Source organism: Halomonas alkaliantarctica (assembly GCF_029854215.1).
In the GTDB taxonomy this organism is placed as follows: domain Bacteria; phylum Pseudomonadota; class Gammaproteobacteria; order Pseudomonadales; family Halomonadaceae; genus Vreelandella; species Vreelandella alkaliantarctica_A.
This window is the reverse complement of record NZ_CP122961.1, coordinates 2642098-2872783: the sequence shown is the minus strand read 5'-3', so window position 1 is coordinate 2872783 and position 230686 is coordinate 2642098. Positions and strand designations below refer to the sequence as shown.

The 230686-nt window shown below is 54.7% G+C and carries 194 protein-coding genes and 7 tRNA genes (2 of these 201 running past the window's edge); 118 read left to right on the top strand and 83 right to left on the bottom strand.

What is annotated here, in order from left to right; genetic code table 11:
- Positions 1 to 402, top strand: partial view of a hypothetical protein gene (locus QEN58_RS13095; protein WP_280104077.1) — the 3' portion only. Its footprint begins 75 nt before the window's first position; 402 of the gene's 477 nt are visible here — the last part of the coding sequence; its start codon lies off the left edge, out of view; it ends in the stop codon at positions 400 to 402.
- Between the two features lie 21 nt (positions 403 to 423).
- Here the strand turns inward: QEN58_RS13095 and QEN58_RS13090 are convergent, their stop codons facing one another.
- On the bottom strand, positions 424 to 1677 hold the full coding sequence (locus QEN58_RS13090) for a 3-phosphoshikimate 1-carboxyvinyltransferase (protein ID WP_280104076.1): 1254 nt from the start codon (positions 1675 to 1677) through the stop codon (positions 424 to 426).
- 140 nt (positions 1678 to 1817) lie between these two features.
- Here QEN58_RS13090 and QEN58_RS13085 point away from each other — a divergent pair, with 140 nt between their 5' ends.
- From QEN58_RS13085 to QEN58_RS13055, 7 genes are all read left to right on the top strand, one after another.
- Entirely contained in the window at positions 1818 to 2768 is a 951-nt protein-coding gene (locus QEN58_RS13085) for a LysR substrate-binding domain-containing protein (protein ID WP_280104075.1), read from the top strand.
- 274 nt (positions 2769 to 3042) lie between these two features.
- Positions 3043 to 4122, top strand: coding sequence for an ABC transporter ATP-binding protein (locus tag QEN58_RS13080; RefSeq protein ID WP_280104074.1), 1080 nt, complete (start codon positions 3043 to 3045; stop codon positions 4120 to 4122).
- Positions 4119 to 5756, top strand: coding sequence for an ABC transporter permease (locus tag QEN58_RS13075; RefSeq protein WP_280104073.1), 1638 nt, complete (start codon positions 4119 to 4121; stop codon positions 5754 to 5756). The genes QEN58_RS13080 and QEN58_RS13075 overlap by 4 nt, the downstream gene beginning before the upstream one ends.
- A gap of 17 nt (positions 5757 to 5773) precedes the next feature.
- Entirely contained in the window at positions 5774 to 6757 is a 984-nt protein-coding gene (locus tag QEN58_RS13070) for an extracellular solute-binding protein (protein ID WP_280104072.1), read from the top strand.
- Between the two features lie 64 nt (positions 6758 to 6821).
- The gene (locus tag QEN58_RS13065; protein WP_280104071.1) at positions 6822 to 8051 is read left to right on the top strand and encodes a pyridoxal phosphate-dependent aminotransferase; all 1230 of its coding nucleotides are present in this window, start codon (positions 6822 to 6824) and stop codon (positions 8049 to 8051) included.
- A 3-nt stretch (positions 8052 to 8054) separates the two neighbouring features.
- Entirely contained in the window at positions 8055 to 8930 is an 876-nt protein-coding gene (locus QEN58_RS13060; protein ID WP_280104070.1) for a phosphonopyruvate hydrolase, read from the top strand.
- Positions 8931 to 9288: 358 nt separating this feature from the next.
- Positions 9289 to 10965 carry a methyl-accepting chemotaxis protein gene (locus QEN58_RS13055; RefSeq protein WP_280104069.1) on the top strand — a complete coding sequence of 559 codons (1677 nt, stop codon included), beginning with the start codon at positions 9289 to 9291 and terminating at the stop codon, positions 10963 to 10965.
- A gap of 69 nt (positions 10966 to 11034) precedes the next feature.
- On the opposite strand, the gene QEN58_RS13050 is transcribed toward QEN58_RS13055, so the two are convergent.
- Together QEN58_RS13050 and QEN58_RS13045 are read right to left on the bottom strand one after the other, a co-directional pair.
- Positions 11035 to 11574 (bottom strand): SDR family oxidoreductase, encoded by a 540-nt coding sequence (locus QEN58_RS13050; RefSeq protein ID WP_280104068.1) that lies wholly within the window; start codon positions 11572 to 11574, stop codon positions 11035 to 11037.
- Complete coding sequence (locus tag QEN58_RS13045; RefSeq protein WP_280104067.1) at positions 11574 to 11900, bottom strand: nuclear transport factor 2 family protein; 327 nt, start codon at positions 11898 to 11900, stop codon at positions 11574 to 11576. Before QEN58_RS13045 ends, QEN58_RS13050 begins: the two co-directional genes overlap by 1 nt.
- A gap of 92 nt (positions 11901 to 11992) precedes the next feature.
- Here QEN58_RS13045 and QEN58_RS13040 point away from each other — a divergent pair, with 92 nt between their 5' ends.
- The 4 genes from QEN58_RS13040 to QEN58_RS13025 all read left to right on the top strand — a co-directional run bounded on the left by QEN58_RS13040 (position 11993) and on the right by QEN58_RS13025 (position 15044).
- Positions 11993 to 12367, top strand: a complete 375-nt coding sequence (locus QEN58_RS13040; RefSeq protein WP_280104066.1) for a winged helix-turn-helix transcriptional regulator — start codon at positions 11993 to 11995, stop codon at positions 12365 to 12367.
- Complete coding sequence (locus QEN58_RS13035) at positions 12351 to 12827, top strand: GNAT family N-acetyltransferase (protein WP_280104065.1); 477 nt, start codon at positions 12351 to 12353, stop codon at positions 12825 to 12827. The genes QEN58_RS13040 and QEN58_RS13035 overlap by 17 nt, the downstream gene beginning before the upstream one ends.
- Positions 12828 to 13132: 305 nt before the next feature.
- Positions 13133 to 14368, top strand: coding sequence for an MFS transporter (locus QEN58_RS13030; RefSeq protein WP_280104064.1), 1236 nt, complete (start codon positions 13133 to 13135; stop codon positions 14366 to 14368).
- Entirely contained in the window at positions 14349 to 15044 is a 696-nt protein-coding gene (locus QEN58_RS13025; RefSeq protein ID WP_280104063.1) for a haloacid dehalogenase type II, read from the top strand. The genes QEN58_RS13030 and QEN58_RS13025 overlap by 20 nt, the downstream gene beginning before the upstream one ends.
- 72 nt (positions 15045 to 15116) lie before the next feature.
- Here the strand turns inward: QEN58_RS13025 and QEN58_RS13020 are convergent, their stop codons facing one another.
- On the bottom strand, positions 15117 to 18152 hold the full coding sequence (locus QEN58_RS13020; protein ID WP_280104062.1) for a sensor domain-containing protein: 3036 nt from the start codon (positions 18150 to 18152) through the stop codon (positions 15117 to 15119).
- Positions 18153 to 18661: 509 nt separating this feature from the next.
- Here QEN58_RS13020 and QEN58_RS13015 point away from each other — a divergent pair.
- The 7 genes from QEN58_RS13015 to QEN58_RS12985 all read left to right on the top strand — a co-directional run bounded on the left by QEN58_RS13015 (position 18662) and on the right by QEN58_RS12985 (position 25201).
- Positions 18662 to 20029: a carboxylesterase family protein gene (locus tag QEN58_RS13015; protein ID WP_280104061.1), complete on the top strand. Its 1368-nt coding sequence runs from the start codon at positions 18662 to 18664 to the stop codon at positions 20027 to 20029.
- A gap of 111 nt (positions 20030 to 20140) precedes the next feature.
- On the top strand, positions 20141 to 20353 hold the full coding sequence (locus tag QEN58_RS13010) for a hypothetical protein (protein ID WP_280104060.1): 213 nt from the start codon (positions 20141 to 20143) through the stop codon (positions 20351 to 20353).
- Positions 20340 to 20549: a glutathione S-transferase C-terminal domain-containing protein gene (locus QEN58_RS13005; RefSeq protein WP_280104059.1), complete on the top strand. Its 210-nt coding sequence runs from the start codon at positions 20340 to 20342 to the stop codon at positions 20547 to 20549. The genes QEN58_RS13010 and QEN58_RS13005 overlap by 14 nt, the downstream gene beginning before the upstream one ends.
- A gap of 584 nt (positions 20550 to 21133) precedes the next feature.
- Positions 21134 to 22312: a reverse transcriptase family protein gene (locus QEN58_RS13000; RefSeq protein ID WP_280104058.1), complete on the top strand. Its 1179-nt coding sequence runs from the start codon at positions 21134 to 21136 to the stop codon at positions 22310 to 22312.
- A gap of 3 nt (positions 22313 to 22315) precedes the next feature.
- Positions 22316 to 23062 carry a retron Ec48 family effector membrane protein gene (locus QEN58_RS12995; protein WP_280104057.1) on the top strand — a complete coding sequence of 249 codons (747 nt, stop codon included), beginning with the start codon at positions 22316 to 22318 and terminating at the stop codon, positions 23060 to 23062.
- Between the two features lie 374 nt (positions 23063 to 23436).
- Complete coding sequence (locus tag QEN58_RS12990; RefSeq protein ID WP_280104056.1) at positions 23437 to 24483, top strand: DUF4917 family protein; 1047 nt, start codon at positions 23437 to 23439, stop codon at positions 24481 to 24483.
- Positions 24484 to 24835: 352 nt separating this feature from the next.
- Positions 24836 to 25201, top strand: coding sequence for a hypothetical protein (locus QEN58_RS12985; RefSeq protein ID WP_280104055.1), 366 nt, complete (start codon positions 24836 to 24838; stop codon positions 25199 to 25201).
- A 19-nt stretch (positions 25202 to 25220) separates the two neighbouring features.
- On the opposite strand, the gene recD is transcribed toward QEN58_RS12985, so the two are convergent.
- The 3 genes from recD to QEN58_RS12970 are packed head-to-tail and all read right to left on the bottom strand — an operon-like array spanning position 25221 to position 31671.
- The gene (recD, locus tag QEN58_RS12980; protein WP_425270331.1) at positions 25221 to 27458 is read right to left on the bottom strand and encodes an exodeoxyribonuclease V subunit alpha; all 2238 of its coding nucleotides are present in this window, start codon (positions 27456 to 27458) and stop codon (positions 25221 to 25223) included.
- Between the two features lie 20 nt (positions 27459 to 27478).
- Positions 27479 to 31366 (bottom strand): exodeoxyribonuclease V subunit beta, encoded by a 3888-nt coding sequence (recB, locus tag QEN58_RS12975; RefSeq protein ID WP_280104053.1) that lies wholly within the window; start codon positions 31364 to 31366, stop codon positions 27479 to 27481.
- Positions 31367 to 31377: 11 nt separating this feature from the next.
- Positions 31378 to 31671: a nucleotidyltransferase domain-containing protein gene (locus tag QEN58_RS12970; protein WP_280104052.1), complete on the bottom strand. Its 294-nt coding sequence runs from the start codon at positions 31669 to 31671 to the stop codon at positions 31378 to 31380.
- Positions 31672 to 31791: 120 nt separating this feature from the next.
- Between QEN58_RS12970 and pncB the strand changes: the two genes are divergently transcribed.
- Positions 31792 to 32973, top strand: coding sequence for a nicotinate phosphoribosyltransferase (gene pncB / locus QEN58_RS12965; RefSeq protein ID WP_280104051.1), 1182 nt, complete (start codon positions 31792 to 31794; stop codon positions 32971 to 32973).
- 38 nt (positions 32974 to 33011) lie between these two features.
- Here pncB and recC read toward each other — a convergent pair whose 3' ends face one another.
- Positions 33012 to 36650, bottom strand: coding sequence for an exodeoxyribonuclease V subunit gamma (gene recC, locus QEN58_RS12960; RefSeq protein ID WP_280104050.1), 3639 nt, complete (start codon positions 36648 to 36650; stop codon positions 33012 to 33014).
- Positions 36651 to 36825: 175 nt separating this feature from the next.
- Between recC and QEN58_RS12955 the strand changes: the two genes are divergently transcribed.
- The 4 genes from QEN58_RS12955 to chrA all read left to right on the top strand — a co-directional run bounded on the left by QEN58_RS12955 (position 36826) and on the right by chrA (position 40863).
- Positions 36826 to 37257, top strand: a complete 432-nt coding sequence (locus QEN58_RS12955) for a DUF2384 domain-containing protein (protein WP_280104049.1) — start codon at positions 36826 to 36828, stop codon at positions 37255 to 37257.
- Positions 37254 to 37772, top strand: coding sequence for an RES family NAD+ phosphorylase (locus QEN58_RS12950; protein WP_280104048.1), 519 nt, complete (start codon positions 37254 to 37256; stop codon positions 37770 to 37772). The genes QEN58_RS12955 and QEN58_RS12950 overlap by 4 nt, the downstream gene beginning before the upstream one ends.
- Positions 37773 to 37874: 102 nt before the next feature.
- A complete protein-coding gene (gene ilvD, locus QEN58_RS12945; protein ID WP_280104047.1) occupies positions 37875 to 39557 on the top strand; it encodes a dihydroxy-acid dehydratase in 1683 nt (560 codons plus the stop codon).
- 112 nt (positions 39558 to 39669) lie between these two features.
- A complete protein-coding gene (chrA, locus tag QEN58_RS12940) occupies positions 39670 to 40863 on the top strand; it encodes a chromate efflux transporter (protein WP_280104046.1) in 1194 nt (397 codons plus the stop codon).
- Positions 40864 to 41151: 288 nt separating this feature from the next.
- On the opposite strand, the gene QEN58_RS12935 is transcribed toward chrA, so the two are convergent.
- Positions 41152 to 41424, bottom strand: coding sequence for an XRE family transcriptional regulator (locus QEN58_RS12935; RefSeq protein ID WP_280104045.1), 273 nt, complete (start codon positions 41422 to 41424; stop codon positions 41152 to 41154).
- A 220-nt stretch (positions 41425 to 41644) separates the two neighbouring features.
- Here QEN58_RS12935 and purE point away from each other — a divergent pair, with 220 nt between their 5' ends.
- The 3 genes from purE to QEN58_RS12920 all read left to right on the top strand — a co-directional run bounded on the left by purE (position 41645) and on the right by QEN58_RS12920 (position 45062).
- Positions 41645 to 42160: a 5-(carboxyamino)imidazole ribonucleotide mutase gene (purE, locus tag QEN58_RS12930; RefSeq protein ID WP_280104044.1), complete on the top strand. Its 516-nt coding sequence runs from the start codon at positions 41645 to 41647 to the stop codon at positions 42158 to 42160.
- A gap of 11 nt (positions 42161 to 42171) precedes the next feature.
- Positions 42172 to 43326 (top strand): 5-(carboxyamino)imidazole ribonucleotide synthase, encoded by a 1155-nt coding sequence (locus tag QEN58_RS12925; RefSeq protein ID WP_280104043.1) that lies wholly within the window; start codon positions 42172 to 42174, stop codon positions 43324 to 43326.
- A 161-nt stretch (positions 43327 to 43487) separates the two neighbouring features.
- On the top strand, positions 43488 to 45062 hold the full coding sequence (locus QEN58_RS12920; protein ID WP_280104042.1) for a diguanylate cyclase domain-containing protein: 1575 nt from the start codon (positions 43488 to 43490) through the stop codon (positions 45060 to 45062).
- A 9-nt stretch (positions 45063 to 45071) separates the two neighbouring features.
- Here QEN58_RS12920 and QEN58_RS12915 read toward each other — a convergent pair whose 3' ends face one another.
- The 7 genes from QEN58_RS12915 to QEN58_RS12885 form a co-directional block, all read right to left on the bottom strand.
- The gene (locus tag QEN58_RS12915; RefSeq protein WP_280104041.1) at positions 45072 to 45875 is read right to left on the bottom strand and encodes a TraX family protein; all 804 of its coding nucleotides are present in this window, start codon (positions 45873 to 45875) and stop codon (positions 45072 to 45074) included.
- A 138-nt stretch (positions 45876 to 46013) separates the two neighbouring features.
- Positions 46014 to 46781, bottom strand: a complete 768-nt coding sequence (locus QEN58_RS12910) for a transporter substrate-binding domain-containing protein (RefSeq protein ID WP_280104040.1) — start codon at positions 46779 to 46781, stop codon at positions 46014 to 46016.
- 162 nt (positions 46782 to 46943) lie between these two features.
- The gene (locus tag QEN58_RS12905; protein ID WP_280104039.1) at positions 46944 to 47675 is read right to left on the bottom strand and encodes an ABC transporter permease; all 732 of its coding nucleotides are present in this window, start codon (positions 47673 to 47675) and stop codon (positions 46944 to 46946) included.
- Entirely contained in the window at positions 47675 to 48379 is a 705-nt protein-coding gene (locus QEN58_RS12900) for an ABC transporter permease (protein ID WP_280104038.1), read from the bottom strand. Before QEN58_RS12900 ends, QEN58_RS12905 begins: the two co-directional genes overlap by 1 nt.
- A 15-nt stretch (positions 48380 to 48394) precedes the next feature.
- A complete protein-coding gene (locus QEN58_RS12895) occupies positions 48395 to 49165 on the bottom strand; it encodes an ABC transporter ATP-binding protein (protein ID WP_280104037.1) in 771 nt (256 codons plus the stop codon).
- Positions 49166 to 49373: 208 nt separating this feature from the next.
- Positions 49374 to 50351 carry a succinylglutamate desuccinylase gene (locus tag QEN58_RS12890; RefSeq protein ID WP_280104036.1) on the bottom strand — a complete coding sequence of 326 codons (978 nt, stop codon included), beginning with the start codon at positions 50349 to 50351 and terminating at the stop codon, positions 49374 to 49376.
- 233 nt (positions 50352 to 50584) lie between these two features.
- Positions 50585 to 51025, bottom strand: coding sequence for a hemerythrin domain-containing protein (locus QEN58_RS12885; RefSeq protein ID WP_280104035.1), 441 nt, complete (start codon positions 51023 to 51025; stop codon positions 50585 to 50587).
- Positions 51026 to 51240: 215 nt separating this feature from the next.
- On the opposite strand from QEN58_RS12885, the gene wrbA reads away from it, so the two are divergent.
- Positions 51241 to 51840, top strand: a complete 600-nt coding sequence (gene wrbA, locus QEN58_RS12880) for an NAD(P)H:quinone oxidoreductase (protein WP_280104034.1) — start codon at positions 51241 to 51243, stop codon at positions 51838 to 51840.
- A 108-nt stretch (positions 51841 to 51948) separates the two neighbouring features.
- Here wrbA and QEN58_RS12875 read toward each other — a convergent pair whose 3' ends face one another.
- Positions 51949 to 52977 carry an SMP-30/gluconolactonase/LRE family protein gene (locus QEN58_RS12875; RefSeq protein ID WP_280104033.1) on the bottom strand — a complete coding sequence of 343 codons (1029 nt, stop codon included), beginning with the start codon at positions 52975 to 52977 and terminating at the stop codon, positions 51949 to 51951.
- Positions 52978 to 53179: 202 nt separating this feature from the next.
- Positions 53180 to 54253 carry a tartrate dehydrogenase gene (locus QEN58_RS12870; RefSeq protein WP_280104032.1) on the bottom strand — a complete coding sequence of 358 codons (1074 nt, stop codon included), beginning with the start codon at positions 54251 to 54253 and terminating at the stop codon, positions 53180 to 53182.
- Positions 54254 to 54388: 135 nt separating this feature from the next.
- Here QEN58_RS12870 and QEN58_RS12865 point away from each other — a divergent pair, with 135 nt between their 5' ends.
- Positions 54389 to 55330, top strand: a complete 942-nt coding sequence (locus QEN58_RS12865) for a LysR family transcriptional regulator (RefSeq protein ID WP_280104031.1) — start codon at positions 54389 to 54391, stop codon at positions 55328 to 55330.
- Between the two features lie 11 nt (positions 55331 to 55341).
- Here QEN58_RS12865 and QEN58_RS12860 read toward each other — a convergent pair whose 3' ends face one another.
- Positions 55342 to 55878 (bottom strand): lipocalin family protein, encoded by a 537-nt coding sequence (locus tag QEN58_RS12860; RefSeq protein WP_280104030.1) that lies wholly within the window; start codon positions 55876 to 55878, stop codon positions 55342 to 55344.
- A 162-nt stretch (positions 55879 to 56040) separates the two neighbouring features.
- On the opposite strand from QEN58_RS12860, the gene QEN58_RS12855 reads away from it, so the two are divergent.
- Together QEN58_RS12855 and QEN58_RS12850 are read left to right on the top strand one after the other, a co-directional pair.
- Positions 56041 to 56469: a secondary thiamine-phosphate synthase enzyme YjbQ gene (locus QEN58_RS12855; protein ID WP_280104029.1), complete on the top strand. Its 429-nt coding sequence runs from the start codon at positions 56041 to 56043 to the stop codon at positions 56467 to 56469.
- 75 nt (positions 56470 to 56544) lie between these two features.
- Positions 56545 to 58791 carry a glycosyltransferase gene (locus QEN58_RS12850; protein WP_280104028.1) on the top strand — a complete coding sequence of 749 codons (2247 nt, stop codon included), beginning with the start codon at positions 56545 to 56547 and terminating at the stop codon, positions 58789 to 58791.
- Here QEN58_RS12850 and QEN58_RS12845 read toward each other — a convergent pair.
- From QEN58_RS12845 to QEN58_RS12835, 3 genes are all read right to left on the bottom strand, one after another.
- Positions 58773 to 59477, bottom strand: coding sequence for a TVP38/TMEM64 family protein (locus tag QEN58_RS12845; protein ID WP_280104027.1), 705 nt, complete (start codon positions 59475 to 59477; stop codon positions 58773 to 58775). The genes QEN58_RS12850 and QEN58_RS12845 overlap by 19 nt on opposite strands.
- Before the next feature lie 98 nt (positions 59478 to 59575).
- A complete protein-coding gene (locus tag QEN58_RS12840; RefSeq protein ID WP_280104026.1) occupies positions 59576 to 60514 on the bottom strand; it encodes an ABC transporter substrate-binding protein in 939 nt (312 codons plus the stop codon).
- A 61-nt stretch (positions 60515 to 60575) separates the two neighbouring features.
- Positions 60576 to 61757: a TauD/TfdA family dioxygenase gene (locus tag QEN58_RS12835; protein ID WP_280104025.1), complete on the bottom strand. Its 1182-nt coding sequence runs from the start codon at positions 61755 to 61757 to the stop codon at positions 60576 to 60578.
- Between the two features lie 138 nt (positions 61758 to 61895).
- On the opposite strand from QEN58_RS12835, the gene QEN58_RS12830 reads away from it, so the two are divergent.
- The 3 genes from QEN58_RS12830 to QEN58_RS12820 all read left to right on the top strand — a co-directional run bounded on the left by QEN58_RS12830 (position 61896) and on the right by QEN58_RS12820 (position 63893).
- Positions 61896 to 62762 carry a LysR substrate-binding domain-containing protein gene (locus tag QEN58_RS12830; protein ID WP_280104024.1) on the top strand — a complete coding sequence of 289 codons (867 nt, stop codon included), beginning with the start codon at positions 61896 to 61898 and terminating at the stop codon, positions 62760 to 62762.
- A 181-nt stretch (positions 62763 to 62943) separates the two neighbouring features.
- On the top strand, positions 62944 to 63552 hold the full coding sequence (locus tag QEN58_RS12825; RefSeq protein ID WP_280104023.1) for an FMN-dependent NADH-azoreductase: 609 nt from the start codon (positions 62944 to 62946) through the stop codon (positions 63550 to 63552).
- 41 nt (positions 63553 to 63593) lie between these two features.
- Complete coding sequence (locus QEN58_RS12820) at positions 63594 to 63893, top strand: MGMT family protein (RefSeq protein ID WP_280104022.1); 300 nt, start codon at positions 63594 to 63596, stop codon at positions 63891 to 63893.
- 76 nt (positions 63894 to 63969) lie between these two features.
- Here the strand turns inward: QEN58_RS12820 and QEN58_RS12815 are convergent, their stop codons facing one another.
- Both QEN58_RS12815 and QEN58_RS12810 read right to left on the bottom strand, forming a co-directional pair.
- Positions 63970 to 65538 (bottom strand): bifunctional GNAT family N-acetyltransferase/carbon-nitrogen hydrolase family protein, encoded by a 1569-nt coding sequence (locus QEN58_RS12815; RefSeq protein WP_027960135.1) that lies wholly within the window; start codon positions 65536 to 65538, stop codon positions 63970 to 63972.
- A 42-nt stretch (positions 65539 to 65580) separates the two neighbouring features.
- Positions 65581 to 66495, bottom strand: coding sequence for a DMT family transporter (locus QEN58_RS12810; protein ID WP_280104021.1), 915 nt, complete (start codon positions 66493 to 66495; stop codon positions 65581 to 65583).
- Between the two features lie 181 nt (positions 66496 to 66676).
- On the opposite strand from QEN58_RS12810, the gene QEN58_RS12805 reads away from it, so the two are divergent.
- The 5 genes from QEN58_RS12805 to QEN58_RS12785 all read left to right on the top strand — a co-directional run bounded on the left by QEN58_RS12805 (position 66677) and on the right by QEN58_RS12785 (position 75075).
- A complete protein-coding gene (locus QEN58_RS12805; protein WP_280104020.1) occupies positions 66677 to 68698 on the top strand; it encodes an NADPH-dependent 2,4-dienoyl-CoA reductase in 2022 nt (673 codons plus the stop codon).
- Positions 68699 to 68870: 172 nt separating this feature from the next.
- Positions 68871 to 69917, top strand: a complete 1047-nt coding sequence (locus tag QEN58_RS12800) for a threonine aldolase family protein (RefSeq protein ID WP_280104019.1) — start codon at positions 68871 to 68873, stop codon at positions 69915 to 69917.
- A 297-nt stretch (positions 69918 to 70214) separates the two neighbouring features.
- A complete protein-coding gene (locus tag QEN58_RS12795; RefSeq protein WP_280104018.1) occupies positions 70215 to 72137 on the top strand; it encodes a PrkA family serine protein kinase in 1923 nt (640 codons plus the stop codon).
- Positions 72138 to 72175: 38 nt separating this feature from the next.
- The gene (locus QEN58_RS12790; RefSeq protein ID WP_280104017.1) at positions 72176 to 73462 is read left to right on the top strand and encodes a YeaH/YhbH family protein; all 1287 of its coding nucleotides are present in this window, start codon (positions 72176 to 72178) and stop codon (positions 73460 to 73462) included.
- Positions 73463 to 73506: 44 nt separating this feature from the next.
- Complete coding sequence (locus tag QEN58_RS12785) at positions 73507 to 75075, top strand: SpoVR family protein (protein ID WP_280104016.1); 1569 nt, start codon at positions 73507 to 73509, stop codon at positions 75073 to 75075.
- 100 nt (positions 75076 to 75175) lie between these two features.
- Here the strand turns inward: QEN58_RS12785 and QEN58_RS12780 are convergent, their stop codons facing one another.
- Positions 75176 to 75490, bottom strand: coding sequence for a high-potential iron-sulfur protein (locus tag QEN58_RS12780; RefSeq protein ID WP_280104015.1), 315 nt, complete (start codon positions 75488 to 75490; stop codon positions 75176 to 75178).
- Between the two features lie 286 nt (positions 75491 to 75776).
- On the opposite strand from QEN58_RS12780, the gene QEN58_RS12775 reads away from it, so the two are divergent.
- Together QEN58_RS12775 and QEN58_RS12770 are read left to right on the top strand one after the other, a co-directional pair.
- Entirely contained in the window at positions 75777 to 76052 is a 276-nt protein-coding gene (locus tag QEN58_RS12775) for an Lrp/AsnC family transcriptional regulator (protein ID WP_280104014.1), read from the top strand.
- Positions 76053 to 76149: 97 nt separating this feature from the next.
- Positions 76150 to 77010: a DNA/RNA non-specific endonuclease gene (locus tag QEN58_RS12770; protein WP_280106938.1), complete on the top strand. Its 861-nt coding sequence runs from the start codon at positions 76150 to 76152 to the stop codon at positions 77008 to 77010.
- 34 nt (positions 77011 to 77044) lie between these two features.
- Here the strand turns inward: QEN58_RS12770 and QEN58_RS12765 are convergent, their stop codons facing one another.
- The 6 genes from QEN58_RS12765 to QEN58_RS12740 form a co-directional block, all read right to left on the bottom strand.
- On the bottom strand, positions 77045 to 77950 hold the full coding sequence (locus QEN58_RS12765; RefSeq protein WP_280104013.1) for a LysR substrate-binding domain-containing protein: 906 nt from the start codon (positions 77948 to 77950) through the stop codon (positions 77045 to 77047).
- Between the two features lie 83 nt (positions 77951 to 78033).
- Entirely contained in the window at positions 78034 to 80058 is a 2025-nt protein-coding gene (locus tag QEN58_RS12760) for a CocE/NonD family hydrolase (protein WP_280104012.1), read from the bottom strand.
- Positions 80055 to 81605, bottom strand: a complete 1551-nt coding sequence (locus tag QEN58_RS12755; protein WP_280104011.1) for a BCCT family transporter — start codon at positions 81603 to 81605, stop codon at positions 80055 to 80057. Before QEN58_RS12755 ends, QEN58_RS12760 begins: the two co-directional genes overlap by 4 nt.
- Before the next feature lie 333 nt (positions 81606 to 81938).
- Positions 81939 to 82025: transfer RNA gene (locus QEN58_RS12750), tRNA-Leu, on the bottom strand.
- A gap of 60 nt (positions 82026 to 82085) precedes the next feature.
- Positions 82086 to 82172 (bottom strand) — tRNA-Leu (locus QEN58_RS12745).
- Between the two features lie 62 nt (positions 82173 to 82234).
- Positions 82235 to 82321 (bottom strand) — tRNA-Leu (locus tag QEN58_RS12740).
- A 249-nt stretch (positions 82322 to 82570) separates the two neighbouring features.
- On the opposite strand from QEN58_RS12740, the gene rnr reads away from it, so the two are divergent.
- The 9 genes from rnr (at position 82571) to QEN58_RS12695 (ending at position 90540) form a co-directional block, all read left to right on the top strand.
- Positions 82571 to 84997 (top strand): ribonuclease R, encoded by a 2427-nt coding sequence (gene rnr / locus QEN58_RS12735; protein ID WP_280104010.1) that lies wholly within the window; start codon positions 82571 to 82573, stop codon positions 84995 to 84997.
- Positions 84998 to 84999: 2 nt separating this feature from the next.
- Positions 85000 to 85785: a 23S rRNA (guanosine(2251)-2'-O)-methyltransferase RlmB gene (rlmB, locus tag QEN58_RS12730; RefSeq protein ID WP_280104009.1), complete on the top strand. Its 786-nt coding sequence runs from the start codon at positions 85000 to 85002 to the stop codon at positions 85783 to 85785.
- Positions 85786 to 86032: 247 nt separating this feature from the next.
- Positions 86033 to 86410 (top strand): 30S ribosomal protein S6, encoded by a 378-nt coding sequence (gene rpsF / locus QEN58_RS12725; protein WP_007113338.1) that lies wholly within the window; start codon positions 86033 to 86035, stop codon positions 86408 to 86410.
- 33 nt (positions 86411 to 86443) lie between these two features.
- Entirely contained in the window at positions 86444 to 86671 is a 228-nt protein-coding gene (gene rpsR / locus QEN58_RS12720) for a 30S ribosomal protein S18 (RefSeq protein ID WP_007113337.1), read from the top strand.
- Between the two features lie 12 nt (positions 86672 to 86683).
- Positions 86684 to 87535 carry a hypothetical protein gene (locus tag QEN58_RS12715; RefSeq protein ID WP_280104008.1) on the top strand — a complete coding sequence of 284 codons (852 nt, stop codon included), beginning with the start codon at positions 86684 to 86686 and terminating at the stop codon, positions 87533 to 87535.
- Positions 87536 to 87550: 15 nt separating this feature from the next.
- The gene (gene rplI / locus QEN58_RS12710; RefSeq protein WP_071693785.1) at positions 87551 to 87997 is read left to right on the top strand and encodes a 50S ribosomal protein L9; all 447 of its coding nucleotides are present in this window, start codon (positions 87551 to 87553) and stop codon (positions 87995 to 87997) included.
- A gap of 260 nt (positions 87998 to 88257) precedes the next feature.
- A complete protein-coding gene (dnaB, locus tag QEN58_RS12705; protein ID WP_280104007.1) occupies positions 88258 to 89646 on the top strand; it encodes a replicative DNA helicase in 1389 nt (462 codons plus the stop codon).
- 94 nt (positions 89647 to 89740) lie between these two features.
- The gene (locus QEN58_RS12700; protein WP_022522725.1) at positions 89741 to 90034 is read left to right on the top strand and encodes a hypothetical protein; all 294 of its coding nucleotides are present in this window, start codon (positions 89741 to 89743) and stop codon (positions 90032 to 90034) included.
- A 203-nt stretch (positions 90035 to 90237) separates the two neighbouring features.
- Positions 90238 to 90540, top strand: coding sequence for a DUF6482 family protein (locus tag QEN58_RS12695; protein ID WP_280104006.1), 303 nt, complete (start codon positions 90238 to 90240; stop codon positions 90538 to 90540).
- 15 nt (positions 90541 to 90555) lie between these two features.
- Here QEN58_RS12695 and QEN58_RS12690 read toward each other — a convergent pair whose 3' ends face one another.
- Together QEN58_RS12690 and QEN58_RS12685 are read right to left on the bottom strand one after the other, a co-directional pair.
- On the bottom strand, positions 90556 to 90954 hold the full coding sequence (locus tag QEN58_RS12690) for a thiol-disulfide oxidoreductase DCC family protein (RefSeq protein WP_280104005.1): 399 nt from the start codon (positions 90952 to 90954) through the stop codon (positions 90556 to 90558).
- A gap of 9 nt (positions 90955 to 90963) precedes the next feature.
- Positions 90964 to 92550: a cryptochrome/photolyase family protein gene (locus tag QEN58_RS12685; RefSeq protein ID WP_280104004.1), complete on the bottom strand. Its 1587-nt coding sequence runs from the start codon at positions 92548 to 92550 to the stop codon at positions 90964 to 90966.
- A gap of 129 nt (positions 92551 to 92679) precedes the next feature.
- On the opposite strand from QEN58_RS12685, the gene hemH reads away from it, so the two are divergent.
- The 12 genes from hemH to rloA3 all read left to right on the top strand — a co-directional run bounded on the left by hemH (position 92680) and on the right by rloA3 (position 103723).
- Entirely contained in the window at positions 92680 to 93771 is a 1092-nt protein-coding gene (hemH, locus tag QEN58_RS12680; protein WP_280104003.1) for a ferrochelatase, read from the top strand.
- Between the two features lie 230 nt (positions 93772 to 94001).
- The gene (locus QEN58_RS12675) at positions 94002 to 96383 is read left to right on the top strand and encodes a putative monovalent cation/H+ antiporter subunit A (protein ID WP_280106937.1); all 2382 of its coding nucleotides are present in this window, start codon (positions 94002 to 94004) and stop codon (positions 96381 to 96383) included.
- Positions 96376 to 96807, top strand: a complete 432-nt coding sequence (locus QEN58_RS12670) for a Na+/H+ antiporter subunit B (protein WP_071693780.1) — start codon at positions 96376 to 96378, stop codon at positions 96805 to 96807. The genes QEN58_RS12675 and QEN58_RS12670 overlap by 8 nt, the downstream gene beginning before the upstream one ends.
- Positions 96808 to 96825: 18 nt before the next feature.
- Positions 96826 to 97173 (top strand): Na+/H+ antiporter subunit C, encoded by a 348-nt coding sequence (locus QEN58_RS12665; protein ID WP_280104002.1) that lies wholly within the window; start codon positions 96826 to 96828, stop codon positions 97171 to 97173.
- Positions 97170 to 98774, top strand: a complete 1605-nt coding sequence (locus QEN58_RS12660; RefSeq protein WP_280104001.1) for a Na+/H+ antiporter subunit D — start codon at positions 97170 to 97172, stop codon at positions 98772 to 98774. The genes QEN58_RS12665 and QEN58_RS12660 overlap by 4 nt, the downstream gene beginning before the upstream one ends.
- Positions 98771 to 99244 carry a Na+/H+ antiporter subunit E gene (locus QEN58_RS12655; RefSeq protein ID WP_280104000.1) on the top strand — a complete coding sequence of 158 codons (474 nt, stop codon included), beginning with the start codon at positions 98771 to 98773 and terminating at the stop codon, positions 99242 to 99244. Before QEN58_RS12660 ends, QEN58_RS12655 begins: the two co-directional genes overlap by 4 nt.
- Complete coding sequence (locus QEN58_RS12650) at positions 99244 to 99513, top strand: MrpF/PhaF family protein (protein ID WP_280103999.1); 270 nt, start codon at positions 99244 to 99246, stop codon at positions 99511 to 99513. Before QEN58_RS12655 ends, QEN58_RS12650 begins: the two co-directional genes overlap by 1 nt.
- Complete coding sequence (gene mnhG, locus QEN58_RS12645; RefSeq protein WP_280103998.1) at positions 99506 to 99910, top strand: monovalent cation/H(+) antiporter subunit G; 405 nt, start codon at positions 99506 to 99508, stop codon at positions 99908 to 99910. Before QEN58_RS12650 ends, mnhG begins: the two co-directional genes overlap by 8 nt.
- A 185-nt stretch (positions 99911 to 100095) precedes the next feature.
- Positions 100096 to 100329 (top strand): DUF2256 domain-containing protein, encoded by a 234-nt coding sequence (locus QEN58_RS19515; RefSeq protein WP_425270285.1) that lies wholly within the window; start codon positions 100096 to 100098, stop codon positions 100327 to 100329.
- The gene (locus QEN58_RS12640; protein WP_280103997.1) at positions 100313 to 101758 is read left to right on the top strand and encodes a DASH family cryptochrome; all 1446 of its coding nucleotides are present in this window, start codon (positions 100313 to 100315) and stop codon (positions 101756 to 101758) included. Before QEN58_RS19515 ends, QEN58_RS12640 begins: the two co-directional genes overlap by 17 nt.
- Before the next feature lie 86 nt (positions 101759 to 101844).
- A complete protein-coding gene (locus tag QEN58_RS12635; RefSeq protein ID WP_280103996.1) occupies positions 101845 to 103113 on the top strand; it encodes a lytic murein transglycosylase in 1269 nt (422 codons plus the stop codon).
- Between the two features lie 40 nt (positions 103114 to 103153).
- A complete protein-coding gene (gene rloA3 / locus QEN58_RS12630) occupies positions 103154 to 103723 on the top strand; it encodes a retropepsin-like aspartic peptidase RloA3 (RefSeq protein WP_280103995.1) in 570 nt (189 codons plus the stop codon).
- Positions 103724 to 103752: 29 nt separating this feature from the next.
- On the opposite strand, the gene QEN58_RS12625 is transcribed toward rloA3, so the two are convergent.
- A complete protein-coding gene (locus tag QEN58_RS12625) occupies positions 103753 to 104466 on the bottom strand; it encodes a 16S rRNA (uracil(1498)-N(3))-methyltransferase (protein ID WP_280103994.1) in 714 nt (237 codons plus the stop codon).
- Between the two features lie 136 nt (positions 104467 to 104602).
- Between QEN58_RS12625 and phaR the strand changes: the two genes are divergently transcribed.
- The 6 genes from phaR (at position 104603) to coq7 (ending at position 108889) form a co-directional block, all read left to right on the top strand.
- Positions 104603 to 105115, top strand: a complete 513-nt coding sequence (gene phaR, locus QEN58_RS12620) for a polyhydroxyalkanoate synthesis repressor PhaR (protein WP_280103993.1) — start codon at positions 104603 to 104605, stop codon at positions 105113 to 105115.
- Positions 105116 to 105182: 67 nt separating this feature from the next.
- A complete protein-coding gene (purD, locus tag QEN58_RS12615; RefSeq protein WP_280103992.1) occupies positions 105183 to 106469 on the top strand; it encodes a phosphoribosylamine--glycine ligase in 1287 nt (428 codons plus the stop codon).
- Between the two features lie 40 nt (positions 106470 to 106509).
- Complete coding sequence (locus QEN58_RS12610; protein WP_280103991.1) at positions 106510 to 106950, top strand: acyl-CoA thioesterase; 441 nt, start codon at positions 106510 to 106512, stop codon at positions 106948 to 106950.
- Positions 106950 to 107822, top strand: a complete 873-nt coding sequence (locus QEN58_RS12605) for a phosphoribulokinase (protein ID WP_040480705.1) — start codon at positions 106950 to 106952, stop codon at positions 107820 to 107822. Before QEN58_RS12610 ends, QEN58_RS12605 begins: the two co-directional genes overlap by 1 nt.
- A 44-nt stretch (positions 107823 to 107866) precedes the next feature.
- On the top strand, positions 107867 to 108208 hold the full coding sequence (locus QEN58_RS12600) for a histidine triad nucleotide-binding protein (protein WP_280103990.1): 342 nt from the start codon (positions 107867 to 107869) through the stop codon (positions 108206 to 108208).
- A 39-nt stretch (positions 108209 to 108247) separates the two neighbouring features.
- Positions 108248 to 108889, top strand: a complete 642-nt coding sequence (gene coq7 / locus QEN58_RS12595; RefSeq protein ID WP_280103989.1) for a 2-polyprenyl-3-methyl-6-methoxy-1,4-benzoquinone monooxygenase — start codon at positions 108248 to 108250, stop codon at positions 108887 to 108889.
- Positions 108890 to 109101: 212 nt separating this feature from the next.
- On the opposite strand, the gene ettA is transcribed toward coq7, so the two are convergent.
- The 4 genes from ettA to QEN58_RS12575 form a co-directional block, all read right to left on the bottom strand.
- Positions 109102 to 110763, bottom strand: a complete 1662-nt coding sequence (gene ettA, locus QEN58_RS12590) for an energy-dependent translational throttle protein EttA (protein ID WP_280103988.1) — start codon at positions 110761 to 110763, stop codon at positions 109102 to 109104.
- 169 nt (positions 110764 to 110932) lie between these two features.
- Positions 110933 to 111160 carry a PA3496 family putative envelope integrity protein gene (locus tag QEN58_RS12585; RefSeq protein ID WP_280103987.1) on the bottom strand — a complete coding sequence of 76 codons (228 nt, stop codon included), beginning with the start codon at positions 111158 to 111160 and terminating at the stop codon, positions 110933 to 110935.
- A gap of 188 nt (positions 111161 to 111348) precedes the next feature.
- Positions 111349 to 111783: a PAS domain S-box protein gene (locus QEN58_RS12580; RefSeq protein ID WP_280103986.1), complete on the bottom strand. Its 435-nt coding sequence runs from the start codon at positions 111781 to 111783 to the stop codon at positions 111349 to 111351.
- 239 nt (positions 111784 to 112022) lie between these two features.
- The gene (locus tag QEN58_RS12575; RefSeq protein WP_280103985.1) at positions 112023 to 113336 is read right to left on the bottom strand and encodes an MFS transporter; all 1314 of its coding nucleotides are present in this window, start codon (positions 113334 to 113336) and stop codon (positions 112023 to 112025) included.
- A gap of 107 nt (positions 113337 to 113443) precedes the next feature.
- On the opposite strand from QEN58_RS12575, the gene QEN58_RS12570 reads away from it, so the two are divergent.
- The 8 genes from QEN58_RS12570 (at position 113444) to QEN58_RS12535 (ending at position 135062) form a co-directional block, all read left to right on the top strand.
- Positions 113444 to 113713, top strand: coding sequence for an Rdx family protein (locus QEN58_RS12570; RefSeq protein WP_280103984.1), 270 nt, complete (start codon positions 113444 to 113446; stop codon positions 113711 to 113713).
- Positions 113710 to 114585, top strand: coding sequence for a DMT family transporter (locus tag QEN58_RS12565; protein ID WP_280103983.1), 876 nt, complete (start codon positions 113710 to 113712; stop codon positions 114583 to 114585). The genes QEN58_RS12570 and QEN58_RS12565 overlap by 4 nt, the downstream gene beginning before the upstream one ends.
- A gap of 243 nt (positions 114586 to 114828) precedes the next feature.
- Positions 114829 to 116685 (top strand): TolC family outer membrane protein, encoded by a 1857-nt coding sequence (locus tag QEN58_RS12560; RefSeq protein WP_280103982.1) that lies wholly within the window; start codon positions 114829 to 114831, stop codon positions 116683 to 116685.
- A 114-nt stretch (positions 116686 to 116799) separates the two neighbouring features.
- Complete coding sequence (locus QEN58_RS12555; RefSeq protein WP_280103981.1) at positions 116800 to 118971, top strand: type I secretion system permease/ATPase; 2172 nt, start codon at positions 116800 to 116802, stop codon at positions 118969 to 118971.
- Positions 118971 to 120401: an HlyD family type I secretion periplasmic adaptor subunit gene (locus tag QEN58_RS12550; protein WP_280103980.1), complete on the top strand. Its 1431-nt coding sequence runs from the start codon at positions 118971 to 118973 to the stop codon at positions 120399 to 120401. The genes QEN58_RS12555 and QEN58_RS12550 overlap by 1 nt, the downstream gene beginning before the upstream one ends.
- Positions 120401 to 121027, top strand: a complete 627-nt coding sequence (locus tag QEN58_RS12545) for a LuxR C-terminal-related transcriptional regulator (RefSeq protein WP_280103979.1) — start codon at positions 120401 to 120403, stop codon at positions 121025 to 121027. The genes QEN58_RS12550 and QEN58_RS12545 overlap by 1 nt, the downstream gene beginning before the upstream one ends.
- A gap of 206 nt (positions 121028 to 121233) precedes the next feature.
- Positions 121234 to 134637, top strand: a complete 13404-nt coding sequence (locus QEN58_RS12540; RefSeq protein WP_280103978.1) for an immunoglobulin-like domain-containing protein — start codon at positions 121234 to 121236, stop codon at positions 134635 to 134637.
- Between the two features lie 101 nt (positions 134638 to 134738).
- Positions 134739 to 135062 (top strand): tryptophan synthase subunit beta like protein, encoded by a 324-nt coding sequence (locus tag QEN58_RS12535; protein ID WP_280103977.1) that lies wholly within the window; start codon positions 134739 to 134741, stop codon positions 135060 to 135062.
- A 67-nt stretch (positions 135063 to 135129) separates the two neighbouring features.
- Here the strand turns inward: QEN58_RS12535 and QEN58_RS12530 are convergent, their stop codons facing one another.
- From QEN58_RS12530 to QEN58_RS12520, 3 genes are all read right to left on the bottom strand, one after another.
- Positions 135130 to 137034 (bottom strand): EAL domain-containing protein, encoded by a 1905-nt coding sequence (locus tag QEN58_RS12530; protein ID WP_280103976.1) that lies wholly within the window; start codon positions 137032 to 137034, stop codon positions 135130 to 135132.
- A 14-nt stretch (positions 137035 to 137048) separates the two neighbouring features.
- Positions 137049 to 137753 carry a transglutaminase-like cysteine peptidase gene (locus QEN58_RS12525; RefSeq protein WP_280103975.1) on the bottom strand — a complete coding sequence of 235 codons (705 nt, stop codon included), beginning with the start codon at positions 137751 to 137753 and terminating at the stop codon, positions 137049 to 137051.
- A gap of 94 nt (positions 137754 to 137847) precedes the next feature.
- Positions 137848 to 138525, bottom strand: a complete 678-nt coding sequence (locus QEN58_RS12520) for an arylesterase (protein ID WP_280103974.1) — start codon at positions 138523 to 138525, stop codon at positions 137848 to 137850.
- A gap of 61 nt (positions 138526 to 138586) precedes the next feature.
- Between QEN58_RS12520 and QEN58_RS12515 the strand changes: the two genes are divergently transcribed.
- The 4 genes from QEN58_RS12515 to QEN58_RS12500 all read left to right on the top strand — a co-directional run bounded on the left by QEN58_RS12515 (position 138587) and on the right by QEN58_RS12500 (position 144182).
- Entirely contained in the window at positions 138587 to 139387 is an 801-nt protein-coding gene (locus QEN58_RS12515) for an ABC transporter ATP-binding protein (RefSeq protein ID WP_425270330.1), read from the top strand.
- The gene (locus QEN58_RS12510; RefSeq protein ID WP_280103972.1) at positions 139384 to 141975 is read left to right on the top strand and encodes an ABC transporter permease; all 2592 of its coding nucleotides are present in this window, start codon (positions 139384 to 139386) and stop codon (positions 141973 to 141975) included. The genes QEN58_RS12515 and QEN58_RS12510 overlap by 4 nt, the downstream gene beginning before the upstream one ends.
- 261 nt (positions 141976 to 142236) lie before the next feature.
- Positions 142237 to 143142, top strand: coding sequence for an alpha/beta fold hydrolase (locus tag QEN58_RS12505; RefSeq protein WP_280103971.1), 906 nt, complete (start codon positions 142237 to 142239; stop codon positions 143140 to 143142).
- 14 nt (positions 143143 to 143156) lie between these two features.
- On the top strand, positions 143157 to 144182 hold the full coding sequence (locus QEN58_RS12500; protein WP_280103970.1) for a patatin-like phospholipase family protein: 1026 nt from the start codon (positions 143157 to 143159) through the stop codon (positions 144180 to 144182).
- Positions 144183 to 144185: 3 nt separating this feature from the next.
- Here QEN58_RS12500 and QEN58_RS12495 read toward each other — a convergent pair whose 3' ends face one another.
- Complete coding sequence (locus QEN58_RS12495; protein WP_280103969.1) at positions 144186 to 144755, bottom strand: Smr/MutS family protein; 570 nt, start codon at positions 144753 to 144755, stop codon at positions 144186 to 144188.
- Positions 144756 to 144929: 174 nt separating this feature from the next.
- Between QEN58_RS12495 and prmB the strand changes: the two genes are divergently transcribed.
- The 5 genes from prmB to phaC all read left to right on the top strand — a co-directional run bounded on the left by prmB (position 144930) and on the right by phaC (position 150265).
- Positions 144930 to 145889, top strand: a complete 960-nt coding sequence (prmB, locus tag QEN58_RS12490; protein ID WP_280103968.1) for a 50S ribosomal protein L3 N(5)-glutamine methyltransferase — start codon at positions 144930 to 144932, stop codon at positions 145887 to 145889.
- Positions 145890 to 145902: 13 nt separating this feature from the next.
- Complete coding sequence (gene aroC, locus QEN58_RS12485; protein ID WP_280103967.1) at positions 145903 to 146994, top strand: chorismate synthase; 1092 nt, start codon at positions 145903 to 145905, stop codon at positions 146992 to 146994.
- A gap of 80 nt (positions 146995 to 147074) precedes the next feature.
- The gene (locus QEN58_RS12480) at positions 147075 to 147587 is read left to right on the top strand and encodes a hypothetical protein (protein WP_280103966.1); all 513 of its coding nucleotides are present in this window, start codon (positions 147075 to 147077) and stop codon (positions 147585 to 147587) included.
- A gap of 207 nt (positions 147588 to 147794) precedes the next feature.
- Positions 147795 to 148208: a phasin family protein gene (locus QEN58_RS12475; protein WP_280103965.1), complete on the top strand. Its 414-nt coding sequence runs from the start codon at positions 147795 to 147797 to the stop codon at positions 148206 to 148208.
- Between the two features lie 125 nt (positions 148209 to 148333).
- Entirely contained in the window at positions 148334 to 150265 is a 1932-nt protein-coding gene (phaC, locus tag QEN58_RS12470) for a class I poly(R)-hydroxyalkanoic acid synthase (protein WP_280103964.1), read from the top strand.
- 118 nt (positions 150266 to 150383) lie between these two features.
- Here the strand turns inward: phaC and ahpF are convergent, their stop codons facing one another.
- Positions 150384 to 151940, bottom strand: a complete 1557-nt coding sequence (gene ahpF, locus QEN58_RS12465; protein WP_280103963.1) for an alkyl hydroperoxide reductase subunit F — start codon at positions 151938 to 151940, stop codon at positions 150384 to 150386.
- Between the two features lie 174 nt (positions 151941 to 152114).
- A complete protein-coding gene (gene ahpC, locus QEN58_RS12460; protein ID WP_425270329.1) occupies positions 152115 to 152672 on the bottom strand; it encodes an alkyl hydroperoxide reductase subunit C in 558 nt (185 codons plus the stop codon).
- A 393-nt stretch (positions 152673 to 153065) separates the two neighbouring features.
- Between ahpC and QEN58_RS12455 the strand changes: the two genes are divergently transcribed.
- The 4 genes from QEN58_RS12455 to QEN58_RS12440 all read left to right on the top strand — a co-directional run bounded on the left by QEN58_RS12455 (position 153066) and on the right by QEN58_RS12440 (position 157273).
- Positions 153066 to 154169, top strand: coding sequence for a polyamine ABC transporter substrate-binding protein (locus QEN58_RS12455; RefSeq protein ID WP_280103962.1), 1104 nt, complete (start codon positions 153066 to 153068; stop codon positions 154167 to 154169).
- A gap of 101 nt (positions 154170 to 154270) precedes the next feature.
- Positions 154271 to 155452: a polyamine ABC transporter ATP-binding protein gene (gene potA, locus QEN58_RS12450; protein WP_280103961.1), complete on the top strand. Its 1182-nt coding sequence runs from the start codon at positions 154271 to 154273 to the stop codon at positions 155450 to 155452.
- A gap of 68 nt (positions 155453 to 155520) precedes the next feature.
- Positions 155521 to 156432: an ABC transporter permease subunit gene (locus QEN58_RS12445; RefSeq protein ID WP_280103960.1), complete on the top strand. Its 912-nt coding sequence runs from the start codon at positions 155521 to 155523 to the stop codon at positions 156430 to 156432.
- Between the two features lie 10 nt (positions 156433 to 156442).
- The gene (locus tag QEN58_RS12440; RefSeq protein ID WP_280103959.1) at positions 156443 to 157273 is read left to right on the top strand and encodes an ABC transporter permease subunit; all 831 of its coding nucleotides are present in this window, start codon (positions 156443 to 156445) and stop codon (positions 157271 to 157273) included.
- Positions 157274 to 157279: 6 nt separating this feature from the next.
- Here the strand turns inward: QEN58_RS12440 and QEN58_RS12435 are convergent, their stop codons facing one another.
- Positions 157280 to 157489 (bottom strand): zinc ribbon domain-containing protein, encoded by a 210-nt coding sequence (locus QEN58_RS12435; RefSeq protein ID WP_039860079.1) that lies wholly within the window; start codon positions 157487 to 157489, stop codon positions 157280 to 157282.
- Positions 157490 to 157636: 147 nt separating this feature from the next.
- Between QEN58_RS12435 and QEN58_RS12430 the strand changes: the two genes are divergently transcribed.
- Complete coding sequence (locus QEN58_RS12430; RefSeq protein ID WP_280103958.1) at positions 157637 to 158065, top strand: DUF3617 domain-containing protein; 429 nt, start codon at positions 157637 to 157639, stop codon at positions 158063 to 158065.
- A gap of 94 nt (positions 158066 to 158159) precedes the next feature.
- Here QEN58_RS12430 and QEN58_RS12425 read toward each other — a convergent pair whose 3' ends face one another.
- Both QEN58_RS12425 and QEN58_RS12420 read right to left on the bottom strand, forming a co-directional pair.
- On the bottom strand, positions 158160 to 161294 hold the full coding sequence (locus tag QEN58_RS12425) for an efflux RND transporter permease subunit (RefSeq protein ID WP_280103957.1): 3135 nt from the start codon (positions 161292 to 161294) through the stop codon (positions 158160 to 158162).
- On the bottom strand, positions 161294 to 162376 hold the full coding sequence (locus QEN58_RS12420) for an efflux RND transporter periplasmic adaptor subunit (RefSeq protein ID WP_280103956.1): 1083 nt from the start codon (positions 162374 to 162376) through the stop codon (positions 161294 to 161296). Before QEN58_RS12420 ends, QEN58_RS12425 begins: the two co-directional genes overlap by 1 nt.
- Positions 162377 to 162511: 135 nt before the next feature.
- Between QEN58_RS12420 and QEN58_RS12415 the strand changes: the two genes are divergently transcribed.
- Complete coding sequence (locus QEN58_RS12415) at positions 162512 to 163696, top strand: BaiN/RdsA family NAD(P)/FAD-dependent oxidoreductase (RefSeq protein ID WP_280103955.1); 1185 nt, start codon at positions 162512 to 162514, stop codon at positions 163694 to 163696.
- A 34-nt stretch (positions 163697 to 163730) separates the two neighbouring features.
- Here QEN58_RS12415 and QEN58_RS12410 read toward each other — a convergent pair whose 3' ends face one another.
- The 4 genes from QEN58_RS12410 to QEN58_RS12395 all read right to left on the bottom strand — a co-directional run bounded on the left by QEN58_RS12410 (position 163731) and on the right by QEN58_RS12395 (position 165862).
- Complete coding sequence (locus QEN58_RS12410) at positions 163731 to 164042, bottom strand: YqjK family protein (protein ID WP_280103954.1); 312 nt, start codon at positions 164040 to 164042, stop codon at positions 163731 to 163733.
- A complete protein-coding gene (locus QEN58_RS12405; RefSeq protein WP_071693730.1) occupies positions 164017 to 164421 on the bottom strand; it encodes a phage holin family protein in 405 nt (134 codons plus the stop codon). The genes QEN58_RS12410 and QEN58_RS12405 overlap by 26 nt, the downstream gene beginning before the upstream one ends.
- A complete protein-coding gene (locus QEN58_RS12400; RefSeq protein WP_280103953.1) occupies positions 164421 to 164753 on the bottom strand; it encodes an ElaB/YgaM/YqjD family protein in 333 nt (110 codons plus the stop codon). Before QEN58_RS12400 ends, QEN58_RS12405 begins: the two co-directional genes overlap by 1 nt.
- A 77-nt stretch (positions 164754 to 164830) precedes the next feature.
- Positions 164831 to 165862: a phospholipase A gene (locus tag QEN58_RS12395; protein ID WP_280103952.1), complete on the bottom strand. Its 1032-nt coding sequence runs from the start codon at positions 165860 to 165862 to the stop codon at positions 164831 to 164833.
- A 215-nt stretch (positions 165863 to 166077) separates the two neighbouring features.
- Between QEN58_RS12395 and mscK the strand changes: the two genes are divergently transcribed.
- Entirely contained in the window at positions 166078 to 169392 is a 3315-nt protein-coding gene (gene mscK / locus QEN58_RS12390; protein ID WP_280106936.1) for a mechanosensitive channel MscK, read from the top strand.
- 19 nt (positions 169393 to 169411) lie between these two features.
- Here mscK and QEN58_RS12385 read toward each other — a convergent pair whose 3' ends face one another.
- From QEN58_RS12385 to QEN58_RS12375, 3 genes are read right to left on the bottom strand one after another with little or no spacing between them, the layout of a single operon-like run.
- Complete coding sequence (locus QEN58_RS12385) at positions 169412 to 170170, bottom strand: TlyA family RNA methyltransferase (protein WP_280103951.1); 759 nt, start codon at positions 170168 to 170170, stop codon at positions 169412 to 169414.
- A gap of 30 nt (positions 170171 to 170200) precedes the next feature.
- Entirely contained in the window at positions 170201 to 172273 is a 2073-nt protein-coding gene (locus QEN58_RS12380) for a hypothetical protein (RefSeq protein WP_280103950.1), read from the bottom strand.
- A gap of 30 nt (positions 172274 to 172303) precedes the next feature.
- Positions 172304 to 173527, bottom strand: coding sequence for an ATP-grasp domain-containing protein (locus QEN58_RS12375; protein ID WP_280103949.1), 1224 nt, complete (start codon positions 173525 to 173527; stop codon positions 172304 to 172306).
- A gap of 206 nt (positions 173528 to 173733) precedes the next feature.
- Between QEN58_RS12375 and QEN58_RS12370 the strand changes: the two genes are divergently transcribed.
- From QEN58_RS12370 to QEN58_RS12360, 3 genes are all read left to right on the top strand, one after another.
- The gene (locus tag QEN58_RS12370; protein WP_280103948.1) at positions 173734 to 174063 is read left to right on the top strand and encodes a DUF1820 family protein; all 330 of its coding nucleotides are present in this window, start codon (positions 173734 to 173736) and stop codon (positions 174061 to 174063) included.
- An 88-nt stretch (positions 174064 to 174151) separates the two neighbouring features.
- Complete coding sequence (locus QEN58_RS12365; RefSeq protein ID WP_280103947.1) at positions 174152 to 174787, top strand: TIGR04211 family SH3 domain-containing protein; 636 nt, start codon at positions 174152 to 174154, stop codon at positions 174785 to 174787.
- A gap of 55 nt (positions 174788 to 174842) precedes the next feature.
- Positions 174843 to 175475 (top strand): class I SAM-dependent methyltransferase, encoded by a 633-nt coding sequence (locus tag QEN58_RS12360; RefSeq protein WP_280103946.1) that lies wholly within the window; start codon positions 174843 to 174845, stop codon positions 175473 to 175475.
- Between the two features lie 51 nt (positions 175476 to 175526).
- Here QEN58_RS12360 and QEN58_RS12355 read toward each other — a convergent pair whose 3' ends face one another.
- Both QEN58_RS12355 and QEN58_RS12350 read right to left on the bottom strand, forming a co-directional pair.
- Positions 175527 to 176120, bottom strand: a complete 594-nt coding sequence (locus QEN58_RS12355; protein ID WP_280103945.1) for a YajG family lipoprotein — start codon at positions 176118 to 176120, stop codon at positions 175527 to 175529.
- Positions 176121 to 176279: 159 nt separating this feature from the next.
- Positions 176280 to 177200 carry a DMT family transporter gene (locus QEN58_RS12350; RefSeq protein ID WP_280103944.1) on the bottom strand — a complete coding sequence of 307 codons (921 nt, stop codon included), beginning with the start codon at positions 177198 to 177200 and terminating at the stop codon, positions 176280 to 176282.
- Between the two features lie 122 nt (positions 177201 to 177322).
- Here QEN58_RS12350 and QEN58_RS12345 point away from each other — a divergent pair, with 122 nt between their 5' ends.
- Positions 177323 to 177937 carry an alpha-ketoglutarate-dependent dioxygenase AlkB family protein gene (locus QEN58_RS12345; protein WP_280103943.1) on the top strand — a complete coding sequence of 205 codons (615 nt, stop codon included), beginning with the start codon at positions 177323 to 177325 and terminating at the stop codon, positions 177935 to 177937.
- Between the two features lie 203 nt (positions 177938 to 178140).
- Here the strand turns inward: QEN58_RS12345 and QEN58_RS12340 are convergent, their stop codons facing one another.
- The 4 genes from QEN58_RS12340 to cysP are packed head-to-tail and all read right to left on the bottom strand — an operon-like array spanning position 178141 to position 181950.
- A complete protein-coding gene (locus QEN58_RS12340) occupies positions 178141 to 179235 on the bottom strand; it encodes a sulfate/molybdate ABC transporter ATP-binding protein (protein ID WP_280103942.1) in 1095 nt (364 codons plus the stop codon).
- Positions 179232 to 180059 (bottom strand): sulfate ABC transporter permease subunit CysW, encoded by an 828-nt coding sequence (gene cysW, locus QEN58_RS12335; RefSeq protein ID WP_280103941.1) that lies wholly within the window; start codon positions 180057 to 180059, stop codon positions 179232 to 179234. Before cysW ends, QEN58_RS12340 begins: the two co-directional genes overlap by 4 nt.
- Positions 180059 to 180913 (bottom strand): sulfate ABC transporter permease subunit CysT, encoded by an 855-nt coding sequence (gene cysT / locus QEN58_RS12330; RefSeq protein WP_280103940.1) that lies wholly within the window; start codon positions 180911 to 180913, stop codon positions 180059 to 180061. The genes cysW and cysT overlap by 1 nt, the downstream gene beginning before the upstream one ends.
- Positions 180914 to 180939: 26 nt before the next feature.
- Complete coding sequence (gene cysP / locus QEN58_RS12325; RefSeq protein ID WP_280103939.1) at positions 180940 to 181950, bottom strand: thiosulfate ABC transporter substrate-binding protein CysP; 1011 nt, start codon at positions 181948 to 181950, stop codon at positions 180940 to 180942.
- Between the two features lie 223 nt (positions 181951 to 182173).
- Between cysP and rpe the strand changes: the two genes are divergently transcribed.
- On the top strand, positions 182174 to 182866 hold the full coding sequence (rpe, locus tag QEN58_RS12320; protein ID WP_280103938.1) for a ribulose-phosphate 3-epimerase: 693 nt from the start codon (positions 182174 to 182176) through the stop codon (positions 182864 to 182866).
- A 14-nt stretch (positions 182867 to 182880) separates the two neighbouring features.
- Here the strand turns inward: rpe and QEN58_RS12315 are convergent, their stop codons facing one another.
- Positions 182881 to 184179 (bottom strand): NAD(P)/FAD-dependent oxidoreductase, encoded by a 1299-nt coding sequence (locus tag QEN58_RS12315; RefSeq protein WP_280103937.1) that lies wholly within the window; start codon positions 184177 to 184179, stop codon positions 182881 to 182883.
- Between the two features lie 103 nt (positions 184180 to 184282).
- On the opposite strand from QEN58_RS12315, the gene QEN58_RS12310 reads away from it, so the two are divergent.
- The gene (locus QEN58_RS12310; protein ID WP_280106935.1) at positions 184283 to 185026 is read left to right on the top strand and encodes a phosphoglycolate phosphatase; all 744 of its coding nucleotides are present in this window, start codon (positions 184283 to 184285) and stop codon (positions 185024 to 185026) included.
- 25 nt (positions 185027 to 185051) lie between these two features.
- Here QEN58_RS12310 and QEN58_RS12305 read toward each other — a convergent pair whose 3' ends face one another.
- Entirely contained in the window at positions 185052 to 185972 is a 921-nt protein-coding gene (locus QEN58_RS12305) for a metal ABC transporter substrate-binding protein (protein WP_280103936.1), read from the bottom strand.
- A gap of 387 nt (positions 185973 to 186359) precedes the next feature.
- Between QEN58_RS12305 and QEN58_RS12300 the strand changes: the two genes are divergently transcribed.
- The 3 genes from QEN58_RS12300 to trpC are packed head-to-tail and all read left to right on the top strand — an operon-like array spanning position 186360 to position 188894.
- Positions 186360 to 186995 carry an anthranilate synthase component II gene (locus tag QEN58_RS12300; RefSeq protein WP_280103935.1) on the top strand — a complete coding sequence of 212 codons (636 nt, stop codon included), beginning with the start codon at positions 186360 to 186362 and terminating at the stop codon, positions 186993 to 186995.
- A gap of 37 nt (positions 186996 to 187032) precedes the next feature.
- Positions 187033 to 188052 (top strand): anthranilate phosphoribosyltransferase, encoded by a 1020-nt coding sequence (gene trpD / locus QEN58_RS12295; RefSeq protein WP_280103934.1) that lies wholly within the window; start codon positions 187033 to 187035, stop codon positions 188050 to 188052.
- A 38-nt stretch (positions 188053 to 188090) separates the two neighbouring features.
- Positions 188091 to 188894, top strand: coding sequence for an indole-3-glycerol phosphate synthase TrpC (trpC, locus tag QEN58_RS12290; protein WP_280103933.1), 804 nt, complete (start codon positions 188091 to 188093; stop codon positions 188892 to 188894).
- Positions 188895 to 188906: 12 nt separating this feature from the next.
- Here trpC and QEN58_RS12285 read toward each other — a convergent pair whose 3' ends face one another.
- The 5 genes from QEN58_RS12285 to QEN58_RS12265 all read right to left on the bottom strand — a co-directional run bounded on the left by QEN58_RS12285 (position 188907) and on the right by QEN58_RS12265 (position 198462).
- Complete coding sequence (locus QEN58_RS12285) at positions 188907 to 192050, bottom strand: efflux RND transporter permease subunit (protein ID WP_280103932.1); 3144 nt, start codon at positions 192048 to 192050, stop codon at positions 188907 to 188909.
- Between the two features lie 17 nt (positions 192051 to 192067).
- Positions 192068 to 193129: an efflux RND transporter periplasmic adaptor subunit gene (locus QEN58_RS12280; RefSeq protein WP_280103931.1), complete on the bottom strand. Its 1062-nt coding sequence runs from the start codon at positions 193127 to 193129 to the stop codon at positions 192068 to 192070.
- A 104-nt stretch (positions 193130 to 193233) separates the two neighbouring features.
- Complete coding sequence (gene ydiJ, locus QEN58_RS12275; RefSeq protein ID WP_280103930.1) at positions 193234 to 196335, bottom strand: D-2-hydroxyglutarate dehydrogenase YdiJ; 3102 nt, start codon at positions 196333 to 196335, stop codon at positions 193234 to 193236.
- A 126-nt stretch (positions 196336 to 196461) separates the two neighbouring features.
- Positions 196462 to 197052: a DUF4202 domain-containing protein gene (locus QEN58_RS12270; RefSeq protein ID WP_280103929.1), complete on the bottom strand. Its 591-nt coding sequence runs from the start codon at positions 197050 to 197052 to the stop codon at positions 196462 to 196464.
- A 162-nt stretch (positions 197053 to 197214) separates the two neighbouring features.
- Positions 197215 to 198462 carry a dicarboxylate/amino acid:cation symporter gene (locus QEN58_RS12265; RefSeq protein ID WP_280103928.1) on the bottom strand — a complete coding sequence of 416 codons (1248 nt, stop codon included), beginning with the start codon at positions 198460 to 198462 and terminating at the stop codon, positions 197215 to 197217.
- Between the two features lie 342 nt (positions 198463 to 198804).
- Between QEN58_RS12265 and serS the strand changes: the two genes are divergently transcribed.
- Positions 198805 to 200082 carry a serine--tRNA ligase gene (serS, locus tag QEN58_RS12260; RefSeq protein WP_280103927.1) on the top strand — a complete coding sequence of 426 codons (1278 nt, stop codon included), beginning with the start codon at positions 198805 to 198807 and terminating at the stop codon, positions 200080 to 200082.
- Here the strand turns inward: serS and QEN58_RS12255 are convergent.
- Positions 200024 to 200884, bottom strand: coding sequence for an SIMPL domain-containing protein (locus QEN58_RS12255; RefSeq protein WP_280103926.1), 861 nt, complete (start codon positions 200882 to 200884; stop codon positions 200024 to 200026). The genes serS and QEN58_RS12255 overlap by 59 nt on opposite strands.
- A 217-nt stretch (positions 200885 to 201101) precedes the next feature.
- On the opposite strand from QEN58_RS12255, the gene QEN58_RS12250 reads away from it, so the two are divergent.
- Positions 201102 to 202205, top strand: a complete 1104-nt coding sequence (locus QEN58_RS12250; protein WP_280103925.1) for an AI-2E family transporter — start codon at positions 201102 to 201104, stop codon at positions 202203 to 202205.
- 48 nt (positions 202206 to 202253) lie between these two features.
- Here the strand turns inward: QEN58_RS12250 and trxA are convergent, their stop codons facing one another.
- Positions 202254 to 202577: a thioredoxin gene (gene trxA / locus QEN58_RS12245; RefSeq protein WP_007113240.1), complete on the bottom strand. Its 324-nt coding sequence runs from the start codon at positions 202575 to 202577 to the stop codon at positions 202254 to 202256.
- 392 nt (positions 202578 to 202969) lie between these two features.
- Between trxA and cysB the strand changes: the two genes are divergently transcribed.
- Positions 202970 to 203944, top strand: a complete 975-nt coding sequence (gene cysB, locus QEN58_RS12240; RefSeq protein ID WP_280103924.1) for an HTH-type transcriptional regulator CysB — start codon at positions 202970 to 202972, stop codon at positions 203942 to 203944.
- Positions 203945 to 203957: 13 nt separating this feature from the next.
- On the opposite strand, the gene QEN58_RS12235 is transcribed toward cysB, so the two are convergent.
- Both QEN58_RS12235 and pabB read right to left on the bottom strand, forming a co-directional pair.
- Positions 203958 to 204578, bottom strand: a complete 621-nt coding sequence (locus QEN58_RS12235) for a phosphoadenosine phosphosulfate reductase domain-containing protein (RefSeq protein WP_280103923.1) — start codon at positions 204576 to 204578, stop codon at positions 203958 to 203960.
- 118 nt (positions 204579 to 204696) lie between these two features.
- The gene (gene pabB / locus QEN58_RS12230) at positions 204697 to 206052 is read right to left on the bottom strand and encodes an aminodeoxychorismate synthase component I (protein WP_280103922.1); all 1356 of its coding nucleotides are present in this window, start codon (positions 206050 to 206052) and stop codon (positions 204697 to 204699) included.
- 233 nt (positions 206053 to 206285) lie between these two features.
- On the opposite strand from pabB, the gene QEN58_RS12225 reads away from it, so the two are divergent.
- The 6 genes from QEN58_RS12225 (at position 206286) to prpD (ending at position 214813) form a co-directional block, all read left to right on the top strand.
- Positions 206286 to 207026: a GntR family transcriptional regulator gene (locus tag QEN58_RS12225; RefSeq protein ID WP_280103921.1), complete on the top strand. Its 741-nt coding sequence runs from the start codon at positions 206286 to 206288 to the stop codon at positions 207024 to 207026.
- 41 nt (positions 207027 to 207067) lie between these two features.
- Positions 207068 to 207958 (top strand): methylisocitrate lyase, encoded by an 891-nt coding sequence (prpB, locus tag QEN58_RS12220; RefSeq protein WP_280103920.1) that lies wholly within the window; start codon positions 207068 to 207070, stop codon positions 207956 to 207958.
- 226 nt (positions 207959 to 208184) lie between these two features.
- Entirely contained in the window at positions 208185 to 209312 is a 1128-nt protein-coding gene (gene prpC / locus QEN58_RS12215; protein WP_280103919.1) for a bifunctional 2-methylcitrate synthase/citrate synthase, read from the top strand.
- A 67-nt stretch (positions 209313 to 209379) separates the two neighbouring features.
- Positions 209380 to 211989, top strand: a complete 2610-nt coding sequence (acnD, locus tag QEN58_RS12210) for a Fe/S-dependent 2-methylisocitrate dehydratase AcnD (RefSeq protein WP_280103918.1) — start codon at positions 209380 to 209382, stop codon at positions 211987 to 211989.
- Positions 211990 to 212093: 104 nt separating this feature from the next.
- Entirely contained in the window at positions 212094 to 213290 is a 1197-nt protein-coding gene (prpF, locus tag QEN58_RS12205; RefSeq protein WP_280103917.1) for a 2-methylaconitate cis-trans isomerase PrpF, read from the top strand.
- Positions 213291 to 213328: 38 nt separating this feature from the next.
- The gene (prpD, locus tag QEN58_RS12200) at positions 213329 to 214813 is read left to right on the top strand and encodes a 2-methylcitrate dehydratase (RefSeq protein ID WP_280103916.1); all 1485 of its coding nucleotides are present in this window, start codon (positions 213329 to 213331) and stop codon (positions 214811 to 214813) included.
- A gap of 79 nt (positions 214814 to 214892) precedes the next feature.
- On the opposite strand, the gene QEN58_RS12195 is transcribed toward prpD, so the two are convergent.
- Positions 214893 to 215174 carry a ComEA family DNA-binding protein gene (locus tag QEN58_RS12195; protein WP_280103915.1) on the bottom strand — a complete coding sequence of 94 codons (282 nt, stop codon included), beginning with the start codon at positions 215172 to 215174 and terminating at the stop codon, positions 214893 to 214895.
- 279 nt (positions 215175 to 215453) lie between these two features.
- Here QEN58_RS12195 and pyrF point away from each other — a divergent pair, with 279 nt between their 5' ends.
- Entirely contained in the window at positions 215454 to 216155 is a 702-nt protein-coding gene (pyrF, locus tag QEN58_RS12190) for an orotidine-5'-phosphate decarboxylase (protein ID WP_280103914.1), read from the top strand.
- A 19-nt stretch (positions 216156 to 216174) separates the two neighbouring features.
- Here the strand turns inward: pyrF and lapB are convergent, their stop codons facing one another.
- From lapB to QEN58_RS12175, 3 genes are all read right to left on the bottom strand, one after another.
- A complete protein-coding gene (lapB, locus tag QEN58_RS12185; RefSeq protein WP_280103913.1) occupies positions 216175 to 217380 on the bottom strand; it encodes a lipopolysaccharide assembly protein LapB in 1206 nt (401 codons plus the stop codon).
- Positions 217381 to 217686, bottom strand: a complete 306-nt coding sequence (locus QEN58_RS12180) for a LapA family protein (RefSeq protein WP_280103912.1) — start codon at positions 217684 to 217686, stop codon at positions 217381 to 217383.
- An 89-nt stretch (positions 217687 to 217775) separates the two neighbouring features.
- A complete protein-coding gene (locus tag QEN58_RS12175) occupies positions 217776 to 218072 on the bottom strand; it encodes an integration host factor subunit beta (protein ID WP_007113226.1) in 297 nt (98 codons plus the stop codon).
- Positions 218073 to 218278: 206 nt separating this feature from the next.
- On the opposite strand from QEN58_RS12175, the gene QEN58_RS12170 reads away from it, so the two are divergent.
- Positions 218279 to 218572 carry an FAD assembly factor SdhE gene (locus QEN58_RS12170; protein WP_280103911.1) on the top strand — a complete coding sequence of 98 codons (294 nt, stop codon included), beginning with the start codon at positions 218279 to 218281 and terminating at the stop codon, positions 218570 to 218572.
- Between the two features lie 280 nt (positions 218573 to 218852).
- Here QEN58_RS12170 and nadB read toward each other — a convergent pair whose 3' ends face one another.
- The 7 genes from nadB to uvrY all read right to left on the bottom strand — a co-directional run bounded on the left by nadB (position 218853) and on the right by uvrY (position 224459).
- A complete protein-coding gene (nadB, locus tag QEN58_RS12165; RefSeq protein ID WP_280103910.1) occupies positions 218853 to 220574 on the bottom strand; it encodes an L-aspartate oxidase in 1722 nt (573 codons plus the stop codon).
- 259 nt (positions 220575 to 220833) lie between these two features.
- Positions 220834 to 220920: transfer RNA gene (locus QEN58_RS12160), tRNA-Leu, on the bottom strand.
- Between the two features lie 69 nt (positions 220921 to 220989).
- Positions 220990 to 221063, bottom strand: a tRNA-Cys gene (locus QEN58_RS12155).
- Positions 221064 to 221149: 86 nt separating this feature from the next.
- Positions 221150 to 221224, bottom strand: a tRNA-Gly gene (locus tag QEN58_RS12150).
- An 84-nt stretch (positions 221225 to 221308) separates the two neighbouring features.
- Entirely contained in the window at positions 221309 to 221857 is a 549-nt protein-coding gene (pgsA, locus tag QEN58_RS12145; protein WP_280103909.1) for a CDP-diacylglycerol--glycerol-3-phosphate 3-phosphatidyltransferase, read from the bottom strand.
- 96 nt (positions 221858 to 221953) lie between these two features.
- Positions 221954 to 223768, bottom strand: coding sequence for an excinuclease ABC subunit UvrC (uvrC, locus tag QEN58_RS12140; protein WP_280103908.1), 1815 nt, complete (start codon positions 223766 to 223768; stop codon positions 221954 to 221956).
- A 40-nt stretch (positions 223769 to 223808) separates the two neighbouring features.
- Positions 223809 to 224459, bottom strand: coding sequence for a UvrY/SirA/GacA family response regulator transcription factor (gene uvrY, locus QEN58_RS12135; protein ID WP_280103907.1), 651 nt, complete (start codon positions 224457 to 224459; stop codon positions 223809 to 223811).
- 204 nt (positions 224460 to 224663) lie between these two features.
- Between uvrY and QEN58_RS12130 the strand changes: the two genes are divergently transcribed.
- Positions 224664 to 224739: transfer RNA gene (locus tag QEN58_RS12130), tRNA-Ala, on the top strand.
- A gap of 75 nt (positions 224740 to 224814) precedes the next feature.
- On the opposite strand, the gene argF is transcribed toward QEN58_RS12130, so the two are convergent.
- Positions 224815 to 225750, bottom strand: a complete 936-nt coding sequence (gene argF, locus QEN58_RS12125) for an ornithine carbamoyltransferase (RefSeq protein WP_280103906.1) — start codon at positions 225748 to 225750, stop codon at positions 224815 to 224817.
- A 247-nt stretch (positions 225751 to 225997) separates the two neighbouring features.
- Here argF and grxD point away from each other — a divergent pair, with 247 nt between their 5' ends.
- From grxD to rnd, 5 genes are all read left to right on the top strand, one after another.
- Complete coding sequence (gene grxD, locus QEN58_RS12120; protein WP_071693666.1) at positions 225998 to 226348, top strand: Grx4 family monothiol glutaredoxin; 351 nt, start codon at positions 225998 to 226000, stop codon at positions 226346 to 226348.
- A gap of 160 nt (positions 226349 to 226508) precedes the next feature.
- Complete coding sequence (gene dnaX / locus QEN58_RS12115; RefSeq protein ID WP_280103905.1) at positions 226509 to 228500, top strand: DNA polymerase III subunit gamma/tau; 1992 nt, start codon at positions 226509 to 226511, stop codon at positions 228498 to 228500.
- A gap of 74 nt (positions 228501 to 228574) precedes the next feature.
- The gene (locus QEN58_RS12110) at positions 228575 to 228901 is read left to right on the top strand and encodes a YbaB/EbfC family nucleoid-associated protein (protein ID WP_071693664.1); all 327 of its coding nucleotides are present in this window, start codon (positions 228575 to 228577) and stop codon (positions 228899 to 228901) included.
- Positions 228902 to 228904: 3 nt separating this feature from the next.
- Positions 228905 to 229510, top strand: a complete 606-nt coding sequence (recR, locus tag QEN58_RS12105) for a recombination mediator RecR (RefSeq protein WP_280103904.1) — start codon at positions 228905 to 228907, stop codon at positions 229508 to 229510.
- 47 nt (positions 229511 to 229557) lie between these two features.
- Positions 229558 to 230686 carry the 5' portion of a ribonuclease D gene (rnd, locus tag QEN58_RS12100; protein WP_280106934.1) on the top strand. Its footprint extends 8 nt past the window's final position, so only the first 1129 of its 1137 coding nucleotides appear in the window; the start codon lies at positions 229558 to 229560; its stop codon lies off the right edge, out of view.

The following is a 230686-nucleotide window of genomic DNA, read 5'->3' as shown; positions in this document are numbered from 1 at the left end:
CTCGCCGCAAAGGGGTATGGTGCTGAGCGAGCGCTGAATGATATTGATCTGTTTGTCCCCGATGTAGACTTTTCGACGGTGGTGCAGGCGGGGCAGGCGTATATATCCAAGCCCGCTGCGCACCGCTGCGAAGAAGGCTGGGATTTAACCTACGTCCAGTTCAAGTATGCAGGCATTAAGGTGGAAGTTGGCAATGCTAGCGGCGCGCATATTTTTGATGCCGCCAGCCAAGCCTGGGTGCCGTTAAATATAGAGTTTGACCGCTATGAAACAGCCAGCTTACTGGACCTGGAGCTTCCCTTAATGTTGAAGGAAGACTTGATCCGTTATAAGGCCGTGCTCTCGAGACCAGTTGATATCGACGATATTCGCGCTATTCGGAAGCATGTAAGGATAGTTTAGAAATATTGCGATAGTTGACGCTTAAGCATAGCTGAATGAAACACCCAGTTTTGAAAGCTCAGACCAATAATTGGGAAAAGTCTTATCCACACACTTGGGATCCAATATCTTGATCCCGCGGCACTTCAGCCCGGCGAGTGCAAAACTCATGGCGATACGATGGTCGGACATAGTGTCTATCGTGCATGGTCGAGCCTGAGTGGGCAGTTCTGGATCACCAATGACTATCAGGTCGTCACCTTCAATAGTCGCAAGCCCAGGTTTTATGCAATTGAGCCCTTTATGTACAGCCGCGATACGGTCGCACTCCTTGACGCGAAGGTTCGCGATGCCGGTAAAGCGCACTTTTGAATAGCCAAAAGCGGCCAACACCGCCAGCGTGGGGATCGCATCTTGCAATTGTGCGCCATCAATACAGCTAGGCAAAGAAGGGAATGACTGCATTAACGTGTGCGCTGCTACATCGGGTTGGGAAAAATCGCTAGGCGAATACCCTAGGTCAATCATGCCTCCTGTTAATGTCTCGGCAGCCCAGAAGTAAGTAGCGGCTGATGCATCTGGCTCTACTTTGAAATCGCAGGTGTTATACCCAGTGTTTGCGATGTGGAAGCGCTTCTCATCATCCTGATAAACATGGGCACCAAAAGCGTTCATAACAGAGCGTGTAATCTCTATGTAACCTAAAGCGCCGATAGTGTCTTCGGCGAGTTTGATTGTCGTAGATTGTTTGGCCAGTGGGGCTACTAGCATAAGGGATGAAAGGAACTGGCTGGAAAGATTGCCGCTGACGCTTATGGTGCCTCCCAGTATGGAGCCTTGACCATGCACCTGGCACGGTGGGCATCCCGAAGAGGGGACTGTCGCATGAATGCCTGCCGCATTTAAGGCATCAATCAAAGGGTGAATCGGCCTTTTCTGCATGTGCTCATCACCATTGAGCACGACAGTACCCTTAACCAGGGCGCAGGCTGCTGTCAGAAAGCGTATCGCTGTTCCTGCATTGCCAAGATACAACGAGTCGCAAGGTTGCTTAAGTGTCCCCGTGCCCTCAATGTCGATACATGTGTCGCTGGAGAATCTGATGCAGACGCCGAGTTCCGTGAGTGCCTTAACCATATAACGTGTGTCATCGCTTACCAGCACGCCGGAGAGTGAGCTTTTACCGGTTGCCAGGGCGGCTACCAGCAGTGCTCTATTGGTAATCGACTTTGATCCCGGCACCCCCACCTTGCCATGGAGCTTTAACGGAGAGCGCAAGATTTCGATGGTAGGCAAGGACGTCGTCATGGGAAGGGACACCGGAGTTTATTGAAAGCCAAAGAGAGGTAACGTCATGCTGAGCCTGACGTTGCGAAGGGGGAAAAGTCATGATAGACGAGTAAAACAGCCTGCAATAGAATAATGTAAAGACTCTATTGTTAGAAAAAGAGACGAAAGCTATGCGGCGCTTGCCCCCTTTGAAAGCCATTGCAGCCTTTGAGGCCGCTGCACGTCATGAGAGTGTGACCAAGGCCGCCATCGAACTGAACGTTAGTCATAGCGCGATAAGTCAACAGATAAAAATATTAGAGCACCACTTCAATCAGAAGCTTTTCCAGAAGAAAGGCAACGGTATTGAGTTAACGCCGAAGGCGAGGAATTTTCTTAAAGATGTAACGGAGAGCCTGGATATTATCGCGGTGGCGTCGCAAAACCTAACGAGCTCTAACGTTCTCAACCGCATCAGTGTGAATTCAACCCCCACCTTTTCAGTGCAGTGGCTAGTGCCGCGTATCGCAGACTTTCAACGAGCCTTTCCAAACGTTGAGGTAAAAACCGAAGTATCCACTACCGATGTGTTGAGTAAAGCCTACGAGCAGAGTGACCTGATCATAAGACGTTACCCGATGAAGAAGTCTGGAATGGAGTGTGTTCGTATACTTGATGATGTTTCTGTCGCGGTAGCAGCCCCTAGACTGTTTGAAGGTGAACGTCTTGAGTCACCATCCGATTTGCTGCGCTTTAAACTGCTTCATACCAAAAGCCGGATATCAGCATGGCCTAACTGGTTTCGCAAAGCGGGTATTGTTACTAACCAGACATTAGCAGGGCAGGTGTTCGACCATATCTTTCTTGGCTTGGCATCAGCCAGGAGTGGGGCAGGTATCTGTCTTTGCCCACGCGTATTTGTAGAAGATGAGATCAGCGATGGACGGCTGATAAACGTTTTTGCTGAAAACGTTATCATCGGTTCAGGTTTCTATGCCCTTTACGATAAAAAGAGCCGAGGCGTTAATAATATAGAGCGCCTAATCCGGTGGCTAATGGGTGAGAATATTGCCGATGTTCCTATCTCCCAAGATATCGAATGGGAGCTTTATTCCTAAAGCTTTCAACCATCACTTATTGTTTTGCCTGCTGGTCTGCTGCGATCTATGTGTTTTAGACCGTTGCTACTATTTTCCTGCCTAGCACTGTCATCAACCCAAAAACGAGGCCTGCTAATGTGGGTCTTTGTCTATTGGAATGGTCCTTTATGTAAGAAATTCTTACTAATAGGGTAGGAGTTCTCGCTGGTGTAACACTACGTCTCCAGCATAGGGTTCTGGGTATACGGGGAGCAGATAGCTCGTATCAAAAGAACACTATCGGGAGATATGTATGGCTGAACTTATATTGCAGGATATCCGCAAGTCCTACGGTAATGCCGAAGTACTCAAGGGTATTAGCCGCCGTATTGCTGACGGCACCTTCTTTACTTTGCTCGGCCCGAGCGGTTGTGGAAAAACCACGCTACTCAGAATTATTGCGGGATTCGTATCGCCTACCCAGGGGGCCGTCCATTTTAATAAGGAGGACATAACCCGCGTTTCACCGCACCACCGGGGCGTTGGGATGGTGTTTCAAGACTATGCCCTCTTTCCGGATAAAAACGTATTCGACAACGTTGCCTACGGTCTTCGTGCGCGTAAATTATCAAGCAAGGAGGTCCAGCGCAAAGTCCCGGAGTATCTAGAAAAAGTGGGGCTTAGCGGTCTCGGCTCACGATTGCCAGCAGAAATGAGCGGCGGTCAAAGGCAACGGGTTGCGCTCGCGCGTGCGCTTGTCATTGAGCCACGTGTACTACTGATGGATGAACCGCTCTCCAATCTAGATGCCTCACTTCGCGTCCAGATGCGAGACGTCATTCGTTCCCTTCAGCTTGAAACCCGCACAACAACAATTTTCGTGACCCATGATCAAGAAGAAGCGCTCGCCATGTCAGACGAGATCGCGGTCATGAAAAATGGCCGCATTGACCAGTGTGGCGCACCTACTGATGTTTATCGCAACCCCCAAACGGCCTATGTGTCACGTTTTGTCGGTTCGGCAAACCTATTGCCGGCCGAATTCTTGGCGCATGGGGAAGGTGGCATGGACCGCTACCGTGTTCAAGGAACCCTTGTAGCAGGACGTACCATGGACGTAGCCAAGAATGGCCGCTACATGATGGTTGCCCGCCCTGAAAATATCACTATTCGAATGAAAAATAGTGAACCAGTTGATGGAGAGTTGGAAGGGCGCATCGCTTCTCTGCAATTCCAAGGGTATCGAACCAGCTTTCATGTCGTCTTGAAAAGTGGTGAGGATTTGCATGTCGAAACAGTCGGTGAAGCTGAAACCAGTGCATTGGGGCGCGGCGACAACGTTATTGTTTCTATCGGTGAGAAATGCCTTTTTGTTCCGGAGGCTTCGGCATGAATCGTTTCTTTCCATGGGGATTTTTGAGCGTACTAGCGCTGATATTTCTCGCCATTTTCGTAGCCTATCCCATTCTGGGAGTGCTCTTTCGAAGCTTTATAGGCGATAACGGTACGTTTTCACTTGATGGCTTCGAAACCTTTCTGACTCGCGGAAAGTATCTCGAAGCGCTCATGAACACGGTCATCCTTGGCTTGGTGGTAACACTTAGTTGTTCGATTCTGGGCGTATTTCTCGCGTTTGTCGTGGCACGCTACGACATCCCATTCGGTAATATCGTGCTGCTATTGCCACTGTCCGTCCTGATTATTCCTGAGCTGATCTCCGCCCAATCCTGGGTGATGGTATTCGGTAACAATGGGTTGGTAACCAACCTGCTTAAAGCGCTTGGGTTACCCTTTCCTCGCTTTTACGGGTGGTTTGGGCTCATCTATGTGATGACGCTAACGTACTACGTTCACGTCTTCCTTGCGGCGCTAGCCGCCTTACGTGGGTTCGACCATAGTCTTGAAGAAGCAGGGCAGAGCCTGGGAACGGCACCTCTCACAACTTATATACGCGTTGTTTTTCCTACAATCCTTCCGGCAGTTCTCGCCTCTGGTCTGATCGTTTTCACCCTCGTCATTGGCAATTTTGCAATTTCCATTGCCTTGGCACAGCGCGTCCCGCTGCTATCGGTTATGACGTATCGCAGCTTTATCAGTGAACTGGGTGGTAACCCAACCATGCAATCGACGCTAGCCACCGTATCGATCCTGCTGGTCTCCTGTGTTTTGTTTCTACAGAAACGCTATCTCTCCAAGCGGAACTACCAAATGGTGGCGGGACGCACTACGCCACGCATTAAGTTACGGGGTTGGAAAGCCATACTGATTTCGAGTGGGGCTGGGCTGATTATCGTGTTGTCGCTAATGCCTGCCCTGGTAGTTCTAATAGGTTCCTTTACCGTGTCACGCGGCCCGGTTATGTACTGGGGACAATTCACACTTGATCACTATATCCGGATTTGGGATTTCAACTTAGCGGTTATCGGTAATTCCCTTACGTTTGCCTCTATGGCGACAGCTCTTGGTGTGTGCTTCGCAACGCTAGTCTCTTATCTTCTTGTCAAGAAACGCAGTGTATTCAGCCCAATGCTGGATTACCTGCTGCTGCTGCCGCTGACCATTTCTGGCACGGTGCTGGGGATCGCGCTGGCACAGGGGTTCAACTCAGGGCCCATCGTGCTGACGGGCGGCCTGCTGATGGTCATTGCGATGACGGTAAGGCGCTTGCCCTTTGGCGTGCGCAATGCTTCCTCAAACCTGCATAACATCTCGAATTCTATTGAAGAGGCGTCAGTTAGCCTTGGAGTGCCGCCCGTGCGCACTTTTTTCAATGTCGTTTTGCCACTGATGGCACCCGGTATCGCTGCAGCAGCCATTCTTACCTGGGTCACTACCGTTGCCGAGCTAAGCGCAAGCGTCGTGATCTATCAAGCGGGCCAGGAAACCCTACCCATCCAGATATTTCGTCTCATTAGCTCAGATTTGATGGCCCGGGCATCTGCCTTTGGGGTTATCAACATGATCATTATCCTCGTTCCCGTCTTCTTTGGGATCAAGGTGATGAAAGTCAGGCTCTTTTCATCTTAATCGAAGGGGAAAAACGCATGAAATACTCAGGCTACGCTGCTACTTATACTCTCTTGACCATGGTCTTAGCGGGAGCAGCAACTAATGCCGCTGCTGGAGAGGTCAACCTCTATACCTCTAATAGCGAAGATGCGGTTGCACTCGTGCTTGATGCCGTTGCTGAGCAGGCACCAGACATCAAGATTAACGTCATCGGCGGAGGATCTGGCTCGTTATTGCGCCGTATTGAGGCAGAACAATCCGCCCCGGCGGCAGATCTGTTCTGGAGTAGCGGCTTCTCGACGTTGGCAGGTTTTTCCCACCTGTTCACGGCCTATCATTCTTCCGAGGTTGATGCTCTTCTTCCGGCGCTGCAAGCAGACAACGCCCCCTGGACGGGAACGAATACCCACGTAACCGTCATCATGGTCAATTCTGATGTGCTTGATGGCGATCCACCGCAAACATGGGAAGCGCTGATGGATGAGCGTTGGGCGGGACAGGTAACCATGGCGGACCCGGCCAATTCCAGCTCCTCCTATGCGCAGCTTTATGGCATCTACCAGCTTTATGGCGAAGAAGGGGTTAGGAACCTGGCTGACATTGTCGAGTTACAAGGGAGTACTAGCGGTGTCTACAAGGCAGTAGCACAGGGCGAATATCCGCTTGGTATGACAATGGAGTACGCCGCACAACGCTATATACACGGCGGGCAAAGTGACATCTCAAAGATTTATCCCGCCGACGGTACCTTCCTTTCGCCCGAGGGCATGGCGTTCATCCAAAATGGCCCCAATCCGGAAGAGGCAAAACAGGTTTACGACCTGTTGCTATCACACGACGTACAGGAACAGCTCTTCGATCTGACCTTTCGGCGGCCTTCCCGAGCGGATCTTGACGATGCCATTGCTAACAGTGGCCTACCGCTGATGAAGGACCTCAACATCATTGAGGTCGATGAGGCCGAGGCGGGAGAACAGCGTGACTACCTACTAGAGCTTTGGGCTGACGCACGAGGCTGAACGGTAGGGTGCGGATTGTAGATAGGAATACGCCTAGCTCACACCTAATAAACAAGGAAACAGAATGGGAATCCTCTCATCAAAATTGGCAGCTGTTAAACCCTCTCAAACGAAGGCAATGACTGCACTGGCCGCAAACCTTAGAGCTCAGGGTAGAAACATCATTACGCTGAGCCAGGGCGAGCCTGATTTCGATACGCCCGCCAATATTAAACAAGCCGCCATCGCAGCCATTGAGGCGGGTCATACAAAATACACAGCCGTGGCCGGTATCGAGGCGCTTCGAGAAGCCATTGTGACCAAGTTTCAGCGTGAGAATGGGCTTAACTTCACGGCAGATCAAATTACGGTAGGGTGCGGTGCCAAGCAGCTTCTTTTCAATGCCCTTATGGCAAGTTTGGATAAGGGCGACGAGGTGGCCTTCGCGACGCCATGCTGGGTGTCTTACCCTGAAATGATCAAGCTAGCCGGTGGTACTCCCGTCGGGTTAGCGACCCACATCGATGACAGTTTCATTCTGCAACCCGATGTTCTTCGCAAGGCGCTGACGCCGCGTACCAAGTGGTTGATGCTCAACTCTCCTTCGAACCCGACAGGGGCTGTATACACGCGTAAAGACTTGGAGGCGCTAGCTGAGGTACTGCGGGATTATCCTGATGTATGGATATTGTCTGATGATATCTATGAACATCTGGTTTATGGCGATGCTGAATTTGCCACCCTGGCCGCAGTAGCCCCGGATCTGGCGCCGCGTACTCTGACGGTAAATGGGGTATCCAAAGCTTACGCCATGACGGGCTGGCGGGTCGGTTATGCGGCGGGCCCTCTCGAACTGATCAAAGCAATGAACACTGTTCAGGGCCAGTCCACCTCGCATACAAGCGCCATCTCTCAGTACGCTGCTGTCGAAGCGTTATTAGGGGATCAGAGCTTTTTAACCAATTTCCGGAATGCATTCGAAGCACGAAGGGATCTGGTGGTCGGGCTGTTGAATGATATTCCTGGCTTTGAGTGCCGCCTACCCGATGGTGCGTTCTATGTTTTCGTGGCCTGCCAAAAATTATTAGGAAGCAACACGCCGAATGGCCAGCGCCTTGAAACTGACATGGATTTTGCAATGTATCTGCTGGAGGAAGCTGGTGTCGCGGTCGTGCCGGGCTCGGGGTTCTTAGCGGATGGTTTTATCCGTATTTCCTATGCCGCTTCAGAAGACGAGTTAACAACCGCTTGTGACGCGATTAGCGAGGCAGTGCATAAGCTTTCTTATGAAAAAACAGGTGTTAAAGGGGAGTAAACCATGCGATATACAAGCAAAAGCCTCCGTGACATCATCTCCAGTGGTGGCATGGCGAGAGTAATGGCCGCGCATGATCCTCTGTCTGCCATGCTGGTAGAGGAAGCCGGTTTTGATGGTATCTGGGCAAGTGGCTTTGAGCTCTCTGCCGCGATGGGGTTGGCAGATGTTTCACTCGTCTCGATGACGGAACACCTCGACAACATGCGTAGAATGGCGGCACGTACCCACTTGCCTATTGTGGCAGACATTGACACTGGTTACGGCAACGCCATCAATGTTCTATACACCGTCGAGCAGTTCGAAGCGGCGGGTGCGGCGGCGGTGGTGATCGAGGACAAGATGTTCCCGAAAGTGACCTCGCTTATAGCGGACGGCCGTCAGGATCTAGTGTCCATTGCCGAGCACCAAGGTAAGATTGAAGCGGCGGTGAGTGCGCGCAAAGACCCTGACTTTATGATAATTGCGCGTGTTGAAGCGTTGATTGCCGGGCGTGGAGAAGATGAGGCGTTAGCGCGTGCCTATGCCTATGAGGAAGCTGGCGCAGACATGATCCTGATCCACTCCAAGCAAAAAACGCCTGATGAGATTGAACACTTCATCAACGCATGGACGGGGCACGCCCCTCTTGTGATCGTACCCACGGCGTATCCGCAGATGACCGAGACGCGTGCGAAAGCTCTGGGAAAAATCGGCCTTCTTATCTATGGCAATCATGCCATCCGTGCTGCCGTTACCGGGATGCAAAAGGTCTTTGCGCAGATTATCGAGGACGGTGGCATCGAGAGGGTTAATGACACGATCGTTCCTGTTTCAGAAATCTTCAGACTGCAACGCATGGACGAAGTAAAAGAAAACGAAAACCGTTATTTACGCTGACAGTCACGCTCGCCAATATCTCACCGTACTAATTTTTCTGCCCCGCATCGTGCCTACTTATCTGCTCTTGGATAAGCAGGCACGCCTAAGACGACAAGCTTGTTGTTGTATAAGAAGCTGCTCCTAAAATGTAAGACATTCGCTATCGTCCTTGTAAGACATTCGCTATCGTCCTTGTAAGAAATTGGCTATTTTTCGAATAAAAATTTATTTTATCGCTAGGTTTGCCGATATCTAACACTGTTGACAACCACAATTGCTGATAGCTATACGTGCTCCTACCAGAGTGCTAGCGGTGACGCGATTGCTCCCAACTACCCAAGGCAGCGCGCTAAGGGTTTTATGAGATCCCTACTCCATGCTATTTCTTAATCGAAGCGTCAAACTGCGCCTTGCCGTGAGTTTAGGCGCCTGCATCCTGATGTTAATCGTTGTCGGTATTATCGGTCTCTACAGTCTCAGTAAAACCAACGATGCCCTCAATCGAACCTATGAGGGAAACGTAATTACATTGGGTAATCTCACCCAGATCAACCAGGCACTCCTCGGCAACCGAGTGAAAATAACGGCCGAACAGCGTGATCGGAACCCTGCATCAGCCATAACGACGAAGCAAGAGATCGCTGAGAACGATGCCATTATCGACGCTGCCTGGAATGATTATTATCCGGAGCGGGTGTCCGATGACAGGGAGCGCGAAATAGCCGGCGAATTCATTGCATCGTTGGCCAGCCTGCGTGCTGGCATTGACGAGATTAATGCGGTAATGATTGATAATGATTTTGAGGCCGCAAGGGTGATTGCCACCACCACGCTACGTGCTGAATACCCTAAAGTGCTCACGGCGATTCAAAACCTCATCGAACGTAATAGCACCCAAGCCGCCGTCAATAATCAACAGTCCTTAAGTGACTATGCTTGGACGCGCAATTTCATTGTGGGTGTTATGGCAGCAGCGGTCATCTTCGGTATCCTGCTCGCGATATGGTTGATTCGTGGCATCATGACCCCGCTGGGCAAGGCGCAAGAACTTGCCAACGCCATGGCGGAAGGCAGGTTGGATAACGAGATCAATATCACCTGCAAGGATGAATTTGGTGTGATGCTCAGGGCGTTAAAGAGCATGGAGACCAAGTTCTCGCAGGTGGTCATGTCCGTTCGCAATAACGCCGAGTCCGTGAATGTTGCCGCTGACGAAATCGTATTAGGAACCGACGATCTGAGTCGCCGTACTCAGGAGCAGGCCTCAAATATCGAAGAGACAGCGGCGTCAATGGACGAAATCACCTCGACCGTGCGTCAGAATGCAGACAACGCTGCCGAAGCAGACAAACTCGTGTACGAGGTCAGCAAGCAAGCCAACGCAGGCGGTGAGATCGCCGCTCAAGCCGTCACAGCGATGGAGGGAATCAATGCCTCTAGCCGCAAGATTGCCGGTATCGTGGGCTTGATCGATGAAATCGCCTTCCAGACCAATTTGCTGGCGCTAAATGCGTCGGTGGAAGCCGCTCGTGCGGGCGAGCAGGGCCGTGGCTTTGCGGTCGTAGCTAACGAAGTCCGCAACCTGGCAGGGCGCAGTGCCGATGCCGCCAAGGACATCAAAAAGCTCGTCGAGGAGAGTATCGGCCAAGTTGATAACGGCTCAAGTCTGGTTAACCGTGCGGGCAAGTCGCTCGAAGATATCGTTCATGGCGTTCAGCGTGTCACGGTGTTGATGGGTGAGATTGCCACCGCCAGCCGAGAGCAGTCCCAAGGTATTGAACAAGTCAACACGGCCGTCTCGCAAATGGACAGTGTCACCCAGCAGAATGCCAGCCTGGTTGAAGAGTCCAGTGCGGCAGGGCGTTCACTGCAAAGCCAAGCGGAGGCATTGTTAACGGAAGTCTCGTTCTTTAGAGGAGCGACCACTGGCCAAAACCAGCGCGCACTACCCGCTACGCCAAAACCGCGTGGCAGCCAGCCTAGGGCTAGCAAAAGCACGTCGACCCACGTGATTGGTGGCAAACAAGACACCGAGAAATGGACATCCTTCTAACCGCCTGAAGTAACGAAAAGCGCCCCGGCTGGGGCGCTTCTGCTATTTGATCGCCAACTATATCTCCTCTCATACAACCGGCACGGTTCCACCATCAATCACATACTCCGTTCCCGTGATAGTAGCTGCCAGCGGTGATGCTAGAAACCCAATCAGGTTGGCCACTTCAGCAGGCTTCGACGGGCGGCCAATCGGGATACCCCCCAGCGCATCCATGATGAGTTGCTTGCCGCCTGCGTAATCGGTGCCTGCCTCATGGGCGCGATCCAGCCGCACGGCGGGAAACAGGTTGATGTCGAGCTCGCGCTGCCACTCTTCCTCCCCAAGAGCCGCGAAGCCGCCGCCGGGCGCGGATGAGCCACCCAGTACATGAACGATGATATCCACGCCGCCCAAACGTTCGTTGACAGTATCGGCCACCGTGGTACAACCTTCGACCGTCGTCAGGTCTGCGGCGACAAACAGCACATCAGGCAGGTCGGCGGGGCGAGTACGGGCGGTGGTCAGCACCTGCGCGCCTTCCTCGCGAAAGAGTGACACCACGGCCGCGCCAACCCCTTTGCTGCCACCGGTGATCAATACACGTCGTCCGCTCAAGTTCAGGTTCATTAGTGGATCTTCAATGACTGGATTTGCGATTCGGCAAGCTTGAAAGTGTGATCGAGTTGCACCGGGCTGCCGGGGAAGTTGCCAGTCACGGTGGCAGTCACCACCAGGGTGTTGTCTTGTTGAGAAACGCTGGCCGGCTCGACGCGGTACTCAATCTTGGCACGGGTAGCGCGCAGCCAGGCTTGAATAGCGGTTCGCCCGCGGTGCGTCTCCCCCTCATCAAACACGCAGGCATCGTGGGTAAAGCAGTCGCCAAGGTGGCTATCATCTGCCCCGTTGCTAATGCTGAAGTAAGTGGTGATAGCGTCTGGTAGTGACAAACTCATGATGGTCATCTCTCGCAGGGGTTAATATGCGAGAATCTTCTGCCTAGACTGACGCGTTAACAAGAACGCACAAAAAGGTAAGTGGCTTACCCATGAGAAAGATTTATACGCCCGCTACCGCCGCAAGCGATGTGGAAAATGTATTAAAAATGCTGGAAGGGCGCTGGAAGCTCATCATTCTCTTTCATCTCTTCGATGGAAAAGTGCAGCGCTACTCCGATTTTGAAAAACTCATTCCTGACATCTCCCAGAAAATGCTGGCCCAACAGCTGCGCCAGTTGGAAGCGGATGGCATCGTGGCCCGCAAAGTCTATCCCCAGGTGCCGCCGAAAGTGGAGTACCGCCTGACCGACTGGGGGCAAACGCTCTGCCCGGCATTGGATGGTTTGCTGAAATGGGCCGAGCAAAAGGATCACTTCAACCACTCTGAAGAGCAGAACGAACAAGACGATGCCGCTACCCAATGAGAGCCTCCTGATGCACTACCGCACCATGACCATCAACGACTACGAAGCTGCCATTGACCTGTGGAGCGAAAGCGAAGGCGTGCGCCTGCGCGATACCGATTCACGGGAAGGCATCGAGAAGTACCTGCTGCGCAACCCCGGCCTGAGCTTTGTGGCAGAAGTAGAAGGCGAAGGAGATAGAGAAGAAGAGCTGGTGGGAACGATCATGGCGGGCCACGATGGCAAGCGCGGCTATGTTCAGCACTTGTCGGTGGCGGATTCTCATCGCCGGTTAGGCATCGCCACGCGGTTGGTAGACCTCTGCCTGGAAGCGCTGAAGAGCGAAGGCATCCAAAAATCCCACCTGATGATTCTTCCCGATAACGAAGCCGCTCAGACCTTCTGGGCCAACCAGGGGTGGGCCTATCGATCCGATATTCTGCTCTATTCGTTTGTGAATGGAGATAATCACAACGTTTAGCCAGGCAGACTAAGCACTATATAATGGCGCTTCAATCAAATTTGCTCATCCTGGCGCTTCCTTTACTGGGCTGGCGTGAGGCATTCGCCAAGGATACTAAGGCTCAGTATCATAAGCAGCCTAAACCAAGCCACAGAAGTCATCATTCATGTCGTACCCACCTTTTTCGTTTCTTTTATCCGGTAGCCACTAGCCAAAAAAGTCGCGGTGCTTGCTGATTTGGCAACAGGCGTTGCGATATCGTCATGGTTTAGCGCTAAGAAATGGGTAATGCTAAGGAAAGGCTCAATGTTCTGAGAACCGCTATGACGAAGCTGCTGCCGATGACGTCTGCTCAAAACTACCGCTGGGTCATTCTACTCATAGCCACCCTGGCTCAAGCTGCAGCCTGCTTTTTCGTGCAAGGCATCGGCGCCATCAGCGTTTATATACAGGCAGATATGGCGCTCTCTGCCTTTCAGATTGGGACGCTGGTCTCTGCTGCTCAACTGGTGCCTTTAATCGGCCTGTTAGTTGCCGGCGAGTTGCTGGACAGGTTCAGTGAGCGTTTGGTGGTGGGAGTGGGAACCCTCATTGTGGGCAGTGCACTTAGCGCTGCCGTGCTGGCTGAGAGTTACTGGGCCATGCTGCTTTTCTTGGTCATCGTAGGGGCCGGCTACAGTACTGCCCAGCCTGGCGGTAGCAAGTCAGTAGCCGCTTGGTTTGACAAATCCCAGCGCGGCTTTGCCATGGGAATTCGTCAGGCAGGCTTGCCGCTGGGCGGGGCGCTGGCCGCGATCATACTGCCAACTGTCGCTATCACCTGGGGGTGGCGCGCTTCTTTTCTGGTGGGTGGACTGATTGCGATCTTTGGGGCGTTGGTCTTTATGCTTTTTTACCGTGCCCCTGGTGGCGTGGTGCCGGTTACAAGGGCTTCTGAAGATAGCGTAAAAAAAGTCGTTTTATCGCGGTTGGCGATGATTCGTGAACCGGCCATGAAACAGATCATGGCGTCTGGGATTAGTTTGATCTCGGTTCAGTACGGCATTTTGATTTTTACCGTGCTCTATCTGCATAGCCGTTTGCAGATGGAGGTACTGCAAGCGGCGACGTTGCTATTCGTAGTCCAGGGGGCCGGTGTTGCCGGGCGTGTTTTGTTGGCTGCCTGGAGTGATCGCTGTCGCTCGCGCTATTTTCCGGTCATGGTGTGCATGGTGGCGGTGATAGTAGGGCTGCTGGTATTGGTTTGGCTGCCGCTACACTCAACCCTCATGCTGGGCGGTTTGATGGCCTGGCTGGGCTTTTTTGGTTTTGGCTGGTACGGCCCTTGGGTGGCGTATGTGGCTGAGTCTGCACCTGCTGATAAAACCGGCTTTGTGCTCGGGCTGGCTATGGCGATTAACCAACTGGCGATTGTATCGATACCCCCACTCCTTGGGTGGCTGTTAGATATCAGTGGCAGCTTTATGCTCGGTTGGAGTTTGCTGATCGCCATGACGTTATTGGGGCTATTAATGACCATCCAGCGGCAAGGAGAAAGTAATGAAAGCGATCGTGTTTGACGTATTTGGCACTATTGTTGATTGGCGATCCAGTTTGATTCATCAGTTCAATGAGCTAGAGAAAGAGCTGGGGATTGAACTGCCCAGTGACGTATTGACTGATCAATGGCGCCATCAGTATGCCCCTTCCATGAATAGGGTACGCCAAGGCGACATTCCCTGGATGGGGTTGGATGATCTACACCGAGAAAGCCTCGTCAAACTACTCAATCAACATGGGATAGCGCTGGGCGAGGCGACCATTGATCGCATCAATCACTTTTGGCACCAATTAGAGCCCTGGCCGGATGTTCAGAACGGCCTGCAGCGCTTAAAAGAGCACTATATTATCGGCACGCTGACCAACGGCAATTTATCGCTAATGGTGGACGTGGCCCGTCACGCCAAACTGCCCTGGGATATGGTGTTTTGTGCCGAGCTGTTCCAGCACTATAAGCCGGACGCTGAGGTCTATTTAGGGGCTTGCCACCTGCTGCGCCTGCCGCCAGAAGAAGTGATGCTATGCGCGGCGCATAATTATGACCTGGGTGCTGCCCGTGCATTGGGAATGAAAACGGCGTTTATACCCCGGCGCACAGAGTATGGCCCCCAGCAGAGCAAAGATTTAGAAGCAGAAGAAGCATGGGACTTTGTGGCTGCAGACCTCGCAGCGTTGAGCGAGCAGCTCATAGACTGAGCCAACAACAGGCTCGCCTACGTGATCAGTAACGGTGGGTACCGCGGCTGCTATGAATAGCGATTCATACGATCAACGCCGTACTGCATTGATGGCCTCTTGATAGGGTAGTGGACGAGAAAACAGATACCCCTGAGCTTGGTCACAACCGCGCTCATGGAGCATTGCCAATTGCTCCTCCGTTTCTACACCTTCAGCAATCACCTTTAATTTTAATCTGTGAGCCATCGCAATGATCGTATTGACGATGATCTCACTGCCTGGGTTCGTGGCCACTTCGGAAATGAAAGACTTGTCGATTTTGAGAGTATCGATAGGAAAGCGTTTCAAGTAGCTCAAACTGGAATAGCCGGTACCAAAATCGTCTAGAGAAATACTAACGCCCAAGCCTATCAGTTCTTCCATCGTGGTAATGGCCGACTCGACATTGTAGATCAGCGCGCTTTCGGTGATTTCTAGTTCCAAGTCGGCCGGTGACATACCGGTTTCTATCAATATCTGTTGTATGACAGCGACAAGATTATCCTGGTGGAACTGTCGTGCAGACAGGTTCACCGCCATTTTCAGACCCGGGGTAGCGACTGCTTGGCGGCATGCCTCGCGCAGCACCCATTCCCCGATGGGTATGATCAGCCCTGTCTTCTCCGCCAACGGGATAAAGCTATCAGGTGCGATCATGCCTTGTGTGGGATGCTTCCAGCGTATCAGGGCCTCCAGCCCGATTACCTTTCTGGAAGTGATGTCGATCTGAGGCTGATAGAACAATTGGAACTGATCTTGTGCCAGCGCATGTCGCAATGAGGTTTCCAACGCTAGACCATCACGGTGAGCGTCCTTGCTGCCAGGCACGAAGTGCTGATAGTTGTTACCGCCATGCGCTTTAATAGCGGCCATTGCGCTCCTGGCGCCGTTGATCAGCACGTCCATATCCCTACCACTATGTGGATATTCTGCAATCCCCATGCTGCAGGAGATAAACAACTCCTGACCATTGTCCAGGGTGATTACCGACTGCAATTCGTCAGTAATACAGTTAGCAATGGCCGTCACTTCTGCAGCACTTTGACCCGGCAGCAAGACAATAAATTCATCGCCACCCCAGCGGGATATCGTATCGGCCTTGCTAATACACGCCCGTATACGGTGCGCTACCTGACGAAGCACTTCGTCACCACCCGAAAGTCCAAGGCTCTCGTTAACCTGCTTAAAGCGGTCGATGTCCACATACAAAATACTCAGAACATCCTGGAGTTTATCGACCTGGTGCATTGCTTGAAGCAGCCGGTCGGTGAGAAGCAAGCGGTTCGGCAAATCGGTAACATTGTCGAAATGCGTTAAGTACTCAAGCCGCTGGCTCTTTTCCAGAGTAGTCATCGCGAACGATATATCGCCTGCCACCTCTTGCAAAAGCGTCATTTCAGTTTGATCAAAGGCAAACGGCTCGTGCCGGAAAAGCACGAATGCCGATTTCTTCGATTCCTGCGGAAGCGTCAGTGGTAATGCCGCCATGGCCTGTATGTCGAGCTCTATTAAATCCGTTAACTGAGCGTCGTGAGGTTGCGCTCTCAGGTCGTTGTGCACCACGGCGCAATGCTTCTTCAGGCATTCGCGAATCGTGTCTGTTTCAAATTCGGAAAACTGTCGAGTTTCTATCGCTTTGTGGGCAGCGTGTACATGCAAAACTTTGCAGCGTCCTGCTTCATGATCGTATTCCACGACCATGGCGGCAAAAAGCTCGCCTTCTTTCACCGTAATGCGCGTGGCTTCCTCGCATAGAACGTCACGACTCTGGGCTCTTACAATTAGGGTATTGATGCCGCTTAATACTTTGTGTGTACGATTCAGGCGCAGAATTTTCTGCTCAGCCTGGATACGTTCGGTAATGTCGACAACCGCCGCCATCAAAAAGCGTGCTTCCGCCGTTTTGACTGGATTGAGCGAGATTTCAGCAGGAAACTCGGTTCCATCCTGACGCAAGGCAAACAGATCGCTACCTGCCACCTTCATTCGCTGTTTAGGGTCATTGATGTACTGTCGGCGAAACCCAGAATAGTTCTGATGCAACCGCTTTGGTATCAACGTTTCTATTGGCTGCCCCACTAGCTGGTGGGCCTGATAGCGAAAAAGCGATCGTGCCAACTGATTCGCCATTTGGATGATGCCATTCTCGTCGACCATGAGGGTCGCAACAGGGGCGCTGTCGAGCGTCGAGCGAAAGCGTTCCTCCTCGTAGTTGAGCGCAGCCGCCCCAAGCCAACCAACAAGAACAAGCACCATAATGCTGGACATGCTGCTCAGCGCGAAACCAAACGCATCGGTATAGTAGCCAGCGGCGACACCCTGCATACTCAGCCAAGAGGTCAGTAGCGGCGTTAACACGATATAGGGCAGCAAGCGGCGTAAAGAGCGACCGCCGATATAGGCACTGGCCGCAGAACTCATCAGGCCTTTGCCAGGGCGGGCTAGAAGCATGCCGACACTACAAAGCGCGAATAGAATTGACGTGTGAAGGGCCATCGTCGAAAAAACAGACAACCGAAACTTTTGAACGCCAAATAAATAGCCGACTAACGCCGAACCACTGATGGCGATGGTTATCAGTGCAACGATCTGCAGCATTAGGGAGGAGTAGCGTACGGGGACTATCGTGGTTAGCCACCCAATACCTATCAAGCAGAAGCAAATGGCCGTACCAACCGACATCCGACCCGGCCAGTTCTCAGCTGGCGTGGCCTTATCCATGATAAAAACGTTGTCGATACCTATCGCCCAGTTCAACGCATATTCTAAAAGCGTAAGCCCTGAAACCATTAATATAAAAGCAGCGAGCAGAGCGACCACTGAATGTTTAGCGCGGGTGATAACGGGCTGAGAGGCAAGCCGTAAAATGATGCCGCTGGCGAGAAAGCACAGTGCCGTATTGACTTTCATTGAATCGAAGTGAGGCAGTATGTGTTTGCCAGCCTCTATATCAAAGGCCCATGACAACAACACTAGCGTGCTGATAGCGATGACTGTCCAGCCAATATAGCCAGTGGTCGTTCTGTAAATTTGGTGGTAAAGCTCCTTGGCATCTATATTCGATGTGCTTCCCTCTTGGCTAGGCATTATTACTAACTCCCCATTATTTTTGTGACGCTACCCAGCAAGCGACATCGCAACCTAATGTCGGTGTATCTACGTCAACACATAAACCACCAAGCTAGCTACCAGCCTTTATCTCCATAACGTACGCCTGATGACGCACATATTAAAGGTGGGTATTTATTCAACTACAAACTGACAGAGCGAAAATAGAGCGAAACCAGCAGTATCTTAGTGTAAGCCTTCCTTCCTAATACGAATTAACCATAGACCTAAATGGGCAGAGTATCTAATGCCACAATATACGAACAATCAATGGTCTAATCCCTCATAGTGGATCGTTCGAGTGTCGTGTTCTATAGGCGTTCTGCTGGGACTTTCCCTGCCGGATAACGATGCGTTTAATGCCCTGGCTCTGCGACATCATTGATACCCGGTGGCCTGAGCTTATGGCTGGCCGATGGTGTATCAGGCATTGTTGGCACGTAGCAGCGTTGCTGCACTTATTTCATGCTAGGAACCCAAGGAGCGGTATGCGCTACGTTGATTTAAATGACCGTGATGAGCTAAACGACCACGATGCTCCGCGCTTTACCACCCCCGCCGGAGAGATCATCGGCTGGCGGGATCGAGGCGTTATCCGCGCCACGGGCATTCGCTATGCCCGCACCCAGCGCTTTTGCGCCCCAAAAGATGAGTTGCCCTCAACCGCGCCTATCCAGGCCACCGCGTGGTCGCCTTGCGCGCCGCAAAACCTCATTCCCGAGCTAAACGCTGTGCTGGGGATTAGCGCCCAAGCGTTCTCCCCCTGCGAGGGCGCGTTACATTTATCGGTCACCCTGCCGGAAAATCCCTCGCCAACGCCTCGGCCCGTTATGGTCTGGATACACGGTGGTTCTTACGTGTTTGGTGCTGGGGATCTCCCGGTGTTCGACGTACGCCCGCTGGCGCTTGAGCAAGACGTGATCGTAGTGGCGGTGACGTACCGGCTTGGCCTGTTAGGCTTTCTGGGCGGCTACGCCAATCGGCCTGCCAATTTAGGCCTGCTCGACATGATCTCGGCGCTGCGCTGGGTGAACACCAATATCGCGGCCATGGGCGGTGACCCCACCAATGTCACCCTGTTTGGCCAGTCCGCAGGGGGCGACGCGGCAGCGCATCTGATGATTGCCGAAGGCACCGAGGGGCTGTTCCAGCGCGCCATTATTCAGAGCGCGCCGTTGGGCATTAGCCGAGGCCGGGCGAACATGTACGCCAAGATGAGCCAACAGGCTGCCACGCTAAACGACGATGCACCGCTTGATGAGGTTTTGCGCCGACAGACCCAAGTGGCGGAAGCCGCCCGTGGCTTTGGTCTAAAAGCGGCCATGCCGTTTGGCACCCAGTACGGCCATTACCCGCTGCCCACTGAGGCCGAGGCCGATGCGGCCTGGCGCCGCGCCGCCGCAAAAATTGACCTGTTTATGGGCTATACCGCAGAAGAGAACACGCTGTTTGTTGTGATATCCCCGAGCCTGATGCGGCTGCGTAACACACCCTTGGTAGGGGAGGCGCTCAGTAAAGCGATGGTGGCCGTCACCACACGCAAGGTCTACATACGCGATGCGCATAAGTTTGCCCGCCGCCATGCGCAGGCGGGTGGGCCCGCTTACCTGTATCGGCTGGACTGGTGCAAAGGCCGCTACCCGTTTGGCGCCGCCCACACGATCGACCTGCCGCTGCTACTGGGCGAGCCATCCGGCTGGCAACATGCCGATTTGGTAAAAGGTGTGGACGAAGCCACGCTGCTTGAACACGGCAAATCTATGCGCGCCCTATGGGCCGACTTCGCGCGTACCGGCCAGCTTCCGGCCACCGGCCACATCGAGCCGCAGGTGCTTGAGTGGTGGGAGGTGAGTTAGTCCTTTAAGTGGCACGACCTCTGGGCAGACGATGCCGATCTATTAAAAGCCAACCCCGACGGGCGTATTCCTGCGCTGGTAACAGAGGAGGGCACTACGCTTAGCTAATCAATGCTGATTGCTGTTTCCCTGGATAGCGTAAGCCCCAACCCGCCAATGCTGCCAGCAGCCAATCTGGCGGAAGTGCTGCACCTGGCGGGGCTGGGCCAAAACCTGATGGATGCCGCGTTCACGACCGTGATCGCTAGAAAACATTATGGCAACGAGATTGACGAGAGCGAGCTGGGGCAGCGGCGTTCGCGAGCCATTCATGGGGTTGTTTAATCAGTTGAACAGTGAGCTTGCTGAAAAACAGCAGGCTTCATCCATCAACCTGGGCGAAATTGCCATTGCGGTAGCGCTGGATTATCTAGCGTTCAGCCTGCCTGAGCTGAACTGGAAAGAAGAGTATCCGCCGATTCAGGCTTGGCATGCTGGTGTGACTGCAAGAGAGAGCTTTCAACAGACCGCATTTGTTTAGCAGAAGCGACACCAACATCTTTCTGTATACATCGCCTCGCTGCTGTGAAGCGTTTTCTTGATAGTTTCTTGTCTCTGATACTCAAAACATCGCTACCCCAGAAAGAGTTTTTGCATTAGAAGATAGCAGTGGTAGGGTGGTAATGAGGTATGTCCTTGGCCATCTATAGTAGCCTAAAGTTCAATGTACTGAATATGAGTTTCAACAAAATCAGCTGGTAATCTGAAAGTAACAAAGAAAAAAATGCCTTATTAGAGGTAAATTCTTTTTTAGAATAAAATATAATTTGACTGTATTTCATCTTTTATGTAGTCTTTTTTGTGCATAAGCGATCCGCTTATTTGCTACAACTGACGCGCTAAAACACTAAAAAAGCTCGTTATTTCGAGCGCTCATTCTTTTGAATGGGCATGCGAGGGAGGCCCCGGGACGGTGGGATCCTGACCTGGACCACCTTGTGACGGTGGGGTGCACTAAGAAAGAATGGCAGTTGTTAGTGTGTTGCGTCAGTGAAAGCAACATTTTCTTTCTGGACTCTATAGTATGAGTTGGTGCATCCCACACTTATTTAAAGAATATAAATAATGAATGACTTTAAAGTTGCTGCTGGATCCATAGCGAGCATTAAAAACTTAGCAAAATCTCTAGATGTCTCTGAAGATATGTTGTTACAAGTTTCAGAAATGCCAGATGAATCAAAATACCAAGTAAAGGAAATATTAAAGAAAAACGGGGATGTTAGAATTGTTTATAACCCTAATAAATTTGTCAGAAAACTGCAACGAAGAATAAATGTCAGGATTTTTTCTGATCCGAACATAATCGTTTGGCCTCATTTTCTTTATGGTTCTATTCCGAGTCATTTCTTTGATGGAGTGAAAATACCAAGAGACTATATTGCATGTGCCACGGTTCATTGTGAGGCACGCTCGTTGTTACAATTAGATATAGAAAATTTTTTTGACAACATTAGTTATGATATAGTTTTGGACGTTTTTAAAAAAGTATTAAAGTATTCAGATGACGTTTCAGAGCTATTAGCTAATATTTGTACTAAAGATGGTTTTTTGCCCCAGGGAGCTTTGACTTCCAGTTATTTAGCTTGCTTAAGTCTACATGATGTTGAAAATAATATTGTCAAAAGATTGAACCGTAAAGGTATGCAATATACAAGGTATGTTGACGACATAACTATATCTTCAAAAAAAAACAATAATAATTTCGATTTTGCTTTAAGAATAGTCGAAGAAATGCTTCATTCAAAAGATTTTCCTATAAATCTGGATAAGAAAAAGATTAGTTATGCAAGCTCTGAGCCTTTGACTGTCCATGGGTTGCGAGTTTCTTTTAAAACTCCTAGGTTGCCAGCCAATGAAGTCGGCAGAATTCGTGCTTCAGTAAATAGTTTGGAGAGAATGTCTAAAGAAAAAAATTATAGACAAACTCACGCTTACCGGCATGATTTTAATAAATGTATGGGGCGGGTAAATAAACTAGCAAGAGTTGGACACTCTCAGCATGAACGTTTATCTCGGAAACTTAATAGTATTTTACCTTTGCCATCAAAAAAGGACGTTCTTAGAGTCAAGAGTATGATTAGCAGGCTAGAGCAGGATTGCAAAGAGGGAAAAAGTGGAATCTGGCATGTAAAAAGATTTTATTTGGCTCATGAACGATTAAATGTTGTACAGAGAAGCTATCCAAATATTGCAGCCATTTTAAGGAAGAAATTGCATAAGATTATTCCAAAGATGGAGGGCTGATTTTTGAAAGATTTGAGTGTTAAGATTAAAAATCACCCTCTGATGAAAGGTGAGTTTCTTTTTATAACAGTTGTTTGTATTTTTATAATAGTTTTTGGTTTTATTTCTTCAGTAATTGTTTTTCTTTGGACTTTCTATGAAATTGAAGCCTATAAGCTATCCTTCTGTCTTAGTAGTTCATGCATAGGTAACTTTGCTGATAGCTTTGAATTTGTTTTTATTATACTTAAAATAACAGGTGCCTCTTTGGCTGGTATTTTCACACTTGGAACTTTAGGAGTTGCCGTTAGCAATTATGTAACTAGTAAAAAGGCTTTTGCTACAAGCAATCATATAGCGCACTTGAATATATTTAGGGAATACGTTTCATCCGAAGTCTATAAGCGAGATCTTCTTAGTGGTAAATCATTTGATGCATTGAAGTGGTACAATCTCATTTTTAATGAATCATCAGTAGGTATTTTCACAATATCAAATGATTATTATGATTTTTTGAAAAGGGTTAATAAGCAAATAGAATTTTCAAATAATTTGAAAATTCGAAAAGCGGAAGGGGGTTATAGATACACACATCATCAAACTAATATGATAGATATTTTGAGTTGCGCAGGAATTCAACTCAATCGTTTGTCTAGAATCGATTTTTATAATGTTGAAAGCCAAGTTTTTGATTTAATAGATACCATTAATTCATCATATTGTATGATTGATATGAATAGATATAATTTGGTTGAAAGATTGTATGAGTAGTTTTGAGTTGTTAGTTATTTTTTTTAAATTAAGCTGAATGGGTTTTCTTTAAGTTATAAAGTTTAAATATATTATTTTAATAAACGCTATTGGTGAGCAAAATACAGCAATGTCTTAAACGCAGATACAGCACTAGGTTATTTGTCGCGTGTAGATGCATGTTCCAATTTTTTTGACGAATTTGTTAAGTAAAAAGTTTTTGTTATTTGAGAGGATTGATCGCTACACTATATATGAATGTGCTTATATGTGTATGGTCGTTAACGTATACCCGTGATGAGGCTTAATAGAACTCTTAACTATGCACATAAAATTTACTATGATTGCGCTCTCTGATATATAACGGTTCGATAGAAAAAGGGGGTTAAATAGCAATGAAAATCGAAAATTTTAATGATGTTCTCTTATCTCGGATTAAGAATCGCGATAGGGATTTTCATTTACTGTTAGGTAACGGTTTTAGTATGGCGTACGACCCTGATATATTTTCTTACAACGCCTTACATAGTTTTATTGAAAAAATGGAAGATGAGGATTTATCAAAAATTCTTAATGTTATTGAAACTAAGAATTTTGAGCTAATAATGCAAAATTTAGATAGTTTAACTGCATTAATTGGTGCTTTTGACGGTGGCCAAGATATTAAAAATAAAATAAAAATAGCAAGTGAAAAGCTAAAAGTTAGTTTGTTGGACGCAGTCCGATCTCTTCATCCAGAGCATGTTTTTAAAGTTCCTGAAGATGAAGCGAAAGCTTGTGCAAAATTTTTGAACTTGTTTTTATCAAGAGGTGGTTCAGTTTTTTCAACAAATTATGATTTGCTTTTATATTGGATATTAATGCGATCAGAGATAGTTAACCATGTTGATGGTTGTGGACGAGAAATCCTTAACTATGAGCCTGGAATGGATCGTGATGATTTTGAATGGTCCGAGTTATTTTGGGGTAGAAACAAAAAGCGCCAAAATGTGTTTTATGTTCACGGAGCATTGCCTTTCTTTGATGCTGGCTCCGAGATTGTCAAAGAGGAGTATTCAGAATCAGCGTATTTGTTGCAAAAAATCAGTACTCGCATGGAAAGAGGAGAGTATCCAATTTTCGTTACCGCAGGTAGTGGGGATGAGAAGCTTACCCATATTATGCATAATCATTATTTATCCTTTTGCTTTGATAAACTAAGTGAAATTACAGGAACTCTTGTGACTTTTGGTTTCAATTTTGGCGAGTATGATAGGCACATTGTTGAAGCTATCAACCGCGCGGCTAAAAAAGGGCGCAAAGAATTCCCTAAGCTAGTTAGTGTATACATTGGCGTCTACTCAGAGGCAGACAAAAAGCATATAGAAGAAATAGAGCACCTCTTCATGGTAAAGGTGCGCATTTTCGACGCTAAAACAGTTGATTTATGGGGCAGAGATTAAAATATGGGTGTTCTTGTAGTCAATTACTTGTTCGATACTTCGCTAAACTCAACTGATTTTCTTCAGTTGATTAGTTGAAAATAAAGCTAATTTTTCAAATGCTCTACCCACTAACCCTCACAACCTCCCTCATCCAACAACCCACGCTTAACTTCCACCACCGTGGCCGGTCGCGGGCACAGGTGATACCGGTGTAGAGTAGCTCGCGAGAGAGGATGGGTCGGACGTTTGTTTTAGATACGGAATGGTTACTAAAAAAGTCATTAATTTACTTAATTAAAACATGATTATTCTAAATTCTTATTTATGATAATCATGTTTTAAGATGAAAATATTTTTTTGAGGAGCTTTTATGCAATACGAAACAATTGAAAGTAAGAAAATGAAAATTGATTACTTAAAGTTCGCTGTAAAGTTTTTAATGCTTACGGCAGGGGGTATGCTTACGATCTCTAGTTTTTACTTTGATGATTCAGAGCATGATTTTTTTCTGTGGTTAGCAGTTTTTTTAAGTGTTCTAGCCGCAGCGGTAGCAATGACTATAGCTGAAGGTATAATTCGTAAAATGACTCCTCAGCCCAGTTGGTCTGTCCTAGCAAAGCTTGTAAGAAAAATCCCAGATGGTACAAACGCAGAATATCTCAGGTCTACTTTATCGGGTGCTCTGATAGCTTGCTCTTGGGCTTCTTTCTTCACTTTTGTTGTTCTTTCTAGATAGTATTTTTACTAAATGGTATTTACATCTCCAACCCACTCACCCTCATAACCTCCCTAGTCACCGCATCATTCAATATCCCACGTTTGGCTTCGATCAGCGTGAGCCAGTCGCGGGCGCGGGTGATGCCGGTGTAGACCAGCTCGCGAGTCAGGATCGGGTTGGGAGTTTGCGGTAGCAACAGGGCGGTGTGCTGAAACTCCGAGCCTTGGGATTTGTGTACCGTCATCGCGAACACGGTTTCTACCGCGTGCAGGCGGGAAGGCAGCACCCAGTGAATCGGGTTTTCCGGGTCGCTGGTCGGAAAGGCGACGCGTAAAAGTGTCCTACCGGGAGTGCGTGGATCTGGCACCGCCATGGTGATGCCGATATCGCCGTTCATCAGTTTCAGACCGTAGTCATTTTGGGTGACCAGTACCGGGCGGCCTTCGAACCAGCCTTTTTCTAACGTGTGGTCGTTGCCATACAGCAGCTTTTCACGACGCAAGGTTTTGGCTATGCGCAGGTTTAAGCCTTCTACTCCCCATGGGCCTTTGCGTAGCGCACATAGCAGCTGAAAGCGGCTATAGGCGTTGAGTACTTGCTTTGCCCAGGCATCGTAAATCTCACCGTTCTCTTCAAATGCCAAGGTGGTATCGGGCCGTTCACTCGCCAGGGTATTTAGGTAGTGCTGGTAGCCGGTGGGCGGTGCAATCGGCTCGGCCGTGAAATTGGTGCGGCCTTCGCCTGCATTGGGAAAACGTTCCGGGCTGCCGGTGATCACCAGGCGCTCTAGGGCGCTGTCTTCGTTTTGCGCGTCAGGCTTCAACACTAGGTGGTGCAGGTCGGCGTAGCCGTTATTCAGTACGCCATGCACGGCTTGGTGTTTATCCCGTTCCCGCAATGCCTCACTTAGCGGCTGGTTAATCGCCTGGGCGAGCTGGCCAATGCCGCTTGTTTCAGTAAAACGGTGGCTTACCCGCAGCATGGTAATGGCTTGATCCAGCGGCTGGCCGTTGGGGTCGATTAATGTTTCTGGCAGCGGGTGGTCGGTGAGTTCGGCCAGCCACTGCGCCGTGGCGGGTGTGTAGTGGGCCGCGTCGGCGCGGCGGCACAGGTCGCCCAGCACGGCGCCTGCTTCCACGGATGCCAGCTGGTCTTTATCCCCCAGCAGCACCAGCTTGGCGCTGGCGGGCAGGGCGCTTAGCAGCGCCGTCATCATTTCGATATCCACCATCGAGGCTTCATCCACCACCAGCACATCCAGCGCCAGCGGGTTGGCGGCGTTGTGGCGGAAGTGGCGGGTGTCGGCGCGGGCGCCCAGTAGCCTGTGGATCGTGGTCACTTCCGTCGGAATGTCTATTGCCTTCGATGAGGAAGCGGCTGAGTGCTCATCTAATAGCGATTCCAACCCGCTAACGGGTAGGTCATTCACCTGCCCGGCGATGGATTCATTCAGCCGTGCGGCGGCTTTGCCGGTAGGGGCGGCCAGGCGAATGCGCAGCGGATGGGCGTTGGGCTGGGCCAGTTGCAGGGTTTGCAACAGGGCAAGCAGGCGCACCACGGTGGTGGTTTTGCCGGTACCGGGGCCGCCGGTGATGATCGCGAACGGGCTGCGGGCAGCAAGTGCGCAGGCGGTTTTTTGCCAATCTAGCTTTTCAGTGGCGGGGAATAATGCATCCAGCGCGCTTTTGAGTAGTGGCGATTGCGCCGAGTGACCGGTGCTGAGCCGCGCAGCGATTTCATGATGCAGGGTTTGCTCGAACTGCCAGTAGCGGCGCAGGTAGAGCCGGGTAGTGAGCGAGGAGTCGCTTTTCACCAGGGGCGTATTGCCGGGGCCGTCGCTGATCAGCGTGGGGTGGTTGAGCGCGGCCTGCCACTCGGGCAGCGTTAGCGTGGCCAGCACATGGCTGGGCAGCGGTGGCGGGTCGTTCAGGTCGTCGCCTTCCGGCGGCAGCGAAAGCGCAAAATCCGGCGCTTCCAGGGTGGCGGCTACATCCAGGCAAACATGGCCACGGCCGAGCTGGTGGCTGGCCAGCGCTGCGCCTAGCAACAGTAGCGGCGGGGCGTTCTGGGTTTCGCGGTCGAGAAAGCGCACCAGGGCCAAATCCAGATCCCGCAGCCAGCCACGGGAAACCCAGCGTTCACACAGTAGGAATAGCGCGGCGGTGTCGCTTAGCGCAGGGTGCGGCTGGGCGACTGATTCTGTCGGTGGCGTTACCGGTGCGGTTGAATCGGGTGCAGCGGGCGGCGCGTCATCGGCGAACAGGTCTAGGTTCATAGATTGTGTGTCTCTATTACTCATACCACCGCCTCTAGGCCTGTTTCTGATACTGCATCTGCTGCCGTGCCTGCAAAGAGCGCATCCAGCACTTCAATCAGCGCGACTGGCGCGGGCACGGCGTGTACGCCCCGGGCGGTGGTGCGGCTGCCGCGCAGAAATACCGTCATCGAGCCGCCCAGGTGTTGGTGCGGGTCGTAGTCGGGCAGGCGCGCTTTGAGTAACCGGTGAAGGGCGAGCATATACAGCGCCGCTTGCAGATCGTAGCGTTTTTCGAGCATGGCGGTGCGTAGGGCGTCGGTGGTGTAGGCGCTGTCGTCGCTGCCCAGATAGTTGGATTTCCAGTCGAGCACATAGAAGCGGCCTTCATGCTCAAAGGCGAGATCGATAAAGCCCTTGAGCATGCCGTTGAGTGTGTCGGCATCCAATACGGGGCGCGATACCCCTGGCAGTAAGTGGTCACTGACCAGCTCATCCAACTTGCGTGTTTGTACCTGATGCGCGGCAAACCAGAACTCCAGTTCCACCTGATAGCTGTCGAGTTCACGTAGCGCCACCTGACTGCCCTCGCTTGGCTGTGATGGGGCCTGTGACAGAAGTTGGGGCAAGGGAAGCGGCGTGGCGAGCAGTTCTTCCAGCCAGCCTGCCAGGGTGTCGTGCCATGCCTGCCAGCCGCGCAGCTGCACGCGCCGCCGCAGCATGTCTTCCCGGGCGGCGGGGTCTTTTAGCGCATTGTTAAAGCCTAGCTGGCCCGCCCACTCTAAAAGCCCGTGCAGAAAGGTGCCGGGGCCGGGGCCACGCGGAAAGCGGTGCAGGTGAAACGCTTCGGTGTTGATGGCGTTGTCATGGGGTTCGTCCAGCACTTCCAGGGTGGTGGCTTCCTGGGGCGTGGTGGGTTCCGGCGCGGGCGTTGGCTGCGCCGCGTCTGGCATTGCTTCTGAAACAGCCCCAGAGGTACGCAGCGCCGAGTAGCTGGCGATCCACCACTGTTCACGGGCGGGGCGCAGCGGGGTGCGGGCGTGGCCCAGTGCCTGCTGTTCCGGCGCTGGGGTAAAGCGCAGCGCGGTGGGTTCCGGGGCGGCACTTAGCTTAATGTCGCTACCTTCCACGAGTTCGCCTAGCGCTTGGGTAAACGCACTGGGGGCGATGGCCTTGCCGCCGTTGATCAGATGGCCGATGGCACTGTTCTCGCTGCTTTTTAGCGGTGCCAGCCCAAGCCACGTGGCGTGGCGGGCGCGGGTGAGCGCGACGTAGAGCTTGCGCAGGTCTTCGCCCAGCCGTTCGCGGTCGGCGGTGACCAGCGTGGCTTCATCGGCGCTTAGGCTGAGCTGCAGCGTGCCGTCGCTATCGTGCCAGCGCAGCGGCAGGTCGGTGTCGCTGACCGGGCGGTGGTTGGCGATAAACGGCAGAAACACCAGCGGGTACTCCAGCCCCTTGGATTTGTGAATGGTCACTACCTTGACCAAATCGGCGTCGCTCTCCAGGCGCAGCTTGTGGCTGTCGCCGTGGCTATCCGGGTCGGCAATGGCTTCGGCCAGAAAGCGAATCAGTGCGTGTTCGCCATCCAGTTCCTGGCTGGCGTGTTGCAGCATTTCACCCAGGTGGAGCAGGTCGGTTAGCAAACGCTCACCCTCGGCGAACTCGCCCAGCAGCCGTGCGGCGATATCAAAATCGACCATCAATCGGCGCACCAGCGGCAGCACGCCCTGGCGCTGCCATAGGCGGTGGTAGTCGCTGAACTGCTCGACCCGTGCTTCCCAAGCCAGCTCGCTCTGGTTGAGGTGATCAAGCTCCTCAAGGCAGAGTCCCATCACCGGTGTGGCGAGTGCGGCGCGCAGTTTGGCTTCCGCTTGGCGCGAGTTGGCCTGGGGCTCGGCGCAGGCGCGCAGCCAAATGGCCAGCTGTGGGGCAATGGGGGAACTGAACACCTTATCGTGATCGGAAAGGTAGACGCTCTTGATGCCCCGGCTGGCCAGCGCCAGTCGAATCGCCCGCGCTTCCTGCAGGCCGTTGACCAGCACGGCCATGTCCGAGGGGGCCAGCGGAGTGAGTAGTTGCTCTCCGTTATCGCAGCTGTCATCAGCGGCCTTAGTAAAGCCCGCTTGCTGTTTTCGGCCTGCTTCCAGTAGCGCGGCCATGTGCGAGGCGCAGCGCTCGGCCATCTCGGTTTGGTAGGCGGTTTTGGAGAGCGGCTCGTCGCTTTCCAGGGGCCACAGGGTCATCGCGGGTAGCGGTTGGCCGTTGAGCACCAACGTGTCCTTGGTGCCTTTGGCGTTGACGGGGTTGAATGGCAGCGGATTTTGGCCGCCCTCGGCACGGAACAGAAAGGCGCCGGCATCGTGCTGGTCGGCGTAGCTGAAGCAGTGGTTGACCGCCGCTACCATGGCGCGGCTGGAGCGGAAGTTGGTACCCAGCGTGACGTGGCGGCCATCGGTGTCGTGGCGGGCCTGCAGGTAGGTGAAAATATCCGCGCCGCGAAAGGCGTAGATCGCCTGTTTGGGGTCGCCAATCAGCAGGATGGCGCTGTCGCGGCGGGGCGTTGCGACGTCATACACGGCGTTGAAGATGCGGTACTGGATCGGGTCGGTATCCTGGAACTCGTCGATCAGTGCCACGGGGAACTGGCGCTGGATCTGCGCGGCCAGGGCCTCTTTGTTGGGGCCTTTGAGGGCGCGATCCAGATGGGTGAGCAGGTCGTTGGGCCCCATCTCGGCGCGGCGTTCCTGTTCGCGTTCCAGCCGGGCGCGGCACCACTGTACGGCGTGAATCAGTAGGTCGTTTCGCGGCTCGGGCAGGGCATCCAGCGCTTGCGGTAGTTGTGCCAGCGCTTGCCAGGCTTGCGGGCAGGGCGGTGCGCCCTCTTTCCAGATATCGGCCAAGCCGTCGGGCGTCATGCGTTTCCAGGCGGCGTCGGTGAGCGCGGGGCGGTCGGCCTCCGTGTCGCACCACTCGCGTAGGGCGCCTAGCCAGTTGGCGCGGCTTTTGGCGTTGAAGCTCTGGCCCTTGAAGGCTTTACGTTTGGCGGCGTCTTCCAGGGCGGGCACCAGTTCGTCGAGCCAGGCGGCCCAGGGGGCTTTGAGTTCGCTGAGCTGGGCGGCGCGTTCAGCCTGGGTGGCGGCCAGGGTCTCGCTGGGCGCGGGCTTTGCGTCGCCCAGCGCTTCGCTTTCGGGCAGTAGCCGTTGCAGCGGTGCGTGCAGGTCGTCCGGTGATTTCCAGTAGCGGGTGACAATGCCGAGGGCGTCGCTGTCCAGCGGATAGTAGAAGCTGCGCCAGTAGTCGCGCACCACTTCCTGTTCGAGTTCGCGCTGGTCGTTTTCCAGGTTGAGGGAGAACAGGCTGCCGCTGTCGAAGGCGTGTTCGCGCAGCATGCGGTAACACCAGCTGTGGATGGTGGAAACCGCGGCTTCGTCCATCCATTCGGCAGCCAGTGCCAAGCGCCGCGAGCAGGCGGGCCAGGTGGCAGGGGCGTATTGGTCGCGGAGTTCTAGGAGCAACGGATCTAATGCAACCGGGGCTTCCTCGGCGGCAAGCCTACGTGGAGGCGCTGTGAACCCATCCGTGGGCGCTACATTCAACATCCCTGTTGAATGACCTCCACTACGGCTTGCCCCCGGCGCCACTCCTTCTACGTCCTCAGCTCGAAATACTTCTGCTGCTTCTACCAGCCGATTGCGGATACGTTCGCGGAGCTCTTGGGTGGCGGCGTTGGTGAAGGTAACGACCAGGATTTCCGGTGGCGTGAGCGGGCGTACAAATCCCGTATCGTCGTCAACGCTATGGCCACCGAGTACCAAACGCACATAAAGCAGGGCGATGGTGAAGGTTTTGCCGGTGCCAGCACTGGCCTCTATCAGTCGGCTGCCGTGGAGCGGGAGGCTCAATGGATTGAGGGGGGCGGGCTGGCTCATGACGTATCCTTCTAATCAATAGGCAGAGCTTCAGCTAAGGCTTTCGCCTGGCGCGGGCTTGGTTCATCGGACGGATCATAGGTGACAATGTTAACCGGCAGCTTAAGATATTCTTCTAGAATGCTTTTGAGTTCGTCACAAGAAAGCTCGGAGATCTCTGTCTTGGAGGTCAATAATAGATCAACACTGCCGCCTCGCTTGGTATCATCAAGTCGTGAACCGAAGACAAGAACTTCCACATCAGCATCAATGTACTCTTCTACCCCGGAGAGAATGATCGCTCGATGTGTTTGAGTAATACGCATGAAGTCAGCTCCTTAACTGTATGACTGCCCCGCCACCTGATAATCTTATCGCCGAGCCACTTTAGGTGCATTTTAGTTTACGCTACCGGCGGCTTCGGTTCACTCTAACGATGGGATCTCATGCTGACATCGCTGCTGGATAATGACTTCTATAAGATCACGATGCAGAACGCCGTGATCAAACGCTTTCCTTATGCCCATGCGCGCTACGCTTTTATCAACCGTGGCGAGCACGATTTTCCTGAAGGCTTCGGTGCCGCGCTGCGCCGCGAAGTCGATCAGATGGCGGAACTTCGCCTGCGCGATGAAGAGAAGCGCTACCTCGAAACGACGTGCCCTTATCTCGACCCTACCTACCTCGACTTCCTCGCCGGGTTTCACTACAACCCCAGCGAGGTGATTATCGAGCAGCAGGGGAGCGACCTTTCGGTGATCATCGAAGGGCCTTGGTATCGCACCATTCTCTGGGAAGTGCCGCTGATGGCGTTGATCAGCGAGCTTTGGTATCGCGTGCGCGGTGTAACGATCACGCCTGAAGCCGATGCGTTGATTGAGCAGCGCGCCCAGGAGAAGATCGAACTCTACCGCCGCTTAGGGCTGAAAATTGCCGAGTTCGGTACCCGGCGGCGCTTCTCGTTTGACGTTCACGACCGCGTGGTGGGCGCACTTGGTCACTATGGTGGCGAGGCGTTCAGCGGCACCAGCAATGTGTTGCTGGCCATGCGTCACGGGGTTAAGCCAATCGGCACCCACGCCCATGAGTGGTTTATGTTCCACGGTGCCCGCTTTGGTTTCAAAATGGCCAATAGTCTTGCGCTGGAGCACTGGGTGGATGTCTACCGCGGCGACTTAGGTATCGCCTTGACGGATACCTTTACCTCCAAGGCCTTTTACGACAGCTTCGATAAGAAGTTTGCCAAGCTGTTCGATGGCGTTCGCCACGACAGCGGCGACCCTTTCGAGTTTGCCTCCCAGACTATCGCGCACTATGAACGCCTGGGCATCAATCCGCTGAGCAAGACGATTATCTTCTCAGATGCGCTGACGCCGGAGCGGGTCGAGCGTATCCAGGCTTTTTGTCAGGATCGCATCGGGATGGCGTTCGGTATCGGCACTAACTTCACCAACGATGTGGGCGTTGAGCCGATGAACATGGTGATCAAGATGGTCGAAGCGCGCCCCGAGGGGCAGGGCTGGCTACCGGTGATCAAACTTTCCGATGTGGCGGAAAAGAACACCGGCGACCCGGAGATGATCTCGCTGGCAAAGCGCATTTTGGCGTTGAATGGGAAGCGTGATTAGCGTTTGAGGTAGACCCCCTAGCGCCGAGTGCGGCTTAGTCATCCCTTTACCGCACTGTGCAACGGCGCGTAGAGCGCTTCGCTCAGCGTGGCGAAGCTGTGGCCGAGGGCACGCTCGTTGAATAGCTTTTCGAAGCTAGGCCATTGGTGAGAGAGGTAGGCGCTTTGGGCGACTTCGCCGGTCTGGAAGCGGCCGCCTTCGTAGGCGGTTTCGGCGGCGGCGTAGGCGTCGCTATCGTTCTCACTGTCAGGCGTGCCAAGCTTAGCCAGCCAAGCGAAAGCGGCTTGCGGAGCCAGCGGTAGCGGTGCCTGCATGCCATCGCACCAGGCGCTGAGTAGGGCATCTAGCTGGTAGCGGGCATTCTCGGTCTCTAACGGTTCCAGGCGCACATGGCCGGCTTTGGAAAGTAGCTGGGTGGTCATTGGGTGCTCACTATTGCCCGCCAGATGCGCGACCCAGGGCCGCAGCAGATGCTGCCAGCGGTACTGACCACGGCCACGCCCCTGGCTGACCAAGCTGCTGCTGAGCAGTAACAGGCGGCAGCGGTTGCCCGCCTCATCCTGACGCAGTTCTCCCAGCCAGTCCTCCAGCGTTATCTGTCCTTCTGCGCTTTCAGCGCTTTCAGCTCTTTCAACAGCAACATGCACCGCCTGTGGCGCGGCTACCACATGTGGCCACTCTTGCAGTGCCTCTTCGTAGGCGCCGAATAGTGCTTCCATCGGTTCCGCCAGCGCTTCACGCATCCGCTCGCCGAAGGCGCCCACGGCCAGCACGCCCTGGCCTTTAAAGCGTTCCAGTGCGGCATGCAGCGCTTCCACTCGCGGCTGGCCGTTATCCACGGCATGGCGCTGGGCGGCGATTAATTGATCCTGCAACTGCCAGTTCTGTAGCCCGTCCAGGGTGAAGGGCTCGACATCCAGTTGGGTAAGCTCTTCCTGCTCGAAATAGACCCCCAGGCGGGTGTTGAAAAATGCCTTCGCAGGGTCGCGTAGAAAGCTGCCCAGCTGATTCAGGGTTAGTGTGCTCTGCTGTTCACTGTCTGCCTTTAGCGCTGGTGACTTTGCGCCTTGGGTACTTTCGCCGTTAGAGGTATGCAGGGCGTGCCACTCGTGAGCATACGTAAACAGCCGTGCCTGGGCGGGTGAGTCGCTGGGTGGTTCAGTAAAGTAGCGGCGGCTAAACGGCTGCAGCGGGTGTTCGGTCGTTAACGCTTCCAGCAGCGGCTCGCCGTTTTTCGTGTGCCAGCCCGCTTCCAGGTGGTCACGTAACTGGCCGACCAGCACCGAGGGCGGCATGGGGTTGTTGTCGATCTGGCTGCGGCCCACCCAACTGATATAGAGCTGTTGGCGGGCGGAAAGCAGCGCTTCCAGAAACAGGTAGCGGTCGTCTTCGCGCCGTGAGCGGTCGCCGGGGCGGTAGTCACTGCCCATCAGGTCAAAATCCAGCGGCGGCTGCGAGCGCGGGTACTCGCCATCGTTCATGCCCAGCAGGCACACGTGTTTGAAGGGAATAGCCCGCATCGGCATCAAGGTGGCGAAGTTGACCGCACCCGCAAGAAAGCGCTGGGAAAGGCTGTGTTCGTCGATTTGCCCCAGCCAGTGTTCGCGCACCATGGAGAGCGGCAGGGGATCAACAAGCGCGGCTTCTTCGGTGCTGTCCAGCAACTGCTGGAGTGCGGTTTCCAGCTTGGTGAGCATGACGCTTTCCTGGGCGTCGTCGGTCAGGAAGTAGGTTTCCAGCAGCTCGCGCAGCCGGGCCACCCAGGTGGCGGTATCGGTGGGCTGGCAGAAGGTTTCCCAAGTGCTTTCCAGCTTCTCCAGCAGATTTGCCAGCGGACCTGCCAGGGAAGCTTCCAGCCCGCCAATATCGTCGAATGGCTCAATGCCTTGCCATGCCTCTGCACTGCCCACGGTGTAACCCAGCAGCAGTCGGCGCAGGCCAAAGGCCCAGGTGTTCTGGGTTAGCCCTTCGGGTAGGTCGAGTCGGGTGCGCTGCTCGGCATTGAGCCCCCAGCGGATGCCCGCGCCCTCGATCCAGCGGCTGAGGGTGGGCAGGTCGTGTTCATCGATGCCAAAGCGGGTGCGCAGCGCGGGGACTTCCAGCAAGTCGAGTAGATCGCTTACCGAGAGGCGCAGTTCCGGCAGGCGCAGAAGTTTTTCCAGGGCGATCATCATCGGCAGGCGGTGGCGGCTGGCCTGATCCGAAAGGGTATATGGGATGTAGCGTGGGTCATCGGGTCTCGCATTGGCGTTATAGCTACCGAAAGCGGCGCGGTACTGTCCGAACACGGCTTCTATGTGCGGCGCATAGCGGTCGATATCGGGCACCATGACGATGATATCCCGCGGGCGCAGCTCCGGGTCGGCGCTGAACGCCGCCAGTAGCTGGTCGTGAAGAATCTCCACTTCCCGCTGGGGGCCGTGGGCGATATGGAACACGATGGAGTCATCGCTGGTCGGGTCGAGCGCGGGCCAGTGGGTTTGGGTTTCCGCGACCGGGCGCAGCTCGCGGATATCGTCCTGTAGCTGGCTGAGCAGGCAGTTGTGCTCTTCGCCGCTGAAGGGTTCGAACATGTCGATGCGCAACGCCTGCTGCTCAAATAGGGTTTGGTAGTTGCCTGCATCGTCGTGCTCGTCGAGCAGGCGCAGATAGTCGCGCCCCTGTTTGCCCCAGGCGGCCAGCAGCGGCTGGGCGTGCAGGTGCAGGGCGTCGTCGACATCGCCGGTGCCCAATACATCCAAAGTGTCGGGCATGCCGACCTTGCGCCGCTGGCGGTAGCGGCTGGCGCGCAGCAGGTCTTTATGCTCGATGATATCCGCCCAGTAGTACTGGCAGGGGTTGTGCACGCAGAGCACGATCTGGCAGCAGCGCGATAGCGCCGCCAGTGCTTCTAACATCTGTTGCGGCAGCGATGAGATGCCGAAAATGATCAATCGCCGGGGCAATCCGTTCGGGCAGTCCTGACCTTCAAGCTGAACGGCGGCGTCCAGAAAGCGGCTGTGTACCTGGGCACGGCTGCTGTTAAGGCCTGCGTCGCCTAGATTATTGGCCACATCGTCGCGCAGTGCGCGCCACAGTTCTGGCTGCCACATTTGGTGTGCTTCCAGCGGGCGGGCTTCGCCACGGGCGGTGATGAGTACGTCGTTACCCTTCGCCCAGGCGTCCAGCCAGTCGGCGCGATACACCTGGTACTGGTCGAACAGATCCGCCAGCCGCTCGGCCAGTTGGTAGTGCTTGCGTTGGTCGCGATCGACTTCCAAAAAGCGCGCCAGCGGTGCAAAAGCTTCCTGCTCGGCAAGGCTGGGCAACAGGCGCAGAAGGCGCCATATCAACCGTGACTTATCAAACGGCGAGGTTTCGGGCACCGCTTGGTCGTCGTGGGTTAGCTGCGTAAGCACTGTGCGGTAGGCCTGCCATAGAAAGCGCGCAGGCAGCGTAACGTTCAATGCTGCGGCAATGCCTGCACCGCCTTGGGCCGGGTCTTCTGCTAGCGCCAGTTTTAGCCACTGCCCAATGCCGTTGCTCTGCACCAGAATGGTCTCGTTCTCCAGCGGCGAGAGCGGGTGTCGGCGCATCCACTCCACCGCCAAACCGCGCAAATCTTCCAGGCGATTGGCATGCACCACCATAAAGCCGGGCGTTAGCGGCGTTTGCGTGAGCAGAGAGTTTGCAGACATGCACGATTCCTTAATGGATGGTGCCTCACGGCGGTGGCGGGGCGACTAAGTGTATGGTGCCATAAGTTTAGTTCTGAAGCTTGAAACCCTAGCGTCCTGTTTGATAGATGCTATGATGAATATATGATGCATATAGGTTGTATTTTGGTTGTGTAAGCGTAGCAGGAGGTTTCTGATGGCAATGGGCAATGTAAAAGAATCACTTAATGAGCCTTCCGGTTATCTGGTGCCTGATTCGTTCGAGCGGTTTTTGGCTGACTTGAAGGCCGTTGCTCGAGAAGAGCGCCACCCATTAATTAACCCGAAGTTGTTTGCCAGTGCATTGAGCATCGATATTCAAACGCTTGCTAGTCAAGCGCACGTTCATCGTACGACGATCTCACGTGCCCAGGGGGCAGAAAAACTCCAACGTTATCTGCGTGATGCACTCCGTGTGCTCGGCGCCGCGGCGGATATTAATGGTGACTTCCATGACGCCCTGTTTTGGTTTCGCAATGAGCCGCTGAGTGCGTTTGACTATAAAACACCCGAGCAACTCGTGAGTGAAGGGCGCTCAAATGACCTTCTGCGCTATGTTCAGTCGCTGCAAGCAGGTGTGGCGGGATGATATTGCTGCCAGAGCTGAAAACTCAGGCATACCGGGTACATGTTCCACGCTGGGCGTTTTCTCCTACGAGTGGGGCCGGTGCGAGAGAGTATGGCGGGCGGCTGAACCGGGTTGGTGTAGATGCGTTATATCTTTCACTTGAGGAGCAAACAGCGTTAGCTGAGTACAAGCAGCTTTCTGCATTGATGCCGCCTGGGCTGATTGTCAGCTATACGGTCAGCGTAACTAATATTGTCGATTTTCGATCAGGCTATCACTCAAAATGGGACAGCCTGTGGCAAGAGCTCAGCTGTGACTGGCGTAAGTATTGGTTTAATCAACGTATTGAGCCGCCGAGCTGGCTATTAGGCGATATGGCGTTGGAGCAAGGTGCTAAGGGGATACTTTTTCCTTCGTTGGCATGCGGCTTAGGCATAAACCTTGTGCTCTATACCGAAACGCTAACAGAAAGCGATACATTAGAGGTCTATGATCCCCAGGGCGATTTGCCGCGTGATGGGCGCTCCTGGCAGTAATTGCTTTAAATAAGCTTACTTATACGCCCTCTTCTCTTGCGCGAACGCCGTGGCATCGCCAAGCTATGCGGATACTGTGAACAATGCTAAGAGAGATCTCTAATGTCAGATTCATCGCAAAACTCCCGCCGTCACTCTTCCCAAGTGGTCGATGGCCCTGGTAAAGCCGCCAGTCGTGCCATGCTGCGCGCCGTGGGTTTTACAGATGCCGATTTTCAAAAGCCCCAGGTGGGCATTGCCTCTACCTGGAGCATGGTAACGCCGTGCAATAGCCATATTAATGAGCTGGCCGAGTTTGCCCGCGATGGCGCCGATGCGGGCGGTGGTAAAGGTGTGATTTTCAATACCATTACGATTTCCGATGGTATTGCCAACGGCACCGAAGGCATGAAGTACTCGTTGGTATCGCGGGAAGTGATCGCTGATTCCATCGAAACCGTGGCGGGCTGCGAAGGCTTTGATGGCCTGGTGGCCATTGGCGGCTGTGATAAGAACATGCCGGGCTGCATGATGGGTCTGGCGCGCTTAAACCGCCCCAGCGTGTTTGTTTACGGCGGCACCATTATGCCCGGCAAGGGGCATACCGATATCGTTTCGGTCTTTGAAGCGATGGGCGCGCACTCCCGTGGTGATATCGACCTGATCGAGCTTAAAAACATCGAAGAAACGGCGATCCCCGGCCCCGGTTCCTGTGGCGGTATGTACACTGCCAATACCATGGCGTCGGCCATTGAAGCCCTGGGCATGAGCCTGCCGGGTAGCTCGGCGCAGAACGCTATCTCCCAGGAGAAGCGCGACGACTGTAAAGCCGCTGGCGAAGCAGTGCTGGCGCTACTGGCGGACGATATTAAGCCTTCCGATATCATGACCCGCGAGGCCTTTGAGAACGCCATCACGGTCACTATCGCTTTGGGCGGTTCTACCAATGCGGTACTGCACCTTATCGCCATGGCGCGCACCATCGGCGTTGAGCTGTCGTTGTCCGACTTCACTGAAATTGGAAAGCGCGTGCCGGTACTCGCTGACCTGCGCCCCAGCGGTCACTACATGATGAGCGAGCTGGTGGCGATTGGTGGTATTCAGCCGCTGATGAAAACCTTGCTGGACGCGGGCTTGCTCAACGGAACTTGCTTGACCGTTACCGGCAAAACGCTGGAAGAAAACCTGGCCGAGATCGAGCCTTATCCCGCCGAACCGCCGATCATTGCATCGCTGGGTAATCCGATTAAAACGGAAAGCCACCTGCGCATGCTTTACGGCAACCTGGCACCGGAAGGCGCGGTAGCGAAGATTACCGGCAAAGAGGGCACACGCTTCTCAGGTTCTGCGCGGGTATTTGGCTCGGAAGAAGAGGCCCAGGCACGCATTAACGATGGCACCGTAGTGGCGGGCGATGTGGTGGTGATTCGCTATGAAGGGCCGAAAGGTGGCCCCGGTATGCGCGAAATGCTCACACCGACCTCAGCGATTATGGGCCGCGGTTTAGGTAACGACGTGGCGCTGATTACCGATGGGCGTTTCTCGGGTGGCAGCCACGGTTTTGTGGTCGGCCATGTATCACCGGAAGCCTTTGACGGCGGCCCGCTGGCGCTGGTGGAAGATGGCGATACCATCACCATTGATGCTGAAGCGGACACCATCGACGTCGACCTCTCCGATGAAGAGTTGATGCGCCGCCGAGCTGCCTGGCAGCAGCCAGAACCCCGCTATACCCGCGGCGTGCTGGCTAAGTATGCGCGTTTGGTTAGCTCGGCCAGCACCGGCGCGGTGACCGACCAGGAGTAATCCGCGTTGCCGTTATGAGCGTATCCTCATGAACACGCTGTCATAAAAAATTAAAGCGCAAGGCTTAGTATAAAAGCCTTGCGCTTTTTTAATGGGATAACAGGTGGCCAACATGATGGAGCAATCGCAGGCACGCGGGCGCATAGGTGAAGTGTTTTGGGTGTTTTTAGCGCTCGGCTTAACGTCCTTTGGTGGCCCGGTGGCGCACCTGGGGTATTTTCGCACGGCCTTTGTGGAGCGCCGTCAGTGGCTCTCTGAGAAGGTCTACGCAGATCTAGTGGCGCTGTGTCAGTTCTTGCCGGGGCCAGCCAGCAGCCAGGTGGGCTTTGCACTGGGCTTATTGCGTGCGGGGCCTTGGGGGGCAGCTATGGCGTGGCTGGCGTTTACGCTGCCCTCGGCGATCATCCTTGTGCTATTTGCGTTTGGCGCGGCGGTGCTGGATGGCCCCATTGCCAGTGGCATAATCCATGGCTTAAAAGTGGTGGCGGTGGCGATTGTGGCCCACGCGGTGTGGGGCATGGCGCGTAATCTTTGCCCGGATAAAACTCGCACGGGCATCGCACTTGCGGCGGTATTTACGGTGGTGCTGGTCAGCGGCCCGCTGGGCCAGGTCGCGGCGATTATCTTGGGGGGGTTGGTCGGGTTAGTGCTGTGTCGCAATAGCGCTGCTGCAGAAGCAAGTGAGTCGCTACATTTTCCAGTATCGCGCAAGGCTGGCATGGTGGCGCTGGGGCTGTTCGGTGGGCTGTTGATCCTGCTGCCGTTACTGGCGGGAGTCGCTGCTTGGCTGGATATCGCGGATGCGTTTTACCGTTCTGGCGCGTTAGTTTTTGGCGGCGGGCATGTGGTGCTGCCGCTGTTGGAAGCTGAAGTGGTGCAGTCGGGTTGGGTCATGCCGGATGAGTTTTTGGCCGGTTACGGTGCCGCCCAGGCAGTACCAGGGCCGCTATTTACCTTTGCCGCTTATTTAGGCGCGCTGTTGCCCGGTATCAATGGTTTAGTCGGCGCCTTGCTGGCGCTGCTGGCGATCTTTATCCCCGGCTTTTTGCTGTTAGTGGGTGTGCTGCCTTTCTGGAATCAATTTCGTCAGTGGGGCAGTGCCCAGGCACTGATGCGCGGTGCCAATGCGGCGGTGGTCGGCATTTTAGGCGCAGCGCTTTATCAGCCGGTGTGGACCAGCGCGATCATTGGCGCAGAAGAGTTTGCCCTGGCGCTCACCGGTTTCTTGCTATTAACCGTATGGAAGCTGCCCGCTTGGGTAGTGGTGGCTGTTGTCGCGTTTGGGGGAATTGCGATTGCGCCGTGAGCAATGAGACATTGCTTGATCATTGCGAACTCAAGGAGAGATTGCTGCGTCGCAGGCTCCTTGCCATGACATGTGAGTGTCATCGCGAGCAAAGCGCGGCGACCTCGATTTTTAAATTACCAACGCAGTGAAGCAATCCCGGAGTAGGGCTTGAGATAGGGCTTGGGATAGCTCTTTGAGATGGCTCTTCGAGATAGCGCTTGAGCGGGAAGGAAAAAGCTTTCTTGGCAGACCGCCGAGGGGCGGTCTGCGTGGAGTGGAGAAGTGGGAAAAGCAGAAAAGTGTCTGCTATGGCGCCTCCAGCTCTAAGGTGCGACGCAGGGCGTGGAGTTCATCCACTCCCAGGTGCTCAAGCCTTCCGGCGAGCAGGTCGCTGATTTTCTGAACGGGAAGCCCTGCCCGGCGGGCAATATCTCGGCTTCCTAGGTCTGATACGGCGATCAGACGGGTGATAATACGCATTAATCGCGTACGTTTTTCAAGTTCCCTGACATCGAGGTCAGGGCTGCTTCGCGGAGGATCAAGCTGTTCCGCAGTGGCAGTTGCGCGTGCCGTGCTCATGTGGCTCCATCAGTCTGAAATGACAAACACACAATGCCGCCAACCGGTGCGCATTTCAATGCCTATTTTGATGAAAATTTCACGACCTCGGCAAAGCCCGCAAACGGGCTAGCTCTGGTAGACTATGTGCCTTCCAATTTTTATGTGTATCGGGTTCGGTACACGCTATTTTTCGATTTTTTATCTCGCTGTTATAGGCCGTTGGGCCGAGGAGTTTTGCATGTCGTCGAACAGCGCACCCAAGGTGGGCGTGATCATGGGTTCCAAGTCTGATTGGCCGGTCATGGAGCACGCTGTTTCCATGCTGGAGCGTTTGGGCGTGGCGTATGAAACCCGCGTAGTGTCGGCGCACCGCACGCCTGACCTGCTGTTCGACTATGCCAAGAGTGCTGCCGATCGCGGCTTGCAGGTTATCGTGGCGGGCGCGGGCGGCGCTGCGCACTTGCCAGGCATGGTGGCTTCACAAACGCCACTGCCGGTGCTGGGTGTGCCGGTGGAGTCTAAAGCGCTAAAAGGTTTGGATTCGCTACTTTCCATTGCACAGATGCCGGGCGGCATCGCTGTGGGCACCCTGGCGATTGGCAAAGCCGGCGCGACCAACGCAGGTTTATTAGCGGCGCAGATCGTTGGCCTGCAAGATACGGCGGTCCGCAGCGCTGTCGAAGCGTTTCGCGCAGAGCAGACTCAAAAAGTCCTCGATAACCCGGACCCGCGCCCCGAGCCGGAAGCGGAATAAGGAGTCTGGCTATGAGCTCAGGTATTGCAAAGAGCGCCGTTGTAAAAAACATCGGTGTACTGGGTGCAGGTCAATTAGGCCGCATGTTGGCGCTAGCGGGTTATCCACTGGGTAATCGTTTCACGTTTTTAGATACCACGGGTAACCCCAGTGCGGGGATTGGCGATGTGATTGTCGATCCCAATAACCAGCATCTGGCTGAGTTTTTGGCCAAGGTGGATGTGGTGACCTACGAGTTCGAACATCTCCCCGTTCAACTGGTGCGCGAGATTGAGCAGCACAAACCGGTCTACCCCAGCAGCCGCGCGATTGAAGTGTGCCAGAACCGGGTCGAAGAGAAGACACTGTTTGATCGCCTAGGTATTCCCACGCCCGCTTACCGGGTGGTCGAGAGCGCCGAACAGCTAGAAGCCGCCGCCCGTGAGCTGGGTTGCCCGGTCGTGGCTAAATCAGTCACTGAAGGCTACGACGGTAAAGGTCAGGCCGTTTTGAAACAGCCCGAGCAGGCTGGCGAGGCTTGGAACGCGATTGGCCACGCGCAGTTAGTCGTTGAGGCCTTCGTCGATTTCGTACGCGAAGTCTCAATGATTGCCGTACGCGGTCGTGATGGTGAGGTGGTGTTCTACCCCATGGCCGAGAACCAGCATGTGGATGGCATCCTGCGCTATTCCGTTGCGCCGCTGCCGGATCTGGATGCCAGCGTTCAGCAAACCGCTGATGGCTATATTCGTGCGCTGTTGGATGAGCTGGATTACGTGGGCGTGCTGGCACTAGAGCTGTTTCAAACCCGCGATGGCAGCTTACTGGCCAACGAAATGGCGCCTCGGGTGCATAACTCTGGTCACTGGACGATGGACGGCGCGGTGACCAGCCAATTTGAAAATCACCTGCGTGCGATACAGGGCTTGCCGTTAGGCGATACCCAGGCGATTGCCCCCACCTGCATGATTAATGTGATTGGTCGTGAAGGCGACAACGCGGCGATTCTAGCGCTTGCTAATACGCATCTGCATCGCTACGACAAAACAGAGCGCGCAGGTCGTAAGCTCGCCCACGTCAATATCCTCGCGGCTAACCATTCCGAACTGTTGGAAAAAGTGAACACTTGCAGTACGTTACTGCCGGAGGCGCCGCCACCACGGTTAAGCTTTTCCATCAAACAGTAGTCTCTAAGCCGCCTGCTTATCTCAGGCGGTTTTTTTGTACCAAGGTTGACCAATCTGCAACTTTTATCGCTAAAAGTGGCTAAATGCGCTAAAAAGGAACCACAACAAAAAATCAGCTAATTATGCTGATCTTAATAGCGACTTTTAGGCGGATAGTCAGTATGCCTCACTCTTCAACTGCTGGGTCTGCCCCTGGGCTGCGCAGTGGTTTCCATCGCGACCACCATCTCACTGTAAAGCGCCTACATAGCGAAAAAGTACGTCTTCTGTACGATAATCTTTGGCAACCGGTGCTGAGCAGCGTGTTGGCCGGCATGCTATTAGTAGCCGCCATGTGGCCAGTGGTCGCAAGCTGGGTACTGCTCACCTGGCTCGCAGTATTGACCTTTGTTTCGTTCGCTCGCCTTGCCTTGGCCTACTATTTCCGCCGCTTACCGGCACAGCAACAGCAGGGTCGTCGCTGGCTTTACCGGTTTAGCGCCGGGTCGATTGCAGCTGGCTGCGTATGGGGTGTCGGTGGAATCGTTCTATTTACAGGCGAACATCATGGTCAGGTTGCGGCACTTTCGATTGTACTGGCGGGCATTGCTGCTGGTGGAGTAACCACGCTTTCTGCCGTGTGGTGGGTGGCACTCGGTTTCGTACTGCCGATTTTGCTCCCGCTGTTAGTACAGTTTTTACTATTAGGCTCATCGCTGGCGATCTTAATTAGCGCCATGCTCAGCCTGTTCCTTGGCCTGATTGTTACCACCAGCCGTCGGTTAAGCCGAATTATTCACGATAACATTGCCTTGCGGGTGAGTATGTCAGCCCGTGAAGCACAGCTACAAGAGAGCGAAAATCGCTACCGCTCGATCTTTCAACACTCTCCGTTGGGGGTGCTGCATTTTGATGGGCTGGGGTACGTCACTGATTGTAATAGCAAGCTGCTGGAGATACTGGATGTTAACCGCGCGCAACTGCTCGGCTATCGGATGTTATCCCGTTCGGCGGACCCAGAAGTGGCCAACGCAGTACTCAAAGCGCTCGATAAAGGGACTGGCTACTACGAGGGCACTTACTATCTACCCAAAGCGAGCGTAGGCACCCCTTTGCGAGCCTTTTTTAACGGCGTGCATAGTGCCAGTAATGAGATGGTTGGCGGTGTGGCCATTATCGAAGACTTTACCGAGCGTAAGCGCGCTGAATCGATCATCTATCGCCAAGCGTTCTATGACTCTCTCACCGATTTGCCGAACCGGCGGCTATTTATCGAGCGTTTGGCCACCCTCTGCGATGAGAAACACAAAGGACGTCAGAGCGGTTTACTGATGTTTTTGGATATGGATCGGTTTAAATTGATTAACGATACCTTAGGACACGCTACCGGCGATAATTTGTTAGTGCAGGTGGCTCGGCGACTGGAACGTTGCCTGAGCGAAGGTGACATAGCCGCACGCCTGAGTGGTGATGAATTTGTGTTGCTGGCGTTGTTTGATGAGTCCTCGGCACCCGACCTCGAAGCACGCGCTGAGCGTTATATGCGAAAGGTTCAGCAGGCGCTCTCTCAGCCTTACCGACTGGCAAGTCGCGATACGGTCGTAACGCCGAGTATTGGTTATACCTGCTTTACTTCAGCCGCCTGTGACCACGAAGAAGTGCTTAAACAGGCAGATATCGCGATGTATCGCGCTAAAATAGAAGGGCGGGCGCAGCTGTGCCGCTACCAGCCCTGGATGCGCGATAAAATGCAGTGACCCGAACGATTAAGCCAATTGGCCGATGAGCAGCACCCATAAAGCGATTAGCGCAAAGTGGCCGGGGTACCATGCTAGCCATAAGCGGCGCGGCATCACTAAGCTGACAGGGGGGATTCGCTGCGCGGCGCCGGCAGCAAGTATCAGCACGACGACGCACGTGCCTACGGTAAACGATTTGGCCATATCAGAAGCGTTCATCTGCCCGGCAATCCAGAGTACCGGAAACGCCGCTAAGCCTGCCCACAGGCGGGCTTGAAAATGGTTTTCTGCTTGGCTCAAGGCGTGCAGGGCGAACATTAATAGCGGAATGAGTAGTAAGCCGTTGTGACCATACTCAACCCAAAAACCGAGCAAGTACCACACGGTAACGCCTACCGTCGCACCGACTAACAACCAGGGCAAACCTAACGTTTGCTGCTGGTAGTGCTGCCAGCCTTGGCGCACTAGTGTACCTAAGGCTAAACCAGTGGCCAGGGTAAAGCAGACATTGAGGATAAAAGCATCCGATGCGCGCGGCATCATCATATAGGGCAGTTGGGCAACCAAGCCGATAACTAGAATTCGTCTTGAGTAGCGCAGCGGGTTACGGGTATTAAATAGCCCGTGCCAGGCCACCATGGCGGCAAACAGCGGAAAAGCGATACGGCCAATGGAAGACCCTGCCCAGCTTAAATCCCAATCACCGGGCAACACATAGCGCGTGAGGTGGTCGACGGTCATGGTGATCAGCGCCAACCACTGTCCCCAGCCTGTCCAGTGGGAAGATGGGCGAGGTAGCGTGCCTGTAGGTGGGCTAGTCGGGTAAGCCATAGAACCTCCGTGTTGAACATGCGCAATGATACACAGACAGAGGTAGCTTTACCTAGTTCACTGAATTTTCAGCGTTAGACAGAAACGCATCACCCCGGCGGTTGCCGGGGTGATGGACATTAAGGCTTGCTGTGATGCTTACTCTTGCCCACCGAAGTAACGGCTGTAGATCTCGTCGTAAGTGCCGTCTTCTCGCACTTCAGCCAGGGCTTCGTTGAACTGCTCGGCGAGTGCTTCGTCGCGTTGACGGAAGGCGATACCAAAGCCATCACCAAAATACTCTTTAGGTTCAGTTAGCATCTCGCCAACGACAACGTAGTTGCCTTCTTCGCTATCCAGTAACGTGGACTTACCGACCGGGTAGTCGAGGAACAAGATGTCCAAACGCTTGGATTCCATGTCCAACACCATGTCGTCGGCGGTAGAGTAGCGGTTGATGTCGGCGACATCGCCGTACATGTCGGTTACGTAATTGTCCTGCAGAGTGCCGCGCTGAACGCCGATGGTCATGCCGGCGAGCGACTCTTCATTGGTTGTATCAAGGTCGGTGCCTTCAGGAGCAAACCAAGCGGATGGCGGGGTGATATAGGGTTCAGAGAACAGCACTTGCTCGCGACGGTCATCATTGATCGTCATGGAGGACATAATAGCGTCGTATTTGCGTGCCATGAGGCCCGGGATAATGCCGTCCCAGCCCTGTACCACCCACTCACATTCAACGCCGATACGCTCGCAGAGGGCGTTGCCCAGGTCGATATCAAAGCCGGTCAGCTCGCCATCCGGCGTACGATATTCCATCGGCTCGTAAGGAACATCAACCCCGATACGTACTTGGTCTTCTTGCGCTTGGGCGGCGCTTGCTGCAACGGCTAAGCCTAGCAGTGAAACAGACAGCAGTTTTTTCATTATGTATCTCCTTGGAAGCAGAGTTCATCTAAGCAAGCACTGCGTAATGATGGCGTTGACCACGCTAGTCACAGGTTGCTTTGTGATGATCATTAACAACTTATCCTAACTCGGCGTTGACGAAAAGTGCTTAATGATGCGTAAACCAACGTTTGTTTCACACTAGGAGTTCTGTGGCTGTAGATGTGCGAGCAGCTTTTTCTCAAGATAACGAAAGAAATACAGGATGGTGAAGGTTAAACACAGATAGATCGCTGCCACAAACAAGAATGCGTCAAAAGGTGCATAAAAACGCGCATAGACAAAGCGCGCCGCGCCGGTCAGATCCATAATCGTCACTACGCTGGCAATAGCGCTGGCATGTAGCATGAAAATGACTTCGTTGCCGTAGGCCGGCAGGGCGCGACGAAAAGCGCTGGGGATAATAATTCGCCGCATGGTCTGCTGAGGTGACATGCCATAGGCTCGAGCCGCTTCAATTTCACCTTTCGAGGTGGACTTGATAGCGCCGCGAAAAATCTCGGTCGTGTAGGCGGCGGTGTTGAGGGTAAATGCAATGAGTGCGGGAACGAACGGTTCTTCAAGTATCACCCATAGCCAGGTTTCTTGGATTCCGTCCACAAACACCACGCCGTAATAAATCAGGTAGAGTTGGATGAGTAACGGCGTGCCACGAAAAACATAGGTGTAAGCAAAAATAGGCCACTTAATCCAGGCATGTTTTGAACCGCGCCCAATGGCAAGGGGGACCGCGGCGATTAAGCCAATGACCAGGGATAAAAAGACCAGTTGCACCGTGGTGGTCAGCCCATCGCCATAGTAGGAAAGCGTTTGCAGCGTGAAAATACTGTTCTCGGCAAGCTGATTTTCGAGCCATGTCATGAAAGCGTTCATTAGTCTGCCTCCCCATAGCCAATGTTGTAGCGTTTTTGCAGACGAGCAAAGATCCACTCCGAAACGCTGGCGATGAGCAGATAGATAAGCGCGACAATAATCATAAATGTGAAAGGTTCACGCGTCGCTTTAGAGGCTTCTGAGGCAACACGTACCATATCAGAAAGCCCGATTACCGAGACCAGTGCTGTGGTTTTGAGCAATACCATCCAGTTGTTGGAAAGGCCGGGCAACGCATGGCGCATCATCTGCGGAAAACGGACGCGACGAAAAACCAGCCCATCGCTCATGCCATAGGCTTTACCTGCTTCGATTTGCCCATTATCGACCGCCATAAAAGCGCCACGAAAGGTTTCCCCCATATAGGCCCCGAAGATTAGCCCAATGGTGACAACGCCCGCTACGAAGGCATTAATATTGATAAAAATATCGATATCGAACGAGTAGTAAAGCCAGTCGGTGATCATGTTGACGCCAATTTGGCCGCCGAAAAAAAACAGCATCATCAACACGAGGTCGGGCACACCGCGAATAAGTGTGGTGTAAAGCGTGGCCAAACGATGAGCGAACCAGTTGCGCGACATCTTCGCGCTGGCTGTCAGTAGCCCCAAAATAATCGATAAAATCAGCGACAGCACCGCTAACTGGATGGTGACGCCGGCCCCCTCAATCAGCCTTGGGCCATAACCTTGTAAATCAATCATGGTGAGCCTCGCGGATCAGTATTTAGGGGCCAGGAATTGCTGCAGGCGCGGAGATTGCGGATTATCCAGTACGTCAGCAGGCGCTCCTGCTTCTTCCACTAAGCCTTCGTGAAGATAGATGACTTGGCTGGATACATCACGGGCAAAACTCATCTCGTGGGTCACTACCACCATGGTGCGGCCCTCTTCAGCGAGACCGTGCATGACTTTTAATACATCGCCGACCAATTCTGGATCAAGGGCAGAGGTAGGTTCGTCAAACAGCATCACTTCTGGGTCCATCGCCAGTGCGCGAGCAATCGCACCGCGCTGTTGCTGACCGCCTGACATCTGAGCCGGGTAGGCGTCGGCGCGGGCCGTTAAGCCGACGCGGTCAAGCAGGGCGTGGGCGTGTTCCAAGGCTTCTTTTTTGGGTTTTTTCAGCACATGAATCGGTGCTTCGATGATGTTTTCGAGCAGCGTCATATGGGCCCACAGGTTGAAGCTTTGAAACACCATGGAGAGCTTGGCGCGCATTTGTACCACCTGCTTCCAATCTTCGGGCTCGCGGCCGTGTTTAGTGGTTTTAAAGCGAATGGGTTCACCATGGACAATGAGGTCGCCATCGTCGGGCTGCTCAAGCAGGTTCATGCAGCGCAAAAAAGTACTTTTACCCGACCCAGAGGCACCAATCAGGGTAATCACATCGCCCTTTTGGGCTTGCAGTGAGAGCCCTTTCAGAACTTCCGTATCGCCAAAGCGTTTTTTAATATTACGCACTTCAAGGGGAGTAGGCGTAGCGGCCATATCATTGGCTCCAGTACAGAGTTGCCGCAGCAACAGGTGGGTTTGATGCGGCTGGCGCGAAAAAAGGGGCGATTCTATCAGGCTGGGCGCATTATGCGCGCTTTCCTTCTAACATTATGCACTCGACGTTAGTCGTAGCGACATCGAAGGGCCAGTTGTCGTCTCACCATTATTGTTGTCTTGGTTAATTTAGGCTTTGCTTGGCGGGTTAAACGATAGGCGCCACCAAAAGCGCGGCACGGGCGCCCACCTCAACCTGGGCGTTGGGAAACACCACATAGAGTGGCGTATCACCCACCCTAAACTCACCCGCCTCTCCGTCTTGTGCCAGCAGGGTGCCTGGCTCAAAGCGGCTGAAGTTAGCCGTGTCCTCAGTAAAACAGAGCTGGAAGTCCTCCGAGTGCCGCATTAACTCGTGTTGAACCTGAAAAAACTGCATTTGCGAGGCGGGCTGATTGGGCGGCGTATGCCCCTCACTAAGTGCCGTGAGTAGCGTAAGCATCGGTTTTAATGATGCCATATCGTTGTGGCCAAAAGGCGCTACGCGGCCCAGCTCAAAGGTAAATGCGCACGCGGCGTGATAGTGCTTGCTGTAGTGGGAGAACGTCCAGCTATGCTGGTGTTGGTGCAGCACCGCCTGCATGTCCGCCGCCGCTAGCCAGCCCCACTGCTCGGCATCGGTGGATGATTCGGCAAAGGGTTCCACGACGAAGCGGGGGTAACGACTATCCCGAATAGCGGTATGTAAGTCGTAGTGCAATTTGGGTAGCCCGGCATGGCGCGCATAAAAACCATCTACAGCCGCCATCAATTCCCGGGCGCGATCCGGCTCATCGCCCTTAGCGGTTTGGTCACGGCTAAATAGCCGGTTTAAATTGGTAGTCAGAAAACGCTGCTGCGCCTTAAGCGCGGGCAGGTTGCCTAGAATCACCAGTACGGGCGCTCCGAGCGATATACTGCCCGCTTCTAAACAACTTAACCATTCACCCACTAGCTCTACCGGCGCCGTTTCGTTGCCGTGGATCGCCGCGGAAAAAATGCACGCGTGGGCACCCTGGCTTGCCGTGGTGGGAGTAATTTCCAAAATGCCAGGCGCATGTAAATGGTAAGTGCCGCTTGCGAAGTCGCCTTGGCTGGCGGCGGGGAGCTGCCCATCAAGCGACCAGTCGAGCCATTGGCCTAGCATTGTCGCTCCTCAATATTTGTTATCAGATTCGTTGTCAGTATAAAAAGCGAGCCTAGGTTTACCACGCTGGGCGTGTGTCAGAAACCTGTAGGTCGTTCACGTGTAAAAGCCTAGTGTATTCGTGAAAAAGCGTATTTATGAAACAAGAGGCATCCGAAAGTGGCCTTACTAAGTCGCTAGTATCAAAAAGCGCCCATGCGATGCATGAGCGCTTCTTCAATTTGCTTATCAGATTACGCTGAGCGTTGGCGCTGCATTTCTTCTGTGTACTCGCTAGCAAGCGATGTCTTTTGTTTCTCTTGCAAGCCGCGGCCAGCCAGTTGAAAAACCTCTTGCTCCTCTTCATCCAGGTGATGGGTGACTAAATCCTGGAGCTGTTTGGCGTGGGTCAGCCAGTGAGTAGCGCTGTAGTCAGTTCCATCGAGCAGCTCTAAAAGCTCATCAATTTCATGATGTTCAGCAACGCTGTGGCGGGCTTTTTCCTGGGTCAGATCAATCGACATCATCGGAATATACAGCGCCCGTTCTTCGGCGGCGGCGTGGTACTGCAATTCGGCACGCACTTGCTTATACAGGCTGTCGCGCTCGTCGCTGTCTCCATGTGTTTCAACTAAGCGGGCGAGCAGGTCGCGCTGAATATCATGATCTTTGCGCAGGGCTTCAAAAATCGTCATTCCAGACTCCTTGGATACGTTTGATGTAGGCAAGTCAAAGCTAGTGGTGGATTGCGTAAAGTGCAAGGTGGCGTTCGTCGATGAAATCGACGCCCACGGACGAAAACATTCGCTTTTTTCTATGCTTGAGTGCGCTATGTTGTGTTAACTACTTATTAGGTGACGCCCACTCTAGGCGACGCTGATTGCACTGCTCATAAGTGAAGGAGATAGTAATGACAAAGGTACTGGTACTTTATTATTCCATGTATGGCCATATCGATACGCTGGCCCAGGCGGTTGCAGAAGGCGCCAAGGGTGTGAGCGGTGTTGAAGTGACGGTTAAACGCGTTCCTGAAACAATGCCTGATGAGGCGTTCAAGAATGCAGGTGGTAAGCAGGATTTCGATACGCCCGAAGCGACGCCGCAAGAGCTTGCCGATTACGATGCGATCATTTTCGGTACGCCTACTCGCTTTGGTAATATGGCTGGCCAAATGCGCACCTTCCTGGATCAGACCGGCGGTCTGTGGGCGAACGGGGCGCTGCGTGGCAAAGTAGCCAGTGTCTTCACTTCTACCGGTACCGGCGGTGGCGATGAGATGACCATTACCTCTACTTGGACGACACTTGCCCACCACGGCATGGTGATTGTGCCGATTGGTTACGGCATCGAAGAGCAGTTTGATATTTCTAAAGTAAGTGGCGGTACGCCCTACGGCGCTGCAACGCTGGCGGGTGGTGATGGATCGCGCCAGCCTGATGAGCGTGAACTGAAAATTGCCCGTTTCCAGGGCGAGCTAGTCGCGAAAACAGCGTCTAAGCTGGCCAGTTAGTTAGTTCACTAGCCAAGACATATACGAGTCAGCCATGTATAAAGCCTCGCTGGATATATCCGGCGAGGCTTTTTTGGGTTGGGATACTGGGCTGGGATTATAGTCTTACTACGCTCCGCGCGCCGCCGTGTAAATTGTGTAGACGGATTGGCTGGCCGTCATAAATAGCCGATTGCGCCCCTTGCCCGCAAAACACACGTTTGAGCAGACTTCGGGTAGCAATACTCTGCCCAGCAGGGTGCCTTCCGGTGAGAAGACCACGACTCCGTCGATACCTTCGCCACCATTGGCACTTGACCAGATATTGCCATCCACGTCACAGGCCATGCCGTCGAAAATCGTGTCTTCGCTGGTCACGATAACTTGCCGATCGCTGACGCTGCGACCGTCTTCACCCAACGACCAGCGAATAATTCGCGCGGGTTCGTCGAAATGGGTGGGGGCACTGTCACTGGCGTAGAACCCCTCGCCATCCGGCGTTAATACAATACCGTTTGGCTTATAAATATCGTCGGTTAGCATGATGGGCTCATCCAGACTGTCATCGACGTAATAGATCGCCGTTTCTAGCTCCAGGTCTCGTTTTTTGCCCTCGTAGTCGAAGTGAGCTCCATAGCCTGGATCGGTGAAGATCACTCCCCCCGAGGGCAGTGCCACCACGTCATTGGGGGCATTGAGTGGCTTACCTTGATAGCGCTCGGCGAGTACCGTTGTGCTGCCGTCCCACTCATAGCGCAAAACGCGAGAGGGGTAGTGTTCGCAAGCAATTAGCCGACCCTGATGATCGAAGGTATTCCCGTTGGAGTAGCCGACATTGTCTCTCAAAACGCTAACCTGGCCAGTGGATTCGTCCCAACGCATCTGCTTGGCGCGGGGTATGTCGCTGAACACAACATAACGACCTACGGCGTTCCATGCTGGCCCCTCTGTCCACAGACCTCCACTCCAGTGGCGCTCTAGAGGACTGTTAAAAATCATGTAATCACTAAAGCGGGAATCTTCGACTTTCCAGGCATCGATTGGGTACCGTTCCGGGGCGGAACCTTGTGCGCTCTGCAAAGCAAAAAGCTGGGGCGATGTACCAACAGCGGCCAGGGCGGCCGATGCCGAAAGGAACTCACGGCGTCCAAGTTTCATAGCATTGTCCTGATGGTTGTTTATTGACGTTGTTATGGGCGCAGTGAAACCAATGTTTCACTCACCATCAGGGTGAATGTAGAACATAATAAATTAAAAGTCATACATTGACTGCCCGGAAGTGTCCATCCGAGCAGCCAACCGCAGTGGTAAGTTAACGGCTGTGCGTATCAGTTAGTGCTGAGCAGTAAGTATGAAATGCTTAGCGCAAAATAGCGTCCGCAATGGCCTTGCCTAGGCTTGCAGTGGTGCCTTCTCCACCCACATCGCGGGTAAGTACGGTGGCATCTCCCTCGCTTAATACTTCCTCAATGGCCGTGACCATCGCGTCCCCGGCTTCTTTATAGCCGAGGTGCTCCAGCATCATGGCGCCTGACCAAATCTGACCGATCGGGTTGGCAATGCCTTTACCGGCGATATCTGGCGCGCTGCCATGTACGGGTTCAAACAAGCTGGGGAAGTGGCCTTCCGGGTTGATGTTGGCCGAAGGGGCAATGCCGATGGTACCGGTGCAGGCGGGGCCGAGATCAGAAAGAATATCGCCGAACAGATTGCTGCCCACGACGACGTCAAACCAATCCGGGTGGAGAACGAAGTTGGCGGTGAGAATATCGATATGGAATTTATCCACCGCGATCTCTGGGTAGCCTTTGGCCATTTCGACCACACGTTCATCCCAGTACGGCATAGTGATTGAGATGCCGTTGGATTTAGTCGCCGAGGTGAGCTTTTTGCGCGGGCGAGTTTGGGCCAGCTCAAAGGCGTACTTCAATACGCGGTCAACACCGGTGCGGGTCATGACCGTGTCTTGAATGACCACTTCACGGTCGGTGCCTTCAAACATTTTGCCGCCAACGCTTGAGTACTCGCCTTCAGTGTTCTCACGCACCACATAAAAATCGATATCGCCGGGCTCACGGCCTGCCAGCGGACTTTTGATGCCGGGCATGAGCTTACAGGGACGCAGGTTGATGTACTGATCAAAACGGCGGCGGAACTGCAGCAATGAGCCCCAAAGGGAAATATGGTCGGGTACTTTGTCGGGCCAGCCCACCGCGCCATAAAACAGCGCATCGAAGCCTTTTAACTGCTCGAACCAATCATCCGGCAGCATTTTGCCGTGCTCCAGGTAGTAGTCACAGCTGCCAAACTCAAAGGTGGTGAACTCAAGATCAATATTAAAACGCTTGGCGGTGGCCTCAAGGGCGCGGATGCCTTCAGGCATGACTTCGGTGCCGATGCCGTCACCGGCGATAATGGCAATACGGTGGGTCATAGTGACTCCTTATCTTGTTAGTTGTGGCGAATGCTTATGAGTAATCACTAGAGTGTAGCGGCTATTTTGGCGGAGATAATCAGGCTACTATTCAAGTTATTGTTGCGTGAAAGTGCAGAATGGCTAAGGAGAGAAATGGCTCACTTGGATGATTTGGCGTTTTTTCAGCACTTGGCGCGGGCGGGAAGCCTCACCGCGACGGCTCGCGAGCTGGGGCTATCGCTCTCGGCGGTAAGCAAACGGCTAAAACAGTTGGAGGCGCGCCTGGGCGTAGAGCTGGCTGCTCGCACTACGCGGCGGTTGACGCTGACCGCCGAGGGCGAGCGCTATTTGGCTCGTGGTGTGCTGATTTTAGATGAGCTGGAGGAGCTGGAGAATTCACTGGGTGAGGGCGCGAATCAAGCGCTTAGCGGCCGTTTGCGGGTAAACGCCACGTTTGGCTTCGGGCGTCGCCATATTGCGCCGCTGCTATCGCGCTTTTGTGCCGATCACCCCGAGGTGGAAGGGTGGTTGGAGTTAACCAATTTTCCGCTCAATTTGAGCGATCACGGCTTTGATATTGGCATTCGCGTGGGCGAACCACCGGAATCCCGCTTGGTCGCTCGGCGTATTCTGGCCAATCGACGGGTGCTGTGTGCATCACCTGATTACATTGCCCAGGCGGCACCTCTGCAAGTGCCGGCAGATTTACAGCAGCACGCCTGTTTGGTGATTCGCGAGAACGACAGTGATTTCCCGCTTTGGCGCTTTGAACAAATCGCCCAGCCTGCCAAAGGACTGCCTGGGCAGACACAGTCTATAAAGGTTAGTGGTCGATTAGCCAGCAACGATGGCGAGGTCATTACCCGCCTGGCCTTGGACGGTCACGGGGTCATGCTGCGCTCCTGGTGGGACGTTAATGAGCACCTGGCCAGTGGCGCATTGGTAGCGCTGTTGCCAGGCTGGCAGGGGGTGCGGGCAGACTTCTATGCAGTGTTCGAGCAACGGCGCCATGTGCCCGCCCGGCTGCGCGCTTTTATTGATTATGTTCAGCGCGAAATGCCGGGGCGGGTGCCGATATGGCCGGAAGGGAGCTAATCAAAAGCTACTTATCGGCTAGGGCAAGCCTCGCCTTGGTTAACATCAATCAGCTCTTCAGTAGCGAAATCCAGCTCGGCTGCCCGCTGGCGCAGACGCTCTTCTGTCGCACTATCCATTTCCGCAGTGCGTGAAAGTATCCACAGGTAGTCGCGGTTAGGGCCTGCCACTAACGCCCATTGATACTCCTCATCCAGCTCGAGGACGTTATAGCCGCCGTAAAAGGGGCCAAAGAAGCTTACCTTTAAGCGTCCAACGCTTTCATCGTCAATAAAGTAGGCGCGGCCTTCAGCCTCATCCCATTCTTGCTCTTCAAGGTTGTAACCACGGTTGATCACTCGCACACCACCGTCATCGCGCAGGCTGTACGTAGCGGTCACGCAATCAAGGCCACGTTCAAAGGAGTGGTCCAGACGGGCAATTTCGAACCACTGGCCCAGGTAGCGGTCTAGCTCAAAGCCTGAGACTGGCTGAGTGCCATCCGGAATGCCAGTGCAGCCGGTGAGTAAAGCCATACTGACGACACTGCTTCCTAGCAGGGTTTTCATTAACGCGCTCCTTGGCGATGAACTATGGGGGGATAAATTATGGTGGCGATGAACCATAGGCGATGGACTAGGATAAGTACTATTGGTGGCTATTTTGCCATACAAAAAGAGCATGCTGGTGATGAAGTGTTTCCAGTTGCATAACAAATAAAGGTGGTGTTTATGTGGTGCCAACAAGAGATCCATTTGCCTGAAATGGCGCGCGGCTTTCATTTGATAACACATGATGTAGCGCGAGCCTTGCCGTGTTTAAGCGACTGCCATATTGGCCTGCTGCACTTACAGCTGATGCACACCTCTGCCTCGTTAACGCTCAATGAGAACACTGATCCGGATGTCCGCCACGATTTAGATGCATTTCTGCGTCGACTGGTGCCCGAAGACTTGCCCTATTTCCGCCATACCCTGGAAGGCCCCGACGATATGCCGGCCCATGTGGCCGCCAGCCTGCTGGGTACACAGCTAACGCTGGCGGTGCGCGATGGACGTTTGGCCTTAGGTACTTGGCAGGGTATTTGGCTGGGTGAACACCGCCATCAGGCGGGGCCACGCCGATTACTGGCCACCTTGAACGGGTGTGAAGCGCGCTAACCAGGGGCGCCACCTCGACTTAGCGTTGCTGTATAGTGGCAGGTATCCATTTCTATCATTGAAAAGCGCTTTTAAATGCCACGACGCTCCTTTCTTCGCCTTTCCCGCCAGCGCTGGTTGCGGCTGTTCTTCTATCTTAATCTCGCCCTGGTGGTTGGGCTGATTGCCCATCAAATTTGGTTGTATGTGGCAGAGCCAAAATTTGAGTCCGTGCATACCCTTGAAGTGGCTGATATTCGCGAGACATTGAGGGAGCGAACCGACTACCGATTTGCGGTGGTGGGCAATATCAATAACTCAGTGACCGTGTTTCAAGATGAGATCGTGCCACTCATCAATCAGGGCGGCATCGACTTTTTGATTTCCGCGGGAAATGCCGTGAATGGAGGGCGACAGGAGAGCTACCAGGCCATCTATCAGAGTCTGGAGCAGCTCAATGTTCCTTATTTACTCACCTACGGTGAAAACGAAGATAGTGATTTTGGTAGTTACCTGTTTTATGAATATTTTGGCCCACATTTTTACTCCTTTGTAGCGGGGAATAGCCACTTTATCTTTCTTGACGGTACCGGCAAATCCTCCACCTCTTGGCAGCTTGATTGGTTATCTCGGGAGCTCACGGCCTCAGAAGCACAGCATAAATTTTTGTTTGTTGGCTTGCCGTTGCACAACGTCGTGAACGACGCGCCATTGTTTGAAGCAAACAATTACCTTAATGACCCCCGCTTAGCCGATGGCATTATGGCGCTGGCGGAGGAGCATGCTGTTGATACCGTATTTTCCGCCAACTTAACGCTCTTTTCCCAGCAGACGATTAACGGCGTGGATTACGTGACCACCGGAGGCGCGGGGGGCATCCTCATCGATGCCGATAGCAGCTTTCATCACTATGTCATCGTCGATGTAGAGGGCGAGAATGTTGCCATTGCCCCCGTGCGTTTAAACGTAGATAGCCCCGGCTGGTGGCGGATGTTGAGTAGCGTGGCTTCCACGGTGTATGCGTTTTTCTACGTCAGCTATACGCGGTTTTTGCTGATTGTAGGTGTGTTGACGCTGCTCGCGCTGCGCTTACATCGGCTGATTTTCGAAGACCGCGACTACTACCCCGATTTCGATATTGACCCGACGCCTTTTCTGGATAAGTCGCTGCGGGTGGCGATGGTATCCAATAACTACTTCCCGTTTGTTTCCGGGGTGTCGGTGTCGGTGGATCGCCTGTGCAATGGCTTACGCGATCTAGGCCATGCCATCCAGCTGTTAGTGCCGCGCTATCGAGAAGCGTGGCAAGACGACAGCTCTATCAAGCGCATCCCTACGCTGATGGCATTTGGTCAAAAGGGTGAATTCCGGTTAACCAACCCGTTCAGTGTTCGTTTTCGCCGCTGCCTACGGGCATTCAAACCGGATCTTATTCACGTTCACCACCCTTTCTGGCTAGGCTCCATGGGGCTGTTTATGGGGCGTCGGCTTCAGGTGCCCGTGATTTACACCTATCACACCCGCCTGGAGCACTATGCCCACTTCGTGCCATTGCCCGGCGCGCTGTTTCGCAATCTGATCTCGCACTACCTGATCAAACGCTTTTCTAACCGCTGCCAAGGGGTGATTGTGCCCACCCACTCCGCCGAGGAGTATCTACGCATGATTGGGGTGAAAACGCCTACGCTGGTGCAGCCGACAGGGATAGATGTCGCGCGTTTTTCCCACGTTGAAGAGAGTGAGCTGGCGGCGTTGCGCGAGCAATTAGGTGTCGACCCTTCCAGTAAAATATTGGTCAGCGTCTCGCGGATTAGCAAAGAGAAAAACATCGGCTTTATGCTGGAAGCCCTCGCCGAGCTTAAGGCACAGGGGCACGATGATCTTCATCTGCTACTGATTGGCGATGGGCCGGATCGCGAGGCGATTCAAACCCGGATCGACACTTTGAAACTAACCTCGCAGGCAACCTTGGTGGGCGCGGTACCGCCTGACCGGATGGCGCTTTATTACCACCTAGGCGATGTGTTTGTGTTTGCCTCCACATCGGAAACCCAGGGCATGGTGATTCTTGAGGCGATGTCAGCGGGATTGCCGGTGGTGGCGGTGCGCTCCAGCGGGATTGATGACGTAGTGCGCCAGGGGGTAAACGGTTTCAAAACGCCGCAAAATCGTCAGGCGTGGGGGCAGAAGGTCGTGGCGTTGAAAGATAATGCAGAGCTACGCCAGCAGTTGGGTAAGCAGGCCAGCCACTTTGCCGAGGAGTTTGATATTAAGAACTTTGCCTCAGCGGTGGCAACTTTTTACGCGGAAGTGTTGGCTAAATATCACTCGCCTTCGCGGTGAGGCTGCTTTTTCGAAGCTTGGCGCCGGTTGGCATAGCGTTTGAGACCTATTAAAAGGCCAACTCCGGCGGTGAGCCCAACGCCCGCAAGGATGAGATCTTTTGATGAGGCCGCGGTAAACAGCGCGCCTAACTGGCTGCCCAATAAAATCACCGCTGCCAGCCCAGGCACGATGCCCAGGGTGGAGCCGATCATATAGTCGCGAAACTTAAGGTGAAAAGCGCCCGCCAGCATATTGGTGAGCGTGAATGGGGCGAGCGGCAGCAGGTTAATCACCGTCATTGTCCGGATACCACGTCGAGACAAGTAGCCGGAGAGACCGCGCAGATGGCGTCCGCCGTAGCGCATAAGCGCCTCGCGGCCAAGCCAGCGGCCTACCCAATAAGACACAATCGATGAGGTCAATGTACCCAGGGTGGCGTACGCCAGCCCCCATGTCGGGCCAAACAGTAAGCCTGTCACTACTACCAGTAGGCTAAGCGGAAACATCACCAGCAGGGCGCTGGCGTAAGTGGCCATGACCGCGGCAAACATCCAGGGCGCGGTACGCCACTGGCGAATGTAATCGATAAACTCGGCAAGGCGCGCCTGGGTCAGCAGGTCGTAGCGCTGTAGCAAATGCCACATAATGCCGAGAAGCACGACGACTACCAGCAGGCCAACGCCTTTGCTCAATGTCCGCGACATGCCCACTCCCATCGGCTAAAAAAGCGCTAGCATACGCTAGCCGTCCGATGGGATGAAGGTGCTTTTTACGCTAAGCGCACTAGCTCATCAACGTTTGATTAGTTGTTGAGCTGGGCTTCAATGACCGGCCAGGCAGGGTCACCGTCGGTGGTCGTGACGTCCGCGAGCATGGCTTCAATGCGCTCTGGGTGGTCGTTGATCCACTGTTCGGCGACGTCGGCAAGGTCTTGCTCTTCCTGTCCAAACGCCTGAATCATCCAGCTCTGCTCTTCGGCAGAGAAAGTAAACTGCTCAAAGAAGGTCACGACGTTGGGGTTGGCTTCAGCGTAGTCACTGCGCAGCAGCGTTAGCACATCGCTTTCACCATTGTTCTCACCGAACAGGTCTTCAGGATCTTCCAGGTAGCGCATGGGCAGTTCAAGGTTCATCCAGTGGGGCGTCCAGCCTACCCAGACGATTGGCTCTTGCCGAGAGATCGCATCACGTGCAGCGGAAAGCATGCCCACTTCACTGGTATCGACGACTTGCCAGTCACCTAATCCCCAGGTGTCGTTATCAATAGCGTTGTGGAGAATTTCGCTGGCAGCGGAGCCCGCACCGAAGCCATAGATTTCACCTTCGAACTGGTCGCGGTTTGCGTCTAAATCAGCAAAGCTTTGAATGCCGCTCTCATACAGATATTCCGGCACTGCCAGGGTCATTTGCGCACCATCGACGTTATTCGCCACATCAATGAGTACACCCGACTCCTTGCGGGGATCGAACATCTCAAGCTGGGCAGGCAGCCAGGCGCCTAAGAAGGCGTCGATATCACCGCTTTCGATCCCTTGGTAAATCACCTGCAGGCCGATTTCCTGGGTGCTGGTTTCGTAGCCCAGCGGGTTCAATAGCTGCTCGGCAATAGCGCTTTTTACCGTAATGCCGGGCCAGGCGGGCACACCAAAATCAAGGGTTTGGTCATCGGCTTGGGCTGCTGATGCGAATAGCGCGGTGGTAGCGAGAGCAATGCCAGAGGCGAGAGGTTTAAGATGTGTCATACGATCTCCTTGCTAGGTTTTTGTCAGATAGGTGTTGTTGTTAGATAGGACGAGTGCCGCGTTAATCGTTGCGGGCTAGCACGCGAAGGCGTGAAGCCAGCATATCGCGGTCTAAATAGGTGCCCTGCAGGTGGCGTGCGCCGCTGTTGGGATCGAACTCGCGCCGTCCGTGAAGTACGCGGCGGTTATCAAAAGCGACCATCTGCCCAGGGCGAAGCGTGAACTCCAACTGGTGCGCTTCGCTGTGAAATAGCTTCCACAGTAGCGAGTAGGCGCTGTACCAGGCGTCCATCTGCTCAACCGGCAGGTGCAGGGCATCGCGAATCCAGTTGTTCAAGCGCATCTCGACCAGATTGCCTGCACTATCCAGAGTGATCACCGGCGCCCGCATAGAAATATCGTGGGTTTCATCCTGAAAGCGAAAATCAATCGGCGTCTCGCTGAGAATGGCAAGCGCCGCCGGATCTTGCTGGCGCAAAGCTTCCACAACACGCGCTCCATCGGCGAACAGCGACTCACCGCCGCTGGCGCCGTTTTGCAGGCAGTAGAGCAACTGAATGTCTGGCGGTTGGCGCCAGTTGGGCAGATCGATATGCAGCGGCAAACCCACGGCGGTATACGCCGCGTTATTGGGATTGGGTTTGGAGCGCACATCGAAACGGGCGCCAAAATTGGTGGCGCGCAGGGGCCCAATACGTTCAGCCAAGCGGCTCACTTCCTCTTCTACCAATGGGCCGTCGGTAATCAGTGCCAGTCCGTCGCGTAACATGGCGGTTAGCCAGGCTTTTTCGCCCTGCGGTGTTAGAAAATCGCTGTGGCGGATGCGCTCGGGAGTGAAGTGGTCGACCCATGGCTGAGTATCGGGTACCGCAGACGCCAGCTTGGCTTCCGGGCGGCGCTGATAAAGCCAGCCGCTATGAAAGGCGCTGACATGACCGTCCTGCCAGGTCAGGTGTAAATGTCCATCCTGTAGCGCAACGCTGGGTGGCTCTGTGATGGGGTCAAGCGGCAGGTAGAGTCTTTCGCGGGTCTGCGGATGACGGCAGGCCGGACAGGCGCAATGGTCGCGCAGCCAAAGCAGGGGTAGGGTGGTTTGTTGACCGTCTTGCCACTCAAGGCCAACGCCATTGTGGACAAGCATCGCTTGAGTGAGTACCGGGCCCGCTTGATAAGGACTTAATTCGCCCATCTCAGGGGCGTGGGAATGAGGTGTCGTGGGTGTGGTCTGTGCTGCGCTATTCATTAAAACTCCGATTCGCTCCCTTAGTGGCATTCTATAAGGGGTGTGCGTTGATGCTGTCTAGGATGCGGAGTAGCAACGGCAGTGACAAACGATTAATCTGACCCCTAAGACATCATTTAATTTATAGGTCACTTTTTCATGAGTCAGCTCCCGCCTTTATTATGGCTGCAGGCGTTTGAATCTGCGGCGCGCACCTTGAGTTTTACCGCCGCAGGCAATGAGCTGGGCGTTACCCAAGCGGCTATCAGCCAACGCGTCAGGCTGTTGGAAGATCGTGTGGGGCAGAAGCTCTTTGTGCGCCATGCCCGCAGCTTGACGCTCACTCCCGCCGGGCAGGCGTGGCTGCCGAGTATTCACGATGCCTTTGCGCGTATCAGTGAGGGCACCCTGGAGGTCTTTGGCAGCACTTCTGAGCAGCCGGTGACGCTGCGTGCCACGCCGGTTATCCAGCAGACGTGGCTGGCGCCGCGTTTAATTGCCTTCCACCGGGCTCACCCCCAGGTGGCGATTCGCGTAGTGAGTGCTATCTGGCCCGATGACTTTGGCCCCGAAGGCGCAGATATCGAGATTCGCTATGGCAAAGGGGAGTGGACGGGCGTTGAAATGCAGCCGCTAGGTGAAGAGCAACTGTTGCCTGTTTGCTCGCAGGCAGTGGCGGAGACGTTAACTGCGCCGAGCGATCTGGCTGGGCATACGCTGCTGCACGCCGTCGGTTTTGGCGTGGGGTGGCCGGGGTGGCTGCAGGAAGCAGGTGTTGCTCACCTGGAAGCGCAGTGCTGGTCGCTCACTTGCGATAACCAGGTGATGACGCTGGCGCTCGCTAGCCAGAGTGGGGGGGTCGCGCTAACCCACCGCCGCTTAATGGAGCAACGTAACGATTTAGTGGCGCCTTTTGAGCTCAGTGTGCTCAGCGATGAACGCTTCTGGCTGGTGCGCCCTAGCCGACGCCACGTTAGCGAAGATGCCGCGCTGGTGTGGAGTTGGCTACATAATTCTATGGGGTAAAGGTCCAGGGCTTGAAGCGTATTGGCGTGAGCCGCGTTGCTCACCATCAGAATAGAGCAGATGTTATTCCCAATTTGATTCGATTTAATCGAATACAAATCGGAAAACATTGCGCTTTTGCTTATCGGAAAGCGCCGTAGAATAGCCTCCAATCCTTCCCTATACGATTTTGGTGCTTTCAATGACGACTCGTGCTCTGGTTATTACCTCTTCTATTCTGGCTGAAAACGGCCAATCCAATGCGCTGGCTAATCGCTTTGTCGAGCAGGCGAGCGCCCGCAACGATATCGACGTTACCCAGCGTGATGTGGTGAAAAACTCGCTTCCCCACCTGGATATTAGCGAACTGGGTACCTGGCAAGTGGCGGCCGCAGAGCGTACCGCCGAGCAGCAGGCGTTAGCCGCGCGCTCGGACGAACTGCTGGCTGAGCTGCGCGCCAATGATGTGCTGGTGATTGCGGTGCCGATGTACAACCTGGGTATTCCTTCACAGCTGAAGGCGTGGTTTGACCGTATTCTGCGTGCCGGTGAAACGTTCCGCTATACCGAAAACGGCCCGCAAGGGTTGGTGGAAGGCAAGCGAGCGATTATTCTGGCAGCGCGCGGTGGTCAGTACGCAGGCACCGAAATGGATAGCCAAACGCCGCACCTCAAAGCCATGCTGGGTCTGATGGGAATTAAAGATACCCATGTGGTCTATGCTGAAGGCTTGAATATGGGCGAGCAGCAGCGCGAAGCCGCCATCAAAGAAGCTTTCCAGGCGATTGATCAACTGGTTGAGGGGCTATAATCACGCCCATAAGTGTTCTCAAGGAATAAAAGGATAATCACATGGCTCGGCCGGAATTACTCGAACAGATCTACACCATTGTCGATCAGATTCCGCCGGGTCGGGTGACGACCTATGGCCGCATTGCCGCCATGACCGAAGGCGCCACCCCACGCATGGTAGGTTCGGCGATGCGTCACCTGCCAGATGGCCACCAGTTGCCATGGCATCGCGTGATTGCATCGTCGTTGAAGCTTGCCGATCACGGCGGCGCCGAGCGCCAACATCGTAAGTTGCGTGATGAGGGTATTCTGTTTGATGGCAAAGGCCGCGTGCCTGCGCACCTCGTTTGGCCTGATTAAGCTATATAAAACGCTTATAGAAACAAAAACGCCGCCCAATTGGGCGGCGTTTTTAATTTACCTTACATCTAACACTTCAATCTTCCAGATTGGCACCCGATTTCCACGACCAGTCGCGCCAGCGTAGATCAAACAGATCCTTGCGGCGGTCTTTAAGGTTGGTCACCGAACCTTCGGCACGTACTACCGTTAGACGGGTGAGATCCAAGTCCGAGAAGAAGATCATCTCGGTATTGGGCGTGGTTTCCGCCAGCACCGCGTCGTGGGGGAAGGCGAAATCGGAAGGGGAGAACACAGCCGATTGAGCGTACTGGATATCCAGGTTTTCAATCGAAGGCAGGTTGCCGACGCTGCCGCAGAGCACCACGTAGCACTCATTTTCGATTGCCCTTGCCTGGCTGCAATGGCGCACGCGCAGGTAACCGTTTTTAGTGTCAGTCCAGAATGGCACAAACAGAATGTCCATATCCTGGTCGGCCAGCAGTCGGCCAAGTTCCGGAAACTCCACGTCGTAGCAGATCAAGATGCCTACGCGGCCAGCGTCTGTATCGAACACCTGTAGCTCGTCTCCACCTTCAATTACCCAGTCGCGGCGCTCTTGAGGCGTAATGTGCAGCTTGGCCTGGCGCTCAACGGTGCCGTCGCGGTGGAACAGGTAGGCGATGTTGTAGAGTCGGTCATCGTCGCCCACTTCAATCATCGAGCCGCCTACAATATTGATATTGTAGGAGACCGCCATCCGCGAGAGTTCAGACTTAAAGCGCTCGGTAAAACCGGCCAAAAAGCGAATCGCGCCCATTTGATCCTGCTGAGCAGCGCGATCCTGAAGGCCCATCAACGGTGCGTTGAACAGCTCTGGGAAAACGGCAAAGTCGCTCTGGTAGTCGGAGAGCGCATCTACGAAGTACTCGATCTGCTGAAGCGCAGCTTCAACCGACGAAAACTCACGCATCTGCCACTGCACCGCCCCCACCCGTACTTGGGTCGGTTTGTTGTCGAGCACGCTGGCAGCGGGCTCAAACAGAATGTTGTTCCACTCCAGCAGGGTGGCGTAACCTCGTGACTGCTCATCTTCCGGCAGATATTTGCGCAGTAGGCGCTTTACCTGGAAGTCATTGGCCTGCTGGAAAGAGAGAATCGGATCGTAGATCTCTTTACGCGAAACTTTATCAATGTATTGAGCCGGGGTGAGCTCATCGGCGTGCTGGTGGTACTCAGGAATGCGTCCACCGGCTAGAATCGCCCGCAGGTTCATTGAGCGGCACAGCTCTTTACGCGCTTCGTAAAGGCGGCGGCCCAGGCGATAACCGCGGTAATCCGGGTGAATCAGTACATCCAGCCCGTACATAGCGTCACCATCCTCGTCGTTGAGGATGATCTCGCGATGGCCGATCAGGTCATCGTACTTATGCGGGTTGGAGAATTCGTCGTAATCCACCTGGACGGTGAGCGCTACGCCCACCAGAAGGCCATCGTCTTCAATAGCGATTTGGCCGTCGGGAAATTCCTGGATTAGTTTGTCGATGGTGCGCTTCGGCCATGCTCCGCCGATATCGTGATAGACGGCGTCCATCAATGCCTTGAGCTGATCGTAGTCATCGCTCATTAGGTTGCGCAGATTAAGATGCAGTTCTTCCAGGGACATATCAGGGCTTCCCAGCGTTAGAAATCGACAGCCATTCTAGCATTATCGGGCGCTGCTCGGCTTATCCGAGGTTAAACCGCGTGTTAACGGGCGTGTCAGCGTTTGCGCCATAATGACCCCAGCCAGAATCAGCAGCCCGCCGGTAAAGTGGAACCCTGCCACTTGTTCACCCAAGAAGGCCATTGCAATCAGTGCGCTAAATAGCGGCATTAAGTTGATGAAAATGCTCGATTGATTGGCACCGATCTGGCGCACTGCGCGCATCCATAAAAAGGTGGTGATGATCGAAGCAGGAATGCCTGCGTAGACAATCAGGCCGATATTCTGGCCATCGATAGGCGTCATTGGCCCCATCAAATAAGGCGGTAACAACAACAGCACCGCAAAACAGACTTGGGCGTAAAGCATCACCCAGGGCGGTAAATTCATCGACCAGCGCTTGAGCATCACTCCATATAGCGCGTAGCAAGTGGCGGCTACCACCATTAGCGCATCACCGAGGGCAACCTCTAGCTGAAGCAGCGAGAGCGGATTGCCGCGCCCTAATAGAACGGTCACCCCCACGAAGGCCAGTACGCCACCCACAATGCCACCCACGGTCGGTGGCTCGCGTAGAATCAGCGCGCTAAGCAGTACCGTTAGCAACGGCACCATGGCGGCGAGAATGCCCATATTGGTAGCGGTCGTTGTCTCCGCCGCCACATAGGCTAGCCCTTGCCATAGGCCCATGCCCAGTAGCCCTAGCAGCGCCAGCTTAGGCCACTGGCGGCGGATTTCGTCACGGTGGCGTAATGCTGCAGGCAGTACAAACGGGGTCATCACGGCGAGGGCGAGCAGCCAGCGTAGAAAAGCGATGCTGCTTGGTGCGATGGCGCCTACGCTAAGCTGATTAATGGTCATATTGCCCGACCAGATAAGCACGGTGGTGAGCGGCGGCAAAAAATACATCAATGGCATGACAACGGTTCCTTATCGTTAGCCGGTTAATGTGACGCGGATTCGCACGCTGGGCAAGAGAGCAGACCGGCAAGCCTAGCAATATTCAGATAGGTAAAGGTCTGTACGTTGCGGCAAGTATGTCATACGCTTGTTTGAATGTTTTTTGACAGTGTTACTAATAATACCAAGGAGTACCGTGATGACTCGCGCGCCCGCCTATCCGCATCTTTTCCGCCCGTTGACCATTGGCCATTTAACGCTGCCCAACCGCGTATTGATGGGCTCGATGCATACCAACTTGGAAGAGGCGCCCAACGGCTTTGAACGTCTAGCCGCCTTCTATGCCGAGCGGGCGCGGGAAGGGGTTAGCCTGATCGTCACCGGGGGGATTGCCCCCAATGCGGAAGGCGCCGTATTCCAGGGCGCTCACGCGCTCGTTGATGAGGCACAGCTGCCAGAACACCGCCAGGTGGTAGACGCGGTACATGCTGAAGGCGGTCATCTGTGCATGCAAATTCTTCACGCCGGGCGCTACGCCTATTCGCCGGAGTTGGTAGCGCCTTCGGCTATTCAGGCGCCGATCAATCCCTTTATGCCTCGAGCACTCGCTAGCGATGAGGTTGAGCAACAAATTGCTGACTACGTTCGCTGCGCAAGTTTAGCCCAACAGGCGGGCTACGATGGCGTTGAGATCATGGGTTCAGAAGGCTACCTGATCAATCAGTTTATCTGCCAGCGTACCAACCAGCGTGATGATGAGTGGGGCGGGGCGTTTGAAAACCGTATGCGCTTTGCGGTCGAGATTGTGCGCCGTGTTCGCGCAGCGGTGGGTGAACGTTTTGTGCTTATCTTCCGTCTCTCGATGATTGATTTGGTCGAAGAGGGCAGTACCTGGGAGGAGGTCGTCACCCTGGGCCAAGCGATCGAAGCTGCCGGGGCGAACGTGATCAACACCGGTATCGGTTGGCACGAAGCGCGGGTGCCCACCATTGTGACCAGCGTCCCCCGGGCCGCTTTTACCGAGGTGACCCGGCGGATCAAATCAGCGCTGTCGATCCCGCTGATTACCACCAACCGTATCAATATGCCTGAGGTAGCCGAGCGCGTACTGGCGGCGGGCCATGCGGATATGGTCTCCATGGCGCGGCCTTTCCTGGCGGATCCCGCCTGGATTCGCAAAGCCGAAGAGGGCCTGGCGGAAGAGATCAATACCTGCATTGCCTGTAATCAGGCCTGCCTGGATCACACTTTTGCCGGAAAGCTGACTTCCTGTTTGGTCAACCCTCGTGCCTGTCATGAAACCGAGCTGGTGATTGAGCCTGCGCAAACCCCTAAACGCGTCGCTGTGGTGGGCGGCGGGCCAGCGGGGCTGGCCACAGCTGTCACGGCGGCTAGTCGTGGGCATAACGTGGTGCTGTTTGAGCAGCGCAGTGAGCTGGGCGGGCAGTTTAACTACGCGCGTAAGATTCCTGGCAAAGAGGAGTTTAACGAAACCCTGCGCTACTACCGGGTGATGCTGGAGAAACATGCGGTAGACGTACGTCTAAACACTGCGGCAAGCGCAGAAACCCTCGCCGACTTCGATGAGGTGGTCATGGCCACCGGCGTTCAGCCACGGGAACTCAATCTTCCAGGTCACGACCACGGAAAGGTGCTGAGCTATGCCGAGGCGATTGAATCCCCCGAGCGCGTTGGACGTAAAGTGGCGGTGATTGGCGCGGGAGGTATTGGTTTTGACGTTTCCGAACTGCTGGCGCATCAAGGTCATCCTGCGTTGGACATTGCCGAATGGTGCGACGAGTGGGGCGTTGATTTGGCGGTCGGCGAGCGGGGCGGTTTAAAAGCGCCGACGGCGCCCGTGGTTCCCCGCGAAATTGTCATGCTCCAGCGTAAAACCTCCAAGCCCGGCAAGTACCTGGGGAAAACCACCGGCTGGGTTCACCGCGCATCGCTTAAGCAGCGGGGGGTGAAAACCCTCACCGGCTGCGAATATCTCAAAATCGACGACCATGGACTGCATATTCGCCGCGATGGCGTTGACCAGATACTCGCCGTAGACAGCGTGGTGGTGTGCGCCGGGCAGGAGTCAGTGCGTGATCTGTTAGCGCCTCTGGAGCGTTCGCGAGCGGCGGTACATATAATCGGTGGCGCGGATGAAGCCAGCGAGCTGGATGCCAAGCGCGCCATTGAGCAGGGCACGCGATTGGCGGCGAGTTTGTAAAAAAGAGCGCTAGGACAGGTTGATAAGTAAGCGCTTAAAAGCACGGGTGACGTTAGCCCATAAATGGGGATAGACTAAATGGCTAATCTAGCTATTAAGAATAGCTAGACATTAAAGGCGCGAGTGGCACCCAGCTCGCGCTGATCGATCGCCAGATAAAAGGACTGTCGTCATGACCTCGGAGTGTAGCCCGCGTTTTTTAGCCAGTGATAACACCTCCGGTATCTGCCCGGAGGCGATGGAATATCTGCTAGAAGCCAATCGTTGCGATGATTTGGCTTACGGTAACGATCTCTGGACAGCCCGCGCCGCGGATCGCTTTCGCGAGATGTTTGACTACGACTGCGATGTCTTCTTCGTTTTCAACGGCACTGCCGCCAACTCACTGGCGCTCTCTGCAATGGGACGCAGCTACCACAGCGTTATTTGTCACGAGCTGGCGCATATCGAAACCGACGAGTGCGGCGGTCCCGAGTTCTTCTCCAACGGTGCAAAGCTGCTGACCTCACCGGGTGCCGACGGCAAGCTGACACCAGAAGGCATCGAGGCGCTGGTCACCAAGCGCAGCGATATTCACTATCCAAAACCGAAAGTGGTGTCGCTCACACAAGCCACCGAAGTGGGCACGCTCTACTCTCGTGAAGAGCTCATGGCGATTCGTGCCATTGCCGATAAACATGACCTGCGCCTGCATATGGACGGCGCCCGCTTTGCCAATGCCTGTGCCAGCCTAAACGCCACCCCAGCCGAACTTACCTGGCAGGTCGGCGTGGACGCACTGTGTTTTTCGGGTACCAAAAACGGCTTAGCGTTTGGTGAAGCGATCCTGTTCTTTAACCGTGAATTAGCCGAAGATTTTTCCTACCGCTGCAAGCAGGCGGGACAGCTCGCTTCTAAAATGCGCTTTGTATCTGCCCCGTGGTTAGGATTATTAGAAAGCGGCGCCTGGTTAACCAACGCACAGCACGCCAACGAGATGGCGCGCTATCTATCGGAAGGGCTGCAGACGCTACCCGGCGTATCGCTTATGTTCCCTACCCAGGCCAATAGTGTGTTCGTTGAATTACCACCCCAGGCTATTGAAGCGTTGAAAGCCAGAGGCTGGACCTTCTATACCTTTATTGGCGCCGGTGGCGCTCGTTTCGTATGTGCCTGGAACACCACCGTTGAACTGTTAGATGCCTTATTGGCCGATATGCGCGCGGTACTTGAGCGTTAAAGGCGCTAGTTCTCCCCCTTTTTTGCCGCTGCACTAGGCACCTCCGAACTAGTGACGCCGCTGCCTAGCGCAGCGGCGTTGCTGTTTTGGCCCTTTGCGTTTATTTGAGATACCCAGATTAACGCAACTATTCGTATGAATAATTTTCTTACCTATATCGCTGCTGCGTTGAAGGTTTTAGTCATCACTTTTTGCTAATGCTGACTACGCTAAAAAAAGCGACACCTCGTTTGGCACGCCGTTGCGAAACATTTGGCTTGACGGTGACTGCCTGGGGATGGGCCACAGGAGAGTTCCATGAGCATCTTTGATCACGTTCAAGACCGTTTTTCCCGCGTTCAGCAAGAGGACATGAGCCTTGAGGAGTACTTGGCGCTTTGTCGCCGTGATCCGAAGGTTTATGCCAGCGCCGCCGAGCGTATGCTGGAAGCCATAGGCGAGCCTGAAGTGATCGACACGGCGAAAGACCCGCGTCTATCACGTATTTTTTCCAATAAAGTGATTCGTCGCTATCCAGCCTTTGCCGAGTTTCACGGCATGGAGGAGGCCATTGAGCAAATCGTCTCCTACTTCCGCCATGCGGCCCAAGGGCTTGAAGAGCGCAAACAGATTCTCTATCTGCTTGGCCCTGTGGGCGGCGGTAAATCGTCGCTGGCAGAGCGACTTAAGCTGCTAATGGAGCGGATTCCGTTCTATGCCATTAAAGGCTCGCCGGTCTATGAGTCGCCGCTTGGCTTGTTCTCGCCCGAAGAGGACGGCGAACTGCTCGAAAAAGAGTACGGCATTCCACAACGCTATTTGCGCAGCGTCATGTCGCCCTGGGCGGCGAAGCGGCTGAAAGAGTACGGCGGCGATATCTCCCAGTTCCGGGTAGTGCGTTTGTACCCATCACGGCTTAACCAGATCGCTATTTCCAAAACCGAGCCGGGTGATGAGAACAACCAGGATATCTCGTCGCTGGTGGGTAAAGTCGATATCCGCCAATTGGAGCTCTACTCCCAGGATGACCCGGATGCCTACAGCTTCTCCGGCGGTTTATGCCGTGCCAACCAGGGGCTGATGGAGTTTGTAGAGATGTTTAAAGCGCCGATCAAGGTGCTGCATCCACTGCTTACCGCGACCCAAGAGGGCAACTATAACCCCACCGAAGGCATGGGGGCGATTCCCTTTGATGGCGTGATTCTGGCCCACTCCAACGAGTCGGAGTGGCAGGCATTTCGCAATAACCGCAATAACGAAGCGTTTCTTGATCGGGTCTATATCGTCAAAGTGCCTTATTGCCTGCGGGTTACTGAAGAGATCAAAATCTATCAAAAGCTGCTTGAGGACTCATCGCTTAACGCCGCGCCCTGCGCACCGGACACGCTGCGCATGCTGGCCCAGTTCTCGGTACTGTCACGGCTAAAAGCGCCGGAAAACTCCAACATCTACTCTAAAATGCGCGTCTACGACGGTGAGAATCTGAAAGACACCGACCCTCGCGCTAAGTCGATTCAGGAGTACCGCGACGCCGCAGGCGTGGATGAGGGCATGCAGGGGCTCTCCACACGCTTTGCGTTCAAGATTCTTTCCAAGGTATTTAACTTCGACAGCACCGAGGTGGCTGCTAACCCGGTTCATTTACTTTATGTACTGGAACAGGCGTTGGAGCGCGAGCAGTTGCCATCGGAAGTGTTTGAGCGCTACTTGGGCTTTATCAAAGAGTATATGGCGCCTCGCTACGTGGACTTTATTGGTAAGGAGATTCAGACCGCTTACCTCGAATCCTACAGTGAGTACGGCCAAAACATCTTTGACCGCTACGTGACCTACGCGGATTTCTGGATTCAGGATCAGGAGTACCGCGATCACGAAACCGGCGAGCTGCTCAACCGCCAGTCGCTCAACGAAGAGCTGGAGAAAATCGAAAAACCGGCGGGCATTTCAAACCCCAAAGACTTCCGCCACGAGGTGGTCAATTTTGTGCTGCGGGCGCGGGCGCAAAACAACGGTATGAACCCGAGCTGGCAGTCCTATGAAAAGCTCAAGGGCGTTATTGAACACAAAATGTTCGCCAATACCGAAGAGCTGTTGCCAGTGATTTCGTTCAATGCCAAGGCTTCCCGATCGGATCAGAAAAAGCACGAAGACTTTGTGGCGCGGATGGTCGACCGCGGCTACACCGAAAAACAGGTGCGGTTGCTATCCGAGTGGTATCTGCGCGTGCGCAAGTCCCAGTAACGGGTGGCGTGCTTAGGATGGGTGTCTAAGGAGGTCGTATGACCTACTTTATTGATCGAAGGCCGAACGCGAAACATAAAAGCGCGGTAAACCGCCAGCGCTTTTTGGAGCGCTACCGTAAGCATATCAAGCGTTCGGTTGAAGAGGCCGTTAACCGCCGCTCGATTACCGATATGGAGCGCGGTGAGAAAGTCTCGATTCCGGCGAAGGATATCTCCGAGCCGGTCTTCCAGCATGGCCCGGGTGGGGCGCGGAATATCGTTTCACCCGGCAATAAAGAGTTTGTCGCGGGTGATAAAATCCGCCGCCCCAGTGGGCAAGGGGGCGGCGGTGGTGCAGGCGAGGGCGGCGCCTCTAATCAAGGTGAAGGCGTCGATGAGTTCGCTTTTACGCTGAGCCGCGAGGAGTTTTTGGAGTTTGTGTTTGACGGCTTAGAGCTACCTCATTTGCAGCGCAAACCGTTGAAATCGCTTGAAGAGGTCAAAATGGTGCGGGCGGGGCTCTCCCGGGACGGCGTGCCGTCGCGGATTAGCATTACCCGATCGATGCGCGAAGCCTATGCTCGGCGCATCGCTATGCGCGCGCCGATTAAACGGGCGCTAAAAGAGGCGCTGGAAGCGCTGGAGGCCGAAGAGCGCAAGGACACTGTACTGCGTAACCCCACCCGCATTGCCGAGCTGAAAGCCGAAATTGAGCGTTTGGAGAAGCGCATCGAGGGTGTACCGTTTATTGACACCTACGACCTGCGCTACCACCAGCTAAGCGCACAGCCCCAACCCTCCAATCAAGCGGTGATGTTTTGCGTCATGGATGTCTCCGGTTCGATGACCCAAAACCACAAAGACATCGCCAAACGGTTTTTCCTGCTGCTCTACCTGTTCTTGGAGAAGCACTACGAGAAAGTCGAGTTGGTTTTTGTGCGCCACCATACAGCCGCTCGGGAAGTCAGCGAAGAGGAGTTTTTTTACTCGCGGGAAACCGGCGGTACGATTGTTTCCAGTGCGCTGAATCTGGTGAATAAAATCATCGAAAAGCGCTATCCCGTTGGCCAATGGAATCTGTATGTGGCCCAGGCTTCCGATGGTGATAACTGGGACGATGACTCGAATATTTGCCGCGACTTATTGATCAAACAGTTAATGCCGCAGTTGCAGTACTACGCCTACGTTGAGATCACGCCTCATGACCATCAGTCACTGTGGCACGAGTACGAAAGTGTGGTGAAAGAGTTCCCCGAACGCTTTGCCATGCGCCAAATCGTGGAGGCGGGCGATATTTATCCGGTCTTTCGTGAACTGTTTAAGCGTCGCTTAAACCAGTCCTAGTGACCTTGTATACAGGTTAGTGACCGCGTTAAGAGGAGTGGGCTATGAGTGCGACCCGCAAGCGTAAGCCGATTGCTACCGGCTCCGATTGGAACTTCAGTGTGCTGGAGCGTTTTGATGCGGAGCTGGCCAGGCTCGCCGATGAGTATCGGCTGGATACCTATCCCAATCAGATAGAAGTCATCACTACGGAGCAGATGATGGATGCCTACGCCAGTGTGGGCATGCCGGTGGGCTATCACCACTGGTCATTTGGCAAGCAGTTTCTGGCCGTGGAGCAGGCGTATAAGCGCGGCCAGATGGGATTGGCCTATGAACTGGTGATCAACTCCGACCCCTGCATCGCTTATTTAATGGAGGAAAATACGCTGATGATGCAGGTGTTGGTGATGGCCCATGCCTGCTACGGTCACAACTCCTTTTTTAAGGGTAACTACCTGTTTCGCACCTGGACCGACGCCTCTTCAATCGTCGATTACCTGGTGTTTGCGCGCAAATATATCGCCCAGTGTGAAGAGCGTCACGGCGTGCAGGCCGTTGAGCAGTTACTGGATGCTTGCCATGCGCTGCAAAACTACGGGGTCGACCGTTACAAGCGCCCCTCGCCGATTTCTGCTGAGGAAGAAGCGAAGCGCCAGGAGGAGCGTGAGAGCTACCTGCAAACCCAGGTGAATATGCTCTGGCGTACCATTCCTGAGGCACCTATTAGCGATTCACCGCTGGCGGCGGGTAGCCTACATGCCGATGATGACCCACTAGGTTTGCACAGTGGCGGCCACTACCCCCCAGAGCCCCAGGAGAATCTGCTCTACTTCATTGAAAAAAATGCCCCGCTGCTGGCACCTTGGCAGCGTGAAATCGTGCGGATTGTGCGCAAGCTGGCGCAGTATTTTTATCCCCAACGGCAAACCCAGGTGATGAATGAGGGCTGGGCCTGTTTCTGGCACTACACCCTAATGAATCGGCTCTATGATGATGGTAATGTCGACGAGGGATTAATGCTGGAGTTTTTGCAGTCTCACGCGGCGGTCATTAACCAGCCAGCGTTTGATAATCCTCACTTCAGTGGGATTAATCCCTATGCGCTTGGCTTTGCCATCTTTATGGATATTAAGCGGGTCTGTGAATCTCCCACGGATGAGGATCGTGAGTGGTTTCCTGATATAGCGGGCACCCCATGGCGGGAAACGCTGGAGTTTGCGATGCGCAACTTTAAGGATGAGTCGTTTATTCAGCAGTTTTTATCGCCCAAGGTGATGCGTGATCATAAGCTGTTTTTGGTGGTGGATGACGATCAGATGGAAAACCTAGAAGTCGCCGCCATTCATAACGAACAGGGCTACCGTCAGGTTCGAGAAGCGCTTGCCACCCAGTACGCGCTATCAGTCCGGGAACCCAATATCCAAGTGGTCGAAGCGTCTATTCGCGGGGATCGTTCGTTAACGCTTCATCACGTGCAGGATAGCCGCCGTCCATTAGGGCGTAGCGTTTACCCGGTGATTCGCCATTTGCAGCAGCTTTGGGGGTTTCCCGTTCATCTGGTCTCTTTAGAAGAGGGGCGGGTAACGCGGCGTTTTCACTGGCCGGTAGAGGACGAGAGCCCGGCTTCTTAGCCACCGGTATGTTTCAAACAAAACTACCATCTTTCAAACAAAACTACCCCGCACATCAGGCGGGGTAGAGGTGTTCATGCGGCTAGCAGTTTTTGAACGCTTAAGCTTGGGCAGTCCAGGATTGGCACCAGCCCGTGGGGGATACGCTGTTCTCCGGAAATAGCTGACAACCTTGGTTATCGGCTTTGTAGAACATACAGTTATCGCAACGCTCGCCCTCTTCATAGGCCGGGTGATCGCTAGCTTCACTGGCGTCTTCTACATAGTTAAGTGCTTGGGCGTTACTTGCGGAAGGATCAAGACGCGGCAGCTCTTGGGCGAAAGCAGTTTTAGAAAGAATGCCAGCTCCCAGTGGAAGGGCGGCAAGGCCCAACATGCTGTTGCGCATAAAGTCACGACGGCTCTTATTAGCCATGATTTCTCCTTATCGTCACGGTCTGACGTTTGGTCACGTTATCGGGTGGTTATCCACCTCTTTGGGCTCCTTATAATCATCTAACCTGGAGCTCTTTGCTACATTTCTAAATCCTATACTTCAATTACATGCTAGCGGATGTACAAGGGTTGTGCGAATGCCCTTGCCGGTATAGCGACAATTGGTCACGCTGTCGCCGGATACTGCGCTCGCTGACTCGTCGCTGCTATACTCGGCGCTGTTTAAACACTTCTGTTTATGACCACTTTCTCTTAAGGGGCGCGCTATGCAAAACGCAGTCATTTTAATCAATACCGACAAAGGCCAGGTCAAGGCTGTGGCCGAGCGGCTGGCCGATGTGGAGGGTATTAGTGAGGTTTACTCAACCTGTGGGCGTTATGACCTGGTGGCGATTGCGCGCACTCGCGATTTTGAGAGCTTGGCAGAGCTTGTGACTGAGCGCTTAAACGCTGTGGAAGGTGTCAGTGATACGGAAACCCTAAATGCCATGCAGGTACACTCCCGCCATGACCTAGAAACGATGTTTTCATTAGGCTGGTAATCTGAACAGCTAATGCCGCCGTTGCGGTAATTATATTCATCATAAACGTGACATAAAACGATAGGCGCTGGTAAGCGTTGGCCAGGGAGTATGGGTGTTGGGGATATCGCTTTCGAGCTGGCGTCGGCAGGGTCGACGATTAGGCATTGCCGTGCTGTTTGTCGTTGTTGGGACAGGGCTATGGGAGTTTCAGGAGCGTCAGCATAAAGATGCCTATACCTGGATGGGCGTTCCTACATGGGAAGAGTTTAGCCCTACCACGATGCATCGGGTGCTGCGCAACGATGGCTACTTGGTGGGCTGGTCCGATGTGCGAGTTAATCCGCTATGGGTAAGCTATCAGGTTGAAGCGGTAGACGATTCGAGAATTGGTTCGCGACCTAATTTTCAAGCCGATTGGCGCACGCTATGGCCAGTTGGCACCGACAGCTATGCCGGTAGCGGCTACGACCGGGGCCATTTAGCGCCCAACTATGCGATCGCCGCCGTACATGGGCGTAGCGCCCAGGTCGACACCTTCCTTATGAGCAATATGACCCCGCAGCGGCCCAACCTGAACCGCCAGCTCTGGCAGCGGTTGGAAGAAGCGGTCATGGATCACTTTGCGCCGCGCTTTGATCGTTTACAGGTGATTACTGGCCCCGTTTTCCCAGAACGCTTTATGGATAATGTGTTCAACCGGGTAGGATTGGTCGAAGTGCCGGAAGCATTTTATAAAATCATCGTGGTGCCGCATAGCGAAGGGCCTCTCGCGCTGGCCTTCATCATGCCGCAAGACGTGCGCGGCAATGAGCCGTTAGATGACTACTTAGTGACCATCGATGAAGTTGAGGTACGCACAGGACTTGACTTCTTTCCAGACCTGACGCCACAGCTTGAGGCTGTACTGGAAGGTGAGTTGCGTATACAGGGGTGGGCACTTGAAGAAGTAGCGAAACGTCCGGGGCGGTATCAATAGCCGTTTACGTACTTAGTCGCTGGCATGCCTGGGTTTAGTTTGTATCCAGCACCCAATGGCGGAAGGCACGCATGGGCTCTGTCAGGTGTCGATGCTGTGGCGTAAAAAGCGATAGTTTTCCTCGGCTAGGTATGGTGAGGGGGAGTGCTTGAACAAGGTTGCCTTGTCGAAGCTCAGCATCTAAAAGTCGCATCCAGCCTAGGGTCACGCCTTGGCCGGCCAACGTAGCATTCATCAGTAGTTGGAAGCTGTTGGCGCGCAGCGTATGCAGGGGAGGCTGCCATTTCAGGCCTAGTTCACGGAACCATATTTCCCAGCTTAGCCAGTCGTGGTAATGATCTTCCACCACCATAAGTGTGTGATTCACCAGCAGATGCGCAGGCTCAATGCCATTGCCGTGGCGTTCCAGATAAATGGGGCTACAAACGGCTGCTACCCTTTCGTGTTCAAAAATGGCGTCAGCTACAAGGCCTGCTGGATCAACTTCATTGGGCACATGGTAATAAATGCCCAGGTCGAACTCCGCCAGGTCAAGGCGATGTGGGTCTTCTACCGTCAAGATGCGAATTTCGATGTTAGGGTACGCGCGCTGAAAGTCGGGCAATTGGCGCGCCAGCCAGATCGACGCAATGGTCGGGCTTGAGGCGAGTGTTAATTGTCTGTTGTCTCCACGCCGCCTGAGACGGGCAGTTTCATCGCCTAAATCGCGAAGAAGGCGTTGCACGACTCGAAAGTAGTGCTCTCCGGTTGGGGTCAGTCGCAGTCCTTCATGATGACGCTCAAAAAGAAGACGTCCGAGGTCATGCTCAAGGCGCTTGATTTGCCGACTAACCGCGCTTTGCGAGAGGTTTAGCTCGCTCCCGGCTTGCGTGAAGCTACAGTATCGTGCGGCAACCTCAAAGGCGCGCAGGCAAGATAGCGGCGGTAAAGCATCACGCATGGATCAAGCCTTAAAATAGGGAGTCAGTGGTCTCAAGCATACCATTGCCGAGCGGCGGCTGCCGCCCGGCTGGGTTGCAGAGGCTAGACGGCCGTACGGGGAATCTCTCGCTGCCACGATTTATCGCTCACCAGATGATCGTCTTCATAAGCTTGCTGCTCGGCATTCAGGTAAAACCTGTGTTCGTCGCAGCGCAGGTGATAGCGGCTAAATACGGTGACGGCAAAGCTGTTCTTCTCTCCTTCACGGCGAGCGCGGTAAACCCACTCGATATCTGCACGTGTCCGGGTAGCATCGTCAGGATGGCTGGTGTAAGTCTCCTTGGCGTACTGTTCAACCTGCAAGCCGTGTTCGAGAAACTGAATATCTCCCATGTCATCTTCAATGATGACGCTGACCTCGCCGCTGCCCACATCTTCGCTGATCGTGCGCTTGGGATGGCCGGTACGCAGTGTTTTTACAGGGCAGGGTGAGGCGCTTTCTGGCGGCTCGAAAGGCATGGAAATATAGGGTGCTTTGGATAGTGGCAGCTCCAGGCTAGGCGTACCTGCCTTGAGGGTCAGGTCTGCGCGCTTTTTAGGTGACCACACTAACGGGAAGCTGGCGCTGGAGAGGGCAATCCTCAAACGGTGGCCTTCGGGCAACCGATAGCCAATAAGATCCATGGCAAGCCTTACCTGCATGGGTTCACCAGGGATGGGAGGGGTAACTGTGCCCGTGTCGTTGCGCAAGTTTAGGTTAAGTGTGCCGTAGGTGATCAAAGCACTTTCACCGCTAGGCGAGACGTCGCATAGGCGTGCGTGCAGTTGGCCGCATGCCTCGCTACTTGCCAGCGTCAGTGAAACGCAAGGCTGCCCCAGAATATCGAGCCCATGTGCATAAGGTTCGGAATCAAATGTCAGTGACAGCGCATCGTCTCGGCGCTGGTCGGGTGGGAAGTCGGCTCCAAACCAGAGCGGAATGTACTCTCCCTGCAGTGCGCCAGTCGTAAGCGGCGATGCAATCAGTTGATCCTGGCCGAGGCGGGTGCTGGGTAAAAGGCCATGGTCACCCATGATTAGGGTAATGGATTCACTTTCGTCGTCCGGGACTGGCCAGCCATGAGTGCGAACCCACTGTCCCGGCCGCTCCTTATACTTCGGAGCGGGTGGAACGCCATCCTGAAGGTAAAAGGTGCAGGTAGGTTCGTCCATTACGCCGGTCTCAATACCTTTGAGCCAGTAATCCCACCAGCGCAGTGCTTCTTGTAGAAAGCCAATCGCCGGGTCAGGCAGCGCAAAGTGTGGATACTTGTGCATCCAAGGGCCCAGCAGCGCTTTTTTTGGGCATTGAAGATGCTCCATCATCCTAGGGATCGTATTGATATAGGAGTCGCCCCAGCCGCTTATCATGTAAACGGCCGCTTCAATGTCGGCATACCCCTCGCAGATAGAGCCGTGCTTCCAATACTCATCGCGATGCTGATGAGAGAGCCAAGTTTCAGCTAGCAGCGGCATATTATCGAGGCGAGACATCCACATGTCGCGCCATTTGTCGCTAACCAGTGCGGGGTCTGGCACCGCCGCCGAAAAACTAAGCATAGTGGCCGCCCAGCCTAGGTTCTCCAACAACATATTGCCGCCCTTGTAATGAATATCATCAGCATAGCGGTCATCGGTTGAGCAGAGCGTGATGATGGCTTTGAGCGGTTCGGGGCGCAGGGCGGCTACTTGCAGACTGTTAAAACCACCCCAGGATATTCCCATCATGCCGAGCTGGCCGTTACACCAAGGCTGGCTGGCAATCCACTCGATCACTTCAAGGGCATCTGCCTGCTCTTGAGGGGCGTACTCATCTTCCATCAGGCCATCTGATTCGCCGTTTCCACGCATATCTACTCGAACGCAGGCATAGCCGTGACCAGCGAAGTAGGGGTGAGTCAGTTCATCACGAATTGCGGTGCCATCGCGTTTTCGGTAAGGGAGATATTCCAGGATGGCTGGAACGGGCTGTGCTTCAGCGTCAACCGGTAACCAGATGCGTGCAGCTAAGCGGGTACCGTCAGTCAGTGGAATCCAAATGTTGTCTATTTCGCGGGTGCGATGCGGAAAATCCTGCTTGATAATCATGAGTCACGCTTGTTGCTGGTGAGTGTTGGAACACGACTAAGTTGATCCGGATTTTTTAGCCAGACCCAAAGCGAACTGGTTGCCATCAGCACGATGAAAAGCGCAGGAAGTCCGCCCAGGTTAGACAGCATTTTGACGCCATCAATGCCTACAAAACTCACCATCACCCAGGCGACGATACCGACAATCACCCCCCAGGTTACTTTCATGGTAATACCTGCATTGAGGTCTGAATCAGCTGTCAGCCCACGGGTGCAGAGATTGCCAATGGCATCGGTTTGAGAGTCGGCAGCCGTCACATAAGAGATATACGCAACGAACAGCAGCACTGGTATCCATAGCCCTGAAAGGGGTAGCTGCTGAAACAGCTCATAAAGCACATTTTCCACCCCACGGTCATTTAGGATGGTGTAAAGATCGACCCCGGTGTGGGCCTGATAGTAAAGCGCAGTTCCAGAAAAGATGACAATCCAGACGCTGGCGAATAGCGCTGGGTAGAGCAGGTTGACGCGAAGAAACTCTCGCACGGTGTAGCCGCGGGATATCTTGCCGAGAAACAGGGCGGCGACGGGGGCCCAAGAGAACCAAACGGCCCAATAAAATATCGACCACCATTGTGGCCACTGATCTTCACCCGCCGTGCCGGTAAACAGACTCTTAGTGAAAAAGCTATCGATGAACACACCAAACGACTCCACCCCGAGAGTCAGGCTGAAAATGGTGGGGCCCGCGATGAAAGCGAACACACCCAGAATAAGCAGCAGGACAGCATTAAGTGATGAAAATCGAGCAATGCCTTTTTGCAGCCCGCTGGCGGCGGAAAGCACGAACGTGGTCACGATAATGGCAACGATAACGCCAAGCCGTAGAGGGCTGGTTTCGCCACCCATGTATTGGCCTACGCCACCTGCAAGTGTCAGGGCGCCAGTGCCCAGCGAAGAAGCCATGCCAGCGACCAGGGCGTAGAGAGAAACCGCATCAATAAGTCCTGCAAAGCGTCTGATTCCTGGGCCGAAAAGTGGCTCCAACATGCTGGAAATAGAGAAGCGAAGACGCAGGTTGTAAAACGCTAGGGCAAAGATCAATGCAGGTACGGCATAAATAGCGTAAGGCGTGAACGTCCAGTGTAAAAACATGGTCGACATCGCAAACACCATGGCATCGCTTGAGCCAGCTTCCAGCCCACTGGAGCTTGGAGGGCTCATGAAATGATAAAGCGGTTCAGCGGTAGTCCAAAATAGAACACCGACGGCCAAGGTGGTGCAAAGGGTGATCGAGAACCAGCGTAAAGGTGATAAAAGAGGCTGTGCGGAAGAACCTCCAATGCGAACATGACCAATTGGAGAGAAATAAACGATAACCGCCATAATCAGAAGGTAAAGGCTGCCTAGACTGAACAGCCATGAGAAATTATGCAGGATTGCTTCATTTAGCCCGCTCGCAACGGCTAGAAAGGCCTCTAAATTAATATAGCTGGCAATGACTGCAGCAAATAGAACAAGAAATGTTGGCCAGAAGACCAACGGTCGCAGCGGTTTCATCGGCATACCGTTTTCCCTTTATCGTTATTGCTATGCAAAAATTTCATGGCATAACAACCTAACGCCATTACAGTCCTGACATAAAGCGAAGACTCGGAATGGGGGTATGCGCTGATTGCATGGGCCACCGATAGTTGGCAGGTCATTAAAGACAGCAAACGCTTGGAGTTAGGATCTAAGATATTCGCGATCAGGACGCCAGGATTTGAGGCGACTTAATTCGGGTGGAGATAAAGGGATGTAAGAAGATAAAAAAGGGGGGGAGTGAGAGTGGCAAAGTCTGGAGATACTATAAAGTATGGAGATACTATAATGATGCGGACTGGCCCATGTAAGTCATGGTGCCCAGGAGAGGACTTGAACCTCCACGTCCATACGGACACTAGCACCTGAAGCTAGCGCGTCTACCAATTCCGCCACCTGGGCGCATCATTTGAAGCGTAGTCGATAAACTCTGACTTTAACCACTTGCCGTTTGTGTTCGTATGGTGCCCAGGAGAGGACTTGAACCTCCACGTCCATACAGACACTAGCACCTGAAGCTAGCGCGTCTACCAATTCCGCCACCTGGGCGAACACAAACCTTAATTGCCTGCACCGTACTGCTTATACAAGTAGATAGTATAAAAGCAGTTTGGTGCCCAGAAGAGGACTTGAACCTCCACGTCCATACGGACACTAGCACCTGAAGCTAGCGCGTCTACCAATTCCGCCATCTGGGCAATTGGCGCGTATAATACCGGGGTGATGGTTAAATGCAAGACCCCTCATGCGCTTTTTATAAAGCAAAATGTATAAACAACGTCTAAGACGGTTGGGTGATTGAACGTGCAGCGCTATACTGCGCCTATGACTAAACAAAATCCTATTCATTTCAGCCTATCAAGCGTTGAAATATCCAGCCCGCAACGTACCGCGTTTGCGCCTTTTTTATGCCTCTCGCAAATGACGCCATTAAGGATGTTGATCGCATGAAGTATTGGACGTTAAGTGATGATCCGCACGCCGAGCGCGAGGCGCATAAATATGGCAACCCAGCACCGAGCCGGGAGTATCTGCTTGCTGCGTTAGAAAGCTATGGCAAGCCGATCACCCACGAAAATATGAGCCGTATGCTGGGGCTGGAAGATGAAGAACTTATAGAAGCCGTTAGGCGCCGTTTAGCGGCAATGGAACGCGATGGACAAGTGCTGCGTGACCGTCGGGGCGCCTACGCGCTGATCGACAAACTCGACCTGGTCAAAGGTAAGGTGCTCGGGCACCGCGACGGCTTTGGTTTCCTGCTGCGCGATGATGGTAAAAAACCAGACCTGGTGTTGCCGCCGCGCCAAATGCGGCGTGTTTTTCACGGTGACCATGTGTTGGCGCGCATTAGCGGGCGTGATCGCCGTGGCCGAGATGAGGCGACCATTGCAGAAGTTATCGCACGCAACACGCAAACCATCGTTGGCGTCTATCGCAGCAATACCCCCGAGTTTGGCATTCTGATCCCGGAAAATCCGCGTATCACTCAGGAAGTGATTATTCCCCATAGTGCTTGCGGTGGCGCTAAAGATGGCCAAGTGATCTCAGCTAAGATCGTCCAGCAGCCAGCCACCCGTGTGCAGCCGGTGGGCGAAGTGGTTGAAGTGCTGGGCGAGCGTATGGATCCCGGTATGGAAATTGATATTGCGATTCGCAGTTACGATATTCCTGCAGAGTTTCCGCCTGAAGTGCTCGATCAGATCGCCGGTATTTCAGCAGAAGTGCTGGAAGAGGATAAGCAAAACCGCGTCGATCTGCGGGATGTGCCGCTGGTTACTATCGACGATGAGTCTGCCAAAGACTTCGACGATGCGGTATGTGCCTGGAAAACCAAATCGGGTAGTTGGAAGCTGCTCGTCGCCATCGCGGATGTTTCCCATTACGTCCGCCCTGGTACGCCGCTGGACAATGAAGGCCGCACCCGGGGTAACTCTGTCTATTTCCCTGGCCAAGTCGTTCCCATGCTGCCCGAACTGCTGTCTAACGGGCTCTGTTCGCTGAACCCCCATGTGGATCGCCTGGTGCTGGTGTGCGAGATGAATATTTCGCAAACCGGTGCGATTAGCCGCTATCGCTTCTACGAAGCCGTCATGAATTCCCACGCTCGCCTTACCTATAACAAGGTAGCGGCGATTCTCGACGAGAAGAGCGAAGAGGGCGAGGCGCTACGCACAGAGCACAGCGAACTAGTTAAACCGCTGAAAAATCTGGAAGAGCTTTACTACTTGTTGCGTGAAGCGCGGGCTGAACGTGGCGCGATCGATTTTGATACCACTGAAACGGCGATCATCTTCAACGATGAGCGCAAAATCGAAAAAATCGTTCCGCGTAGCCGTAACAATGCCCATAAGCTAATTGAAGAGTGCATGCTGGCGGCCAACGTCGCGACCGCGCGTTTCCTGGATAAGCATGACCTGCCGGCGCTTTACCGTATCCACGAGCGGCCGACACCAGAGCGGCTTGATAAGCTGCGTCTGTTCTTGAACGAATTAGGTCTTGCGGTCGGCGGCGGCGATATGCCCACTCCGCAGGACTACCAGGCGCTGCGCGAAACGATTGCCGACCGCCCTGATTTCGATATCATCCAGACGGTTATGCTGCGCTCGATGAATCAGGCGGTCTATTCTCCGCAAAACGAAGGGCACTTTGGTTTGGCCTACCAGGCCTACGCCCACTTTACCTCGCCGATTCGTCGCTACCCCGACCTGCTGGTACACCGGGCCATTCGTTCGGTGATCCGCGGTCCGCGTCAGACCAATACGGTGCTTCGCGTCGAGGGTGCGCCGGTTGAGCCGCCAAGCAAGTGGTGTCCGTATACCTTCGAGCAGATGCTTGAGCTGGGTGAACACTGCTCAATGACTGAGCGTCGTGCCGACGAGGCCACTCGTGATGTTGAGAGCTGGCTGAAGTGCGAGTTTATGTCCGACAAGCTCGGCGAGACGTTCGAAGGCACCATTGCTTCGGTCACTCAGTTTGGTCTGTTTGTTCGTCTGGATGAGTTCTACGTGGAAGGCTTGGTTCACGTAACGTCGCTGCCTTCGGACTACTACCACTACGAAGCTGAGAAGCACCGCCTGAAAGGTGAGCGTACCGGCACGACCTACCGCTTGGGCGATGGTCTTACCGTCCAAGTGGCGCGCGTCGATATGGACGATCGTAAGATTGACTTTGGGCTAGGTGATGAAAAGCCGCGCCCACGCCGCCAGCCGCGCAAGAGCCGCGGTGGGGAAGAGGGTGCTAAAGGCGCTGGTGTTAAAGGTGAGAGTGGCAAAGCTGCTGGGAATAAGAACTCCAATGGCGAGAAGCCCGCTACACGTCGCGGCCCACGCCGTACGCGCAATGGCCCACGCAAACCATCACCGAATAAGGGCTGAGCATGAAGTCGGCATCTTCTCGGCGGGGGCCTAAGACCCCTGATGGTTTGGATCAGGTATATGGCGTTCACGCCCTGCAAAGTCTGCTAGACAGGGGCGAAGCACCCCGAGAGCTTTGGGTGCAGCAGGGGGCAGGGAGTCGCTTAAAAGAGCTGGTCTCCCACGCTCAAGCGCAAGGCGCTAAAGTGAAAGAGCAGCCGCGTGACCTGCTCGACCAGTTAACCCAGGGCGCAGCTCACCAGGGAGTGGTGGCGTTCTGTCACCCTTTAACTCCTGAAGGTGAAGAGTCGCTTTGGCTTAAGCTGCGCGCTTGGCCTTCGTCGACACCACCGCTTCTACTCATTCTGGATGGGGTGACGGACGTGCATAATTTTGGCGCCTGTCTGCGCAGCGCGGATGCCGCCGGTGCTCATGGGGTAATTGTGGCCAAGGATAAAGCCGCACCGCTCAATGCAACAGTGCGAAAAGTCGCGTGTGGCGCCGCCGAGGTGGTGCCGGTTTATCAAGTGACGAATTTGGCGCGGACCCTTGCTAAGCTGAAAGATGCTGGCGTCTGGATAACCGGTACGGCCGGCGAGGCGGAGGCGAGCGTCTTTGACATCGATATGACCGGCCCTACTGCACTTGTGATGGGAGCAGAGGGTAAGGGTATGCGGCGCTTAACTCGTGAAGCGTGCGACAACCTTGCTAAGCTGCCCATGGCGGGTGAAGTGTCTAGTCTCAATGTGTCAGTGGCTACCGGTATCTGCCTATTTGAGGCTGTTCGTCAGCGTCAGCTTGCAAGTTAGCCACTACCCTACTAAAATTCACGCGCCCGTTTGTCTGCAAGCGGGCGTTAGCTGTGAGAATTAGTAATTGAGACTGTCGTTGAAAAACTGTCGTTAAAAACAGTTGTTGAAATAAAAGTTCTGTTTGATGCCCCGGCAACTGTTTAACAGTGGCGGAGCACTTCAGTTAACTCCTTGCTTCCCTGTCGTCGTTCATTGCCTTTAGCAATAGCACACAAAGGAAGCTGTCAAACCGCAAGGAGATCCCATGCGTCATTACGAAATCGTGTTTATGGTCCACCCGGATCAAAGCGAGCAGGTGCCGGCGATGGTTGAGCGCTACACCAGCATCGTTACCGAAAACAGCGGCACTGTGCACCGTCTAGAAGATTGGGGCCGCCGTCACTTGGCTTACCCGATCAACAAGATCCACAAAGCCCACTACGTGCTGATGAACGTTGAATGTAGCGGCGAGACCCTCGACGAGATCGAGAATATCTTCCGTTACAACGACGCCATTATCCGCAGCCTGGTTGTTCGCTGCAAAGAAGCTGTTACTGAAGCTTCCCCGATGATGAAACCGGCAGAAGAAAAACGTCCGCGTCGCGAAGAAAAACCGCGCGCTGAAGAAGAAGAAACTGCCTGATTTTATTCACTGCACGTTTTAAGGAGCTAGTCCATGGCACGTTTTTTCCGTCGCCGTAAGTTTTGCCGCTTCACCGCTGAAGGCATCAAGCAGATCGACTACAAAGATCTGGACACGCTGAAGGCCTACGTAACCGAAACCGGCAAGATCGTTCCAAGCCGTATTACCGGCACCAAAGCACGCTATCAGCGTCAGTTGGCGACCGCTATCAAGCGCTCGCGCTATCTGGCACTGCTGCCCTACTCCGATAGCCACCAGTAAGCGTTTAACGTGATGCTGGCACTAGCCCGATGGCTAATGCGGGGCACGCCTTACGCTGCAGGCGGGGCGGCCCTGGCAACGCTAGTGCCTTGGCTGTTCTGGTTAGGAGCAGCTATCGCCGCGTTGGTGACTCTACGCAAAGGTTTTGCACCTGCGCTGCCAGTCATCATCGCTGCAGCACTACCAGCCGGCTGGTGGTGGGCCCAGGGAGACGTGATTCCGCTTGCTAGCATACTGCTGGTAACGCTGATGGCCGTTATCCTGCGCGAGAGGATGCGTTGGGGTGAAACCTTGATTGTGGGGACATTGGTCGCCGCCGTCATGGTTCAGCTTGGCATCTTCAGTCCGCCAGGTGGCACTGAGCTAATGCTTGAGCAATTGCGGGAAGGTTCAGAAGAAGTGGATCGCATGCTCACGGAATTTGCCAATCAAGGCTACGATACTCCAACTATTGCCGCACTGGTGGTGGGTGGAGTTACCGGGCTTGTGGTGCTGTTGGCAGCCATCGTGTGCTTGGCACTTGCGCGTAGTTGGCAGGCTGGGTTGTACAACCCAGGTGGCTTTCGCGAAGAGTTCCATGCACTGCGATTGACCCCTAAAGAACTGGCCGTGCTGGTCGTCATTGGGGTGATAGGTATGCTGCTAGGCGCTCATGCGCTGGCGATGCTTGGCTGGATTCCGCTGTTGGTAGCTGGCGTTGCGTTAGTGCACGGGTTTATTGGAATAAAGGGGATGAACGGGCTGTGGCTGGTAGCATTTTATGTGCTACTGATCACGACCTGGCCCACGATTCTCATTGTGCTGCTGTTGGGGCTGATTGATACATTCGCGAACGTTCGCGCACGCCTTGCCCGCAGCAACTGACAAGAGGTTTACGAGATGGAAGTCATTCTGCTCGACAACATTGGTAAGCTGGGCGGCCTGGGTGACAAGGTCACCGTGAAGCCTGGTTATGGTCGTAACTACTTGGTGCCTTACGGTTTAGCCGTACCGGCCACCAAAGACAACATCGAAGCGTTTGAAGCACAGCGTGCCGAGCTCGAAGCGCAAGCCGCTGAGCGTAAGGCAGAAGCCGAAACGCGCGCTGAGCAGTTAAACGACATCGAGCTGTCTCTGGTTTCCAAAGCAGGCGATGAAGGCAAACTGTTTGGTTCTATCGGTCCGCGTGACCTGGCCGACGCGATTTCCTCTGCTGGCATCGATGTTGCCAAGAGCGAAGTCCGTATGCCGACTGGCCCGATTCGCCAAACCGGCGAATACGACATCACCCTTCACTTGCACGCTGAAGTGGATGCTGTTGTACGCGTTGTGGTAGTTGCAGAGTAATTGAGAGAGTAATTAAGTTAGTAACGATGTAATGTGGTTACTAACTGTAGCTAATATAGCTGCCTCAAAAGGCGCGGGTATCTTCCCGCGCCTTTTGTTTTTCTGGTATTGGCTATTTCCGGATATTGCCTAAATTATCTAGTTCATCCTGGCTGGGTATTTTAAGACAATGTCGTCATCATGCTGGTAGTCGCGCTGTATGCCGGCGGCTAATATAAGCATCTTCACCGGCTACGCAGTAGTGTTTAAAGGAGCTCGCTATGCAGGACCAGCCTTCTGCTGATAAAGAAACGGCAGCGTTAAAACTGCCGCCGCATTCATTGGAGGCAGAGCAATCGGTACTCGGCGGGCTCATGCTAGACAATCAGGCCTGGGATAACGTCTCAGAGCGGTTAGTGGCTGATGATTTCTACCGCTATGAGCACCGTTTGGTGTTTAACGTGATGATGCATCTGGCTGAAGCCGGTCAGCCATTAGATGTGGTGACGCTTTCCGAAGCGCTAGAAGCGCGTGATCATTTGGATACGGTAGGCGGTCTGGCGTTTCTGGCTGAACTGGCCCGTAACACACCCTCTGCCAGTAATATTCGCGCCTACGCGGATATCGTGCGTGAGCGGGCAACGCTGCGTAAGCTGATCCGTGCCGCCAATCAAATTGCCGATAGTGCCTTTACCCCCCAGGGGCGCCCGGCTGATGAATTGCTCAACGAAGCCGAGCGGTTGGTATTCCAGATTGCTGAGGAGCGTCCAAAAACGGGCGGCCCTATCGGCATGAGTGATCTATTGACCAAAGCCGTTGATCGCATTGATGAGCTGTTTAACCTTAAAGGGGAGATGACCGGGCTTTCCACCGGTTTTCGTGACCTGGATGAAATGACCACCGGTTTACAGCCTTCGGATATGGTGGTGATTGCAGGACGCCCCTCAATGGGTAAAACCACTTTCGCTATGAATCTGGTTGAGCATGCCGTTATTTCCAGCGACAAGCCGGTCATGGTGTTCTCCATGGAGATGCCAGCCGAATCGCTAATGCTGAGGATGCTGTCGTCGCTGGGCAGGATCGATCAAACCCGCGTGCGTACCGGTCAGTTGGAAGATGAGGATTGGCCGCGCTTAACCTCCGCTGTCAATCTGCTCAAAGACAAGCAGTTGTTTATTGATGACACTGCCGCCTTGTCGCCTAACGAAATGCGCTCACGGTTGCGCCGCGTGGTGCGTGAACATGGCAATATCGCGCTGGTCATGATCGATTATCTTCAGTTAATGCAGATTCCCGGCTTTAACGAAAACCGCACCGGTGAGATTTCCGAGATTTCGCGCTCCTTGAAGGGGTTGGCGAAAGAGTTTAATTGCCCTGTTGTGGCACTTTCTCAGTTGAACCGCTCCTTGGAGCAACGTCCCAACAAGCGTCCGGTCATGTCGGATCTTAGGGAATCCGGAGCGATTGAGCAGGATGCGGACGTCATTGCCTTCGTTTATCGCGATGAAGTCTATAATCCAGATAATCCCGACAATCAGGGTATTGCTGAGTTAATTATCGGTAAACAGCGTAATGGTCCTATCGGCACGGTGCATATGGCGTTTATCGGCAAATATACTCGCTTCGAGGATTTGGCCCCGGATAGCTACGGTCAAGCGTTCGGCGACTAGATTTGTAAAGACAGCTTTGTGATGAGTCACTTGAGGGTGGGGAGCGAGTTCGTATAATGCCCCACCCACGATATGTAAAAAACGGGAGCAGCAAATGGCAGGTGGATTTCGGCGCGGTAACCGGCAGCGTCTTCCTAAGTTAGAAGGTCGCGGTGAACTAGAGGCGATAGAGCGAGAAGGCCCTTTCAAAGAGTGGTTGGGTATGCCAGATCTGTATCGCTACCATTTGGTTGTGGCAGGCGAGAAGTATAGCTACCAGACCGAAGACGGCGAGTTACCCGTTACGGTGGGGGACAAAGTAGTGTTCCGCTACAAAGAGACTAAAGGCGGAAACTGGATTGATCGCAATTCGCTTGGCAAGGCTATCGACCCCTCTGAATATCAATGATCGATTGATGTCTTGACCTTCCGGTCAGGAACTCTCTTGCACTATTGGCCTCCTAGCTATTAATGTCTAGTTATTGCTTATTGTCATTATATTGCAATGGCGGGGCAACTGAAGTGTCATGGGGCGCAGTCATGCTGTGCCCTGACGACATGCCGTCTGAAATAACGTATTAATATTAAATAGACGAATAATAGGAGTGAACCATGGAGCTTAAGGATCTTAAGCAGTTTGTCGCCAGTCACGACAACTTTGAAATTCGCGTGATTACCCATTCGGGCAGCCGTTTTTATCAGGTTGAGCTGGAAGACGTTGAAGGCGAGCGCCATATGTTGACTCAGCGTGCCAAGCCGATGCTGTTTCGCTCGCTGGATGATGCCTATATGGATCTCAAGCGCGCCGGAATTCACCGTGCTTACCTGGTACAGCATGTGCCACACGACGAAGTGATTGGCCGCGATGCACACTACAGTGAGCCGCTGACATCGCGTATGCCGCTTGTTTTTTAACGCCATTCTTACCCATCAACGTTTAGCCTGACGCTTTTCCCACCACTGCCCAAGCCGAATTCGGCGACGGGCAAAAAATCGGTAACCGGCATTCATTACGCCGCGTACTCCCGGTAAGCACGAAAGCTTCACCAGCCGCCGGTAGCCCAACACTGCATAGAGGGCACGGCTGGCATCCATGCCGATGTACCAATTTCCTTGGCTATCACTCAGGTGTAATTGCCCCATCATGGCGTTAAATTCCTGCCCGTATGATTTGGCGTTAAAGCCACTGGCCTGGATATCTATCAGCGCAATGTGTTCCCGATGACGATGCTTTTCCAGCCATGCAACTTCTTGCTGACAAAAAGGGCAATGGCCATCATGAAACAGCGTGACAGGGGGCGATGCCTCAAGCGGTGAATAGCGGTTCATCGTTAATCCTTATTGGCTTTTGGTTGTGGAGTTTGCATAGCCTGCGGTGTGGCAGGGTTGCCCATAGCCCGGCGATGTCTCCAGTTGATCTAAAAAGTGCTCAGCCTGTTGGCGGATAGCCTCGCGCTTCTCATCGGCCATGCGATTGAGCGAGCCGTAAATCAGCTTCATGCGCGGATTCTTATTCAAGCGTTCAGCGTTGGTTTCAAGAAAGTGCCAGTAAAGGCTGTTGAAAGGGCAGGCCTTGGGGCCAGTGACCTGCTTGGGGGAATAACGGCAGTGCTGACAATGGTCGGACATTTTGTCGATATATTTACCCGAGGCGCAGTAAGGCTTGGAGCCCATTAAACCGCCGTCGGCATGCAACACCATTCCCAAGGTATTAGGCAGTTCCACCCACTCGCTGGCATCGGCATAAACCGCCAAGTACCAGTCACAAAGCGCTTCGGGTTTAACCCCGCACAGTAGGGCGAAATTGCCCGTGATCATCAGCCGCTGAATATGATGGGCGTAGCTATTGTCGATGGTCATCTGAATAGCGCGCTGTAGGCAGCGCATATCGGTATCAGCATCCCAGTAAAATGCTGGCAGATCGCGCTCAAAACCTAGCTGATTAGTGCTTTTGTAGCTGGGCATCTGTGTCCAGTAGAGCCCTCGCACGTACTCGCGCCAGCCCAGTATTTGGCGGATAAACCCTTCGACGGCGTTGATCGGCACGTCGCCGTCATAGTAGCGCTGCTCGGCGGCTTCGCAGACTTCCTGGGGCGACAGCAGGCCGATATTCATCGCGGCTGAGAGCCGCGAGTGATAAAGATAGGGCGCTGAATCGCTAATAGCATCCTGATAGCGGCCAAAATCAGCCAGTCCATGGTCTATAAAATGCTTGAGATCCACTAATGCCTGCCGCCGTGTCACCGGAAGGTTAAAGTTCGCCAATGTACCCATATGATCGCTAAAGTGGCGTTCGGCATCAGCCAGTGCGGCTTTGGTCAGTACATCCTGGCGATGTTGGGGTAGCTCAGGGAAATCCAGTGCGGCTTTGATAGGTTGGCGATTGTCGTGGTCAAAATTCCACTTGCCGCCAACGGGTTCGTCGCCCTCCATCAAGTACCCGGTGCGCTTGCGCTGTTCCCGGTAAAAGTATTCCAGGCGCAGCTGTTTGCGGCCTTTGGCCCAGTTAGCGAAATCATCGGGGGTGGTGAAAAAGCGCTCGTCCTCAAGTAGCCGCCACGGAATCGTTGCGTGTTGGCGTTGCTGCATCGCCTCCCATAGCCGCCATTCGCCAGATCGGGCAACGCGTATCTCATCGCAACCATACTGTTGAGCGATGCGTTCGGCTTCCTCTATGAGAGAGTGGCAGTTATCCGCATCACCCAGAGCGCTGTAGTGGACCTGAAAGTCTTTTTCGCGCAACGCCTGGGCAAAGTGACGCATGGCGGCTAAAAAGAGGCCGATTTTATGAATATGATGGGGCACATAGCGCGCTTCCTCGGCGACTTCGCACAGGGCAACCACGGCATTGTCGGGCGCGTTCTGTAGCGTTGTGAGTGAAAAAGTGAGCTGATCGCCGAGCACCAAAAGCAAAGGCTTGGACATGAGTTGACCTGTAGCTGTACAAATAATGTCGATAGTATAACTTTATGCCGCCACTTTGCCGAAAAGTGGTAGGATTTAGTTAGTTTTTATTGATTTTAGTGACACCGCTATTTTTCAGGAGCATGAGTAATGACCGAAAATGTCGTCAAGGACCAGCCGGGCGAGGGCCGCTTGGCCCATGCACCCAGCGATCATCCGCCGGTACCACGTGCAAAAGTGGGTGTCGTGCTAGCGAACTTGGGAACCCCGGATGCCACCGACTACTGGTCAATGCGTCGCTACCTCAATGAATTTCTTTCTGATAAGCGCGTGGTCGACTATGCGGGTTGGAAATGGCAGCCGTTGCTACAACTGATTATTCTGACTAAGCGTCCATTCTCGTCGGGCAAGGCCTACCGGGGGATCTGGAATAATGAAAAAAACGAAAGCCCGCTGCTGACGACGACGCGTGCCCAGGCCGAGAAGATGACCACACGTTTAAAAGCGCTTTACGGTGACGATGTTGAAGTCGATTTCTGCATGCGATATGGAAACCCCTCGACTGAAAGCGTGCTGACGCGATTAAAAGAGAAGGGCTGTGAGCGAATCGTGTTTTTCCCGCTCTACCCCCAATACGGTTCCCCGACTACGGCAACGGCGAATGATCAGGCGTTTCGTACCCTGATGAAAATGAAGTGGCAGCCTTATATACGTACGGTGCCCGCTTATTTTGAACATCCTGCTTACGTTCAGGCGTTGGCCAACTCGGTGCAAGAAGCCTACGACGGTTTCTCGACCCGGCCGACCAAGCTGGTTGCCAGCTACCATGGCGTTCCAGAGCGCTACCTGATGGAGGGTGATCCTTATCACTGTCAGTGCCAGAAAACTACGCGCCTGCTCCGCGAGAAGCTTGGTTTTAGCAAAGAGGAAGTGGATACCGCTTTCCAGTCGCAGTTTGGCCCCGAGAAATGGGTCGGCCCGCAAACCGTGAAACATGTGGCGGAACTTGCCAAACAGGGGCATAAACACATTGCGATTATGTCGCCTGCCTTCTCCTCTGATTGTGTCGAGACCCTGGAGGAAATCGAAGAGGAAATCCGCGATAGCTTTATGGAAGCGGGTGGCGAAACGTTTAGCTATATCCCTTGCCTGAATGATCGCGATGACCATATCGATGCTCTGCTAGCCGTTATCAACAACGAGCTCTCAGGATGGCTATCAGCCCCTAACCCTAACGTTTAGTGAATTATCTGTCGTAACTGATAGCTAACAGCAGCCGCCCTGCGAGATAAATCGTTGTGCGGCTGTTTGCGTTTAAGCGTTTGTCTGGTCAGTCAAAACTGCCTGTTATATGGTGTACAACGTTAGAATCACTATTATTCAACGCTTGCATATCATTGGCTAAATAGGGCGACTAACTGCTAGCGACTGTCTTGGTGGTGGGCCTTTCGTGATCTAGGAGGTTTCGCTTGATACAAATCGCCGTTTTAATGGGTTTCGTACTGGCGGCGCTATCGCCAATGTTAAACCACTGGTTCGGTCAGCGTACCAGTCTTGTACTGGCCCTGTTTCCTGCCGGATTGGCGGCGTGGTTGGCACTCCAGGCCCCCGAGGTCATTGAGAACGGCAGCCTGCTTTTAGAGTGGCAGTGGGTGCCTTCACTGGGGATAAGTCTTACCTTCCTGCTCGACGGTTTATCGTTGCTCTTTGGGCTGTTGATTACCGTAATGGGCGCCTGTGTCCTGGTGTATGCCGGTGGCTACCTTAAAGATCACCCTGATCTTGCTCGCTTTCATATCGCCTTAATCGCTTTCATGGTGTCGATGTTGGGTCTGGTATTGGCTGACGGCCTGTTTACGCTATTTATTTTCTGGGAACTGACCAGCATTACCTCCTACTTGCTGATTGGTTTTAATCACGCTGACATCAATGCACGTAAATCAGCGCGGCAGGGCTTATTCGTTACCGTGGCGGGCGGCTTAGCATTAATGGCTGGGCTGTTGCTGCTAGGGATTGCCAGTGGCAGCTGGTCGCTGGCGGAGATTCTGGGCCAGGAGGCTGATCTGCGTGAGCATGCGCTCTACACTCCCATGCTGATCTGTTTGTTGCTGGGCGCCTTCACCAAATCGGCTCAGTTTCCGTTTCACTTCTGGTTGCCCAACGCCATGGCAGCGCCGACACCGGTCTCTGCCTATCTGCACTCTGCCACCATGGTGAAGGCGGGTATTTATCTGCTGGCACGCTTACACCCGGAGCTGGGCGGCACGGCGATGTGGGTCGGGGTTCTTTCCGTGGTGGGGGCGACCACGATGCTGGTCGGTGCGTTTTTAGCGATTCACCACACCAATATCAAAAAGCTGCTCGCTTACTCGACCATTATGGCGCTGGGCACGCTGACGATGCTATTGGGCATCGGCACTGAGTACGCGATGACCGCGTTTGTTACCTTCCTGCTGGCGCATTCGCTGTATAAAGGGGCGTTGTTCATGGTCGCCGGTATTCTCGATCATGAAACCGGCACTAAAGATGTCACCCAGATGGGTGGGCTACGCTCAGTGATGCCTTTGACTGCCGCGATTGCTTTGGTGGCTGCGCTTTCGCTTGCCGGCGTGCCGCCGCTACTCGGCTTTATCGGTAAAGAGCTGATGCTTGAATCAGTACTCGGCGCCAATAGTTTCCGAACATTACTGGTATTGTTTGCCTTTCTGGCATCTGTTTTGACTATCGCGGTTGCCTTTATTGTGGCGTTACGCCCTTTTTACGGAAAACGACACCACACCCCGCTTGAACCACATGAAGCGCCGCTGAGCATGCTGCTTGGCCCCGCTCTGCTCGCGTTGGGGTCGCTCCTGCTAGGCCTGATGCCCGCTATGTTGGGTGCCGATGCATTACTGGCCGCTACCGCTACTGCTATATCCGGGCAAACGGTAGAGGTGGCGCTATCGCTTTGGTACGGCATCAACGTTGCGTTGATAATGTCGATTATTAGCCTTGGTTTAGGCTTTTTGCTGTTTAAACGTTGGGACAGCGTTCGTGGCAAGCTCTCTCTGTTGGCACCGATAATGCGCCATGGCCCAGAGGCGGGTTATGAAAGCATGATGAATGGCATTGTGCACGTCTCCGAGTGGCAAACACGGCTACTGCAAAACGGCTATATGCGTAATTACATTTTGGTGATGTTAGCGACGCTTATTGCACTGATCGGTAATTCAATTCTGCTACGCCATTCGCCAGTATTTGCCTTTGACTTGGATGTGCGTTTTCACGAGGTTGTGGTAGCGGGCACCATGGCGATGGGGGCGCTATTTGCGACCATTACTCGTTCCCGACTTGGGGCAGTGGTTTCCGTGGGGGTAATGGGCTTTTCCATTGCGTTAATTTTTATTCTGTTCAGTGCGCCAGATCTAGCGATTACTCAACTGCTGGTAGAGACCTTAACGGTCATTTTGCTGGTACTTGTGCTGTTTCGTCTGCCGCGCTTCTCTAGTCTTTCCACCAGCTTGGAGCGCATACGCGACGGCGTGGTGGCCACAATGGTGGGCATTTTGATCTGCCTACTGATTATGACCTCCTGGAGCATTCAACAGTTTGAGCCCATTTCGACCTATATGATTGAGAACAGTGCGCCTTTGGCATACGGCCGTAATATCGTTAACGTCATTTTGGTCGATTACCGTGCTCTGGATACCTTAGGTGAGATGTTCGTGTTAGCGCTTGCTGCCATCGGCGTTATCGCCATGTTAAAGCTACGCCATGGAGATGGGCGTCAGGGTGAAAACAGCACTTCGGAAAATAGTAGTGCAAGCACCGCCGATAGCAGCAAAGTGAACACCAGGGAGCCTAACGATGGTTAAGTCAGGCACGATTATTCTTAACACCGCCGCACGGTTTTTAATGCCGCTGCAATTGATGTTTTCGATTTTCCTACTGCTGCGTGGTCACGACGAACCGGGCGGAGGGTTTATCGCTGGGCTAGTCGCCGCGGGTGCATTTACTCTCTATCTATTTGCCTTTGGCGTTAGTGCTACGAAGGAAGTGCTGCGGATGGTCGACCCTCGCGATTTGATCGGTGTTGGCTTGCTACTGGGAATGATCTCGGTAGTGCCGGCCTGGTTCATGGGCCAGCCATTTCTGACCGCACAGTGGTGGACTATCCCGGTTATCGACTTTAAAGCCTCCACGCCGCTGATTTTTGATATAGGCGTCTACTTTGCCGTGCTGGGTTCAGTCACCGGTATGGTGATGACACTGATGGAGGTCGATAAGGATGAACCATGAGTTACTAGGAGGCACCGCATGGAACCACTAATGGCGCTGGCGATTGGTCTACTCTATGCGGCGGCTATTTTTATGATGCTGCGTCGTTCTATCGTCAAATTGGTGATTGGCTTGATGCTGCTCTCTAACGCCGCCAATTTACTGATTTTTACCACCGCAGGCATGACCCGCGGTGTGCCGCCACTGATTGCAGAAGGCATGATGCTGCCGCCTAGTGGTGTGGCCGACCCCTTACCACAAGCGGTTGTGTTGACCGCGATTGTGATTGCTTTCGGGGTACTTGCCTTTGCCGTGGTATTGATCCGGCGCGCCTACGAAGTCGTTAAGGCTGATGATCTCGATAAGATGAAGGATACTGATACGTGAGGCCTGAAGTTGCTCTTCCCGTCCTCTTACCCCTGCTGACAGGGGCCGTATCCTTGTTGTTTTGGCGCTCGCGTCCCATGCAGCGCTTCTTGGCAGTGGCAGGCAATGCCGCGTTGCTGGTTGTTAGCCTGTGGCTGTTTGTATCCACCCTGTCGGACGGCTATGTCACCATGCAAATGGGTAGCTGGCCAGCGCCCTTCGGGATTACCTTAATTGCGGACCTGTTAAGTGCGGTGATGGTGTTGATGACCGCGATTATCGGCTTGGCGATGGGTATTTACTCGCTGGCCACCACTGGCCGCGGTCACGAAAAATTTGGCTACTACCCGTTGATGCACATACTGCTCGCCGGGGTGATGGGGGCCTTTTTGACCGGCGATATCTTTAACCTCTATGTGTGGTTCGAGGTAATGTTGGTGGCCTCCTTTGCGCTGCTGATTCTGGGTGGCGAGCGCGCGCAGATGGAGGGGGCGATTAAATACGTCACCTTGAATCTGTTGGCATCGGTCATCTTTCTGACCGCGGTGGGTCTACTCTATGGCATGGTGGGTACACTCAACATGGCCGACATTGCGCTGCGCATGGATGAAGCAGAGCACACCGGCATGGTGGAAGTGCTGGCGGTCATGTATATGGTGGCCTTTGGGATCAAAGCTGCCGCCTTTCCGCTGTTCTTCTGGCTGCCAGCCTCGTATCACACCCCACCGGTTGCCGTTTCTGCGCTGTTTGCCGGGCTGCTCACCAAGGTAGGTGTGTATGCGATGTTCCGTGTCTTCACGCTGATGTTCGATCAAACCATGGGCTATCTCCAGGACATTATGCTCTGGGGCGCTGCATTCACCATGGTCACGGGTGTGCTCGGCGCTGCTGCCCAGCACGAATTTAGACGAATCTTATCGTTTCATATCGTTAGCCAGATAGGCTACATGATCTTAGGCTTAGCACTTTATACCCCTTTGGCGATCGCCGGTGGCGTGTTTGCCATCGTGCATAACATGGTCGTGAAAACCAATCTGTTCTTGATCAGTGGTATTACCCACCGTTTACAGGGTACCTATCAGCTTAAAAAAATGGGCGGTTTATACCGCGAACACCCCTGGCTTTCCGTGGCGTTTTTTCTCTCGGCCTTCTCGCTAGCGGGCGTACCGCCGCTGTCGGGCTTTTTTGCCAAATTCGTGATTGTGCGTGCGGGCCTGGAAGTTGAAGCCTATGTGGTGACCGGTATTGCACTGGCGGTGGGATTAATGACGCTCTATTCCATGGTGAAAATTTGGAATGAAGTGTTTTGGAAATCGTTACCCGAAGATAATCACGTGCCTGAGACCGCCACGCCCACTGGCGACGACGGTCGGCTATTAAAACCTAGCCTATGGATGATGTATTTGCCCGTCATGGTGTTGGCGCTATTTTCACTGCTCATTGGTGTGCTGGCAGAGCCTATCATGTGGGTGATGATGGGGATTGGTGATCAACTCTTCGAACCCTCGGGGTATATCGAAGCCGTACTGGGTGCTTCAGCCAGTGCGGACGACGTGTTGCTGCAGCCAACGGAGGCGGCAGAAGATCAACCTGAGGCGGACGCCGGGGAGACAGCACGATGACCGGAGCCATTTGGAACCTGCTGTTAGGCCTTGCTTGGGTACTGTTAAGCGGTGATTTTAGCGGCTTAAACCTCCTTATCGGGCTAATATTTGGCTACATCACGCTGATACTCATTGAGCCTCAGCTTGACTCCCTAAAAGGTTATCCGGCGCGTATACCGCGTTTTATCGGCTTTATCGGTTTTTTTCTAAAAGAACTGGTTCAAGCCAACTTGCGTGTCGCCTTTGATATTGTGACCCCACCTTGGCATATGACACCTGGGGTCATTGCGATGCCGCTTTCTGCACGCACCGAAATGGAAATTACCATGGTGGCCAATCTCATTTCACTGACACCCGGTACGCTGAGCCTGGATGTGTCGGATGATCGTAAGGTGCTGTATATCCATGCGATGTTTTTAGACAACGAGGAAGAGCTGCGGCGCAATTTAAAAGAGATGGAGCGCCGGGCTTTGGAGCTGTTTCGCTAATGGATACCGTTATTCTTATCAGCCAAGTGATAATGAGCGTGGCGCTGATCCTCACCTTTGTTCGCGTAGTGCGTGGCCCAAGTCTGCCCGACCGCGTCGTGGCGTTAGAGCTTTTTTCCACCACCATAGTGGGGCTGGTTGGGGTTTATGCGATTAAGTCGAACGTCGCTAGTTTTCTAGACGCTGCCATTGTGATTGCTCTAATGGGGTTCTTGACAGCTATTGCGTTTGCGCGCTTTTTAGAAAGGGGAGGCCCGCGGGATGATTGATTTCATAAAGGGCGCATTAATTATCGGCGGCGCGCTGTTTATGCTCCTTGCCTCCGTTGGGCTGCTACGGTTGCCCGATTTATTAACGCGTATGCATGCCACTACCAAGGCTGCGGCATTAGGCGTTATCTTAATTATGCTGGCAGCCGCCATGCACTTTGCGGAAGTGGGTATCGTAGCCCGCTCATTTGCCATCATCGTGTTTATCCTGATGACCGCCCCCGTGGCGGCCCACGTAATTGGCCGTGCTGGTTACTTTGTGGGCTCGAAGCTGTGGAGCGGTACCGTGAAGGACGAGTTACGCCCTAACTATGATCCTTTAACCCATGAACTTAAAAGCGGCCTGGAAACCCAGGAAAACGCCAAACGCCACCCCCGCGAGACTGATCCAGACTAGTCCAGCAGTGCCCAACCTTTTGAGAACCATTATTAAGCCACCCTTGGGTGGCTTTTTTGCGTCTAGGCAGGAGGGGCATGTTTAAAACAGGTCTCATTAATTCAACTGGAACAAAGTGTGTACAATTAAATAATGTACAATAGTTATACTGTATAAGATAATGTGTTTATGTTTTACATTATGCCATGCGTAAAGTTCGATCGAGCGTGACCATGCGACGCAAACAACACCTGCCGCAAAAATATTGTATTCAATGCCAGCGACCGTTTACTTGGCGGAAAAAATGGGCGCGCTGTTGGGATGAGGTGCGCTACTGCAGCGAGCGGTGCCGTCGTAGTGCCAGGCAACCAAAGCGCTTATCAATTAGCACAGGGCATCAAAGCACCTCAAGGAGGCACGAGCATGAACAGCACGATTGATATTGTCTGGCTGCAAGACGACCTGCGCATTGCTGATAATCCTCTTTTGCACTTTACCTCCTCTCCTTGTTACTTGCTGTGTCTGTACGTCGTAGATGAACAGTGGTTTTCGCCGTTATTTGATGGCGAATCTACGCCGCGTATTGGGCCTGCGCGCTTGCGCTTTTTATGGCAAAGCTTAATGGAGTTACGTGGCGAGCTTCTGCGGCGCGGCAGTGACTTGCTGGTGCGAATTGGGAAGCCCAGCGATGTGGTGATTGAACTGGCGTCAACGCTTAACGCTCGGCAGGTGCGCGTTGCTGACCATGCAGGAGTGGAGGAAAATGCACATATTCAGGCGGTTAAGCAAGGGCTGCCAAGCCACACTGAATTTGATTGCATCGAGAGTGGACGACTGATTGATCGAAAGGCGCTGCCTTTTGAACGCGAAGCGCTGCCTGCGAGCTTTTCTGTTTTTAGGCGCAGCGTGGAGGACGAATGTATTGTTCCAGACAGTCGTAGCGCCCCAGTAACATTGCCCCCTTGGCCGGAGGCGCCTAGGGGGTTTCCACCATTAAAAGCGGTCTGCGAGCAGAGCGCTAATTGGCAGCCCGATGCCCGCCAAGGGTACGCATATCAAGGTGGAGAGTCAGCGGCGCATGAGCGCTTGAAGGATTACTTGTGGCGCCAACAGGGCGGTGAAACGTATAAAAAAACCCGCAACGGGCTATTGGGGGCTAATTTTTCAACACGTGTTTCACCCTGGCTGGCGCGTGGATGTTTGTCTGCTCGCCAAGTCAATGACGCGGTTAAGGCGTGGGAAGCGGAAAACGGCAGTAATGAATCGAGCTACTGGATTACCTTCGAGCTACTCTGGCGAGAGTATTTTATCCGCGCCGCCCAGTTGGAAAGAGAGGAAATGTTTGGCCCCCGTCAGACTGACAAGCCATGTGCCGCTTTCGATGCCTGGCGTAATGGCAACACGGGACTACCGTTTGTGGATGCAGCAATGCGGGAACTTCTCCACACTGGCTGGCTCTCCAATCGTGCCCGGCAAAACGTGGCCAGTTTTTTGGTTAAAGACTTGAAGGTAGATTGGCGTTTGGGGGCGCTGTGGTTTGAGCACTGCCTGATTGATTATGACGTGGCCAGTAACTGGGGAAACTGGCGTTATATTGCCGGTGTTGGGCGCGATCCACGCCAAGATCGCTACTTTAACGTGCTAAAGCAGGCAGGACTTTACGATCCCCAGGGCCTATATGTTGCGCATTGGCTGAAGTCGCTTGAAAAGCTTCCCTATGGTTTAGCGCGTCATCAGCCGTGGCGTGCAGACCCCTTGGCGTTTGAAGCTCCCTGCGTTGTGCCCGAGCAGTGGGAGCGTTGGTTGATTCCCTGCTGTGAGGCAAGCAGTTTAGCCGAGCGGCCTGGTGTGGCGAGCGTTATAAAGTAATCATCACCTTCTGCCAGACCCTAGTATCTACCTCTTTTCTAGGCCATCATCCTCGTTATGCCAAGGACTGCCCAAGGATCGAAATAATGTCTCGTAACTGTTCTATTGGGCGGCGTTGCCGCCCCTTGTTGTGTGCCTCATTAATTGCCGCAATAACTACGCCTTTTGCAGCAAGCGTTGCACTTGCTAACTCTCAACTGATGTCAGAAGTGGATAGTCAGGCTGCCACAGAGGTTAGTTACGCTAATTTTCAGCAGTGGCTTCAAGACTTTCGTCAGTATGCTGCTGGCCAAGGGATCAGCGAAGCAACACTAAGTAATGCGCTGGATGGCGTTCGTTATCGTGAGCGTGTGATTGAGCTCGATGGGTACCAGCCCGAGTTCGTTCGACCTATTTGGGAATATCTGGATACCGCGGTTTCATCTACGCGTATTAATAACGGCCGGGAAAAACTGGCTGACCACCGCGATACCGCGCAGCAAATGCAGCAGCGTTATGGGGTGCCAGCCGAAATTATTGTCGCCATTTGGGGCATCGAGAGTAACTACGGCAGTAATTTTGGTGATTTTTCGACCTTAGAGTCCCTTGCCACGCTGGCTTACGATGGACGGCGTCGTGATTTTGCCCGGGGAGAACTGCTCGCGGCGTTACGAATCATTGACCAAGGTGATATCGCCGCTGAGCAGATGAAAGGCTCCTGGGCTGGAGCCATGGGCCATACCCAGTTTATTCCCAGTAGCTTTGAAGCTTACGCGGTGGATGGTGATGGTGATGGACGCCGCGATATCTGGAGTAGTATTCCTGACGTAATGGCATCAACGGCCAACTATCTTGACCGTGCTGGTTGGCAAACCGGCCAACCTTGGGGTGTCGAGGTACGCTTGCCCGAAGGGTTTGATTACGCCCAGACCGAGCGACGCAGCAGTGCAGAGTGGCGCAACCAAGGCGTGCAGGCGCTGCAGGGCGAACTGCCGAACTTTGATAGCGGCGCCATCGTGATACCCGCTGGCGCGGAAGGCCCAGCCTTTTTGGTAGGCGCTAATTTCCGTGCGATCTTGCGCTATAACAATGCCACCAGTTATGCACTGGCCGTCGCGACGCTAGGGGATGCGATTGCTGGACGTGACGGGATTCAGCAAAGCTGGCCGCGAGATCAAGCACCCCTTACCCGTGATGATGTGCAAGAACTTCAGCTCACGTTAAACCGTGTAGGCTATTCTGTCGGCGGTGCGGACGGCGTCATGGGTCCCAATACGCGGCAAGGTTTGCGGAACTTTCAGCGTGATCAAGGGTTAATACCGGATGGCTTTGCCACCCAGCAGTTGCTTGAACTACTGCGTCAGCGTTCGCAGTAAGTAATATTTCAAGGGTGTTTTATTTTCCAAGGATGATGTTATGCAGTTGATGGGTAAAATGTTTTTTAGCGGTTTGGTGTTAGGTGCCGCGTTTTTAGGTGCTGGGCTGTATGCTTCCACGGCAATGGCGAATGATGACCAGGTATTCGGTTGGGTTGAAAAAGCCACCCTGCAACCCTGGGATATCGAGGTAAAAGCCAAGCTTGATAGTGGAGCATTAACCTCCTCGCTGGACGCCCGCGATATTGAGATATTCGAGCAGGATGATGAGGAGTGGGTTCGCTTTCGGTTGAGGCTGGAAGATCAGGAAAGTGGCGAAGTGTTCAGCGATCAAATTGAGCGGCCGCTCTATCGCGAATTGGCTGTTCGCGGTGCGGGGGGCCGCGATGAGCGTCCTGTGGTGCTGCTGGAAGTTTGTATGGGTGATACCATTTACGAAGAGCAGTTTAGCCTGCGCGACCGTGAAGAGATGAACTATCCGCTGTTGCTTGGCCGCCGTACCATTGGCCACCTTGGCTTGCTGGATGTGCGTGAAACCTTTTTGCAAGAGCCGGGATGTGGGGAAAACGCCACCTTTGTTCCCCACGATCCAAACGAGCATAAGTCCTGATCTATATAGACTCAGCTCAACAATGATGCTTAAAACAGCCGTGACAGAAGAGCGGTCACGGCTGTTTCAACGCGTAAAATGCGCGGGCCAAGATGCATTCCCTCGCAGCCAGCCAACATTAGTTGCTCTACCTCCCAAGCGATAAAGCCGCCCTCTGGGCCTACCAGTAGCAAGGTTGGGTCATTGATGCCTCTTGGGCAGGCATTTGGCATACCGGGATGGGCTACCAGTCCGCGGCGTTTGCTGAGTAAGCCAGGTAACTGCTGTTCCAAAAAAGGACGAAAGCCCTTACTTAAGGTTACCGAGGGTAGCTGGGTGTCGCGGGATTGCTCTAAGCCGAGTACCAAGTGCTGGTGAATTTTATCCGGGCGTAGCTCAGGAGACTGCCAGTAGCTCTTCTCAACCCGTTTAGTATGCAGCAGGGTGATCTCTTTGACGCCAAGTGCGGTCACGTGCTCTAACGTCCGCGCCAACATGCGGGGGCGGGGTAGGGCCAATACCAAATGCGCGGGTAGCGGTGGTGGCGGTGGCTCGTCGAGAGTTTCCAATTGGAAATACGCGCGCTCGGCGGTGAGTTCTTTTAGCATCGCTTTCCCCATTGAGCCGCCTTGAACACCCACGGTTAGCAGGTCGCCGGGTGTTGAACGATGGACATTGAGCAGGTGTGCCAGTCGGCGTGGATCGGTGATGCAGACGTGGCCATCGTCGGTGAGATCGTTGGGATCAAGCAGTATCAAATTCATAATGGTGGTCTATTGGTCACAAAGCAGGCACGGTACGCCTTGCTAAACTATTAAGGTGGCTTGCATGGGCGCGTGGTGCAGGCACAATACCAGTACCGGGAATAAAAAGTCCCTATCGCGTTTAAGGAGATGCGCCGTGCGCGTAATTCGCAAATATGCAAATCGCAGGCTTTATGATACTCAGCAGAGTCGCTATGTGACGCTGGAGGACCTGCGCCGTTTAATCATCGAAGAAGAGCCGTTTAAGGTCGAAGATGCCAAAAGCGGAGAAGACCTGACGCGCACCATTCTGCTCTCTATCATTATTGAGCAGGAACAGGCTGACAGCGAAGCGGAAGTTTTTTCTAACGACCTGCTAGCGCAGTTAATCCGTGTTTACGATATGACCTCGCCGCTGCCGCTGTCGCGTTATCTCGAGCAGGGTACGAAGTTGATGTTGGAGCAGCAGAAACGTCTGCAGAGCCAGTGGAAGCAGGCAATGCGCAACACGCCGTTGGAATTTATGCGTGAGCTAACCGAAGAGAACATGCGTTTTTGGCAAAAGACCTTGAACCAGCCTGGTCAAGCCGACGAGTCGGGTGATGCGGAGCCGCATGAGGACGATAGCAGCGACGCCGACGCCAGCAATGATAACAAACCCTCCTCCTGACCCCACTTGGTACTGCGCTGTGGCATAATGCCGCCGATATACGCTCTCCCGTTTGAGAAGGATGCACATGAAGGTTTTGATGATAGGTGGCGGTGGTCGCGAACACGCCTTGGCTTGGAAATTGGCGCAATCTAACCAGGTTGAGCAGGTGTTTGTCGCGCCCGGCAATGCGGGCACCGCGACAGAAGCAAAGCTGACCAATGTAGCGATTGCTGCAACGGATATCGACAGTCTGGTCGATTTCGCCCGTGATGAGCAGATTGCCCTAACCGTGGTGGGCCCGGAGGCGCCCTTGGTAGAAGGCGTTGTTGATCGTTTCCAAGCGGCTGGCTTAACTATCTTTGGCCCTACTCAAGCGGCCGCCCAGTTGGAAGGCTCAAAATCTTTTACCAAGGACTTCCTGGCACGCCATGATATTCCTTCGGCTGACTACCAAACGTTTACGGAAGTAGACCCTGCACTGGCCTATTTAAGCAAAATGGGCGCGCCGATTGTGATTAAAGCGGATGGCCTAGCCGCGGGTAAAGGCGTGATTGTGGCACTTAGCGAAGCTGAAGCTGAGGCCGCTATTCGTGACATGCTGGAAGCCAATGCCTTCGGCGGTGCAGGCGCTCGGGTGGTCATTGAAGAGTTTCTGGAAGGTGAAGAGGCTAGCTTCATTGTCATGGTGGACGGTGAGCACGTCGTCCCCATGGCCACAAGCCAGGACCACAAACGCGCCTATGATGGTGATACCGGCCCCAATACCGGCGGTATGGGGGCCTATTCACCAGCACCGGTGGTTACCCCCGAGGTTGATGCACGCATTATGGAACAGGTCATTCTGCCTACTGTGCGGGGAATGGCTGCAGAGGGCAATGCCTACACCGGGTTCTTATATGCAGGCCTGATGATCGATGCGGCGGGTAACCCCAAGGTTATCGAGTACAACTGCCGTTTTGGTGACCCTGAAACCCAGCCGATTATGCTGCGCTTAAACTCTGATTTCGCTGAGCTTTGCTTAGCGGGTGCCGAAGGCAACCTGGCCGGCAAGCGCTGCGAATGGGATACCCGTGCAGCGGTGGGTGTGGTACTGGCGGCCGGTGGCTACCCTGGTAGCTACCGTAAGGGTGATGTGATTACCGGCTTAGCTGCGGCTGAGGAAACGGGCTGCAAAGTGTTTCACGCAGGTACGGCGCAAAATGCCCAGGGCGAGATCACCACGGCAGGTGGCCGTGTGCTGTGTGTAACGGCATTGGGCGATAGCGTCTCTGCGGCGCAGCACCAAGCGTACCAGGGTGTTAATGCTATTCGCTGGGACGGCGTCGAGTGTCGCCGCGATATCGCCTTCAGAGCGATTGCCCGAGAGGAGTAAGTAAGCCTTCCGTTACGCAAATACTGACGAGGAAACAGCCATGGAGCGTGTCAAGCTGGACTTTCCCGCTGAAGCGGTCATTCATCGTCACCCTTTGACGGTGCGGGTGACCGATATGAACTACGGCCGCCACTTGGGGCATGATGCGCTGGTGTCGTTGCTCCACGAGGCGCGTATTCAAGCTTTCGCTGCTTTGGATCTGCCCGAGTGGGATATGCATGGGCACCCTTCAGTCGTCGCTGATATCGCCGTACAGTATCAAAGTGAAGCACGCTGGCCCGATGCGTTAATGATTGCCACCGCCGTGCCAGACCCGCAAGGCAAAGCGTTGACGATTTATCAGCGTATTTACCAGGCAGAGTCTCAGCAGGTAGTCGCCACCGCACGGGTCAACCAGCTACTGATCGATCTTGCTACAGGGCGTCCTGTCGAGGTTCCCAACCAGGTTAAACAAGCGCTTTCCCACGCGAGGTGTGGCTGATGTCACGGGAGTATCCGATTATCGCGGTAACCGGCTCTTCAGGGGCGGGTACCACCACCGTACGGCGCAGCTTTGAGCGCATGTTTCTGCGCGAAGATGTGCATGCGGCGGTGGTCGATGGTGATGCCTTTCACCGCTATACCCGTGATGATCTGCACCGCATCTTCCGGGAAGAGCCAGAACGCAAAGATGAGCTTTCTCATTTTGCCGTTGAGGCGAACTTGCTGGACCGCCTGGAAGGGTTGTTTAGCGAATATGGTGAGCACGGTTCGGGCACTTTTCGGCACTATATCCACGCTGAAGATAAGCAGAAAATTGAAGCGGGCTGTCGGGTAGGTACTTTTACCGAGTGGCAGTCGCTGCCGTGTGGCACCGACCTGTTGTTTTATGAAGGCTTACACGGCGGGCTGGTCACTGAAGAGTATGATATTGCCCGCCATGTGGATCTGTTGGTAGGCGTGGCGCCGACCATGAATCTTGAGTGGATTCAAAAGATCGACCGTGACACCAAGCTGCGTGGCTACTCACAAGAAGCAGTCATCGACACCATCCTGGGTCGGATGGATGATTACGTGCGCTATATCCAGCCGCAGTTTTCGCGTACTCACATCAATTTTCAACGTGTGCCGACCGTCGATACCTCTAACCCCTTTGAAGTGCAGGATATTCCCACCGACGCTGAGTCGTTCGTGGTCATCCGCTTTCGGGATCCCTCTACCGTTGATTTCCCTTGGCTGCTGGCGATGATTAAAGACTCGTTTATGACCCGCCCGCACACGCTGGTCGTGCCTGGCGCACGGATGTCGCTGGCGATGGAGTTAATCCTCGCCCCCTTGGTGCGTCATTTGTTATCGCAACGGCGCTTTCGCTGAGTGTGTCGAGCAAATCATGTGACGCCAAAATAAAGGAGAGCCGTATGGATTGTCTGTTTTGCAAAATTATTAACCGTGAAATTCCCGCTGATATCGTTTACGAAGATGACCATGTATTGGCATTCAATGATATTGGCCCCCAGGCACCGACTCATCAGCTGATCATTCCTAAAAAGCATATCGCGACGCTCAATGATATCGATGAAGCCGACCTTGCCACAGTGGGGCGGCTTCAGTTTACCGCCGCCAAGCTTGCCCGTGAGCAGGGCTTTGCTGAAGATGGCTACCGTGTGGTGATGAACTGCAACGAAATGGGCGGACAAACTGTCTATCACATTCATATGCATTTAATGGGTGGACGCGCCTTCACCTGGCCTGCCGGTTAAGCTCAGCAGGCTGCTATTGCCAGTCAATGGAGTGTTGCCATGGATCGTCAACAGAGTCGTTCAGATCGCCTGATACATCAGTTCGATACCGTCTTACGAACGCTGATGCCCCATGCGGCCTCGTCGCAGCGTACCAGTCCTGCTGAAGGTGTGGCCGAGGCGGCGCTCGACGATCACGAGCGTCGCCATGCGGCAGGTTTAATGCGCATTAATCATACCGGTGAGGTATGTGCTCAAGCGCTGTATCAGGGGCAGGGGGTAACCGCTAAGCTGCCTCATGTGCGTCACCAGATGGAGCAGTCTGCGCAGGAGGAGATCGATCATCTCGCCTGGTGTGATGAGCGTCTGGTGCAGTTGCAGAGCCGAACGAGTTATTTAAACCCTCTGTTCTATGTCGCCTCGTTTGGCATTGGCGCGGCCACGGGGGCGGTCAGTGACCGCATTAGTTTGGGGTTGGTAGCGGCGACCGAAGAGCAGGTAGGCAAGCACCTTGAATCACACCAACAGGCGCTACCCAGCGGCGACAACCGCTCACGCGCCATACTGCGCCGAATGGCCATTGATGAAGCCCACCACGCTCAGCTTGCTTTGGAAGCGGGGGGCGTTCGCTTTCCAGCGCCGGTAAAATGGGGCATGCGTCTGGCCTCTAAAGTGATGGCCAAAAGCGTCTATCATATTTGATGCATAATCATGCTGAATAATGGTGCATAGGGAAATGCTTTAAGGGAAGCCGCCAATTTTATTTTTGCTGTTTTTTATTCTGTTCTTATGTTGTTTTTACTGGCCGCAGGCGTTGTGGCTTTGCGTTGGCGTCAGTGCAATCACAAACTAAAAGGCCCCGCAGAGCGGGGCCTTTTGGCTGTTAACAGTAACAGTTAACGTGATGCTAATTATCAAGCATCAATGCGCTTATATTTCATGCGCTTCGGTGTGTCGTTGCCCATCCGCTTTTTATGATCCTCTTCGTACTCTGCATAGTTGCCTTCAAATAAGACAACTTCAGAGTCACCCTCGAAGGCCATAATGTGCGTGGCGATACGGTCAAGGAACCAACGGTCGTGCGAGATCACCATGGCGCAGCCTGGGAAGGCCAGAAGCGCGTCTTCCAGTGCCCGCAGGGTTTCGATATCCAGGTCGTTGGAGGGCTCATCGAGCAGCAGAACGTTAGCGCCTTGCTTGAGCGTTTGCGCAAGCTGCAAACGACCGCGTTCACCACCGGAAAGCTCTGATAAACGTTTTTGCTGGTCGTTACCCTTAAAGTTAAAGCGACCCACATAGGCGCGAGAAGAGACTTCGTAGCCGTTAATGTTGAGGATATCCTGACCATCCGAAACGGCTTCCCAGACGCTCTGCTTGTCGTCTAAGCCGTCGCGCAGCTGCTCGACGTAAGCGATATCGACCGTTTCACCGACGACAACTTCGCCCTCGTCCGGCTGCTCTTTACCGGTAATCAGTTTGAAGAGCGTCGATTTACCCGCACCGTTACCACCGACGATGCCAACAATCGCACCCTGGGGAATGGTGAAGGAGAGATTCTGGTAGAGCAGCTTGTCATCAAAGCGCTTGGCCACATCACGAAACTCAATGACGTTATCGCCAAGGCGCGGGCCAGGCGGAATGTAAATCTCATTGGTTTCATTACGTTTCTGGAAGTCGCCTGACTGCATCTCTTCAAAGCGGTTAAGACGCGCTTTGCTCTTTGCCTGGCGGCCTTTGGCGTTACTGCGCACCCACTCAAGCTCTTGCTTGATAGCTTTCTGACGCGAGGCTTCCTGCTTGGCTTCTTGATTCAGACGCTGATCTTTCTGCTCCAGCCACTGGGAGTAGTTACCCTCAAACGGGATACCCTGGCCACGGTCAAGCTCGAGAATCCAACCCGCTACGTTATCCAGGAAGTAGCGGTCGTGGGTAATTGCCACGACTGTACCGTTGTAGTCGTGCAGGAAGCGCTCAAGCCAAGCCACTGACTCTGCGTCAAGGTGGTTGGTAGGCTCGTCAAGCAGCAGCATGTCCGGGCTGGAAAGCAGTAAGCGGCATAGTGCTACGCGGCGGCGTTCACCGCCCGAGAGGTTACCCACTTTGGCATCCCAGGGGGGCAGACGCAGCGCTTCAGCAGCAACGTCAAGCTTACGCTCCAGATTGTGAGCATCCGCGGCTTCGATAATGTTTTCAAGCCGTGCCTGCTCGCTGGCCAGCGCGTCAAAGTCGGCGTCGGGCTCTGCGTAGGCCGCATACACGCCATCCAACTTCTCCTGCGCGTCTTTGATTGCCCCGAGCGCTTCTTCGACGGTGTCGCGGACGTTTTTCTCGTCGTCTAGCTGCGGCTCCTGGGGAAGGTAACCAACATTGATGCCAGGCATCGGACGAGCTTCACCTTCAAACTCTTTATCGACACCGGCCATAATGCGCAGCAGTGTGGATTTACCCGAACCGTTTAGGCCCAGGACGCCGATTTTGGCGCCAGGGAAAAACGAGAGCGAAATATCCTTGAGAATTTGCTTTTTGGGCGGCACTACTTTGCCAACCCGGTTCATGGTGAAAACGTATTGCGCCATGGAGATCCGTTAAGTTGTTGAAAAGAAGAAAGCGACAGCAGTTAGGCTACTGGCTCTTATTGCTGGCTAGAGAGTGATGATAGTGGTCTGCACCAGGAAAGGCTAGGCTACTTGAGGGTTTGGCTAGCCAGGCCTACTCATTTGCTGAGAAGGCCAAGCCGCTCAAGGATTACTCTTCTTCGTCCCAGTCATCTTCAATGGCGCGCTGAAGACGGCGTTCTTCCAGCCACGCTTCGACTTGGCGCCGTGCACGTAAACTGTCAGTCTTGCTCGGTTTGCTCTTGCCGTAGTGGTCGTCATTGACGGCGTCTAAGCTTTCGAACTCGTCCGAGTCGAGTGTTTCGTTGCCTAAGGTTTCATGACTTAGGGTCTCACGACTTAGGGGATCACGGCTCATGTGATGTCCTCCAACCCAGCCGGCGTGCCGGCGTAACAACGGCTTCACGCGAGTACATGTGCAGTTCATCAAGCACATGACAACTGCAAAGTGAAGCGCCTAGCGCAATTCACGCGCCTTGCCGCTATATAACGCCAGTTGGGATGAAGTTCAAGCTTTATAGTTTTTTTTAGTGAGAAAGTTAATGATTAGCTGTTTTCTCGCTGCTGTTGTAACTCCGCAAGTGCAAGCTGCGCCTCTACACGCTCCGTCACATCTTTTTGCACGCCAATGTAATACATCAGCTTATCTGCTTCATCATAGACCGGCGTGATAGACAGCTCATTCCAAAACATGGTGCCGTCTTTGCGGTAATTACGCAGCACTTCTCGGGAAGGGCGGCCGTCTTTAAGCGCATCTCGAATAACGGCTAGCGCATCCTGGTCGCGGTCTTCGTTTTGCAAGAAGCGGCAGTCGCGATACAAAATTTCATCCGCACTGTAACCCGTCAAGCGCTCAAAGCCTTTGTTGACGTAGATGAGGATATTTTCATCCCCCTCCTGCTCGGCAACGACTATGCCGTCTTCCGACGCGTCAACAATACGTTCAAGCAGCTCCGGGCTGATCAAAGGGGATCGTTTCATCAAGGGGTTCCTGTTGCAGCTCCAAGTCCTTTCCATGGTCCACAGCCGTTTCTTCACCTGTGAACCGGCGGAATGTCCAATCACTTATTATAGGCAGCATAGCAAATGCGCCAAGGCATCACTGCTATCTGGCTCTATCATGGCGAGCGTTGCCGTGCATTGCAATCTTGAACGCTCTCCTAACGTTGGCAGGCCTATCAAAAGCAACCTTGATTTTCATAGTGTTTGCCAATAGGACGTCACTCGACCTCGGGCAGTTGATGCGCGCTTATTACAGCGCCGCCAGCGGTAGCCGCCAGAATGAGTAGTAATGCGCCGCTGCCAAACCACTGTGCAAAGGCACCAATAAGACCGCCTACGATCAGCATTAATACGCCGGTTAAGGTATTGGAGAGGGCAACGTAAAGCGCACGATTATCTTGGCTGGCCATATCGACGAGATAGGTTTTACGTCCTAAGCGTACGCCGTGGTGAACAATGACAAGTAGTGAGTAAACCGCCGCATAGGGCCATATACTGTGTGTCCATCCGCCGGGTATCCAAGCTAAGCTGGCGCCCAGTACACAGCAAATAGCGGTACCTATGGCCGCGTCACGCATCACCCCGCGGCTCGACTGATCCGCGCGTTTCCCCCAGACCGGGCTTGCTATCATTGCGGCAAGCCCCGATACCACAATTAGTACGCCCAGCCCCCCTAAGTCGGTGCCGCTTTGGTTCTGCCCCAGCAGCGCGATGTAGGGAAGCGCAAGCGCACTCGATAGTAGCAGTGCCCGAGCAACGTTGAAGTGTAAAAAAGAGCGGTCCTCTCTTAGCAGCGACAGGCCCAGTTTAATACTGTCCCAGCCGTTTTCGCCGCCTTCAACAGCGCCGGGGGCTTCCTGAATACGGGCGGCGGCAATTGCATTAATTAGCCAGCCGCTAGCCGCAATGGCCAGCAGTATTGCTACCACTAAATGGCCGGGGCGACTCTCGAACAGCATTAGCACAGCCCCTGCTAATAACGTGGCAGCACCGGCAATGCTGCCGCTCCAGCCCATTAACGTACCGCGACGGCGCTTGGCAATGGTTTTGCCCAGCACATCTTTTGTGGCAATTGAGGATAAACCCCGTGCCAACGAGAGCAGAATTAGCGCTGCTAACACTAACGCACCGCCCAAGGTGCCATTGGCGAATAACGACAGTACGGCAAGTGCTAAGGCAGCGAATGCTTGGGCAAGCGCGCCGGCGACCCACACCCACTTTCGCTTAGGCTTTAGACGGATAAACCCGGCCACGAAAATTTGTGGCAGCAGGGCGCCTGACTCTCGAATGGGTACCAGTAAGCCAACCATCCAGACGGGAGCGCCAATAATGCCCATCAACCAGGGTAAAACTAAACGTGCGCTCGACAGCTCGTCAGCTAACTTATTGCCCAAAGAAGCCCATACGTGCAGGAAAAAATTGCGTGGTTGCTCGTCGCAGGCGCTTTCAGGTATATCGTCACACATGCGGCTGTCGTCATCGCCCGTAATCCATTCATATAGGCGAGTTTGTGAAACGTTGTTTTCGGCCATCGGGACTCCTTCTTAATCGAACTAACTCAAACGACCTATCTCAAGCCATCTCAAAATGACAGAATATCTTCTTAGGATGCCATATTAACTTGCCTTGGAGGTCAGGGATGTCACGTATTCAAATCCGTTATTGCACACAATGCCAATGGCTGCTGCGAAGCGGTTGGTACGCGCAGGAATTGCTCTCAACCTTTGGCGAAGCTTTAAGTGAGGTATCGTTAGCACCTTCTCATGGTGGCACGTTCGAGATCTGGTGTGATGATGTGCTGTTATGGGAGCGCAAGCGCGATGGTGGTTTTCCAGATATCAAGCTTCTCAAGCAGTGTGTACGCGACCAGTTAGAGCCGGGGCGAGATTTAGGGCATATCGACCGATGAATCAGGATCGGCAAGCAATCCTGTTTGGGTTAGGGGCCGTTGCATTATGGTCGACGGTGGCCACGGCCTTCAAAGTGGCGCTCGCTTGGATGAGCCCTCTCGAGTTGATGTGGCTGGCAGCCCTTATTTCCTGGGCGTTGATGGGAGCGCTGGTCATCAAGCAGGGAAATATCACCGCAGCGTTACGCACTGGTTGGAAAACAGCCGCGTGGGCAGGAATGATGAACCCCGTGGCCTACTATTTGGTGCTTTTCGCCGCCTATGACCGCCTCCCAGGGCAAGAAGCGATGGCACTGAATTACACCTGGGCCTTAGCGATGGCGTTTTTAGCCGTGCCTTTACTCGGGCAGCGCTTGACGCGTATGGATATTGTGGCTGGGCTGGTCGCCTACTCAGGCGTATGGGTGATAGCAACACGAGGCGCGGTTTTTAATGTTGCTTTCGCCGACCCGTTAGGGGTCGTACTGGCTCTCGCTTCGACGCTTTTATGGGCGCTTTATTGGCTGCTCAATGCGCGGGATAGTCGACAGCCCCTCGTTGGCCAATGGCAAAATTTTAGCGTAGGTCTACCTGTATTGACTCTGTTGTTACTGCTCGGCCCCGGTTTTCAATGGCACGGCTGGCCAGCCTTTGGTGCTGGTGTGTATGTGGGGCTGTTTGAAATGGGGGTGGCGTTTATTCTGTGGCAATTGGCCGTGCACAAAGTGTCGCGCACGGCCAAAGTCTCCAATCTGATTTTTCTCTCACCGCCCGTATCACTATTGCTCCTTTTCTTGGTGGTGGGAGAGCCCATATTACCTTCGACCCTAGTTGGCTTGGTGCTCATTTTGTTGGGATTGGGGCTGCAGCAGATACAAAAAGTGCATGAATAGGGAGAATTATAATTAGCTATGACTTTTTAGTGTGCTTTTGTGTTTTTGTGTTACGATTAGTGATTCATGAGGTGGCAATAAGCATATCGGCTAGATATGCTTAATGAATTTTGATGTTTTTTTAAATCATCACTTTTGTAATTAGGTGCTAGGCTTGGGGTGGTTAGCCGTATAAAAAAAGCATGGAGGCTAAACGCTTAGCTGGGTCGCCAGTGAAGTGATATCCGCTACAGGGAACACAAAATGAAGCAAGTAGTTGTAACGCGCACGAAAAAAGCCAATCTTCGCCGTATTTCAATGCCGCTAATGGCAGTTACCTTGGCTTTTGCACCGTTAACGAGTGCGATAGCTCAGACGCTTCCACAAAGCCTTTACGCACCTGGTAATGACGATCTGCAGAGCGTTGTTCAAAAGGCTATTTCTACCAATCCTGAAGTCGAAGCCGCATGGTCGCGCCTCAGCGCTGCGAAAAATGATATTGGCGTGGCGCGTGGAAACTACTTGCCCAGCATCGATGTATCCGCGGGCGTCGGTCGGGAAGCTCAAGAGGGCGATGGCCGTGGTAGCTATGAAACTGACTTCGCAGAGCTGACGCTGACTCAAATGCTGTTCGATGGCTTTGCAACCCGGAGCGAGGTCGAGCGGCTAGATAGGGCTGAGCTAGTTAGCTATTATGAGTTGATTGGTGCCAGTGAAAATATAGCGCTGGAAGCATCAGAAGCGTATCTGGACGTAGCACGTTATCGTGAGTTGGTCAGGCTGGCTCAAGAGAATTACGCCAAGCATCAGGAAGTCTATCAACAAATTGAAGAGCGCACTCTTTCTGGCGCCGGAAGAGGGGTAGATCTTGAGCAAATAAGTGGCCGGTTGTCATTGGCTGAATCGAACTTGATGACCGAAGCGACAAATTTGCACGATGTTACCGCGCGTTACATGCGTATCGTTGGTGAATTGCCGGCTCAAAACCTGATGCCCGCTCCCGAACTTGATGAGAATTTGCCTTCAAGTGTCAGTGAAGCTGTCAATTTGGCTTTTGAGGGCAATCCTGATTTTCATGCTGCCATCGAAAACATCAATGTGCAGCGTGCTGAAAAAGAAGGAACGCGCGCAGCGTTTATGCCACGCCTAGAAATTCAAGGTAGAACAGGTACCAACAATCAAGATGATGCCATTGCTGGACGCCGTGATGAGACCAGTGTTCAGCTAGTGGCAAGTATGAATCTATACAATGGTGGTAGCGATCTAGCGGCTTTCCGAGCGGCCAGTGATCGTATTGAAGAAGCCGTTGATCAGCGCGAATTGGCTTGTACAAATGTGCGTCAAACTACGCAAATTGCATATAACGATGCTCAACGACTTCGCGAACAGCTGAATTATTTAAATCAGCATCGTTTATCTATTGATCGCGTTAGAGGCGCCTACCAGCAACAGTTTGATATTGGTGAGCGTACTCTCTTAGATGTGTTGGATAGTGAAAACGAGTATTTCGATGCCAGCCGCGCTTATGCAAATGCCCAATATGACATTACCCTGGCGGATGCAAGAACGCTGGCAGCAACTGGTCAGTTAATGCAGTCACTTGAGATTATGCGTGATGATATGCCGACGTTAGCCGAGTTGGGCAATGACGGCGTTGCCATTACGCCAGAGATCCTATGTCCAGTGGAAGGCCCGGGTGGGTTTACGCTGGAAGATTTTATCGGCCGTGACGTATCTACTCCCGCTCCCACTCGGGCGCCGGATATAACGCTTTCTGCAGATGCCCTATTTCCGATCAATAGTGCTGAGTTGGGGACAGATACGCGTCAAGAGCTCGCTAGGTTGGCTGCTGATATCAATGCGCGTAACGATATTGCGCGAGTTTTCATAGCTGGTCATGCAGACAATACAGGTTCAGATGCAATTAATGGTCCTCTTTCTCAACAGCGAGCTGACAGCGTCGCTCGGTTTTTTGCAGACCAAGGCGTTGAGCCGACATTGATCCAAACAGAGGGTTATGGTTCTAATCGGCCTATAGCTTCAAATGACACGGTAGAGGGTCGCGGACAAAATCGGCGAGTAGAAATTACCTTAGAGCGGTTTGATGAGGTCAACACTTAAATGACATATTTGTGTTTCTTAATCTGAACGAGTGATGAGGCTGTTTGGATAATAGTATGTGGCACATAGCAGTGAAAAATATGCTATGTGCTATTTTATTATAAGAGGTGGACATTGTTAGAGCATGATCAAACGCTGTCTGGTAAGGAGTCGCAAGATTCTTCATTGGATCATGATGAGCTTCTTCTCTGCTTACAAGCAGTGGCTAGAATGCATCAACATGAGGTTTCTTCCGAATCGTTAACTGCTGGTTTGCCACTTGAAAATGGTCAACTGACACCCTCTGTTTTTGCCCGAGCTGCTGCGCGCGCGGGCATGACGGCACAAATTGTTAAGAGTAGGTTAATAAACCTTAATCCAGAACTGTTTCCCGTTGTTGTGCTCCTTGAGCCTGGGCGGGCATGCATTGTCAACGCCATTGATGTTAAAAAAGGGCTCGTTAAAGCTGTATTTCCTGAACTGAATGAAGCGGAAGTTGAAGTTGGCCTCAGCGAGCTGGCGTCTAGCTACTCGGGTGAGGCTATTTACGTTCGTCCTCGTCTTCGATTAGACAATAACCCCGAAACTAAGAAGAAGAGAGGTGGGCACTGGTTTTGGAGTGTCATTCAGGAAAATAGAAAGCTTTACCGCGATATTATTATTGGGTCAGTTGCCATTAATTTATTCGCCTTGGCGATGCCGCTATTTGTATTGAACGTCTATGATCGTGTAGTACCCAATCAAGCGACGGAAACACTCTGGGTCCTCGCTGGCGGTGTTTTCATTGTGCTCTGTTTTGATTTGGCGCTGCGTCTGATGCGCAGTAGCTTTGTCGATTTAGCCGCTAGCAGAGCAGATGTAAAACTTTCCTCTTCCATTATGGCTAAAACGTTAGGGTTACGTTTAGAGGATAGGCCTGTTTCAACGGGGTCGTTCACCTCCACGCTGCAATCCTTTGAGTCAATACGAGCGTTCATAGGCTCCGCTACCATTCTAGGTATTGTAGACCTGCCTTTTGTGTTGTTATTTGCATCGATTATTGCGCTGATTAATCCATGGCTTGTGTTGCCTGTTATCGCTGGAATCCTGTTCGTATTGCTTTATGCGTTGGCCGCTCAGGGCAAGCTCCATGAGCTATCGCAGACGACATGGGAAGTGGGTGCTCAACGTAATGCCCTGCTCGTCGAGTCTGTTTCGCAGTTAGAAAATGTCAAAGCGTTGCGCGCTGAAAGTCGCATTCAGCGCCACTGGGAAAAGGCCACGGCTTTCTTGTCACGCACCAGTGCCCAGCTGCGATTGGTAAGCACCTCCGTCTCGAATGTGGCGCAATGGGCGCAGCACAGTGTGGCGGTTTGCGTCATTATTGTCGGCGTCTACCAGATTATTGAAGGAAACCTTTCCCAAGGTGGGCTAATTGCCGCTTATATGCTCTCATCACGAGCCATGGCGCCGATTAGTCAGGCGGCAGCACTGCTGGCGCAGTACCACCAATCATCAACAGCGTTAGATTCGCTCAATCAAGTGATGGATAAGCGCGTCGAGCGTCACGAAGGCAAGGTCTATGTTGAAAAGCCCAGCGTTGCTGGCGCCATTCAGCTGGAAAAAGTGACGTTGCGCTACCCCAATGAAGAGCGCGATGCGTTGCGCGATGTCTCAATTTCCATTAAGGCTGGTGAAAAAGTCGCATTGCTAGGCCGAATAGGCTGCGGCAAGTCTTCACTCAATAAACTGATGCTGGGGTTTTATCAACCCAGCGCGGGTGCCGTTTTACTTGACGGCGTTGATATCCGTCAGATCGATCCAATTCAACTGCGCCGCCATATTGGCTATGTCCCCCAAGACGTCAGCCTGTTCTCTGGATCGCTGCGCGACAATATTGTCGCGGGTGGTGGCAGTGAGCGTATTGATGATGAGGAATTGCTTAAAGCATTAGATATTGCAGGTTTGCAATCCTTGGTAAATAGCCACCCCCGCGGCGTTGATTTACAAGTGGGCGAGCGGGGACAGTCTTTGTCGGGAGGTCAAAAACAGTCTGTGGCCATTGCACGGGCATTGGTGCATGACCCCGCCATATTACTATTGGATGAGCCAACCAGCTCTATGGATAACGCCAGTGAGGAAGCCTTCAAAACGAATCTCAGTAAGGTGGCGCAAGGTAAAACAGTGCTCGTAGTGACGCATCGAACGTCTCTGCTCTCCTTGGTGGATCGTATTATTGTCATGGATGCTGGCAAGGTCGTCGCGGATGGTCCCCGCGATACGGTGGTAGAAGCGCTCCGTAAAGGTCAGATCGGGAGGGCTTCTTAATGGCTAAGAAAAAAGTTGAGACCGCCGAACAAAAAGGCTTCGAGGCCATTGGTCGATTCTCTGAAAAGGGCAAAAAACCGTTCCGTCCCTTTATGGATCGCGTATTTGCACGGCGGGTTACCTCTGCGCATTTAAGCCGCGACTGGGCGAGCGACACTGACTGGGCTCGGTTGCAACAAGACCCCATGCGAGCGCGTCTGTTTCTCTACGGTGTTTGCTTGGCTTTTGTGGCACTCATCACATGGGCTTGTTTTGCGCCTATTGATGAAGTGACACGGGGTAGCGGTCGCGTTATTCCAGCTAGCCATTTGCAGCAAATACAATCTTTTGACGGCGGTGTCGTTGAGCAGATCATGATCCGAGAAGGTCAAGTAGTCGAAGCGGGGCAAGTATTAATGCAAATTGATCCGACCCGCTTTGTTTCTGACTTTCGCGAAAACCGAGCACAGCGTTATGCCTTACAGGCAAAAGCGGAACGCTTACGTGCCCTGGTCACGGACTCACCTTTTGAGCCCGATGAAGAGCTGCGCCAAGAAGTACCTTCCATCGTGATTCAAGAGCGTGCGGTTTACGAGAGCCGCCGCGAAGAGCTGCGTGAACAGGAAAATGTTTTAAATGATCGTATACGCCAGCGTAGAGAGGAGTTAAGAGAGGCTATTGCCAAGCGCGATACCGCCCAGCGTGAAGCCAATATGTCCAGCCAGGAGCTTAATTTAACGCGGCCATTGTTGGATTCAGGTGCTGTTTCAGAAGTTGAGGTGCTGAGGCTGCAGCGAGATTTGTCACGTGCGACCGGTGAGCGTAACCAAGCTGATGCAGCTGTTTCCCGTTTAGAAGCGGCAGTAGAAGAGTCCGAGGGGCAATTGCTGGAATTGGGTGCAGAGCGCCGGAGCGAATGGCGTAATGATCTTGCCGAAACGCTGGGTGATTTGAATGCGCTTCAACAATCCGGTACCGGTCTTCAGGATCGGGTGAGATTGACCGAAATTCGTTCGCCGGTAGATGGTGTGGTTCAGCGAATTCATATCAGCACCATCGGTGGCGTTGCTCAACCTGGGCAAGAGGTGGTCGATATTGTTCCAAGCGATGACCAATTGTTGATCGAAGCGCGGATCGCGCCACAAGATATTGCGTTTTTACACCCTGGTCAGGCAGCCACTATCAAGCTGACAGCTTACGACTACGCCATCTATGGTGGGCTAAAAGCTGAACTTGATCATATTAGCGCCGATACCATCACGGATGATGATGACAACACCTTTTACTTAGTGCGAGTTCGCAGTCTTGCCGAGGAAAATGTAGCGGATTCGCTGCAGGTGATTCCAGGCATGACCGCGCAGGTAGATATTATAACCGGCAAGCGAACAGTGATGCAGTTTCTGCTCAAGCCCATTCTGCGGGCATGGCGTGATTCGATGGGGGAACGTTAATGGATCATTGGTTTGTGACAATGGATGGTAGCCTCAAGGCACGCTGGCAAAAGGCTTTCCCCGATGCTCGCCCCTCAACGCCTAACGTGATTGAAAAAAATGCTCGATCTGGTGATTTGGTTTGGGTGGCAACCACCGTTGCCTCTTGGCAACAGTTGACCCAGCACCTAGCTTTGATGGGCGCCACGGTGGTCATCCTTAGCTATGCCCCTAACGACAAAGAGGCGCTTAAAGCATTAGACCTCGGCGGCCGTGGCTATGTGCACACGCTGGCGACGGCCGATGTTTTAAAGCAAGTGGCTCTTGTTGTGACCAATCAAGGAGTGTGGGTTGGTCAAGAGTTGCTTGCGAAAGTCATTGGCGGCACCTTTAAGGCTTTGTCTCGTCGCACGGAAGAGGTATCAACTGCCGGAAGTGATTATCTGGACTTGCTGACCGAGCGTGAGCGAGGCGTTGCTCTGGCGGTTGCAAGGGGGGCAACCAATAAAGAGGTCGCTCGCCAGCTAGAGATCACCGAGCGTACGGTAAAAGCTCACTTAAGTGCTATTTTCAAAAAGCTAGCGGTACGTGACCGTCTGCAGTTAATGCTCAAGCTCTCTTCAATAAGGGAACTCGCTAGCTACTAATGGGCTATGGCGCTCTTAACTGTAATACACCGAGCAGATAAGAGCGCTTTCCCTTCCTTACTTGGGCGTAAGAAGCCCTAAGCCTATTTCTGTCCATCAGTACAATACTTTTTTGTAGTTCACCCGCCTAAGATGATGGTATATGCCGATAATTCCCTAGTGCAAAGCGCAAGAAATCGGCTTCTTTATTAGTTCGGGAGATCTACATGGCAGCTGCAACCGTTATTGCAATTTCTGGTCAGGCTTGGGCACGTGATGAATCAGGTAACCTGCGTGAGCTGAGTATTGGTGATGTGTTGCAGGAAGGTGAAGTCCTCATTACTTCCAGTAATGGCAGTGTAGAACTGGATTTTGCTGATGGCGCGGGCAGCAGTTTCGTGGAGGGCGGCCAAGAAGTGGTTGTCTCTTCCGAACTCGACAGCGACCAGCTTGTGTCCACTGAAGATGCCAGTGCCCAGGATCAGGATCTTGAAGCGCTGTTAGCTGCGCTTGAAGATGAAGAAGGCGACCTTCTCGATATTCTTGATGCAACTGCCGCGGGTGGTGGCGCTGGCGGCGGTGGCGAGGGACATGATTTCGTGCGTCTTGCCCGTATTGCCGAACAAACCGACCCGTTAAGTTTTGAAACTTCCGGTGGCCTCGAAGAAAGTGAGTTCGTTGACTTTGGCGGTGCCCCCGATGCGGCAGCTGCTGAAGATGAGGTGGTTGAGCCGACGCCAGAGCCGGTTCCGGGCTTGTCTGGCACCATCACACTTAGTGTTCCGCAGCAGATCATCGAAGGGCAACCTATTACAGTAACAGCGAGTGTCGATAACGCTCCCCAAGATAGCCCGCTGGTAATCACTCTAAGTAACGGTCAGCAGATCATTATTCCCGTTGGTGAAACCACTGGTAGCGTAACCTTCGATAGCCGCCCAGACGATGTTTACCTTCAAGGTGACGAGCCTCAATCGTTAACTATTTCTGATGCTACTGGCGGTGGATACGACACTCTCGATACCACCGCTACCGATACTGTAAATGTGGTAGATGATGACGATACTACGACTATAACGCTGAGTGGTCCTGAACAGGTCACCGAAGGTGATTCAATCACCATCACTGCTAGCGTTGATAATGCTCCAATTACCGACCTTATCATTACCCTAAGTAATGGCGAGCAAATCACTATTGCTGCTGGAGCGACCAGTGGGGAGGTCACTTTTACTTCTCGTGATGATGACGAGTTCCAGCAAGGTAATACCCCTGTCGCGGTGAGCATCAGTGAGACCGAGGGTGGTAACTATGAGGATCTTAATACCGAGAGTACCGCCACGGTCAATGTGGTAGATGATAGTGACACCGTTAATGCAACGCTCACCTCTACCCTAGTAGCAGGTAGTAACGAAGACGGTGCTACGGTGATCTACACCATCACACTGGGTACCGCCCCGACAACGGCTGAGACCTTCACCTTCGATGTTAATGGTGAACAGCAAACTATTACGGTAGAGGCAGGTGCCACCAGTGGCACCACCGAGTTCACGTTCAGCGATCCAGATGTATTCGTTGATAGTGACACTATTGGTGCACCGTCCAATCTTGAAGGTAGTAACAACAGTGGTTACGAAGATCTTAATCTGGTCAATAATGCCACATCGCATGAAATAGTTGACACCCTCGACACCGTCACCGCCACCCTCAGCGCCGACACATCCAGCGTCGCCGAAGGCGGCACCGTCACCTACACCGTCACCCTGACCGGCCCGGCCGGGGCTAACCTCGGTGGCCACAACGGCCTCGAGTTCCGCCTCGCCGACGGCTCCTTAGTGACCATCGCCGCCGGTGAAACCACGGGCAGCGTGGCAGTGACCGCCGCCGATGACGCCTTCGTGGGTGGCCAGGACACCCTGGTCAACAGCATCGACGCCGTGCTCAACAACAGCGACAGCGAGTTCGAAGACCTCGCCACCGCCGGTGAGACCAGCGTCACTGTTACCGACGAACCCGGCACCCCCGGTAATCCGGGTGACCCCGGCACGCCCAACGGCGGTGACGCGATCAGCGTCAGCATCGTGGCCGACCAAGCCCAGTTCACCGAAGCCGAAGCGCAGACCTTCACGGTCAGCCTCAGCGAAGCCGTGGACCGCGACGTCACCGTCACGCTCGACAACGGCAACACCGTCACCATCGCCGCCGGTGAGCTCGAGACCACCTACACCCGTGACGCCCAAGGCGACGACGTGTTCGTGGACGGCGAGACCGTCACCGTTGCCCTGGAAGGCGCGGCTGCCACTGACGGCAGCGCGTTCGAGAACGTCACCCTGGGTGACGCCGCTGAGACGCAAGTGGTCGACACCCTCGACACCGTCACCGCCACCCTCAGCGCCGACACATCCAGCGTCGCCGAAGGCGGCACCGTCACCTACACCGTCACCCTGACCGGCCCGGCCGGGGCTAACCTCGGTGGCCACAACGGCCTCGAGTTCCGCCTCGCCGACGGCTCCTTAGTGACCATCGCCGCCGGTGAAACCACGGGCAGCGTGGCAGTGACCGCCGCCGATGACGCCTTCGTGGGTGGCCAGGACACCCTGGTCAACAGCATCGACGCCGTGCTCAACAACAGCGACAGCGAGTTCGAAGACCTCGCCACCGCCGGTGAGACCAGCGTCACTGTTACCGACGAACCCGGCACCCCCGGTAATCCGGGCGACCCCGGCACGCCCAACGGCGGTGACGCGATCAGCGTCAGCATCGTGGCCGACCAAGCCCAGTTCACCGAAGCCGAAGCGCAGACCTTCACGGTCAGCCTCAGCGAAGCCGTGGACCGCGACGTCACCGTCACGCTCGACAACGGCAACACCGTCACCATCGCCGCCGGTGAGCTCGAGACCACCTACACCCGTGACGCCCAAGGCGACGACGTGTTCGTGGACGGCGAGACCGTCACCGTTGCCCTGGAAGGCGCGGCTGCCACTGACGGCAGCGCGTTCGAGAACGTCACCCTGGGTGACGCCGCTGAGACGCAAGTGGTCGACACCCTCGACACCGTCACCGCCACCCTCAGCGCCGACACATCCAGCGTCGCCGAAGGCGGCACCGTCACCTACACCGTCACCCTGACCGGCCCGGCCGGGGCTAACCTCGGTGGCCACAACGGCCTCGAGTTCCGCCTCGCCGACGGCTCCTTAGTGACCATCGCCGCCGGTGAAACCACGGGCAGCGTGGCAGTGACCGCCGCCGATGACGCCTTCGTGGGTGGCCAGGACACCCTGGTCAACAGCATCGACGCCGTGCTCAACAACAGCGACAGCGAGTTCGAAGACCTCGCCACCGCCGGTGAGACCAGCGTCACTGTTACCGACGAACCCGGCACCCCCGGTAATCCGGGCGACCCCGGCACGCCCAACGGCGGTGACGCGATCAGCGTCAGCATCGTGGCCGACCAAGCCCAGTTCACCGAAGCCGAAGCGCAGACCTTCACGGTCAGCCTCAGCGAAGCCGTGGACCGCGACGTCACCGTCACGCTCGACAACGGCAACACCGTCACCATCGCCGCCGGTGAGCTCGAGACCACCTACACCCGTGACGCCCAAGGCGACGACGTGTTCGTGGACGGCGAGACCGTCACCGTTGCCCTGGAAGGCGCGGCTGCCACTGACGGCAGCGCGTTCGAGAACGTCACCCTGGGTGACGCCGCTGAGACGCAAGTGGTCGACACCCTCGACACCGTCACCGCCACCCTCAGCGCCGACACATCCAGCGTCGCCGAAGGCGGCACCGTCACCTACACCGTCACCCTGACCGGCCCGGCCGGGGCTAACCTCGGTGGCCACAACGGCCTCGAGTTCCGCCTCGCCGACGGCTCCTTAGTGACCATCGCCGCCGGTGAAACCACGGGCAGCGTGGCAGTGACCGCCGCCGATGACGCCTTCGTGGGTGGCCAGGACACCCTGGTCAACAGCATCGACGCCGTGCTCAACAACAGCGACAGCGAGTTCGAAGACCTCGCCACCGCCGGTGAGACCAGCGTCACTGTTACCGACGAACCCGGCACCCCCGGTAATCCGGGCGACCCCGGCACGCCCAACGGCGGTGACGCGATCAGCGTCAGCATCGTGGCCGACCAAGCCCAGTTCACCGAAGCCGAAGCGCAGACCTTCACGGTCAGCCTCAGCGAAGCCGTGGACCGCGACGTCACCGTCACGCTCGACAACGGCAACACCGTCACCATCGCCGCCGGTGAGCTCGAGACCACCTACACCCGTGACGCCCAAGGCGACGACGTGTTCGTGGACGGCGAGACCGTCACCGTTGCCCTGGAAGGCGCGGCTGCCACTGACGGCAGCGCGTTCGAGAACGTCACCCTGGGTGACGCCGCTGAGACGCAAGTGGTCGACACCCTCGACACCGTCACCGCCACCCTCAGCGCCGACACATCCAGCGTCGCCGAAGGCGGCACCGTCACCTACACCGTCACCCTGACCGGCCCGGCCGGGGCTAACCTCGGTGGCCACAACGGCCTCGAGTTCCGCCTCGCCGACGGCTCCTTAGTGACCATCGCCGCCGGTGAAACCACGGGCAGCGTGGCAGTGACCGCCGCCGATGACGCCTTCGTGGGTGGCCAGGCCACCCTGGTCAACAGCATCGACGCCGTGCTCAACAACAGCGACAGCGAGTTCGAAGACCTCGCCACCGCCGGTGAGACCAGCGTCACTGTTACCGACGAACCCGGCACCCCCGGTAATCCGGGTGACCCCGGCACGCCCAACGGCGGTGACGCGATCAGCGTCAGCATCGTGGCCGACCAAGCCCAGTTCACCGAAGCCGAAGCGCAGACCTTCACGGTCAGCCTCAGCGAAGCCGTGGACCGCGACGTCACCGTCACGCTCGACAACGGCAACACCGTCACCATCGCCGCCGGTGAGCTCGAGACCACCTACACCCGTGACGCCCAAGGCGACGACGTGTTCGTGGACGGCGAGACCGTCACCGTTGCCCTGGAAGGCGCGGCTGCCACTGACGGCAGCGCGTTCGAGAACGTCACCCTGGGTGACGCCGCTGAGACGCAAGTGGTCGACACCCTCGACACCGTCACCGCCACCCTCAGCGCCGACACATCCAGCGTCGCCGAAGGCGGCACCGTCACCTACACCGTCACCCTGACCGGCCCGGCCGGGGCTAACCTCGGTGGCCACAACGGCCTCGAGTTCCGCCTCGCCGACGGCTCCTTAGTGACCATCGCCGCCGGTGAAACCACGGGCAGCGTGGCAGTGACCGCCGCCGATGACGCCTTCGTGGGTGGCCAGGCCACCCTGGTCAACAGCATCGACGCCGTGCTCAACAACAGCGACAGCGAGTTCGAAGACCTCGCCACCGCCGGTGAGACCAGCGTCACTGTTACCGACGAACCCGGCACCCCCGGTAATCCGGGTGACCCCGGCACGCCCAACGGCGGTGACGCGATCAGCGTCAGCATCGTGGCCGACCAAGCCCAGTTCACCGAAGCCGAAGCGCAGACCTTCACGGTCAGCCTCAGCGAAGCCGTGGACCGCGACGTCACCGTCACGCTCGACAACGGCAACACCGTCACCATCGCCGCCGGTGAGCTCGAGACCACCTACACCCGTGACGCCCAAGGCGACGACGTGTTCGTGGACGGCGAGACCGTCACCGTTGCCCTGGAAGGCGCGGCTGCCACTGACGGCAGCGCGTTCGAGAACGTCACCCTGGGTGACGCCGCTGAGACGCAAGTGGTCGACACCCTCGACACCGTCACCGCCACCCTCAGCGCCGACACATCCAGCGTCGCCGAAGGCGGCACCGTCACCTACACCGTCACCCTGACCGGCCCGGCCGGGGCTAACCTCGGTGGCCACAACGGCCTCGAGTTCCGCCTCGCCGACGGCTCCTTAGTGACCATCGCCGCCGGTGAAACCACGGGCAGCGTGGCAGTGACCGCCGCCGATGACGCCTTCGTGGGTGGCCAGGCCACCCTGGTCAACAGCATCGACGCCGTGCTCAACAACAGCGACAGCGAGTTCGAAGACCTCGCCACCGCCGGTGAGACCAGCGTCACTGTTACCGACGAACCCGGCACCCCCGGTAATCCGGGTGACCCCGGCACGCCCAACGGCGGTGACGCGATCAGCGTCAGCATCGTGGCCGACCAAGCCCAGTTCACCGAAGCCGAAGCGCAGACCTTCACGGTCAGCCTCAGCGAAGCCGTGGACCGCGACGTCACCGTCACGCTCGACAACGGCAACACCGTCACCATCGCCGCCGGTGAGCTCGAGACCACCTACACCCGTGACGCCCAAGGCGACGACGTGTTCGTGGACGGCGAGACCGTCACCGTTGCCCTGGAAGGCGCGGCTGCCACTGACGGCAGCGCGTTCGAGAACGTCACCCTGGGTGACGCCGCTGAGACGCAAGTGGTCGACACCCTCGACACCGTCACCGCCACCCTCAGCGCCGACACATCCAGCGTCGCCGAAGGCGGCACCGTCACCTACACCGTCACCCTGACCGGCCCGGCCGGGGCTAACCTCGGTGGCCACAACGGCCTCGAGTTCCGCCTCGCCGACGGCTCCTTAGTGACCATCGCCGCCGGTGAAACCACGGGCAGCGTGGCAGTGACCGCCGCCGATGACGCCTTCGTGGGTGGCCAGGCCACCCTGGTCAACAGCATCGACGCCGTGCTCAACAACAGCGACAGCGAGTTCGAAGACCTCGCCACCGCCGGTGAGACCAGCGTCACTGTTACCGACGAACCCGGCACCCCCGGTAATCCGGGTGACCCCGGCACGCCCAACGGCGGTGACGCGATCAGCGTCAGCATCGTGGCCGACCAAGCCCAGTTCACCGAAGCCGAAGCGCAGACCTTCACGGTCAGCCTCAGCGAAGCCGTGGACCGCGACGTCACCGTCACGCTCGACAACGGCAACACCGTCACCATCGCCGCCGGTGAGCTCGAGACCACCTACACCCGTGACGCCCAAGGCGACGACGTGTTCGTGGACGGCGAGACCGTCACCGTTGCCCTGGAAGGCGCGGCTGCCACTGACGGCAGCGCGTTCGAGAACGTCACCCTGGGTGACGCCGCTGAGACGCAAGTGGTCGACACCCTCGACACCGTCACCGCCACCCTCAGCGCCGACACATCCAGCGTCGCCGAAGGCGGCACCGTCACCTACACCGTCACCCTGACCGGCCCGGCCGGGGCTAACCTCGGTGGCCACAACGGCCTCGAGTTCCGCCTCGCCGACGGCTCCTTAGTGACCATCGCCGCCGGTGAAACCACGGGCAGCGTGGCAGTGACCGCCGCCGATGACGCCTTCGTGGGTGGCCAGGACACCCTGGTCAACAGCATCGACGCCGTGCTCAACAACAGCGACAGCGAGTTCGAAGACCTCGCCACCGCCGGTGAGACCAGCGTCACTGTTACCGACGAACCCGGCACCCCCGGTAATCCGGGCGACCCCGGCACGCCCAACGGCGGTGACGCGATCAGCGTCAGCATCGTGGCCGACCAAGCCCAGTTCACCGAAGCCGAAGCGCAGACCTTCACGGTCAGCCTCAGCGAAGCCGTGGACCGCGACGTCACCGTCACGCTCGACAACGGCAACACCGTCACCATCGCCGCCGGTGAGCTCGAGACCACCTACACCCGTGACGCCCAAGGCGACGACGTGTTCGTGGACGGCGAGACCGTCACCGTTGCCCTGGAAGGCGCGGCTGCCACTGACGGCAGCGCGTTCGAGAACGTCACCCTGGGTGACGCCGCTGAGACGCAAGTGGTCGACACCCTCGACACCGTCACCGCCACCCTCAGTGCCGACACATCCAGCGTCGCCGAAGGCGGCACCGTCACCTACACCGTCACCCTGACCGGCCCGGCCGGGGCTAACCTCGGTGGCCACAACGGCCTCGAGTTCCGCCTCGCCGACGGCTCCTTAGTGACCATCGCCGCCGGTGAAACCACGGGCAGCGTGGCAGTGACCGCCGCCGATGACGCCTTCGTGGGTGGCCAGGCCACCCTGGTCAACAGCATCGACGCCGTGCTCAACAACAGCGACAGCGAGTTCGAAGACCTCGCCACCGCCGGTGAGACCAGCGTCACTGTTACCGACGAACCCGGCACCCCCGGTAATCCGGGTGACCCCGGCACGCCCAACGGCGGTGACGCGATCAGCGTCAGCATCGTGGCCGACCAAGCCCAGTTCACCGAAGCCGAAGCGCAGACCTTCACGGTCAGCCTCAGCGAAGCCGTGGACCGCGACGTCACCGTCACGCTCGACAACGGCAACACCGTCACCATCGCCGCCGGTGAGCTCGAGACCACCTACACCCGTGACGCCCAAGGCGACGACGTGTTCGTGGACGGCGAGACCGTCACCGTTGCCCTGGAAGGCGCGGCTGCCACTGACGGCAGCGCGTTCGAGAACGTCACCCTGGGTGACGCCGCTGAGACGCAAGTGGTCGACACCCTCGACACCGTCACCGCCACCCTCAGCGCCGACACATCCAGCGTCGCCGAAGGCGGCACCGTCACCTACACCGTCACCCTGACCGGCCCGGCCGGGGCTAACCTCGGTGGCCACAACGGCCTCGAGTTCCGCCTCGCCGACGGCTCCTTAGTGACCATCGCCGCCGGTGAAACCACGGGCAGCGTGGCAGTGACCGCCGCCGATGACGCCTTCGTGGGTGGCCAGGCCACCCTGGTCAACAGCATCGACGCCGTGCTCAACAACAGCGACAGCGAGTTCGAAGACCTCGCCACCGCCGGTGAGACCAGCGTCACTGTTACCGACGAACCCGGCACCCCCGGTAATCCGGGTGACCCCGGCACGCCCAACGGCGGTGACGCGATCAGCGTCAGCATCGTGGCCGACCAAGCCCAGTTCACCGAAGCCGAAGCGCAGACCTTCACGGTCAGCCTCAGCGAAGCCGTGGACCGCGACGTCACCGTCACGCTCGACAACGGCAACACCGTCACCATCGCCGCCGGTGAGCTCGAGACCACCTACACCCGTGACGCCCAAGGCGACGACGTGTTCGTGGACGGCGAGACCGTCACCGTTGCCCTGGAAGGCGCGGCTGCCACTGACGGCAGCGCGTTCGAGAACGTCACCCTGGGTGACGCCGCTGAGACGCAAGTGGTCGACACCCTCGACACCGTCACCGCCACCCTCAGTGCCGACACATCCAGCGTCGCCGAAGGCGGCACCGTCACCTACACCGTCACCCTGACCGGCCCGGCCGGGGCTAACCTCGGTGGCCACAACGGCCTCGAGTTCCGCCTCGCCGACGGCTCCTTAGTGACCATCGCCGCCGGTGAAACCACGGGCAGCGTGGCAGTGACCGCCGCCGATGACGCCTTCGTGGGTGGCCAGGCCACCCTGGTCAACAGCATCGACGCCGTGCTCAACAACAGCGACAGCGAGTTCGAAGACCTCGCCACCGCCGGTGAGACCAGCGTCACTGTTACCGACGAACCCGGCACCCCCGGTAATCCGGGCGACCCCGGCACGCCCAACGGCGGTGACGCGATCAGCGTCAGCATCGTGGCCGACCAAGCCCAGTTCACCGAAGCCGAAGCGCAGACCTTCACGGTCAGCCTCAGCGAAGCCGTGGACCGCGACGTCACCGTCACGCTCGACAACGGCAACACCGTCACCATCGCCGCCGGTGAGCTCGAGACCACCTACACCCGTGACGCCCAAGGCGACGACGTGTTCGTGGACGGCGAGACCGTCACCGTGGCCCTGGAAGGCGCGGCTGCCACTGACGGCAGCGCGTTCGAGAACGTCACCCTGGGTGACGCCGCTGAGACGCAAGTGGTCGACACCCTCGACACCGTCACCGCCACCCTCAGCGCCGACACATCCAGCGTCGCCGAAGGCGGCACCGTCACCTACACCGTCACCCTGACCGGCCCGGCCGGGGCTAACCTCGGTGGCCACAACGGCCTCGAGTTCCGCCTCGCCGACGGCTCCTTAGTGACCATCGCCGCCGGTGAAACCACGGGCAGCGTGGCAGTGACCGCCGCCGATGACGCCTTCGTGGGCGGCCAGGCCACCCTGGTCAACAGCATCGACGCCGTGCTCAACGACAGCGACAGCGAGTTCGAAGACCTCGCCACCGCCGGTGAGACCAGCGTCACTGTTACCGACGAACCCGGCACCCCCGGTAATCCGGGCGACCCCGGCACGCCCAACGGCGGTGACGCGATCAGCGTCAGCATCGTGGCCGACCAAGCCCAGTTCACCGAAGCCGAAGCGCAGACCTTCACGGTCAGCCTCAGCGAAGCCGTGGACCGCGACGTCACCGTCACGCTCGACAACGGCAACACCGTCACCATCGCCGCCGGTGAGCTCGAGACCACCTACACCCGTGACGCCCAAGGCGACGACGTGTTCGTGGACGGCGAGACCGTCACCGTTGCCCTGGAAGGCGCGGCTGCCACTGACGGCAGCGCGTTCGAGAACGTCACCCTGGGTGACGCCGCTGAGACCCGTGTCGTCGACACCATCGACACGACGACACTAATGTTGTACGACGTCAGCGTTGACGAGGGAGCTGGCACCGGTACGATTTCTGCCACGCTCAGCAATGCGGCGGGCCAAGAGTTCACCGTTACATTGAGCAATGGGTCCACTATCACGTTTGCTGAAGGAGCCACCGAGGGTACCTCGACACCGTTCGATATCCAGGGTGACGATGTCTACATTGATCCGGAAAGCTACGAGGTCACTGTCGTCGATCAAGGCGATAACAACTTTGAAGACCTGGATACTACTGATACTGCTACGGTTAATGTCAACGACACTATCGACACCACCGACGTCAGCATTAGCGCGATTGTGACGAAAACATCCGTTATTAACGTTGGCAATGTAGATAATACCGATAGCTTTACCGTAACGGCCTCCAACCCTAATGGTAGTGAAGGGACTATTTCCAAAGTGACTGGCACCAACCATGATGGATTTGGTGTGGTCGGGAGAACTACCGGCGGGGGAGCGAGCAGCGAGCTTGGTTTCGGCAGTGCAGGCAGTGAAAGTATCGTTGTCAACTTCAATAATGAGGTGAATAACTTTGACGTTCAGTTCGCCTGGCGGAACAACAATGAACGAGCAAAAGTAGAGTTCTTTGACGAAGAAGGAAACTCTGTTGGTTCAGCGATTGTTTCGGGTGGCGGTACATCAACGGAAGCCTTTATTACCTACTACGACGCCAATGGCGATGTAACCAGGACTGAGCGGGCACAGGGTGGCTCTGACCGCATTGACAATGCCTATAACTTCAAACCGGGAAGCGGCGACACATTCACAAGCGCCGAGTTCACGGCGGTCGGCTATGACGACGACTATCTGATCCACTCAATTGCCTACAAAGAAGTAATGAACGGTGATGCGACCAGTATAGGCGGTACCTCTGACGTTATCTTCGAAATCGAGACGTCTAATCGACCTGATGAAAGTCAGTTCGACTTCATTGACACTTTCCCGACGGCTACGGTCAATATTGATGGTCAGGAGTACATCGTCAATCTTGATCGTAACGGTAAGGGCAGTGTCGCGGTTGAAACGGATGGCCAAAGCGACCTGACTGCAGAGGTTATTAGCGTCAATGGTAACTTTGAGAATGTGGATGTTCCTGTCAGCCTGACGCTTTACAAGGGCGATCTTGAAACCGCGAACAATGGTGATAATACGATCCAAGGTGGCCAAGGGGACGATATTATCTTGGGCGACAACGGAGGCGCTGAGACCAACATTCAGCCAGGTCAAAACTATAATATTGCACTGGTTGTCGATACTTCGGGCTCAATGAAATTTGACCTAAATGGCAAAGAGAACAACGTATCGTATAACGAATCCCGCATGAAGCTGACTATTGATGCCCTTAAGAACCTGTCAAACCAGTTAGCAGAGCATGATGGGGTGGTAAACGTAACGCTGGTAGGCTTTGCCGAGAGCGCGACAGGGTGGTCTTTCAATAATCTCACATCTGCTAATGTTGGGCAGTTAGTTGAAAGGATTGAAGCGTTATCTGCCAATGGAGGAACTAACTACGAAGCTGCATTCGATAAAGCTGCTGAATGGTTTAATGGTCAACCTTCTTCAGATGGTAGTGGCAATTCGTTTGAGAACTTAACCTACTTCCTGACGGATGGGGATCCAACGTTCAGTAACAGCGGGGATAACGGTGGTGGAGGCACTACCAACGATAAAGATATGCGAGATGCGATTGATGCTTTCGGTTCTTTAAGTGAACAAAGCGCAGTGCATGCGATCGGCATAGGTAGTGGAGTAACTGAAAGTAGGCTTGAGTATTTCGACAATACGGGGCAAATGAGCTTTGTCAAAGCACCTTACGGTATTTCGGTCGAAACCCTGGCTGATTTTAGTGATGGCAATAACTGGGGGAACACAAATACCTGGGATAAATCTTCTTCAGGCGGCAGTTTAGATCGTTCTGGCCGTTATAACAGCATGGTCATTACTGACACGTCTGCGAATGGTTTGGCTTATGAAGTTGCTACACCGCAGTTTACTATCGGTGCTGATAAGTATGCAGGTGTTTCTTTTGCTTATTACGCTGACATTAAGCTTGGCGACAGTGCGAGTTGGCAACTACAGAAACTGAACGGTAATAATTGGCAAGAAGTCGAGGGCCAGGGCGGAAGTCTGAGCAACATGGGCCGTTGGGATACCGTTTCAAGCGATATGCTAGAGCAGGGCGCATACCGTATTGTATTAAGTGTTGATGATAGTAGTTGGTGGAACAATAATAATGCCGCTCTCTATATTGATAACGTCACCCTGACACCTTACGTGCTCCAAGGTGAAGTCGATATTATAAATAGTTCGAATGAGCTAGATGCCGCCCTCCAAGGTGGTTCCAGCACTAACGAATTGGCTAATGTGGGCGATGACATTGTGCACGGCGGCGATGGGAACGACATCATTTTTGGCGATACCATCAACACGGATGCACTGCAATGGGAGGGCCGCGAGCTGCCACCCGGCTCCGGTCTGTCGGCTCTGAAGGAATACTTAACAGTCAGCAATGGCGGTGTAGAGCCCTCTGAACAGCAGTTGTATGACTACATCAAGGCCGGTCATGATGAGTTCAATGTGGCGGGTGATACTCGTGGCGGTGATGATCAGTTGTATGGCGGCAAAGGCAATGATGTTCTCTACGGTCAAGGCGGCGATGATCTGCTAGTGGGCGGCGAAGGCAACGACCTCCTCTATGGTGGTGCAGGTGCTGATACCTTTAAGTGGGAGTTTGGCGATCAAGGCGCAGTGAACGACCCTGCTGAAGACCAGGTAATGGATTTCCAACTGGGTGAGTTTGGCGTTGATGATGAAGCTGATCGTCTAGATTTAGCAGACCTTCTGCAAGATGAAAACAGCGGAAACATCGATGACTATATTTTCGCCGAGCAGCAGGGTGATGACACTGTGCTACATATTAAGTCTGATGGCAGTTTGGCAGCGGATGGTAGCAATGCTGATCAACATATCGTATTGAAAGGCGTTGAGATGCCGCAAGGTGGAAACTCTTCGGACTTTATCCAGAGTATGTTGGACAATGAACAGCTTAAAATAGACCAATAAGTAAATAGAAGTAACAAGGCCGCCTAAGGGCGGCCTTTCTGTATCTAGTTCGGTATGCTAATAGACAGTTCTTTAATGCTTTTACCCACAGAGGAAAGGCCATGCTCTACACCAAACGCAATCCATCCGGCGAGATCGTTATGCTCAGCAAAGAGCCGACGTCTGAGTGCAATGAAACTATCGCCCCGGATTCACCTGAAGTACTGGCTTTTCTGGCCGACCAGCCAGGCTCAACGTCTCACTTTATCGCGTCTGACTTGGCGTTTGTAAGGGTAGTAGAAGATATTTTGGAAGTACTACTAGAAAAGGGAATTATCACTTTCACTGACCTGCCGGAAGCTGCACAGGCCAAAGTGATGGAGCGTAAATCGCTGCGGGTGAAAAATAACGTCGATTTACTAGGCGGTGACAGCGACACGATTTAGTCCTAATCGACGAAACCGTATCGCTACGCTCGCTGTTAACTCGAGTCTCGTTATCCCAGAACGGGGCTTATGCATGACGTACGCCCGGTCCGGTGGCGCCATCGACACCCACACGGAACAGGCAGGCGATTTCCTCATCGTCTGCAACGCCTTCCCCAATCACCTGAATGCCTAATGAATGGCAGAGCGTGGCCATGCCGCGTACGATGGTTTGCTGCTCATTTGAGGCATGTAGTTGGTGAATAAGGCTGCTATCCATTTTTAAGTAAGCAAGTCCCACATCGTGCAAATCGGCAAGTTTAGTGAACTCTGCCCCCACATGCTCAATGCCAAACGTACATCCCAGCGGGCGTAAGGCAGTGCAAAGACCTCGTAAGCTGCCAATCGCGTGCGTGCTTAGTGTCGCGGGCACTTCAAAGCAGAGCTGCTTGGCCAGTAGTGGGTGTGCTACCAGCAACGTCCGCAGTTCGTTAACAAACTGGGTATTCGTGATAGACGCCGCAGAGAGGTTAATGCCTACCGGCTTAAGGTCTGTTTGGAGGTTAGTGAGCGCTTTTTTGACCACGGCTAAATCGAGCGCTGGCTCCATATCAAAGCGGGTTATCCAGGGAATAAAGACCCCGGCGGTTTGCCAGTTTCCGCCTAGCAGTAAGCGGGCCGGGCATTCGTAGTGGATGATGTCGCCTTGGGCGTCTACTACCGGGAAGTACGCCAACTCAGGGCCGACTAGAATCGCTGATTCCAGTGCGTTTCGCCATTCGGCATGGCTGCTATAGAGTGAGATACGCTTGCGCTGACGCACAACTACCTGCTCAAAGGACGTTAGGCTTTCGGCTTGTGCCAAGGCGTCATCCAGGGTGGCTAATAGTGTGCCGCGTTCATCATGTGGTGCGTAAGGCACAATCGCCGTGGGTAGATAAATCTCCACGTCGGGCTGAGTGGCGGCTACCTCGGCCAATGTTGCCATCACCTGGATTCTGAGCTCCTCTACATCATCCATAAGCGGTAGCATAAAGATAAAATCACTACCGTTAAGGCGGCCAATCATCGGTTCTGCCCACGCAGTGTCCAATTGTCCCAACTGGGTAACGAGAGTACTTAAAAGTTGGTCGGTGGCGGCGTAGCCGAGCTGCTCATTGAGTGTCTCTAATGCCTGGACGCGAACCATGATCAGCATGCCCGTTGCGCGGGCATCTTCACTGCTTAATTGAGATGAAAGTTTGCCCATAAACACATCGCGGTTCAACGCACCGGTAACTCGGTCATGCTGTAAATGGCGACGTAACTCGTCGAGCTTATGGCTTTCGTGACTCAGCATTTGATGAACATTAGCGGACAACACATTCATCGCTTGGGTGACTTGGCGCAATTCCAGCGTGCGTGGCTCTTTGATGGTGGTAAAACGACGCGCGCTGATATCTTGTGCCTGAGTGACCACGCGGGAAAGAGGATGCTTAATACCACGAACGATCACGGTAGCAATCGCTAGGCTAATGACTCCGGCGAGTAAAAACCAAGCAGCGAGTTCCAGCATGCTGCGCCATAAAGAGGAATAGGCAAAACTGTGCTGGCTCTCAAGCTCCAACGTGCCGTACTGGCGCCAGCCGTCTTGGATTGTCGCTATGCCGCTGGGCACATCAAACTCGACAAGCTGACGAAACCATGCAGGCACATCGCCACTATACTCTTCTGCTGATCGCTCAATAAGTACAGTGTCGTCCGTATCACGCAGCGTGATTTGGCGGTAATAGCCCGTATCAAACTGAGCAGCGATTAATAGCTCCAGGGTGACAAGGTCTTTATCGAGCTGGCTCATGGAAAGCGCCAGCGCGGTGGCATTGTCTTCATTTTTAATGCGCACTTCCTGCTCGATATAATCGCGACTAGTGGTAATGCTAATGGCGAGGCTACCAATGAAAGACAGCAGTAGCAGGGCGATAATGGCAATCCAAAGTTGCTTGATAAGTGACATCGTGCCAATTCCTCTTAAATGAAACCCTGGGTTTGCATACGTTCGATGACGCTGCGCCAGCGTGATAGCCGAGCCAATGGATCTGCACGGGATTCAGATGAACCGCCAGCCCAGAGGCCGTCGCTATTAAAACTAAACAGTGGGTCGAGATCAGTACGCTGAGAGGCAGGGGTGATGGAGGGGACAATATTGTCTAGCACCAACGGTTCTGCGTCCGGGGTCGAGTAATAGCCCAGCACCATATGGGCTTGAGTAATTTGACTACGCCCAATGCGTGCACGGACATAAATCATGCGTAGATACTGGCTGGTAACACCCAACTGTTTGAGGGTAATGTACTTGGCAATGGAGTAGTCCTCGCAATCTCCCTGGCCTTTACCCATCGCTTCTAAAGGCGTTGCCCAATAATCCTCTTGCCCCCACACCCGGATATCGTCAATCCACCGGATGCGGCGATTAAAGAAGTCATTAACCCCGCGCAGTTTGGTTTGAACATCTTGATTTTGCAGCTGTTGAAGCAGGGCAAACCACTCTTCTAATACGGCTAAACCGGCCTGGCCATACTGTTGTTGCATGCTTTGGCGTAAGCGTTGTGTGTCAAACGCTGCCGCAGGCGTTGAATGTATGCCTAGGCCTGCGCCCAACCAAAGCGCGCCGACAGTTGCCAAGAACTGTCGACGCGAGAATACAGTAGGGTTGTGATGTGAGGATGCAGGCATGAGTCGCCGTTAGTAACCGCCAAATTGAGGTTAAGATTACAAGCTGGCGGGTTGAAGTGCTACACCTCTCACTCAAAAGGGTGATGCTAGCTGCTTATTGAACCGCTGCCTGATGGGTTGTTTCTAATAGCGGCTTAAGCTCGGGCCATACATTGTCCAGAATAATCGGCTGTGCATCGGCGGTAGGGTGAATGCCGTCGCTCTGCATTAGCGCATCGTTCAGGGCGATATCCTCAAGTAAAAAAGGCACTAACGATACATCGTACTCCTCTGCCAGCGAATAAAAGACGCCGGTAAAAGCATCCCGGTACGCTTGCCCATAATTGGGCGGGATATCGATGCCTAGCAAGAGCACTTGAGCGTCTGCTTCCTGGCTTTGCTCAATCATGCTGGCTAAGTTCGCCTGCATTTGATTGGGGGATAAACCGCGCAAACCATCGTTGCCGCCCAGTTCAATGAGAACAATATCCGGCTGCTGTTGTCCGAGAAGTTCAGTGAACCTTTGTAGACCCCCGGACGTCGTTTCACCACTAATGCTGGCGTTAACGACTTGTGCATCATCTTCCAAGCGTTCTGCCAGCAGGCTCACCCAGCCCTCATCGCGCTCAATGCCGTAGGCGGCGCTTAAGCTATCACCCATCACCAGCAGCGTGGGGTCTGCGTCTGCGTCTGCGTTGATAGGCGATGAGGCAAAGGTGACTATCAGCAGCACCAGCCATCCGGTTACCATGCGGTTCAGTCCATGCCATGCCACAGGGATGCCACGCTTCATGTCTTATTCCTCAAGTTCAAGCTCCTCAGATAAAACTGCCAATGTGACTACGGCTATATCAGTGTCGAGCGAGTCACCCCAGGGTGAGCGCCAGTCTAATACCGACAACCAAGCGGTAAACGATGTTCCCCAGGGCGCTGTTAGGCAACCCGTGCTGCACGCTGACAAGCTGTCAAAAAAAGTCACCAGCGGTGAGCGCTCGCTCACTATCTTACACGACCTGTCGCTTAGTGTAGCGGCAGGTGAGAGCGTTGCCATCTTAGGTAAAAGCGGCGCCGGGAAATCAACGCTGTTGGGCCTGTTGGCCGGTCTTGACACGCCGAGCGACGGCGAACTGACGCTGTTTGGGCACGCGCTAAGTCGTTTGGATGAGGATGGACGTGCAGCTCTGCGTGCCGGGCGAGTGGGCTTTGTGTTTCAGAACTTTCAACTGCTGCCCACCTTGAGCGCACTTGAGAACGTTATGCTGCCCCTTGAATTGTCGCCCCGCGCCGGGGAAACGCAAACCGCTGCTCGGTGGTTGGAGCGTGTGGGGCTTGGTGAGCGAGTGAACCACTTACCCAAACAGCTTTCCGGTGGTGAGCAGCAGCGCGTTGCCGTGGCCCGCGCTTTTGTGACTGATCCCGAGCTGGTATTTGCCGACGAGCCCACCGGCAACCTAGATCCCGATACCGGCGCGCAAATCATTGATCTGCTTTTCACCTTAAACCGTGAGGCGGGCACCACGCTTATTCTGGTTACCCACGACCACGCCTTGGCGCGGCGCTGTGATCGCTGCTTGCGATTAGATCATGGCAAGCTAGAAGCCGTACTTGAAAACATCGTGCCAACTGCCGCTTCGATTGATGAGGGCGCGCAATGAGCGATGTGAATTGGCGTTTGGCGATGCGCAGTCTCAAGCGGGACCTGCGCGCTGCTGATGTGCGTGCGCTATTTATTGCCCTGGTATTGGCTGTCGCGGCTTCCACCATGATTGCGTTTTTTCTTGATCGGATAGAGCGCGGCCTTGAGCGCCAGGCAGGGCAGATGCTGGGCGGTGACTTAGTGCTGGAGCAGCGCGATCCGTTTTCAGCAGAGTTGCGCGAACGTCTGGAGAGCGCAGGCTTTGTGCTTAGCGATCAAGTTGACTTGGTATCAATGATTAGCCGCGGTGGGCGCTTTCAGCCTGCCAGCTTAAAAGCCGTGGATGAGGTCTACCCACACTACGGCACCTCCTACGTAGACTTTGGCGATGGCACAGAACAAATCGCCTCTGGTCCGCCACCTGGGGAGGCGTGGGCTGACCCGCGCTTGATGGAACTGGTAGAGATTGAGCTGGGTGATCGAGTGCAGGTAGGCCAAACCGAACTGGCCGTAACCGGGATCATTGAGCGCGAAGCGGATCAGTCCGGTGGTTTTGGTAGTTTTAACCCGCGTTTGATGCTCAATACAGCGGATGTCGATGCGACTGGCCTGGTTCAAGAAGGCTCGCGGATTGAGTTTGAAATTCTAGCCGCAGGCCCGCCGGAAGCGCTTGATCAAGTACAAGGGCTGCTTGCCGAATTACGCCGCAACGGGGTAGAGGTACGGGATGTTCGCGTTGACCGCCCTCAGCTTGGTAATGCGTTGCAGCGTGCGGAAAGCTACCTGGGGTTAGCCGGTTTAGCGGCGGTATTGCTCGCGGGCGTGGCCGTGGCAATGTCTACCCGGCGGTATGTGGAACGCCACTTGGATACCGCTGCTTTGCTGCGCTGTTTTGGTGCCAGCCAGCGTCAGTTAGTGACGATATTTACCCTGCAGCTACTCGGCTTAGCGCTGGTAGCGGCGGTCATTGGGGCGCTGCTTGGGCTGCTTGGCCAAGCGGTGCTGATCTGGCTGTTGGTGAGTTTCCTACCCATGACACTTCCTCCTCCGGGGCTGATGCCGCTGGGGTTGGGGGTCTTCACCGCGCTTGCCGTACTCGTCGGGTTTGCCGGGCCAACGCTGCTGCGTATTAAGCAAGTCAGCGCACTTAAAGTACTGCGTCGGGAGCTTGATCCACTGCCGCCTTCAGCTTGGCTGGTCGTCGGCGTAGCGGGTGTCGTGTTTGGTGGGTTGCTGTGGCTCTATTCGGGCAGTTTGCCGCTGGCGATTGGGTTGTTAATCGGCGGTGCGTTGTTGCTTGGCGTGCTGTGGATGATTAGCGCCTTGTTACTTAGCGGCCTATTGCGCGTCGTGCAGCGGTTCTCCGGGCGTAGTGAGTGGTCACAGGCGCTCCGTTTAGGTGGCCGCCAATTGGCTCGGCGGCGACAAGCGGGCCTGGGCCAGTTGCTGGCTTTCTCGGTGACCTTCTTTGCCATGGCGATGATTGTCTTGGTGCGGGGCGATTTACTAAGCACCTGGCAGGATCAACTGCCTGAGAATACGCCTAACTACTTTGCTATCAATATTCAGCCTTCCGAGCGTGACCCCTTTGAAGCGACGGTCTCGCCGCGGGTGGAAACCCAAAGTACGCTCTACCCCATGGTGCGCGGAAGGGTAATTGCGATTAATGATCAGCCGCCCAGAGATGCGGTGCCACCGGATGCTCGGGGCGACAACTCACTGCGCCGTGAACTCAACCTAACTTGGCAATCAGAAGTGCCGGAAGGCAACCAAGTGGTGGCAGGCGAGTGGTTCTCGCCCGACCAACTGGGCAGTAACGTTGACACTGACCGGGGCGATGAACGCCAACACTGGATGAGCGCTGTCGATGCAACGCCACAGTCGGCGCCGGTGCCCATTTCCATGGAGGATGGGCTCGCCGAAAGGCTTGGGCTAAGCGTTGGTGATGAGATGACCTTCTCGGTGGGTAGCGATGAAATCGCTACCCAAATTACCAGTCTGCGCAGTCTGAACTGGGACAGCTTTCAACCAAACTTCTTCGTCATCTTCCCGCCAGGGGTGCTGGAGAAGTTTGGCCATAGCTACATTACGGCTTTTCACCTGCCCGAGACGGAGCAGGGGCTAATTCGTGAGCTGATCACCGCTTTCCCCGGTGTCTCGTTGCTTAACGTAGACGCAATTTTAGGTCAGGTGCGGGATGTGCTTGCCCAAGTCACCCGGGCGGTAGAGCTGGTGCTCGCCCTGGTGCTGCTGGCAGGGATTAGCGTGTTGTATGCCGCGCTGACCGCAAGTCGTCCAGTACGTGCTCATGAAAGCGGCCTGCTGCGCGTATTTGGCGCAGGTAGCCGGATGATTTCACGGGTGCAGGGGGCTGAATACGCGTTGTTGGGCTTTGCCAGTGGTTTGATGGGGGCGGTGCTTGCTGAGCTAACCTCGGCCGTGCTGTACATTTACCTGCTGGATCTCACCCCGCGTTTGCACCTGGTGCTATGGGTTTTCCTCCCCGTTGGCGGGGCGCTGTTGATCGGTGTCATTGGCCATGCGCTTTCGCGGGGATTGCGTCGCCAAGCGCCGGCAGCCAGCTTGGGTCTGCTCGGCGAGGCTTAGTGATCCACAGCTTATTTTGCTAACCAGAAACCGACGACGGTGGCGCTGATGACAGCAACAAAAAAGACCAGATTACGGGCGCGGGTATCGCGACGTGGTTTCATAACGGCACCAATGCAGTGTTAAGTACTATGTTAAGTACAAGGTTGAGGTAAAACATTCCTAGCATGGTAACGTTTGTCGCTTACGCCGTCATCTTGCTGGCCCAGTGACGCTAACGTTTGTTTAGGATCATTAGCTGTTTATTCAGGACTGTTACTTATGCCTCAATCTAACCTTTCAGCGGCGCACTCTGTTGCGCCGCAGTCGCTTTTACTTGCTCAAGGCCGCCTAGCGGCGCTGAGCTGGGGGCGTGCAGACGCCCCAATCTGGCTGGCCTTGCACGGCTGGCTTGATAATGCGGCCAGCTTTACCCGGTTAGCCCCGCTATTGGTCGAAGCGTTGGATATTCGTATTGTGGCGCTGGATTTTCGTGGCCATGGCCATTCGGCGCACGCGCCACAGGGTGGTGACTATGCGCTTTGGGATTATTGCCACGATGTGCTGGATGCCATGGAAGATCTCGGCCTTGAGCAAACCAGCTTACTGGCCCATTCCATGGGCGCGGCCGTGGCCTGCTTGCTCGCTGCTTCGCTACCTGAATGCGTCGAGCGGCTAACGCTGATTGATGGGTTGGGGGCGCTCAATACGCCCAGTGATGAAACCGCCAGCCAACTGCGTAAGGGGCTAACAGCCTACCGTAAGCCGCTGTCACGAGCACCGCGTTACCCCGATATCGAGACTGCCGTCGCTGCGCGTGTTGCTGGCGGTGTCACGCCGGTGGACAGCATAACGGCAACGCCGCTAGTGGAGCGCAATACCCAACCTACCGCCGATGGTCACGTGCAAATGCGCACCGACAGCCGGCTATTGAAGCCGTCCCTGGTGCGCTTTACGCCGCAGCAAGTGCTATCTCTACTGGCGGAAATTAACGTTCCGCTGCTATTGATAGAAGGGACGCAGGGGATTTTGGGCGAGCGCCAATGGGCCCAACAGGCGCGGCAAGCGGTAAAAGGGTTAACTCGCCAAGTGCTTAAGGGGGGCCATCACTTACACTTGGAGCCCAAGGTTGTGGTGCAAGTCGCCTCGGTTATACGCGGTCACTGGGGTAACACCGTTAACATCTAGGCAAGGAACGTAGCATGAATGAATTGGCACACTTGAATAGTGGCAATAAGGTCGCGCTGGTGCTGGGGAGCGGTGGCGCCCGCGGCTACGCACATATCGGCGTGATCGAAGCGCTGGAGGCGCGAGGGTTTGAAATTGTGGCGGTATCCGGGTGTTCGATGGGCGCGGTGATTGGTGGTATTTATGCTGCGGGTAAGCTTCCGGAATACCGTGACTGGGTGTGTCAACTCGACTACCTGGATGTGCTCAAACTGGTGGACGTCACCTGGAGTCCAATGGGCGCGATGCGGGCCAGCAAAGTCATGAGCAAACTGGAAGCGCTGGTCGGCGATATTCTGATTGAAGACCTGGCGATCCCCGTCACCACCGTAGCGACAGACCTGGTGCGTCAACGTGAAGTGTGGTTTCAAAGTGGCCCGTTGCTGCAGGCGATTCGTGCCTCAATGGCCGTGCCAGGTGTTATAACCCCTGTTCATCTAGGTGACCAAGTGTTGGTGGATGGCGGACTGCTCAACCCACTGCCGATTATGCCTACGGTAGCCGCCCACCAAGCACACTATGTGGTGGCGGTGAATGTGACTGCCCATAGCCCGTTGCCGGTGACCCTAGAGGAATTACTGCCTCAAGAGGAGAACGCCGCCGATAGTCGCACCCAAAAAGAGATCGACCGTGATCAACGCATGGGCCGTTGGATAGGCGATGTGCGCGCCGCTACCCAAAAATTGTGGGCAGGGTTGGGTGCCAATGGGGAGGATGCAAACGGCGAGGGTGAAGAGCAAGAAGAAACGATTGAAGCGCGCGGCAAGCGCGAGTGGAGCAAGCTCGATATGATTTTGGAGTCGTTTGATATTACTCAAGCGGCGTTGGCCAAGTACAAGGTGGCGGGTTACCCACCCGATGTGCTGATCGAAATACCCAAAACGGTGTGTAGTACTTACGAATTTTACCGGGGCCGAGATTTGATTCGCCTAGGCCGCCATTTGGCCGATGAGGCGCTGGAGCGGCGCATGCCTGGGATCGCTTCCGACGCTACAGAGTAACGACTACTGACCACGCTTACGCAGCAATATATAGACTGCCCCGGTGCCACCGTCGATATCGATGGCCGAGCAGAACGCCAGCACCCCAGGCCATTCCCGCAGCCAGGTGTTGGTATGGCTTTTGAGCACCGGAAAGTCCGAGGTAGTGCCCCACGCTTTACCGTGCACGACCAGTACGCAGCGCAGACCCTGACCAGCCGAATCGCTTAGAAAACTCTCCAGCTCCACGCGGGCCTCCTCCAGCGTATAGCCATGTAGATCAAGCCCCGCTTGCCACGCCGTTTGGCCGCGTTTTAACTGGCTAAACGTACGCCATGGCAAGTCGGGCACGCTGAACTCCAGGTACTCGGAGGGGCGTACGGCTTCCACCCGGCCATCCGAGGTGCGTCCTGTGGATTGCGGGGCGCTGCTTTCAACCGCCGCGTTGCGACGCGCTTCTTGCGCCTTACCATCGCGTTTGGGTTTGCCAGGGTCGGCCTGATTGGTGGCGATAGGGCGTACACCCGCCGCCTTCAAGGCGTCGCGGAAGGCACTGATATCGTCATCATTCGGCAGGTGGCGGTGTCGCGTCATGGTAGGCTCAGGTGGAAAAATAGGGTTAGAAAGGGTGCGTCAGCTAAAAGAGCACAGTATAGCGGGCTGAGCGTTGCTGTGAACCGGACGAAGTGAAAGGTACAATCTTTTTATTCGTCATATGGCTCAGGCTCTATTGCCTGAAGTCGTGATTATCGTTAACCAGGAGCCGCTGTGACCACGCATCTTAATGTTGAGAATTCTCACTCAACCCTTTCCCTGTCGGAGTCGTTGCTGGTGAGCCAGCTCTTTACGCTGCGCGACTACCTGCGCTGGGTCTCCAGCGAGTTTTATCTGGCGGGCCTGCATTATGGCCATGGCACTGACTCTGCTTGGGATGAGGCAGTGGCGCTCTGCTTAGGCGCGCTGCACCTGCCGTGGAATATTGATCCCAGCGTGCTAGAAGCGCGGCTGCTGCCCGTTGAACGCCAGCGGATTATTGCCCTGGCGCGGGAGCGGGTCACCACTCGCCGCCCGTTGCCTTACCTGCTCGGCGAAAGCTTCTTTGCCGGTCACCCGTTTAGCGTTGATGAGCGCGTGCTGATTCCGCGCTCGCCGATTGCCGAGCTGATCGAAGATGGCTTTGCCGCCTGGTTTCCCGAAGAACCGCCCGCTAGCGTACTGGATCTATGCACGGGCTCCGGTTGTATCGGCATCGCTACGGCGCTCTATTTGCCCACATGTGAAGTGGCGCTTGCCGATATCAGCCAGGATGCCCTGGCCGTGGCACGGCAAAATATTACCCGCCATGATGTGGGCGACCGGGTACGAGCGGTGGAATCGGATGTATTTAACGGCTTGGAAGGTCGGCGTTTTGATCTCATTGTTTCCAACCCGCCCTATGTGGATGCCCGCGACTTGGCTACCATGCCTGCCGAATTTCGTCATGAGCCCTCGTTAGCGCTGGGCGCAGGCAGCGATGGCCTGGACATTGTGCGGCGCATACTGCGTGAAGCGCGGGAACACCTAACCGATGAAGGCTGGCTGATTGTAGAAGTCGGCAACTCTGATCGCCATGTGGAAGCGGCGTTTCCCGACGTGCCTTTCCTATGGCTTGAATTCGAGCGTGGCGGCCAGGGCGTATTAGCCTTGAGCGCCGCTGAACTCGACGCCCATGCGGCGTCTTTCCAGTGAGGAACTAACCGCCATGTCTGGCAATACGTTTGGCAAACTATTTACCGTCACTACCTTCGGTGAGAGCCACGGCCCTGCGCTCGGCGCGATCGTTGATGGCTGCCCGCCGGGGCTACCGTTAAGCGAAGCAGATTTGCAGCACGATCTGGATCGCCGTCGGCCGGGCAGTTCACGGCATACCACTCAGCGCAAAGAGCCTGATCAAGTGCGCATCCTGTCAGGGGTGTTTGAGGGCAAGACCACCGGTACCTCTATTGGTCTGCTAATCGAGAATACCGACCAGCGCTCCAACGACTACTCAAAAATCAAAGAGCAGTTTCGCCCCGCTCATGCGGATTACACCTATCACCATAAATATGGCCACCGCGACTATCGTGGCGGCGGGCGCTCCAGCGCCCGTGAAACCGCCATGCGGGTAGCGGCTGGGGCGATTGCCAAGAAATATTTGGCCGCCCAAGGCGTCCATATTCGCGGCTATATGAGCCAGCTAGGCCCCATCAAAATTGATTTCAAACAGTGGGAGGCAGTAGGTCAAAATGCCTTTTTCTGCCCTGACCCAGATCGCGTCGCCGAGCTGGAAGCCTACATGGATCAGCTGCGTCGCGATCAGGATTCGGTAGGTGCTGAGATCACCGTGATTGCTGAAGGCGTACCAGTAGGGCTGGGCGAACCCGTGTTTGACCGCCTGGATGCTGATCTGGCGCATGGTTTGATGAGTATCAATGCGGTAAAAGGTGTTGAGATAGGTGCAGGGTTTGGCTGTGTCGCCCAGCGGGGCAGTGAACACCGTGACGAGATGACGCCAGAAGGCTTTCTCTCCAATCATGCCGGTGGCGTGCTCGGTGGTATCTCTAGCGGCCAGCCCATTGTGGCTCGCTTAGCGCTAAAACCGACGTCCAGTATCACCACACCGGGTCGCTCCATTGATGTTCATGGTCAGGCCGTCGAAGTGATTACCAAAGGGCGTCACGACCCCTGCGTGGGAATTCGCGCAACGCCCATCGCAGAGGCGATGATGGCGATTACGCTGCTGGATCACTGGTTGCGTCAGCGCGGACAAAATGGTGGGGTGAGCGTTGATACGCCGCGTTTAACCCAGCGCTGACACAATACGGTGAGGTTTGCAGTTCACTGCTACACTCAAACAAAACAAATGCATGAAAAACAGTGCAGGAGCTGCCGCCTATGAAGATTAACGTTGAGTTTGATCTTACTCCGGACGAATTTCGTCAATCACTCGGTCTGCCGGATGTCGAGGCTTTCCAGAGAAACCTGCTGGAAAATATCCAACGACAGATGGAGTCTGGGGTAGAAGGCTACGACCCCATGAGCCTGATGCGGCCTTTTCTCCAGCAGCCAATGATGCAGCAAGGTCTCTCTCAGGGGTTATCAGAAGGACTGTCTCAAGGGCTAGCCAACTTCGGCACTTATCAGCAAATGATGCTGGACATGTTGCGCCAAGCGGGCAGTGCCAGCACTAAAACCACTAGTACCTCCTCGGCTAGCGGCAGCGCAGCTGAGCAGGGCGGTAATACCGGCACTAAAAGCGGTGCGGCCAGTGACAAGGCGAGCAGTGCTAATACTCATAACAGTGCCAATAAAAGCGCCAGTAGTGGTGGCAAGACCAAGGCAACAGCGTCGTCGCGCTCCCGTTCAGGCTCAAGCACGCGTTCTAAATCCAAGCGCAGCGATGCATAGGTTCGTAGTCAGTTATCGCGCATTAATTTAACAGGCAGCGTCAGGCCTGTTGAGGTAGGGCAGGGTAATACGGCAAAGCATTATTGGAAGCAACAACGTTGTTGCAATGCAGCATGCCAGGGATTACTCTTTTTGCAGTGCAGCAATGCTACATCAAGATGAGTCACTCCAAGGCTCATGCCAAGGAACTAAACAGGAGCAGACACTATGCAAGACAACATGATGGACGCCTTTAACGCCCAAACTAAGCAAATGTTTGAGCCCATGCGGAAAATCAATTCGTTGATGCTCAACAACATGGAAAAAATGACCCAGTACCAGCTGGAAGCCATGAAGCGCTACAGCCAGATGGGGACCGAGCGCATGCGAAGCGCTACTGAAATTCAAGACGCAGAAAGCCTGCGTGATTTCGGCACCAAGCAAGCTGAAATGATGAACGAGCTTTCCCAGCAGATGCAGGAAGACGCGCGCGTAATGAGCGAGATGAGCCTGCAGTTTAAGTCTGAAATGGAAAAAATGTTCAGCGAAGCCGGCCAGCAAATGTCCGAGCAAGCTAAGGCTGCTGCTAATAAAAGCGAGCAACCTGCCAAAGCCTCTAGTCAGTCATCGCGTAAGAGCTGATTAGTGAACTCATCGCGGCGCCCAAGGGCGCCGCGATGTATTTATAAGCTTGTGCTTATATATTTTAAAATTGGTCATAGCCAAAGCGGTCGGTGCGTCTGAAGATAGGCGTAGGGAGAATAAGTATGCAGTCAGCATGGCAAAACCCGTTCCAGGCAATATCGCAAGGGCTCTCTGACAGCCTGTCTCAAGGGCTTTCTGAAGGTTTTTCCCAAGGGCTTTCCCAAGGGCTGCCTGAAGGTTTATCTTCAGCGGAGATTGAAGCTTGGAACAATCAGCTTAAAGAGATTAGTGAACAGTACCAGGGATTGATGCAGGATCTGCTTTCCCGTATCGCACCCAGTGAAGCCGCCGACTCAATTTACAGTGATATGCGCGAAAGCTTTGAAGCGGGTGCGCAGTCGCTAATGCAAAACCCTACCCTGCTTTGGGAAACCCAGAGCCGTTTGCTACAAGACCAGTGGCTATTGTGGCAGCATGCCGTGCGTGGCATGGCAGGTGAGCAGGTCACGCCGCTGATCACCCCGGACAAAAGTGACCGCCGTTTTAAAGACGACGCATGGACTCAAGACCCACACTACATGGCCATTATGCAGCAGTACTTACTGTTCTCGCAGATGGTGGAAGAGTTGATCGAAAGCTTAAGTGGATTGGACGAAACTCAGAAGCGTAACTTGATGTTTTACGCGCGACAGTTGGTCAACGCGATGGCGCCGACTAACTTTATGACCACCAACCCAGAGGTCATGCGCCGTACCATTGAAACCCGTGGTCAAAACTTGGTGGATGGTTTAGCCCGCTTACGCGAAGATTTAGGTAACTCTGCTGAAGGCATTAATGTCCGCATGACCGATCGCGCCGCCTTCGGCGTGGGCGAAAACATCGCCGTAACCCCCGGCGCGGTGGTATATGAAAACGAACTGATCCAGTTGATTCAATACACGCCAACAACGGAAAAGACCTTTAAAACACCGCTGTTGATGGTGCCGCCGTGGATCAATAAGTACTACATACTCGATCTGCGCGAAGACAACTCAATGGTGAAATGGCTGGTGGATCAGGGCCATACGGTGTTCTTGATTTCCTGGCGTAACCCAGGCCCTGAGCAGCGCGATATCACCTGGGCTGACTATATGCAGATGGGTCCGATTAGCGCGATGGAAGCCATCGAGCAAGCCTGTGGCGAGAAGTCGGTTAACCTACTTAGTTATTGCGTCGGCGGCACGCTAACCGCTTCTACGGTGGCGTACCTCACCAGCACTCGGCGAGGTCGCAAAGTAAAATCGGTGACCTATATGGCCACGTTGCAGGATTTTCGTGATCCAGGCGACATCGGCGTATTTCTTAACGAGCGAGTGGTTGCCGGGATTGAGCAAACGCTAGACGCGAAGGGCTACCTTGATGGCCGTTCAATGGCATACACCTTCAACCTGCTACGTGAAAATGATCTATTTTGGTCGTTTTACATCAATAACTACTTGAAGGGTGAAACCCCCGCTGCGTTTGATCTACTTTACTGGAATACTGACGGTACCAATTTACCCGCAAGTACCCATGCCTGGTATTTACGCCATATGTACTTAGAAAACCGCTTGGTTGAGCCAGGTGGCATAGAGCTGGATGGCGTGAAAATTGACCTGCGCAAGGTATCGACACCCAGCTATTTCGTCTCCACCAAAGATGATCATATCGCCAAATGGAACAGTACTTACTATGGGGCGTTGCTACCTAAGGGGCCGGTTACCTTTGTGCTAGGCGGTTCGGGGCATATTGCCGGTATCGTCAACCCGCCCCATAGGAACAAGTACGGCTACTGGACTAACGACGCACTGCCGGAAACTCACGAAGAGTGGCTGGAAAATGCTACGGCTCATGAAGGGTCCTGGTGGCCGCACTGGCAGGCGTGGATGACCGAAAATGGCTATGCCGATAGCGAAAAAATGGTGCCCGTACGCCACCCTGGTGATGGTGAAATCAAGGTGATTGAGCCTGCGCCAGGGCGCTATGTAAAAGCGACCATTCCTGAAGTGCTAGGTGAAATCCCAACTAAGAAGTAATTACTTAGCTGGGTTCAATGGCGTAGCAGATGCCCAAAACCCCAAAAAAAAGCCCGCTGAAATCAGCGGGCTAGACGTCACGGTCTTTTACGTCAAAAGGATCGATTCTGCTAAGTCGTTAATTTCGAATTAAGTAGTCGAAGGCGCCCAGTGATGCCTTTGCGCCTTCGCCCATGGCAATGATGATCTGCTTGTAGGGCACCGTCGTAACGTCACCTGCGGCGAATACGCCGGGCACCGAGGTCATACCGTGAGCATCCACGATGATCTCACCGCGGGGTGTCATTTCAATCGGTGAGCCTTTCAGCCACTCGGTGTTAGGCACCAGACCAATCTGAACAAAAATACCTTCCAGTGCGATGGTTTTGCTCTCGTCAGACGTGCGGTCTTTATAGTTCAAGCCATTGACACGGCTGCCATCACCCGTCACTTCGGTCGTTTGTGCGTTGAGAATGATATCGACGTTAGGCAGGCTCTTGAGCTTTTTCTGCAACACCGCGTCGGCGCGCATCTCACCCATAAACTCTACGAGCGTGACATGGCCGACAATACCCGCCAGGTCAATCGCCGCTTCAACGCCAGAGTTACCACCGCCGATCACCGCTACCCGTTTACCTTTGAACAGCGGGCCGTCACAGTGAGGGCAGTAGGCCACCCCTTTATTGCGGTACTGCTGTTCGCCGGGCACATTCATTTCGCGCCAGCGGGCGCCGGTCGCCAGAACCAGGGTTTTACTTTTGAGCTTTGCGCCGGATTCAAAGACGACTTCGTGCAGTCCACCCTCCACCTCGGCGGCCTTAAAGGAGGTGGCAAGCTGCAGGTTCATGACATCGACTTCGTAATCTTTTACGTGCTCTTCAAGCGCGCTAACCAGCTTGGGGCCTTCGGTGTGGGAAACAGAGATAAAGTTTTCAATTCCCATGGTGTCAGCCACCTGACCACCGAAGCGCTCAGCGGCAACGCCGGTGTTAATGCCTTTACGCGCTGAGTAAATGGCGGCCGCCGCGCCTGCCGGGCCACCACCAATGACGAGTGTATCGAAAGCGGCTTTCTCGTTGAGCTTTTTGGCATCGCGTTCGGCGGCCCCCGTGTCAACCTTGGCCAAAATCTGCTCAAGGGTCATACGGCCTTGATCGAGCGGCTTACCGTTCAGATAGATGCTCGGCACCGACATGATTTCCCGCGACTCAACTTCATCCTGAAACAGTGCACCGTCGATAGCGACGTGACGAACGTTCGGGTTGAAAATAGCCATGAGGTTAAGCGCTTGAACCACATCTGGGCAGTTCTGACACGAGAGCGAGTAGTAAGTCTCGAAAAGCATATCGCCGTCGAGGGCTTTGATTTGGTCGAGTAGCTCGGCAGAAGTTTTGGGCGGATGGCCGCCGACTTGCAGCAGCGCCAACACCAGCGACGTGAACTCATGGCCCATGGGGATGCCGGCAAACACCACGCCAGTCTCTTCACCCGGGCGGTTAATCGCAAACGATGGTGTGCGGTCGTCCTGACCATCGCTGTGTAGGGTAATCTTATCGCTTAAGCTGCTGATGTCCTCAAGCAGGCCGAGAAGTTCTTGCGACTTGGCACCGTCATCGAGGGAGGCAACGATCTCGAACGGCCGAGTCACTTTTTCCAGATACGCTTTCAACTGGGATTTTAAATTGGCGTCCAGCATGACAGTAGCTTCCTCGCAGGTAACAGACGTATTGAACACACGTGTGTGACGGTGCTAATCATTAATATTTTTTACAAAGTTTTAAAACAGAACACCCGGGTGAAACCCGGGTGTTGGATCTGCACGGACTTGCACTACGTAAAAAGGCGCAAGCGCGTGAAAGATATAGGCGGTTTAGATTTTGCCTACAAGATCCAGCGAAGGCGCGAGGGTTTCTTCGCCTTCTTTCCATTTAGCCGGGCACACTTCGTTCGGGTTGGCACGGACGTATTGCGCGGCCTTCACTTTACGCAGCAGCTCTTCAGCGTTACGGCCAATGTTGCCAGCGTTGATTTCAACAATTTGGATTTTGCCATCGGGATCGACGACGAAGGTGCCGCGCTCAGCAAGGCCGGCTTCTTCAATTAATACTTCGAAGTTGCGTGAAATACGCAGTGTCGGATCCGCAATCATCGGGTATTGAAGTTTACCGATGGTCTCAGAGCTGTCGTGCCACGCTTTGTGAGTAAAGTGGGTGTCGGTTGAAACGCTGTAGATTTCAACGCCCAGCTTCTTGAACTCAGCATAGTTATCGGCCAGATCACCTAGCTCGGTCGGGCATACAAAGGTGAAATCAGCCGGGTAGAAGAAGAAGATAGACCACTGGCCCTGCAGATCCGCTTCAGTCACATCGACGAATTCGCCATTTAGGTAAGCAGTAGCTTTAAATGGTTTTACTTCAGTGTTGATCAAGGACATTCAGATAATCTCCAGTTGTAATGAGTGAAGTGTTCATAAAGTAGTGCTAATGCTAACGGCTAGCGACTAATGTCTAAAATTTAAAAAAACCATCTGACCAATAGCATTGGCCTATTAGCGGATAAAAGGTCTCTGTTTTACTAGCTACTTAATGGGGTCGGTAGGGCAAAATACAAGAATTTTTCACATTGGCTTGCGGTAGGCGTCACCGCACCGCAAAATTCGCACGGTCAGTATTATGTCCTACGCTATTGTTAGCCCGTGAGGGCTGTTGCCGGCAGCAGCAGGGCGAACTTGGTATGAAGACACTTGGCAAAACATTTGGCTGAATTATTTAGTGAATGCTGGTTTGTTTAATGATGAGTTGTGACAACAGGAGCAGTGATAATGGGGAACATCCACAAACTTTCCGCGGCCGTTGCGGCTATCTCATTCGCCGCAGCGGCTAGCGCTGCCCACGCCGAAGAGGTGCGGGTATTTAACTGGTCAGACTACATTGCCCCCGAAACGCTGGAAAAATTTACCGAGCGTACCGGCATTGAAGTGACTTATGACGTTTATGACAGCAATGAAATTTTGGATGCTGCACTGCTCGCCGGGCGTTCCGGCTACGATGTAGTGGTACCGTCTACCTACTACTTTACCCGCCAAGTGAAAGCCGGTGTTTTTCAGCCGCTTAACCATGAGCTGCTGCCCAATTTAGATAATCTCAACCCAGAACTGATGGCCAACCTGGAAACCATTGACGCCGGTAGCGAATACTCGGTTCCCTATATGTGGGGCACCAATGGGATCGGCTATAACGTTGACCGGGTAAAAGAAATTTTGGGTGATGATGCGCCGGTAGATAGCTGGGCACTACTGTTTGATCCTGAAATAACCGCCGCGTTGAGCGAAGCGGGCTGCGGCTTGTCGATGCTGGACTCTGCCGATGAAATGCTCTCGCCCGCCATGGCGTACCTGGGTTTTGACCCCCTAAGTGAAAATCTGGACGATATTGAAGCGGCTGGCGAACTGATTGCCGACGTTCGCGACGACATGACCTATTTTCACTCTTCCCGCTATGTGTCCGACCTGGCGAATGGTGATATCTGCGTAGCCGCTGGCTACTCGGGTGATATTTTCCAGGCCGCTGACCGTGCCGAAGAAGCTGGTCGTGATTTCACCATCGCTTATAGCATTCCAAAAGAAGGCGCCGCACTGTGGTTCGATATGATGGCAGTACCCGCCGATGCGCCGAACAGTGAAAACGCTCACGCCTTCATCAACTTTATCCTCGACCCTGAAATCGCCGCTGAAATTACCGAGTACGTGCGTTATGCCAATCCCAACGCGGCGGCCGATGAGTACCTCTCTGATGAAATCATCAATGACCCGGCTATTTACCCGAAAACCGAGGTCATGCAAAACCTATACGTGCAGGCTGAAAAGCCTCAAAATGTGCTGCGTGCACGTACGCGCATTTGGAACCGCGTAAAGTCTGGTCGTTAAACCGATATTTATCCGACGGCGAGCCTGGGGTTAATTCTCTGTGGCTCGCTGCTCGTCTTTTTTAATGCCCGGGTTTCCGGGCCTTTTGATGGGAGTGGCGAATGGTCACTACGCCCCTGTCGAACGAGCCTTCATCTGCTTCACCCATCACGCCTTCAACGTCGCGGCCCCAGGGCAAAACCCCGCGGTTCGCTGAGGATGTGGTGCTGGAAGTGAAGCGCTTAAGCAAGCGGTTTGATGATGCGCTGGCGGTGGATGATGTCAATTTGCAGGTTAAGCGCGGGGAAATTTTTGCGCTGTTAGGTGGCTCCGGGTCGGGTAAATCAACCCTGCTGAGAATGCTGGCGGGCTTTGAAACGCCCTCCGAAGGCCGGATTTTATTAGACGGTGAGAATATCACCGCTATGCCCCCGCACAAGCGGCCTATCAATATGATGTTCCAGTCCTATGCACTATTTCCGCATATGACGGTGGCACAGAATATTGCCTTTGGCTTAAAACAGGACAAGCTCCCCAAAGCGGATATCGACGCTCGCGTCGCGCAAATGTTGAAGCTGGTGCATATGCAGCGCTTTGCCAAGCGCAAACCGCACCAGCTCTCTGGCGGCCAGCGCCAGCGGGTAGCGCTGGGACGTTCGCTGGCCAAGCGGCCCAAGCTGTTGCTGTTAGACGAGCCCATGGGCGCACTGGATAAAAAGCTGCGCACTGAAATGCAGCTAGAAGTGGTCGAGATCATCGAACAGGTCGGCGTGACCTGCATTATGGTCACTCACGACCAGGAAGAGGCGATGACCATGGCCGACCGTGTAGCGATCATGGCCGATGGCTGGATCGAGCAAATAGGCTCGCCGATCGATATTTATGAAAGCCCGGTGAGCCGCATGGTGGCGGAATTCGTCGGCACGGTGAATCTGTTTGAAGGCGAGATTATCGAAGACGCTGCCGACCACTGCCGCATCGCCGCTCCCGCGCTCGAGCGGCCCATCTATATTGACCACGGTATTACCACCCAGGCGTCGAATCGGCGGGTTTGGGTCGCGCTGCGCCCTGAAAAAATCTGGCTAACCCGCGAGAAACCCACCACTGAATATAACTGGGCGGAAGGCAAGGTGGATGATATCGCCTACCTGGGTGGTTTCTCGCTCTATTACGTGCGCACCCAGTCGGGCCAGATCATTAAAGTCAGTATGGCCAATACCGAGCGTCGTGGTGATCGACCCACCTGGGAAGACAGTGTGTATGTCTACTGGGAAGATCACAGTACGATTGTTCTGAACCGCTAGCGTCTTGAGCTGCTAACGTTTTGAATGGTGATAGTGACGCATTCCTTACCGCGAGGAGACTGCCTTTAATGAAGTTATCTCGTTCTTCAGCACTGCTCAAACGCTTGCAGTTAGGGCGTCGGGCAGTGATCGCGTTTCCGCTCGTGTGGCTGACGCTGTTTTTTTTACTGCCCTTTGCGCTGGTGCTCAAAATCAGCCTCTCCGGGGCGGCGATTGCGATTCCGCCCTATGGCCCGCTGCTTGAGTACGCCGACCAGACGCTGCATGTATTTCTTAATTTAGGCAATTACCTCTTCCTGCTTTCTGACTCGCTGTATATCGCCGCCTATTGGGGCTCGGTGAAAACGGCATTTATCGCCACGCTGGCCTGTTTGCTGTTGGGTTACCCGATGGCGTATGCCATGGCCCGAGCTCCGGCCCGCTGGCAGCTGTTGCTACTGCTACTGGTCATGCTGCCATCATGGACGTCGTTTTTGATTCGTGTCTACGCCTGGATGGGGATTCTGAGTAACAGTGGGTTAATCAATAACCTATTGATAGGTGTTGGCTTGATCGATTCGCCGCTGCGCATGATGAATACCCAGTTTGCGGTCATCATCGGCATTGTTTACGCCTATTTGCCGTTCATGGTGCTGCCGCTGTATGCCCACTTGACGCGCATGGATAACTCGCTGTTAGAGGCCGCGGCTGATCTTGGCTCGCGCAAACTCAATACCTTTATCAAAGTCACCTTGCCGCTCTCTACGGGGGGCATAGTTGCCGGTTCAATGCTGGTGTTTATTCCGGCGGTAGGAGAGTTCGTGATTCCTGAGCTGCTAGGCGGCCCTGACACGCTAATGATCGGCAAAGTGCTGTGGGAGGAGTTCTTCCTCAACCGCGACTGGCCCGTGGCGTCGGCGCTGGCCATGGTAATGCTACTGTTGTTACTAGTGCCTATTGTCTGGTTCCACCGCTACCAGTCCCGCGAATTTCAAGAGTGACGCTTGAATCATGATCAGAATGCGACGGCCTAACTTTTCGACGGTCATGCTGGTACTTGGCCTACTGTTTCTTTACCTGCCGATGTTTGTGCTGGTGGTGTATTCGTTTAACGCTTCAAAGTTGGTCACGGTGTGGGCGGGGTTCTCCACCCAGTGGTACGGCGAGCTGTTTCGTGATCAGCAGATTTTGTCGGCGGTATGGACGAGCCTGCGCATCGCGTTTTTCGCGGCCAGCATGGCGATTTGCCTGGGCACCGTGGCAGCCTTTGTAATGACACGCTATGGCCACTTCCGTGGCAAAACAGCGCTATCAAGTATGGTCACGGCGCCGCTGGTAATGCCTGAAGTCATCACGGGTCTTTCGTTGCTGCTGCTTTTTGTACAGATGGCGCAGATTACCGGCTGGCCAGCCGATCGCGGCATGGCAACCATTTGGATTGCTCACACCACCTTTTGCAGTGCCTACGTAGCGGTCGTGGTGGCTGCGCGCCTGCGGGAAGTGGATCTCTCTATCGAAGAGGCCGCCATGGATTTGGGCTCACCTCCCGTGAAAACCTTCTTCTCTATCACGCTGCCGATCATTAGCCCCGCGTTGGCCGCAGGCTGGCTGCTGGCGTTTACCCTCTCGCTAGATGACCTTGTGATCGCCAGCTTTGTTTCTGGGCCAGGGGCCAACACCCTGCCGATGGTGGTATTTTCGTCGGTGCGTATGGGGGTGTCACCAAAGATCAATGCGCTTGCCACATTGATCATCCTAACGGTATCGCTGGCGACACTGTTGGCGTGGTTTTTCATGCGCCGTAATGAGACCCGGCGGAAGGCTGCTCTACGAGAAGGTTAGGTCAAGCTATAGCACGTCGTCGTCGCGGCCAGCGACGACGCTGTCGAGTTCTCCGCTCATTGGTGAGACGATGACTTGTAGCTGGATGGGCGCGCAACACTGGTGGCAATCCTCCCAGGTGTCATGGCTGCCCTGTGACGTATCAATCAGGAAGGTCAGCGGCGAATCGCAGTAGGGGCAGTGAAAGTCATAATTGACCAGGGCGTCGTCTTGCATGGTTGGCTACCTTATATTGCGGATGCGCTAGATCAGTTTCTTACCCAATGAGTGTAGCAGTGTGGTTGTCGGGTAGGGCATCGTGGGATTGAATCAGGTAGGATATCTCAGGATTTAAGTTCCCAAAGCAACGCAGCGAGAGTAGCGATGATGTTACGTAACATGGCAGTAGCGGCCCTAGTGGCCTTTCCGATGGTCGCGTTGGCTGAAACCCCCAATGTCACCGCTGGTGAGTGGGAGTTTGTGAGCAAAACCAGTGTCACCGGCGAAATGGAAATCCCGGATCAAACTGAAACCGAACGCCAGTGTATTAGTCAGGAAGAGCTTGAGGGCGCTGAATTCGGCTTCATCGAGGAAGAAGAAGGCTGTGAGCTGCTCGACCAGGAGATGACTGCGGACGGCCTAAGCTACAGCATGGTGTGCCGTGCTGAGGGTGGCGAAGCCACTATCGATGGCGAAATGCGGTTTATGGGCGAGCGTATCGAAGGTAGCGTCGATATCCTTACCCAATCACCTATGGGTGAGCTGAGCATGAATACCGTAATTGAAGGCGAGTACCTTGGCGAGTGTGAGTAATGACTGCCTCTTAGTTAATAATTAATTTGTTAATAACTAACCGGTAGCTCTCCAAAAGGGCGTCTCATTGGGGCGCCCTTTTGGCTTGCCGTCTTTATGAATCTGGTGCGCTGCCTGGCGCGTTAGCAATTTCCTCCTCCAACTGCCGCTTAACGGCACCTGGCGAACCCGTGTGGCGAGCGAGTAGATCGTAAGCGACGGGCACGACAAACAGCGTAAACAGCGTGGCCGAGCCGACCCCCGCCATAATCACAGTGCCGATCACCAAACGTGATTCTGCGCCAGGACCCGTGGAAATAATCAGCGGAATGGCGCCGGCCATGGTGGTCACGGCAGTCATTAAGATGGGTCTTAAGCGCGTCACAGAGGCTTCAATCAACGCCGCGCGGAACGCTTTCCCCTCATCGCGCAGCTGGTTGGCAAACTCGACAATCAAAATGCCGTTTTTCGCCGCCAGCCCAATCAACAGCACTAAGCCAACTTGGCTGTAGATATTAAGCGACTGACCGCTTAGCAGCAGGGCGAGGAGCGCGCCGCTCATCGCGAGCGGCACTGTGAGCATAATCACGAAGGGATGGATCAGGCTCTCGAACTGCGCTGCTAACACCAAAAAGACCACTAGCGCACCCAGTATCAGCAGAAACGCGGTGGCGCCGCTGGCCTCTTGGAAGTCCCGCGAGGCGCCTGCCACATTGGTTTGCGCCTCTTCGGGCAGTAGCTCGGCGGCGCTCTGCTCTAAATAGGCCAAAGCTTCGCCGAGCGGGTAGCCATCCGCCAGGTTGGCTTCAATGGTAATCGCCCGTATACGGTCAAAGCGGTTCAGGGTGCTGGCGCCAGCAAAGTCGGAGAGGGTGACCAGGCTGGCCAGAGGGATCAGCTCACCTGTGCGAGCAGATCGAACCTGGATGTTATCTAACGCCCTCGGGCTGTTTTGACTGCCGCGGTCACCTTCCAAAATGACGTCGTACTCTTCACCGTCATCCACGTAGCGAGTGACGTTACGGCCACCTAACAGCACTTCAAGCGTTCTACCGATCTCGGTAACCGTAACGCCCAGCGAAGCGGCGCGCTCGTAGTCAATATCGACTCTTAGCTGCGGTTGGGTTTCGTTGTAGTTGCTCTCCAGTGCCATCAAGCGCGGGTTGTTTTCACGCACATGATCGATCAGCGTATCCCGCCAACGGGCAAGCTCTTCGTAAGTCCCGCCGCCCAGCACAAACTGCACCGGCTTCTGGGTACGTTGCCCAAACCCTTGGCGCATGACCGGGAAAGCTTGTACCCCCGGCAAGGTACGCAGCTTTTCGCGTACTTCGCCCATGATCTCCCAGGCACTGCGTCGACTGCCCCAGTCGGCCATATTGACGATAATAAAGCCGCTATTGAAATTCTCAATGTTGCCGTAGCCACGAGGGGCACGAACGACGACGCGCTCCAGCTCACCGCTCTCCACCAGTGGCGTCATCCGCGCTTCGATCTCATCCATGTAGTCCATCATGTAGTCGAAGGTGGCGCCTTCTGGGCCATTCACCAATACGATAAAGTTACCGCGATCTTCCTGCGGCGTGTATTCGTTGGGCAGTACCGTGGCCAGCCAGGCGGTAGCTCCCATCAGTAATACAAATGCGGCTACCACCAGCCAGCGCATTTTGAGCATCCACTCTAACGTGGCCTGATAGCGACGTTGAGTGCCGCTGAGCAGCCACTGTACGGCTTTGCCAATCCGGCTGTCGTGCATGCCCGGCTTCAGAATTTTAGACGCCATCATCGGTGTAAGCGTCAGTGCCAGCAACGTAGAGACCACGACCGCAGCGGCCATGGTCAGTGCGAACTCGGAAAATAGTCGGCCAATATCGCCTTGCAACATACTGAGTGGCAGGAAAACCGCCACCAACACCAGGGTAGTGGCGATGACGGCAAAGGCGATTTGCCGGGTACCGCGAAAGGCAGCGACTAGCGGTGTCTCGCCGTAGTCGTGCATACGCCGGTTTATATTTTCCAGCACGACGATGGCATCATCGACAATCAGGCCGATCGCCAGCACCAACGCCAGCAGCGTTAGCAGATTGATGGAGAAGTTCATCGCCGCCAGCGCGGTAAAAGCCCCAATAACGGCAATCGGAACGGTCACCGCAGGTACCAAAGTGGTGCGCAAATTACCCAAAAACATAAAGATCACCACCACCACCAAGCCCATGGCGATAAACAGCGTCATAACGACCTGCTCAATCGCCCCGGAGACGAACAGCGATGCGTCGTAGTTCAGGCTTAGCGACATGCCTTCGGGCAGCGTACCTTGCAGGCGCTCAAGTTCAATCTGTACGGCCTCGGATAGCTCGATCACATTAGCCGTCGACTGCATGATCATCCCCAGGCCCACCATGGGGATGCCGTTAGAGCGGAAGACAGAACGGTCCTCCACCGCACCGACTTCTACTCTTGCCACGTCAGCAAGGCGCACCAGATAGCCGTTTTCCTCCTGGTTTTGAGGAGAACTGAGGGCAAGGCGCTGAAAATCTTCGGCGCTGGCAAAACTGCGGGGGAGGCGGACAATAAACTGCCGGTCTTTGGATTCAAGCGAGCCTGCCGGTAGCTCTACGTTCTCTGCCCGTAGCGCATCTTCGATATCGCTCACGGTGAGTCCGCGTGCGGCCAAGGCATTGCGATCCAACCACACCCGCATGGCGTAGTCACTGCCGCCACCGACACGCACCCGTGCCACCCCCGGCTGAACGGAAAGGCTGTCGACCAGAAAGCGGTTAGCGTAGTCGGTCAGCTCGGTGATGGAGTAGTCTTCGCCGGAAAGGCTTAGCCACACCACTATCTCTTCGCTGCTATCGGCTTTGGTAACCTCTGGGTTGTCAGCGTCGTCGGGTAGGTTGCGCAGCGCGCCGGAGATGCGGTCGCGAATATCATTGGCGGCGGCGTTGATATCCATATCGATGCCAAACTCGATCTCGACCTGAGAGCGACCATCTTCGCTTTGTGAGGTAATCAGCTCGATGCCTTCAACACCCGCAATGCGGTCTTCTAATACCTGGGTGATACGTGTTTCGACAACGCTGGCCGAGGCGCCTGGGTAGCGGGTATCGATGGTGACCACTGGCGGGTCGATGGTGGGGTACTCTTGCAGCGGCAAACGATTGAGCGCTAGCAGACCAAAGGCAACAATCAGCGCCGCGATCACCATCGCCAGTACCGGTCGCTGTACAGAGATATCCGAGAAGCGCATTAGCGGTCGGCCTCCAGCAGCGCTCGTATACCGGTTTCGTCATCGGCGATCCCGATTAACCTGGCTTCTTGCCCATCTCTGGCTAGCTGTAGACCATGAAAGACAATTAAATCGTTGGCGGTGAGTCCCTCAAGAATTTCCACCTCGCCATTGCGCCGTTCGCCTATCGACACTTCGCGACGTGCCAAGCGAGTGCTGCCTTCACTCTGCTCAATTAGCATCACGAAGTGGCGGTCACCGCTAGGCTCTATGGCAGCCTCAGGGATAACGACAGTATCGCGTACGCGTTGTTGAACGATCACTTCCATCAGCATGCCAGGGCGCAGGCGGCCATCGGTATTCTCGAGATCAGCGCGGACGCTTACGCTGCGCGTGACTGGGTCCACCCGTGTGCCGATGGCGGCAATTTCACCGCTAAAGAGGGCGTCAGGGTAGGCCGCAGTCGTGGCATTTAGCATTAAGCCGGGTGAGAGGCGGCCGAGAAATACTTCGGGGACGCTGAAATCGAGCTGCATAACATCCAATTTATCGAGCGTCACCAGATCCATGCCCGGGGTGACCAGGGCGCCGACACTGATATTGCGAAAGCCGACACGGCCACTGAAAGGCGCTTTTATCTGGTAATTGGCCAATTCCGCTTCGATCGCTTGAATATCGGCATCTGCTTGACGCAGTCGTGATTGGCTATCTTCTACATCGGCCCGGGCCGCCAGGTTGCGTTCTTGCAGCTGGGACGCGCGATTTGACGCATTGCGCCGCTCTTCGCGAAGTGCCTGGGACGCCCTCAGTTGCGCTTGCTCTTCGGCATCCTCCAGGCGAATAAGCAACTGCCCCTCTTCGACCTGCTCGCCGTCACGGAAATTGATCTCGGTAACGATGTCCGTGACGGTAGCTGATAGCGTAACGCTCTCATCGGCACTAAGGGTTCCCAAGGCTTCTAGTGGATCGGACCAAGTCGTCACGATGGCCTGTGTGCCGATGATGGACGGCGCCGATTGGGCGAACGTCACACTGGAAAGCAGTAGGGTGAGAGGCACGAGCGTGAGTCGCAACAGCCGTCGTCGATGAAAAGGCAAAAGCATAGTGTTCTCAGCGTTAGATAATATTTATACAATTATTGTATAGAGTAATTCGGCTATATAATAATTTTTAAGAGCGACCCTGTTAGAATGCCTGCCTTTTACGGCGGGAATCGCCCTTAATATGAGCTGTCCATTATGATCTATGACGTCGTCATCATCGGCGCTGGGGCTGCAGGCTTGATGTGCGCAGCGCAAGCGGGCTATGCCGGAAAGCGGGTCTTAGTGCTTGATCATGCTAACAAAGCGGGCAAGAAGATTCTCATGTCCGGGGGCGGCCGTTGCAACTTTACCAATCTTGGCACTACGCCACAGCACTTTTACTCATCAAACCCTTACTTTTGTATTTCGGCGCTAAAACGCTATCGTCCAGAGCACTTTGTTGAGCTGGTTGAGCGCCATGGCGTTGAACATGTTGAGAAAACGCCGGGTCAGCTATTCTGTGCAACCTCGGCCAAAGAGATTGTCCGTACGCTACTGACCGAATGTGAGTGGGCGGGGGCTGAGATCAGGCTTAGCACCCAAGTTACCCGCGTGGAGCAGCAGGGCAGTGCCATGCGTCTAACCACCTCCATAGGTAAAATAGATGCAGGGGTGGTGGTAGTGGCGAGCGGCGGACTTTCCATTCCGAGCATGGGTGCGACCGGGTTTGGCTACGACATAGCCCGTCAATTTGGTCTGGAGGTGTTTGATACTCGCCCTGGACTGGTACCGTTTACCTTAAGCGATACCTGGAAAGCGCGCGCAGCTGAGCTCTCTGGTTTGAGCGTGCCAGTAGCCGTTAGTTCTGGCAGCCGCCGCTTTGTGGATCCTATGCTGTTTACCCACCGCGGCTTGTCGGGGCCGGCGATGCTACAGATATCCAGCGTTTGGCAGCCAGGGGAGAGCATCAGTATTGATCTGCTGCCCACTGAAAACGTGGCGGAATCTCTACGCGAGGCGCGACAAGGAACCCCTAAGCGTCAGCTCTCTACTTGGCTTGGCGAACGCTTTCCGAAACGCTTTGCGCAAGCACTGCTGGAGTGGTATCCCGACCATGACTTGGCGCGGCCCTTGGCTCAGTATGCCAACGCAGCGCTGGAGGAGTGGGCGGAAAGAATCAATGCCTGGCAACTGAAGCCAGCGGGAACAGAAGGGTGGCGTACCGCTGAGGTCACCATGGGCGGTGTTAATACCGACGCGATTTCCTCCAAAACCTTTGAAGTAAAAGAGTTGCCGCAGTTACGCTTTATCGGTGAGGTATTGGATGTAACGGGGGAGCTTGGCGGGTATAACTTTCAATGGGCGTGGGCGAGTGGGGTGGCCTGCGGTCAATCTTGCTAGGCGGCCCCACTGTCCCAGGGCAAGAGCAACAAGCTTAAGTAGCCACTTTGGATAATAATTTAAGCTTCTTGAACAGCATATAGCCCGCAAGCGCCTTTCTGCCTGCTGCCATGGCACCGCCTGGATGGCGCATTAGCTTGAATGCAGCAAAGCCACCGACAGCGTAAAGCGGTAGCTTGAAGCTTTGCCAGTTTCTATCCAGTGGTGAAGCGGCTTGCTGTAAATATTCACTTTCGACCAAAATATCTACGCGCTGCTGTTCCAGCTCAGCCAGCAGCAGCGCTTTGCGCTCAGCGCGGCTAAGGGGTTTTGTTGGCGGCTTAGCGGTGTCTGCGGATGGTTTCATCACTTGGCTCCTCAAGCAGTGCTCGGTCTGCAGCCAGCTGTTTGAGTGTTTCTTTTAAAAGAGAGTGTTGCTTGGACTGGCGAATCGCGATAACCGCGAGTAGCAAACTGGCACCGATCAACACACCAGCACTGATGGCAATGGCGGTTAAGCGATAAGTATCCCAGAACAGAACCACTACCAAGGCTGTCAGGGTGGCAATGCCCAATAAGAGCAGCAGTAAGCTTGCTCCTGCAAGAAGAAGCAAAACCAGTAGGCGAGCACGTTCCTCTTCTAACTCAAACACCGCCAAACGCAGACGGGTTTCGCTATTAGCAATCAGCGATTTCAGCAAGCGTTTGGCGGCAGAGAAGACGCGTTGGGTTGGACCCAAAGCCATTAGCGTCGACCGAGCAGCATACCCACAACCATACCTGCTGCGGCACCAATGCCAATGCTCGTCCAGGGGTTTTCGTGGACATAGCGATCACATGCATCGGCTTGTTGGGTCAATGAGTCACGAGTTTCGTCGTAGATCCGTTCGCCGCGAGCTTCAAGGCGTGCGCGGGTGTCTTTCAGGCGGCGTTCGGCACGAGTACGTAGATCGTTCATCTCTCCGCTGGCATCTTTAGCGGTCGCATTGACCAGCTCTTCAACGGTTTCACTCAAGTGGCGCAGATCGTCTTTGAGTTGATCTGCTTGAGTAGAGTAAGTGGGCTGACGTTTAGCCATGGAGTCTTCCTTTGACGAATGAATGATTTAACTACTATGAGCATAGCAGCCATCTAACAACAGACAAGCAAGTGAGCCTATCGGTTCAGCCCTGTCGCACTAAATAAGGGATTTAAGCTAAACCCAAGGCTCAAGCGATGCACGCGATGATCATAATCAATCATGCTTTCACCGTATCCGTAGTAGTACTGTACATGTGCCCGCAAACTGTTGAAAGCAGGCCAACTGTAATCAATCTGGGTGCCTATATTCCCTGCGCTGGGGTTGCCGCGTAACTGACCGCTCACTTCATGGTTATTATTGAGGCGTTTGGCGAGACGAATATCGCCGTATCCCATGTAGCGTTCGATATCTGGGTTGTCATCATCCTTTGAGGATTCTGGAATGCGCCAATGCGGTGCCAGGGTGAACGCCCAGTCGCCGCGTTGAAAGGTGCTTTCGAGATAAACCCGATTCCAGCTACGCGAGAGAGGAGACGAGCGTCCATTAGACTGGTGATTGAGGGAAACTCGGTTGCGGGTATTCACCCAGCCCAGCGCCCCCCAGGCATTGTCAAAGTCGATAAACACTTCCGGCTCGTAGTTGGTTTCCCGGAAAGGCGATGAGGCGTCAGTATTATAAGCCTGCCACCAACTGCGTTGGGTGTAGCCAAAGTAAACATCGCCATAGTTGCCCAATACCTGCTCCGCCAGATTAACCTTGGCACTAAACTGGAATTTCAACTCAACGTTATCAATCGGGGTATCACCAGAAATATTTCGGAAGCTTTCACGGTTTTGATTGGCGTTATAGCTAACTGGAAAAAGGTAGTTGGTGCGGTGGGTAGTGATGGAAAACGGGTTGCGGGTTGATGCCTGTTCAAGCTCACGGCGCTCGCTTAAATCTTCCCGTGCAGCTTCTTCAGGCAACTGTTCAAACGGCATGCCCTGCGCGGCATCTTCGGGGCTCTCAATCTGCTGCAACTGTTGATGCAGGTCATACAGCTCGGCGTTGAGGGCACGGATACGCTCCTCAATCTCTTGTTGAGACTCAGCGACGGCACTCGCACTAAAAGTTGCAAGACTCAGCAGGACAATAAGTTTCGTTAACGGCAGTTTTCGGGTGACCATCAAGGTGACTCGCAAAATAAAGGAATAGGCAAATGCCAAGCGTGTTTCTATCACGCCGCCTGAGGAAGTCAACACCTCTGATTGCGCTGACCATCAGAACGCCTGACAATAGCATCATTCTCCGTCTCTGCGGAGCATTTGATGTCAGCGAGGCCCTAAGTAACGTGTTGATACGTAACGTGGTGAGATGCGCCTGTCAGTGGAGTATAACCTGTTTGTTCCTGCTGTTTGTTATGAGCAGTGTCGCTTTTAATCCAGCCCACGCTGCGCTTCAGTCCAATATGCTTGAGCGGGTGCCCGAACAGGCTGAATTGGCATCAAGGCTTGCTCAGTTAGAAGCTCTTGAAGAACCCTTGACCGCCCAGCAGGTCAGCGATAAAGAGGCCCTGGAAGCGGCTCTTGAAGCTTATGAGCGGCTGGCTTCTGTGGACGAGCGTCTAGCGGCTCTAGACACCCGAGTAGAACAAGCCCCTGAAATGTTAGCACGACTGCAGCGCGAGTTGAGCGAAGCGGAAGAGGCTTCCCAGCAGCTAACGGTGGCTGACTTGAGCAACCGCCCCCTTGATGAGCTGGAAACGTTGCAAACTAACGCCGTGGTCGAGCTGCAGCAGTTGCAAAGCCAACTGGCAGAAGTGAACTCGCAACTGCTGGCCGCCCAAACACTGCCTGAACGTGCCCAGCAGTCCATCGCTGAAACTCTCCAACGCGCAGAAAGTTTACGCCGACAACACGATGAGCGCGAGGCTTTGCTAGCGGATCGCCAACTTTCTGCACTGAGCGATGCACGGCTTATCCAATTACGCCTTGAGCGGGCACTGGCCGAATGTGAAGTAAGCTTTTATCAGCGTGAGCTAAGCGCTAATAGCCGCCTGCGCGAATTAGCCCAGGAGCGCCGTGATGTGTTGATGGTGCAGATCGATTATCAACAGCAGCAGCTAACGATGTTGCAAGGCGTTATTGATCGGCAACGCCGATTGGCCTCTGAGCAAGCCATTGCCGATGCCGCCAGGGATAACCCGTTAATCGCCGCTGGGCATCCGGTGCTGGTGCAAGAGCAGCAAAACAATCAAATGCTAAGTTTAGAGCTGCTGCGGGCGACAGATCGCGCAAACAGTATAGTGCGCGACAATATTGAAGCCCAGCGGCAGTTAGAGAACGTGCGTCAGCTTCAGCGCAGCCTTAATGAGCAAATTGAGGCTATCCGCGGCAGCCAGCTGCTGTCGCGTATTCTGCGTGAACAGCGCAAGTCCTTGCCTCCCTTGTCGGCACCACGAGATTTACAGGACGAAATTGCCGACCTGCGCTTAAAACAGTTTGATTTGGTTCGTCAGCGCGACCAGCTACGTCAAAGCGAGCAGTACGCCACCTCGCGTTTAGCAGAGGCGAACATAGAGGCGACCCCTGGATTGGTCAATTCACTCTCGCAGCTTTATCAATCGCGCCGTGAACTGGTCGAGCAACTGGAACAGTCTTATGGCAGCTTATTAAGCGCGGCTATTGAACTACAGCTTAACCAACAGCAGCTAGTCGCAACGACCAGTGAGCTACGTAAAACTATCAATGAGCAGCTATTTTGGGTCGCGAATAGCCGCCCTTTAGATATTAATTGGCTACGTCAATTGCCGCGCAACCTACAGCTAGAGTGGCAGGAAGGGGAGTGGCGGGCCATTTTACCCACACGTTGGCAAGGGCTCTCTTGGGAGGTACTCAAAGGGGCACCTCTGGTGGTGTTAAGTCTGGTTTTAATCGGGTTGCGACGCCAGATTAAGGCCCGCTTGGCCAAGCTGCATTCGCAGATCGGTCGGTTGAAAAGCGATACCCAACTGCATACCCCCAAAGCGGTGCTGCTGAATGTGCTGCTAGCGCTCCCCGGGCCGCTGGCATTAGCAGGTATTGGCATTGGGCTGCTTGGTGCCGCTGAGCCATTGGCTAATAGCGTTGCCCCAGCGCTGCTTCAACTGGCCTTGAGTTGGGCCGTAGTCGCATGGGGACGTAGGCTCCTGGTAGCCGATGGCGTAGCCGAGCGCCACTTTACCTGGTCGCCCCAGTACACCGCCCAGTTACGCCAACAGCTAGGTGGGCTAGGCATTGCCTTGGTGCCAGTCATTGCCATTGCGGCAATGTCCGGGGAGATGGAAACACCGCTAGCACTGCGTCCGGTCGCCTTGGGTCTGTTGTCGTTTGGCTTGATGGCGATGAGCTGGTGGTTGGCGAAGTTGATACTGGCCCATATCCCCATATTTGGCGTACACCTATTTCGCTTAATGCTAGGGCTCGCTATGGCGTCGGTGCCGCTTATGCTGCTGGGCCTAGTGGTCTGGGGTTACGAATACACCGCGCTACGCTTAGTGGGACGGTTCGCTATTACCCTTTACTTGCTGGGGCTATGGGTCGTGGTGGAGGCTACTTTGGTGAGAAGTCTCGCGGTGGCCGCGCGGCGGCTCGCCTATCGCCGCGCTCTGGCCCGTCGTCGTGCTCAAGTACAAGAGGGTGCGGAAGGTGGTCTCGAAGTAGTCGAAGAACCCCCGCTTGATATGGCGCAGATCAATAGCCAATCGCTGCGGCTTTCCAAGTTGATTGTGTTGATTGGCTTTAGTGCGCTGCTCTATTTGGTCTGGTCAGACTTACTCTCGGTGCTCGGCTATTTGGACAACGTGTCACTGTGGGAGGCGCAAGAAGGGGATCTGGTCGATAACGCGCTATCGATATCAGACATCTTTGCTGCCCTGTTGATTGTAGCTATTACCTTTATCATGGCGGGCAACTTACCCGGTCTGCTGGAAGTGATGGTGCTATCCCGGCTGTCATTGAAGCAGGGTAGCGCCTATGCCATTAGCTCGTTGCTCTCTTACACCATTGTAGGTACGGGGATTGTCATGGGTCTGTCAACCCTCGGCGTTTCCTGGGATAAACTACAGTGGCTGGTCGCCGCCTTGAGTGTGGGGTTGGGGTTTGGCTTACAGGAGATTTTTGCCAACTTTATATCCGGTTTGATCATTCTGTTTGAGCGCCCGATACGTATTGGTGACACCATCACGATTGGCAATTTACACGGAACCGTCAGCCGTATCCGTATCCGCGCCACCACCGTTACCGATTTTGATCGTAAAGAGATCATTATCCCCAATAAAACCTTTGTGACCGACCAACTGATCAACTGGTCGTTGTCGGATAATATCACCCGCGTCGTGCTCACCTATGGCGTAGCCCACGGCTCCGATATGGCCAAGGTGCACCAGCTATTACGTAAGGTGGCGGATGAAAACCCCCGCGTGCTAACCGACCCAGAACCCCAGGTTTTCTGTTTAAGCTACGGGCAGCACAGCCTCAATTTTGAGCTGCGTATTTTCGTCAACGATCTGCTCGACCGGCTGTTTGCCGCCGATGAAATTAATTGCCGGGTGGATGCGTTGTTTCGGGAAGCGGGTGTACGCGTGGCATTTGAGCAGATGGATGTGTGGCTTCATCCTGAGCAGGGTGAAGCGGTTAAAGTGCAGTCGGCTAATCAGTTGCCCTCAGCATCGACATAATGCACTTTTAAGCCTCTTTTTAAGTGTCCTTTACGGCGTGCAGAAGAAATTCGCGGTTGCCGTCGCCGCCGGTAATTGGGCTCTCCTGCCAGTGGCGAATAGTCAGTCCGCAAGCTTCGCAGGCGCTGCGAATACTGGCTTCTACTTCTGTGAAGCGCTTAGGGTCGCGTACAACGCCGCGTTTATCCAGGGCGCCAGGGGTTAGCTCAAATTGCGGTTTTACCAACGAGATCAACTGACCGCTTGATGGCAACAGGGCAGCAATCTCGGGCAGAATCAGCGTTTGGGAGATAAAGGAAACGTCCATGATGGCACTATCGATGGGATGAGTGGCCAGCACGCTGTTCAGGGCTTCACTGCTGCTCATCGAGCGCGCATTTACCCCCTCAAGGCAAGTGACGCGTGGGTCGCCGCGCAACTCAGGTGCAAGCTGGCCGTGGCCAACTTCTACACCGATCACATGGCGGGCGCCAAAGCGCAGCGCGCAGTCGCTGAAGCCGCCGGTTGATTGACCTATATCCAGCACAACATCGTCGTCAAAACGCAGCTCAAGTGCTTTAAGTACCGCTTCTAATTTCAACCCTGCCCGCGATACATAGCGCTCTTCGGGGTCGTCTTCTACTTCGAACCGTGTATCGTCGGGCCACTTTTCTGACGCTTTGGTTAACGGCTTACCGTTCTCGGCAAGGCTTATCCGCCCGTGCCGAATAAGCCTTTGGGCGCGGGTACGGGAGTTGGCCAGCCCCTGGCTGACCAACAGTTGATCGAGTCGCATCATAGTGATTGAGAGTGTCGCTAAGCGTGCTTGTTACCCTTCGTCGGGAGGCGTGTCGGGTAGCGGTGGATTGGGGAGGGTGGAATTGGAGCCTTGATCTGCCTGCAGCTCGGTAGGTGGAAGGCGTGAAGCCCCCCAGCTCCGGTGTAGGAAGTGTTTAACTTTTTCCACCTCTTCGCTGGTGACGTCGGCTATATCAACCCGCTCAAGAGGATCGTAGTGATAAATATACAGCCGCGATGCAAAGCGTTCGAAAGGTAGTGAGGCCTCGCCAAAGCGTTCGCCATTGCCCGATGTGCTGACAATAACGCCATCGCCCCAATCCTGCCCGCTATCATTGTTGGGATTGTAGAAGTAAATCCGCATGACATCCGTCGGGTCGAGGGACGCCCGCAAAATGGTAATCGCGTGCCAGCCGATAAAACGCGCCGCGCTATCGGTGACCGCAATACCCGCTGGTTGGGGATGAATCAGCGGCTGGTTGCCATTGTAGTAGGGGTGATAGTAGGCAAAGAAGTGGCGTATAAAGTTGTCCACATTGCTGAGCTGACCGGTGGCCACATCAACATTAATAAGAAAACCACGGCCCGACCACCAGCCGTGAAATTCGGGATTCACCCAGCGGTGGGGATCGCCTTCGCGGCCAATACAACGCCGACCCATTTCAGCGTAAATGCGATCCAGATGCGGTACGACAATCAACGAAACCGGATCAAGATCCATGGGGAGTTGCGTCGCCACACCTGAGAGGCTCGCCATTGATGAAATGGCTTGGCCCTCAAAATGCATGATGATTTCGTCGTCGCGGGCTGCCCAGGCTACCATCTGCAGCAGATAGTCTGGGTCGTTGTAGGCCCACATGGAGAGTGCCCGTGCTGACTGGCAGGTAGGATTGTTACCCTGGCCAACGCCTAGCGGCAATCCCAGCATGCAGAGTACACCTTCAATCAGGCGCGCGCGGGGAGAAACAGTATCGCCATAGGCGATATTGAGTCGTGACTGCGCCCACTCGGATAGCGGTAGGTTAAGCTGACGCCACATGGCGGGTGCTACCGGCGGTTGATAGAGAATGCCGCGCTCAAGCATCAGCGCCAAGCCGTAAACCGCTTGAGCGGTGGCAGGATAAACGCCGCCACGAATCAGCGCTTGAACCAGTTCGCGATAGCAGAGTAGGCAGTCGCGGCCAGTCGATGAAAGGCCCAGCGCCTCGGAGAGTAAGTGATCACCCTCTTCGAGCAGGTGACGCAACAACACGGCGTGATACGGCGATACCAGGCCGGTGTCGTGCATCGCCCGTGCGAAACCGGTAGATTCAGCCTGCAGAGCAGCCTGATCCATATGCTCCAATCGATCACGGTAAATGTCGACGCCAGGATCTTCACGGCAGGCCTGGGTGGGCCCGTAAAGCGAACTCACAAGCCGGTCGGCGCCTTGGCCGCTAGCGCCAAGGTCAATCTCTGGGTTGGCCTGACACAGCGCAATTTGAGTGATCATCTGTTTGATCGAATCAACCTGAATAGGGCGCTGTTTCAAAATGCGCCATATCTCATCAATCAGGCGATCAACGATATGTTCGTAGCCGATGCGTTCGGCTAAGTGCTGGAAAAGCTGGCGGGGGATGGTTGCCAATCGCCCTTGGGTTTCCCGTTCCGCCTCACTGGGCGGCAAGAACAGCAGCCATAAATTAATTGCCATTACCTGCGTAAGGTAGTGGTGCGCATGCTCGGCGGAAACCAGCGGGTGTTCAAAATTGCCTTTAGCGACAGCAAGAAGCCGAAGCTCGCTTAATGCCTCAATGACGACCACATTGGCATCCGCGCTTTTCAGCGAGAAGGTCGTCAGGGTCGGTACCAGGTATTGAGGAGTTTCCCAATCGGAGCCCCAAAAAACGCCAGAGTCCTCAAACGCTTGCGCGCGGGACTCTAGTGCTTCACAACCGCCATCCTGAAGCAGTACTCTCCGCGCAGTGTCCATTACTCGCGGTAGTTTGGCGGGTTTTGAGAAGGCGGGCGCCTGGGTTAGCAGGCGCACGGCATCATCAAATTTGCTCAACAGTCCATTGAGCTTGCTATCTTCTTGAGAAGACGTAACTTGATCAGTCTCCACGGTGACTCCTTATCCCTGCGTTAGCGGGGATTATACATAGAAGTCGAGATCTTCTTGGCGTTTTAGCAGATCGCGAATCGTATGCGCATCCTCGCCTTTAAAGTAGATCAGACCCCAATGGGTACCAAACGCAGTGCGTTTAGTAACGGTTTCTTCTACTGGTGAGGTTAGCTCATGAGACTCAAAATAGGGGTGATCTTCGGTCTCTTCGGGAATTTCCAAGCGGCTGACCACACGACGGCGGGGATAAACGCCAAAGCAACCGGCAAAGCCATCGGCATCGACCACTTCTTTGGGGAAGAAGTTGGCCACTTCTTCTTTCGTGGTTTTTGGGTCGAACACTAGCATCGAAGCTTCGTAAGCGTTAAAGCCGTAAACACGCTCTAGCAGTTCAAATACCTTAAAACCGGGTGGACGGTAAGCCACTTCGCCAAAGTACATCTCACCATCGCTGGTGACAAAGTATTCCGGGTGGATCATACCAAACTCAATATCGAATGCTTTAATCAGCTTTTCGATTTGTTGAGTGATCTGTTCGCGGTAAATCTCGAGCTCAGGCGATGCGGGCACAAACACCGAGTACCCAAGCGTCACGTATTCGGAAATATTCAAGAAGGCGATTTTGCCATCGTGAATCCATGCTTCAACGGCAAATTCCCAGCCATCCAGGTGCGATTCCATCAACACCGGAAACTCTTCATCGGGAATGGTATCGACTTCATCTGGGGTGCGAATAACGCGGTGACCAAGACAGCCTGCTTTATCAAACGCTTTCAGGTGAATCGGGTCGTTGGGGTCGCCGTCCAGCTTCAGCAGCGTCTGGTTAACGCGCTTCAGAAAGCGCACTACATCTTCTTTATCGTGGGCTTCTTCAAAAATACCCACGCGGATGCCGCCTAGTTGGGCACGACGCTTCATTAGCGCCTTATCACGCAATAGCAGCGATTGGCCGTAAATGCGCGGGTTATCCAGTAGCACAGAGTTGATGGCCCCTGCCCACTCAACGGTCTCTTCGTAGAGCGGAATGGCGACATCGACACCTTTTTCCTTCAGTGTCTCGGCAATTTCCATCGAGCGGTCATTGAGTCGCTCGAAATTCCAAGGCACGTAGGGAATGTCGTGTTTTTGGCAATACTCTTCCGCCCAATCGGGTGCAACGACAATGTAGCGACGGTCAAAATTCTCGGCCGCTTCAATCGCATTGAGACTCCAGCCTAATAGAGCGATATAGCCCTTATTGGGATCCTTCTGCATGTTGATGACTCCAGCTTGGTGAACGAACATAATTGCCAAATCACGCTCACCACCATACACGAGGGGGGCATGCGCGGCTAATGAGCATATTATTCATAGCCTTAATGCTAAGCTCGCTAAGGGTTTAGCTTAAAGGCGCGGCGGTGGGAATATGGTAAGCTAGGCGGTTCAACTTAATGTACGAATGGCAAGAGGATTAGGCCAAGATGGCGGCCAAGCCGATCTACCGTGTAGTGGTTCACCAGCAGGGTGAAATTTGGGATTTATACGTCCGAGAGATCTTTCAAAGCGAACTCTGGGGCTTTATTGAAGTCGAGGAGTTTGTCTTTGACGATGCTTCACGGGTAGTGGTTGACCCCGCGACTGAAAAATTGCAACGAACCTTCGATGGTGTCAAACGTAGCTACCTACCGTTAAATGCTATTGTGCGCATTGATGAAGTAGAGCGTGAAGGGCCATTGAAAGCGGTCAAAACCGATGCCCGGGTTGCGGAGTTTCCCCGTTCCTTTCCGTTGCCCCCGCGCGGCGAAGGGTAAGCGTATGAGACAAGCGCTCCGATCAGTTAGCCGATAAGCGCTGTTGGCTTCGTCCGCCTTGCAGCGTTTTTAATCAGGACATGATGTCATGCTAGTAAATAGAACTCGTTATCGAAAATATGCCGCTGCGGCTGGCATTTTACTCAGTGTTACCAGCTTCAATGCCACGGCCCAATCCGCGAATCAAGCCTGGGTGACCGATGAGTTAAGCACCTATGTGCGCAGCGGCCCAACCGATGGTTACCGCATCATTGGCACGCTCAATGCAGGTGAGCAGGTAGAGGTGTTGGAAACCAGCGGTGACTATACCCGAGTGCGCAACAGTGATGGCAATGCGGTCTGGGTGTTGAGCAATGAGCTTCAAGAAACACCCAGTGCGGTTGAACAGCTACCTGCGTTAGAAGCCCAGGTAGAGGAACTCACCGCCGAGCTTGAGGGTATCAATGAAACCTGGGAACAGCGTACGGCCTCAATGACTGAGACCCTAGAGTTGCGTGAGAGTCGCATTGCCGAGCTTGAGGCCAGCAACCAAGAGCTGGATGCGCAAGCGGAGCAGTCCCGTCGGCAAGTTAGGGCGCTCCAAGCGCGGCTGGAGACCCAGGAAGAAGACCTGCTGATGCGCTACTTCATGTATGGCGGAGGTGTTGCTGGTGCGGGCTTGTTGGTGGGCCTGATTGTGCCGCATCTTCCTCGTCGGCGTAAGAAGCGTGACCGTTGGTTTTAAAGGCACGATAAGTCTCCTCAACGGATAGTGCAATCGACTTCACGGTGGCCAAATAATGAGCGATCAATGGCGCAAGCGCTGGCAGGAAGGGCGTATTGGTTTTCACCTGCAGCAGGCGCATCCAGCGTTGCTGCGCCATTGGAAGTCGCTCGGCGTGGCCAATCGCACCAAGGTGTTGGTGCCGCTGTGCGGTAAAAGTCTTGATATGCGCTGGTTGGCGGATGAGGGGCACCCAGTTTTAGGTATAGAGTTTGCCCCAGAGGCCATTGAGCAGTTTTTGCTACAGCGCAGCACATCGGTATCCCGCTACCGTCAGGCAGGGTTTACGATTTCCCGCCAAGGCAGCGTGGAGTTATGGTGCGGTGACTTTTTTCACCTGCATATTCAGCAGGCTGCCGAGATTGGCGCGTTTTATGATCGCGCCTCGCTGATAGCGTTACCGCCACCAACTCGGCAGCGCTATGCGTTTCACCTTGCGCAGTTGGTGCCGCCCGGCGCCAAAGGCCTGTTGATTAGTTTGTCGCATACCGATGGCAGTGCGGGCCCGCCTTATAGCGTTCCCGCTGGCGAGATAGAAAGCCTGTTTACTCCAAATTTCACGCTAACTTTTCTGGAAGAGGGCAGCCCTGATGAGCGCGGCCGAACGGAGAGTGTGTGGGCGCTAGAACGACGCGGGCCGCGCCTCTAGTGGTAAAAGACGCAGCCCGAGTCTGAAGTGATTCTGTGAAGAAGGAACTTCTCAACGTGCGAGTAAACGACCCAATTCCGGATCGCTAAAAGCACGGTTCATACCATCGCTAAGCAGATCGCTTAACATTCGCGCGTTGCTGTCGGCATCGGGTTTAAGGGCATAGCCCTGGGTACGGCGCGAGGTGTATGTGCCGGTATAGGTAGTGCCCTTGTTTTGAGCGATAGCGCGTAAAACACCTTCAAGTCGCGCTTCGTCTACCAATGGCTGGCCGCTATCACCGCGTGCGTAGTTCAGACTGGCAAGCTCCAGCGTTAAGCTTGGGCGGCCCTCGGCCTGCTCGGTGGTGGGGCTAAAGCCCATATCGCGTACTGCGCGCTCAGCTTCTTGCTGTAAGCGCGGTATAAGCTCATGGCTACTCACGGTAATGTGGGCTGTCGACATGTCGCCGCCAGCACGGTTGCCAATAATGTCGCTCTCACGGCCATCCTGGGCAATCACAGTAACCTGCTGGCCAGAGCCGACCTGCGGCACCTGCGCACTGCGTTCAGGGCTGAGCTGTAAGTATTGCGGGCTGGTGCAACCGGCAAGCCATGCACTGGCAAGCAGTACACCTGAAATCCGTAAAAAGTGACGCCGAAGCATGGTCTTCCTCCGCTATGGCTAAAAGGCCAGTATAACGCGGGTAGCGCGCTGGCGGTATGTTCTGGCGTTGCGGCTTTGTTCAGCTACTTTTAACGACTCATTGTTTATTGCAATGGCACGGCCGCTGCTATTGCGAAAGAAGTGAAGTCAGCTAGTGCGCTAGGCTGTTTTTTGAGAATCGGGACTCACGATTAGCCAAACGGAAAGTAAAACGATAAAAGAGCCAAGTAAGAATCCGCTGGAAATCGTTTCATCGAGGACTAAAAAGCCCCATAACACAGCGAAGGGCGGCACCAAGAATGTAACGGTGAGCGACCGTAATGGCCCAATGTCAGCGATCAATCTAAAATACAGAATATAGGCTAGAGAGGTGCATACAAAACCGACGGCCAGCAGGCTGATCCAAACATCACCTTGAAGCCAATCAATGCCGGGGCCAGATGAAAGGTTCCAAAGCAAAAATGGCGCGAGAAAAATGGTCGCGCCTAGTTGGCTGCCAAACGCCACTAACGTTGGATCCAGCCCGCCCTGTTGGGTTATCCATTTTCTAGTAAGAAACCCCGCAAAGCCGTAACCAATAGTGGCTATGATGCAAGCAGTAACGCCAATATAAATGTTACCAACGATATTTGAATCACCCACAGTGGTAATAACTGTGATACCGACAATTCCTAGCGTTACTCCCAGCCATTTTTTTATAGTTAAACTCTCGCTAAAGATAAAAAAGCCAATCAGGGCACCTGTTAAAGGCGTTGTCGCATTTAGAATCGCTGAATAGCCAGCAGGTAGTAATGTTGCTGCTATGCTGTACATAAGAAATGGGATGCCAGAGTTAATGGCACCCAAAATCATAATTTTGCCTAGCTTACCTCTGAACGCCATGCTTTTACGTATGATAACGATGATAAAAGCCAAACCAATGAGGCCAAAAAAGACTCTAAAAAATGCTGTGTTGACTGGACCTATCGCCGGTGAGGCGATTCTCATAAAAAGAAAGCTAGCTCCCCAGATAGCTGCTAGCGACAGTAGTCGTATATAGTCTATTGCTCTCATTTTGTGCCCCATTTCAATGTTTTCCATTAGCCAAAAGACCCGGCCAGACCCTGGAGCTTTGCCCCATGGCGTTCAGTATTGCTTCCCTGTTAGTGTGAGAAAAACCCGTTTCTTGCTGTCTTTGCAATGAGCACACAATAGGCACAGCTATGACGTATACAGATCTGTTTGAAAACGACGATATGAAGTTGATTAATCTGCTTTCACAGGATGGGGCGGCTTATTACCACGGCAAAATCCTAGACGCTTTTACTGCTGATATGTATTTAAGTAGGTGTATTAGCGAACTAAGCTGGGAGCATGATCGCGCGTTTATTTACGGCAAAGAGATCGTTACAAAGAGGAAAATAGCCTGGTATGCAGATAAACCGGTTTCCTATACCTACTCTGGCTACACAAAAAGGGCGTTGGTGTGGCCGGACTTTTTGTGTGAGCTTAAGCAGGTCGTGGAGAGCCACTGCGGAGAGGTATTTAATTCGTGCCTGGGTAATTTGTATAGTTCAGGCGAGGAAGGCATGAGCTGGCACAGTGATGCCGAAAAAGACCTTGTTGAGAATGGGGCAATCGGGGCGTTGACCTTAGGCGGCGAAAGGAAGTTCTCGTTTAAACATAAACAAACAGGGGAGAGTGTGTCGCTTACCCTAGAGCACGGCAGTTTATTAATTATGAAGGGGGCTACTCAAGCCAACTGGCTGCACAGTCTTCCTAAAACTAAGAAAGATGTTGGGCCCCGGGTAAGCCTAACCTTTAGGCAAATGCGCTAGTCATTGGCTTTGGCAGGATTGGTATCAGGCTCAAGGCTATTGTGGGAGGGCGCTTTAGCGCGCGAAGGGTGTTGAAAACACCCCAAGCTGGCAGCCCCAACATTCGCGAGCTGAAGTTCCCTCCCACAGTTGTCGCGATTAGGTTGAAAGCTTGAGTGGTCGCGAGCTAAATCAGTTGCCCACGTGGGGCAACTGCCGTTGCATTAAGCGACGTGGCTTTGTTGCGTCGGTTTCGGCTCGGTCTTGGGGAAGCGTCGCCAGTGACGGGGGTGCGCGAATAAGCGTTGCCCGCGGCGTAGCGCCAAGTGCTCAAAGTCAGTGTGGCGCACGGTAGCGAGCCAAGGCTGGGCGAGCCAATCAGCCTCTAGCTCCACGCGCACTTCGGCGCCCACCGGCGAGATCGCCGTGATCGTAACCGGTAGATGGCTCTCAGAGGTAGGTTGCTCGGTCAGCCGCACTTCATGGGGGCGCAGCAGCAGCTCTTCATGGCCATCAGGGAGATCAACGTGCCAATAGGCGTCGCCGCAGGTGAGTACGCCGTTGGTCACTTTGCCTTCCAAATGGTTCACATCACCTAAAAACTCAAACACAAAGCGATTTTTCGGTGTGCGGTAGAGCTCATCGGGCGTATCAACCTGTTCGATGCGGCCGTTGCTCATTACCACCACACGGTCAGATAACTCCAGCGCTTCTTCCTGGTCGTGGGTAACGAAAACACTAGTGAAATTGAGCTCGTCGTGTAAATGACGCAGCCAGCGGCGTAGCTCCTGGCGCACTTTGGCATCGAGTGCGCCAAACGGTTCGTCCAGCAGCAATACTTCCGGCTCCACGGCGAGAGCGCGGGCCAGCGACACCCGCTGCTGCTGGCCGCCCGAAAGTTGGGCAGGGTAGCGATTGGCAAGGTGCTCCAGCTTGACCATTTCCAGCAGCCTAAACACCCGGGCACGAATCTCTCCGCTGCTGGGGCGGCGTTTACGCGACAGCACGGTCAGACCGAAAGCCACGTTGTCGTAGACACTCATATGGCGAAATAACGCATAGTGCTGGAAGACAAAGCCAATCCGACGGTCGCGCACATGTACGTTGGTCACGTCGCGGTCGCCAAACAGGATTTTACCCGGCTGGGCGGTGCGGTCAGCATTTTCCAGGCCGGCGATAATCCGCAGCAGCGTGGTCTTGCCCGAGCCCGACGGGCCGAGTAAGCCTACCAATTCACCTTCGTGAATATCCAGGTTGATCGGCTCTAACGCCTGGGTATTGCCGAAGTGTTTAGCGATATTGTGTAAGTGAATGCTCATGCAAATGCCTCCCGGCGCGCTGCGCGCCATTCCAGCCCGGCCTTGGCGGCGAGCGTCAGTAGGGCAATAAAGGCGAGTAGGGCCGCGCAGGCAAACGCCCCCACGGCGTTATAATCCTGATACAACTGCTCAAGGTGCAGGGGTAGCGTATTGGTTTTGCCGCGAATAGCGCCAGAGACTACCGAGACAGCGCCAAACTCTCCCACAGCCCGGGCGTTAGTCAGGATAACGCCATAAAGCAGTGCCCAGCGGATGTTGGGCAGCGTAACGCGACGGAAGGTCGTCCAGCCGGAAGCGCCCAGGGTTACCGCCGCCTCCTCTTCACGGGAGCCTTGAGCCTGCATCAACGGGATCAGTTCCCGGGCCACAAAGGGGCAGGTAACAAAAATGGTCACCATGAGAATGCCCGGCCAAGAAAACATCAACTGAATATCATAGCCGTCCAGCCAATTGCCGATCCAGCCGTTGCGGCCATACAGCAGCAGGTAGATAAGGCCAGCAACAACGGGCGAGACTGCAAAGGGAATATCGATCAGGGTTTGCAGAATGCGCCGCCCCGGAAAACTGAAACGCGTGACCAGCCACGCCAGGGCAACGCCAAATACCAGGCACACGGGAATGGTCAATAGCGCAATCATCAGCGTCAGACCAATCGCGTGCAGGGTGAAGGTGTTACTGACGTTCGACCAGAACACCATGACGCCCTGGGAGAACGCCTGAGCAAAAATGGCCACCAGCGGCAACAGTAAAAACAGCGCTGATAGCACCAAGGCGGCACCTATCAGCAGGCGCCGGATAAGCGGCGCATCACCAATTCGACGCATTACCCCTTACCTCCATGCAGGCGGCGCACAAAGCGGCCCTGCCAAACATTAATCGCCAGTAGCAGCGACAGCGAGACAAACAGCACCACCGAAGCAATCGCCGAGGCCCCTGCATAGTCATACTCTTGCAGCTTGACGAAAATCATCAGTGCGGTGATCTCCGTTTCGTAGGGCATATTACCGGCAATAAAAATGATCGCTCCGAACTCGCCCAGCGAACGAACAAACGCCAGCCCCGTGCCGGTCACCAAGGCAGGCCAGATATGCGGCAAGATCACGCGGCGAAAGGCCACCCCGTCGGTGGCACCCAGCGACATAGCGGCTTCATCGACCTCAGCGGGCAAGTCTTCCAGTACCGGCTGCACCGTGCGCACCACGAAAGGGATGCTGGTGAAGGCCATGGCCAGAGCGATACCCACCCAGGTATAAGCGACTTGAAACCCTAGCGGCTCCAGCAGTCCACCCATCCAGCCGCTGCTGGCGTAAAGCGTTGCCAGGGTAATGCCGGCCACGGCGGTGGGCAGTGCGAAGGGGAGATCCATTAAGGCATCAAGTAAGCGCTTGCCAGGGAAGTCGTAGCGAACTAGCACCCAGGCCAGTAACAGGCCAAACACGGCGTTAATTAGCGCCGCAACGGCTGCCGCGCCAATGGTGACCATATAGCTGGCCACTACACGACCTTCGGTGATGATCGCCCAGTATTCGGCAAGGCTAAGCCCTGCTAACTGGCCAAACAGGCCGGTAATCGGCAACAGCAGCACCAGCGAGATAAACAGTACGCTGATACCCATAGAAAGGCCAAAACCCGGCAGCACGCGTGTGCTGCCGGTTCGCCAGGTGGCAAGTTGACTCATAGTTCAGGCTGGCTCATGAGTGAATATTAGCGGCGCTGTAGCTGGTCGAGAAGGCCGCCACCCTCAAAGTGGGTCTCCATCGCCTCATCCCAGCTACCAAACACTTCATTCACCTCAAGCAGTTGGGTTTCCGGGAACTGGTCGGCGAACTCTTCGACCACAGTCTCGTTATGCACCCGGTAGTTGAAACCCGCTAGCAGGCGCTGCGTCTCTTCCGTGTAGAGATACTCTAAGTAGCTTTGGGCCAGATCGCTGTTACCGTTGCGCTCAGCGTTTTCGCCAACCACGGCAACAGGGAATTCAGCCAAGATGCTGACCGGCGGTACAATCACCTCGTAATCGTCGCTGCCGTACTCGCTGCGGATGTTGTTAACTTCAGACTCGAAGCTAATCAGCACATCGCCAATTTCACGCTCGATAAAACTCGTGGTTGCGCCACGGCCGCCGGTATCAAATACCGCTACATTGGCTAAGAAAGTACGCATGAAATCTTCGATTTGCTCTTCATCGCCATCGAATTCGTTCTCGGCAAAGCCCCAGGCAGCTAGATAGGTGTAGCGGCCATTACCCGAGGTTTTCGGGTTAGGGAAGACCACTTCTACATCTTCTTGGACTAGATCGTCCCAGCTTTCGATGCCTTTGGGGTTGCCTTTACGTACCAAGAAGGCAGTGGTGGAGTAGTAAGGCGACGCATTATTTTCAAAGGCATCTTGCCAATCTTCGGCTACCAGCCCTGCATCGGCGAGTACCTGTACGTCGGTCACCTGGTTAAAGGTCACCACATCGGCACGCAGACCCTGCAGGATGGCGCGGGCTTGGGCTGAAGAACCGCCGTGAGATTGGCTGATGGCGATCTCTTCACCGTGCTCTTCCTGCCACTTGGCTTGAAACTCTGGGTTGATCGCGGCAAACAGTTCGCGAGCGATATCGTAAGACGAGTTGAGCAGTTCCCGCTCCTGGGCAACGGCGGTACCACTTACCGTAACGCCTAGCGCAATGGCAACCAGGCTGCGGCGGAAAATTGTGGGCAATGCCATAGAAAAACTCCTTAAAACAGTTAGCGCAAAGTATCGCCAAAAAGTAGTGTCGCAATATCGGTAAGGGTAAATCTATCAATGTGGAATTACAATTATGTTTTATATTCTATTTAAGAATATGAGTGTGCGTAGATGACCAATGCAAAGGCGTGTGAGTGATGGGCTTGGTGGGTGGCTCTGTTAAGATAGCCAACTCATTCCCCTGTTAATTTAGGAAAGTGTTATGACCGCTGCGCAGGACTTTTTGATTGCCCCCTCTATCCTTTCCGCTAACTTTGCGCGGCTTGGCGAGGAAGTGGATAACGTGCTGGCTGCAGGCGCGGATGTGGTGCACTTCGACGTAATGGATAATCACTATGTACCCAATCTCACTATTGGTCCCATGGTGTGCAAAGCATTGCGTAAGCACGGAGTGACGGCGCCGATTGATGTGCATTTGATGGTTAAGCCGGTAGACCGCATGATCAGCGAGTTTATTGAAGCGGGCGCCAGCTATATTACCTTTCACCCCGAAGCGTCTGAGCACATTGACCGCTCGCTGCAGCTAATTCGTGATGGCGGCTGTAAAGCAGGTCTGGTGTTTAATCCGGCTACACCGCTCTCCTACCTCGACTATGTGATGGATAAGATCGATATGGTGCTGCTGATGAGCGTTAACCCAGGTTTTGGTGGGCAATCCTTTATCCCTGGTACGCTTGATAAGCTACGTGAAGCGCGGGCGAAGATTGATGCGTCAGAATTTGATATGCGCCTGGAAATCGACGGTGGGGTGAAAGTGGACAACATCGCCGAGATTGCCGCAGCGGGCGCCGATACCTTTGTGGCGGGTTCCGCCATTTTCAGCGCCCACCAAGCCAGCGACCCGCACGGCTATGACACGGTGATCAAGCAGATGCGGGCGGCGCTGGCCAGGTAATAAGCAAGTGTTGTTTAGTGCAATTTCATACGCGGCTTCAAATAGCGATTAAGCTTATCGACCAGCCACGCTAGCCCCGTCTTCGGCGCCCCATGAATAGAGAGCTGGTGCATCCGATAGAGCGATGCATAGGCTTGGCGTGCCAGCCAGCCCTCTAAAAATAGGCCGCGGGAGGCGGAGCTGCGCATTAAATTGCCCACAGCATCGTAGCGGGCCAGCGATACCAGTGAACCATGGTCACGGTAGCGAAAATCGGCGAGCGGTTTGCCTTCGAGTTGATTGACCAGGTTCTTGGCGAGCAGCTTAGCCTGCTGGTGAGCCGCCTGGGCGCGAGGGGGAACGGCGCTATCTTCCCCCATCGGGCAGCTGGCGCAGTCGCCGAGGGCAAAAATCTTCTCATCATCGACGCTCTGCAGGGTGCGTTTTACTTCAATTTGGTTTTTCTTATTCGTCGTTAGGCCTAGCTCAGCCAAAAACGGTGGCGCCTTGATACCTGCTGCCCACACGTTGATGTCGGTCTTGATCACTTCATCGTCACCGGTGATTAACTGATGTGCATGAGCTTCTTTAACCGCGGTGTCGGTGTGGATGGTTACGCCCATGCTCTCAAGCTCTGTTTTAACCGTTTGGCTAACCCGCTCGGAAAGCCCCGGTAGTAAGCGCGGTGCTGCTTCCAGCAGGTGAACGCTGATTTGCTGGTTATCCAATGCCGTCACTCCATAAGCATTGAGCATGCGCGAAGCGTCAAATAATTCGGCTGCAAGCTCTACGCCCGTCGCGCCGCCGCCCACAATGCCAATGGTCAACTGAGTATGCTGGCGAAGATTGGGGTCGGTGTAGCGCAAAAAGGTATTGATCATATCGCGCTGGAACGCCTTGGCCTGCTGGGGCGAATCAATAAAATGGCAGTGCTCTGCCACGCCGGGCGTACCGAAATCATTGGAAACGCTGCCTATGGCCATGACCAGGTAGTCATAGGAAAGCTCGCGGGCGGGTAGCACTTCTTGACCATCTTCATCATGGATTGGCGCTAACTGCAGCGTCTGCTGCTCGCGATCTACTCCGCTTAGAGAGCCGCGCTGATAGCGGTAGAAGTGAGCAGATGAATGCCCGCGAAGATCCACCTCATCCATGCTGGAATTGAGTACGCCGGTGGCCAGTTCGTGGAGCAGCGGTTTCCATACGTGGGTGGTGTTGCGATCCAGCAGCACGATTTCTGCGCGTTTGCGCTTACCTAAGGTGCGGCCTAATCGCGTGGCGAGGGCTAAGCCGCCCGCACCGCCGCCAACAATCACGATTCTGGGAGTGGGCATATCACTACCTCCTTAACTAAATTAGCCACAGCATAGAAGGTTCTTACGCTTCTGACTAATGCGAACATTTGCCCTAAGCAGGTAAGATGGTTTTCTAATGAAGATGAGGCAGAGAGCATTGAAAGCGCATCCAATACACTATTCAGAGTTACACACAATACTACAGGGTAAACGGCTAGTTGCGTTCGACTTGGATGGCACGCTAATCGATTCAGTGCCCGACCTTTCCGCCGCAGTGGGGAAGATGTTAAACGAACTTGGCCTGCCTTCGCCGGGCGAAGCGAAGGTCCGAGACTGGGTTGGCAATGGGGCGCCGGTATTAGTGGAAAGGGCACTGGCCTGGGCGTTGCAGGACACATCTGAGCCAACGCCTTGTTACGAACGACAACAGCGTGCCTATGATGCGTTTATAGAGTACTACGGCGCGGCACCCAATACCCTGACAACGCTCTACCCTGGGGTAAAGCAAGCGCTAGGGGCGCTGCATCAGCAGGGTATGACTCTGGTGCTGATTACCAATAAGCCAGAGCGCTTTATTGAGCCGCTGCTAAAGCACTTCGAGCTGCTGGACTTTTTTACCCTATGGCTCGGCGGTGATTCTCTAGCAGAAAAGAAGCCCCACCCATTGCCGCTGCTGCACGCTGCGCAACACTGCCAAATATCGCCAGCTGAGTGTGTGATGGTCGGCGATTCACGCCACGATATTGCTGCCGGTAAGGCGGCGGGCTTTACCACCCTGGCGCTACCCTATGGTTATAACCACGGTGAGCCGATTGAAAACAGTCACCCCGATTTAGTGCTTAGTTCGTTAACCGAATTGCTAATAACCCCTCCCCGAGGAGCCTAGCGATTGATTAAATGCCAAGGGCAAGTTACTCAGCCGTAGCGCCACCTAGAGCGGTGTGCATGACCTCTGCGTTATGGTGCAGCATATCTGAGTAGTTGGCTGCCGGGCCGTCTTCACCGCTCAGCGAGTCGACATATAGCGGTCCTGCCAGGGGAAGCGATGACTCCCGTGATAGGGCGTCCATATGAATACTGGGCGTAGTGCTTTCAAAAAACAGCGCTGGAGGGCGTGGGCGATTATTAGCAAGATATTCGCTCATATTGGCCATTGCCTCGGCACTGCCTTGGGTTTCGTGATTAACACCCCACACCCCTTGGGCTTCAAAGTCGTAGGCACGGGCGAAATAGCCAAAACCTGCTTCACTGGTCAGTAACGTGCGGTTAGTTTGTGGAATCCCCTCGAGGCGCTCTTTCACCGCTAGATTCAGATTATCCAGCGCCTTGCGAGCCTGTTCAGCACGGGTATAAAATTCGTCGGCCTGGTCGGGAAGATGCTCGGCGAGGGTCTCGGCAATGACATCAATGTAGGCCGCAGCTCCCTCCGGATCCATCCACATGTGGGGGTCTGGCTCGCCCTGATACTCACCAGTCGAGATCATTAGCGGCGTGTAATCGGCCTTTTTGGCCACTTCCACAAGCGTTAATTCATCGTCAGACATCGCTTCAATATGGCGTATCCAGGGTTCTAGCCCAAGTCCGTTATAAAACACGATTTGGGTCTCTTCGAGTGCCAGTACGTTGGGCGGGGTTAGCTCCCAGCGGTGAACATCTTCACCTCGTGGAACGATGACGTTGACACTAACCGTATCGCCCGCCACTCGTTTGACCAATTCTTCCATGACCGAAAAAGAGGCAATAACGCGTAATGTTGTGCTGGCATAGGCTGGCGCAGTGCTTATCAGCGCGACGCATAAGAGCGTACACACCCAGGTAACCCGCTTTGACATCCCACGCTCCTAACTGGTTAAAAAGGCTATCTAAAAAGACGGCAGATAATAAAGACTGCGGTGGCTGGTTGCCAGTTCCGATACAGCGCCAGGCCGAAACAAGTATTGCTCAAGGCAGAATACTCTCAAGTGGAAAGGGCCACTATGCTGAAAAGAGCCTGTATTTCACTCCTAAACATAGCGTTCCTTATGACCGTCCGAATGGTTTCTTCTTTGGCGCATCGACTTGGTCATCCAAAGCTGTGATCTATTGCCCGGAGTGCTGGTAGTCGAAAGGGGAGGCAGGTTGACACTTAACCCCTGCAAGGAAGTGCTCGGTTGCGTTATCATCACTCTATCAACAGATTTAATCTGTGGTCGAAATGACGCAATGGAGCAAATGGGGCAATGGCGCAAGCTCAGTCGGTGCACAAACAGCCATCACAGCAACAGGCAGCGCCGAAAGTGGTGATGATCGATAATTACGACAGCTTCACGTTCAACATTGTCCAGTACCTGGGTGAGTTGGGCGCGGAAGTGATCACTCACCTCAATGATGACATCACCATTGAGCAAATCGAAGCGCTGGCGCCGACGCATTTGGTGGTATCGCCGGGACCCTGCACTCCCAACGAGGCTGGAATCTCCATGGCCGCCATTAAACACTTTGCAGGTAGGCTGCCTATTTTAGGTGTCTGCCTGGGCCATCAGGCGATTGGCCAGGTTTATGGTGGCAAGGTCGTGCACGCTCCGAAGGTTATGCACGGCAAAACTTCTGCCGTCCTGCACGCTAACCAGGGCGTATTTGAAGGGCTGGATAATCCTGTTGAGGTTACCCGCTATCACTCCCTGGTGGTCGATAAAGCGAGCCTGCCCGACTGCTTAGACGTCACTGCCTGGACAGGCGATGACGATGTAACCCCCGGTTTAGTCATGGGGTTTCGTCACCGCGAGCTGGATATTGAAGGGGTGCAGTTTCACCCCGAGTCGATTCTTACCCGCCAAGGCCACGAGCTGTTGGCCAATTTTTTAAAACGCGGCTGATGGCCGGTTTCACACGCTTTTAGGGGCCCCTCTGCTCATGCAAATGCGAGATGCGATTAATGCGGTGATGCGCCGCGAAGACCTCTCTTTCGATGCCATGCACGCCTTGATGCGCCAGATCATGACTGGCGATGCCAGCGATGCGCAAATCGGTGGCCTGCTGGTAGGCCTAGCCATGAAAGGCGAAAGCGCCGTTGAAATTAGCGCCGCGGCTCAGGTAATGCGCGAGCTAATGAAGCGCGTTGAACTGAATGCTGAAAACATCGTGGATATCGTCGGCACGGGTGGCGATGGCGCCAACCTGTTTAACGTTTCCACGGCTGCCAGTTTTGTCGCCGCTGCCGCTGGTGCCCATGTAGCCAAACACGGTAATCGCAGCGTTTCGTCGTCTTCGGGCAGCGCTGATCTGTTTGATGTGGCGGGTATCTACCTGGATCTCAAACCTGACCAGGTAGCGCGCTGTATCGAACAGGTGGGCGTAGGCTTTATGTTTGCACCCAATCATCACCCGGCCATGCGCTATGCCATTGGTCCGCGCCGGGAAATGGGCGTACGCACGCTGTTTAATATTTTGGGCCCGTTGACCAACCCTGCTGGTGCGCCCAACCAGGTGCTGGGTGTTTACGCCCCAGAATTAGTGCCATTAATGGCGGAAGTGCTGAAAACCTTGGGCAGCCGCCACGTGATGGTCGTCCATTCAGAGGACGGTCTGGATGAGATCTCTCTGGCCAGCCCCACCTTGGTAGCTGAGCTAAAAGAGGGTGAGATTACCCAATACACCATTACGCCTGAAGAACTGGGCATTGAGCGCCAGAGCCTGGCAACGCTGAAAGCCGCCAGTGCCGAAGACAGCCTGCGCTTGGTCAAGGCAGCGCTTTCCGGTGAAGATGCCGCTGCCGATATGGTCGCGCTAAACGCCGGGGCCGCGCTTTACTGTTCGGGAGTCGCGGATACCTTAAAAGAGGGTGTGATGGTGGCCCAGGACGCGCAAGCCTCCAAACTGCCGCTTGAGAAACTTAAAGAGCTTTCTCACTTCACCAGCGTGTTTAAGCAGTAAGTTTTTCAGCATAAGTTCTTAAACAAGAAGAGATCAACATGACTCAACAGGCAACGCCAACTATTTTAACGCGCATTCTGGCTCGCAAAGATCAAGAAGTAGCTGAGCGTCGTCAAGCGGTCTCGGAATCCGATCTGCTCGCCCTCGGGGAGCAACAGAGCGCCCCGCGCGGCTTTATTGAGGCGCTTAATACGCGCATCGCCACAGGTGATCCTGCGATTATCGCCGAGGTGAAAAAAGCCTCACCGTCAAAAGGCATTATTCGCGAAGAGTTTCACCCCTCGGATATCGCTAAAAGCTACGCCCAGGGCGGCGCTGCCTGTCTGTCGGTGCTCACCGACGCCGACTTTTTTCAAGGCCACGAAGACTATTTGATCGCTGCTCGTGATGTCTGCACGCTGCCGGTGATTCGCAAAGACTTTATCACCTACGGCTATCAAGTCAGTGAAGCACGGGCGATTGGTTCGGACTGCATACTGCTGATTGTTGCTGCCCTGGACGATGCACAACTGCGCGACCTGCACCAGCAGGCCAACCAGTTGGGGATGGATGTATTGGTCGAGGTGCACGACGCAGAGGAGCTTGAGCGCGCCCTGGCGCTGGATCTAAAGCTGGTCGGCATCAACAACCGCAACCTGCATACCTTTGAAACCAGCCTGAATACCACTCTGGATCTGCTGCCGCGCATTCCAGAGGGCGTCACGGTGATTACCGAATCGGGTATCCATACCCGCGATGACGTTGAGCTAATGCGTGACCACAACGTTAACGGGTTTCTGGTTGGCGAAGTCTTTATGCGCGAAAGCGATCCAGGCTTGGCACTTAAGCGGTTATTCTTTTAACGCCGCAGCTTGTTAGCTCGCTGACCGTTTGGTTCTCCAACTGAGCACGGCAACAGTAAGCGCGGGTAAGAAGGTGACGGTGACAATTGCCGTACCGAGCAGCCCAAATAGCACAATGGCACCGACGCCGCGGTAAAGCTCGGTGCCTTCCCCCGGTAGAAACACCAGTGGTGATAGCCCGCACAGGGTGGTAAGCGTCGTCATGGCAATCGGCCGTAAGCGACTCTCTACTGCCTGTTGAACGGCCTCACGAAGGCCCATCGATGCTGTGCGTAGATTCTCCCTCGCCTGATGAACCACCAGTATCGGGTTGTTGACCACTGTCCCCATCAGAATCAGAAAGCCCAACATGGTGATCATATCGAACGGCTGGCTGATGGCATTCAAGCCGATTTTCGGCAGCTGAGCGCCCACCGTATTCATCAGCCACAGCCCTACAATCCCCCCGGCGGCACCTAACGGAATAGTGGCGAGAATCAGCAGCGGGTAACCCCAGTGGGCAAAAATCGCCACCAGCAGCAGATACACAATCGCCAACGCGATTAACGCATTGCCGGTAAGTGCCTGGCGGGTGGCGTCTAACTGATCCCCCGCGCCGGTCACGCTGACATTAATGTTGGCGGGTATGACGCCCTCATCGCGCAGTGGGTCGATCACCTCCCGCTGCATCCGCTCGATGCCGGCTTCCAGTGCCACGCTGCGGGGTGGAATAACGTCCAGCGTGACGCTGCGGCGGCCATCCACCCGCCGAAGGGTGGCTGTTCCCACGGTTTCGCGAATTTCGGCAAGGGTATTGAGCGGCACGCTCACCCCAGAAGGGGTATAGATAGGCAGGGTAGCGAGGGCGTCCAGGTCGATATCGCCCGCCTCGGGGCCATAGCCGTAAAGGTCGATTTTCTCGTCATCGAGGTAAAAGTCATCCAGGTAGGCGCCGTTGGTGAGCACCGCGACGGTGGTGCCCAATGCGTTGGTATCCAGGCCGACTTCTGCGGCGCGCTCCCAATGGGGATACACCTCAATCAGCGGCTGGCCAAGATCCAGGGCGGAGGGCCGCGACTGAATGCGCGGGTTGTCAAACACTGTCTCGGCGCGCTGATAAATCGCATTGGCGGTGGTGTAGAGTTCGTTTAGATCGTTGCCAGCAATATCCAAAGTGATACTGCGCGTTCCGCCGTCATTGCTGGAGATAATTGAGCCGCGGGCGGCAAAGGCGCGCATGTCCGGGTATTTCTCAAAGCGCCGGGTGAGGGCGTCCATCAAGGCTTCAATATGGGTGGGGTCGATGGTTTCCGCAATGATCCGCAGGCTTTGGGCTTCGGCTTGAATGCCCATGGTGCGAATCGGCGGGATGTCGGTATCGCCGCGCTCGAAGCGCTCCGGCTCAGCGCCCACATGGGGCTCTAACTCCTGTTGCAGGGTTTGGGCAATCGCATCCATGGTGGCCAGGTTGTAGCTCGCCGGGGCGTTCATACTGGCAAAGGTTTTGGCCTCCTCGCCTTCGGGCAGGTATTCCGCCGGGGGCGTCAGCCAGACAAAAATGCCGATACCACCCACGATGCCCAGCAGGATAGAGAGAAAGCGTCGGGAAGCCGTACGAATCATGCCATCCACCACCCACAGGCAGCCGCGTACCCAGCGTGGCGATGAGTTTGAAGTACTCTCCTTACCGCGAAAATCGATATGTGCGCCCAAGGTGGGAATAACGGTAATGGCGACCACCATGGAGACAATAATTGAGGTCGAGATGGCCACCGCAATATCAGAGTAGAGCTGCCCGGCTTCCTGCTGAATAAAGAAGATCGGCACAAAGACTAAAATAGTGGTCAGCGTTGAGGCGAGCACTGCTGGCCACACTTGCTTGACGCCCTCGAGAGCCGCTTCAAAGCGTGCCAGCCCACGGCGGCGCTGGGTCTCAATGCTTTCCAGCACCACGATGGTGTTATCAATGGTCATGCCAATGGCGAAAGCAACACCCGCCAGCGAAATGACGTTGAGCGTGCGGCCCGCCAGCAGCAGGCCTAGAAAGGCCGCGATGGTGCAGATGGGAATGCCGATCACCCCGGCCACGGTCGCGCGGGCAGAGCGAAGAAAAGCGTACATCACCAGGGTGGCAAACAGCGCGCCCAGGCCCAGGTTGACCCAAACATTGGCAATCGACGACTCCACGTAGCGCACGTCGTCGCTGGAGAGCGTCATACGCATACCCTGCTCGGCTAGCAGGCCTTGATTAAGCGCCGCGACTTCATCGAGCATGGCGCGCTTGATATCGATCACATTGGCGCCCGGTTCCCGGCGCACCTGTACGCTCAATACCGGCTGTCCGTCAGAGCTGTAAGCGCGGGATGTGAGTTCGGCGTAGGATTGGCGCACCTCGGCGACATCGCTTAGCCGGGTAACCGCGTCGCCGTTGCGGTTGAGGATCAACGCTTCAAGGCTTTCAACATCCTCAAAGCGGCCCACGGTTCGCAGCAGGTAGCGGCGTTTGCCGCTCTCTAGATTGCCGCCGGAGACATCCTGGTTGCGGGCCAGAAGGGCGGCCTGAATATCAGCGATACTCAGTTCACGGGCGACTAGCGCTTCGGGGTCGATCAGCAGTTGCATTTGCCGCTCGGCTCCACCGGAAACCGTGACTTCCGATACGTCAGCAACGCTCTCTAGGCGCGGGCGGACGTTATCTTCCAGGTAGTCGCGCATGGCGGGCATATCGAGCTGGCGCGGATTGCCCTCCCGAGGGCCAACGTTATAGTACATAAAGGCGTTGGCGGAAAAGGAGTTGGCGACGATGCGCGGCTGATCGACATTGTTGGGGTAGGAGGGCACCTGGCTTAGCGCGTTGTTAACCCGAATCAATGTTTCGGTGAGATCGACGCCAAAGGGGAACTCCAGCTCGATTTCGGCGCTGCCGCTGCTGGCGGTGGACTCCATGCGCTGTAGGTTGGGCACATTGCGCAGGAACTCCTCTTGCTCGATCAAGATATCCTTTTCAATATCCTGCGGCGTGGCACCCGGCCACTGGGTCTCGATACCCACCACGCGGGTTTCCAGATCGGGGATCATCTGTACAGGGATGCGCCAGATGGCGGCGATTCCCAGAATCAGCAGGATCAGCGTAATAACGCTAACCAAGATACCGTGACGAATAATGGCAGCAAACATACGCGGGTATCGCTCCTTTAGTCGTCGCTCAGGGACACGGTTTGCCCCTCTTCAAGTCGCTCATTACCGACGACGATCACGCGGTCTCCCGGTGATAGGCCCTCATTGACGGCGACCTCTCCCTGGTAGCTGCTGCCGATCTCAACCCGCTGCTCAAACGCCTGCCATTTGTCATCGCTCTGGCGTGCTAGCCAAACGCTAACGCTGCCATCTGGGCGTCGAATGAGGGCATCTCGCGGCACGCTGGGCCCGCTTTCGCCATTAAGTTGCAAACGGCCTTCCACCGCCATACCCGGTAGCATTTCAAGTGGTGTTTCCGGCGCCGCGCGAAGCAGAAACTGCCTTGAGCTGGCATCGATGGGGATGCGCGCGAGGGTGCGCGCCGGGTGCCATTGATCACTGCCTTCTAAGCGCACCTCTAATTGAGAGCCCTCAAAGCGTTGATAGGCGGAAAGCGGCACCGAGAAATCTAAACGAAGGGAAGCTAAGTCGATCAAGGTGAGAAGGGTGTCGCCAGGGTTGACCCACTCACCGATATTGCTCTCCCGGTGGGTGACCATGCCATCAAAGGGCGCGCGGATCTGGTGACGCTCGAGCTGCAGTTGGGCTAGCTCGTAGTCGGCTCGGCGCGCTTCAAGGGTGGCCTGGGCCGCCGCCAGAGCGCTTTCACGCTGGCGGCGCTCGCTGGCGGCAAAGTTTTGCGCCGAGAGCTGGTTGGCTTCGCTGACTAGGCGTTGCGCTTCGTCACGTTCGGCTTCGGCCTGAGCTAGATCCGCGCGGGCGCGCTGGGTTTCCAGGCTAATATCTCGGGTATCGAGTGATAACAGGGGCTGGCCTTGAGTGACTGCGTCGCCCATTTCAACCGTTAGCTCGCTGACCTGACCGGCTTCAGCGCTAGACAGCTGAGAGGTTTTTGGGGCGCTAACGCTGCCGGTAAGCGGCAGTATCTCAATCCGCGGAGCCTCCACCACTACCTGCGTCTCAACACGGTTTTCCTGAGCGACCGCGAGGGCCGCTAGGGTCAGGGTTAAAACAGCGCCTGTGCCTAGGCGAGTCAAGGAGGGAAGTAGAGATAACAAGGCAGCTCCTGAAAAATAACAATCAATAAACAGCATGACAGTTTTTTCCACCGCACGCTGTTAGCTCCCTCAACGTTATACAAGATTTAATGTTTGTACAAATTTTAGCTGCGCTTTAGGGCGATGAGTAGCGCCTGCAAAGGATGCAGCAGAACTTGTTCCGAGTAGCGCTTTACCTGGCTGCGGCAGGAATAGCCCGTGGCTAGCAACTTGCCTGCGCTGTTTTTGGCTTCCACTTGGGGCTGCCACGACTGGGCATAGATCGTTTTTGACGTAGCGGCGTTGCGGGTTTCGTGGCCGTAGGTGCCGGACATACCGCAGCAGCCGGTGGCCACTAGCTCAAGCTCCAACCCAAACGCCGCAAACACCTGCTGCCACGCTTTGGGACTGCCCGGCGCGTTGGTTTTCTCGGTGCAGTGGGAGAGCAGCTTAAACCCTGGGTCGGTTAGCTTAAGCTGGTTGGGCGCAAGCGTGTTTATCCGGGTCGCCAGCCACTCCTGTAGCATCAGCACCTCCGGCACCGCCTCATCGCCTAGCGCTTTGACGTACTCCTGGCGATAGGTGAGCGTCATCGCCGGGTCGATGCCCACCATGGGGATATCAAAGCGGGCCAACGTGCGTAGCCGTTCGGCCTGCTTGGCGGCGGTGCGCTCGAAGGCGCCCAAGAAGCCCTGAACCTGGAGTGGTTTACCGTTCGCCGAATAGGGCATCACGAACACGCGTAGATTGAGACGCGAGAGTAGCTCTACCACGTCCATGACCAGCTTGGCTTCAAAGTGGGTGGTAAAGGCGTCCTGGACAATAATCACGCTATTGGCGCGCTGCTGTTCGGTTAACAGGGCCAGTGAGAGCGGCGTTGCTTCGGCGACGCCCCAGGCGTTGAGCTGCTTTTTAACGCTGGCCCGCGAAAGCGCCGGGGAGTCGCTTATGCCCAGTGTGCGACGCATCAGTTGCTCTACCCAGCGCTGGCCAATCACGGCGTTATACAGTGGCGCAGCCTTGGCCAGAGTGGGAAGCATAAATTCAGTTCCGCCAATCACGTAGTCGCGCAGCGGGCGCAGGTAGCGGCCGTGGTAGACCTCCAAAAACTGTGAACGGAACTGAGGGACGTTGACCTTAACCGGGCACTGTCCCGCGCAGGACTTACACGCCAAACAGCCCGCCATGGCGTCATAAACGTCGTGGGAGTAGTCGTGGTGCTGCTTGCGGCTTAGGGTGTTCGCCACCCGCAGCGGAAAGCGTTTAATAAAGCCCCAGCCACCTTCGGCTTTCTTCTTGCGTGACTCTTCCACCACGTCGATGCCCGCTTTGGACTGCAGGCGTAGCCACTCGCGGATCAGGCTGGCGCGGCCTTTGGGCGAGTGGCGGCGATCCCGCGTCGCTTTCCACGATGGGCACATGGGGTCATCAAGGTCATAGTTGTAGCAGGCGCCGTTACCGTTGCAGTACACCGCGGCGTCGTAGGCCTGCCAGGCACGCTCATCGATGGTGCGATCAAACTGGCCGCGCATGGGCACACCATCGACCTTCAACAAATCGGGGTCGCTATCTTTGGCGATTAGTTCGCCGTTTTCGGCAGGTGAAGCTATTTTGCCGGGGTTAAGCTGGTTATAGGGGTCAAAAGCCGCTTTTACCCGCTGTAGGCTGGGATAGAGTTCGCCAAAGAACGTAGGCGAATATTCGGAGCGTACGCCCTTGCCGTGTTCGCCCCACAGCAGACCGCCATATTTCTGGGTCAGCGCCGCCACTTCATCGGACACCGCACGTATCAGTTTTTCCTGCTCGGGATCCTTCATATCGATGGCGGGGCGCACGTGCAGTACACCAGCGTCTACATGGCCAAACATCCCGTAAGAGAGCCCTCGGGCATCCAGCGCGGCGCGAAACTCGGCGATAAACTCGGCCAAGTGCTCCGGCGGTACGGCGGTATCTTCGACAAACGGAATCGGCCGTTTCTCGCCCTGCACATTGCCGAGCAAACCCACCGAGCGCTTGCGCATTCCGTAGACTTTCTGGATCTGACTGCGCCCCTCGGCCAGGGTGTAGCCCAGGCGTTCGACGGTGGTATCTTGGCTTAGATGCTCGGTGAAGGCGCGTACCCGTTCGGTGAGGGCGCTCTCATCGTCGTCATTAAATTCGATCAGGTTAATGCCGCGAATCGCCGTGTTAGCGGTCGCCGGGAAGAACTCCGCCACGCTGTCCCAGACAAAGTCCTCCATGGCCAGTTGCAGCACGCTGTCGTCGATGGTCTCAATCGAGGTAGGCTTCGCGCTGGCAGTCATTAATGCCTTTGCATCCCGCAACGCATCCATAAAGCTGGTATAGCGAACGTTGACCAGGGTGGCGTGCTTGGGAATCGGCAATACATTGAGGACGGCTTCGTTTAAAAAGCCCAGCGAGCCTTCCGAGCCGCACAGCAGGCTGTTGAGGTTGAGCTGCCCCTCGTCGTCGCGCAGGTGAGCCAAATCGTAGCCGGTTAAGCAGCGGTTGAGCGGCGGGAACTTGGCTGCAATCAAGTCGCGCTGTTGGTCAATAATCTCGGCAGCGGTGGTATGAACGCGGCCCAGAATGCCTTCCTGCTGGCACTCAGCCTGCTCTTCATCTTGTGTTAACACGCGGCTTTGCAGGTGCTTTCCACCGATCAGAATCGTATCGAGCTCTAACACATGGTCGCGGGTTTTACCGTATTCGCAGCTGCCCTGGCCGCTGGCATCGGTAGAGATCATGCCGCCTATAGTGGCGCGATTAGAGGTCGAAAGCTCCGGAGCGAAAAACAGCCCATGGGGCTTGAGCGCCGCGTTTAATTGATCCTTCACCACGCCTGCCTGGACGCGCACCCGCCGAGCTTCCACGTCAATCTCAATGATCTTGTTCATGTGGCGGGAGACATCCACCACGATACCGTCGGTGAGTGACTGGCCGTTGGTGCCGGTGCCGCCGCCCCTGGGCGTTAATACAATGCTTCGGTGAGTGGTTTGGGCGGCCAGCCGGGTAAGGCGCTCTAGGTCTTCGGCATGCTTGGGGTAGACCGCCGCCTGGGGCAGGCGCTGATAAATCGAGTTATCCGTCGCCAGCACCGTGCGGTTGGCGTAATCGGGCGCGATTTCGCCTTCAAAACCGCGCGTTTTAAGCGCCTGTAGAAAACGTTGATACTCATTGCCCAAGCGTTCGAACGGGGCGGTACGGGTGTCCAGGGATGCAATCATAGTTGATCAAGCCGTCAGTGCCGGGGGCGCAATAAAAGAAGACCGCTACTTTACCGCAGCGGCTGCCCCGCTGCATCTCACGGTAGCGCATTGCTCTGTTGCTTACCCCACACCTTACTCCTCTCCTTAATCCACTCCCAGAGCCTCTTTTACCAGCGCTAATGAGGCGTCCGACATGGGCAGTGTTAGAGCCAGATCGTGGGCGCGGGGCGACATTTTGCGCCAGGTCATCTGCACGATCCGCACCATATGGTCGTGCTCAATCTTGCGCGAAAAGTCGCCAAAGTAGTTCTCTAGAAATACCAGACAGGCGCAATCCTCCAGCGCTTGCACATCGGGGTCTCGGCCTAGGCCTTTCTTGCCAATAATCGCTGCGGCGCGCTCAGCTTCTTTGTCACTGTAGCCTGCGTCGCACATTAGCTGGGCGGTGGTATCGCCTGCGCGCTTACCCTGGTCGCGCCGCCAGGTTAAGTAGCCCACACGCCCTTCGGGATACTCCTCCCGCGGCACTAACCAGCGCTGTAAGTGCTGTGCACGTACGGCTAAGCGCAGCACGTCATCGGGCGCGTCATGCACGCGGTCTAGCCAGTCGCTCATGCGCTGGGCGTAGGCCAGTTCCTGGGGCATGGACATGCCATCGGCAAGCGTCGTGGCGCGCGGATCCTCAGCATGCAGGGCATCGATGGCGGCGAGCGTTTGATCAAAGGCAGTAGGCATGGTTACGTTGCTCGGCTAGAAATGATGCTAGTAGGTTGCCGAGAAACTGTGCGAATCACAACTGCTGTATGAGAGGGGAGGTTATGAAAGGCGGTAAAGCGCAGCGCCCGCTGCTAAGCACAGCGGACGCCTTTTCTTACGCTATAAATGCTAGCGTTAAAGTTAGCGACGGTTGTAGATTTCTTCGTTGAGCTCACCCTCGCTTTTACCTACCAGCGTGGTGACCATTAAATCGCCCGCAACGTTGACGCTGGTGCGTGCCATATCAAGGATCCTATCAATTCCCGCGACCACGGCGATAGCTTCCAGCGGCAGGCCAACTTGGGCCATTACAATCGAGAGCATAATCAGGCCAGCGCCTGGTACGCCTGCGGTACCAATGGAAGCCAGCGTGCCGGTGGCGACAATCATGCCGTAATCCATCATGCTCAAATCAGTGCCGGTCATTTGGGCAATAAATAGCACCACCACGCCCTGGTAAAGCGCCGTACCGTCCATATTGATGGTGGCGCCCACGGGCAGCACAAACCCGGAAACCCCTTCGGGAACGCCCAGGTTTTTCTGCGCACAGCGTATAGAGACCGGCAGGGTGCCCGCAGAAGAGGCGGATGAGAACGCCACGACAATAGCGTCCAGGCTGCCATGCAAGTAGCGCATAGGGTTTAGCCGCCCCAGCAGAGAGATAAAGCCCGAGTAGATCACCAACACGTGAAGTATGCTGGCCAGATATGCAACGCCAATCAGCTTGGCCAGCGGCAGCAATATCTCTAATCCGTACTGGCCGGAGACGTGGGCGATTAAGCCAAAGACGCCGAAGGGCGCAAACGCCATCACAATGCCGGTGAGCTTGTACATTGCCTCGGCAAAGCTATCGAAGACCTTCATGACCGGCTCGCCTTTATCGCCGATCAACGTCAGCGAAATACCTAAACCAATGGCAAACACAATGATCTGCATAATGTTGCCGTTGGCCAGGGCGTCCAGCGGGTTGCGTGGCACTAAGTTAACCAGAATAGAGACCAACGAGGGTGCTTCGTTAGCGGCCACTTCAGAGTCGAAACTTATATCAACGCCTACACCCGGCTGCAGCAGGGTGGAAAGCACCAGACCGATGGAGATTGCAAAGGCGGTGGTGACCAAATAGAGCGTAATGGTACGCGCGCCAATACGGCCCATTTTCTGGGGGTCGCGCATCGAGGTAATACCCACCACCAGAGTGGAGAACACTAGTGGCACAATCAGCATCATAATGGCGTTAATAAAAATATCGCCCAGCGGTTTAAACACGCTGGCGGTCTCACCTAATAGCGCGCCTGCCAAAATACCCAACGCCAAGCCGGCGAGAATCTTCTTCCATAGAGCAATTCGTCGCCACCAGGCAAACTTTCCTTGCTGTGCTGTCTCCTGCACTGCGCTTCTCCTGTCAAAAGTGTTAAAACCTATTATTTATCGATTCGTTAGGCGAATCGGCGGGCACTCTATCACTTTTGGCTAAAGGGCTGGGATAGATATGCCGAGTGGTCATAGCGCATGCGGTAGGTTCAGTCATGCTGCTTAAGCTAGTGGTTTGCCACAATCGACTTAAGTGTGGCGCGGTAAAATTGTTCACTGCTTCGGTCTATTGATATTGCTTAACCAGTGCTGTGTAACGCCGGCCATGGCTCCCCGCCGCGCTTTTGCCTACAATAGGCCCCTTTATGCACGCGCATTGGCGCGTTGCTTTTATTATTTTCAGGCCAAGGGACAGGATTCATGCTCGATCCGAAACTGCTGCGTGGTGATCTTGACACGGTTGCTCAACAACTGGCCCGCCGGGGCTTTGTGCTTGATAAAGCGGGGCTGCAGGCGCTGGAGTCGCGTCGTCGCGAGCTGCAAACGCAAACCGAGCAGCTGCAAAACGAGCGTAATATGCGCTCCAAAGCAATTGGCAAGGCCAAGGCTAACGGTGAAGATATTCAGCCACTGCTGGATGAAGTCAGCGATCTAGGCGATCGTTTGGATAAAGCCAAGCGCGAGCTGGCCGACGTCCAGGAAGAGTGGGACGACGCTATCAGCGGTATTCCCAACCTGCCCCACGAAAGCGTGCCTGAAGGCAAAAGCGAAGACGATAATGTCGAACTGCACCGCTGGGGTACGCCGCGAGAGTTTGATTTCGAGGTGCTTGATCACGTTGATCTGGGCAAGAAGTCGGGTTATCTCGATTTTGAGCTGGCGGCTAAAATCACCGGTGCCCGCTTTGCGGTCATGCGCGGACCGATTGCGCGTCTGCACCGGGCGTTGGCGCAATTTATGCTGGATACCCAAACCGAACAGCACGGCTACGAAGAGTGCTACGTGCCGTATATGGTCAACCGCGATTCGCTGATGGGCACTGGCCAGCTACCGAAGTTTGGCGAAGATTTGTTCAAGCTGGACGATGAGCGCGAGTACCACCTGATCCCCACTTCAGAAGTGCCGCTGACCAACTTTGTACGCGATGAAATTGTCGAGCAGACAGCACTGCCGATGAAGCTTACCGCGCATACGCCGTGTTTCCGCTCTGAGGCGGGCTCACATGGCCGCGATACCCGCGGTATGATCCGCCAGCATCAGTTCGATAAAGTCGAGATGGTGCAGATTGTAGAGCCGGAAAAGAGCTACGCAGCGCTGGAAGAGATGCGCGGTCACGCCGAGGCGATTCTGCAGGCGTTGGAATTGCCGTATCGGGTCGTGACGCTGTGTACCGGCGATATGGGCTTTGGGGCCACGAAAACCTACGACTTGGAAGTGTGGCTGCCCAGCCAGGAGACGTACCGGGAGATCTCGTCGGTCTCTAACTGCGAGGATTTCCAGGCCCGACGTATGCAGGCGCGGTATCGGCATCCGGATGCCAAAAAGCCGCAGTTGCTGCATACGCTGAACGGTTCAGGGCTGGCGGTCGGTCGTTGCCTGCTGGCGGTGCTTGAAAACCACCAGCAGGCGGATGGCTCGGTTACTCTTCCTGAGCCACTACGTCGCTATCTGGGCGGTGTGGAGCGTCTGGCCCTTTAAGCGCCCACTCGACGCTAACCCCGGCATCAATACGAATGGTGCCGGGGCTATAATCACTGGCGGCACTTGATTGGCTAGCACCAGCGGCATCGCTTTCCGCCCGCATCGACATCAGGCGCGGCTGGAAAATAGGCGATTGCGTCTCTTCAACACGCTGCACATGGCCCAGTTCGGCATCTAAGCTGTCGGCCATTAGGCTTGCTTTGTGTTGCGCTTTCTCCAACGCTTTAACCAGCGCTTCGTCGGTGGCGGCGTCGCGGTCTTGTAGGTCAAACTGCACGCCATCCAATGCGTTAACACCAGCGGCTATTAGCGCGTCTAACACCTCGCTTAACTGATCAAGGTCGGTGAGTTCGACGGTGATAGGACGCTCGAGGCGCGTGCGTTGCAGTGTTTCGTGTTCGCCATCGTCGTTGCGCGGCCCTTGAATATGTTCAGGATAAACATTTAACGAGCCTGCATTGATGGCATTGCGTTCAAGGCCGGTGGCTTCCATCTGCTCGATTAATTCGCTGGCGCGGGTCTCTAAACGCTCGCGAGCATCGCTAAGTGCGCTACTATCGCTCTCTTCCAGGGTGGAAAGGGCGGGAGTGTTTTCCCACAGACGCGCATTTAGGGTGGCTTTGTCGGGTTCTACCTCAACCCACGACTGCGCTTGAACATGCAGGCTGGGCTGGGGCGGTTGTGACGGTGACGCGTGAGCAAAAGGAGCGCTAAGGAGCGCCAATAGAGCACCGCCTAGTAGGCCATTGCGTAAACGTTTAGAGCCTGGTGTTTGAAGGTTTGCCGGTATTGCTTTCATAAATGTTTTCCTTAAAGAACAGACAGTCGCGCCGCCAAGTTAAATCCTGATTTTAAAAGCTCTTTCAGGAAGTTAGGACAGACTCAGCTTGGAAGAAAAGTGAGAGAGAAAGTTCAGTACGGAAGAGTGGACGTCTAACAGTTACTTATTAATTGCACGGTTTGTGCAATATGTCGAATGCAGCCATTATATATGGATAACAAGCTAGGGATGGATTATGTCGAACTTGTCGGAACAGGATTACCGCAGTATTCCACTCAATGCCACCTTGGCGCTCGCTGCGTTGGTAGTGATTATCGCTGGAATGAAAGCAGGTGCTGATTTATTAGTACCGCTGCTGCTGGCGATATTTATCGCGGTAGTGTGTACCTCGCCAGTGCAGTGGCTGCACCGCTGTGGTTTAAGCATGCGGATGTCGGCCTTTCTAACCTTGATGGTGTTATTGGCGTTTATATCGCTGATCGGCCTGCTGGTGGTTAATAGCTTTAGTACCTTTGTAACAGCGTTGCCGGAGATAGAGTCGCGGCTTTATGAGCAGTATTGGAACTTGCTTAATGCGCTCTCTTCACGCGGACTAGCCATCAACCCCGACCAGATCAACTCGCTGTTCGAAGGAGAAGATGAAGGCTCCTGGATGCCGGCGTTATTGGGCCAGCTCGGCAACCTCTTCATGCAGAGCATCATTGTCGGGCTGCTGGTCATATTCATGTTGTTTGAAACATTAAATGTACGTGACAAAGTCTCACGAGCATTAGAGAACCCTGCGCCCAGCTTGAAGCGTTTCAGTGAGTTCAGCCTAACACTAAAGCGCTACCTTGCCGTTAAAACCATGATCAGTCTAGCCACGGGTGTGCTGGTTTGGCTCTCCTGCCTGATTGTAGGCGTTGAGTTTCCGCTACTATGGGGAGTGTTAGCCTTTGCGCTCAACTTTATTCCTAATATTGGCTCCGCGCTGGCTGCTATACCGCCGGTACTCTTACTGCTGATTGCGCAAGATGGTGGTCCTTTCCAAGCGATGCTTCTGGCTTCGGCCTATCTGGTTATCAACTTTGTGCTCGGTAACTTGATCGAGCCTCGGGTAATGGGGCAAGCGCTCGGGCTTTCTACCTTTGTGGCATTTTTATCGTTGGTGGTATGGGGGTGGATATTCGGTGCAGCGGGAATGTTGCTTTCGGTGATGCTGACAATGACGCTGAAAATTGCCTTGGACAGCCACCCGGAGACGCGCTGGATTGCACGATTGCTGGGTCCTGGTAAGCGGCGCTTAAAAGATAGCCGCGCAAGTGATGCAAGCTTGCCGCCGTGGAAGCGTAAAAGATAAAACTACCGCCGACTAGGTCGGCGGCTGCGACAAATGCTTACTGAGTTATCAGGCGTTTTGTTCGATGAACTGCGTCAGCTGTGATTTCGATTGAGCGCCAACCAGTGATGCGACTTTGGTGCCGGACTTAAACAGCATGACGGTAGGTACACCGCGCACGCCTTGCTCGGCAGCAATCTCTGGTGCGTCGTCTACATTGACGCTAACAACTTTCAGACTTTCCTGACGTTCTGCAGCTACTTCATCAACGACCGGGGCCATGACTTTGCATGGGCCACACCAGGGCGCCCAGAATTTCATTAGCACAGGCTGTTCAGCGTTGAGGACTTCTTGCTCAAAATTGGCGTTGGTGACATCAACATTATTAGCCATTTGCTTCTCCCGTTTGCGTTGCTCTTACTGTTTCGTTGCCTCAAATGGAGCAACGGTCATTACGCGATCCGTAGGTGCTCTTTCACCGCGCCTCGTGTCTATCGCGATAATAGTGGGCAGATGTTAGCGGGCGCGAGGGTTGCTGGCAAATTTCCTGCACAGTGAGTTAACTAAATAGCAGAAATTAATGGGTGCTGGTAGGACGTTTTTTTTATAATATAAAAGTATTATTTTGGTGTTTTTTATTCTATATGGTGCTGTAGAGTGCCGAGTATGACGACATAGCCCCTTCAGACGTGACGAAGTACCAGCGCATGGGTGTGTTTAAAGGTTCGGCCTACATCAAGATACGGTCTACATGGGTCTGTATAGAGAATAAATAAGGTGAGGATATGAAGCTACAACAGCTCCGCTATATCTGGGAAGTCAATCGACATAACCTGAACGTCTCGGCCACAGCGCAAAGTCTATTTACCTCACAGCCGGGAATTTCCAAGCAGATTCGTTTGTTAGAAGATGAGCTTGGCGTCGAGATTTTTGCGCGCAGTGGCAAGCATCTGACACGGGTGACGCCTGCCGGTCAGTCGATTATTGACCTGGCCGGGCAGGTACTGCGCCTCACCGAAAACATCAAGCAGGTGGCTCAAGAGCATAGCGATGAGCGTCGCGGCAGCTTGGCCATTGCCACGACCCATACCCAGGCTCGCTACGCGCTGCCACCCATTATCAGCGAATTCACCCTGAAATACCCCGATGTTGCCTTGCATATGCAACAGGGCACGCCCAAGCAGATCGCACAGATGGTCAGTGAAGGTCAGGCTGATTTCGCTATCGCGACCGAGTCGTTAGAGCTATTTACCGATTTAGTGCTACTGCCGTGCTATCGCTGGAATCGCTGCGTACTGGTGCCTAAGGGCCATCCACTAGCCACTCATCAGGGGCCGTTAACGCTTGAAGCGCTCGCCGAACATCCGCTGGTCACCTACGTGTTTGGGTTTACCGGCCGCTCGCAGTTAGATGACGCCTTCAAAGCGAAAGGGTTAACGCCCAATGTGGTACTAACTGCCGCTGATGCCGACGTGATTAAAACCTACGTGCGGCTAGGCATGGGGGTGGGCATTGTGGCACATATGGCCGTGGACGAGGCGCTCGATGAGGATTTGGTAGCGCTGGATGCAAGCCATCTGTTTGCCAGTTCCACGACTAAAATCGGTATTCGTCGTGGCACCTTTATGCGCGGCTATATGTATGACTTTTTGGAGCGCTTTGCGCCTCATTTAACCCGCGATAGGGTTGATGAAGCATTAACGGCAGGCCCGCGCCATGAGCAGTCGCTATTTGACGACCTGGACCTGCCGGAGTATTAACCCGCAGTGTAAGTTAGTGCTGTAAATGCAGCCCGCACTCGCGCTTCTCTTCCACCTTGGTGGGGTCGAAGTAGTCGAAGTTGTTGGGCAGATTATGCGCCTGTAGATACTGGTACATATCTTTGGCGCTCCACTGTAGCAGTGGTGCGACTTTCAATAGTCCATCGCTGTTGCGGCTAACCGGCTGCATCTTGGCCCGCTCGGGGGTGTCTTCAGCGCGTAGTGCGGTGAACCATACGTCGGGCTGCATTTCACGCAGCGCGCGCTCAAAGGGCTCGATTTTAACTTCCTGAGTAAAGGCTGCGTGGCGTGGGTCGTCGATACCCGGCATGGGGCCTTCCAGCGCTTCACGGTGAGCGCGGGTGCGCCTCGGCACAAAGCTCACGATGTTCAGGTTGAGCTGCTTTATCACCTCGTCGGCGAATTGATAGGTCGCTTCGGTGTTGTAGCCGCTGTCCATCCACACAATGGGAATGTCCGGGCGGGCTTGGCTGACCATATGCAGAATCACCGCCTCGAAGGGGCGAAAGTTGGTGGTGCAAATAGGTCGTGAACTCTGGGCTAATGCCCACTCAACCAACCCCTGGGGATTGTTAGCAAATTCGTTATTGATCGCTTCAAGCTCTGAGGACATGCTGCCTCCTGTTCGGGTGTAGAGTCATGGTGACTAGGCTACCAAACTCAAACCCTGACTCCCCAATACCGTTTAGTTAGGCTTTTATATTCCTTTTTGATTTAGAAAGATGTGTTGCTTATTCCAAAGCGCCAATAAGGTGACGAATTTTATCCAGTGTCTCGGTGTACTCTTCGTCCGCTTGGGAGTCTGCTACTAAGCCCCCGCCGCCCCATACATGCACTCTTCCCGCTTCGGCAACCATCGTGCGAATAGCGATGGAGGTATCCATGCTGCCGCGCACATCGACATAGCCCAGGCTGCCGCAATAAACACTGCGCTGGCAGGGTTCTAGTTCATCGATGATCTGCATCGCGCGAATTTTGGGGGCGCCGGTAATTGAGCCGCCGGGAAAAGCTGCCTTAAGCAGTGCCAGTGGGGTGTGGTTTTCAGCCAGGGCCCCTTGTACGACGCTAACTAAATGGTGAACGTTAGGGTAGCTCTCTAAGTGACACAACTGCGGCACGCGAATGGAGCCGGGCTGACACACGCGACCCAGGTCATTGCGCATCAGGTCAACGATCATCACATTTTCAGCGCGATCTTTAGTGCTGCTCATTAGCTCTTCAGCCAGCGCCAGATCCTCTTCATGCGTCGCGCCTCTCGGGCGGGTACCTTTAATCGGCCGTGTTTCGACCTCGCCGTTGCGGCACTGAATAAACCGCTCGGGCGAAAGTGACAGTACGGCCTTATCGCCCCAGGCCATAAAACCTGAATAGGGCGTGGGAGTCGCTTTGCGTAACTGCAGGTACGCCTGCCACTCATCCCCCTGGTAGTCGGCATAAAAGCGCTGAGCAAGATTGATTTGATAGCAGTCACCCGCTCGAATATAGCGCTGCACGGCGTTAAAGCGCGCGACATATTGGGCATTGCTAAGTTCTGCTTTAAAGGGTTCCGTTAATGTAAACGCGCTAGTGGGTACTGGCGTCTGGGTAAGCCAGCTCTCCACCTGCTCACGACGCTGCTGGGTGGCGATCAACCACGCCTGCTGCGACATGTGATCCAGCGTGATACACCAATCGTAAAGCCCTAAGCGGGCTTGCGGTAACGTTACTGGGCTTGCTTGAGCGCTCGGTATCGATAAGGTTTCTCGCCCTAGATCGTAGCCCCAGTAACCGATTAGCCCGCCTAGAAAAGGGAGTTCACTGGTTTCATCCGGGATATTCAGTTGATCCAGTAGCCATTGCTGAAGGGCAAACGCATCGTTAGCCAAGTGCGCCGGGGGGATAAGCTGATCTGAGGCAACACGTGCCTCGCCATGATGAGCAACTTCCAGCGTCGCAAGCGGGTCGCTGCTGATAATATCAAAGCGACCGGTGGCGATAGGGCGGCCACTATCGAGCAGCACCGCGCCAGGCCTGGCACGTAGGCAGGCGAATATTCCCAATGGGTCGGGTGAATAGGGCAGGGCAGTTATCATCAACGCCTGGTTCATTAAGCAAACGCCTGGCCGGTAAAAGGGCTGCATATGGTAGAGGTCGTTGAAGATCGGCACCAGTCACGCGATTGACGCATTTCTCACGCTAGAAGCAGGATTGTTGACACTGTTTTTACGGCTAGACTTTTTGCCTACAACGAAAGATGCATAAGGTCGCTTTATAAGCAGGTTGACGGCTGTGGCTCGCGGGGCTAAAGTTTCGCTATGTTCCTAATTGTCGACAATTCGCCATGAGCTTACCCGTTTCTTCTTCTTATTCCGATACTTCTCTGCATGAAATGGCAACCCCTGAAGTGCGCACGCTCGCCGAGCGGGTATTTCATCAGTTGCAGGATACGATTGTACGCGGCGAACTTGCTCCCGGCAGTAAGATCACCGAGCCGGGATTATCTAAAACCTACGGTATTTCACGGGGTCCGCTGCGCGAGGCGATGCGCCGCCTTGAAGCCCACCGCTTGATCGAGCGGGTTCCCCATGTGGGCGCAAGGGTGGTTAAGCTCTCGATGAAAGAGCTTTTAGAACTGTTTGACCTGCGCGAAGCCTTGGAAAGTATGGCGGCGCGCTTGGCGGCGGAGCATATGTCGCCGGAAGAGGTTCAGGGTTTACGGGATGTGCTGGCGCTGCACGAAGGCCAAGCCGATCTAAAGCGTGGCGAAGCTTACTACCAGCGCGAAGGCGATCTCGATTTTCACTACTGCATCGTTCAGGGCAGCCACAACAAAATGCTCATGAACCTGCTCTGCGACGACCTTTACTACCTTGTGCGTCTTTATCGCACCCAGTTCAGTGCCAGTGGCACGCGACCACAGCGCGCCTTTGTGGAGCACCATCGCATTGTCGATGCCATTGAAGCCGGCGATGCGGAGCTGGCCGAGCTGCTCATGCGCCGCCACGTCAGCGCCTCCCGGGCCAATGTGGCGGATCGCTATGCAGCCATCCTAGAACAGTCAGCGTCCCAGTCACAAAGCTAAACCATAACAACATATCAACATTACAGCAGGAGAAACGTCCCATGTCCCAGATGACTCCCGGCGCCCGGTTTCGGGCCGCGCTTGAGGCTAACCGCCCGCTGCCGATCTTAGGCACCATTAATGCCTATACAGCACTAATGGCCGACAAAGTAGGCCATCAAGCCATTTACCTTTCCGGTGGCGGTGTTGCCAACGCCTCGTTCGGCTTGCCGGATCTGGGCATGACGACCATGAATGACGTGGTGGAAGATGCTCACCGTATCTGCGGCGCCACAGAGCTGCCGCTGTTGGTGGACATCGATACCGGCTGGGGCGGTGCCTTCAACATTGCCCGCACCGTGAAAGAGATGCAGCGCGCTGGCGTGGCCGCGGTACATATGGAAGACCAGGTGGCGCAAAAGCGCTGTGGACACCGCCCGAATAAGGCAATTGTCTCCCAGCAGGAGATGGTCGATCGTATCAAAGCCGCCGCCGATGCCAAGATCGATCCCGACTTCTATTTGATTGCTCGCACCGATGCGTTTCAAAAAGAGGGCCTTGATGCGGCCATTGAGCGCGCCAACGCCTGCGTAGAAGCGGGGGCGGATGCCATCTTCGCCGAAGCGGTTCACACCCTGGATGATTACAAGGCTTTCTGCGAAAGGGTCAACGCGCCGATTTTAGCTAACATCACCGAGTTCGGCGCTACTCCGCTGTTTACTCAAACGGAGCTTGGTGACGTTGGCTGCCGCATGGTGCTTTACCCGCTCTCTGCCTTCCGTGCCATGAACGCCGCGGCACTGCAGGTCTATCAAAGCATCCTGGACAATGGCCATCAAAAAGACGTGGTGCCTATCATGCAAACCCGCGATGAGCTCTATGATTTTCTGAACTACCACGACTTTGAACAAAAGCTCGATGCACTGTTTGCTGAAAAAGGCGATGACCATTAAGCCCGGGTGGTGAGAGGGCTGGTTGAAGCGAGGGTCTTTTGTCATGGCCGGAAAGTGTTCCCGACGATTCCGGCATTTCCGCCATCCATGGCGGTCAGATGACAAAAGTAGCGCCCAAGGATGGGTTCACAGCGCCCTCGCGGAAACCTGCCCCCCCCGAGGCAGCCTTGCCGAAATTTAAATGAAAAACACAATTTAAAATAAAAGCAGAGTTAGGAGACACACCATGGCTGATAAACCCGCAACAGGTGCAGGACTGCGTGGACAGAGCGCCGGTTCCACCGCGCTGTGTACGGTAGGTAAAACAGGTTCAGGCCTGACCTACCGTGGATTTGATATTAAAGAGCTCGCCGGAAAAGCCAAATTTGAAGAGGTCGCTTACCTACTGTTAAAAGGTAAGTTGCCCAATCAGGGCGAATTAGATCACTACATCAGCAAGCTCAAAAGCCTGCGCGGTTTGCCCGATGCGCTGAAAACGGTGCTTGAGCAGATTCCCAAAGATGCCCATCCGATGGATGTGATGCGCACCGGCACTTCAATGCTGGGCAATCTAGAGACAGAGGAGAACTTCGATCAGCAGCAGGACGTTGCTGACCGGCTGCTAGCCGTGCTTCCCTCGATTATTTGCTACTGGTACCGCTTCTCCCATGACGGCGTACGCATCGACACCGAAACGGATGATGACTCGGTAGGCGGCCACTTCCTGCACATGCTCCGTGGCGAGCCTGCTTCTGAACTACATGCGCGGGTCATGAACGTCTCGCTGATTCTTTACGCCGAGCATGAGTTTAATGCCTCTACCTTTACCGCCCGGGTGTGTGCCTCGACGCTTTCGGATATGCACTCTTGCGTGACCGGGGCGATTGGCTCGTTGCGCGGCCCCCTGCATGGCGGCGCTAACGAAGCGGCCATGGCGATGATCGAAGATTGGCAATCCCCCGAAGAAGCAGAAAGCAAAATCATGGGCATGCTGGAACGTAAGGATAAAATCATGGGCTTCGGCCACGCGATTTATCGTGAGTCCGACCCGCGCAACGAGATTATCAAGCACTGGTCTAAAAAGCTCTCTGACGATGTGGGCGATACGGTGCTTTACCCGGTTTCAGAGCGGGTCGAAGCGGTAATGTGGCGCGAGAAGAAGCTGTTCTGTAACGCGGATTTCTTCCACGCCAGCGCATACCACTTTATGGATATACCTACCAAGCTGTTCACGCCGATTTTCGTCTGCTCGCGGCTGACCGGTTGGGCGGCACATGTATTTGAGCAGCGCGCCAACAACCGCATCATTCGCCCCAGTGCCGATTACACCGGCCCCGAGAAGAGCGAGTGGGTGCCGATAGAAGCGCGAGACTGAACCGCTTGCTGCCCGGTGACTTGAATGCCGGGCTTTTTTCAGCCCCCTTCTTGTGAGTCTGCCTGCTATGAATACCCAATACCGTAAACCCCTTCCTGGCACAGCGCTTGAGTTTTTTGATGCTCGCGAGGCGGTGGAAGATATCCAGCCCGGTGCCTATGCGCAGTTGCCCTATACCTCTCGTGTGCTGGCCGAACAACTGGTGCGCCGCTGCGATCCTGAATTGCTCACCGATGCACTAAAACAGCTGATCGAGCGCAAGAGCGATCTGGACTTCCCTTGGTACCCAGCGCGTGTCGTCTGCCACGATATCCTCGGCCAGACCGCACTGGTCGACTTGGCAGGGCTGCGTGATGCCATCGCCGAGAAGGGTGGTGACCCCGCCAAGGTTAATCCTGTCGTGCCCACCCAACTGATCGTCGACCACTCACTGGCGGTGGAGCACGCAGGATCTGAAGAGGGCGCCTTCGAGAAAAACCGCGCCATTGAAGATCGCCGCAACGATGACCGCTTCCACTTTATCAACTGGACTAAGACGGCGTTTGAGAACGTCGATGTGATTCCCCCCGGTAACGGCATCATGCACCAGATCAATCTGGAGAAGATGTCGCCGGTGGTGCAGAACCGCGATGGCATTGCCTACCCGGATACCTGTGTGGGTACCGATAGCCATACGCCCATGGTCGATGCCCTGGGCGTTATCTCCGTAGGTGTGGGGGGGCTGGAAGCCGAAAGCGTCATGCTGGGCCGTGCCTCCATGATGCGCCTGCCAGATATCGTCGGCGTAGAGCTGACCGGCAAACTGCAGCCGGGGATTACCGGCACGGATATGGTGCTGGCGATTACCGAGTTCCTACGTAAAGAGCGGGTAGTGGGCGCTTACCTGGAGTTTTACGGCGAAGGCGCCGACGCTCTCACCGTAGGGGATCGCGCCACTATCTCCAATATGACCCCCGAATATGGCGCGACCGCTGCGATGTTCTACATCGATGGCCAGACTATCGATTACCTGAAAATTACCGGCCGTGAAGATGAGCAGGTGGCGCTGGTGGAAACCTACGCCAAGCACACCGGCCTGTGGGCGGATAGCTTGACCGAGGTTGAGTACGAGCGGGTGCTGACCTTTGACCTCTCGTCGGTAACGCGCACCCTAGCAGGGCCCTCCAATCCTCACGCTCATTTGCCCACTTCAGAGCTTGCCCAGCGCGGTATTGCGGTAGGGCTTGAGGCCGCTCAGGCGGAAGAGAAAGCGGGTAAAATGCCCGATGGCGCGGTTATCATCGCCGCCATTACCAGCTGCACCAATACCTCCAACCCGCGCAATATGGTCGCGGCAGGGCTGATCGCCCGTAATGCCAATCGGTTGGGTCTGCTGCGTAAGCCTTGGGTGAAGTCGTCGCTGGCGCCGGGTTCGAAAACCGTCAAGATGTACCTGGAAGAAGCCGGTTTGATGAGCGAACTGGAAAGCCTCGGCTTTGGGGTCGTCGCCTACGCCTGCACCACCTGTAACGGTATGTCCGGGGCGCTGGATCCAAAAATTCAGAAGGAGATTATTGAGCGTGATCTTTACGCGACTGCCGTGCTTTCTGGCAACCGTAACTTCGACGGTCGTATCCACCCCCACGCCCAGCAGGCCTTTTTGGCGTCACCACCCCTGGTGGTCGCCTACGCTATTGCGGGCACGATTCGCTTTGATATCGAAAAAGACGCCCTGGGTGTCGATCAGGCTGGGAACCCCGTCACGTTGAAAGATATCTGGCCCGCGGATGAAGAGATTGATGCGATTGTTAAATCATCAGTGAAGCCGGAGCAGTTCCGCCAGACCTATATTCCCATGTTCGATCTGGACAAGAGCGCCCGAGCCCAGGTCAGCCCGCTGTATGACTGGCGGCCCCAGAGTACCTATATCCGCCGGCCGCCTTACTGGGAGGGCAATATGGCAAAAGTGCGCACCCTAAAAGGCATGCGGCCACTGGCGATACTGCCGGACAATATCACCACCGATCACTTGTCGCCTTCCAACGCGATTCAGTTGAACAGCGCAGCGGGAGAGTATTTGGCCAAAATGGGCCTGCCGGAGGAGGACTTTAACTCCTACGCTACCCACCGCGGTGACCACCTGACTGCCCAGCGCGCTACCTTTGCTAACCCGAAGCTGTTCAACGAGATGGTGCGCGACGCTGACGGCAAGGTAAAACAGGGCTCACTGGCGCGGGTAGAGCCGGAAGGCGAAGTGACCCGCATGTGGGAAGCGATTGAAACCTACATGGCTCGCAAGCAGCCGCTGATTATTATCGCCGGGGCGGATTACGGCCAGGGCTCCTCACGTGACTGGGCGGCCAAAGGCGTGGCACTGGCAGGCGTGGAAGCGATTGCCGCCGAAGGCTTTGAGCGCATCCACCGTACCAACCTGATTGGTATGGGGGTGATGCCGTTGGAGTTTGAGCCCGGCACAACGCGTATGAAACTAGGCCTGGACGGCACCGAAACCTTTGATGTCGAAGGCGCCGTTTCGCCAGGGGCAATGCTCACGCTGGTGGTTCACCGTCACAATGGTGACAGCGAACAGGTTGCGGTGAAGTGCCGTTTGGATACCGCCGAGGAGGTGTCGATTTACACCGCCGGTGGCGTACTGCAGCGTTTTGCCCAAGACTTTTTAGAGTCCACAGCGGCTTAATTGAAGTGGCCTAGCTGATCAAAAGAACCCGGTGTCTTTAGCTTTTCGAACCTAGCTTTTCGAATCAGGCTTTGAGCACCGGGTTATTTTTAGGAGTGATAATAATGAGCGCATCAGTTCAAAACAAACATGTGCCGCAGATAAAAATCCCGGCCACCTATATGCGCGGCGGCACCAGTAAGGGCGTATTTTTTAAACTAAGCGACCTACCCGAAGCGGCCCAGCAACCGGGCGTGGCGCGGGATCAATTGCTACTGCGTGTCATCGGTAGTCCCGACCCTTACGAAAAACAGATTGATGGTATGGGGGGCGCCACTTCAAGTACCAGCAAGACGGTGATTTTGTCTAAAAGTGAGTCAGCTGAGCACGATGTGGATTACCTGTTCGGTCAGGTATCCATCGACAAGCCCTATGTGGATTGGAGCGGTAATTGCGGCAACCTCTCCGCGGCGGTCGGCCCTTTTGCGATTGCCAATGGTCTGGTTGACCCTGCTCGTATTCCTGAAAACGGCGTGGCCGAGGTGCGCATTTGGCAGGTGAATATCCAGAAGACCATCGTGTCACGGGTGCCTATCGTCAATGGCGAAGTGCAGGAGACTGGCGATTTTGAGCTGGATGGCGTGACCTTTCCCGCCGCCGAGATTCCGGTGGCCTTTATGGACCCAGCCGATGGCGAGGGGGCCATTTTTACCACCGGTAACCTGATTGACCAGTTGGATGTGCCAGGCGTGGGGATATTGAAAGCCACTCTGATTAATGCCGGTATTCCCACCGTGTTTATTAACGCCGCCGACATTGGCTATACCGGTGCCGAGCTGCAGGATGCCATCAATGGTGACAGCCGGGCGCTTGAGATGTTTGAAACCATTCGTGCCTATGGCGCTGTGCGGATGGGGCTGATCAGTGATGTCAGCGAAGCGGGTAAACGACAACACACTCCCAAAGTCGCTTTCGTAGCGCCGCCGGCGGATTACGTATCATCGAGCGGTAAAAACGTACAGGCGTCAGATATCGATCTGCTGGTGCGAGCGCTCTCCATGGGCAAATTGCACCACGCCATGATGGGCACCGCCGCCGTGGCCATTGCTGCCGCAGCAGCCATTGAGGGCACAGTAGTGAATCTGGCCGCCGGTGGTAGTAAGCGAAACGAGGTCACCTTCGGGCATCCCTCTGGCAGCCTGCGAGTGGGCGCTGAAGCAAGCCTGGTCGAAGGGCGTTGGCATATCGAGCAGGCGGTGATGAGTCGCAGCGCCCGGGTATTGATGGAGGGTTTGGTTCGCATACCCGGCGACAGTTTTTAGGCCATACTGAATAGATCGGTATACAAAAGGAGAGTGCTATGTCCGCCACATCCGAAGCCAATGAACGCCCGGATTATGATCCTGAGTTACAGGCTATTGCCGACTACGTACTCAATTATCAGGTGGCGTCCGATGAGGCATTGGAAACCGCCCGTTACTGTTTAATGGATACGCTCGGTTGCGGCCTGTTGGCGCTACGTTTCCCTGAATGTACCAAGCATCTTGGGCCGATAGTGGAGGGCACGGTAGTGCCGTTTGGCGCGCGAGTCCCGGGTACATCCTTGCGTCTTGACCCCGTTAAGGCGGCGTGGGATATCGGCTGTATTATCCGCTGGTTGGATTATAACGATACCTGGCTTGCCGCCGAGTGGGGCCACCCTTCCGATAATCTTGGTGGGATACTCGCCGTTGCCGACCATCTTTCCCAGCAACGGGTCGCTCAAGGCGAAGCGCCCCTGGTGATGCGCGATGTGCTCAACGCCATGATCATGGCCCATGAGATTCAGGGCGTGCTGGCGCTGGAGAATAGCTTCAATCGCGTGGGGCTCGATCACGTGGTGCTGGTGAAAGTCGCGTCTACGGCGGTGGCCGCCAAGCTGCTGGGCGCCAATCGGGAGCAGCTGCTTTCAGCGCTCTCCCATGCCTGGGTGGATGGCCAGAGCCTGCGCACCTATCGTCATGCGCCCAACGCAGGTTCGCGTAAAAGCTGGGCTGCAGGGGACGCCACCTCACGAGGCGTGCGTTTGGCGGATATCGCCTTGCGCGGTGAAATGGGTATTCCCAGCGCGCTGTCGGCGCCCCAATGGGGCTTCTATGATGTGCTGTTCAGCCATGCCAATAAAGATTTGAGTCTGAAGCCAGAAGCAGAGCGCCGCTTGCGCTTTCAGCGGGAGTTTGGCAGCTACGTAATGGAGAACATTCTGTTTAAGATCTCCTTTCCCGCTGAGTTTCATGCTCAAACCGCCTGTGAAGCCGCCGTGACGCTCCACCCGCAGGTGAAGGATCGCCTAGCCGAGATCGATAAGATCGTACTCACCACCCACGATTCGGCTATTCGGATTATTTCCAAAACCGGTGCACTCGCTAACCCGGCGGACCGCGATCACTGCCTGCAATACATGACAGCGGTGCCGCTTATTTTTGGTTCGCTTACCGCTGAGCACTATGAAGACAGCTTTCATGCGGCGCATCCGCTGATAGATGAGCTGCGTGACAAAATGGTGGTAGAAGAAAACGCTGAGTATTCTGCGGATTACCACAATCCTGAGCAGCGCTCTATCGCTAATGCAGTGCAGGTGTTTTTTAGCGATGGGAGTGCAACCGATAAAGTGGCGGTGGAGTATCCGGTAGGCCATCGACGTCGTCGGGAAGAGGGGATGCCGCTATTGGTTGAAAAGTTTGAGCGCAATCTGGCAACTCGCTTTCCGATAACTCGTTGCCAAACAATTGCCGAACTATGCAGCCAGCAGTCAACGCTTGAAGCGGTGCCAGTACACAAATTTATGGGTATGTGGATGATTTAAAGCGCGCTTTACACAATGCCTGGTGCTTATACACACCGGGCATTGTGGCGATTACCGAAAGAAGCGTTTTCCAATGAGGCTATTCAAATATCACTTGATCGCGCATGCGGTCAACGGTGGCAGGCCCAATGCCATTGACGCGCTCAAGTTCTTCAGCGCTTTCAAAGGCGCCATTGGTTTCGCGCTCTTCAATGATTGCGTCGGCTCGGCTGGGGCCAATCCCCGGTAGTTCGGCTAGCAGTTCCGCATCGGCAGTGTTGACGTTAATCGGGGCTACTTCTTGGGCCAGCACGCCACTGGAAAATCCTAAGCTTATGCTAAACAGTAGTGCGGCCAATATCCCTTTAAGTGTCATGTTCATCTGCAATGATCCTTTTAATAACGTTAGGTTACTTGGATTGCACAGGCGGTGTTGCGTAGAGTTTTTACAAGTGCCCGAGTTAATAATGAGCAAGATAATCGCCAATGCATTACTAACTTAGCTTTATTGAAAACGTGTTTCTGTAAGAGATTTATGACAGCAGTTGTAAGTTTTTAACGACGGATATATGGCAAATGGCTTACATGCAGCTCGCATGCGGGGGGCGCGAGGAGTAGGGAGAGGCTGATATAATGACCAAAACGTATTTGGAGTAACGTTGTGGCCATCGATTCCCCGATTATTATTGCCCTTGATTACCCGTCGCTAGACGCCGCGCTGTGCATGGCTGATCAGTTGGATCCCGCCCGCTGCCGTGTGAAAGTAGGTAAAGAGCTGTTTACCCGCAGCGGCCCCGCGGTACTTGAGGCACTGCATGGGCGTGGGTTTGAAGTATTTCTGGATCTTAAATTTCACGATATTCCCAACACCGTAGCCAGCGCAGTGCAGGCGGCGGCGGAGCAGGGTGTGTGGATGGTCAACGTACATGCCAGCGGCGGGCGCCGGATGATGGAGGCAGCTGTGCAACGTTTGGATCAACACGGCCTAACGACTCACTTAATCGCCGTTACCGTATTGACCAGTATGCAGGCCGAGGACTTGGCAGAGTTAGGTATCAAGGCCCCGCTGGCCGAGCACGTAGAGCACTTAGCGCTGCTGGCGAAGCAGAGTGGTTTGCAAGGGGTGGTCTGCTCGGCCCAGGAGTCTGCGCGGATCAAAACGCTTTGCGGTGAGTCTTTCTTAAAAGTGACCCCCGGTATTCGGCCAAGCTTTGCAGTCGCTAATGACCAGCAGCGAACGATGAGCCCCAGCGAGGCCATTGCGGCAGGAAGTAGCCACCTGGTCATCGGTCGCCCCGTCACCCAGGCTGTCGACCCCATGGTAGCGCTTGAGGCGATTGAGGCGGAATTAGAGGCTCGCTGAATACCTCTGCTTGGCGAAACTATTCGCCCTCGACGCCAATGACCGGCTTGATCGTGCCCCAGAAGCGGCAACTGGGGCACTGCCACTGTAACGCGTCGCTGGCAAAACCACAGCGTTGGCAGCGATGACGCGTACGGTTAAGCAGCAGCGCATCGGTATGATGTTTTAGCAGTAGCAGACGCGTATCCGGGGAAGGTTTTCCACCAAGCCGCTGGCTTTCAATATACAGATCGATCAAATAATCCAGCCCGCCTAAGCTCGGCACGGCGCGCAGACGTTCTCCGATCAACTCAATTGCTTTGTCGACACCGTCACGCTGATGAACGAGCTGGCCCAGGGCAATAATAGTACTGGTGTAAGGCGCTTGCTCAAGTAGCCGATATAGATGGGCTTCGTAACCCGCTTCGTCGTTTTTGCGCAAATAGGCGTGCTTGAGGGCAGGAAGCATAGTGGGAATATGCGCTAGCTCTTGCCCTGGGATGTTGTCTAATTGCTCAATAGCGCGGGCATAGTGTCCGTTGTCCATTTCTAATTCAGCCAGCAGCAGGGTGGCGCGAACGCATTTTTCATCCAACTGTAGGGCTTTTTTGAGGTGCTTTTTCGCCAGTGGTCGACTGGCTTGGCTGATTTCCTCCAACGCCAGCTCGCATAGCCAGTGAGCAGCGGGGCGACGCATCTTAGGATACTGTTTAAGCAGTGGTTGGATAACGTCGAGGGCTTGCTGCCACGCTTTTTCGCGCTCTAATAAATCAATGAGCAGCTGTTTAGCCGCATAGCGGTGATCATCATCTCTGCTGTGTTCCAACAGCGTATCGAGTAGCCGCTGTGCGCGATCATGAACACCGAGGGCCATAAAGTCCCGGGCAAGCTCTAGCTGGATTTGTTCGTTGGTGTGCTGGGAAAGAGAGGGTCGTGCTAGCAGATTTTGGTGAATACTAACCGCTTTATCGGCCTCGCCGCGCGCGCGAAACAGTTTGCCGAGGGCGATATGGGTATGAACCGTGTCGCTGTTGACTGCAAGCACGCTGATAAACGTATTAATCGCTTCGTCGGGCTGCTCATTAAGCAGGTAGTTAAGCCCGACAAAGTAATCCCGGGAGAGCGCCTGGGACGAGGTCGCGGGCGGCTGGGAGCGATGTCGGCGGCGTCCGGCTTGGTGATAACCTAACCCGTAACCAATGGCAATGGCGACCAACAGTACGCTTAGCAGCGCGACATCCAGCATTTATGCCAGTTCCTTAAACTCCCGGGTGCGCAGGTTATCGAGCTCTTTACGCTGCTGCTTATTGTGTCGCTCACTGCGGGCCAGGGTTGCCTTTAATCGCACGTAGACGCCTAGCATGGCGAGCATGCCCAGTAAGACGCCAAACACCAATGTTGCGAGCAGCCAAACAGAGAGCGATACCGCTGGTAGCTCCAGCCAAATAAGGTTTAAGGCAACGGTTTGCTGATTATTAACAGCAAACAGAATACCTACCAGCACTACTATCAGCAAAATAACGGCTAAAATCAGCCCTTTGATCCAACGCATGTGAGTTTCCTAGTCTGTGACGTTCACGGTAGCGCTATTGTGTACGACTCGAGCGGCGACGTCATCCCGCAGAAATTAATAGTCGCGTTTTAGTAGCCGAGTGCTCGACTAGCGTCTACCTGCTCGCGTAGCTCCTTACCAGGCTTGAAGTGCGGCACATACTTGCCTTCCAGATCAACTGCGTCGCCTGTTTTTGGATTGCGCCCTACCCGCGGCTCCCGGTAGTGCAGTGAAAAACTGCCAAAACCACGGATCTCAACGCGACCACCGCTAGAAAGAGAATCCGTCATATCGTCCAGGATAATACGCACCGCCGTTTCAACATCTTTGGCGGACAACTCCGGCTGACGCATCGCAATTTGTTCGATTAATTCTGATTTAGTCATCGGTTGGCTCCCTGCAAACATTGAAGGCCGTGACGCGCTCTCGACCTCACTAACATCAAATTCAGCATACTGCGCAATTCAGTATAAAACAATTCAGATAAAACAAGGTTCTAGACTCATTAACAGCATAGGCGATGGAGCGCTCTGGCGCGACCCCACAGCTTAGGTATACTGGGTGTTCATTTCTTAGATCGGAGCGGCTGACGTTGAACGACGACAATTCCCCAGCGGCCATTTTGCGCAAACGGCTTTACTGGCACTCCCGGCGCGGCATGTGGGAGCTTGATCTGCTGCTTATCCCATTTCTTGAACAGCGTTTTGACCATCTCAGCGAAGCGGATCAACTGGCCTACCAGCAACTTATTGAAGGTGAGGATCAGGATCTGTTTGTCTGGCTGATGCACCGCGAGTGGCCCGAGGAGGCTGGCCAGCGCCGTATCGTACAAATGATCGTTGAACATGCTGAAACCACCGATAATTCTGCCTATCGTACCCTCTAGATTTTGGCTGCTAGCCCAATGTGGGTTGTTTGTAGGGGTAGTGGCGCTAAGCTATTGGGTCGTGGGAGCCCCCGCAGCTGTTGCGATAGCTGTATTAGGCGGTGCCGTTATGTGGCGCGGCTATCTTCATCAACCCAAAGGCGTGCTCTCGCTGACCTTGACGGCGTCACACGTTCAAGGTCGTTGGCTGCGCGAACTCCAGCCAACAGCGGCCGCTCTCATACAAGGCGAGATGCTTGGTGAAGCACATCAGGTGCGCTGTGATTATTTAGGGCCCTGGTTAGTAGGGCTTTATGTGGGTAAGCAGCGGGTTTGGCTCTGTCCTGATAGTGCGCCTCAAGAAAGCCTGCGTGAAGTAAGGCAGTTGTTCCATAGCCCTGGCCACTAACGGTTTTTTTTCTAGCGCGTCGGTTAAATCATTTATCGAAAGCGAAGAGGCAATGGCTTTAGGCAGTTGGTGGGGCCAATCGGTGGAGTAATGCAGCCCGCGCGACTCATGGCGCCGCTGAGCGGCGATAACGGTCAATACAGCTAACTGTAGAGTTTGGTGTAAGCGCTTCCCTTCCGAGGCTGCCAGAGCCCCCCGAGTCTCTTCCACACTGTTTAGCAGTGTCAGCAGTGTCTTCAAGTTCTCCAGAGCAGTGCTTAGCCCGGTAGCGCTGCGTACAATGGAAACATGCTGGCTCATGGTGGTGCGCATTTGTTGGCGTATATCGCTGAGCACTGCTTTAGAGAAGGCGGCTGCTGGAGTCTGGGTCGGGGGCTGAAATTCGCTACCGCTGGTCGTTAGGCCGTGTGGTCTCTCGTCGGCTAACAGCGCCTGTGCACAGCTGCGGGCAAATACCAAACACTCTAAGAGTGAGTTGCTGGCCATGCGGTTGGCGCCATGCAGCCCCGTGCAGGCGGTTTCACCGATGGCATAGAGGTTGGTAACGTCGGTGGCGCCTTGTAGGTTGGTGGCGACACCGCCGCAGCTGTAGTGGGCGGCAGGCACCACGGGAATAGCCTGCTGAGTGATATCAATTCCACGGGAGGCGCAGTGCGCCAGAATAGTGGGGAAGTGATGGTGAATCGCCTTTTCACCTAAATGGCGAATGTCCAGCCACACATGGCCCAGAGAGCTGCGCTGTATTTCAGCATCAATGGCGCGGGCGACGACATCCCTAGGGGCTAGCTCGGCGCGCTTATCCAGCGCCAGCATAAAACGCTCTCCCGCCTCATTGAGCAGGTGTCCGCCTTCGCCGCGAACCGCCTCACTAATCAAAAACGCCGGACCTGCGGGATCAAATAGGCAGGTGGGGTGAAACTGTTGAAACTCAAGATTCATTAACCGAGCACCCAGCTCTGCGGCCATCATCATGCCTTCGCCGCTGCTAGGGGCAGGCGTGGTGGTGTGAAGGTAAAGGCCGCTTGCGCCACCAGTGGCTAATACGGTGTAGCGCGCAGTAAGGGAGTGCCACTGGTGGTTAGTATCGCTGCCATAGGCACCGTGGCAGGCGCCGTGGGCATCCTGTAACAAGCCAACCACGGTTAGATCGTTGCGTTGGGTTATGTTGGGATGCTGGGCAACGCTGTTTAATAGCGTGTCCACTACAGCACGGCCGGTGGCGTCATCGGCGTGGATAATCCGCCGTGCGTTATGGCCGCCTTCTCGGGTTAGGTGATACGGGTAGCGTGCGGCAGGGTCGTGCTCGGGTGTAAAGGGAACGCCCTTATCAATCAGCCACTGGATAGCAGCGGGGCCATTGGTAACGGTAAAGCGAACGGCCTCGATATCGCATAGCCCATCGCCAGCAACCAAGGTGTCATTGATATGGGCATCGAGGTCGTCATCCGGCGAGAGCACGGCGGCAATGCCACCTTGAGCCCAACGGCTGGCGCCTTGGTCGTCTTGCGCAGGACGAACCAGCGTCACTGACCGGTGATCAGCCACTTCCAAGGCAAGGGTTAACCCAGCGACGCCTCCGCCAATGATAAGTACATCGGATGTTGGCGTGCTCATAGCGCCCGCTCCCCCTTGATACTGACCGAAATATTACCAACCCTAAATGTCGCTAGCTTCGCCGAGCGCAAATAGTTAGAAGGCAGGCATCATAGCGTGGCACTTGGCGTTTAGCGATGTTTTGGGGTAATAAATCAGTGGTATGCGCGATGTTTGGGAAGGCGAAAGAGCGCACAAAAGCGCAGCGTCAAGAAAAACAATATAGGAGATTAAGCGTTTAAAGGGGGTAAAGCTGGAGGGGAGGATAAACAATGGATAATGGTGCCCGGAGCCGGACTTGAACCGGCACGGGGTTGCCCCCGAGAGATTTTAAGTCTCTTGCGTCTACCGATTTCGCCATCCGGGCTATACATCACAAAACGATCACACCGCAATGCTGTTTCCTGCTACTTAAAACACCACTGCTACACAAAGATGGAGGCTGGAGTCGGAATCGAACCGGCGTACACGGAGTTGCAGTCCGCTGCATAACCACTCTGCCATCCAGCCTCAAAAGTCTATGGAGCGGGAAAGGAGATTCGATCGGACTGGCGCACCAGCTCACGACCCTAGCCTTCAATACCACACATCCAAGATGGAGCGGGAAAGGAGATTCGAACTCCCGACCCTCGCCTTGGCAAGGCGATGCTCTACCACTGAGCTATTCCCGCTCGACTCGAGGGCGAATTATACGGATCACCGTCAGGTTGTCAATCAATGAATTAACGCGTGTTCCTTATTTAGTTATCAGCAGTTTACATTGAGCGGCTTAGATGCGGCCAAGCGGCTTTCAAGTACTGAATCATCGACCACAGTGTTAGGAGAGCGGCGGTATAAAGCACTACCACGCCCAGCAGCGCAAATTCATGGGTCGGAGGCAGCGCCAGCAAGATTAACAGCGATACCATTTGCAAGGTGGTTTTCAGCTTACCTACCCAGGAAACCGCTACCATGCCGCGTTTGCCCATTTCAGCCATCCACTCTCTCAGCGCTGAAATGACAATTTCACGGCCAATAATCACCAGCGCAGGAAGCGTTAGTACCAGAGTGTCATAACGCTCGATTAACAGCGCCAGGGCGACGACCACCATGAGTTTGTCAGCCACCGGGTCTAAAAAAGCGCCAAAGGGGGTTGATTGATTCCAGCGTCGCGCTAAATAGCCATCCAGCCAGTCGGTAATGGAAGCCAGTCCAAATAAGCCAGCCGCTAGGGGCATGCTCCAACTGAAGGGTAGATAAAACAGCACCACCAGCAGCGGAATAAAGGCGATTCTCGCCAGTGTCAGTATGTTAGGTATATTCATCGCAGGGTGCGATCCTTGCCGGAAAATCAGAGGGTTTGAAATGTCTGGGGGTCATTCTATCCCCCTTGGCCTATGGCATCCATGCCAAACGAGCGTTTATCCGTTGAGCGCCCGGTAAATACTTTCGGCTAATGACGCATTAATGCCCGGCACGCGGGCAAGTTCATCGCGGCTAGCTTTTTGAACGCCCTGCAGGCCGCCAAAAAATCGCAGTAACTCACGCCGGCGTTTTGGGCCAATGCCAGGAATATCCTGCAAGGTTGAAGTACGCCGCGCTTTATCGCGCTGAGCGCGGTGACCAGCGATAGCGAAACGGTGTGATTCGTCGCGAATGTGCTGGATCAAATGTAGAGCGGGGGAGGCAGGATCCAAATCCAGCGGATTGTCCGCTGTTTCCACAAACAGACTTTCAAGTCCCGCCTTACGCGTGGTTCCTTTGGCGACGCCCAATAGAATGATGTCGCTGATATCGAGTTCTTTAAACACATCACGGGCCATATTGAGCTGACCCTTGCCACCATCGACGATCAGGATGTCAGGGGCGACTGCTTCGCCGCTCTTCACCCGCTTAAGGCGCCGTGTCAGGGCCTGCTGCATGGCAGCGTAGTCATCACCAGCGGCGACTCCTTCAATGCGGAAATGGCGGTAGTCGCTTTTGCGTGGGCCTTGATGATCAAACACTACGCAGGAGGCAACGGTTGCCTCACCGTGGCTATGGCTAATGTCGAAACACTCCAAGCGTTGCGGTGTGTCCTCTAACCCCAGGGCTTTCTGCAGGGCGGTAAAGCGCTGGGTGAGCTGGGTTTGATTGGCCAGTTGAGAAGCTAGCTGCTGTTCAGCATTAGTAATGGCGAGCTGTTGCCACTGAGCGCGATGACCGCGCACTTGGCTGGTGACGCGAATGCGTTTCCCCGCCTGTTGGGTCAACGCCTCGGCGATAAGCTCGCTGTCGTCTAACGGGTGGCTAGTAATTACTTCGCTGGGCACGTTATGCGGTTGACCAAAATAGTATTGGCTAACCACCTCGGTAAGTAGCGTTTCAAGCGGTAGATCCAGACCATTTTTCGGCGTGTGATGGCGCGCGCCCAGCAGGCGACCATCACGGACGCTTAACACTGAAACGCCAAGCGCACCGGGGCGCTGGGCGAGAGCGAAAATATCCGCATCACCGCCTCCGGTGTCGACAAACTGCCGCTGCTGAAGCTGTCGTAGTTGCTGAACCTGGTCGCGAAGACGGGCAGCCTCCTCAAAGTTGAGCGCCTGGCTGGCCGCTTCCATGGCTTGCATTAATTCTTGAGTAACACTTTCACTTTTGCCTTCCAGGCACATCACTGCGTGCTCGAGATCGCGCCGGTAGTCCTCGGCAGAGATGTAGTCGACGCAGGGGGCGCTACATCGCTGTATCTGATACTGCAAACAGGGGCGCGAGCGGTGGGCAAAAACGCTGTCCTCACAGTTGCGAATATGAAATATCTTTTGCATCAGCGCTAGGCTTTCACGTACGGCGCCGCTGCTGGGGTAGGGGCCTAAATAGCGACCATCGTTGCTGCGTTGCCGTGCGCGCTTATATTCAAGTGCCGGGTAGGGATGGCGGTCAGTGACAAAGACAAACGGGTAGGACTTATCGTCGCGCAGTAAAATATTATAGGGCGGACGCAGCTGCTTGATCAGTGTCTGTTCGAGCAGCAGGGCTTCAGTTTCAGTGCGCGTGACGGTTACCTGGACATCGGCGATGCGTCCCACCATGGCCTGGGTTTTGGTATTCAGTTGCCCACGGAAATAACTGGCAAGGCGCGCCTTTAAGCGTTTGGCTTTGCCTACATAGAGCGTATTACTTTGCTCATCGAGCATACGGTAAACCCCTGGCGAGGAGCTTACCGAGCTCAAAAACTGTTTTGAATCAAAGGTCATATCAGCGTGTTGGTACCCGATAACAGCAGGGAAGATGGGGTTATATTTGGGTAGCGTCAAACCCCTCGACCAGCCCGTGACGGAGCGCTAAGTGAGTAAGCTCGACATCGGTAGCAACCTGTAGTTTATCAAAGAGTCGGTAGCGGTAGGTGTTTACCGTTTTAGGACTTAAATGTAGGCGATCAGAGATATCTTGCACACGCTGGCAGTTCACAATCATGAGGGCAATCTGTAGCTCACGGTGAGATAGGTGGCTAAACGGGTTGTCCTCATTGGTGAAGTGCGAAAGGGCCAGGCGCTGGGCTATTTCCTGACTGACGTAGCGGCGGCCGTGGAATACTTGACGGATGGCATCCGTCATTTCTATTGCATCTGCACCTTTGCTTAAAAAGCCAGAGGCACCGGCCTCAAGCATACGGCGCAATACGCTGTCTTCCATATGTGCTGTCAATATTAAGACTTTAACGTCTTCCATGGTGCGGCGAATACGCCGAGTGGCTTCAAGCCCGCCTATTCCCGGCATGCGAATATCCATTAGCACGATGTCGGGCTTTAAGTGGCGGCACTGTGTTACCGCACTTTCACCATCGTCTACCTCGCCCACAATTTTAATATCACATTCTTCGTTTAGCAGGTGAGCAATGCTAGTTCTTACTAGGTGATGATCATCGGCGATAAGTACACTGATCAATGGAAAGGCTCCTGCTTGGAAACATCATGGGCTCAGGCGTTGGCCTTGGACGCTGCTCTATCTTATCTATCTTGTTAACTACATGGTGATATAGAGTGCCACAGCTGAAGACAAAGGAGAATTAGCTGGCTACTGATGATGTAAAACTTGACCGAGATAAATGTTCACCGTAGTATGCGCCTCGCTGTCGAAAAGACAGTATGTGGGGCCTTAGCTCAGCTGGGAGAGCGCAACACTGGCAGTGTTGAGGTCAGCGGTTCGATCCCGCTAGGCTCCACCAAAATCCTAGAAAAAAGCCTCGTTGTTTAGCGAGGCTTTTTTTTCGTCTTGCTTTTTCTCGATTTTATAACGGTGGTTAGTTAGTGGCCTTTTGCTCAGTGATTTGGCCCAGTAGCAAAAACTCGATCAGCGCTTTTTGTGCATGCAGGCGGTTGCCAGCTTCCTGCCAGACGACTGCGCGGGGGTCGTCGAGCAGCGTGTGACTGATTTCTTCGCCACGATGCGCGGGCAGGCAGTGTAAGAAGAGTACGTCTTGATTAGCCTGGTCCAGCATCGCTTCTGTCACTTGGAAGCCTGCGAAGTCGGCTTCACGTTTTGCCTGCTCCTCCTCCTGACCCATGGAAGCCCACACATCGGTGGTGATCAGATCGACCTGCTTTACTGCTTCCTGGGGGTCGTGTAGCAGCGTCACTTGATCGCCAGCGGCTGCCATGATGTCTGCACGTGGCTCGTAGCCTTTCGGGCAGCAAATACGCAGATGAAAACCGAACTGTCGAGCAGCATTGATCCAGGAGTGGCACATGTTGTTGCCATCACCAATCCATACCGCTGTTCGCCCTTTAACGCTACCGCGTAGCTCGATCCAGGTCATCACGTCGGCAAGTAGCTGGCAGGGGTGATAGTCATCGCTTAAGGCGTTAATCACCGGAACGCTGCTGGCGCTGGCGTAGGTTTCCAGCCCAGCGTGGGAGAAGGTGCGTATCATTACCGCATCGACCATTTCAGACAGTACGCGAGCGGTGTCTTCAATCGGCTCGCCCCGACCGAGCTGAGTATCGCGGGGGGAGAGAAATAGCGCGTGGCCGCCAAATTGTGCCATTCCCGTTTCAAACGAAACCCGTGTACGCGTCGAAGATTTTTCAAAGATCATCGCCAGGGTGCGGTTGGGTAATGGTGTATAAACAGGACCTTGGGCTTTTAAATTGGTTTTGATCGTAATGGCGCGCTGGATCAAATAGTCCAGCTCGTCCGGGGTCAAATCTAGCAAGGTCAGGAAATGGCGTGTCGCCATAAGGGCTTCTCTCCGCGCAAAAACACTATCCTAGCTATGCTGCAGGGGATGCGCAACGCGAACGGCATGCGTAGAATGCCATTTACACGTTAAAGCCGAGCGCTCTACTCAGGTACTATTCTGAGCACTAGTCTCAAGTACCAATTACAAGGGCTAGGTTCAAGAATCAGTGTCTAGGACCTGGTTCAAGGGCTAAGCCAAGTAGATGAGTTAGAGGGCGTCGGTCATCAATGAGCGAGGAAATAGTATGAGCACGACTGCCGAAAACATTCAGCGTCAAATTAGCGAAAACACGATCCTGATTTACATGAAAGGCTCGCCCCAACTGCCCCAGTGCGGTTTTTCTGCCCAGACCGTTCAAGCGCTGATGAGCTGCGGTGAGCGCTTTGCGTTCGTTAACGTTCTGGATAATCCGGATATTCGCGCTGAGCTGCCCAAGATTGCTAACTGGCCGACATTCCCGCAGCTGTGGGTAGAAGGCGAGCTGGTGGGCGGCTGCGACATCGTGGTTGAGATGCATCAGAGTGGCGAGCTGGAAAAGCTGGTAAAAGCCGCTGCTGAGCGTGCCGGTGCGGCGGAAAGTGGTGATAACGCCTAGGCGTTATCTAATAGTCCGCTTTGTTCAGGCGGTTGGCGGGCTGCGGTGCAACCGTTAGAATGGCGTTTGTTCTCGCATCGTCTTTATTTTGCATCGTGGCCTTTGCCCCGCGCTGGCTACAGCGCGGGGCAAGTCAGCCCGCCGAAGGAAGTACAGCTTCATGAGCTATCAGGTTCTGGCCCGCAAGTGGCGGCCTCGCACATTCCACGAACTCGTGGGCCAGGCCCATGTTCAGCGTGCCTTGGTGAATGCCCTTGATCAGGGCCGTCTGCACCATGCCTACCTGTTTACGGGTACCCGCGGTGTGGGTAAAACCACTTTGGCGCGAATTCTTGCCAAGTGTTTGAACTGTACGGCCAACGGTCGTGGCGATGAAGGTATTACCTCTACCCCGTGCGGGCAGTGCGATAGCTGCCAAGCAATCGATGAAGGGCGCTTTGTTGATCTTATTGAGGTCGATGCAGCGTCAAGAACCAAAGTAGAAGATACCCGGGAACTGCTGGACAACGTTCAGTACGCGCCTACCCAAGGGCGCTATAAGGTGTACCTGATCGATGAGGTGCACATGCTCTCCACCAGCAGTTTCAATGCGCTGCTGAAAACGCTGGAAGAGCCTCCCCCTCACGTTAAATTCCTGCTGGCGACCACCGATCCGCAAAAACTGCCGCCGACAGTACTCTCACGCTGCCTTCAATTTACCCTCAAACATATGCCACCAGAGCGTGTGGTTGAGCACCTCACCTATGTGCTGGGTGAGGAGGGCGTCGCCTTTGATGAAAGCGCTTTGTGGCTATTGGGTAAGGCGGCGGAAGGCTCAATGCGTGATGCCATGAGCCTCACCGACCAAGCCATTGCGTTTGGGCAGGGGGCGGTGCGTCATGCGGATGTGGCCGCCATGCTGGGCACCCTGGATCATCGCCATATTCTTGGGCTGGCGGAATCCCTGGCCGATGTGGATGTACAGCGCTTGTTGGCCGAAGTGGCCGAGTTAGCAGAGCAAGGCCCGGACTTTGCCGCGGTGTTGGATGAGTTATCGAGTATGCTTCACCGCTTAGCGGTGGCGCAGATGGTGCCGGATGCCGTGGATAACAGCCACGGTGATCGCGACGTTATCCTGCAACTAGCAAGCCGCTTCACCGCCGAAGACATTCAGCTCTATTACCAAATTGGTATTCAGGGCCGTGGGGACATGATGCACGCCCCCGACCTGCGTAGCGCGTTAGAGATGACGCTGCTGCGCATGTTGGCGTTTCGACCTCAGGGCGTGCCGAAACCACCGCGTACCCCGCTACCGCTTCGCCGCGAGCCATCTGAGGGAGTAGCGGCGGAAACAAATGCTCAAGTAGCAGTGGCAGAAACGCCTTCACCGGCGCCGCAGCCCGCTCCAGTAGCTGATGCAAAGCCAGAAGCTCATTCCACGCCAGAAGCTCAGCCCGCACAGCAATTGGAGCCAAGCCCCGAGCAGACAGCGCCTGTCGCTGAAGAGCAACCTCCGCTACAAGAGCCACCGCCTTGGACACTCGAAACGGACGCGCCAACGATCGAGGCTGATACTTCCCAGCAAGCCTCTGAACCAGCGGCAATGGTGGAACCAGAACCTGTTGCAGAGCCGGTCTTAACACCTGAGCCCGTATCCGAGCCCCAAGCGGCGGTAGAGCCCACTACGTCTGAGGTGCCTACAGCTCAACCAGAGGCCTTTCCAGAAATTCAACCAGAAGCCCGGACAGAAGCCTTTCCAAAAGCCCAGCCAGGCAAGCTGGATAATGCGCAGTGGTTGCAGTGCTTTGACTCGCTGGGCCTGGGCGGCTTGACCCGTAACTTGGCAGGCAACTGTTTGGTAGAGAGCGACGACGGTACGCTGTTGACGCTTCGCCTAGACCCAAGCCAAGAGGCTATGCAGGCGGAAGTGCACCAAACGCGCATTGAGCGTGCGCTTAAAGAGCAGGGCATGCCACGGCGAATAGCGTTTTACGTTGCCGAGTTGTCTAATAGCCTGGAAACACCCCGGCAACGCGAAGAGCGCCTTAATAAAGAGCGTCATGCCCAGGCGGTTGATCTACTCAATCACGACCCCCATGTACAGAAGTTACAGCAGGCGTTTGGTGCAAAGCTGATAGAATCCAGCGTTAAGCCTGCCGACGCGATACGCTAAGCGCTTGTTATTTAGACGAGACATAAACATCTTTTTAATTAGATCTTTTAACTACTTACGTTGGAGATAAGACCATGCTTAAAGGTGGAATGGGCAACTTAATGAAGCAAGCCCAAGAGATGCAGGAAAAAATGCAGCAAGCCCAGGAAGAGGTCGCCAAAGCCGAAGTGCAGGGCGAGGCGGGGGCCGGTATGGTCAAGGTCACTATGAACGGTCGACATGACGTTTCAAATGTATCCATTGACCCCAGCGTCATGGAAGAGGACAAAGAGCTACTGGAAGATTTGCTAGCGGCAGCGGTCAACGACGCAGTGCGCAAATTGGAAGTTAGCTCTAAACAAAAAATGGAAGAAGCGACGGCAGGCTTGAACCTTCCGCCCGGCTTTAAGATGCCGTTCTAAGCAATGCGTTTTTCTCCTCTCGTTGAGCAGTTAATGGATGCTTTTCGCATACTGCCAGGCGTTGGGCCCAAAACGGCTCAGCGCATGGCTATGCATCTTCTCGAGCGCGAACGGCCAGGTGGACAGCGACTTGCTGCGGTTATTCAACAGGCGATCGAAGAAGTCGGCTATTGCCAACGTTGCCGCACGCTCACCGAAGCTGAGATCTGCATGCTGTGTGAAAGCCCGCGGCGCGACGATTCACTGCTGTGTGTGGTGGAGTCGCCTGCCGATCAACTGGCGATTGAAGAAGCCGGTGGCTTTAAAGGGCGCTACTTTGTGCTCCACGGGCACCTTTCGCCGCTAGATGGCGTGGGGCCGGAGTCGATTGGTTTAGACTTGCTGGAAGCGCGAGTTGCAGAAGGGCTCATTGAAGAGGTGGTGTTGGCGACTAACCCTACCATCGAGGGTGAAGCGACTGCCCACTATATTGCTTCGTTGCTATCCGAACACGGCGTCAAACTCTCGCGGCTTGCCTATGGCGTTCCCATGGGTGGAGAGCTGGAGTACGTTGATGGCGGCACTTTGAGCCGTGCGTTTAATGGTCGTCTGCCGTTTGCCAGCGAATAAGCCTACCTAAAACGCAAGCGCTTTAGCGTTTGCGCCAACCTGGAAGAATACTTTTGTCCTCTCTTACTCCCTCTTTTCAATGGCTTGATACTCCAGAGGCGCTCGATGCGGCGTGCGAGCAAGTAGCCGATGCTTCTGTAATTGCTCTGGATACCGAGTTTTTTCGAGAGAACACCTTTTTTCCAGTGCCTGCATTGATTCAATTCACCGCGGGTGAAGAGGCTTATCTGGTTGACCCGGTAGCCGTCCCGTGTACCGATAAATTCCGCGCTCTGCTGCAAAATAGTGCCATCAAGTTACTGCACGCCTGCAGCGAAGACCTGGAAGTCTTCCAGCACTGGGCGGGCGTATTGCCGTCACCCTTAATTGATACCCAGGTGGTACAAGGATTTTTGGGCGATAACCCAGGAATGGGGTATCAAAAGCTGGTTGAATTTTGGGTCGGTGAAACCCTGCCTAAAGAGGAGACCCGCTCAAACTGGTTGTTGCGCCCGCTGTCGCCTGCGCAGTGCCATTACGCCGCACTGGATGTGATCTATTTGCTAAAAGTCTGGACGTTACAGGCTGACAAGCTCGCCACACTGGGGCGTCGTGAGTGGGTGGATGCTGAGTGCGCGAGCCTAATTGAACAGGCTGGCCGGAGCGTTGATAACGATCAACAGTGGTACACCCGTCAACGCCAGCTGTGGCGCTTAACTCCCCGCCAGATGGAAGCGTATCGGCTAATGACCACCTGGCGTGAAGGCGAAACACGCCGCCGCGACTTGCCGCGCAACTGGTTGATTAGCGATAAGCTGCTGTTTGCGATCGCGGAAAAGATGCCCAGCAATCGCTTTGAGCTCGCTGACGTTGAAGGCATTAAGCCGATGCTGATCAAAAAAGAGGGCGACGCACTGCTGGCAATGGTCAAACAAGCCCAGCACTGTGATGAAGCGGCGCTGCCCAAGCGTTGGCCAGACCCCATGCACCCGACGTTCAAATCACGTTTTAAAGCACTTAAAAAGGCGGTCACGAGCAAAGCCAATGACTTGGGGGTGGCGCCGGAAATGCTCATGCGCCGCCGTGATATTGAAACACTGGTGATGCAGGACTTGGCGGGTGAGCCATTGACCTGGCCGAGCGGTTGGCGGGGCGAATGTTTGAATGCTGCGTTGGCCCAAGCCCTCGAGGAGCGAT

What these genes read in the sequence shown, in the direction of transcription:
- dnaB (WP_280104007.1), top strand. Translation starts at nt 88,258, where the DNA reads ATGCAGGACCAGCCTTCTGCTGATAAAGAAACGGCAGCGTTAAAACTG.
- lapB (WP_280103913.1), bottom strand. Translation starts at nt 217,380, where the DNA reads ATGCTGGATGTCGCGCTGCTAAGCGTACTGTTGGTCGCCATTGCCATT.
- rplI (WP_071693785.1), top strand. Translation starts at nt 87,551, where the DNA reads ATGGAAGTCATTCTGCTCGACAACATTGGTAAGCTGGGCGGCCTGGGT.
- QEN58_RS12560 (WP_280103982.1), top strand. Translation starts at nt 114,829, where the DNA reads ATGAAGCAAGTAGTTGTAACGCGCACGAAAAAAGCCAATCTTCGCCGT.
- chrA (WP_280104046.1), top strand. Translation starts at nt 39,670, where the DNA reads ATGATGGAGCAATCGCAGGCACGCGGGCGCATAGGTGAAGTGTTTTGG.
- ahpF (WP_280103963.1), bottom strand. Translation starts at nt 151,940, where the DNA reads ATGCTGGACGCCAATTTAAAATCCCAGTTGAAAGCGTATCTGGAAAAA.
- cysW (WP_280103941.1), bottom strand. Translation starts at nt 180,059, where the DNA reads ATGCGTCGAATTGGTGATGCGCCGCTTATCCGGCGCCTGCTGATAGGT.
- QEN58_RS12500 (WP_280103970.1), top strand. Translation starts at nt 143,157, where the DNA reads ATGAATGAATTGGCACACTTGAATAGTGGCAATAAGGTCGCGCTGGTG.
- QEN58_RS13050 (WP_280104068.1), bottom strand. Translation starts at nt 11,574, where the DNA reads ATGAACCTGAACTTGAGCGGACGACGTGTATTGATCACCGGTGGCAGC.
- QEN58_RS12505 (WP_280103971.1), top strand. Translation starts at nt 142,237, where the DNA reads ATGCCTCAATCTAACCTTTCAGCGGCGCACTCTGTTGCGCCGCAGTCG.
- recC (WP_280104050.1), bottom strand. Translation starts at nt 36,650, where the DNA reads ATGTCTGCAAACTCTCTGCTCACGCAAACGCCGCTAACGCCCGGCTTT.
- QEN58_RS12305 (WP_280103936.1), bottom strand. Translation starts at nt 185,972, where the DNA reads ATGTCAAAGCGGGTTACCTGGGTGTGTACGCTCTTATGCGTCGCGCTG.
- QEN58_RS13080 (WP_280104074.1), top strand. Translation starts at nt 3,043, where the DNA reads ATGGCTGAACTTATATTGCAGGATATCCGCAAGTCCTACGGTAATGCC.
- QEN58_RS12550 (WP_280103980.1), top strand. Translation starts at nt 118,971, where the DNA reads ATGGCTAAGAAAAAAGTTGAGACCGCCGAACAAAAAGGCTTCGAGGCC.
- QEN58_RS12545 (WP_280103979.1), top strand. Translation starts at nt 120,401, where the DNA reads ATGGATCATTGGTTTGTGACAATGGATGGTAGCCTCAAGGCACGCTGG.
- QEN58_RS12180 (WP_280103912.1), bottom strand. Translation starts at nt 217,686, where the DNA reads ATGCGTTGGATCAAAGGGCTGATTTTAGCCGTTATTTTGCTGATAGTA.
- QEN58_RS12440 (WP_280103959.1), top strand. Translation starts at nt 156,443, where the DNA reads ATGATCAGAATGCGACGGCCTAACTTTTCGACGGTCATGCTGGTACTT.
- QEN58_RS12195 (WP_280103915.1), bottom strand. Translation starts at nt 215,174, where the DNA reads ATGAACATGACACTTAAAGGGATATTGGCCGCACTACTGTTTAGCATA.
- QEN58_RS12990 (WP_280104056.1), top strand. Translation starts at nt 23,437, where the DNA reads ATGAAAATCGAAAATTTTAATGATGTTCTCTTATCTCGGATTAAGAAT.
- QEN58_RS12605 (WP_040480705.1), top strand. Translation starts at nt 106,950, where the DNA reads ATGTCACGGGAGTATCCGATTATCGCGGTAACCGGCTCTTCAGGGGCG.
- recD (WP_425270331.1), bottom strand. Translation starts at nt 27,458, where the DNA reads ATGAACCTAGACCTGTTCGCCGATGACGCGCCGCCCGCTGCACCCGAT.
- QEN58_RS12535 (WP_280103977.1), top strand. Translation starts at nt 134,739, where the DNA reads ATGCTCTACACCAAACGCAATCCATCCGGCGAGATCGTTATGCTCAGC.
- QEN58_RS12840 (WP_280104026.1), bottom strand. Translation starts at nt 60,514, where the DNA reads ATGACACATCTTAAACCTCTCGCCTCTGGCATTGCTCTCGCTACCACC.
- QEN58_RS12790 (WP_280104017.1), top strand. Translation starts at nt 72,176, where the DNA reads ATGACCTACTTTATTGATCGAAGGCCGAACGCGAAACATAAAAGCGCG.
- cysB (WP_280103924.1), top strand. Translation starts at nt 202,970, where the DNA reads ATGAAGCTACAACAGCTCCGCTATATCTGGGAAGTCAATCGACATAAC.
- QEN58_RS12525 (WP_280103975.1), bottom strand. Translation starts at nt 137,753, where the DNA reads ATGCCTGCATCCTCACATCACAACCCTACTGTATTCTCGCGTCGACAG.
- QEN58_RS12845 (WP_280104027.1), bottom strand. Translation starts at nt 59,477, where the DNA reads ATGTCGCGGACATTGAGCAAAGGCGTTGGCCTGCTGGTAGTCGTCGTG.
- QEN58_RS12520 (WP_280103974.1), bottom strand. Translation starts at nt 138,525, where the DNA reads ATGAAGCGTGGCATCCCTGTGGCATGGCATGGACTGAACCGCATGGTA.
- QEN58_RS13030 (WP_280104064.1), top strand. Translation starts at nt 13,133, where the DNA reads ATGACGAAGCTGCTGCCGATGACGTCTGCTCAAAACTACCGCTGGGTC.
- QEN58_RS12785 (WP_280104016.1), top strand. Translation starts at nt 73,507, where the DNA reads ATGAGTGCGACCCGCAAGCGTAAGCCGATTGCTACCGGCTCCGATTGG.
- QEN58_RS12345 (WP_280103943.1), top strand. Translation starts at nt 177,323, where the DNA reads ATGACGTATACAGATCTGTTTGAAAACGACGATATGAAGTTGATTAAT.
- QEN58_RS12405 (WP_071693730.1), bottom strand. Translation starts at nt 164,421, where the DNA reads ATGGCTTTGGGTCCAACCCAACGCGTCTTCTCTGCCGCCAAACGCTTG.
- QEN58_RS12475 (WP_280103965.1), top strand. Translation starts at nt 147,795, where the DNA reads ATGCAAGACAACATGATGGACGCCTTTAACGCCCAAACTAAGCAAATG.
- QEN58_RS12775 (WP_280104014.1), top strand. Translation starts at nt 75,777, where the DNA reads ATGCAAAACGCAGTCATTTTAATCAATACCGACAAAGGCCAGGTCAAG.
- QEN58_RS12700 (WP_022522725.1), top strand. Translation starts at nt 89,741, where the DNA reads ATGGCAGGTGGATTTCGGCGCGGTAACCGGCAGCGTCTTCCTAAGTTA.
- QEN58_RS12795 (WP_280104018.1), top strand. Translation starts at nt 70,215, where the DNA reads ATGAGCATCTTTGATCACGTTCAAGACCGTTTTTCCCGCGTTCAGCAA.
- pncB (WP_280104051.1), top strand. Translation starts at nt 31,792, where the DNA reads ATGCTGACATCGCTGCTGGATAATGACTTCTATAAGATCACGATGCAG.
- grxD (WP_071693666.1), top strand. Translation starts at nt 225,998, where the DNA reads ATGAGCACGACTGCCGAAAACATTCAGCGTCAAATTAGCGAAAACACG.
- QEN58_RS12445 (WP_280103960.1), top strand. Translation starts at nt 155,521, where the DNA reads ATGAAGTTATCTCGTTCTTCAGCACTGCTCAAACGCTTGCAGTTAGGG.
- QEN58_RS12340 (WP_280103942.1), bottom strand. Translation starts at nt 179,235, where the DNA reads ATGAGCATTCACTTACACAATATCGCTAAACACTTCGGCAATACCCAG.
- rnr (WP_280104010.1), top strand. Translation starts at nt 82,571, where the DNA reads ATGAAGTATTGGACGTTAAGTGATGATCCGCACGCCGAGCGCGAGGCG.
- recB (WP_280104053.1), bottom strand. Translation starts at nt 31,366, where the DNA reads ATGAGCCAGCCCGCCCCCCTCAATCCATTGAGCCTCCCGCTCCACGGC.
- QEN58_RS12250 (WP_280103925.1), top strand. Translation starts at nt 201,102, where the DNA reads ATGTCGAACTTGTCGGAACAGGATTACCGCAGTATTCCACTCAATGCC.
- QEN58_RS12900 (WP_280104038.1), bottom strand. Translation starts at nt 48,379, where the DNA reads ATGATTGATTTACAAGGTTATGGCCCAAGGCTGATTGAGGGGGCCGGC.
- QEN58_RS12375 (WP_280103949.1), bottom strand. Translation starts at nt 173,527, where the DNA reads ATGCAGAAGGATCCCAATAAGGGCTATATCGCTCTATTAGGCTGGAGT.
- coq7 (WP_280103989.1), top strand. Translation starts at nt 108,248, where the DNA reads ATGGATCGTCAACAGAGTCGTTCAGATCGCCTGATACATCAGTTCGAT.
- QEN58_RS12565 (WP_280103983.1), top strand. Translation starts at nt 113,710, where the DNA reads ATGAATCAGGATCGGCAAGCAATCCTGTTTGGGTTAGGGGCCGTTGCA.
- phaC (WP_280103964.1), top strand. Translation starts at nt 148,334, where the DNA reads ATGCAGTCAGCATGGCAAAACCCGTTCCAGGCAATATCGCAAGGGCTC.
- QEN58_RS12890 (WP_280104036.1), bottom strand. Translation starts at nt 50,351, where the DNA reads ATGCTAGGCCAATGGCTCGACTGGTCGCTTGATGGGCAGCTCCCCGCC.
- QEN58_RS12835 (WP_280104025.1), bottom strand. Translation starts at nt 61,757, where the DNA reads ATGAATAGCGCAGCACAGACCACACCCACGACACCTCATTCCCACGCC.
- rpe (WP_280103938.1), top strand. Translation starts at nt 182,174, where the DNA reads ATGACCGCTGCGCAGGACTTTTTGATTGCCCCCTCTATCCTTTCCGCT.
- QEN58_RS12625 (WP_280103994.1), bottom strand. Translation starts at nt 104,466, where the DNA reads ATGAATTTGATACTGCTTGATCCCAACGATCTCACCGACGATGGCCAC.
- QEN58_RS12400 (WP_280103953.1), bottom strand. Translation starts at nt 164,753, where the DNA reads ATGGCTAAACGTCAGCCCACTTACTCTACTCAAGCAGATCAACTCAAA.
- QEN58_RS12420 (WP_280103956.1), bottom strand. Translation starts at nt 162,376, where the DNA reads ATGCTTTTGCCTTTTCATCGACGACGGCTGTTGCGACTCACGCTCGTG.
- QEN58_RS12360 (WP_280103946.1), top strand. Translation starts at nt 174,843, where the DNA reads ATGAGCGATCAATGGCGCAAGCGCTGGCAGGAAGGGCGTATTGGTTTT.
- QEN58_RS12415 (WP_280103955.1), top strand. Translation starts at nt 162,512, where the DNA reads ATGATCTATGACGTCGTCATCATCGGCGCTGGGGCTGCAGGCTTGATG.
- rloA3 (WP_280103995.1), top strand. Translation starts at nt 103,154, where the DNA reads ATGCAGTTGATGGGTAAAATGTTTTTTAGCGGTTTGGTGTTAGGTGCC.
- QEN58_RS12110 (WP_071693664.1), top strand. Translation starts at nt 228,575, where the DNA reads ATGCTTAAAGGTGGAATGGGCAACTTAATGAAGCAAGCCCAAGAGATG.
- QEN58_RS12585 (WP_280103987.1), bottom strand. Translation starts at nt 111,160, where the DNA reads ATGAGCCGTGATCCCCTAAGTCGTGAGACCCTAAGTCATGAAACCTTA.
- QEN58_RS12920 (WP_280104042.1), top strand. Translation starts at nt 43,488, where the DNA reads ATGCCTCACTCTTCAACTGCTGGGTCTGCCCCTGGGCTGCGCAGTGGT.
- QEN58_RS12685 (WP_280104004.1), bottom strand. Translation starts at nt 92,550, where the DNA reads ATGTCCAAGCCTTTGCTTTTGGTGCTCGGCGATCAGCTCACTTTTTCA.
- prpF (WP_280103917.1), top strand. Translation starts at nt 212,094, where the DNA reads ATGAGCGCATCAGTTCAAAACAAACATGTGCCGCAGATAAAAATCCCG.
- QEN58_RS12760 (WP_280104012.1), bottom strand. Translation starts at nt 80,058, where the DNA reads ATGATTATCAAGCAGGATTTTCCGCATCGCACCCGCGAAATAGACAAC.
- QEN58_RS12875 (WP_280104033.1), bottom strand. Translation starts at nt 52,977, where the DNA reads ATGAAACTTGGACGCCGTGAGTTCCTTTCGGCATCGGCCGCCCTGGCC.
- rpsF (WP_007113338.1), top strand. Translation starts at nt 86,033, where the DNA reads ATGCGTCATTACGAAATCGTGTTTATGGTCCACCCGGATCAAAGCGAG.
- QEN58_RS12300 (WP_280103935.1), top strand. Translation starts at nt 186,360, where the DNA reads ATGGCGCAAGCTCAGTCGGTGCACAAACAGCCATCACAGCAACAGGCA.
- QEN58_RS12600 (WP_280103990.1), top strand. Translation starts at nt 107,867, where the DNA reads ATGGATTGTCTGTTTTGCAAAATTATTAACCGTGAAATTCCCGCTGAT.
- trpC (WP_280103933.1), top strand. Translation starts at nt 188,091, where the DNA reads ATGACTCAACAGGCAACGCCAACTATTTTAACGCGCATTCTGGCTCGC.
- QEN58_RS12530 (WP_280103976.1), bottom strand. Translation starts at nt 137,034, where the DNA reads ATGTCACTTATCAAGCAACTTTGGATTGCCATTATCGCCCTGCTACTG.
- QEN58_RS12350 (WP_280103944.1), bottom strand. Translation starts at nt 177,200, where the DNA reads ATGGAAAACATTGAAATGGGGCACAAAATGAGAGCAATAGACTATATA.
- QEN58_RS12985 (WP_280104055.1), top strand. Translation starts at nt 24,836, where the DNA reads ATGCAATACGAAACAATTGAAAGTAAGAAAATGAAAATTGATTACTTA.
- cysT (WP_280103940.1), bottom strand. Translation starts at nt 180,913, where the DNA reads ATGAGTCAACTTGCCACCTGGCGAACCGGCAGCACACGCGTGCTGCCG.
- QEN58_RS12570 (WP_280103984.1), top strand. Translation starts at nt 113,444, where the DNA reads ATGTCACGTATTCAAATCCGTTATTGCACACAATGCCAATGGCTGCTG.
- prpC (WP_280103919.1), top strand. Translation starts at nt 208,185, where the DNA reads ATGGCTGATAAACCCGCAACAGGTGCAGGACTGCGTGGACAGAGCGCC.
- purE (WP_280104044.1), top strand. Translation starts at nt 41,645, where the DNA reads ATGTCGTCGAACAGCGCACCCAAGGTGGGCGTGATCATGGGTTCCAAG.
- rlmB (WP_280104009.1), top strand. Translation starts at nt 85,000, where the DNA reads ATGAAGTCGGCATCTTCTCGGCGGGGGCCTAAGACCCCTGATGGTTTG.
- QEN58_RS12870 (WP_280104032.1), bottom strand. Translation starts at nt 54,253, where the DNA reads ATGACCCACCGTATTGCCATTATCGCCGGTGACGGCATCGGCACCGAA.
- QEN58_RS12780 (WP_280104015.1), bottom strand. Translation starts at nt 75,490, where the DNA reads ATGGCTAATAAGAGCCGTCGTGACTTTATGCGCAACAGCATGTTGGGC.
- QEN58_RS13025 (WP_280104063.1), top strand. Translation starts at nt 14,349, where the DNA reads ATGAAAGCGATCGTGTTTGACGTATTTGGCACTATTGTTGATTGGCGA.
- QEN58_RS12800 (WP_280104019.1), top strand. Translation starts at nt 68,871, where the DNA reads ATGACCTCGGAGTGTAGCCCGCGTTTTTTAGCCAGTGATAACACCTCC.
- cysP (WP_280103939.1), bottom strand. Translation starts at nt 181,950, where the DNA reads ATGGCATTGCCCACAATTTTCCGCCGCAGCCTGGTTGCCATTGCGCTA.
- QEN58_RS12425 (WP_280103957.1), bottom strand. Translation starts at nt 161,294, where the DNA reads ATGCGCTTCTCGGATATCTCTGTACAGCGACCGGTACTGGCGATGGTG.
- QEN58_RS13035 (WP_280104065.1), top strand. Translation starts at nt 12,351, where the DNA reads ATGCCGCTACCCAATGAGAGCCTCCTGATGCACTACCGCACCATGACC.
- QEN58_RS12655 (WP_280104000.1), top strand. Translation starts at nt 98,771, where the DNA reads ATGACCGGAGCCATTTGGAACCTGCTGTTAGGCCTTGCTTGGGTACTG.
- QEN58_RS12370 (WP_280103948.1), top strand. Translation starts at nt 173,734, where the DNA reads ATGGCGGCCAAGCCGATCTACCGTGTAGTGGTTCACCAGCAGGGTGAA.
- ilvD (WP_280104047.1), top strand. Translation starts at nt 37,875, where the DNA reads ATGTCAGATTCATCGCAAAACTCCCGCCGTCACTCTTCCCAAGTGGTC.
- QEN58_RS12860 (WP_280104030.1), bottom strand. Translation starts at nt 55,878, where the DNA reads ATGAAAACCCTGCTAGGAAGCAGTGTCGTCAGTATGGCTTTACTCACC.
- QEN58_RS12285 (WP_280103932.1), bottom strand. Translation starts at nt 192,050, where the DNA reads ATGTTTGCTGCCATTATTCGTCACGGTATCTTGGTTAGCGTTATTACG.
- QEN58_RS13045 (WP_280104067.1), bottom strand. Translation starts at nt 11,900, where the DNA reads ATGAGTTTGTCACTACCAGACGCTATCACCACTTACTTCAGCATTAGC.
- prpB (WP_280103920.1), top strand. Translation starts at nt 207,068, where the DNA reads ATGTCCCAGATGACTCCCGGCGCCCGGTTTCGGGCCGCGCTTGAGGCT.
- QEN58_RS12805 (WP_280104020.1), top strand. Translation starts at nt 66,677, where the DNA reads ATGACTCGCGCGCCCGCCTATCCGCATCTTTTCCGCCCGTTGACCATT.
- recR (WP_280103904.1), top strand. Translation starts at nt 228,905, where the DNA reads ATGCGTTTTTCTCCTCTCGTTGAGCAGTTAATGGATGCTTTTCGCATA.
- QEN58_RS12235 (WP_280103923.1), bottom strand. Translation starts at nt 204,578, where the DNA reads ATGTCCTCAGAGCTTGAAGCGATCAATAACGAATTTGCTAACAATCCC.
- QEN58_RS12825 (WP_280104023.1), top strand. Translation starts at nt 62,944, where the DNA reads ATGACGACTCGTGCTCTGGTTATTACCTCTTCTATTCTGGCTGAAAAC.
- QEN58_RS13010 (WP_280104060.1), top strand. Translation starts at nt 20,141, where the DNA reads ATGCTGATTGCTGTTTCCCTGGATAGCGTAAGCCCCAACCCGCCAATG.
- QEN58_RS12640 (WP_280103997.1), top strand. Translation starts at nt 100,313, where the DNA reads ATGAACAGCACGATTGATATTGTCTGGCTGCAAGACGACCTGCGCATT.
- QEN58_RS12495 (WP_280103969.1), bottom strand. Translation starts at nt 144,755, where the DNA reads ATGACGCGACACCGCCACCTGCCGAATGATGACGATATCAGTGCCTTC.
- QEN58_RS12855 (WP_280104029.1), top strand. Translation starts at nt 56,041, where the DNA reads ATGTGGTGCCAACAAGAGATCCATTTGCCTGAAATGGCGCGCGGCTTT.
- QEN58_RS12430 (WP_280103958.1), top strand. Translation starts at nt 157,637, where the DNA reads ATGATGTTACGTAACATGGCAGTAGCGGCCCTAGTGGCCTTTCCGATG.
- QEN58_RS12580 (WP_280103986.1), bottom strand. Translation starts at nt 111,783, where the DNA reads ATGAAACGATCCCCTTTGATCAGCCCGGAGCTGCTTGAACGTATTGTT.
- serS (WP_280103927.1), top strand. Translation starts at nt 198,805, where the DNA reads ATGCTCGATCCGAAACTGCTGCGTGGTGATCTTGACACGGTTGCTCAA.
- QEN58_RS12610 (WP_280103991.1), top strand. Translation starts at nt 106,510, where the DNA reads ATGGAGCGTGTCAAGCTGGACTTTCCCGCTGAAGCGGTCATTCATCGT.
- QEN58_RS12355 (WP_280103945.1), bottom strand. Translation starts at nt 176,120, where the DNA reads ATGCTTCGGCGTCACTTTTTACGGATTTCAGGTGTACTGCTTGCCAGT.
- QEN58_RS13060 (WP_280104070.1), top strand. Translation starts at nt 8,055, where the DNA reads ATGCGATATACAAGCAAAAGCCTCCGTGACATCATCTCCAGTGGTGGC.
- QEN58_RS12435 (WP_039860079.1), bottom strand. Translation starts at nt 157,489, where the DNA reads ATGCAAGACGACGCCCTGGTCAATTATGACTTTCACTGCCCCTACTGC.
- aroC (WP_280103967.1), top strand. Translation starts at nt 145,903, where the DNA reads ATGTCTGGCAATACGTTTGGCAAACTATTTACCGTCACTACCTTCGGT.
- QEN58_RS12175 (WP_007113226.1), bottom strand. Translation starts at nt 218,072, where the DNA reads ATGACTAAATCAGAATTAATCGAACAAATTGCGATGCGTCAGCCGGAG.
- QEN58_RS12755 (WP_280104011.1), bottom strand. Translation starts at nt 81,605, where the DNA reads ATGCCGATGAAACCGCTGCGACCGTTGGTCTTCTGGCCAACATTTCTT.
- QEN58_RS13005 (WP_280104059.1), top strand. Translation starts at nt 20,340, where the DNA reads ATGGGGTTGTTTAATCAGTTGAACAGTGAGCTTGCTGAAAAACAGCAG.
- QEN58_RS13000 (WP_280104058.1), top strand. Translation starts at nt 21,134, where the DNA reads ATGAATGACTTTAAAGTTGCTGCTGGATCCATAGCGAGCATTAAAAAC.
- rpsR (WP_007113337.1), top strand. Translation starts at nt 86,444, where the DNA reads ATGGCACGTTTTTTCCGTCGCCGTAAGTTTTGCCGCTTCACCGCTGAA.
- potA (WP_280103961.1), top strand. Translation starts at nt 154,271, where the DNA reads ATGGTCACTACGCCCCTGTCGAACGAGCCTTCATCTGCTTCACCCATC.
- ettA (WP_280103988.1), bottom strand. Translation starts at nt 110,763, where the DNA reads ATGGCGCAATACGTTTTCACCATGAACCGGGTTGGCAAAGTAGTGCCG.
- pgsA (WP_280103909.1), bottom strand. Translation starts at nt 221,857, where the DNA reads ATGAATATACCTAACATACTGACACTGGCGAGAATCGCCTTTATTCCG.
- QEN58_RS12650 (WP_280103999.1), top strand. Translation starts at nt 99,244, where the DNA reads ATGGATACCGTTATTCTTATCAGCCAAGTGATAATGAGCGTGGCGCTG.
- prpD (WP_280103916.1), top strand. Translation starts at nt 213,329, where the DNA reads ATGTCCGCCACATCCGAAGCCAATGAACGCCCGGATTATGATCCTGAG.
- QEN58_RS12410 (WP_280103954.1), bottom strand. Translation starts at nt 164,042, where the DNA reads ATGAAACCATCCGCAGACACCGCTAAGCCGCCAACAAAACCCCTTAGC.
- QEN58_RS12915 (WP_280104041.1), bottom strand. Translation starts at nt 45,875, where the DNA reads ATGGCTTACCCGACTAGCCCACCTACAGGCACGCTACCTCGCCCATCT.
- QEN58_RS12385 (WP_280103951.1), bottom strand. Translation starts at nt 170,170, where the DNA reads ATGATGCGACTCGATCAACTGTTGGTCAGCCAGGGGCTGGCCAACTCC.
- wrbA (WP_280104034.1), top strand. Translation starts at nt 51,241, where the DNA reads ATGACAAAGGTACTGGTACTTTATTATTCCATGTATGGCCATATCGAT.
- QEN58_RS12540 (WP_280103978.1), top strand. Translation starts at nt 121,234, where the DNA reads ATGGCAGCTGCAACCGTTATTGCAATTTCTGGTCAGGCTTGGGCACGT.
- QEN58_RS12950 (WP_280104048.1), top strand. Translation starts at nt 37,254, where the DNA reads ATGATATTGCTGCCAGAGCTGAAAACTCAGGCATACCGGGTACATGTT.
- QEN58_RS13075 (WP_280104073.1), top strand. Translation starts at nt 4,119, where the DNA reads ATGAATCGTTTCTTTCCATGGGGATTTTTGAGCGTACTAGCGCTGATA.
- QEN58_RS12955 (WP_280104049.1), top strand. Translation starts at nt 36,826, where the DNA reads ATGGCAATGGGCAATGTAAAAGAATCACTTAATGAGCCTTCCGGTTAT.
- QEN58_RS12395 (WP_280103952.1), bottom strand. Translation starts at nt 165,862, where the DNA reads ATGGTCACCCGAAAACTGCCGTTAACGAAACTTATTGTCCTGCTGAGT.
- QEN58_RS12635 (WP_280103996.1), top strand. Translation starts at nt 101,845, where the DNA reads ATGTCTCGTAACTGTTCTATTGGGCGGCGTTGCCGCCCCTTGTTGTGT.
- QEN58_RS12830 (WP_280104024.1), top strand. Translation starts at nt 61,896, where the DNA reads ATGAGTCAGCTCCCGCCTTTATTATGGCTGCAGGCGTTTGAATCTGCG.
- QEN58_RS12455 (WP_280103962.1), top strand. Translation starts at nt 153,066, where the DNA reads ATGGGGAACATCCACAAACTTTCCGCGGCCGTTGCGGCTATCTCATTC.
- QEN58_RS12715 (WP_280104008.1), top strand. Translation starts at nt 86,684, where the DNA reads ATGCTGGCACTAGCCCGATGGCTAATGCGGGGCACGCCTTACGCTGCA.
- QEN58_RS12695 (WP_280104006.1), top strand. Translation starts at nt 90,238, where the DNA reads ATGGAGCTTAAGGATCTTAAGCAGTTTGTCGCCAGTCACGACAACTTT.
- QEN58_RS12910 (WP_280104040.1), bottom strand. Translation starts at nt 46,781, where the DNA reads ATGAAAAAACTGCTGTCTGTTTCACTGCTAGGCTTAGCCGTTGCAGCA.
- QEN58_RS12820 (WP_280104022.1), top strand. Translation starts at nt 63,594, where the DNA reads ATGGCTCGGCCGGAATTACTCGAACAGATCTACACCATTGTCGATCAG.
- QEN58_RS12255 (WP_280103926.1), bottom strand. Translation starts at nt 200,884, where the DNA reads ATGAAAGCAATACCGGCAAACCTTCAAACACCAGGCTCTAAACGTTTA.
- hemH (WP_280104003.1), top strand. Translation starts at nt 92,680, where the DNA reads ATGACCGAAAATGTCGTCAAGGACCAGCCGGGCGAGGGCCGCTTGGCC.
- ydiJ (WP_280103930.1), bottom strand. Translation starts at nt 196,335, where the DNA reads ATGATTGCATCCCTGGACACCCGTACCGCCCCGTTCGAACGCTTGGGC.
- QEN58_RS12865 (WP_280104031.1), top strand. Translation starts at nt 54,389, where the DNA reads ATGGCTCACTTGGATGATTTGGCGTTTTTTCAGCACTTGGCGCGGGCG.
- QEN58_RS12270 (WP_280103929.1), bottom strand. Translation starts at nt 197,052, where the DNA reads ATGCCTACTGCCTTTGATCAAACGCTCGCCGCCATCGATGCCCTGCAT.
- QEN58_RS12925 (WP_280104043.1), top strand. Translation starts at nt 42,172, where the DNA reads ATGAGCTCAGGTATTGCAAAGAGCGCCGTTGTAAAAAACATCGGTGTA.
- QEN58_RS12315 (WP_280103937.1), bottom strand. Translation starts at nt 184,179, where the DNA reads ATGCCCACTCCCAGAATCGTGATTGTTGGCGGCGGTGCGGGCGGCTTA.
- QEN58_RS13070 (WP_280104072.1), top strand. Translation starts at nt 5,774, where the DNA reads ATGAAATACTCAGGCTACGCTGCTACTTATACTCTCTTGACCATGGTC.
- QEN58_RS13055 (WP_280104069.1), top strand. Translation starts at nt 9,289, where the DNA reads ATGCTATTTCTTAATCGAAGCGTCAAACTGCGCCTTGCCGTGAGTTTA.
- QEN58_RS12575 (WP_280103985.1), bottom strand. Translation starts at nt 113,336, where the DNA reads ATGGCCGAAAACAACGTTTCACAAACTCGCCTATATGAATGGATTACG.
- mnhG (WP_280103998.1), top strand. Translation starts at nt 99,506, where the DNA reads ATGATTGATTTCATAAAGGGCGCATTAATTATCGGCGGCGCGCTGTTT.
- uvrC (WP_280103908.1), bottom strand. Translation starts at nt 223,768, where the DNA reads ATGACCTTTGATTCAAAACAGTTTTTGAGCTCGGTAAGCTCCTCGCCA.
- QEN58_RS12850 (WP_280104028.1), top strand. Translation starts at nt 56,545, where the DNA reads ATGCCACGACGCTCCTTTCTTCGCCTTTCCCGCCAGCGCTGGTTGCGG.
- trpD (WP_280103934.1), top strand. Translation starts at nt 187,033, where the DNA reads ATGCAAATGCGAGATGCGATTAATGCGGTGATGCGCCGCGAAGACCTC.
- QEN58_RS12895 (WP_280104037.1), bottom strand. Translation starts at nt 49,165, where the DNA reads ATGGCCGCTACGCCTACTCCCCTTGAAGTGCGTAATATTAAAAAACGC.
- acnD (WP_280103918.1), top strand. Translation starts at nt 209,380, where the DNA reads ATGAATACCCAATACCGTAAACCCCTTCCTGGCACAGCGCTTGAGTTT.
- QEN58_RS12310 (WP_280106935.1), top strand. Translation starts at nt 184,283, where the DNA reads ATGAGGCAGAGAGCATTGAAAGCGCATCCAATACACTATTCAGAGTTA.
- QEN58_RS12765 (WP_280104013.1), bottom strand. Translation starts at nt 77,950, where the DNA reads ATGCGTGATGCTTTACCGCCGCTATCTTGCCTGCGCGCCTTTGAGGTT.
- QEN58_RS12690 (WP_280104005.1), bottom strand. Translation starts at nt 90,954, where the DNA reads ATGAACCGCTATTCACCGCTTGAGGCATCGCCCCCTGTCACGCTGTTT.
- QEN58_RS12225 (WP_280103921.1), top strand. Translation starts at nt 206,286, where the DNA reads ATGAGCTTACCCGTTTCTTCTTCTTATTCCGATACTTCTCTGCATGAA.
- QEN58_RS12810 (WP_280104021.1), bottom strand. Translation starts at nt 66,495, where the DNA reads ATGCCATTGATGTATTTTTTGCCGCCGCTCACCACCGTGCTTATCTGG.
- pabB (WP_280103922.1), bottom strand. Translation starts at nt 206,052, where the DNA reads ATGAACCAGGCGTTGATGATAACTGCCCTGCCCTATTCACCCGACCCA.
- QEN58_RS12670 (WP_071693780.1), top strand. Translation starts at nt 96,376, where the DNA reads ATGGTTAAGTCAGGCACGATTATTCTTAACACCGCCGCACGGTTTTTA.
- QEN58_RS13040 (WP_280104066.1), top strand. Translation starts at nt 11,993, where the DNA reads ATGAGAAAGATTTATACGCCCGCTACCGCCGCAAGCGATGTGGAAAAT.
- QEN58_RS12970 (WP_280104052.1), bottom strand. Translation starts at nt 31,671, where the DNA reads ATGCGTATTACTCAAACACATCGAGCGATCATTCTCTCCGGGGTAGAA.
- argF (WP_280103906.1), bottom strand. Translation starts at nt 225,750, where the DNA reads ATGGCGACACGCCATTTCCTGACCTTGCTAGATTTGACCCCGGACGAG.
- nadB (WP_280103910.1), bottom strand. Translation starts at nt 220,574, where the DNA reads ATGAGCACGCCAACATCCGATGTACTTATCATTGGCGGAGGCGTCGCT.
- trxA (WP_007113240.1), bottom strand. Translation starts at nt 202,577, where the DNA reads ATGGCTAATAATGTTGATGTCACCAACGCCAATTTTGAGCAAGAAGTC.
- QEN58_RS12510 (WP_280103972.1), top strand. Translation starts at nt 139,384, where the DNA reads ATGAGCGATGTGAATTGGCGTTTGGCGATGCGCAGTCTCAAGCGGGAC.
- QEN58_RS12885 (WP_280104035.1), bottom strand. Translation starts at nt 51,025, where the DNA reads ATGACGATTTTTGAAGCCCTGCGCAAAGATCATGATATTCAGCGCGAC.
- QEN58_RS12480 (WP_280103966.1), top strand. Translation starts at nt 147,075, where the DNA reads ATGAAGATTAACGTTGAGTTTGATCTTACTCCGGACGAATTTCGTCAA.
- QEN58_RS12665 (WP_280104002.1), top strand. Translation starts at nt 96,826, where the DNA reads ATGGAACCACTAATGGCGCTGGCGATTGGTCTACTCTATGCGGCGGCT.
- QEN58_RS13015 (WP_280104061.1), top strand. Translation starts at nt 18,662, where the DNA reads ATGCGCTACGTTGATTTAAATGACCGTGATGAGCTAAACGACCACGAT.
- purD (WP_280103992.1), top strand. Translation starts at nt 105,183, where the DNA reads ATGAAGGTTTTGATGATAGGTGGCGGTGGTCGCGAACACGCCTTGGCT.
- QEN58_RS12935 (WP_280104045.1), bottom strand. Translation starts at nt 41,424, where the DNA reads ATGAGCACGGCACGCGCAACTGCCACTGCGGAACAGCTTGATCCTCCG.
- dnaX (WP_280103905.1), top strand. Translation starts at nt 226,509, where the DNA reads ATGAGCTATCAGGTTCTGGCCCGCAAGTGGCGGCCTCGCACATTCCAC.
- QEN58_RS12365 (WP_280103947.1), top strand. Translation starts at nt 174,152, where the DNA reads ATGCTAGTAAATAGAACTCGTTATCGAAAATATGCCGCTGCGGCTGGC.
- QEN58_RS12815 (WP_027960135.1), bottom strand. Translation starts at nt 65,538, where the DNA reads ATGTCCCTGGAAGAACTGCATCTTAATCTGCGCAACCTAATGAGCGAT.
- QEN58_RS12905 (WP_280104039.1), bottom strand. Translation starts at nt 47,675, where the DNA reads ATGAACGCTTTCATGACATGGCTCGAAAATCAGCTTGCCGAGAACAGT.
- QEN58_RS19515 (WP_425270285.1), top strand. Translation starts at nt 100,096, where the DNA reads ATGCGTAAAGTTCGATCGAGCGTGACCATGCGACGCAAACAACACCTG.
- QEN58_RS13065 (WP_280104071.1), top strand. Translation starts at nt 6,822, where the DNA reads ATGGGAATCCTCTCATCAAAATTGGCAGCTGTTAAACCCTCTCAAACG.
- QEN58_RS13020 (WP_280104062.1), bottom strand. Translation starts at nt 18,152, where the DNA reads ATGCCTAGCCAAGAGGGAAGCACATCGAATATAGATGCCAAGGAGCTT.